Here is a 181,981-nt window from a genome sequence, read left to right as displayed (position 1 = left end):
CTATTTCTTCATGCCCCTAAGTCTTAGCCTAAACTATAACTTAAAAACACTCAGGTTTTCGCCTTACATCATCTCAAAGAACTTGTTCAACCCTTCCGGCTGACTCGCAAAAAAACAGGTCATCAAAACCCCTTTTTTCTATTTTTTTATCCCCCTTCCGTCCGAATGGGAGTGCAAAGGTAATCGATCATTTTTAACTTCCAATACCCTGAAGTAAAAAAAATTCCTAATCTCAACCCCTCTCTACAACAACCATCCCGGCCTTTCGCCAAAACAGGATTGCAAATATCGCTGATTTTATTCTTTCTAGCACTAGAAAATACTAATTATTTGTCGATTCTTTTCAGAAAGGAAAACAAAAAACCTCCTGAAAAATATTCAGGAGGTTTAATCAAATTCGTTTAAAGCCAGGGGCTACAATTCTTTAATCTCTAAGTTTCTCCAATAAACTTTAATTCCTCCACCATCATGAATCTGGAGCAAAACGCCACCTTCTCCATCTCCAATCTTTTCATCTTCATAGTCAACCATTTCCTGGCCGTTTAGATAACTGGTGACTCTATCTCCTTTTACCACAATCCTCATGGTATTCCAGTCACCGAACTTCAAGGCTTTATCTTTTTCAGGCTCTGGTTGTATCAACCAACCTCTCCCGTAAGACTCATAAATGCCTCCGGTGTTACTTCCTGGAGGAGCTACTTCCACCTGCCAGCCAGAGACCTTAGTCCCATCTACTGTGGATCGAATGAAGACACCGCTATTCCCATTAGCCTCCTGCTTAAACTCTACCGTCAACTCAAAATCCTTGAAATTTCTGGTTGTACCTAAGTAACCATAACCCTTATCAGGGCCACTCTCGGATACCAGAAGACCATCTTCCACATACCATTTCTCAGTTCCGTAAATTTCCCATCCTTCCAAATCCTTTCCATTGAACAAACTCTCGCTTTGGCTGAAAGCCGAGAAAGAAATCAACAATGCGGTCAGTAATCCAAAATACCTTCTCATAGCTTTCTGATTTTTATATTTTTAAACCAAGCTTCTGCACCATGATCCTGAAGTGCGATCAAGCCGCTTTTAGCAATGGCATAATCAGGAAAATCATCCCACTTACCTGAGTTCCTCCTGGTAGTCCAGTCCTCAGAATAAGGAACAAACTCAACAGTTTTTTTACCATTTAGCCAGTAGGAAGCTCCTTCATTAGTGAATACTATCCTTGATGTATTCCACTCCCCAGCTGGTTTCACCACTCCTTCAAAATCTGGTTCATACATCGCATAATCAGCAGCGAGAGATTGCCATTTTTCAAGTGGGTCAGGAAATCCGAGCTGATCAATAACCTGATATTCAGGTCCAGTTTCATACGGCGCTTTATATTTTGGATCCTCCACCACATGATACATTACACCACTATTCCCGCCTTCTTCGATTTTCCAGGTAAACTCTAACTCGAATTCCTCAAATTCCATGGGTCCAAAGACAATATCTCCTCCGATATCACCACCGGCGCCTAATGCCTTCATGGCTCCATCCTCCACAATCCAGGTTTCAGGTAATTCATCACCATTAAAAGCTCGCCAACCATCCATAGTCTCCCCGTCAAAAAGGAGCATCCAACCATCTGCTTTTTCAGACTCATTGAGTGAATTATCCATTACCTCAGGGACTATGGTATCTGCCGTCTCAGCTTCAGATACTTCTTCTGTTTTTTCTGGGCTGCAGCCCAAAGCCAGGATGGAAATCATTCCTGCTAAAAGGTATTTTCTTATCTTCATATGCGTATACTTTATCAATTTTTTTAAAGAAGTCAAATTACGCCTTAAAATTTGGTGATCAAAAGAATGTGGTGCCACTTTTTCACAAGCGGTAAATTGGTCACTTGAGGCTCCGAAAGTAATCTGCGGACTTCAAAAGCCTTGAACCATACCAGGAAAACATTTCTCCATCTACCAATTTGATTTTCGTATTTGGTAAAAGCGACTGAAAATAATCAATATGCTTCCTTTTGAAGGGAAAGGGCTCGGAGCTTAATAATAAATGATTTGGGCTAAGGGATTTTAATTCTTTATCAGTTATCTCCGGATATCTATCTCTCCGAGTGGCATTGGTAAATCCAGCAATTTTAAGCATGAAATCAATAAAGGTGCTTTGGCCTGCAGCCATCAGAGGCTTATTCCAAATCAGATACACAGCAGAGCCCTTGCTCTCCATAGGCTTTTCAAAAGAAGAATTTATCTCCTTGACCAAGGACTCAGCCTTTTCTGATACCTGGAAAATCTTTCCTAATTCCAGTATCATATGATTGTTTTCCTTTAAGCTGGAAATATCGCTTAACCAAACGGGGTATTTCTGAGCAAGTGTCTCTATCCCATCCCGGTTATTCTCTTCCTTGTTGCCTATGATCAAATCTGGTTTCAATTGATCAATCTGCTCGAAACGGTAATCCTTGGTCCCTCCTACTATTGTCTTGGACTTCCTAAGATGGGAAGGATGAACGCAAAACTTGGTCACTCCAACCAGCCTTTCCTCTAATCCTAAATCCACGAGTAGTTCAGTTTGGGATGGTACCAAGGAAACCACTCTCTTTGGTGGAGAGGGGATAGTAATTTTTCTATTTAGCTGATCAGTGAAGAGCATAATCGAGAAGATTAGCTCACATATTTGAAATCGAAGGATGGGTCAAACTCCTTCACGAACGTGTACATCAGATTTATGACCTGTTCAATATCATCCTTACTGGCAGTTTCAACTGTGGTATGCATATACTTTAAAGGAAGAGATATCAAAGCTGACGGAACTCCATCATTTGAGTAAGCAAAAGCATCAGTATCAGTTCCTGTTACCCTTGAAGCAGCTGATCGTTGAAAAGGAATGTCATTCTTTTTTGCCGAATCGATGATGAGGTCCAGAAGCTTTTTATGTACCGATGCCCCATAGGTCAACACAGGACCTTTACCGGCTACCTGATCCCCACTTTTTATTTTATTATACATGGGTGCCGTAGTGTCATGACAAACATCAGTAATTATCGCAACATTAGGTTGGATCTTCTCCGCGATCATTTGCGCACCTCGAAGTCCTATTTCCTCCTGAACAGAATTAACCACATATAAGCCAAATGGTAATTTATCACCTGACTCCTTTAGCTTTCTGGCTACCTGAGCGATCATGTATCCACCAATTCGATTATCCAAAGCTCTTCCAGAATAAAATTTATCATTCAGCTCAAGCAACTCATCTTTAAATGTGATCACGCAACCCACATGGATTCCTAGCTTTTCAACATCCTCTTTAGAGCGAGCTCCCACGTCTATAAAGATATTCTCCATGGTTGGACTGTCCTCTTTGCCTGATTTCCTTACATGGATAGCTGGCCATCCAAAAACTCCAGGAACGATACCCTTATCCGTATGAATATTCACCCTCATGGAAGGTGCGATCATATGATCTGATCCTCCGTTTCGGGTGACATAGATGTAGCCATCTGAGTTGATATAATTCACAAACCAGCTGATTTCATCCGCATGCGCTTCAATTACTACCTTAAATTCTGCATCTGGGTTGATCACTGCCACTGCGGTTCCATAGCTGTCTGTAAAATGACTATCCACATACGGCTTGATATAATCCAACCAAATCTGCTGACCTGATGCCTCGAATCCTGTAGGTGAAGCATTATTTAAGTATTTGTATAAAAACTCTTTAGCGTCCATGTTTTTTCTTTTCTGGGGAAACAAGATCAAAGAGGAATGTTCCCGTGTTTTTTTCTCGGAATTCGATCTACTTTATTCTCAAGCATTTGAAATGCCGTGATCAGTTTTGCTCTGGTTTCAGAGGGATTAATGACCTCATCGATATAGCCCCTGTGAGCGGCTCTGTAAGGATTGGCAAACTTGGCAGTATATTCTTCTACCTTTTCATCGATCTTGGTCTGAGGATTTTCTGCTTCCGAAATTTCCTTTTTAAAAATAATCTCTGCCGCTCCTTTGGCTCCCATCACCGCAATTTCAGCTGTAGGCCATGCATAATTCAAGTCCGCACCGATGTGCTTTGAATTCATAACATCATAGGCACCTCCATAAGCTTTTCTTGTGATCACGGTTATTCTAGGAACGGTCGCTTCAGAGAAAGCATAAAGCAGCTTTGCCCCATTGCTGATAATTCCATTCCACTCTTGATCAGTTCCAGGAAGAAAACCGGGCACATCGACCAAAACCAAGAGAGGTACATTATAACTATCGCAAGTCCTTACAAAACGTGCAGCCTTGGTGGACGCATGATTATCAAGAACTCCGGCCATGGACTGCGGTTGATTTCCGACTACTCCAATGCTTCTTCCTGCAATTCTTGCAAAACCCACCACGATATTATCTGCATAATTCTCATGCACTTCAAGGAATGATTCTGAATCCACAATTCCGCTTATAACTTCGCGGATGTCATATGGATGATTAGGATTGTCAGGAACCAAATCTTCTAGTTCAGGCCTGATCTCATCTCCACCATTTTCATAAGGATATACAGGTGCAGTTTCCTCGCAATTCTGCGGAAGGTAGCTCAGAATCTTTTTCACATGCTCCAGGCATTCCACCTCATTGGCACAAGCAAAATGAGTCACTCCACTTTTGGTACTATGGGCTGAGGCTCCTCCGAGCTCTTCAGCTGATACGGTTTCCTGAGTAACAGTTTTCACCACATTAGGCCCTGTCACAAACATGTAAGAAGTATTTTCCACCATTAGGATAAAATCTGTGATTGCGGGAGAGTAAACCGCTCCTCCTGCACATGGGCCCATAATGGCAGAAATCTGCGGAACCACCCCTGAGGCAAGGGTATTTCGATAAAAAATATCCGCATAGCCACCGAGTGAATTCACACCTTCTTGAATTCGAGCTCCACCAGAATCATTAAGTCCAACTACCGGCGCACCATTCTTCATGGCCATATCCATGATTTTACAAATCTTTTCTGCATGAGTCTCTGAGAGAGACCCTCCAAAAACTGTAAAATCCTGAGAATATAAAAAGACTAACCGCCCATTCACTTTTCCGTACCCTGTCACCACACCGTCACCCAGATAGTGTTCTTTGTCCAAACCAAAATCTTTGGTACGGTGCATAACGAACTTATCTATTTCCTGGAATGTCCCCGGATCCAGAAACATGTCAATGCGTTCTCTGGCGGTAAGCTTTCCTTTGCTATGTTGCGAATCGATCCTTTTCTGTCCACCCCCGAGGAGCGCCTCTTCATTCTTCCTTTTTAATTCAGCACTTTTTTCAGCCTTGGTTAGAGGTTTGTTGATTGGTCTATTTGGGTCGGTCATTCATAAATATTTTATCGCTTCAAATATAGTGGCCTTTAGACGTTCTTTAAAAAATATTATGTGGTAGGGTGAGTTTGTACCACAAATCGGAATGTATTCAAAATTCAGTTCTTAATCTAATGACTCATATCCGTGTTTTTTTTAAATAAATTCTATATTCGCCCCATCGAAAATTTAGGCAATGGATAATTCGCATCAGGCAGCGGTAATTGATATGGGAACGAACACGTTTCACCTACTCATCGTGGAAATGGATGAGTTTGGTTTTGAGACGGTTTATAAGGAAAAGGTGCCAGTAAAAATTGGCAAAGGGGGAATTAACCGGAACACTCTTGCGGATGACGCGATTGAAAGGGCGATGATTACCTTGGCTGATTTCAAAGCCAAAATTGAGAATCGAGATATCACAGAAATTTTTGCTTTTGCTACCAGCGCAGTGCGCAATGCTAAAAATGGCCCGGACTTCGTCAAAAGGGTAAAAGAAGAACTGGATATTAACATCAAAGTAATTTCCGGAGAAGAAGAGGCCGAATTAATTTATCAGGGCATCAAACTTTCGGGATCACTCAATGGTCATAGGGAGCTGATGATGGACATCGGTGGTGGTTCTGTCGAATTCATCATAGGCACAGAAGAATCATCACTTTGGAAGCAAAGCTTCGAAATAGGAGGACAACGACTTCTTGAGAAGTTTCACCACCATGATCCGATTTTACCCGAGGAGGTGTCAGCCATGAACGCCTATCTAGTGGAACAGCTATCACCTTTGCTGGAAGCCATAGAAAAATATCAGCCCACTGGTTTGGTTGGTGCTTCCGGGACCTTCGATACACTCACCGACATTTATTTTGAGTCGCTTTTGCAGTGCAAACTGACCGGACGTCATGTTTTCCAATTACCGACCAAGGACTATCAAATCATTCATAAAAATTTAATGATCAAAACCCGGGAAGAAAGGCTTTTGATTCCAGGAATGATTCCCATGCGAGTGGATATGATTGTGGTGGCTTCCTGCCTGATCAATTTTATCCTTCAATATGTACCAGTTCCTTCTATCACATGCTCTCATTATGCCTTGAAGGAAGGTGCCATTTCTAGCCTGGTGCATAAAAGCATGGACCCAAAGTCCGTTTAAGGTTGCAAGACATCAAAGCAGAAGGTATTTTACGAGCCCATTTCAGCATAGTATGAATTATACTTTCGAACAACTCCACAGTTTTACCCTTCGACTTCTTCATAAAATCGGCTGTCCTGAAGATCAAGCCAAAACAGCAGCAGATGTTTTACTTTCAGCTGACCTCAGAGGGGTAGATAGTCATGGTGTGGCTAGGCTCTCTGGCTATGTGAGGCTTTGGGAGAAGGGTAGAATAAACCTAACGCCTGACATAAAAATCGTACATGAAACACCTTCCACAGCGGTGATCGATGGCGATGCCGGACTTGGTCTAATAGTCGCTCCTTATGCGATGGAGGTGGCTATGGCCAAAGCTGAAAAAGTAGGTACAGGATGGGTATCAGTCAAGAATTCAAACCATTACGGTATCGCTGGCTACCATGCGATGATGGCCCTCGAGAAAGATATGATTGGACTTTCCCTGACCAATGCCAGCCCTTTGGTAAGCCCAACATTTTCCAAAGAAAGGCTTCTGGGAACAAATCCGATTTCAGTGGCCATACCTGCGAATCAGGAACCTCCCTTTGTAGCCGATATGGCAACTACCACGGCAGCAAATGGAAAACTGGAAATACTACAGCGGAAGGGAGAAGATGCTCCTGAAGGTTGGATTCAAGATAAATCAGGTAAGCCAACTCAGTCCCCCACAGGAGTAAAGGACGGAGGAGCCTTGCTTCCACTAGGTGGTGACCGCATTCATGGATCGCATAAGGGTTATGCTTTAGGGTCCATTGTGGATATATTCTCAGCTGTATTGTCCGGGGCAAATTACGGGCCTTGGGTTCCTCCATTTGTGGCATTTTTAGACCCTGATCCTAATCCAGTTGGAGAAGGAATCGGCCATTTTTTTGGAGCCATGCGAGTGGATGCTTTCCGTCCAGCTGATGAATTTAAATCCCACATGGACAATTGGATCAAACGATTCAGAGAATCGGAAACTACCCCAGGAAACGAAAAAGTGCTAATCCCAGGAGATCCTGAACGGATTCTTGAAGCTGAAAGGATGGAAAACGGAATCCCTTTACTGGAGCCCGTTGTTCAAGATTTGAAAGAATTGAGTGAGCGGTTTGGGGTAGAATTCTAATCCCAGTTTCTCTAGGACTTTGTATATTCGGCGTTTCTGGGTTGAATTATAACCCCACATCCAGCCTATGGTGAGTCTTTTTATTCCTTTTTTCATTGCAGCTACTTTAGGGATAGGATTCTGGGCGTCTAAAAAAGTAAAGACTTCTGAGGACTTTACATTAGCGGGAAAATCACTTTCTACCGCATTTGTAGGAGTGACACTTTTTGCAACCTGGTTTGGGTCAAACCAAGTGGTAGGTAATCCTGCCGAATTTATACAAAATGGCTTTTCAACTTACGTCGCTCTTACTTTTGGGGAAGGTCTTTGCTTGTTTTTGGTTGCTATTTTTTTTGCAAAGCAATTGTATAAGCATAACTACCGAACCATTGGTGATTTTATAAGGGAACGATTTAATCAGAAATTGGAATTTGCTTTTTCTTTGATCACCATCCTCTCATACCCACATTGGATTGCGGCGCAGCTTGTAGCATTGGGATTTCTATTTCAAAGCGTCCTGAATATCTCACTAGTCTCAGGTATTTTACTCGGAGCTTTATCGGTGGTGGTTTATACCTATGTGGGGGGAATGTGGGCTGTATCCTATACGGATATGGTCCAGAGTGTTTTGATTGTAGTAGGACTGATTTTTTTACTTTTTCCGTTATTGGATCAAGTGGGAGGAATAGAGTCTGCACTGGCTAGTCAGGATGAGAGCTTTTACTCTTTATTTCCTCCACCCGGTCTGGAAAATTTGTCAGATTTCTTGGCGACATTTCTTGCTATCGCTGTGGGTGCCTTACCGGGCCAAGAGATTTATCAACGTGTATTTTCTGCAAAATCAGAAAAAGCAGCGGTAAGAGGCTTGATTCTCAGTTCAGGGTTAATCATTCTGGTGTCTACCATCCCTTATTTGATCGCTATCGCAGCTATCAAGGTTCATCCTGAGCTCGCATTTCTAGAGGATGGACAAAGTCTAATTCCAGAACTGGTAAATAAATTCACTCCAGTACCTCTTCAAATTCTATTTTATGGAGCCTTAATCTCTGCTATCATGAGCACTTCCTCGGGGGCGATGCTAGCCCCTGCCACGGTAATCGGCGAAAATCTCGTTAAACCCTATTTCAAAGGATTATCGGACAAAAATCTTTTGCTTTTCACCCGTCTTAGCATTCTTCTGGTTGCGATTATTTCCTGTGCCATTGCCATTACTCAAAGCAATATTATTGATCTGCTTGTTGCCTCCCTTAGCCTCATGTTTTCGAGCTTGGTGGTTCCCTTTATTTTTGGGGTTCACTGGAAAAGAGCAAATTCCACTGGGGCATGGGCATCCATTCTTGCTGGGGGAGGAACCTGGTTTATTTGCTATTTACTTGAAACCACGATTGATTCTACCCTCTATGGTATTTGCGCCAGTTTATTGGGAATGCTACTAGGAAGTTTTTTTGGAAAAAAGGCCCTAGTGCCGGTTCAGAGAAAAGATTAGAGCCTCTTTTTTAGTTTATGTCAATCACTTTTTAGATTCCAGTAAATCGGATTGATTATCTTTACGGGAGATTTCGGAAGCATTTGAAAAACGCTTTTTCCATATTGATGATTTCGGTATTAATGATGCCTACCTTCCTAAAGGTTGGGATTATTATCGATTTTAAAGTCAACCAAGACTTTATCGCAGAAGTACTCTGTATCAATAAGGAGAAGCCAATGATGAACTGTGATGGCAAATGCTATCTCTCCAAAAAGCTGAAGAAGGCTAAGGAGCAAGAGGAAAAGCAATTACCTGCAGGAATTCAGGATAAGGTAGAAGTAGTTTACTCTCAGTCAGGAAATTACTTTGAATTTTTGCCTCAAATAGCCCCCTTAATTTCAAATCTCATTCCGGCTTATGGAGATGATTTTTCTCCATCTTCTTTCATCGCTGACATTTTTCATCCACCAAAATTGAATTTGATTTCTGAGGCTTAATTGACTTCATGTCAATTAACCGGATAGCACGCCACGATTCCATTCTTGGCATGCTTTCACTTGCCCTGGGCAAAATTTTCCTTAATCAAATCTCAATTAAAATTTAAAATGAGTTTTAAACGTACCTTGACAGTGGTCTTGTACCTACTGTCATATACCCTATTTGCCCAATCTGAGCAAAAAGAAATCAGGTTATTAAATGAAGAAAGTGCTTTACCTATCGAGGGAGCTACTTTCGAATATGGTTTGCAAAATGGTCTTTCAGACAATAATGGTCTGATCCAATTTTCATTTCAGGAGGGAGAAGTCTTGATCCTATCTCATGTCAATTATGGAACCTGGACCCTATCAGGACAAGAGCTTCTTCAAGCCATAAATGCCAAGGTTATTTACCGGAAAGAAATTTCGGTAAATCTCTACCCTGTCACAGTTATAGCCCTCAAACCTCAGGGTTCACAACCAGAAGGCGAACTTAAAATCGATTATCAGGAACGTTTAGAGCATGATGCTGCTAATATTCTGAATCAAACACCGGCTTTTAATAGCATTAGAAAAGGCGGTAACTATGGGTTTGACCCTGTGTTCAGAGGGTTTAAATATGACCAGCTGAATGTGGTGATGAATGGTGCCCAAAGTGCGACAGCCGCATGTCCAAATCGGATGGACCCTCCTACCAGTCAAATGGCTCCAAACATGATGGATCGAATCGAAATTTTAAAGGGTCCACATGCATTAAGATACGGAACAGGCTTAGGAGCTACTATCAATTTTATACCTTCTAAATTGAGATTCAGTAGTACGCCGGAGACCATTGGTCGCGTATCTACAGGTTATGAAAGCAATGGAAATATCTTTAGGGCAGAAGGACAGATAGGCTTTACTGGAGAGAAGTATGATGTGAGCATTTTCTCATCTTGGTCTCAGGGGGATGATTATAAAGCTGGAAACGGAGAAACAGTTCAGGCAGATTTCAGTCGAGGTAGCTTTGGCACCAATGTCGGTGTTAAACTGAACGCTAATCAGCAGCTTCGCCTTTCTGCCACGTACAATCGTGCTAGAGATGCTGATTTCCCTGCCTTGCCAATGGATCTCAGAGAGGACGATACTTGGCTTTTTAACGCCAGACATGATATACAATTCAGGGGAAGAGCGCTTCAAAGTTGGAATACAACCATTTTCGGCTCTTTTGTCAATCACCTGATGGATAACTTGCTGAAGCCTTTGGATCCTCGAATGTTAAATGCAGAAACCTTAGCCACCACTTACAATTATGGAGGTAGAACGGAAGGGGATTGGAACTTTGCTCAAGGCAAATTATATGCAGGTGCTGACTTACGGATAGAAGGCGCCGAAGGTACACGGGTCCGGGAATTCCTGATGGGACCTATGGCTGGGAAAATCTTTGAGGATAACGCCTGGCAAGACGGACGAATCAGTAAAACTGGGCTTTTCTCTGAGTATCACATCAATGGCAACTCATTTGATTACATCATGTCCGGAAGGCTGGAATTTAATACCGCCAATCTAAATGACCCAAGCCAGGAATTTGTTCAAGTGAATCCAGATACCCAGATCACTCAGGTGAACCCAAACCTGAGCCTAGGTATCTTGAAAGAATTCGGAAATAAAATACAAACTGGACTTTGGCTGGCAAGAGCCCAAAGAAGCGGAAGCCTGACCGAGCGATTTATAAACTATTTCCCCGTGGGTCAGGATCCTTATGAAATGCTAGGTAACCCACAGCTTTCACCCGAGGTGAACTATCAATCTGACCTGACTTTTAAGTTGAGGTCGTCAGAAAACTCTTCACTGACTTTGGACATTTATGCTGCTTACTTGCAGGATTACATTTCATCGGTAATCGACCCAGAACTTGATCCTAGGCTACCGATGAGTCCAGGGGTTCGGAGATATGTAAATATTGACGAAGCTTTTAAAACAGGTTTTGAAATTAGCTGGACACAAAAACTATTTGCAGGCTTACAGCAAAACTTGGGGATTGCCTATACTTACGGGCAAGACTTAGAGCGTGATGAGCCCTTGCCGGAAATTGCTCCTTTGGATTTTAGGTATGCTCTTTCTGGAAGCTATTTGAATAACAAGCTGAAGCCAGAATTTGTCTTCCGATGGGTAGCAGAACAGTCGAGAGTTTCGAATGAGTTTGGAGAAACAGTCACCCCCTCATTCGCATTGCTAGATCTGATAATTGGCTACCAAATTTCAAATCAGTTTTCACTTAATGCTGGGGTGAATAACCTATTGGATGAGAATTATTATGAACATCTCAATCGATCGGTGAGAGGCACTGCCGCCCCTATTTTTGCGCCCGGGCGAAATCTATTCCTCAATCTTAATTTTACGTTTTAATGAATAGGGTGAAAGACTTGGTCCTTCACCTTTTTTATTTTTTCCTTTCCAGTCGAATAAAATTTTGAACGCTACTTTCTCCTATACTAGCTACCAAAAAGATTACTTACCCGAACGAGTCTAACCCTATCATCGAAATAAACTCCCAATTTGAGTTGTCCGGATAGGCATTAGAATTTACATTAAAAAAAATTTACCTGATATTCACTCAAGAATCGGTTTGGGTCTTTTGTACAATCAGTGATTCAAACCTGTCCTATGACTTAACACTTTAAACTCATCCCCATGGCCATTACACAATTACAAGATCGGGATTCCTTCAGCACACACCCAAAGCTTTCAAAGGCTTCATCCAATTTCAAGGAGATGATTGTGGCTATTGAGGAAAAAAGTATTCCAGAATCTCAGGAAAAAAGAATCAATGAGATTATTTCTGGAATCAATGATTTTAAAGGACCGGATGATGCATTGGTAAAAACAATAAATGCCGGTAAAAAAGGAATCCTGCAAATTCTTGAAAAAGAGCTCCAGATCGTCCCAGTTGGTTATTATCAAACTTTATGGCTTGCCTTGGGAATGACCATATTTGGAATCCCAATGGGTTTGATTTTTGGAATGGCCTTGGATAATCTTGCCTTTTTAGGAATCGGCCTACCAATAGGAATGACTATTGGAATAGGTATAGGAAATGCCAAAGATGCTGAAGCACTAAAGCAAGGCCGGCAGTTGAAATTTAAGTCAACCTCCTGATTTTCTAGCCTTAGAAAAGGTCATTTTCCCCACTCTTCATTTTGGTGTTTGCTCAAGCGGTGGCTTTTTGTAAATTATAAACAGAATCATCTCAACCCAAAAACCTATGAGCAAAATCAATCGCCGTGATTTTATGAAGGGCTCTGCCGCCCTCACTACTCTAGCTAGCTTTGGCCTATTAGGCATGGACTTCAAAGATAAAGAAGGTCCTATCCGTGTGGCATTAATTGGAACAGGCTGGTATGGCAAATCCGATCTCTTCAGGCTAATTCAAGTAGCTGATGTAGAAGTAGTCGGTTTATGCGATCCTGACAGAAATATGTTGGAAGCAGCTGGAAAGCTTGTATCTGAAAGACAAAAGTCCGGAAAGGTCCCTCCGCTATATGAGTATCATCAGGAGCTACTGGATAAAGAAAAGCCAGAGTTTGTGCTTATCGGATCTCCAGATCATTGGCATGCACTTCAGGCTATTGACTCTCTGAAAGCAGGGGCTCATGTCTATTTGCAGAAGCCTATATCAGTTGACGTAATTGAAGGAGAAGCAATTTTGGCGGCAGCCAGAAAATATGACAGGAAGGTTCAGATCGGTACGCAAAGAAAAAGCACACCGCACCTAATCGATGCAAAAAAAGAAATTATAGACACCGGGAAATTAGGTAAAATTAGCCATGTAGAAATCTGCTGCTATTTCCACATGAGAGCCAATGGCAATCCCCCTGTGGAGCCAGTTCCCGATTTTTTCAACTATGATCTTTGGACTGGGCCTGCCCCTCTCAGACCCTATGATGGACTTCCTCATATACGTTGGTGGAGAACATTCATCGAATACGGAAATGGCATTACCGGAGATATGTGTGTTCACATGCTGGATACAGTTAGGTGGATGCTGAAGCTAGGTTGGCCAACTCAGATTACCTCCACGGGAGGAATATTTGTCCAGAAAGAGGGTAAGTCAAATATTTCTGACACGCAAACCGCTCTTTTCGAATACCCTGAATTAAATGTGGTGTGGCAACATAGAACCTGGGGGAATCCTGTAGATTCTGAATATCCATGGGCATTCAAAATCTTTGGGGACAAAGGTGTGTTAGCTGGAAGTACTCTTCAGGCTGATTTTACCCCTTATGGAGATGATAATGGTGAGCCTGTTCATTACGAGTGTTTTTATGAAAGGGAGAAATATCCTGAGGACTTAACAGAAGACAGAATTGAGCTGAATGCTGCTCCTGCCACTCGATTACACATGAAAGATTGGCTGGCCTCCATAGAAAATGACACCCTTCCTATTGCTGATGTGGAACAAGGACACATTTCTACGGCTTCCTGTATTCTAGCGAATATCTCAATGGACCTAGGTGGTCGTGTGATTAAATATGATCCTAAAACCCGAACGGTCATCGGGGACCCCGAGGCAACCGAACGTCTGAGAAGGCCCTACCGGGATGGATATGAGCATCCGGAGCCTGACAAGGTTTAAGAATCCGGTATATCTACATTAGTTTCCCAAAGAATCAAACCATTTGCAGGAGCAGGTGGGATGGCTTCCCATGTCATATCAGGCTTGTCAAGCCTCTGAGTGATGTCTTTGCTTTCCCAAGACCTGTTCCCCATTCGGACAATGGCCGTAACGATCTTCCTGATTTGTTGATGCAAAAATCCACTTCCCTGCACTTTTAAAACATAAACAGGATTTTCAAAATTAATGCTTTCGATCTTCTGAGTTTTGGAGAGGTCCATTTTAAAAATCTCCCTCACATAGTCAGACTTATTGGGATTAGGTTTACAAAAAGCTTTAAAATTCTTTTCGCCCTTAAAAAGCAAACATGCTTCTTCCATTTTTTGCAAATCCAAGGGGCCCTGAAACCAGGCGACATGAGCCGCTTCCAATGCTTCAAATTGATCTGAATCAGAAAAATAGTATCGATAAGTTTTAGAACTAACAGATTGTATTAGGTTGAACTTAGAGTCAACCTCCCTTTTGGCTTTCACCCGGATATCAGGTGGAAGAAACTCATTTAACCTTTGCGCGAATGCGCCAATCTCAATCTCCTTTTTAAGGAATAATTGGAAAAATCCCTGACGGCAAGAAACACCTGAATCTGTTCGGCTTGATCCTATCAAAGTAAAATCCTCATCATCTAAAACATAATTAATCACTCTCTCCAACTGCCGTTGAACCGTCCGCTGATTCGCTTGAGGAGCCCAGCCCTTATACCTGGAGCCGAAATACGAAATCTCGAATAAGTATGAAACCGGCTTGGATTGCATGGATTTTACTCTTTTGGTGATTTTTCAATTAAATCTTTTACCCCAAAATTCCCTTCCCACTCCCAGACAAATCCAGGAATTCCTTGCTCTTCAAGAATCTTTTTAGTCGCTCTAAGATAATTTTGGCGGGATTCAGTATCCGCGTTTTGGGTGACACCATATTCAGTACACCAAAGCCTCACGCCATTTATTTCTGCCCAGGAAGCAATTTGTCCTAACTTATCCTCAAGGGCGATTTGATTACCTGTTTTTTCATAATCCCGGTAGTTTACCTCTCCGGGAGTCCCTTTGGCTTCAGGATCCAAAGCAGGCATAGCCCCTGCATCAAAAGGAAATGGGATTCCTACGGTACTATTTTGAGAACCCGTCCATGGTGTGCCCTGATGAGTGAATAAGAAAGGTTCGTAGAAGTGAAATGTGTAAATGAGGTTCTCAAAATTCCATGGTTCCATTCGAGAAAGCTCAAACATGCTATTGAAATTTGTAGCCCCTATGATAAGCGGAATATCCTCACGAATGCCCTGGAGCCTGGGCACGAAAAGTTTTACTGCACTATACCAGGTATCAGGATTAAGATCCGGTTCATTCGCTACTTCTATGTAAAGTTTTCCCGGATTTTTGGGGACTAACTTCAAAACCTCCTCCCAATTTTCAATTAGCATCTCAAATTTTGGTTCAAAGCTACTTTCAGAAAGCTCATGTCCGAAATTTGCCAAAACAAGATGCATATCCAGTTTACGTGCGGCTTTGATTACCCTGTTCAATTCGGATTTCGTTCGCGGATCATCCAATAAATAGCTCAAAGCCAAAGGTATCCTTACTGCATTGTATCCGGAAGCTTTGACTTCTTCCAATTTTTGAATAATCAGCCTGGAGGACAAACTGGGAGTTTCCCATACCTTTTCAGCACCTGTTAGATTGATCCCTTTAAGCATAATCTGTCCAAAACTGGGCATAATACCAAAAAACACTGGTGCCAATGTCATTAACAGTATCAGTATTCGTATTTTCATCCTGTTTTCTTAGGAGGCAGTATTTCTATTCCCATTAATTATGTAATATCAATTTGTGGTCAGGAAGAAATATTTTGACTACCTAACCAAATATACCGGAACTTACCCATGTCTGATTCTACTAACGAAAATTCTATGGATATCTCTTCTTCCTTAAAAAAGAAATACTGGGATATTTCCAATTACATTTATTGGAGTTTGATAAGTTTTACCCTTGGATTATTTGTGGTTGAGTTTTTTCTGGCTAAAGATATTTATCTCGACACACTTCTTTACAAGGCCGGAATACTCTTGATAGGTTTCTTGGGATATGGACTATTCAGGCGAAAAGTAGCCATTCCAAATCTGATGATTTTGGTAATGACCACTCTTTTTCTCGGGTATTGCTTTTACATGGTTTACGAAACCTCAGGCTATTTGAAAACCTTTTATTTTATCCTTGCTACATTAACTGTAGGAGGGATTAATTATTTAGTGGTATGGAAAAGTGGCTTCAGCATAAGTCTGGTTTTAATTTCCATTTTGTTATTTCTTGGTATCTCTGCTCTAAATGACTGGAATTCCTTTTTTGACCTTTTCCCACAAGGTGGGTATGTATTCTTTTTTGTTTTGATACTCACCTCCTTCATTCCAGATGCACGACAGAAAAACTATGCCTTAGGCCTTGAAAGGGATGCTAAAAAAGATGAAATTTTAAGGAGTCAGGCGACCAAATTAAGGGAACTGGAAGTCAAATACGCAGAAACTCTAGAGATTAGGAAAATCGAAAATCAAAAAGAAAAAATTCTCCGCCATGACCTCAAAAATAAAGTGAATAACATAACTGGACTCACTCAAATCATTGCTGATGCTGAAGACGATGCAGAATATCAGACCTACCTGCAGCTTTTGAAGGATGTGAGTACAGATCTGCTTAAGTTTTCAGATAATGTTTTCACCAGAGGGGACAGCCAAAATTATGAGCTGAATATCTCTCCAAGTGAGGTGAATTTACAAGCCGCTATTTCAAAAATTCAGAAAGAGTTTTTACCCAAACTGGAAGAAAAAGGCCAGGAAATCATCTGGAATGGTCCTGAAGATCGCCAGTCTATTTGGGCTGACACATTGATTTTCAACAACATCCTGACCAACCTGTTCAATTACCTTATTCTTTGGTCAAAACCGGGAGCTAAAATTGAAATTTCAACAGTAACTACGAAAACCCAGCTTCGAATTCTCATCACTGCTCCCTCTGCAGAAATCTCAGCCGATGAATTAAACCATATTTTCAAACCACTGGACTCATTTCAATTTACTTCAAGCTTTTCTGCTCCCCAAGGTATGGGACTTCAGATCGCTAAAAGTATGACAGAGCAAATGGGAGGGTACTTTAAATATCAAACCGAAATTAATAAGGGGGTGATATTTAAACTGGAATTCCATCAAACCGCCCAAAATCAACCAAGCTAAACTATGGGGATCAAATCTTTAAAGGTTAGCGCTCTGGTGATTTTTACTTGTTTTATCTCTTGGGCCGGATTGAGTCAAAATATGGTATCAGATTTTTTCGATGACCCTGAGAATTATGCGCCATCCACTATTCCTTATGAATTCGATTGGAAAAAAACCTATTCATTTGCTGAATTGGGCTTTTCTGATTTTGTCTTCAACTCTTCTACTTCCAAGATTAACTCTACACTTCCTGTCTATCTCACGAAAGGAAAATTCAAAAGCTGGGACGTGGAGCTAAAAATTCAGGCAAAAAATCTCGGAAACGAAAAAGTCTTTCTTCACTTTTATTTGAATAATAACCTCATCAGGTCTTTTCAAATTGGAACGGAGGATGTGTCAGAGTACTCCTTTAGTATTCCACCCATGCCTCTTTCTGTGGGATCATATATCACCATAGAATGGACAAACCCCAATGGAAATGCCCTTCCAAAAGGAGCTGAAATTCTTGTCGATAAAATGCAAAGCTTTATCTCTCCAATCTTCAGAGATGAGTTTCCTTCACTTTTCTCTTCCTTTCCGAAGAATATGGAAGCGAAACCAATCCAGATCCTCGTTGACTATGAATTAAGCGAGGAAGAACAGGAGGCTTTAGATGAATTAGTTTTGATTTTGAATAAAAGACCTCGGAATGATTACAGGTTTTATTTCCCTGAGATATTTAGAATAGATGGACCTGATGATCTTATTTCCAGGGATGTCCACATGATTTTGGTTACCCAAAGCCCAGTTAAGTACAGCGAGACTTTCAAAAATGAAAGTTTATTTAAATACGGTTTGGACGGTCTAAATTATAAATCAGACGAACTGGACAAGTTTTTTGAAAAGCATAAAAACACTCCTTTGACGAGCATGGAGCTTTTTGAATTTCAGGGAAATAGAATACTTTTTATCGCAAACAATCCTTTCGCTGTTTCATCGATGAAAGAGGCTATTGATGGAATGGAAGATGAATTTATTTCAAACACGGGAAATCTAATCCTAGCCGATGCCAGACACTACTACTTCTTTGACATTCGCCAGAAAGAATTGGTCGCGCAAGACCAGATGAAAAGATCAGCTTTTGAAAATTTCTGGGTGAATTACCGAGTTTATATCACTCTTATTCTAGTGATCCTGCTTTGGCTTTTACTCAGATATATTTATATCAAATCACAAAATGCAAAGAAATCAATCGAAGATGCGAGGAGGTAATCGGCTTTGGCTTGTAATTATACTTTTGGTCGGATTCTACTCCGAAAGCTGGGGACAAAACCCCTGGCAACAGGATCGTGGGGAGGCCTTGATCTCTCCTTTTGTGAGCCGATATAAAGCTGACTTCTACAGAGATAAGTCTGGAGAGAAAATTCCATTTGAAAATAATGGAACTTTTCAAAACGTGAATCCGAGGCTCTATTTCAGCTTTCCCGTGAAGGGTTATAAAATCAACCTTTTTGGCACTGTACCCTGGTTTTCGAACCAATATGAAGACTCCAATGAAAATCAGCAAAATCAAGATTTTGGGGACATAGAATTAGGGCTGAGATTCCACCTTAAGCAATATGAGAGAAGCTATCTTTTGGCCTCTGTGACGACCTTTATTCCGGCATATAAAAACAATCAACTGCCGTATGCAGGATTTGATCGTTTAGGTATGGAGGCAAGGGTCATGCTCTACGGAAACGCTGCCTGGATCGGAGACACCAATAACTTTCATAAGGTGGAAGCAGGGTTGCGTTATTTCTTCCCAGACGATCCATTCCAGTTGCGGATTTATGCCTCAGAAGGCTACAGATTTGCACAGCGTCTTGTGATTTTAGGAGAGCTCGATTGCATTTTTTCGGAGAGTGGCAATTCAGACTTTTTCGAGGACAACCTACAGTTGGTTTCAGATTTCGGGATGGTCAAAGCCGCGGTAAACCTAGGGTATGAGTTCACTCCTGAACTCGCTCTTTATGGTGGACTTTTTCATGACATTTATAATAAAAACTCAGGTATCGGAAGAGGGTTTCAGGTGTTTTCGGTAATAAAATTCAAATGATGGAGCAGAAGGAATTTTATAGAAAATCTCTTTTTCAGGAATCAGCAGGACTTTCGAAGAGCTCTATTGAGAAAATCGAAAGATTAGAAAAGAGGCTGGGAAAAAGCTTTCTTTGTGTCGCTCTGAATTATGGTTTTCTCAGCAGAAAGCGTTGGAAAGAGTCTATCCTTAAGGCTGAAATAGAGTTGTTTTCCTTTGACTATTCCAGTCTACAGCCCATTTCTAAAGCTCAGGTCGTCCGAGATAATCTACCCGAATTTTTGAATTCGTTGATCTTCCCGCTTATACAGGATGAGGGAAGTCTAGAGGTAGTTTTATCTGACCCTTCAGATGCTATTAATATCAACAAAATCGAGAAATTACTCGGCCAGCAAATCACCAAAATCCATGTAGCTGAGGATTTGGATGTTCTAAAGGCACTTCATATCACTTATGGCTTAGACTATCTGGACCAGGCGGTTTTCAGAATTTATGACAATGATAGGGAGAGTTGCGCCATCGAAACCTTCACTAAGAAGCAACTGATAGCAATTGGAATCCTCATTGGCTTGGGGATTTTATCCTTTTTCTTTTTCCCAGTCGGGACATCCATAACCATTAACTTGATTTTGAACTTCCTGCTGTTTTGCGCCATCGGTTTCAAGTTTCTTTTGACACTTTATGGGTCAAGGATGGAAACAGCTCAGAAAATCACCAAATCTGAATTAAGCAAGGTTACTGATGAGGAATTGCCTTTTTATACCATTCTTCTCCCGGTTTTCCGAGAATCAGAAGTGATTCATAAGCTGGTCTGGAACCTTAAAAACATTGATTATCCCCTTGAGAAACTTGACGTCAAACTCCTTATAGAGTCTGATGATACCATGACCTATGAGGCTGTCAAAAACATGAATTTCCCCTGCATTTTTGAGCCTGTTGTGGTCCCATTTGCCATGCCAAAAACGAAGCCTAAGGCTTGTAATTATGGTCTTTATTTTAGCAAAGGAAAATACCTTACCATTTATGACGCTGAGGATATACCGGACAGCAAACAATTGAAACTGGTTTATTCCCTGTTTAAAAAATTATCGGATGAATACGTGGTGGTTCAATGTGCCCTTAATTACTTCAATAAAAAGGAAAACCTACTCACTCGGCTCTTTACTCTGGAGTATTCATATTGGTTTGATTACATGCTTCCGGGATTGGATAGTTTGAATGTTCCCATTCCCCTTGGCGGCACGAGTAATCATTTCCGATTTGACAGGCTGATGGAGTTAGGCGGATGGGATGGCTTTAATGTGACCGAAGATGCAGATCTTGGTTTAAGAGCTTACGCAAAGTCTTATAAAGTTACCGTTCTGGATTCTACCACTCTTGAAGAAGCAAATAATGATTTCATAAACTGGATACGTCAGCGCTCACGCTGGATCAAAGGATACATGCAGACTTTTCTAGTTCATATGAGACACCCTATTAAGCTTTATAGAAAAGTGGGTTTAAAGGGTTTTTTCGCGTTTCAGTTCTTCATCGGGGGTACATTTTTCACCTTCCTGGTCTACCCCGTTCTGTTGCTCTTCCTTCTTTTCATTCTTTTCCTCCACACAGGATTACTTGACTCAATGGTATTTTGGAATGACCACAATGTAAGTGATTCATTACTTGAATATATTGAAGTATTTTTTCCAAACTGGCTTGTGGTTATTGCCATATTCAACTTTGTCATCGGGAATTTGATGATGATATATGTAAACATGATGGCAGTTTTTAGACGTAGGTCCTATACCCTAATTTTATATGCTTTGATTAACCCGTTTTACTGGTTGATGCATTCTATCTCCGCATATAAAGGTCTGATCCAATTAGTCACCAAGCCATTTTACTGGGAAAAGACGAATCATGGTTTGACTAAATCAAGTAAAACTTCCGTGGGATGAAAAGAAGTCTTTTACCCCATATTGGAATAGGTTTAGGATTGGCAATAGTTTATCTCACGGCGAGTTATTTCTTGAAAGAGAACGGGTACTATCACCTTGAGGCTTACTTTATCCAATACAAAATAGACCAACTCTTTCGATTTGATATTAGCTTTTACCGTACCTTTTATTTCACAGAGCCAGCTTTACTATTTTTAGGAAGTCTGTTGTTAAGTTGGATTCCGGTTTTCCAAAGCACCTTTATGCTGAATGCATTGGTGATAGGGGGATTGATTACCTTCATTTATCACAAATCGAAAGAAAAGCAATCCAATTCTTGGTGGTTATTGATTTACCTCTTACTCAGTCCTGTGGTTTGGTTTGCTGCAACTAGTGGTGGAAGCTTTGCCCTATACCTCACATTCTATTTCTTCTTCTTCTGGTTGATTCTGGGATATATCCGGGAGTATTCCGTTTTTCACCTTGCCTCATTAAGCATCCTTTTGGGAGTGTTTTTGCTTTTGGATCGAAGCCTTCTAAAGCTGCTCATTTTACTTATCCCTATCTTCTTTTTTATTTCCTTTTATAAAGCCAAAGGCATTAGGGGTAACTTCTACTCCAAGGCATCAGTTATTTTCAGTAACGATTCCCAACGAAGAAAATTCTTCACAGGATTCTTTTCATCCATTCTTTTGGTTGCTTTTATCCCTTTGACAGGATTTGGCATTTATCATTTGATAAATAAAGTATTCGGAGGAGGAGTTTTTTATTATCAAACTAGTCTGGCAGATTTTTGGAATAGCTACAGCGGTAAATCTCTTCTTGAACTTTCTGATTCCTTAGACTGGACATTTATATCCGAAGGAAATCTGTTTTTTCTCTTCCTAACCATATGTGTAGGCACAGCATTATTGAATCTATTTCTCTGGAAGGGGAAAAGTACTTCACTTCCGATTCTAGCTTTTTTGGCCTTAGGATATGTAATATCCGAAGTGGCAGATAATAAAATTCTAAACCTGAATCTTCAACTCCTTGGAATGCTTTCCGGAGCTGGTTTAGCTGGCTTGGTTTACCGCCCTGTAAAGAATTTAACTGTCCCTCGGAAGATTCTTCGTACTCTGATACTTGTGCTGATTATTGCTTTGGAGCTGGTGTATTTTCACTTTTCTGTGTTTTCTCATGAGGCAAGGTTTATTCAAACCATTTTCCAAACGGAGCAATCATCAGAGGAATTAAAAAGTATACAAAACGTACAAAATTTCTTTAATGGAAAACATGGAGCCCGTATTCTGGCAGATGACGCAATATTCTTCCCTCAGTTAAGTAATTTACCAGAGTCTGCTCTATGGGTCGGGCATTTCAGCCCAGATTTTCAACATGGATTACAGGAACCAGATCTTTATGCAGATTATCTAATCATTACTCCTGAAAATCATCCGCTTCATTTAAATGATATCGTTGCGGCAGCGCTGGACCGACTTGCTTACCATGGAATTACTCTACGGACCAAGGTTGTTTATTCAGATGATTTGACCATTATTCTTGAACTGCTTGATTAGCAGGGATTCTCAAAGGTAATAATTGTGCATCCTGATGATTTCATTTCCTACCAAGTCTTGGTATCTTTCAGTAAGAAAACCCAAAACTTATGAGATACCTATTCACTTCCGCATTATTATTTATTTCGATTTTTAGCTTTTCGCAAAACATTCCTTCCAAGGATGTTCAGATTAAAACAGCTATCCTTGCGGCTCCAGAAGCCCAGAGAGCAGAAGCCAAAGTTTATGGCTATTCTTCTTCAGGTGATTTCATTACCCTTCGGGAAGGAACTAATGAAGTCATTTGCATCGCAGATGAGCCAGGAAATAGTGGCTTCAGCGTGGCTTGCTATCACATAAGTGCAGAGCCTTTTATGGCAAGAGGTAGAGAACTGAAAAAAGAAGGAAAAGGCTTTCAGGAGGTTTTTGACACCAGAGAGGCAGAGGCAAAAGCAGGAACTCTGAAACTTCCTGATAGTGGATCATTACTTAATGTAATGACTGCAAAGCTGGAAGATGTAAACTGGACCACCAGAGAGGTGGCAAATTCCTACACACGGTCCGTAGTCTATATTCCTTGGGCCACTTCGGAAAGCACGGGGCTCCCCACAGGACCCGCTGGCCCTGGTCTTCCTTGGATTATGGATCCGGGAACACACCGGGCACATATTATGATAAATCCGGCTAAGGATTAATAAAAAGCCCTTCAGAAGTGTCTGAAGGGCTTTTTATTTCATTTGTATCAACTCAAAATTCTTTCAGCAAGCCAGTCACCCACTTCGGAAGTTTTATAAGCTTTGCCTCCATCAGCAATATCCTCGGTGACGATTCCTTCAGCAAGAGATTCATTTACCACCTTGGAGATCAATTCGGCCTCTGCTTTAAGATCAAACGCATAATCGAACATCATGGCAGCGGATAATACCGTAGCTAGCGGATTGGCAATATCTTTTCCACCTGCCTGAGGATAGGAACCATGAATGGGTTCAAATAATTTGACAGCTGAACCAAGTGATGCGGAAGGCATTAAACCCATGGAGCCTGAAATCACAGAAGCTTCATCAGTCAGAATATCCCCAAAAAGATTTTCCGTGATCAAGACATCATAAGCTTTTGGCCACTGAATCAGCCTCATCGCTACGGCATCTACAAATTCGTATTCTACCTTGACATCCGGATACTCTGGAGCTAGCTCCTGAACAGTTTCTCTCCAGAGTCTGGAGGTTGCCAAAACATTGGCCTTGTCTACGCAGGTAAGCAACTTTCTTCTTTTTTGTGCAGCTTCAAATCCCATTCTGGAGAGTCTGGTAATTTCTTCTTTGCTGTACACATTGGTATCAAAAGCTTTAGTCCCTTGCTCATTTCTTCCCCTGGGCTCCCCAAAATATACGCCTCCCGTCAGTTCACGAAAAAATACGAAATCGACGCCCTCTACTCGTTCAAGCTTCAAAGGAGATTTATGGATCAGTGATGGAAAGGTAAATGTAGGTCGTACATTAGCGAAAAGCCCCAGTTTTTTTCTCATTCGAAGAAGTCCCTCTTCAGGTCGAACCTTCGCTTTCGGGTCATTGTCATATTTGGGATCACCTATTGCCCCAAATAATATGGCATCAGAATTTGCGGCTACTTCGTGAGTAGCATCAGGATAAGGATCTCCAGTGGCATCAATAGCAGCTGCTCCTACCAGAGCCTCCTTAAATGAAATTTGATGTCCAAATTTCTTACCAATGGCATTTACCACTTTGACGGCTTGGTTTATTACTTCAGGTCCTATGCCGTCACCCGGCAGTAGCGCGATATTCATTTCCATGTATATTGGATTCGTTTTGTTCTTTTTTGTCTGTAAAAGACTGGATTATATTTAGCATTTTTTCAGTGGCCATCATGGCAGCTACTGTTTGGTCGGGATCCAATCCTTTGGTTTTAAAAATTTTTCCATAATCCCAGGTCACCACCGTTTCAACCAGGGCATCGGTTTTACCTCCAGGAGGAATGGAAACATGATAATCAATTAATTTTGGGAGTTTCTGATTCCGCAATTCATAAATCTTTCTAAGGGCTTTCATGAAAGAATCATACTGACCATCCCCTGTAGCATGTGCATCAAATGACTCTCCGTTAATATTTAGTCGAAGCTGGATAGATGGCTTGAGTCCATGCGAGTGGGTCATATGATACCCTTCAATAAAAATGTTCTTCTCGATCGAGAAATTTTGAAGCACATCGGAGATTATATAAGGTAAATCCTCTGTGGTTACTCTTTCTTTTTTATCGCCCAGTTCGATAATTCTCTGAGTCACTTTAGCCAGCTCCTCCTTCTCCAGAGAAATGCCTAATTCTTGCAAATTCTTTAGAATATTTGCCTTCCCCGAGGTTTTACCAAGGGCATATTTTCTTTTTCTCCCGAATCGCTCTGGCAGTAGATCATTGAAATAAAGATTCTTTTTATTATCTCCATCAGCGTGTATTCCTGCAGTCTGTGTAAACACATTTTCACCTACCACTGGCTTATTGGAGGGGATATGTTGTCCGGAAAACTGTTCTACCAGCTTAGAAACCCGATAAATCTTTTCCTCATCTACATTGATCTTAATATCTGTAAAATCCTCAATTACAGCGATAACTGATTCTAAGGGAGCATTTCCGGCCCTTTCTCCAAGGCCATTCACCGTGGTGTGAATACCTGAAGCTCCATGCAAAACGGCTTCCATCACATTTGCAATGGAAAGATCGTAATCATTATGAGCATGAAAATCGAAATGAACTTCAGGAAACTTGCCAACAATCAAGTCGAAATACTCATGAACTTCGTCCGGAGAAAGAAGCCCAAGAGTATCCGGAAGCATTATTCTTTTTATTGGAAGAGACGAGAGAAATTGAATTAATTCCAGGGTATATTCCTTAGAATTCCTCATCCCGTTTGACCAGTCTTCTAAGTAGACATTTACATCAACACCTTTCTGCTGAGCATATTCAATGCTTTCAGCAATATCGTTAAAGTGCTCCTGTTTCGTCTTCTTTAGCTGATGGGTAAGATGATTCAATGAACCTTTGGTCAGTAAATTCATGACTCTGGCACCCGCATTTAAAATCCAATCTACTGAAGAAGGAGTATCCACGAATCCCAGGACTTCCACCCGGTCTAAATATCCTTTTTCACCAGCCCATTGTGTAATTTTCTGAACCCCAGCTAACTCTCCGTCAGAAACTCTGGCCGAGGCAACCTCAATGCGATCCACCTTCAATTCCTCAAGCAGAAGCTTGGCGATTTGAAGTTTCTCTAAAGGTAAAAATGAAACCCCGGATGTTTGTTCACCATCCCTTAAGGTGGTGTCCATGATCTCTATGGTCTGGCGAAGAGACATTTTAACGTGTTTTTTCGAAGGCTTCTATTTCATCAGAAATATTCAGAAGGTAGTCGATATCATCGAACCCATTCTGCATGTTTTGCTTCTTGTATTCGTTGATTTCGAAGGACTCTGATTCGGCGGTGGAAACCAGAGTAATGGTTTGGGATGGCAAATCCACTTTAATTTCAACCTTGGGGTCAGCTTCAATTGCCTCAAATAACTTATCAATAAATTCTGGACTGACCGTAACAGGTAGCACTCCGATATTTAGGCAGTTATTCTTAAATATATCTGCAAAAAAACTTGAAACCACACATCTAAACCCGTAATCATATATTGCCCAAACGGCATGTTCACGGGATGATCCTGAACCAAAATTCTTTCCGGCAACCAATATCTTTCCTGAATAAGTATCATCATTCAGAACAAAATCTTTCTTGGGATTTCCTTCTGTATCATATCTCCAATCTCTGAAAAGATTGTCTCCAAACCCTTCACGTTCTGTTGCCTTTAAGAATCGTGCGGGGATGATCTGGTCCGTGTCCACATTTTCTGCTGGAAGCGGAACTGCAGTATCCTGAAGGGTGGTGAATTTATCGTAAGCCATTTTAAATCAATTTTTTATGCATTTGAAATTGTCCTTTTGGGAAATCAAGCCAATTTTAGCCTTCGCCTTTCAGCCTCCGAAGGTCTAGAAGACCTCTCTTGGGTCAGTGATTTCGCCTGTAACTGCCACTGCTGCTACGGTCAGTGGAGACGCCAACATAGTCCTTGCACCTGGTCCCTGTCGCCCTTCAAAATTTCGATTTGAAGTAGAAACAGCGTATTTCCCAGCTGGGATTTTATCATCATTCATAGCAAGGCAAGCCGAACAACCTGGTTGCCGAAGTTTAAATCCGGCATCTTCAAGAATTTGAACCAATCCTTCCTCATGTGCAAGTTTTTCAACCTCCCGGGAACCAGGTACAATCCAGGCAGTAATGTTATCTGCCTTTTTCTTTCCTTTAACAAATTGGGCTACTGATCTGATATCTTCAATTCGCCCATTGGTACAGGAACCTACGAAAACAAAATCCACTTTCTTCCCTAACACCGGCTCACCTGGATTGAACCCCATATATTCTAAGGACTTCAGATAGGATTTTTTATTTGAGCCTTCCATTCCATCCGTAGTTGGAATCCGATCTTTTACCTTGATGCCCATTCCCGGATTTGTACCGTATGTAATCATTGGCTCAATATCCTCTGCATCAAAATGATATTCCTTGTCAAACTCAGCTCCTTCATCCGTTTTAAGTTCTTGCCATTTTGCAACGGCAGATTCCCAGTCTGCTCCTTTCGGGGCGTATTGTTTGCCTTTGAGGTAATCGAAAGTAGTCTGATCCGGTGCAATCAATCCACCTCTTGCTCCCATCTCAATCGACATGTTGCAAATGGTCATTCGAGCCTCCATGGATAAACTTCGGATAGCTGAACCCGCATACTCAACAAAGTATCCCGTGGCACCCGCTGCAGAAATCTTTGAGATAATGTAAAGAATAATATCCTTGGATGTCACTCCTTTTGAAAGCTTACCCTCCACAGATATCCGCATTTTCTTTGGCTTAGACTGCATAATGCACTGGGTAGCCAAAACCATTTCTACTTCAGAGGTACCTATACCAAAAGCAATAGCTCCAAAAGCTCCATGGGTAGAAGTATGGCTATCACCACAGACAATGGTCATTCCGGGTTGAGTCACTCCTAGCTCAGGACCGATGACATGGACAATCCCATGATGAGCAGAACCCAAATCATGGAGCTCAATCCCATACTTGTCACAGTTGTTTCTAAGCTTTTCTACTTGCATCCGCGAAAGCTTATCCTTTATGGTTTGATCCTGATCTATAGTAGGAACATTGTGATCGGGAGTGGCAATAGTTCTTTCAGGATACTTCACTCCTATCCCTCTTTTTTCAAGGTTCAAAAATGCCACAGGTGAAGTTACCTCATGGATAAAATGCTTGTCAATAAAGAAAACATCAGGTCCGGAGGGTACAGATCTCACCACATGTGAATCCCATACCTTATCAAATAGCGTTGTCTTTTCCATAGTTTTAAGTAGTAGCGTATTCTTTTACCGGGATTTTATTCAATGCATCCACAAATGCCATTGCAGAAGCCAATACAATGTCTGAATTTGATGAGAAGCCAAAGTATGGAACATCATTTTTGATCACTTTCATGTGGACTTTTGCCACATCATCACTTCCTGCCGTCATGGCTTGAATCAGAAATTCTTCTAACTCAACCTGAGGCTCAACTATTTTTTCGATTGCTTTCAAAACAGCATCAACAGGCCCATTTCCCTCTGCCGTTTCTGAATATTCTTTCTCCCCAACTTTTAGCTTAACCTGGGATGTTATGTTTCCATTAGATGAATATCCAACAGAGATCAGCTCAACGAAATTTGAATCTGAAACATACTTTCCAACCAAACTCATCAGATCCTTTCTACCAATGTCTCTTTTCTTGTCGGCTAAAAGCAGGAATTGCTCATATACTTCTCTCAATTCTTCTCCTTCCAGTTCCACTCCAAGGGCATCCAAATGGTGTTTTAAGGCGGCTCGACCCGAACGCGCAGTAAGTACAATAGAAGACTCAGCGACACCCACATCCTTGGGATCCATGATCTCATAGTTTTCTCTATGCTTCAATACTCCATCCTGATGGATTCCAGAAGAGTGTGCAAAAGCATTTCTTCCAACAATCGCCTTATTCGGCTGTACAGGCATATTCATCAGCTTAGATACCAATCTGCTCGTACCATAGATTTTCGGAGTATCAATGGATGTTTCCACCGGAATGGATCCATGACATTTGATCGCCATGACCACTTCTTCCATTGAGGTATTTCCAGCTCGCTCACCTATACCATTGATGGTAACTTCCACTTGTCGCGCTCCTGCCTGAACACCCGCAATGGTATTTGCTGTTGCCATGCCTAGGTCATTATGACAATGGGTAGAAATTATAGCCTTATCGATATTTGGAACTCGATTCTTTAGCATGGATATGAAGCCACCATACTGCTCTGGGAGGCAATACCCGGTAGTGTCTGGAATATTTACCACAGTAGCTCCTGCTTTTATCACTTCTTCAATGATTTTGGCTAAGAAGTCATGCTCTGCACGTCCAGCATCTTCAGCATAGAATTCCACATCATCTACAAAGTTCCTGGCAAGCTTCACAGCAGCTACCCCTCTCCTGATAATTTCATCAGGATCACTTCTGAGCTTATACTTGATATGCTCAGGAGAAACGCCAATTCCCGTATGAATTCTACCTTTCTTGGCATACTTGAGTGAATCAGCTGCTACTTCTATATCCTTCTGAACGGCTCTAGAAAGCGCACAAATAATCGGGTTTGAAACGGCTTTAGAGATTTCTTCTACAGATTTGAAATCCCCTGGACTTGAAATAGGAAATCCTGCTTCGATTATGTCTACCCCCAGATCTTCCAGCGCTTTTGCTACAATTATTTTTTCCTGGGTATTCAGCTGACAACCCGGAACCTGCTCACCATCTCTTAATGTTGTGTCAAAAATCCAAAGCTTATCACTCATCGGTTTTGGGGTTTAATTATTTTCTGGTCTCAATTGACGGACGACAGCGCCGGCCTGCCACATTTCTGATTCTCTTAATTCTTTTAACTCTTCCTCCAATTTCTCACGGTAATCAGACTTCGAGTTGGAGTCAATTGACTTTTGGGCTTCTTTCCCGGATTTCACGGATTCATACAACTTCTCAAAAACTGGCTTTGAAGCATCTCTAAATGGCTTCCACCAGTCTAGCGCTCCTCGCTGTGCGGTAGTAGAGCAATTTGCATACATCCAGTCCATTCCGTTTTCTGCTACCAAAGGCATTAAGCTTTGCGTTAGCTCTTCCACGGTTTCATTAAATGCCTCGGAAGGCGTATGGCCATTCTCTCTAAGGACTTCATATTGAGCTGCGAAAATTCCCTGGATGGCGCCCATCAAAGTTCCGCGTTCACCTGTAAGGTCTGAGGTCACTTCACGATAGAAATCTGTCTCAAACAAATAGCCTGAGCCTACTCCGATTCCCAATGCGATTACTCGATCCTTTGCTTTTCCTGTCCCATCTTGGAAAATGGCGTATGAAGAATTCAGGCCTCTACCTTCCACAAACATTCTACGAAGTGAGGTCCCCGATCCCTTTGGTGCCACAAGAATCACATCCACATCTGGAGGCGGAATGATCCCGGTCTTTTCTTTGTATGTGATACCAAATCCATGAGAAAAATAAAGCGCTTTTCCCGGTGTTAAGTGTTTTTTCACCAAAGGCCAAAGAGCAATCTGACCTGCATCAGAAAGCAAGTATTGTAGAATGGTACCCCTTTCGCAAGCTTCTTCCAGTTCGAATAGAGTTTCTCCTGGTACCCAACCATCAGCGATGGCCTTATCCCAGGTTTTGGAGCCTTTTCTTTGACCCACGATGACATTGAAACCATTGTCCTTCAGATTTAATGCCTGACCAGGACCCTGAACTCCATATCCTAAAACTGCGATTACCTCATCTTTAAGAACCTCCCGTGCTTTTTCAAGTGGAAATTCGTCGCGAGTGATTACATTCTCTTCTACTGAGCCAAATTTTAATTTCATCTTTTCTGTTGATTAAATAGGTCTTTTCTATTAGTACTTAGGTTAATATATTTTCTAGTGTCAGCATCCTCCTTGCCACTGCCACTCTGCCCGACCGGGCAAATTCCAGTAAGCCATAGCCTTTAAGGATTTCTAGTAATTCTTGGGTTTGTTCTTTATGGCCAGAAAGCTCTAGTACCACAAATTCGGGTTGGGCAGCAATGATTTTGGCATGGTGCTGTCTGATTATTTTTTCCAATCCTGCATCCAGTTTTGCCACCGGAATCTTGTATAGTGCAATCTCCTGATAAACTACGCTTTCATCTTCATGATAAAAGGCATTGATCACGTCCACGATCTTCTCAATCTGCTTCGTCAAATGAATAACCATGTCCTCCGTAGTCGTGACCTCAATAGTAATCCTGTGAATTCCATTCACACTACTTTCAGATGCAGTCAGCGCATCGATATTCACGCCTCTTCGTGTAAATATGATCGTTATACGATTGAGAATTCCGATGAAATTCTCTGAAATGACAAATATGGTATACCGTTTCATGGAAAATTAGCTTAGTCTCACTTCCTCCACAGAGCTTCCTGTGGCGATCATTGGGAATACATTGTCTTCTTTCTCTACTACTACCTCAAGGAAATAGGGACCATCATGAATCAACATATCTTCTATCCCTTCTTTAAGCTGTGACCTTTCTGTCACCTGCTTGGCCTTGATTCCATAGGCATCTGCAATCTTGATAAAATCCGGGTTGTCCAGCTCGGTGAAGGAGTATCTTTTATCAAAGAACATCTGTTGCCATTGTCTCACCATACCCAGAAAATTATTATTCAAAAGCACAATTTTTACTGGAGCCTTGGTTTGCATGATAGTTCCGAGCTCTTGAATAGTCATCTGGATTCCTCCATCACCTACCACACAAATTACTTGTCTGGAGTAATCATGTAGCTGGGCTCCAAGTGCCGCCGGCAAAGCAAAACCCATTGTACCCAAACCACCAGAGGTTACCTGGGTACGAGTTTTCTTGTAATTGAAATATCTCCATGCTATCATTTGGTGCTGCCCAACATCTGTTACCAAAATGGCATCATCAGCTTTGTAATCATTGATATTGTGGATTACCTCTCCCATGGTCAAACCAGCTTTGGAAGGCAGTAAATCATTTTGAATTACTTGCTCCTTTTCCTGGTTTTCCAATTCACGGAATCTAGCTTTCCAATCCTCATGTTTTTGCTCGCGACAGGCCTTTGTCAACAGGTCCAAACTCACTTTGGCATTTCCAATGACTGGGACTTCACACTTCACCACCTTGTTAATTTCTGCAGGGTCCAATTCGAGGTGAATGATTTTGGCCTGCTTGGCATATCTGCTCAAATCTCCGGTCACACGATCGTCGAATCGCATTCCAACAGCTATCAAAACATCGCATTGGTTCGTTAATAGGTTCGGAGCATAGTTTCCATGCATACCGAGTTTGCCAACATAATTTGGGTGGTCTTCAGACAGGGCTCCCGAACCCAGTAAAGTGGATGCGGCAGGAATTCCTGTTTTATCTAGAAATGCCTTAAGCTCATCTTCAGCCTGGCCCAAAACTACTCCCTGACCAAAAAGTAGATAGGGCCTTTCAGCGGTATTAATAAGAAATGCTGCCTCTTTAATGGCTGACGGACTTATTGGTGTTTGGGGTTTATAAGATCGGAAACCCAGACATTTTTCATAATTCCATTCGGCAAGTGATGTCTGAGCGTCTTTTGTGATATCCACTAATACCGGCCCTGGACGACCAGATTTGGCTATATAAAAAGCTCGGGAAATTGCTGGCGCTATATCTTCCGCTCTACGAACCTGAATATTCCATTTAGTGCCCGGCATGGATATACCCACCACGTCCGTTTCCTGAAAGGCATCTGTTCCTAAAAGATGGGAAGCTACCTGACCCGTGATACAAACCAAAGGCGTACTATCAATCTGAGCATCAGCCAGACCAGTTATGAGATTTGTGGCTCCTGGACCCGAGGTAGCCAGACAGACACCGACTTTTCCAGAAACCCTGGCATATCCCTGAGCAGCATGAATAGCTCCTTGCTCATGACGGGTAAGCACATGCTTGATCTGTTCATGATAATCATAAAGCGCATCATAAACAGGCATAATCGCCCCTCCTGGATAACCAAAAATCAATTCTGCATTCTCCTCGATAAGGGTTCTAACCACTATATCTGCACCACGCATTTGAGAATCTTTCATGGCCTTAAAATTTATCAGTCACACAGCCTTCGGAGGCAGTTGCGACTAGCTTATTATATTTCTTCAAAGTTCCCTGTAGATGAGCTGTACTTTTTTGCTTCCAGGCTTTTCTCCTTTCAGCAAATTCTTCCTCAGTGACAGTAGTACTCAGTTCAAGACTATCCGCATTGATAGTAATCTCATCTCCATCCTTAAGCAAACCGATGGGTCCTCCATTAAAAGCTTCAGGGGTGACATGCCCTACAACAAAACCATGTGTCCCTCCAGAGAATCTTCCATCTGTTATCAAAGCAACATCCGAACCCAGACCTGCACCTATGATCATGGATGTTGGTTTTAGCATCTCAGGCATTCCCGGAGCTCCTTTTGGACCTACATTTCTAATCACGACTACATGTCCTGGCTTAACCTTATGATCCCGGATAGCATTATTTGCATCCAATTCAGAATCAAAGACAATGGCTTTCCCTGAAAAGGATCGGCCTTCTTTTCCAGTAATCTTAGCCACTCCGCCTTCAGGGGCAAGATTACCCTTGAGGACACAGAGGTGCCCCTCTTTTTTCAATGGTTGATCGACAGGCCTAATAATATTGACCATCGAAGGTGTAATTGGGGTAACATCCGCGAGGTTCTCAGCCAATGTTTTTCCAGTTACTGTAAGGCAATCACCATCAAGAAATCCCTCATTTAGAAAATACTTCATAAAAGCAGGTAAACCGCCTTGCTCATGAAGGTCCTCCATAAGGAATTTGCCTGAAGGCTTAAAATCTCCTAATAAGGGAGTACTGGCATTTATCCTTTTAAAATCTTCAAGTGAGAAGTCTATTCCTGCGGTTCTGGCTATCGCCAAAATGTGCAGGACGGCATTGGTACTTCCACCTAATGCAACAATAACTCTTACCGCATTCTCGAGACTTCTTTTGGTGATGATATCACTTGGCTTGATATCCTTCTCCAATAGGATTCTCATGTATTTGTTAACCACTTTACACTCATGAATTTTCTCTGGAGAATTCGCAGGATAGGAAGCCGAATAGGGTAATGAAATCCCCATTGCCTCGGCTGCTGATGACATGGTGTTTGCAGTATACATTCCTCCACATGCGCCAGCGCCTGGACAGGCATTTCTTATCACTCCGTCATAGTCCTCGTCAGAGATATTTCCATTTACCCTTTTGCCGAAGGCCTCAAATGCAGAAACTATATTTAGCTTCTCACCTTTATATTCTCCGGAAGCAATGGTCCCTCCATACACCATGATAGATGGCCTGTCAATGCGAAGCATTCCCATGATAGCTCCTGGCATATTCTTATCACAACCTGCCACTGCAATACAAGCATCGAATGAATGGCCAAGAATGAAAGACTCAATGGAATCAGCAATGATCTCTCTGGATACCAGAGAATAACGCATACCCATGGTTCCCATGGAAGTGCCATCAGAAATCCCGATGGTATTAAAAACTAAACCGGTCAAATCATATTCCTGAGAGGATTCCTTGATAAGACCGGCGAAGTCATTCAGATGCATATTGCAGGGATTACTTTCATAGCCGCAGCTGGCCACTCCTACAAATGGTTGCTTCATTTTTTTATCGGACATACCCGTGGCATAAAGCATGGCTTTACCGGCCGGATGCTCCTCGTTGTCACTTATTTCCCAACTGTACTTTTTGAGATTCATAGATAGGGTATAAAAAAAGTGCCTCATGTTGAACTGAGGCACTCAAGGTTTATATGTCGTTTATAATCTTCTTGCGCCTCAGATTAATTTCCGAAGGGAATAATCAGGTCCACAAGAATGACTTTTTGATACATAGCTTAATCAAGTTTTGGGTGATTTTGATATAAATCACTCGTCAAACTTAAAACTCTATTTTGATAGATACAATATTTAATTTCTTCAATTTCTTATTTAGCCAAGTTAAATTAATGTAAAATGAATTTTATATAAAATATTATTCTATTCTATAAATCCACCTCATAAAAAATCAGATAATGATTTGCATTAATCCTACTTTTCGAAATTTTGTATGGAATTCACTTTTTTCAGAGATTTTTCAAACATTTTCTGATTTTCGTTAATTGAAAATCAATTATTCCATGCCTTTATTAAAGATTTGAGATTTCAGAATGGAATCATGGATGGATTATCAATTTTATTAATAGCCTTTTCCCCTAATTTTAGGATTCAAATACCCCAAATATGCTGGTCTTTCCGAATGCCAAAATCAACCTTGGTCTACATATCATTTCAAAAAGACATGATGGATTTCATGAGATCGAAACGTGTATGATCCCAATACCGCTGACTGATGCTCTTGAAATCATTCCTTCAAAGAATCAAATTGGATGGGATTCAAGTGGATTGGATATTCCGGGCAGTGCTGAAGATAACCTTGTGGTCAAAGCGTTTAATCTTTTGAAGAATGACTTTCCGAACATCCCATTTCCAAATATTCACTTACATAAACACATTCCTCTGGGTGCAGGTCTGGGAGGAGGATCTGCTGACGCGGCTTTTGCCCTGAAGGTGATGAATGATCTTTTCAACTTGCATTTGGATTCATATTTTCTAGAGGAATACGCCTCTAAACTGGGAAGTGACTGCGCTTTTTTTATCGAAAACCTACCTAAAATCGCACGAGGACGAGGAGAAATTCTTGAGCCAATTGACCTGGATTTAGAAGATGCCTATTTGGTACTGGTAAATCCAGGAATTCATATCGGAACCAAAGAAGCTTATGCAGGAGTAATCCCGGCCAAACCTAAGGTGGACCTAAAGGAAATTCTTACGGATAAAGCGAGATGGAAAAATGAGCTAGTGAATGATTTTGAAGCAAGTATTTTTCCTTCTCATCCAGAAATTTCCCAGATCAAAGAGAGTCTCTATTCTCAAGGTGCATTTTATTCTGCTATGTCCGGTTCAGGTTCATCAGTTTTCGGTCTTTTCAGTCAAAAACCAAATAGAATTGATTGGCCGAAAGGTTACTTTGTTTTTGAAGACTGGCTTTGAAACTCTTTTAACCCAATGGTCGAACTGGTTTTCTCCTTCGATTCCAATAATTCAAAACAGGATAGCTCAAAACGCTAATTAGAATAATCCCAGTGCCCAAATAAAATTGAGGGGTCATTTTTTCACTTTCTCCGAAAACCAAAACCGCCAAAATAATCCCATACACTGGCTCCAGGTTGATGGTTAGGTTGATGGAAAAAACAGATAATCGCTTCATTAATTCCACCGAAACAGAAAAAGCGTAAACCGTGCAGACACCACCCAAAAGGAATAACCAGAACCAATCATATCGCTGCCAGACCAAATTCAACCCATCTTCACTTAGGTAATTTCCATAGATTGGCATAAAAAGGACTGAAAAAAGGCAAGCCCCGGCCATTTCATAAAAGGTAACCTGATAGGGGTTAAAATTTGGGGCGAGTTTGCCATTGAGCACAGAGAAAACTGCTGCCAGAAAAGCTGAAGCCAAGGCCATACTTAGTCCGAGCCAATACCCTGATTCAAAACTGAAAATCACGAGGAGGCCGGAAATGACCATGATTCCGAGAGCCACTTCATACCATTTAATACGTGTTCGATTGAATAACGGCTCCACAAATGCAGTCCATAGTGAAGTCGTGGCCATACCTGCCAAACAAACCGAAGCGGTAGAAACCTGAGCCGACCAGAAAAAAAGAACCCAATGCACACAAATCACAAAACCAATTGCGGTGATTTTAACCATCTGGTGAATGGGTAAAAGCAGGTTTTGTCTTTTGAAAAGAAAAATAGTCGCCACTCCAAGGGTAGCAATTAATGTACGATAGAATACTAATTCGAGGGCTTCCAGAGAAATAAGCAACCCCAAGATCGCCGTAAAGCCCCAGATCAAGACAATAAAATGAAGCATCAAATAATCCTTGATCGATGCCTTCATTTATCGAGGAACGGTTTTGTAAAGAATTAGACCTGTGACCGCAAAAACTATATTAGGCATCCAAACTGCGAGGATAGGGTTATCGGCGCCATTCTCTGCGAAGGTCCTTGAAAGGATAAAAAGAATGATGTAAATAAACGCCAAGAAAAAACCTAGGGCTATCTGAAATCCTGAGCCTCCTCTAGTTTTCCTTGCCGACATGATAACTCCAATAAACGTTAATATGATAGCTGCAAAAGGAGACATAAACCTAACGTATCGCTCGATTTTGTAATAATCCACATTGTCCGCCCCTCTAGCTTCTAAAATTTTAATTTGGCGACTAAGCTCAGGAAGTTTTAGGGTTTCGTGATGATTAAAGGGCAATTCGAAATCGTCCGGAGAAATGGACAAAGTGGTATCAAGGCTTTCACCCACGGTATAAGTTTCCCCTTTTTCATTTAGCTCTCGCAACCTCCAATTATGCAGAGTCCAAGCATTCTTAGCCGTGTCCCACTCAATTCTATCTGAAGATAATCTTGCCAATAACTCTCCATTGTCTATGGTCTCAAGAGTGAAATTGTATCCCATGTTACTCCTCTTATAAAACCGACTCATGTAGACATAGGATTTTTCTCCTACTTTAATGTGAGTATTATTTTCGGAGGCAGCTCTCCCTTTATCAAGATATACAGCTTTGAATTCTGTGACTCCTGCCGTAGCATCAGGTAAAACCCAGCTATTTAAAAGAAAGCTTACCGCTCCGATCATAGCAGCAGCAAAAATAAATGGCCTCAATAATCTCACAAAGCTGATCCCGCTGCTCAAAATCGCAATGATTTCAGTCCTCCCGGCCATCTTTGAAGTGATGAAAATGACGGATATAAAAACTGTTATCGGAGTAAGTAGATTATTCAGATAAAGTCCATAATTCCCCATATACCGAAGAATTTCCATCGTGGGAACAGAATTTCTGATGTAGGAGTCATTCTTCTCGGTAAAGTCCAATACTAGGACTATCAGGATCAGCATGACCACTACGAAAAAGTAGGTCTTTAAAAAATCCTTAATGATGAGTTTATCGATTAGCTTCATTACAGCCTAGTGCTCACTTTTTTGACCATCTGGTCTTTCCATACGCTAAAATCGCCTTCAATGATATGCTTTCTGGCTTCTTTCACTAACCAAAGATAAAAACTTAGGTTATGTATACTTGCTATCTGGGCAGCTAAAATCTCCTTGCTAATTGTTAAATGACGCAAATATGCCTTAGAATAAAAGGTGCTCACGTATCCTCCAATTGTCGGGTCTATGGGGCTAAAGTCATCCTTCCACTTTTCATTTCTCATATTTAGGATTCCTTCGGAAGTAAAAAGCATACCATTTCTGGCGTTTCTGGTAGGCATCACACAGTCAAACATATCCACTCCTAAGGCGATACATTCCAAGATGTTTGCAGGAGTCCCCACCCCCATTAGGTATCTGGGCTTTGCCGAAGGCAAAATATCAGTAACCTGCTCGGTCATCTCATACATCATTTCAGCTGGCTCCCCTACAGAGAGACCCCCAATTGCATTTCCTTCTCGATCACATGATGCAATAAACTCAGCAGATTGTTTCCTTAAATCCGGATACACACTTCCCTGCACAATCGGAAAAAGACTTTGGTGATAACCGTACTTGCCCTCCGTGGAATCAAAACGATCTATACATCTTTTTAGCCAGCGATGTGTCATTTCCATAGACTTTCTGGCATAGCCAAATTCGCAGGGATAAGGCGTACATTCATCAAAAGCCATGATGATATCAGCACCGATACTGCGCTGAATATCCATTACATTCTCTGGTGTGAATTGATGTTTAGAGCCATCAATATGAGACTTGAACACCACTCCTTCCTCATTAATTTTCCTTGTTCCTGCCAGAGAAAACACCTGATATCCACCACTATCAGTTAAGATTGGCCTATCCCAACCATTAAATTTGTGAAGGCCTCCAGCCTTTTCCAGAATCTCTAATCCAGGCCTTAAATACAAATGATAGGTATTCCCCAGAATGATTTGAGCTTCCACATCCTCCTTCAGCTCTCTCTGATGAACCGCTTTGACCGTACCTGCGGTCCCAACAGGCATAAAAATGGGAGTTTGAATTTCGCCATGATCTGTAGTGACTGAGCCTGCCCGGGCTTTAGATTTCGGGTCTGAATGTAATAGGGTGAACTTCATGTTTGATGGCTAATAATAGCTGACACAAAAATAAATGCTTATTCTTAAACAGGTGCTCGAATTGATTTTATATTTGCGCAGCTAAGCGGACTATGGAGCTATTTTTACTTCTCGTATTATTTGGATTGGGATTAAGCATTCAGATGATATATCTGATTTTTATTTTTGGCCGGCTCCTTACTTTCTCACACCGAAATAGAAAAGAGACCTCACCCGAGAAGCTTGAAAGTGTTACGGTAGCTATTGCAGCTCGAAATGAAAAAGAAAGGCTGCAAACTCTGATACCAGAGCTTTTCAAACAAGATTATAAAGACTTTGAAGTTCTGATTATCGATGATCGTTCCACTGACGGAACGCATGAACTTCTTCAGGATATGCTGAATATTTATCCAAGGCTCAGAACGGTCACGGTGGATTATACACCTGATCACGTCACCTCAAAAAAGTATGCACTTACCCTTGGGATCAAGGTTTCATCAAATGATATAATCTTACTCACGGATGCGGACTGTGTGCCAGTTAGCAAGGATTGGATACGCCTGATGACAGAACCTGTTCGCGAAAGAGGTAAAATCTACTCCATTGGCTATTCAGGGTATGAACAGAAGTCTGGCTTTCTAAATAGTTGGATCCAATTCGAAACCCTCTTGACAGCCTTGTACTATCTGTCCTTTGGGTTATGGAAAGCTCCCTTTATGGGCGTAGGTAGAAATCTCTGCTACCGCAAAGACCACTTTATGAAGGTCAAGGCATTCAAAGACATTTGGCATTTAGAGGGAGGAGATGATGATCTATTCGTGAATAAGTATGCGAATTCAAGAAATGCAGAAGTGGTAATTCATCCGAATTCCATTACCCTATCTCAACCAAAAACCAATACAAAATCCTACTTGGTTCAAAAAAAACGACACCTACACATAGGAAAATATTACAAGTTTAAGGACAAAAGAAAAATTGGAATGTATACCCTTTCCCATGCTTTATTCTGGATTGGAGGCATAGGATTGTTGATTTATTCAGGGATAAATCAGAATTGGGAACAATTTTTCGTTGTTTACGGTATTATTCTTATTAGAACCCTTCTCCTTTCCCTTCTCTTTAAGCAAGCCGCTAAGAAGGTTCAGGGTTATGGTTCATTCAAACTTACCTGGTTACATGATTTTCTGTATTTGGGTTACTTTTGGATTTTAGGAGCTATTTCCCATCAGGCAAAAACTGTTAAATGGAATTGAACAAACGCGAATTTTCTAAGAAAGCCTTACAGGATTTCGCTTTGATTGATCAAGCTGTAGATGAGCAGGATCAGCAAGCCTATGCCCTGCTTATGAAGCGCTACAAAAAAGCGGTGTACTTCATGATACTCAAGATGATTCGCGATGCAGATGATGCAGAAGATTTGACTATGGAGGCTTTCGCCAAAGCTTTTAAAAACCTTCATCGCTTCAAAAAAGACTATACCTTTTCCACTTGGCTTTTCAGAATTGCCACAAACAACACCATCGATTTTATTCGTAAGAAAAAACTCAAAACCATGAGTCTAAATACGACCATGACTGATGATGGTGGAAACCCGGTGACTATTGACGTAGAGGACGATGATCGTAATCCTCAGGATGAGTTCATCAAAACTCAGCGGATCGAAATGGTAAGAATCTTCGTGGATAAGCTTCCAGCCAAATATCGAAAATTGGTAAAACTTAGATACTTTGATGAGCTTTCTTATGAAGAAATCGCCAAGGAATTAGAGAAGCCCCTGGGGACGGTAAAAGCACAACTTCACCGTTCCAGAGAACTTCTTTTCGAAATCGCAGAGGGTAAGAAAAAACACATCTAAGCGATGCCTGCTGAGATTATCAAACACTACTTTCCCAAGATCACAGATCATCAATACAGCCAGTTTGAAAGGTTAGGTGAGCTATATGGTGATTGGAATTCGAAAATAAATGTGATCAGCCGAAAGGATTTTGATCAATTCTATGTTCGACATGTCCTCCATTCTTTAGGAATCGCTAAGGTCACTAGCTTCCAACCCGGGACTAAGATTCTTGACATCGGAACTGGCGGAGGTTTTCCTGGTGTTCCCCTAGCCATTCTTTTCCCTGACACCCATTTTCATCTGGTAGATTCTATTGGTAAGAAAATCACCGTGGTGAAAGATGTGGCCAAATCCCTAAAGCTCAGCAATGTAGAAGCTCAGCAAACGCGCGCAGAAAGCTTGGTCCGAAAGTATGATTTTGTGGTCAGCCGTGCCGTGACCCGAATGGCTAATTTTTACCCTTGGGTAAAAGGTAAAATTAAAAGAGAGGACTTCAATGAGTTCCAAAATGGAATTCTTTATCTAAAGGGTGGCGAAGTGGATGAGGAGATGGAAGAAATCGGAAAATCGTATGTCACTTACCATTTGGAAGACTATTTCAAGGAAGATTTTTTTGAGACCAAAAAGGTGGTTTATGTCCCTTGGGAAGATAAACGATAAAGGCATTTTTCAATACTCTTTTAACTTCAGAAAATTTCACTCTTTTCGCGACAATTTGCACCGTGAACACTGGTAGGATTGAGTCATTAATCCTAATTTGAAGATTCAATTCCTTAAGCTGTATGTATTTAATTTTTGATACGGAGACCACGGGTCTTCCACGCGATTATAATGCCCCTATGACTGATCTGGACAACTGGCCAAGACTGGTGCAGTTGGCCTGGCAGCTTCATGACGAAAAAGGGAATTTAATCTCGAATCATAATTACATAATTCGCCCTGAGGGATTCACTATTCCATATAATGCTGAAAAGGTCCATGGGATTTCTACCAAAAGAGCTTTGGCTGAAGGCCATGACCTAAAGCAAGTCTTAGGAATTTTTGAAGGTGATGTAAAAAAGAGCAAATATCTGGTTGGGCATAATGTGGAGTTTGACGTGAATGTGGTCGGCTGTGAGTACCATCGAGCTGAGGCCACTATGCCACTCACCGCCACTCAGCTGGATACCAAGGATATTTCTACAGATTTCTGTGCTATTCCTGGTGGTAGAGGTGGGAAATATAAGTGGCCCACACTGACCGAGCTCCATCAAAAGCTTTTCGGAAAGGGATTTGAGGATGCACACGATGCGGCATACGATGTGGATGCCACGGCAAAATGCTTCTTCGGACTAATCGCGCAGGGAGTTCAAAAACCGGAAGCAGGAATAAAAGTATCTGAGGTAATCTACGAAGCCCCTGAGCTAGAAGAAGCAAATTTTGCACAAGCTTCTGACATCAAAAAGGAAGCAGAGGACATTCTAAAGCAGGCAGGTAAGGCAGACATTTCGGAATTGAGTGATGTGCACTTTAGCCATCTGCATGTCCATACCCAGTATTCAGTGCTGCAGGCGACTTCCGAAATTCCGGCTTTGATTTCTAAGGTAAAAGAACAGGGAATGCCAGCCATCGCCATGACTGATCATGGTAACATGATGGGAGCTTTTCATTTTGTAAAAGCAGCCATGGATCAGGATATCAAACCAATTGTTGGTTGTGAATTTAATCTTTGTCGCGATCGAAAAAACAAGTCAAACAAGGATGACGGCTACCAAACTGTGCTCCTGGCAAAAAATAAGAAAGGCTATCATAATCTTGCCAAACTAGCCTCATACGCCAATATCGAAGGCTTTTATTATGTCCCTAGAATTGATAAGGAAATACTCGCTCAATACAAGGAAGACATAATAGCAACAACTGGAGGACTTTGGGGCGAAGTCCCATTTTTGATTTTGAATGTGGGAGAAACTCAGGCTGAGGAAGCCTTTCTTTGGTGGAAAGAGCAGTTTGGAGAAGACTTTTATGTGGAGCTTTGCCGGCATGGAATTCCTGAAGAAGAAAAAGTAAATGAAGTTCTTCTGGAGTTTGCCAAGAAGCATGAAGTGAAATATTTCGCAGCAAATAATTCTTATTACAATGACAAGGCTGATGCAAAAGCGCACGACATTCTGATCTGTGTGAAGGATGGAGAATTGGTAGAAAAGCCAAAAAAATACATAGGCAAAAGAGGCCGTGAATTTAGATATGGACTCCCAAATGACGAATTCTATCTAAAATCTCCTGAAGAGATGAAGAAACTTTTCGCAGATCTGCCTGAAGCCATAGAATGCACTCAGGAAATCGTGGATAAGATCGAGCCTTATAAACTCTCCAGAGAAGTTCTCCTTCCAAAGTTTGGGATTCCTGATGAGTTCATCCATGAAGAAGATGCTCAGGATGGAGGCAAAAGGGGAGAAAACGCTTACTTAAGGCATTTAACTTATGAGGGTGCCAAAGAACGCTACGGAGAAATCACCCCTGAAATTCAGGAACGACTGGATTTCGAATTAGCCACTATTGAAAATACAGGTTATCCGGGCTACTTTTTGATCGTTCAGGATTTCACCCGAGCGGCCAGAGACATGGGAGTTTCTGTGGGGCCAGGAAGAGGTTCCGCAGCTGGTTCTGCAGTGGCATATTGTATTGGCATCACGAATGTAGACCCCATCGAATACGACCTACTTTTTGAAAGATTCCTAAATCCAGACCGGGTCTCCCTACCTGATATTGATATCGACTTTGATGATGAAGGGCGCGGAAAGGTTATTGATTATGTGATCAAGAAATATGGTTCAAATCAGGTTGCTCAGATCATCACTTACGGTACCATGGCCGCAAAATCAGCCATTCGGGATACGGCTAGAGTATTGAATTTGCCTTTAGCTGAAGCAGGTAGATTAGCGAATTTGGTTCCTGACATCAAACTCAAAAAGCTATTTGATCTGGCCAGCGACAAAAAAGCTTTGGCTGAAAAGCTAAAAAATCAAGGTGAACTGATCCAAAAAGCAGAAGAATTATTAAAGATCTCCAAAGGACAGGATGAGTCCGCCAAAACGGTCAACCAAGCCACCGTACTGGAGGGTTCTGTCAGGAATACGGGAATTCATGCCTGTGGAGTGATCATCACACCTGATGACATAACGAATTTCGTCCCTGTGGCCTTAGCGAAAGACTCGGAGATGGTCTGCACTCAGTTTGACAACTCAGTTGTAGAATCTGCTGGATTGCTCAAAATGGACTTCCTGGGGCTTAAAACATTAACTCTGATCAAAGACGCTTGCAAAATCGTGAAAGAGCGTCATGGCATAGAACTGGATCCCGATGCATTTCCTATCGATGATCAAAAGACCTACGAACTTTTCCAGCGAGGGGAGACTGTTGGCATATTCCAATATGAATCTGCCGGGATGCAAAAGTACATGCGGGAGCTTAAACCTACGGCATTTGCTGATTTGATAGCCATGAATGCCCTGTATAGGCCGGGTCCTCTTGCTTACATCCCTGAGTTCATCGATAGAAAACACGGGAAAAAGGAGATCACTTATGATCTCGATGACATGAAGGAGTACCTGGAGGAAACCTACGGGATTACGGTGTATCAGGAGCAGGTGATGCTACTTTCCCAGAAACTGGCAGATTTCACCAAAGGTGAAGCGGATGTTCTTCGAAAAGCCATGGGTAAAAAGCAAAAGGATGTCCTGGATAAGATGAAGCCAAAATTCATTGAGCAGGCAAGTGCGAAAGGTCATGATCCCAAAAAACTAGAAAAAATCTGGGTGGACTGGGAAGCTTTTGCCTCCTATGCCTTCAATAAATCCCACTCCACCTGCTATGCTTGGGTGGCTTATCAAACGGCCTACCTCAAGGCACACTATCCAGCAGAATACCTTGCTTCTGTCCTGTCTAATAACATGAATGACATTACTCAGGTCACCTTCTTTATGGAGGAATGCAAACGAGGTAACATTCCTGTTTTGGGTCCTGATGTCAATGAATCCAAAAGTGGATTCACGGTGAATCAGGCAGGAGAGATTCGATTTGGAATGGCAGCCATAAAAGGTGCTGGCTCCGCGGCTGTTCAATCCATCATTGAGGAAAGGGAAGCCAATGGCCCTTTCAAAAATATCTTTGACTTTGCGAAGCGGGTAAACTCTAAAGCCTTAAACAAAAAAACCATGGAAGCTCTAGCCATGGCTGGTGCTTTCGATTGCTTCCCTGAGTTTCATAGAAGACAGTATCTCGAATCTGTGGAGGGAGAAGCAACTCTAATTGAAAAAGCAGTGAAGTATGCCCAGAAGGTCCAGCAGGAGGAAGATTCGGCTCAGGTTAGCCTCTTTGGCGGGGGGTCAGGTGGCATGGAAATTCCCCTGCCTTCAATTCCTGAAATGGAGCCGTTTTCACAGCTGCAGCAATTGAACATCGAAAAGGAAGTTGTGGGACTTTACATTTCTGGGCATCCTCTGGATCAATACAAGCTCGAAATTGAAAATTTCACGAATGCTAAAATGCCGGACCTTAGTGATGCTGAACTTTTGAAGTCAAGGGGTGAATTGAGGCTTGCAGGCTCCGTGGCTTCTTTTGCCCATAGGACGACTAAAAAAGGGAACCCTTTTGGCACACTCACCATGGAGGATTATGCAGGTTCACACACTTTCTATCTTTTCGGTGAAGACTACATCAAATTCAAAGAGTATTTTATGACAGGCTGGTTTCTATTCATTCAAGGAAAGGTTCAGCAAAATCGGTGGAAGGAGAACGAATATGAATTCAAAATCAACAAAATTAATTTGTTGAACGAGGTGAAAGAAATGATGGTCAAAGGAGTCCGCTTATCTATAGATCTGGATCACCTTACCTATGATCTCATGGAAGACCTGCACAGTTTAACCTCACAGAACCCAGGAAAGGCAAAGCTTTATTTTGAGGTTATCGATAAGAAAGAGAATATTTCACTTCAACTTTTCTCGAAAACGGTGAATATCGATCCAACCTCCAGTTTCATCAAAGTTCTGGATGAAATACCTGAAATAAATTACAAAATCATCTGAAGTAACTCGTTTTCAGCAGGAATGAATAAAAAAAATTACCTGGTCGGAACTAATTAAAGGAGATAAACCTTTCAATCCTATATTTGCAAAAAACTGACAAAATTTAACCAAACATATTATGGCAAAAGCAATTGAAATCACCGATGCAAACTTTGAAGAAATCATCAAATCAGATCAGCCTATTCTAGTCGATTTTTGGGCAGAATGGTGTGGACCCTGTAAGATGATCGGACCTGTAGTGGAAGAGTTGGCCGGAGATTATGATGGTAAGGCGGTTATTGGAAAAGTGGATGTAGATTCTAACCCTGCGGTTGCCCAAGCATTTGGGATTCGATCTATCCCTACCCTATTGTTCTTTAAAGGCGGAGAAATCGTTGACAAGCAAGTAGGTGCTGTTCCAAAGTCTGTTTTAGCTCAGAAATTGGACGCTCAACTTTAATTGACCAAACATTTGACTAGGCCACGAGAATTCTCTCGTGGCTTTTTTTTTATCTTGTAATTATGCCAGAGCAACTTATTGACCTAGATGAATTTTTAGCCCTTCGGGCAAAGCTTCCCATTGTCGATGCTCGAAGCGAGAAAGAATTTGAGCAAAGTCACATTCCAAATTCTATCAATATTCCAATTCTAAATAATCAAGAAAGGAAAATAGTTGGAACGCTTTATAAGCAAAAGGGAAATGAGCAGGCAACCCTTAAAGGATTTGAGCTCGTAGGTCCTAGATTTCATGAAATCCAAAAGAGTGCTCTGGAAAATTACCCTGAAAAAAAAATCCTGATCTATTGCTGGCGAGGAGGAATGAGGAGCCAAATACTTTCCTGGTTACTCCAAATGGTTAGCTTTGAAGTGTATCGCCTTGAAGGTGGGTACAAGGTCTACCGGGCTAGAACCTTTACCGAGGTACGGGAAAAATATAGACTATTGATCCTAGCAGGAAAAACAGGTACTGGCAAAACACAATTACTCAAATCCCTTTCCGAAGAGGGAGAGCAAGTAATTGACCTGGAAGATTTAGCAAATCACAGAGGATCTTCTTTTGGAGGAATTGATCAGCCTTCACAGCCCTCGGTTGAGCAATTTGAAAATCTTTTAGGCGAATGCTTAATGCCTCTGGATAAAAACAAACACATTTGGGTAGAGAATGAAAGCCGCAGAATCGGTAAAGTGATTCTTCCAGACGGTTTTTATCATCAAATGCTTAAATCTCCTTTGGTTTCAATTGAGAAAACCAGAAAAGAAAGGATTGGCTTGATCAAAAAGGATTATGGAAGTCTAGATAAAGATGAACTCATCAAGGCAGTATTCAGGCTTCAAAAAAAACTTGGAGGTCTTCGGACCAAGCAGATAATTGAGTTAATAAAGGCCAATGAAAAGGAGAAGTGGATCGAAATGACCTTAGATTATTACGACAAGGCCTACGACTTCGATCTCCAGAACCATAAGACCCATTACACTTTTAAACTTGATTTATCCTCAAAATCCGAAGATGAATCTGTTAAAGAATTGATATATGTTAGAGAAAAGTTCGAACGAACCTTCGCAGGATAAGCTCACACAATGGAGTACCAGCTCTGGTTGTGGATGTAAAATCGCGCCAGCGGTATTGGAAGAAATCCTGAGCTCGAGCGGTTCTTTCACTCAAAATGACCCGAAACTATTGGTTGGGAATTCGGGAAAAGACGATGCAGCAGTTTATCAGGTTTCAGAAGAAATTGCGATGATAAATACTGTTGATTTTTTTACTCCTATCGTCGATGATCCATTTGATTTTGGGAGAATTTCAGCTGCGAATGCCATTTCTGATGTCTATGCGATGGGTGGCAAACCCTTATTTGCCAATGCCATTTTAAGCTGGCCCACCGATAAGCTTTCTCCTGCTTTAGCAGCAAAGGTTTTGGAAGGCGCCAAGTCCATTTGTAAAACTGCGGGTATTGAACTTGCTGGCGGACACAGTATTGCGGCCAAAGACCCTGTTTTCGGCTTATCTGTAAATGGCGTAGTCCACCCTGAAAAAATTAAAACCAATAAAGGTGCAAAACCAGGGGATTTAATTTTTATCACAAAACCCATTGGCATTGGTGTATTTGCCACAGCTCTGAAAAGAGAAAAGATCTCAAAGTCAGATTATTTGGTTTTACTTGAAACAACATGTCGGTTGAATAGCATCGGAGAAAGACTCGGAAATAAACAGGAAGTTCATGCCATGACGGATGTAACTGGTTTTGGAATTTTGGGACATTTAATAGAAATGTGTGAGGCTGCAGGAAATTCTGCGGAAATCCACCTTCCAAGTCTTCCCGTTTTGGAAGGATTTAAAGGCTATGTAGATCAGTTTATTTTCCCTGATAATACCTACCGCAACTGGAATGCATACAGTTCAAAAACGGAAGGAGTGAATGGAATGGATTTGGTAAAATTATGTGACCCTCAGACCTCCGGAGGACTTTTAATTGCTGTAGATCCGGAAGGATTAGAATCTTTCGAAAGAACCATCCAAGAGAGCAAGCAGGCAATTTGGAAAATCGGGCAATTCACTGAAAGTGAAGAAAAAACAGTTCGTATATTAAATGAATGAACAGGCCCATGAAAAACCACTTTCTTTACCCTTTTATCTTCTTCCTACTTATTTCCACTCAGTCAATGGCACAGGTTCAGGAAAATATCACAAGTGAACTGGTCATTCTAAATGTGAAGACGGGTGAGGAAAAGACTGTGTTAAGGGAGAAGCGCCATTTTGAGGCACCGAATTGGTCTCGAGATGGGGAATTTCTATTGATTAATTCAGGTGGATTATTAGAAAAGGTTGGGCTCGATGGCAAAAAATTGGGTGGTTTGTTTACTGGGCAGGTCGACCGTGCAAATAATGACCACGGAATAAGCTTTGACGGGAAAACACTTGTTTACAGCAGAAACGATGAAGGCTTAAGTTCACGAATTTATACCATCCCAATGGCTGGTGGAGAGCCTACTTTGGTAACCACAAAGTACCCAAGCTACTGGCATGGCATCAGTCCAGATGGCGAAACCCTGGTGTATTGTGCCATGCGTGATGATGCATGGGATATTTACGCAATACCTACTATTGGCGGTGAAGAGATCAGGTTGACCGATGCAGATGGACTGGACGATGGCCCCGAGTATTCCTATGATGGAAAATGGATTTACTTCAACTCCCACCGCACAGGACGCATGCAGGCTTACCGAATGAAGCCAGATGGAAGCGGTACCGAACAGCTGACGGATGATAAGCTAGACAATTGGTTCCCGCATCCTTCTCCTGATAATAAAAGTGCTGTCATTATCTCTTACCTCGAGGATCAAAAGGGGGCTCATCCCTTCGGAAAAGACGTCAAGCTTCGACTACTCGATGTAGAAACCAAAGAAATCAAAGATCTCACGCCTGTGTTCTATGGAGGTCAAGGCACCATCAACGTGCACTCATGGTCGCCAGATGGTGAATGGATTGCTTATGTGAGATACCATAACCAAGATTAATCCAAAATCTTAACTTTTACGCTTCGATAATAAATCACAGATTGAGGATCATGAGCCTGAAGAGCAATGGTACCTGAGCTGAGTTTTTTGCTTCCTAAATCACCACTTCGAACTTCAGATTCGTCATATTCATTAATGGTTTGTCCATTGATCTTGACTGTGATTTCATCTCCCTTGACGATCACATGCTCCGTATACCACTCCCCATCTTCCACGTAGGTTTCTCTTACATCCTGAAAGGAATACACCGAACCAGTCTTTCTCCAGTCACTATGGCTTTGATTTACTTGAATTTCATAACCCTTATTTGGCCACCCGTCTTCCTGATATTCAGTGTGAATAAAAAGACCAGAATTTGCTCTGGGCATGGTCTTAACCTCCACCATAAGCTCAAAATCTGTGAAGTCAGCTCCTCCTACTTCTCCTACATAAAATGCATGAGCCCTGGGACCTGCCACTTTGATCACCCCATCTTCTACTTGAAAAGAATCAGGGTTTTCTGACAGTTTCCAGCCATCGAGGTTATTTCCATTGAATAGCTCGATCCATTCTCCCGTTTGGGCTGATACGGAACTAGAGATCAAAACAAAAGCGAATAAGTAGAAGAGTTTTTTCATGGTAAGAATTGAAAATGATTTTCAGAAATTTAATCAGATCAATCTTATTTAAAGTACCGAACAAAAAAAAGCTCCGAAATTTCTTTCGGAGCTTAAATATTTCTGTCGAATTCCTTACAGGTCGATGCCCATAAATGACATAAATGCGATACCCATTAGGCCGGTCAAAAGCATGGTTATCCCCAAACCTTTTAGACCATTAGGTACATTTGAATATTTTAATTTCTCACGAATGGCTGCCAAAGCAATAATAGCAAGGAAGAAACCTGTTCCGGAACCAAAACCATAAACTGCAGATTCAGCAAGCGTGTAATCTCTTTGTGCCATAAAAAGTGAACCACCAAGGATGGCACAGTTTACCGCGATCAAAGGAAGGAAAATACCCAGAGCTCCATAAAGAGCTGGAGCGAACTTTTCTACTACCATCTCCACCAACTGAACCATAGCCGCAATGATAGCAATAAACATGATGAATCGAAGGAAAGATAGATCCACCTCAGCCAGACTTGCTGTCACCCAGGTAAGAGCACCCTCTTTCAACACATATTCATTAAGCAGCCAGTTCACAGGAACAGTCACAGTCAGTACGAAAATTACTGCTGCACCTAATCCAAGGGCCGTACTTACTTTTTTCGATACCGCCAGGAAGGAACACATCCCTAGGAAGTATGCAAATACCATATTGTCAACAAAAATTGACCGAATTCCTAAATTGAATAAATCCATTTCTATTGAGATTTTAGTGTTCTACGTATCCGGTTTTGGTTCTCTGAACCCAAATAATCAAACCTAGAATGATGAAGGCCCCTACTGGTGAAACCATCAATCCGTTTGTAGCCAATTGGAAATCTTCTCCAAAAAGACCTGAAACATAATCGTATATCGGGATACCAAAGACAGCGCCTGATCCAAGTAATTCTCTGAAGAAAGCCACCGCCAAAATTATCCAAGAATAACCCAAAGCAGATCCAAATCCATCCAGAATAGAATCATAAGGCTTATTTCCCAAGGCGAATGCTTCAAGTCTACCCATTACTATACAGTTTGTAATAATCAGACCCACAAAAACCGAAAGCTCTTTGTACATGTCGTAAGCAAATGCCTTTAACACCTCATTTACCAAAGTTACCAAGGTGGCAACTACTGCAAGCTGAACGATAATTCTCACTCGAGTAGGAATGGTATTTCTAAGTAAAGAGATGGTAAGATTTGCCATCACAATTACGAAAACCACAGAAATCGCCATCACAAGGGTTGGCTTCATCTGAGTGGTCACCGCAAGAGCAGAACAAATACCCAATACCTGTATGGTAATCGGATTATCATCCACTAAGGGGTCAGATATTAACTTTTTCCGCCTCTTGGAAAGCAAGGCTTCCGCCGGCTTTTTATCTAATACTTTTTCAGCAGTTTCAGCACTCATATTTTCGTGTCGATTAAAATTAATACGCGGCCGCTACCGCATTAGAAGATTTCTTTGACTCAATAAATGGCTTGTAAGCACCAAGATAGTTTTCCAACATGGCATTTACTCCATTTGCCGTAATAGTGGCTCCAGACATTCCATCCACCATGTGAGGATTATCAGAATAATCTTTTCCTTCACCTTTTTGCATGGCAACAGAAACAAGCTCTCCGGAATCATTGAAGATTTCCTTTCCTTGATATCTAGCCTGAACACCAGGCTCGGTAATTCGAGCTCCAAGACCAGGAGTTTCACCCACATGGGAAAGTGTGATACCCCCAATCGTATTCATATCAGTATCTAAAGCCAAGTATCCTGAAATAGCATCCCAAAGACCAGCCCCGAAAACCGGGAAAATATAGGATTCAATGTCAGAATCATTCCCTTCAGCATGGAAGATGAAGACTGGATAAAGTCTATCCTCAGCTGGAAGTTTATAGTTCTTCTCTATGTCTACGGTCTCTGCAGATACTGCCGCTCCATCCTTTTCACTCACCTCTTCACCATTGATATCAACTACCACTGATGCGATTCTTGAGGTGTAAAAAGAATTGATTTCTTCTGGACTCATCGCTGCAATCTCATCTCCTGAAATCACTGCTCCCAAGATCTGCTTTTTCTTATCCAAAGCTTCAGCCTCTTTTTGGAGAGGGCCCAAAACTTGTGAAGTACCAGAAAGTAAGAGTCCTAGAACTACGGTCAAAATGACCGAAAACGTAATGATGTAAGCGTTAGACTGTTGCACGTTGTAACCTCCTTGTTTTATTAGCTTTTACTACGTAGTAATCGATTAGCGGAGCAAATACATTCATAAATAGAACCGCTAACATAATTCCTTCTGGGTATGCAGGATTAGTCACCCGAATGATGACAGTAAGCATCCCAATTAACAAACCATAAATCCATTTTCCAACCTCCGTCTGAGAAGCAGAAACAGGATCCGTGGCCATAAACACTATCCCAAAAGCAATTCCTCCCATTACCCAGTGGTATTGAGGTGGCATTGCCATAAATTCATTAACGGCGAATAAGTTCATCACCAAACCCATCAAATAAGCTCCTGCAAAGCCAGAAACGATAATCTTCCAACTTGCTACGCCTGTTCCAATCAGAATGGCTGCACCTAACAAGGCCATCAAAGTTGATGTTTCTCCAATTGATCCTGGAATCCAACCAATGAACATGTTCATAAAGCTGAACATATCGGATCCAAGTACAGTATTGTGACCGGCTAATGCTTGCTCAACAGGTACATTATCAACACCTGCGTTATAGGCTACCGCCAAAGCTGTTGCTCCAGAGAAACCATCCACTGCGGTCTTTTCTCCAAGGTAAGTCCAAACCTGATCACCTGAAATCTGAGCTGGATAGGCGAAATACAAAAACGCTCTCGCTGTCATCGCCACGTTTAGGATGTTCATTCCAGTTCCCCCAAATACCTCCTTAGCGATTACCACGGCGAAAATAGTCGCTAAAGCAACTTGCCAAAGTGGTGTAGTAGCAGGTACAATCAAAGGAATCAGCATTCCCGTTACAAGGAAACCTTCATTAATCGGGTGCTTTCTGATAACTGCAAAAGCCGCTTCAACAAGACCACCTGCTGCATAAGCCACGATTACTATGGGTAGAACCAATTGAAGACCTATCCAAAGTTTATCTCCGAAGTTATCCCAAAGGGCTGCTGTCTCTCCAACAGCCAGCAAATGCTGATGCCCGGTGTTATAAATCCCGAATAGCAAACAAGGAATCATGGCCACCACTACGGTGATCATCATTCTCTTCAGATCTATTGCATCCTTCACCTGTGCACCTTTGACACCAGTGGTATGATTTGGGCTGAAAAGGAATGTCTCTCCCGCCTCAAATGCGTAATAGAATTGTTCAAGCTTTCCACCCTTTTCGAAAAGGGGCTTTTGCTTGTCCATTAAATCTCTTAGAAATTTCATATGGGTTAACTGTATTGAATTAAATCTAAACCTTCTCTCACTAGCTTCTGAACTGGGTGCTTAGAAACATCTACAAACTCACAAAGTGCCAAATCTTCCTCAACGACCTCATAAATTCCTAGCTCTTCCATTTCATCAAAATCTTCTGCCATGATGGCTTTCAAAAGATAAACGGGAAGAATATCCATTGGGGTAACTGATTCAAAAACACCTGTTTGTACAAATGCTCTTTCCTCTCCACGACCATTGGTATCAAGCACATACTCTTTCTTCGGATTAAGGAATGAAAGCAAACCAAGCGCTCTGTGGTAACTAAGTTTATTAGTTGTAGGCTTTGCCCATCCTAAAAACTCATAGTAATCACCTTCAGGTATAACGGTAATTTGATTATGATAAAATCCAAGGAAACCTGACATATCGATTTTCTCCCCTGTCAGAACGTTTCCTGAGATCACCCTAACGTGCCCGGAATTAAGATTTCCTTTCACGTATGGTGTCACACAAGCTCCTGCGATGGTTTTCACATAAGCTGTTTTAGTTAACTCTGATCCGGTTATGGCGATAACCTTAGAGGCATCGTAAACTCCACCGATGATGAAACGACCTATCTGAGCTACTCCGGCTGGACTTACAGTCCATGCTATTTCGCCCTTATTGATAGGATCAAGATGATGGATTTGAATTCCAACATTACCAGCTGGGTGTGGACCGGAGAATTTGTTGATCTCCACATTTTTTAACCCCGCAAAAACGTCCGGGGTATTTTTGCTTCCATCCACATTTAGGTGAACTTTCCCCGAGGTAAGCTTTGCCAGAGCATCAATTCCAGCCTGTAAAGCTTCAGCCTGACCTTGCAAGGCAAAACCAAAATCCGGAGCCAATGGATGAGTATCAAATGCTGAAATGAAAATAGCTTTAGGAGTATCCTCCGGATTAGCGACTATTCCGAATGGTCTTTGGATGATATTTGGCCAAACACCGCTTTCTGCCATGGCTGACACTAAATCCTCCCGGCTGATGGAATCAAGATCAACAGAATCAAATTTCTCCTGTTCATTCTTACCATCAGACTTGATGACGATTTCAAGAAGTTTTCTTCTGGCTCCCCTTTTCACGTCAATAACTTCACCAGAAACCGGAGAAGCATATTTGACTTGATCCATGGCCTTATCAAACAAAATAGGCGTACCGGCTTTCACCTGATCACCTACATCGACTGTGACTTTTGGCCTTTGGATACCGATAAAATCGGTGGGCTTGATTGCGTATGTTTCGGGAGTGCTAAACTCTGCCAGCTCCTGCTTCGCTTTTCCAGCAAGATTGATGTCGAAACCCTTCTTCAGTTTGACTACTTTTGACATATATATTTAGAGTTCTCTAAGTCGTTGAAAAACGCCACAAACTTAATAAATAACCTTTTATTAAAGTCCTATATCCTGTAATATGTTTGATCTTTTATTGGAGCGGTCTAAAGTTTATAAGTTCAGAATCAGGCGGGAAGTAAATCTTCCGCCAAACTTTCCACTTTTTCCTTAACCTGATCCATTAACCAGCGAGGCGTAGAAGTGGCTCCGCAAATTCCAACCTTATCCTCAGACTGTAACCATTCAGGCCTTATTTCATCCTCATTTTCAATGAAATAACTTCTTGGATTTTGACTTAGACAAACCTGATAAAGCGCTTTTCCATTCGAACTCTTCTTACCGGAAACAAAAAGTATCACATCATTTTCCTGTGAAAACTTAAATAACTGTGGTTCCCGATTTGATACCTGCCGACAGATAGAGTCGTTTGAATTAAAATCCAATTGGGTTAATTCTCCTTTTTCGGCTTTGATCCTATCTTCGATTTTTTGAGAAATAGCATAGAAGCCTTTCGTACTTTTCGTGGTTTGGCTGAAAAGGGTCACTGGCCGAGAGTAGTCAATTTTGTCCAAATCTTCGTCTTCCATGACCACTATAGCCTTTTCCAAAGTCTGACCAGTTAATCCTATTACCTCCGCATGACCTTTTTTGCCATAAATCACGATCTGCCCATTTTCTCTCTCCATCTTATCGAAGGCCGATTTAACTCTATGCTGCAATTTTAAAACTACAGGACAGCTCGCATCTATCAGCTCAATATTGTTTTCTATGGCCATTTTATACGTCTCAGGTGGTTCACCGTGGGCACGGATCAGGACCTTGCAGTCCTTCAACTCGCCGAGCTCTTCTCGGTCAATAATGATCAGACCTTTTTCTGCCAGCCTTTTCACCTCCATCGCGTTATGGACGATGTCTCCCAGGCAATAAAGTCTATCACCATTTTCCATTTCATCCTCAGCCATTTTTATGGCGAACTCTACGCCAAAGCAATAGCCAGAATTATCGTCAATTCTTACTTGCATAAGTTTCTTCTTTTTCAATTCTTTCCCTCGCCAGATCAATTACAAAATTGACCTGATCTTCAAACTTCAACTCACTCGTATCCAACTCCACCGCGTCTTCCATCTTCACTAAAGGACTCTCCTCTCTGGAAGAATCTAATTTATCTCTCTCGGCAAGGTTCTTCTGGATCTCTTTTAAGGAATAAACGCCCCCATCGGCAGAGAGTTCCCGAAGTCTCCGCTTTGCGCGGGTCTCTAGGTCCGCAGTCATGTATACCTTTAAGGCTGCATCGGGAAATACCACTGAACCAATATCCCTTCCATCCATTACCACGCCTTTTGCGGCTCCTAACTTTCTCTGCTGAGCCACCATGGCTTCCCGGATTAATTTAACCGCAGCTACTTTACTTACAGATTTTGATACTTCCATCTGTCGAATCTGAGCCTCCACATTCTCTCCATTCAGAAAAGTCAATTGACTGCCATCCTCAGGATTCAATCTGAACTCTATATCCACATTTTCTAATGCCCTTGAAACCGATTCTGCGTCTCCTAAATCAAATGGATTTTGTAAGTAATAATAGGTGACAGCCCGATACATGGCCCCGGAATCGAGGTAGGTATAACCGAGGCTTTTTGCAACAGCTTTAGCCGTAGAGCTCTTTCCACACCCACTCTGCCCATCTATTGCGATCACGATTTTACCCATGAAAAAGTCTCTGTTTCTACGTTTTAATTTCAGGGCAAATATAGTAGTTTTAATCCAATTGCTATTTCAGATAAGGCTTTTCTAAAATGGCCTCAAACTCCCAAACCTCTTTAATCCATCTATGAAAATACAGGGCCAATTAGTCGATTTACACTCACGGGAAATTTTTACCGCTGAAGTAGAAGTACAGCACAAAAAGATCAAATCCCTCACCAGAATACCTGAAAATAAAGACTTACCTTTTTTGATGCCTGGATTTATTGATGCTCACGTGCACGTGGAGTCTTCCATGCTTGTACCTTCTGAATTTGCTAGACTAGCGGTAGTCCATGGCACTGTAGCAACTATTTCGGATCCACATGAAATTGCAAATGTCTGCGGGGTCGAGGGGGTGGAATATATGATTAGCAATGGCAACCAGGTTCCCTTTAAATTCTATTTCGGCGCTCCTTCTTGCGTTCCTGCCACTCCTTTTGAAACAGCTGGTGGAGAAATCGATTCTACTGGAATCGAAAAACTGATGAGGCGTAATGAAATTCATTATCTGGCGGAAATGATGAATTGGCCGGGCACAGTCAATCAAGATTCTGTGGTGATGGAGAAAATCCGAATTGCGAAAAAATATGGTAAGCCCATAGACGGACATGCTCCAGGCCTTAAAGGCGAATTGGCGGAGACATATGTGAAAGCCGGTCCAAGTACAGACCATGAGTGCTTTACCTATGAGGAGGCTTTGGGAAAAGTAAAATTGGGAATGAAAATCGCCATTAGGGAAGGCTCCGCTGCCAAAAACTTTGAGGCGCTAATTGACCTTATCGATGACTATCCCGAGATGATTATGTTTTGCTCGGACGATAAGCACCCGGACAACCTTGCCGTGGGTCATATCAATGAATTGGCAGCTCGTGCTATCGCAAAAGGAAAAGACTTATTCGATGTGCTTAAAGCAGCCTGCCTCACTCCGATACAACATTACTCCTTAGCAGTAGGTCAGCTTAGGGAGGGAGATCCAGCAGATTTCATTCTAGTCAAGGATCTGGTAAAATTTGAGGTACTTACTACTTATGTAAATGGAGAAAAGGTAACCGAAAACGGAAAGACGCTGATTAGAAGCGTAAAAAATGAAATCATCAATAATTTCAATTGCCTTCCCAAGATGGCCGAAGGCTTCTTGCTTAAAGCTGCCAGCAGCAAAGTTCGGGTCATAGAAGCGGTCGATGGGCAGCTAATCACCCCGGAAGCCCAGGGGGAAATTTTGATAAAAAACGGCTATGCCGAATCAAATCCGGAAAGTGATATTCTCAAAATCACAGTGGTCAATCGGTATCAAGATGCTCCACCGGCCGTGGCTTTTATCAAAAACTTTGGGCTTAAATCTGGAGCGATTGCTTCCTCGGTAGGACACGACTCTCATAACATTATTGCGGTAGGGATAGAAAATGAATCGATTTGCAGAGCGGTTAATCTGATCATCAAAGCAAAAGGTGGTGTTTCAGCTGTGGACGGGAATAAAGAAGAAATTCTTCCTTTACCAGTCGGCGGGATTATGTCTGCCTCCGATGGCTATGAAGTGGCAGAAGCCTACACCAAAATTGACAAAATGGCCAAGGAAATGGGATCAAAACTCAACTCTCCTTTTATGACTCTAAGCTTTATGGCTTTACTGGTTATCCCAGACCTGAAGCTAAGTGATAAGGGGCTTTTTGATGGAAAGAGGTTTGAGTTTTCCGATCTTTTTTTGGATTAATATCTACTAACCCTCTGAAGTAAAGTGAAAATCGATCTCAGGGTAATTGTCCTGGACCATCTGGAGCCATGCTTTGGATTCAGCCATAAAGACTAGCTTGCCATCCCTATCTTTTGCAATATGGCGACTTTTTGATCGGGCAAACTCTTCCAGTTGAGCTTTGTCCTTACTACTGATCCAGCATGCCTTGTAGAGATTCATCGGGCGAAAATCGACTGTAGCATTGTATTCGTTTTTGAGTCGAAACTGGATTACCTCAAACTGAAGTTGACCAACGGTTCCTACCACCTTTCTCGAGCCTATGTCAAAGGTGAAAAGCTGTGCCACTCCCTCTTCCATAAGTTGTTTCAGACCTTTTTCAAGTTGCTTGGTTTTCATCGCATCCTTATTGATGACCTCTCGAAAGATCTCAGGAGAAAAACTCGGAATTCCCACGAACTTAAGGTCTTCACCATCAGTAAGCGAATCTCCGATTTTAAGATTACCGGTATCGTATAATCCCACAATGTCGCCTGGATAGGCCTGATCAATGATTTCCTTATCCTGCGCCATGAACTGAGTGACATTTGAAAAACGCAAAGGCTTTGAACCCAGCACATGATTGTAGGGCTTATTTCTTTCAAAAGTTCCCGAACAAATCCGCATGAATGCGATACGGTTTCGGTGGTTTGGGTCCATGTTTGCATGGATTTTAAATACAAAGCCCGAGAAATTTTTCTCCTCAGGTAAAACTTCTCTCTCTTCGGTATTTCTGCTTTTAGGCTTTGGAGCTATGCGAATAAAAGTATCCAGCATCTCATTCACCCCGAAATTATTTACAGCTGACCCGAAGAACACAGGAGCAACTTTACCCTCGAGATATTCATTCACATCAAATTCCGGATACACGCCCTCAATCAGTTCCACATCTTCCCGAAGTTGATCAGCATTATTACCACCTATTAAATCATCCAATTTAGAATCATCAAGGTTTTTAAAGGTCTGACGGTCATCCGAAAGCTGCCTTTGAGATGGAGTGAATAGATTTAACTGCTGATCATAAAGATTATACACCCCCTTAAAACTTTTGCCCATACCGATCGGCCAGGTCAGAGGCCGAACACTGATATTCAACTTTTCCTCCACTTCATCCAGCAGATCGTAAGGATCCCTTCCTTCTCTATCAAGCTTATTGATAAAGCAGATTACCGGGGTATTCCTCATCCGACAGACCTCCATTAGCTTTTCGGTCTGAATCTCCACACCTTTCACACAGTCGATAACCATAATTACGGAATCTACAGCAGTAAGCGTACGGTAGGTATCCTCGGCAAAATCCTGGTGACCCGGGGTATCCAAAAGGTTAATTTTCATATTCTGATACTCGAAACCCATCACCGAGGTAGCCACCGAGATCCCTCTCTGCTTTTCTATTTCCATCCAGTCGGACTTGGTAGCCGTATCGATTTTATTCGACTTGACGGCACCTGCAGTCTGGATGGCTCCGCCAAAAAGAAGCAGCTTTTCAGTCAGGGTAGTCTTACCGGCATCCGGGTGAGCGATGATGGCAAAAGTTCTTCTTTTGTTGATTTCCTGAGTAAGATTCATGGGTGTCAGAATTGAGGTGCAAAGGTAATCAAAAATGAGCGAAGGAGCTCATGCAATTCTAAATCGAAAAGTGTAAGGTTAATATTCTAAGAGGCCGTCAGTAATGAACTGCTCTGCGCCTTCCAAACTGCTGTGAAGAACAATCCTAAAGGTGGTTCCTTTTCCGAGTTCTGAAGATTTGACAAAAATTTTCCCTCCATGATATCCTTCGATGATTCTTTTGGCGAGGGTCAGCCCTAAACCCCAACCTCTCTGTCTGGTGGAGAATCCGGGATTAAACACTTTTTTAAACATGGCCTTCTCCATTCCTTTACCCGTATCCTGGATATCGATCAGAACGAACTTATCGCTATCCTGAAGAATATTGATATTGATCCGCCCCACCCCTTTCATGGCGTCCACGGCATTTTTGCATATGTTTTCAATCACCCACTCGAAGAGTGGTTTATTCATCATCGCCTCAAGATCTCTAGCATCCGCATTGATTTCCAGTTCGACCTTTGTAGATATTCGAGGCCGTAGATAATTGATGGTCTCTTCTATGCTATCATAAAGATTTTCAGATTTAATGTCAGGCTTACTGCCAATAGAGCTGAAGCGTTCTGTGACCATTCGGAGTTTGACCACATCCTTATCCATCTCCTGAATTATCTCCTTATTTTCCTCCCAAACCGGGGAGTTTCTCAGGTAATCGATCCAAGCCATAAGAGAGGCTATCGGGGTCCCAAGCTGATGTGCAGTTTCCTTGGTAAGTCCCGCCCAAACTCTGTTTTGCTCTGCAATTCTACTTTGGTTAAACAGGGTGTATGCCAAAATCCCAAAAATCAATATAACCGCCAACTGAATGTAAGGGTAATATTTAAGGTTTAGGAGGAGCTCAGAGTTTCGGAAATAAATTTGAATATCGGCCTCCTGAAGATAAATAGGATCATATTCCTCTCTCATTTCGGCAAGCTCAGCTTGCAAAGTTTTTAGCGAATCCTGCTGGGTTGCATTTTTCTTAAAATTGATATTTCGAAATTCAATTGGGTTTTCATTCGCATCCACCATAATAATAGGGATGGAGTAGTTTTGCTGGATGATTTCCTGGTTTATAAAGGTCAAACCTTCGGCCGTCGTGGCGGCATATTCAAGAGCCGAGGAAAGAAGTTCTATTTGACGCCGTTCCCGGTTTCGAAGCTCCTCTACCAACCGACTGGTATACCAGATCGACCCTGCACCAATCACCATGGAAACCAAAAAAACCAGCCATTTTACCTGCTTTCTATTTTGGTAGAAGTCAATGGAAGTTAAGTCCTGAAAGCGATTTTTCATTCAATACAAATAAGCTTGCGATACCTACCCATAAACTTTCCCGCCCAATAGATATTATGATTTGGACATAGATTTTATCATTGGGAGGTATGGCACCTTTGTTGACCAATTTAAGTTATTAGAGAAGATCAAAAAATTGAAATTATGAAAACAAATGATATTGGGTTAGAAGAAAAGGAAAGTAAAGCCTTAATTCCACAGTTGAATACCCTGCTGGCAAATTATCAGATTTACTACCAGAATCTAAGAAACTTTCACTGGAACGTGAGTGGTTCGAATTTCTTTGAGCTTCATGCGAAGTTTGAAGAGTTATACACCACCGCAAATGAAAGTGTAGACGAAGTGGCTGAAAGAATATTGACTTTAGGAGGAAGACCATTGTCCTCTTATGGAGAATACATTGAAGCTGCCACCATCACTGAAGCAGGTGTTGTTGAGGATTCCGTAAAAATGGTTTCTGAAATAAGAGCGAATTTGAATGTTTTATTGGACATCGAAAGATCCGTATTGGATGCTGCTTCAGAGCAAGGAGATGAAGGTACAGTTACTTTGATGAGTGACTATATTACCGCTAAGGAAAAAGTGGTATGGATGCTTTCAGCATACTTGAGATAAAGAGCTAGTGCCCCAAAAATAAAAATCCCGGTCAAGCCGGGATTTTTTTATTCGCTAGATTTAATCCATTTCCAGAGAAGCTTATAACTTGGCTTAGTCCCGTGCATGAGAATACCTATTCGGTATATTTTGGCGGCTATCCAGGTAGTAGCAAGAAATCCCAGAACAAGGAGCCCCATCGAAAGCAAAAGTTCATACCAGGGAACCCCATAGCTCACTCGTCCCATCATTCCTATAGGAGAAGAGAGTGGAATAATCGACAACCAAAAAGAAGTCGTACTATTTGGATCATTTAAGACAAAAACAAACAATCCCATATAGGCTACTAAAAGAGGAATTGTCACGGGAAACATAAACTGCTGGGCCTCTGAAGGAGCGTCGACAGCCGAACCAATGGCAGCGAACAATGCCCCATACAAGAGATATCCTCCCAAAAAATAAAACACAAAACTTAGGGTAATGGTAAAGAAATCAATTCCATTGATTACCTGAAGGATTTCAGCTACATCACTATTTACAGGAACTGCTTCTGAAAATTCCTCGGTGGGCATATCCTGAGCGGCAAGCTCCATGGCTTGCTCCTGAGGTAGTTGCATACCAAGATAGCCTGTAACAAGGGTTGTCAAACCTCCGATTAGAATAATCCAGATTAAGAATTGGGTGAGACCTACTCCAGCCACGCCTATAATTTTGCCCATCATTAGCTGGAAAGGTTTGATGGATGACACCAAGATCTCGATAATACGATTCGACTTTTCCTCAATCACACCCTGCATGATCTGATTGCCGTAAATGAAAATGAACATATAAATCAGAATCCCTGCAACAAATCCTATCCCATAGTTTACCGCGGCATTACTTACGGATTCGGTTCCTTCATCATCCAGACGAATGGACCGTATGGAGATATCCGTCCTTATTTCTGAAATAATCTTTGGATCTATCCCGCTTTGCAAAAGGCGCTGTTCCTCAATTTTCTTTCTCAGGCGATTCTCTAACCGCATGATGAAATTCATGTTCGGATTATCCTCTCCATAATAAACTACCCCTTGAGGATCTGTGAGATCAATTTTTGGGATATATAAAAATCCGTACCTGTCTCCATCCTGAACCAACTTCTTCCCTTCTTCAAGGGTCGCATCAGAAAACGAAAATGCATATTGCTCTGAGCTTTCGAGGAAGAAAAGGTCATTCTCATCGACCACCTCAATGATCCTCAAGGCTTGGCTTCCCCTTTCTTCTACAGCCAGCCATACAATGACCCCCATCAAGGCTGGAAAAATCAAAGGAGTAAGCAAAGTGGCAAGTAAAAAGGATTTCTTTTTTACCCTTGCGAGGTACTCCCGTTTGATGACGAGCCAAATCTTATCCATTTTCTGCTGATTTTACTTGATGAATAAAAATCTCTTCCATAGTTGGTTTGACTTCGTCAAATTGAGTTACCTGACCCAGGGACATGAATTTGGAAAGTAATTGATTGGGAGTACCTCCGTTAAGGCTGGTTTTAAAATGCCATTCACCGGGAGCTATTTCCACGGCTCCAAACTCCAGTGGCAATCCTTCTTGAATATCTGCCAGTGTCACTTCAAAAATTTCTGGTTTAAAGCTATTCTTGACTTCCCGAATGGGCCCATCCAGAATTTTCCTCGACTGGTTGATCATCGCAACCCGATCACAGAGCAACTCCACAGATTCCATCCTGTGCGTACTCAGAATGATTGTGGTTCCCTTATTTTTGAGACCGATTATTTCATTTTTGATTATTTCGGCATTTACGGGATCAAAACCAGAAAACGGTTCATCCAAAATCAAAAGCCTGGGTTCATGAATTATGGTAGCAATGAATTGAATTTTTTGAGCCATCCCTTTCGAGAGATCTTCAATTTTCTTTGACTTCCAGGACGCAATTTCCAGCTTGTCCATCCAATGGTTTACTCTTGACTTGGCCTCATCCAAACTCAAACCTTTTAGCCTGGCAAAGTAAATTAACTGATCCCAGACCTTCATTTTTTTGTACAGACCACGCTCTTCGGGGAGGTAGCCTATTTTTCGGATATCGGCTGGGGAAATTTTTTGACCTTCAAGAAATATTTCTCCTTTGTCTGCTTCAATAATTTGATTGATTATTCGGATAAGGGTTGTTTTACCAGCTCCGTTTGGTCCTAATAACCCAAAAATCACACCCTCAGGAACCGACAGGTCTATATCTGTAAGGGCTTGTTTATTTCCGAAAGCTTTAGAAAGGTCCTTGATTTCAAGCATGAATTAATCAATTACGATAGACCCAACACCTACATCCAGGGTGAGTTCTAAAAGTCTAGGGTCATCTTCTTTATAGCCCTTTGTGGTGTAAACATTCTCCTCAATCTTCTTTAAAAATTTTGGCATGCTCATCCTGCACATCGGAGTTGTCTTTACTTTAATTTTTATTGGGTAGGATTCAGAAGGCAAATGCAAATTTAATGTTCCAGCTCCTAAAGCGGCTATCACATCGCAAGAAGAACTCATCCCTTCCCCGAAATCAAGATTGATTTTGCCGTAGCTCACATCGACAATAATCTTTTTAGAATTGGTGAAATTTGCCTGCGGAATATCTACTTTTCCCATGTCCAGTGTCACCAAAAGGGTATCCATCTGAATCTTATTGGGTTCGTCTTCACCATAAAAAATAATCACATCAGAACTGGCACTTTCAATTTTTAGATTCGTGATGGGCAGCATTGCCAAGTCAAAGTTAGACTGGCCCATTCCAAGCAAAAAGTGTAAATCATAGAGGAAATTCGAGTTTAGACCCAGGTCCCAGGTATGGTCAAAATCGTTTCCACTACCTGAAAAAAGCTTGGAAGTGATACTCTTTCCCAGGTTATCTGATTCTACATTTTTATGGACTAGAGAAACTTCCATCACATCCCTATTAATAGAATTCGAGAAGTCTGGAAGAATATTTGTTTCTGTCAGATGACCATGGATACTCACGGGGTCTGAATCTAAAACCCTCTTGAGGTGAGTAACACTTTTATACGATGTAAAATCTAGTTTAACTATGTTAAACCCTGTCCTCTGCGTGACGTGATACTCTTTTACAATTTGGGCCTGGGAAAGCGTCTCCAAACTCACAATACCCAAAATAAGCAGACAGAGTTTTTTCAGCATACGGATAGGTTACGACTCGACCTACAAAAGGTTTTTAAATCTATAAAAAAAGCCAGAATTTCTTCTGGCCTCACAATTTTAGAAAAATTCCTTCATTTTATCGAAGAACGTTTTCTCTGATCTTCCTGGATCAGGCTTGAAATTTTCCGAACCTCTCATTCCTTCAAGTGCATCTTTCTCCTCTTTATTGAGTTGAGTCGGAGTCCACACATTCACCATGATCAATTGATCACCTCTGGAGTAACCATTAATATCTTTAATTCCCTTTCCTTTCAGTCTAAGCATTTTTCCGCTTTGGGTCCCAGGTTCAACTTTGATCTTAACCTTGCCGTCAATGGTTGGTACCTCCACGGAAGCGCCCAAAGCTGCGTCGACAAAGGAAATGTAAAGATCATAGATCACATTATTACCTTCCCTCTGAAAAGTAGATTCCTCAATCTCCTCAATGACAATCAGCAAATCCCCGGCTATTCCACCTGGAATTTCGTTACCCTTTCCTGACATGCTGAGTTGCATCCCCTCAGCCACACCTCCTGGGATATTAATCGGAATTACTTCCTCCTTAGCAATCAAGCCTCTGGCATCCGCTCCTGCTGGTCGCTTATCGACAATTTGGCCACTTCCTCCACAGACCGTACAGGTAGTGGCAGAAACCATTTGGCCAAGCATGGTGTTCATCACCTTTTTTATTTGCCCGGTTCCCTGACAAGTGGAGCAGGTTTTAAACGTCACACCATCAGCCACCACATTTCGCTTTACCTTTATTTTCTTCTCAACTCCATTGGCAATTTCTTGAAGATTCAGTTTTAGCTTAACACGAAGATTCGTGCCTTTTTTCGTTCGTCGGCTACCGCCTCCGCCCCCACCAAAGAAGGAACCGAATCCGCCTCCGCCTCCGAAAATATCTCCGAATTGGGAGAAAATATCCTCCATGTTCATACCTCCACCGCCGAATCCGCCGGCACCTCCTACTCCCTGATGACCAAATTGATCATATCGCTGCTTTTTCTCAGGATTGCTAAGCACCTCATATGCTTCAGCAGCTTCTTTAAATTTCTCTTCGGCTTTGGTATCATTCGGGTTTTTATCCGGATGATATTTAATGGCTAATTTTCGGTAGGCTTTTTTTATCTCCTCTGCAGATGCAGATTTATCCACTCCAAGTACCTCGTAATAATCTCTCTTCGTCATATCCTTATGCTCCTGTTACCACTTTTGCAAATCGAACCACCCTATCCCCGAGTGTGTATCCTTTTTCAATTACATCTATCACTTTCCCCTTCATATCCTCAGATGGTGCAGGAATCTGGGTAATAGCCTCCTGAGTATCCGGATCAAAAGGCTTACCAATCATATCCTCCATAGGCTTCAACCCCTTAGAATTTAGAATCTTAAGTAGCTTTTGGAAGACGATTCGATTTCCTTCGAGAACTTTTGTAGCATCTTCTTCATTCTCGTTCGCTTTGAAAGCTCTCTCAAAATCGTCCACGGCCGGCAAAAGATCTACGAGAAGCTCTTGGGATGCGGTAGAAATCATTTCGATTCTTTCTTTCGCTGTTCTTTTTCGGAAATTCTCAAAGTCTGAATATAGCCGAAGATACTTCTCCTTTAATTCAGCTACTTCTTTTTCGAGTTTCACCTCAAGAGACACTTCCTCATCCTGAACTTCTTGATTTTCGTCCTGAGCGATTTCATCTTGATTCTCAGTTGAATCTTTATCAAGTAATATTTCTTCCTGGAACTCCTGTTCCTTTATTTCTTTTTCCACTTTCTTATTCTTTGTCATTTTACTAAACCATTCAAGTTAGTCTCCTGCATTGATCAATTTGTTTGCCACGCCTTCTTTTCTGACAAAGTGACATCATGTCGCGTGAATTGACTGCCAAATTAAATCCTTCAGTGCATCCAGATTAAACTGGCTCACCGAAGAAATGAATAAGGAGGATACGTCTTTTGGAACCTCTTTCTTCATCTCCTCCATTAATTCTTCATCTAGCATGTCAGACTTCGTAATAGCAAGTATCCTTGCTTTATCAAGGAGCTCTGGATTATGTTTTTCCAACTCATTTAATAGAATACGATAGTGCTCCTCAATACTTGGAGCATCAGCAGGAACCATGAAAAGCAAAATAGAATTCCTCTCGATATGTCTTAAAAACCTTAAGCCTAAACCTTTGCCTTCGGCTGCCCCTTCTATGATCCCTGGGATATCCGCCATCACGAAGGATTTATCATCCCGATAGCTTACTACTCCAAGGTTTGGGACCAAAGTGGTGAAAGGATAATCAGCTATCTCCGGTTTAGCTGCTGAGATGGAGCTAAGGAGGGTGGACTTGCCTGCATTTGGAAAACCAACCAAACCTACATCTGCCAAAAGCTTTAATTCGAGAATAATCCACTCCTCAATCCCATCTTCACCCGGCTGAGCATAGTGTGGTGCCTGATTTGTGGATGTTTTGAAATGGTCATTTCCAAGACCTCCTCGGCCACCTCGGGTCAAAATTACCTCCTGACCATCTTCGGTGATCTCAGTTCGAAATTCCATGGTTTCTGCATCTCGAGCTACTGTACCCAGTGGAACGTCTAGTATCACATCGTTTCCATCAGCTCCTTTTCTGCGTCCTCCCTCTCCTCGCTTTCCCGATTCGGCGATCACATGTTTCTTATATTTAAGGTGAAGCAAAGTCCAGTGCTGAGCATTACCTCTTAGTATAATATGGCCACCCCGTCCCCCATCTCCTCCATCTGGTCCCCCTTTGGGAACATGCTTTTCTCTACGGAAATGAGCTGCACCTGCTCCTCCAGATCCAGATCTGGAGCAAAACTTGACGTAATCGATGAAATTTGAGTCTGCCATGGTATAAACGAAAAAGGCCAAGCAAAAGCTTAGCCTCTATGATTTACAAAATTAATAAAATATGCTCGTTCAATAAGAATCTACCACGGAGGTTATTTTTCTAAAGATCTCATCAATTGCGCCTACCCCATGTATTTTTTGGTATTTGCCCTGTTTTTGATAAAAATCTGCCACGGGCAAGGTCTCATCAAGATAAACCTTAATTCTGGTGGATATTTTTTCATCATCCTGATCGTCCGCGCGACCTGAGGTTTTTCCTCTTTCCTTAATTCTTTGGCGCAAAATATCTTCTTCCACTTCCAAAGCAATCATTCCGGCAATATTTAATCCATGCTTTTCAAGCATTTCGTCTAGTGCTTCTGCCTGGGCCGTGGTTCTTGGAAATCCATCGAAAATAAATCCTTTAGCGTCTTTAGTGGAGTTGATTTTGTCCTCCACCATTTGAATGACCACTTCATCGGGCACCAGACGACCTTCATTCATATATTTCTTGGCAAGCTGACCTAAATCTGTTCCTTCGCCCAAATGCTTTCGGAATAAATCACCCGTGGAAAGGTGGGTCAAACCATAATAATTAATCAACTTTTCACTCTGTGTCCCTTTACCTGCTCCAGGAGGGCCAAATAATACAATGTTTAACATTCCTTGCTTAGATTATTAATCTGGTGTTTGAATCTGATAAATGGCAGGGAGGTTCCTCCCGAGTTCATCATAGTCTAATCCAAAACCGACGACAAATTTATTCGGAATTTCAAAACCGACATAATTTAGAGGATAATTAAACGCGAAAGCTTCTGGTTTATACAGTAAAGTGGCTATGGAAACCGAATTAGCTCCCTTTTCGCCTATCATCTTTTGAAGTTCAAAAAGGGTTTTTCCTGTATCCACAATATCTTCTACCAAAATCACATCCTTACCTTTTACATCTGGTAAAAAATCTTTTCCAACCTGCACCGTACCGGAGGATTTTGCTCCTATGTAAGATGATGCCCTTATCGTTCCAAGTTCAAGAGGTAATTCTATCGACCTTATCAAGTCAGCTAAAAAGATCATGGCTCCATTTAATACACCTATTATTATTAAGTCCTTCTTCTGGTAATCCTCTGTGATCTGATTTCCTAAGGATTTTATCCGATCCCGGATTTCTAGGTCTTTTATAAATAGCTCAAAATTATGCCCGTGAAGATTTATCAAATTTTCCATTCCTTAAAGTTTTGCCATCAAGTACTGATACATTTTGAGCATCGAATCCAAATCTTTTAGAGAAACCTTCTCATTTGGAGAGTGTACATTATCCTCTGCTGCACCTATAAAACACCAATCTATGGCATATTCTGAATTTTGTATTTCACGACCATCGCTCCCTCCAGAACCTTCCACCTCTAATTGAAAAGGAATCCCGCTCTCCCGTGCAAGCCCGATCACCTTATTGATAAAACTTCTTCGGGGGATATTCCGATCTCTAACAGATATAACCACCCCTTCATGATGACTAACCCCTTCAGTAATCCAGGTAATATCTGATACCAAAGCTTGCCTGATTGGAGAATTACTTTGAATAAATTTTAAAAGAAAAGGAACACTACCTCCTCCGTGTTCTTCATAAGTACTAAAAACTATCCAACCATTTTCCAGATTCTCAGCTAACTTCAAACAATTATAAACTCCCAATCTATTATCCAAATACGCTGCCTGAATAAATTCTTCATCTATTCTAATATCCTGATAATAGGATAAACAAGTTCCAATATCAGTTTTTCTGGGAAAATCATGTTCCAGATTTCCATCAACCTCTCGAACCGTACATTTAATGCTACCCAAGGAGTCTTCCCCCACCACAATAGTTGAATCTCCAAAATCGGGACCTCCCACAGCTACAAGCTGATTTTGGTACCGAGTCATAAAGCCTATGGTATCAATATGTGCAAAAACCGCTGTTCGCGGCTTACCAAACTTCAGAATTATACAATCCTGAAGTTCATCACCTGAAAATATGTCTGGACAAACCTTCCAGGCATCTTTTCGTTTGTGGATATAATTAAGAATCAGATTTTTAGTTTCAGATTCATCACCAGATATACCTCTAGACCTTAATAATTCAAATAATATTTCCATATTGGCATAAAATGTGTTATAATTTTGAAGAAAGCGGCAATTTCTTAAACAATTATTTGGCTTGTAGAATTATCAATTAAATTATTCATCTAGATTTGCAATAAGTTAAAAGTTTATAAATTTGTACCCACATCAATCAACGCTTAAAATTTGAACAAAAATTTTTTGTTATGAAAAAACTAATACTCTCAACAATTTTGGCTGCAGCGGTAGCCATTGGAGCAAATGCTCAGAAAGAATTCGACAGATGGTCTCTTGAGATCAATGGAGGATTTAACAAGCCTATGGCTCCTCTTACTCCTGGTTACCTATCTCCCACATTAAACCTTGGACATGTCGATTTTGGTGCTCGATATATGTTCAATGAAAAATTCGGAGCCAAGCTTGATTACGGTTTTGGATCATTCCAGGAAGCAGGAGGCGATTCGCAAAGCCCAACCTTCGATACAAAATATACCACCCTTAGACTTCAAGGTGTAATTAATCTTGGAAGGGTTCTTAACTTCGAATCTTTCTCTAGAACATTTGGAGTACTTTTCCACGCTGGTGGAGGCATCGGTACAGTTAATCCAGAAGAAAATCTTTATAATGATTTTACTGATGATGTATATCAAATCGTCGTTGGTGTTACTCCACAGATTAAATTAAACAATTGGTTAGCCCTTACTGGTGACATTTCAACTATCATGAATGGTCGTCAGACGGTTGCTTTTGATGGTGCGTCAGTAATCAGACCATCTCAAGACAATGGATTCTTTGGAGCAAACGCAACTTGGTGGACTGGTACTCTTGGCCTTAACTTCTATCTTGGAGGAGCTGAAGAGCATGCTGATTGGTATATCGCAGCTGACAAATATGTCACCAAGGACGAATTGGCCTCTCAGATCAATAGTATCAAGGATATGCTAAAGGATTCAGACGGAGACGGTGTTCCAGATTATCTTGACACTGAACCAAATACTCCAGCTGGAGCAAGAGTTAACTCTATGGGAGCAACCATTGATTCTGACGGAGACGGTATACCTGATCATCTTGATAACTGTCCATTCCTTCCTGGTCCTGCATCTCAAAACGGATGTCCTACTGAAGAAGTAATTGAGCAGGTTGATTTCTTGAGAAGAGCTATCAACGATGGGTATGTTAATGTTTACTTCCCATTTGACAGCGATAAGCCTCAGACTTACTCACTTTCTGGTGCTCAGTATGTAGCTAACTTCCTTAATAAGAACCCAGGTGTAGAAATCGAGGTTCAAGGATATGCTGATGAATTAGGACCTGAAGACTACAACATGGAACTTTCAGAAAGAAGAGCTAAAGCAGTTTATGATCTACTAATAGCTGCTGGTGTTGATGCATCTAGGCTTTCTTATAAAGGATACGGAGAAGACACTTCTGTAGATCCTGACTCAGATAACGCAAGACAAATGACTAGAAGAGCAAGCTTCTTGATAAAATAATTTCCAAGTCATTTAGATTTTTAAAGCCCGGTATTTCCGGGCTTTCTTTTTTTGGTCAAAACTGAAAGAAATGGCTTAAGAATTGCATATAATTGTGCGCTTAAATCACCCCTTGTTATATGCAAAAATTACTTATTACTCTGGTTGCCATTTCGGTAATCCAGATAGCTAATGCTCAGGATTCCTTTAATCGTTGGTCTTTAGAAACCAATTTTGGTTTAAATAAACCGATGGGACCATTAACCCCAGGCTATTTATCTCCTACCCTAAATATTGGGCACATCGATTTCGGTGTACGATATATGTTTAATGAAAAGTTCGGAGTCAAAGGAGATGCTGGTTTCGGCTCATTTTCGGAAGCAAATGGGGTCAGTCCCGTTTTCAACACTAACTATCTTCGTGTAAATGTTCAAGGTGTTCTTAACCTTGGTCGCGTTCTTAATTTTGAGTCATTTTCAAGAAGACTTGGACTTTTGGGGCATATGGGGGCAGGTTTTGGAAGAATGAGCTTTGATCAAACCATTTTAAATACCCAACCAGATTATCACTATAATATTATAACTGGGGCTACTGCTCAGTTTAAACTTAGCAACCATGTTGCTCTCACGAGTGATTTATCAGTTATCGTAAATGGAAGGCAGACTTATACTTTTGACGGGAATGAATTCAATGCACCATTCCAACCAGCAAACAATCAAAACCCGTTTGTCCATGCCACTGGTACCTGGTGGACTGGTACCCTTGGAGTGAATTTTTACTTTGGGAAAGAAGAAGAACATGCTGACTGGTACATTGCAGCTGATAAATATGTGACCAGGGAAGAACTAAATAGCCAGATCAATGAGCTTAAAGACATGCTTAAAGATAGTGATGGTGACGGAGTACCGGATTATTTGGATGCAGAACCGAATACTCCTTCTGGTGCAAGGGTAAGTTTCAAGGGAATTACGCTGGATTCAGATCAAGATGGGATTTCTGATCATGAGGATAAATGCCCATTCCTCCCAGGTCCTTCTGCAAATGGCGGTTGTCCTACAGAGGAAATTATCGAGCAAATTGATTTCTTAAATAGAGCAATTGCTGATGGGTATGTAAATGTCTATTTCGGATTTAACAGCTCATCTCCCCAGTCATACTCGATTTCAGCCATTCAATATGTGAGTAATTTCATTAAGAAGAATCCAACTACTCAAATCGAAATCATGGGCTATGCCGACGAGATTGGGGCCGAAGACTACAACATGAAGCTTTCTGAAAGTCGGGCAAAAAGCGTTTACGATTTATTAATAGCTTCAGGAGTCCCCAGCGAGAAGCTCTCCTATAAAGGATATGGAGAGGATTCCAGTGTGGATAAAAATTCGGAGGATGCTAGGCAGCTGGCAAGGAGAGTAAGCTTCAGAATAATTAAATAGATAAAACCCGACCTTTTAATTGGTCGGGTTTTATTTTAATTTTCGCAATGTTCATTTTGAACCAAAAAGCATCGATCGCAGGAGATATTCTCAGGGAACTGAGGGATGAAAACCTGCAAAAGGACAGACGCAGATTCAGGGAAAATCTTACGAAAATTGGATTTTTGTTGGGTTACGAACTGTCAAAATCTCTTTCATTTAGTCCAAAGGAAGTACAAACGCCCCTTGGAAAAGCTGTAGAAAAAACCTGTGATTCTGATCTTGTATTGGTTTGCCTCTTGAGGGCCTCATTACCATTTTATCAGGGCTTTCTACAATGCTTTCCAGAAGCAGAATCCGCATTTATCGGAGTGAAGAGACTTGAAAATAAAATCACTGAAGTAGAAATTGATTTAGGTTACTTAGCCACTGCAGATTTTGACCAAAAGGAACTTGTCATCTGTGATCCTATGTTAGCTTCGGGAAAATCGATTTATCATTCAATTAATGAACTTTTGAAGCTAGGCACTCCAAGTAAAATTTACATTGCTAGTGCTTTTGCCGCTCCTGAAGGCATTAACTACCTAAAAACAAACTTATCCCTTCCTTTTGATTTATGGTTGGGAAGTCTGGAGGAAGGGCTTAATAAAAAGTCCTTTATAGTACCTGGTCTCGGTGATGCGGGTGATTTAGCCTTTGGCGAAAAAATATAAAATAAATGCTCCCATACCTTCTTTTGATTTTAGGCTTAGCCGTCCTCCTTTACGGAGGCAAAATTTTGGTGGATGGTTCTACTGCCGTGGCAGCTAAACTGGGCATGAGTGCAGGTCTAATAGGACTGACGGTGGTAGCCTTTGGAACATCAGCCCCTGAGCTCATTGTCAGCGTAAATGCTGCGATAAAAGGTAATGGAGATATTTCCATAGGGAATGTGGTCGGTTCAAATATTGCCAATATTGGAATGGTCCTTGGCATAAGTGGGATTTTTTATCCCATTTTGATTCGAAGGTCTGTTCTTCGATTTGATTATCCGGCAACTCTCATCATTACTCTACTTTTCTTTGGGCTCAGCTATAATCTGATGATCGGATTGTGGGAGGGTTTAGTTTTATTTGGACTTTTCATTCTGCTTAATTGGTATCTTTTCAAAAGTAGTAGTAAAGGGAGCGATGAGGATCCGGAAGTAGTTGAAGAGATAGAAAGCGTCAAAGATTACAGTTGGTTTATGGCAATTTCTCTCATTCTTGGAGGAGTTTTCGGCCTTTACATTGGATCCGAATTGATGGTTGAGAACGCGATAACCATTTCCAGGCAATTCGGTATTTCGGAGCGGGTAATTGGGGTTACGGTCATTGCAATTGGCACAAGTCTTCCTGAGCTTATTACTTCTATCATGGCAGCTTTGGCTAAAAAAACAGATATGGCAATCGGGAATATTTTAGGCAGCAACATGATGAATATCCTATCTATAATAGGAATAACGGCCATTATTAAACCAATCCCTGTTTCACCTGAATTCATCCACACAGACTATTTATGGATGATCGGTTTTACACTTATTCTCTTTCCTTTAATTCGAACCAGAATGAAAGTCTCTAAAATCGAAGGATTCATTCTGTTTGCTGGTTATGTAGGATATATTATCTACGTCATATGAGTGAATCCTTCTTGACCTTTTTAGGAATTTATTTCCTCTGCTGGTTCAAATTCATTTCTGGACCGCTATTGGGTTCATTGGCTGGCTATGGGGTAGGTAAAACTATCCTAGTGACTGTCACTGGAACGATGAGCAGTGTATTCGTTTTTACCTTTGTCGGGCAATACTTAAAAAAACTTTGGAATCACTATTTCCCCAAACCCAAGTTCACCAAACGAAATAGGGATATCATTAAGATTTGGAATAAGTTTGGTCAGCTCGGGATAGCCTTTTTAACCCCCCTCATCCTGACCCCAATCGGCGGTACTTTGATTTTGGTATCCTTCGGGACAAAGAGAAGGAGAATCTATTTTCATATGCTTTGGAGCAGTACCATGTGGTCAACCATCTTTGCGTTTACCATCGACAATATCCTGGCTATTCCTTTTTTCGAAAACCTACTCCTCCAGGGAATCGGGTAAAATTTCGATATCTTGAATCAATACTCTTTTCGAAATTTCCTGTCCTGTTAAGGTCGCAGCAAGTCCACCCATGGCAGTTTCCTTGTACCGGCTCTCCATGGAGGAACCTATCTCACCCATGGCTTCAACACATTCATCTACAGGAATAACCGCACTTACATCGGAAAGCGCAATTTGAGCGGAACTGAAGGCGATTGATGCCGCAGAAGCATTTCTAACCACGCAGGGGACTTCCACCAAACCAGCTACAGGATCGCAAACTAACCCAAGCATACATTGAATGGTGATCGCGACGGCATTAAAAACTTGATCCACATTTCCACCCAAACAATAAACAATGGCACCAGAAGCCATGGCAGCAGCTGAACCAGTTTCTGCTTGGCAACCCCCGACTGCTCCAGCCAGACTAGCTTTTTCTTCTATGATCAAAGCTATTCCCGCTCCGACTAAAAGACCATCAACGACCTGTTCATCAGAAAGCGAATGAATATCCTGTAAGGTTACCAAAGTACCCGGTAGAATTCCAGACGCTCCAGCGGTGGGAGCAGCTACTACTCTACCCATACAAGAATTTACCTCTTTTGCCGCCAAGGCTCGTGAAATTAGCTTTTGGAATTCAGGAGAGAGGACAGTTAATGGGTTATTAAAAACTTTCTTTGCTCCGTTATTGATCATTCCCGAGCGGGAAGACATCTCTTCCCTTAAGCCTGTTTCGACCGCCTCCTTCATTACCTCATAGGCTTTGGTGATTCCTGTAAGGATTTCTTCACGGCTTCTACCCTTTTGATCTATTTCATATTCCAAAACGGAATCTGGAAGGGAAAGCTCATGCTTTTGAAGGTAAGACTTCCAGCCTGAAAAGCTAGTGAATAAGTAACTCATGGTGTTTGGGTTTATTTTGAAACTAGAACCAAAAACTCATCCTAAAAGTTGAATATCACTGTTTGTTTTATATCCGGATGGAGACTTAGAGCCACAGGACAGGTTTTGGCACCATTTTTCATTTTTTTGATCAATTTTTCATCTTCAAAAGGCTGATCCCAATTAAATTCAATGATGATTTCGGCTATTTTTCTGGGATTCGATTGCATTGCTTTGGTCACCTCCCAAGATAACCCTTCCATGTCCTGGCCCTCTCTCCTTGCGATGATTCCCATAATCGTAACCATACAACTCCCAAGGGCTCCCGCCACGGTGTCTGTGGGAGAAAAGGCCTCACCTCTCCCATTATTATCAAGTGGTGCATCAGAAATAATTGTATCCTGACTTGCGATATGGACTGATTTTGTCCTTAATTCACCTAAATACGAACTTTTTATAGTGCTCATAAACTCTTACTTTTAAAATTCAGTTATAATATCTGTGATCAAAGCTAATCCATTAAATATGCAGATACGAAATAGCCTCAGAATAGCTTTGGCCTTCTGCCTCTGTTTCCTGATTCTCTCAGCTGCCCACGCCCAACGGGACGATGTAGGTAATTATGAATATGACAAAGAAATCCTGTTTGGCCTAAATAAAAATACAAATGGTGGTCTAATTGGAGGGTTTGTAGTCAAGGTGGGTACAAAAATCACGGATGATCAATTGAGCTTTTGGGCTGTAGAACTCTCAAATGTCAAAAATCCAAAAGAAGTTAGATACAATACAGTTTTAGGCAATAGTTACATCTTTGGGAAGTCCAATTATTTATACTCTATCCGCCCCCAATACGGTAGAGAGATTCAGCTTTTCAAAAAAGCCCCAAATCAGGGTGTTCAGGTGTCAGTACTTGGCGCGATTGGACCTTCACTGGGTTTAATCGCCCCCTATTACATAGAATATGCAGTAAACCGACTAGAAACTGTCACCGAGCAGTATGACCCCGAAATTCATCAGAGCCGGTTCAATATTTTGGGTACAGGAGCTCTTTTCCAAGGTTTAGGGCAGTCTGAATTTGCATTCGGAGCTAATGCCAAAGCAGCTGTCTCATTCGAATTTGGAGTGTTTAAGAGCAATGTGACAGGATTGGAACTTGGCTACATGCTTGAGGGTTTCACTAAAGAAATTCCTTTAATCCCAACTACTGAAAACCGACAGTTATTTCAGTCAGTTTATTTTACCTTTTATTACGGCTTCAGGCAGTAATTAAAAGTTGGGTTTTGAAGGATGCAATTTTACCTTTGACGAAAATTTGATTTGTGATGATAGAACTACCCGTTATTTCTGAAGAAGCTACTCGAAAAAAGAAGCCTGACTGGCTCCGAGTAAAACTTCCTGTGGGTAAGGAGTATGCCAAGGTCCGAAGACTTGTAGATGAACATAAACTTCATACCATTTGTGAGAGTGGCAACTGTCCAAATATGGGTGAATGCTGGGGTGCTGGTACTGCTACTTTTATGATCCTGGGAAATGTATGTACCAGGTCATGCTCTTTCTGCGCAGTGGCTACAGGAAGACCACCAGAGTATGATGAGGATGAGCCAAGAAGAGTTGCCGAGGCCATCAAATTGATGGGGGTCAAGCACGCTGTGATCACTTCTGTCAATAGAGACGAACTGAAAGACCGTGGAGCTGAGATTTGGTATCAAACCGTAGTTCAGACCAAGGAGCTTTCTCCTGAAACTACCATAGAAACCCTGATCCCTGACGTAAAAGGTAAATGGGAGGCTCTGTATCGCATGATAGATGCTGGACAGGAAGTGGTTTCTCATAACATGGAAACTGTGGGTAGTCTATACCGAAGAGTTAGGCCACAGGCCAAATACGATAGGTCTTTGGAGCAAATCAGGCTGACCAAAGAATATGGCAAAAGAACCAAGACAGGAATTATGTTAGGTCTTGGAGAAACAAAAGATGAGGTTTACCAGGCTATGGATGATTTGGTAGAAAATGGCTGTGATATCCTTACACTGGGCCAATATCTTCAGCCTACCAAAATGCACATCGAGGTAGCCGAATTTATTCATCCTGATCTTTTTGATCACTATCGTGAAGAAGGACTCAGAAGAGGTCTGAAATATGTAGAGTCTGGACCCTTGGTTCGATCTTCATACCATGCTGAAAGGCATGTGAACGTATAAAAAAAGGGAGCTTAAAGCTCCCTTTTTTTGTCATAATATGTAACCAATCAGGCCATTTCCTCTTGAGCGTATTCCTCTACAGGAATGCAGCTACACATCAGGTTTCTGTCTCCGTAAGCAGAATCAATTCTACGTACTGAAGGCCAAAATTTATTTTCCTTCACATATTCAATTGGGAAAACGGCCTTTTCTCTTGAGTACGGCAAATCCCACTGACCTTCTAGAACCATGTTCGCGGTATGAGGAGCATTCTTGAGTACATTGTTTGCCTGATCAGCCTGACCGTCTTGGATTTCCTGAATCTCTTCTCTAATTGAGATCAAAGCATCACAGAAACGATCTAGTTCAGCCATCGTCTCAGATTCTGTAGGCTCAATCATTAAGGTACCTGCCACTGGGAATGATACGGTCGGAGCATGGAAACCATAATCCATTAGTCTTTTTGCGATATCTTCCACTTCTACTCCCACTTGCTTAAATGATCGACAATCCAAGATCATTTCGTGAGCAGCTCTTCCTTTGGAACCAGTGTACAAAATGGAATAATGATCCTTAAGCCTTTCTTTGATATAATTGGCATTCAGGATCGCAAGTCTGGTGGCATTGGTAAGCCCTTCTGCTCCCATCATAGCGATGTAAGCATAAGAAATAGGCAAAATACTGGCACTTCCATAAGGAGCGGCTGAAATAGAGGAGACAGCCTTTTCTCCTCCTGTTTCCACCAAAGGATTTCCTGGAAGGAAAGGCGCCAAATGACTAGCAACGCAAATGGGTCCCATTCCTGGTCCACCACCACCATGAGGGATACAGAATGTCTTATGCAAATTCAGATGGCAAACATCCGCACCAATTCTACCGGGACTGGTCAAGCCAACCTGGGCATTCATGTTTGCTCCGTCCATATAAACCTGCCCACCATACTGATGAATAGTGGCACAAATTTCCTGAATGGCTTCTTCAAATACTCCGTGGGTAGACGGATAAGTAACCATTAATGCAGCCAGATCATTTGCGTGAGCAGAAGCTTTTTCTTTAAGATCTTCCAGATCAATATTTCCCTTCTCATCACACTTCACCAAAACGACCTTCATACCTGCCATCACAGCGGAAGCGGGGTTCGTACCGTGAGCAGAAGTAGGAATCAAGGCGATATTTCTATGACCTTCTCCTCTGTCAATGTGATATTGGCGGATAACCATCAATCCAGAGAATTCTCCCTGAGCACCTGAATTAGGTTGCAAAGAGGTAGCCGCAAAACCCGTAATTTCATTTAACCAATGCGTCAAATTTTCAAATAACTCGACATATCCTTGGGTTTGGTCTATTGGAGCAAATGGATGCATCTGTCCAAATTCGGGCCAGGTGACGGGAATCATCTCCGCCGTGGCATTCAGTTTCATGGTGCATGAACCCAAAGAAATCATGGAATGAACAAGCGAAAGATCCTTATTTTCTAATCGCTTAATGTACCTCAGCATCTCATGCTCACTGTGGAAATCATGGAAAACAGGATGACTAAGGAATTCTGAAGTACGTATCAAAGCTTCTGGCAGCTCCACCTGGAGATTGGTAGAAGCTTTCGCTAAATCCATGGACTCTTTTTCCAAAGCAGTCGCGAAAATATCAACTACCGCCTGGGAATCTTCCATTTTCTTAGCCTCATCAAAAGCGATGTAAATAGCTCCCTTTTCATATCTGAAATTCATTTCAGACTTAATTGCAATGGCTCTTACCTTCTCAGAAGTTTCGGAGTCAATGCTAATTTTAAGAGTATCGAAATAATTTTCAGTACCTAATTCAAACCCAAGTTCAGTAAGACCCAATGCAGTGAGCTTAGCCAAACCATGGGTTCTAAGCGCTATATTCCTTAAGCCTTTTGGCCCATGATAAACCGCATAGAAACTGGACATTACTGCTAATAACACCTGAGCAGTACAAATATTCGAAGTAGCCTTTTCCCTTTTAATATGCTGCTCCCGGGTTTGCAAAGCCATTCTATAAGCTTTCTTTCCGGCTTTATCTACAGAAACACCAATGATCCTTCCTGGAATCTGTCTTTTATTTTTCTCCTTGGTTGCGAAGAAACCTGCGTGCGGACCTCCATAACCCATAGGCACTCCAAATCTCTGGGCGGATCCTACCACTACATCTGCTCCCATTTCACCCGGAGGAGTTAACATGGTCAAAGCCAAAAGATCAGTAGCAAATGCAGTAGCTATGCCGTTCTCATTTGCGGCAGCAACTACAGCAGAATAATCTTTCACTTCACCTTCCACATTCGGATACTGGAATAGAACCCCAAAAAGCTCTCCATCGGTTACATCTAAATTATCGATTGAACCATAAATCAATTCGATCCCAAGTGGCTCAGCTCTGGTTTCTAGTACCGCCTTTGTCTGAGGAAATACCTTCTCGTCAACATAAAATTTAAAGGCAGTCTTCTTTTCCCTCGGACGAACGGCATGAAGCATGGTCATAGCCTCAGCTGCAGCTGTGGACTCATCTAGCAATGATGCATTGGCGATTTCCATACCTGTAAGTTCCATTACCACTGTCTGGAAATTAATGAGGGCTTCAAGTCTTCCTTGGGCTATTTCCGCTTGATAAGGGGTATAAGCGGTATACCATCCCGGATTCTCCAAGACATTTCTCAGAACCACGCCTGGAACCAAGGTGTCGTAGTAACCCATCCCGATGAAGGATTTAAACACTTTGTTCTTTTGTGCGAGTTTTTTAAAACTGCTGAGAAAATCAGATTCCAACTGAGCCTTAGGAAGATCCATAGGTTTTGTCAGCTGAATACTCTCCGGAACGGTTTGGTTGATTAATTCCTCTATTGATGAGGCTCCGATTTTCTCCAACATCACTGCGATTTCCGCTTCAGTCGGGCCATTGTGTCTGCTCTCGAATTTGAGTGCGTTTGAAAGGTTTATCTGCATAAGTAACTTGAGGAAAGTTGTTTACAATTTGGGTGCTGAATCCTTTTGATTTTCAAGGTGCAAAGTTAAGATTTCCGAGTCGATTTTGGTTCCCAAAAATCAATAATTTATGATGACAACAATCAATATTGACAAGCGGTTTAAAAGACTCAACAAATTTTCTATAGTTTAGCGACCTGAAAAATGAAAACTATGCTAAAAAGACTGTTATTCACCGGATTAGTAGGACTTGGATTAAGTGCTCAGGGATCCGCACAAAACCCCACACAAGTAAAATATGCAGAGACCATAACTGCTGCAGATCTTGAAGAATACCTTTCCATCATTGCATCTGATGAGATGGAAGGAAGAGATACTGGTTCTGAAGGCCAAAAAAAGGCCGCAGAGTACATTATCGATCATTACAAGTCTCTTGGCCTGACAGGAGCCATGAATGGAAACTTTGAACAGCCTTTCGAATTAGTCAGTGTTTCCTTCGACGAGGTAAACCTCAAAATTGGAAAAGCTGATTTGATCCGAAATGAAGACTTTATCTTTCAAGGAGATGGCGACATGTCAAAGAAAATGAAAACTGATTTGGTTTTCCTTGGCCTTGCATCTGACGAAAATCTGGAGAAGGTAGATGTGAATGAAAAACTTGTTGGTTTATGGGCAGTGGGTGAAAGAACTCAAGGGCTCGTAGATAAAGTGATGGATGCCGGTGCAGCGGGCATCGTAATTGTCACTATGGAGGGACAAGCAAACTTTGACAGACTTGCCGGTCGATATAAAAGATTATCAAGCCGTGGAAGATTAGGGTTCGATCAGGAAACTCAGCAGCGACCGATTTTCATTGTGAGCTCCGATAAAATGGCGGAGATTTTTGGTGAGGATATAGCTACCCTTAAAGAAGCAGCAAAGAATAATCCTGAAAGCATCGATTCTCAAAAAGCTCAATTTCAGGTAATCAAGAAAAAGGATGTAGTGGAGACTTCAAATATTGTTGCGTTCCTAAAAGGTACCGATAAAAAGGAAGAAGTACTGGTAATTTCTTCTCACTATGATCATGTGGGAGTTTCTAGTGAAGGTGAGATTTACAATGGTGCTGATGATGACGGATCCGGTACAGTTTCAGTGATGGAGATTGCAGAAGCTTTTGCTTTGGCGGCCAAAGATGGAATCAAGCCTAGAAGATCCATCCTTTTCATCAATGTTTCTGGTGAAGAGAAGGGGCTTTTGGGCTCCCAGTACTACTCTGAAAATCCAATCTTCCCGATTGCCAATACGGTGAATAATATCAATATCGATATGGTAGGAAGAATTGACTACGAATATCAGGAAGCTGAAAACAAGGACTATGTGTACGTGATCGGTTCTGAAATGCTCTCTACTGATTTGAAAAAAATTAATGAGTATAATAATATCACCTACACAGATTTAATTCTTGACTACAGATACGATGCAGAAGATGATCCGAATAGATTCTACTACCGCTCTGATCATTACAACTTTGCTAAGTACGATATCCCAGTTATCTTCTTCTTCAATGGTGTACATGATGATTACCATCAGGTAACTGATACGGTTGATAAGATCGAGTTCCCATTGATGAGAAAAAGAGCTCAACTCATTTTCCATACCGCATGGGATCTGGCGAACAGAGAAAACAGAACTCGGGTGGATGGTACCAATACCAGAACCGCCAGATAAATTGAAAGCCCCGAATTTTTTCGGGGCTTTTTTTATTTTGAGATAACGATGTTATTATAATTTTTGCCTTGATAAAGTAGGGAGTCTTTTTTCAATTCTAGGATCAAATCAACCTTATCTTCTGTATTATCTCCTGAAAAAACATTAATGATCTCCGGGACCAAATTTGAGAGTCGAGTTTCAAAAAGCGAATAACCATCTCGGAGAAGAAAAATTTGACTATCCGGGTAAAATTCGCCTATAGCATCAAAGGTCTTCGGATCGATGAAAAGATTATTTAAGGCTCCAATTATCACTACTTCACCATCAAATTTTAAACCTTCGTCATACCTTATTCCTGATTTGGAGAATTTCTTTTCAGAAATTGATTGGATCAAAGGCTCCGCCAACTCACCCAGTGATTCCACCAAAGGAGACTTTCCATTGGTATAGTCTGGTGGGATTAATTCCAAAGCCCGGACCCTCGCCCCATCAACAAACGCTTCCCTGGATTGACTGAGACCATTTACATTGTAACTCTCAAAATCAACCCTAAACAAGCTATCCCTTTCATTTTTAGTGTAGAAAAAATATGGCCTTGAAGAATGAATGGCAAAATTCAACCGCTTTTCACTATCGCTTGAGTAATTTTTTGAAAGGCTTTCAAAGAGGTTCCAAAAGCTAAGATTTTCTTGAACATCGAGGAGAAGAGGATTCAAAGCAATGACTTTTTCTACTTTGTCTGGAAAAGAATTTAAATAGTGAAACAGAATGGACGCAGAAGAACCAAAACCAACCAAAATAACCTCCTCTTTTCCTAAAATTTCATGCCTAATGGTCTCAATATCTCGAATAATCTGATCATGATTCAGCCAAAGGTATTTCTGATTCCAAGTCTGGTTATGAGAATCTAAAAAATCCTCTAAATCTTTAGAAAAAAATCTTCCTTGGACTCTGATCAAATTAAAATCTCCTTCGTTGACATCTTGGATAATTTCATTTAATCCGAGGTACTCATCTATAGGATCGTTTAAAACCAGGATGGTTTTTTTGGAAAAATCGAATGACTCTGAAACCGAATAGCCAATTGTGATTTTCCTAGAATTTGGATTGAAATGATCTAAAGGTACCGGTATCTGAAATGATTGGGCATAAGTACAATATCCTCCAAGCCAAAATAGGATAGTGAAAATCGATCTTTTATTCCACTCTAAAAATATCAAAAACTAAGTAATCTTCGGAACTATTCGTGTTTCCGGGATGAGCTACATTAATGTATAACCCATTTGAATTGACAAACCAATTATTAATGGAATAGGTATAGGATGGCAAGCTCGACTCATAATTTAAATTGAGTTGATCATTGAAAATTGAGAGTTTCATAGTCTTATCCATAAAACCTTTTTCAGGCTGGTCAGTTGGAGGAGGCCCCCATTGCGGCCTGTAAATTACTTTTCGATAATTATCAGGGATTGGCGATAAGAAATGTGTCTCGTTGATAGCGTGAGAGTCTATATCCTCATTAGTAGATGCTAAAGGTCTTACCCTTTTATTTTCATGGATTTCACTTTTCATAGTTGTTCCATCTTGGTAAGAATAAAGTTCTGATTCGTATTGACGATTATAGATCATTTTATCCCCCAAAAAACCAGTAAAACCAGTGTAAGATAGAAATCCCGCATCACCATTTATCTCCCCAAAAAAATCCGAGTGATAAATTGGTAAGGTATTCACTTCCATTGTTGAAATATTTAAGGTAGAAACCAATGGAATTCCCACTTTTTCACTCTGTGTTAAATTCATAGGAATTTGAAAGAAATAGATAGTTTCGTCCTCTTTATTAAAATTCAGCTTGAAATAGAAATTCAAAACAGGTTCACCAAGATTTTCATTTTGATAAGCTTTGTACAATTCGTACTTCTCTCTTACCTGTCCATCCTCATCCAATAAATACAACAATCCACGCTCATAAGCAAAGACCGAGTCTTCTGCTACCCATAGCAAGGCTTCTAGATTGCCTATTCCATTGGGTCCTTGTCTCTCGAGCAAAACATTTCTCAAAACCGTCTGCTTCTCTAAGTCAAAGAAATCAAAACTATGTTTAGTTCTATTGTAAGTAATTAATTTCTCCCCTTTTTGATGGTAAGATGAATAAACGTAATAAGAATTCAATTCATTCTCAGATATAGGAATTTGAATTCTTTCAACATCAATAGTTAGATCCTGATTCTGAAAATCCTTGGAACAGGAGAACAATAAAATCAAGATAAAAAGTAAATTACTTTTTTCAGAAATATAAAAAGATGCGCCCCGTCTCGCCTTCTTAAGTTTAACCATTCTTAGACTTTTGTATTTCTGACTCAACCCTTACTCTGAAACTATTAGTCCAGTTATTTGGGGGATTGCATTATTGGTAAAGATGTCTAAGACTAACAATAATTTACCAAATCAAATAGTTTACTTAATTTTTCTTTTTCCGATTCTTAGTCTTCAACTGGTTCCGGTTTTTCTTAGCTCGGTGCTTTCGAGCCTTGGTCTTCTCTCCCTTTCCAATATTCTTTTTGGGTTTTTCCTTTTTCTCGTGAAAAGCCCCCTGATAATTGGGATCGTCCTTTTGCTTCCTTCGATCCATTTCTCGGTCATAAATCTGCTTTTCAGCAAAAGGGGTTTCCGTAATTAAAATCTCCTCGGGTATGGGATTTTCCTCTACCTTCATTCGGATCAGTTCCTCGATCTTTTCAAAATGCCACTCTTCCGCTGGATTAATAAAAGTAATAGCCACACCATCGTTTTCGGCTCGGCCAGTTCTCCCGATTCTATGAACGTAATCCTCATAAATGAGCGGAACATCAAAATTGATCACATGAGAAACCAATGACACATCCAATCCTCGAGCAGCCACATCCGTAGCAACCAGAAAATCTACTTCACCTCCTTTAAACAGCTCCATGGAATGGATTCGGGTATTCTGCCCTTTATTCGCATGAATAACCCGGGTATGCCCAAGTTTTCTTTTATCTACAAAATGGAAAACCTCTTCAGCATTTTTTCGGCTCCTGGTGAAGATAATGGCCTTGGAAACTTCCTCTTTGGCTAGCCAAAAAGCAAGGAGATTTAGCTTTGTTCGGAAATTAGGAACCTGATATTTAATCTGATCTATGGTCTCGGCTGTGGTAGCCGAAGGAGTTACCTCCACTCTTTCAGGAAACTCCAAAAACTCTGCAGCCAGCCCCTCAACTCTTGGACTAAAGGTGGCTGAGAAAAGCAGGTTTTGTCTCTTCACAGGAATCACCTCGAGAATATTCCTAATCTGAGGCATAAAGCCCATATCCATCATTTTATCGGCCTCATCCAGAATCATAGTTTTGATATGGCGGGTGAAAATGTGGCTTTTGCGATATAAGTCCAGAAACCTACCCGTAGTAGAAATGATGATGTCTACCCCTGCTTCGATTTGCTCAATTTGAGTCTTTGGGCCCAAGCCACCATACAAACTGACAACTCTCAAATCCGTATATGCGGCCATCTGCCTTGCCACCTCCTCTATTTGCATGACCAGTTCTCTGGTGGGTGCAAGCACTAAAGCTCTGGCATGCATACCTTGTGCATATTTTACCTTCATCAAAAGGGGTAAAATGTATGCCGCTGTTTTACCAGTTCCAGTTTGGGCTATGCCCAAAACATCATGCCCGGCAAGGGCCAAAGGAATGGATTTTTCCTGAATGGCTGTTGGAGTGGTGTAGCCAGCATCTGCAACTGCATTCAGCAGCTGCTTATTCAATTTAAATGTCTCAAAACCCAAGGTTTCATTGCTCATGATTACTTAATTTAGAGTAAATATTTTCAAAAGAACTAGCTAAGAACAATGAAAAGTATTCTGATCACTGGTGCAAATATAGTCAATGAAGGCAGTATTAGTCAGCAGGACATTCTGGTAGAAAATGGTCGAATTGCTGAAATTGCTGAGGATCTCAGCACAAAGTCAGCGGATATTCATATAAATGCCGATGGAAAATATCTTTTCCCAGGACTTATTGACGACCAAGTGCACTTCAGAGAGCCTGGATTGACACATAAAGGTGAAATCTACACCGAGGCCAAAGCCGGAGTGGCTGGTGGCACCACTTCTTACATGGAGATGCCCAATACGGTCCCACAGGCTGTGACCATCCCGCTTTTGGAGGAAAAGTATGCGAGGGCTAAAGAAGTTTCTCTTGCTAATTACTCCTTCTTCTTTGGTGGAACTAATGACAACCTAGAAGAAATTCTCAAGCTGGATCTGAATAATGTCTGCGGTCTAAAAGTCTTCCAAGGCTCCTCCACTGGAAATATGGTGGTGGATAATATAGAATCTTTGGAAGGGATCTTTAAGCACTACAAGGGTCTGTTAGCCATCCACTCTGAAAATGATCATATTATCGCTGCCAATTTGGAGAAATACAAGGCCAAATATGGGGAGGATATTCCTATCCAAGCTCATCCCAAAATCCGATCAGAGGAAGCCTGCTACGATGCTTCAAGCAGAGCAGTTGCCATGGCCAAGAAATTTGGAACCCGACTCCACATCCTGCACATCAGTACCGCAAAAGAGCTGAGTCTATTTGATAATAGCATTCCATTGGAGGAGAAGAAAATCACTTCAGAAGCTTGTATCCATCACATGTGGTTTTCCGAGGAAGACTACGATACCAAGGGAACATTGATTAAATGGAATCCGGCGGTGAAGACTGCGAATGATCGAGAGCAGATATTCCAGGCCATGCTAGACGACAGAATTGATGTGATCGCTACAGATCATGCCCCTCATACCTTAGAGGAAAAAAGACAGGTTTACACCAAAGCCCCATCCGGAGGCCCTCTAAATCAGCACAGTCTGGTGGCTATGCTCGACTTTTATCATCAGGGAAAAATCAGTCTGGAAAAGATAGCTCAGAAAATGTGTCATAATGTCGCAATCCTATTCGAGATCAAGGATAGAGGCTTCATCCGAGAGGGATATTTTGCAGATTTGGTTTTGGTAGACCTAAATGATCCCTGGACGGTCAGTAAAGAAAATATTCTGGCCAAGTGTGGTTGGTCACCATTTGAAGGCCATGAATTCAAGTCAAAGGTGACTCATACGATCGTTTCCGGTCACTTGGCATTTGATAATGGTCAATTTGATGAAAGTAAAAAGGGTGAAAGACTGAAATTTTCTAGAAAATCCTAAACCCTTACTTGCAGCCCAAAAACTTTCTGTTTAATTTTGCCCTCCATTTGAGAGACATTAAGTCAATCAAATAAAATGGTGATTGTAGCTCAGCTGGTTAGAGCGCCGGTTTGTGGCACCGGAGGTCGCCGGTTCGAACCCGGTCTTTCACCCCAAAACCCCTCATTATGAGGGGTTTTATTGTTAATACAAGCTTTAAGTTGGCATAAGGTTTGTTTAATGTGGTTCAAACTAAACCAATTTGTTATGTTCCTTTTGTTTAAACCTGCACCTAAATTCCCCAGGGTGAAGCCGGTAAACATCCGGATGGTGAAGAGCTACCAATCAAAATTTGAGGAGTCATTCAGGAATTTTGAGGAAATTCAAAAAGAGGTTGTTCACAGATAAATTCACTTAGATAAGGTCATGATGGTATGACCTTTTTTTTATTGAAAGCAAACCTCTATTTTTAGGCTCTAATAGTATTTTTCTAGATGAGCTTCATACATTTTGACAAGACCCAATTAATCAACCTTAATTATTCACTCGATAGGGAAATAATTCGTACTAATCGTTCCGGAACTTACACCAGCACGACTATTATCGGTTGTAATACAAGGAAGTACCATGGTCTCCTGGTGGTCCCGCAACCACACATCGATACCCAAAATCATGTCTTTCTTTCTACTGTCCACGAAACAGTGATTCAGCATGGAGCCAGCTTTAATTTAGGTATCAATAAATACCCTGGAAACTACTCCCCAAGGGGACATAAATACATAAAGGATTTTGACTCAGAACCTATTCCAAGATTAACCTATCGGGTGGGAGGAGTAGTCCTTCAGAAAGAAATCATTCTGGATACCAACAGGGATCGGGTGATGATCAGATATACCCTTCTGGATGCTCATTCACCTACGAAACTAAGGATCTCACCCTTTTTGGCATTTCGATCATTCCATGCACTCTCCAAAGAAAATACGGATGTAAATAAGGATTATGAGGTGGTACCAAATGGTGCCAAGTTCAGACTTTATGACGTATATGACCCGCTTTATCTTCAAACTTCAAAGAAAAGTGAATTTGTCTCAAAGCCGGAATGGTATAACAACATAGAATACATTCAGGAACGAGAAAGAGGGTATGACTATCAGGAAGATCTTCTGGTGCCTGGGTATTTTGAATTCCCAATCAAGAAAGGAGAATCGGTGATCTTCTCGGCAGGGCTGACAGAGGCCGACCCAAAAACAAGGCAAAGAGCTTTCGATAAGGAAATTGCCAGAAGAACTCCAAGAAACAACTTCGAAAACTGCCTTCGAAACTCTGCTGCTCAATTCCTCAGAAACAGAGATGGTGGTACCAGAATAATAGCGGGCTATCCATGGTTTGGATGGTGGGGACGTGACACTTTTGTAGCTGCACCAGGACTTACCTTGACTAATGGAGACAAGGATGTCTTTATAGATATCATGGATACCATGTCCCGCGATCTGCAGGGAGCCATTTTCCCAAATGTAGGAAGTGGAGTCATGACAAATATGAATTCCATTGATGCTCCGCTATGGTATTTTTGGAGCCTTCAGCAATACATAGAATTCACCGGTGATTCTAAAACCATCAAATCCAGATATCTGGAAAAGATGAAGGGAATTATTGACGGATTCAGAGAGGGAACCGATTTCAATATTCATATGCTGGATAATGGTTTAATCTGGGGAGGTCAAGAAGGAATCGCACTTACCTGGATGGATGCCGTTACACCAGATGGTCCGGTGACGCCAAGAATCGGTTGTCCGGTAGAAATTCAGGCCCTGTGGTACAATGCCTTACGCTTTTATCATGAACTGACTGGAGAGGACGAAATTTTGGCTTTGGCCGAAAAGGCCAAAGAAAGCTTTATTCGGGAGTTTTGGTCAGAAGAGAAAGAATATCTAGCCGACGTGGTGGATGGAGACGAAAAAGACTGGGCTGTAAGACCAAATATGGTTTTGGCAACTTCCCTTCCCTACTCCATGCTTGACGAAGAAAAAAGTGATATGGTATTGGAAATCGTCAAATCCAAGCTTTTAACAACCAGAGGACTTCGATCGCTTTCACCAGATGACCATGCCTATAAAGGATATTATTTCGGTGATCAGATCAGTAGGGACAATGCATACCATAATGGTACCGTTTGGATCTGGCCATTGGGACATTTTGTAGATGGGTATTTGAAGTTACATGGTAAGTCTGGACTAAATTTCGTAGAAAAAATTCTTGCAGGATTTGATGGGGTAATGACTCAGTACGGAGTAGGGACAGTCGCTGAGATTTTCGATGGGGATCCACCACACAGACCAAAAGGATCCATCTCTCAGGCTTGGAGTGTGGCTGAGTTATTAAGAATGATGCATTTGGTAAAAAAGTATAAATAGGCCTTATGAGGGTATTAATGTTCGGGTGGGAATTCCCACCCCATATTTCTGGAGGATTGGGTACTGCCTGCTATGGTTTGGTCAAAGGCCTTGATCACCATAAGCAGGAGATCATTTTCGTGGTACCAAAGCTTTGGGGTGATGAAGAACCTCTCGCAGACTTTGTGAATGCCAGCGACGTGACTTTGGACTACCGGGAAAAGAAATTTAAATCCATCTGGAAGAACCTTACCTATCTAGAGGTCAGCAGTTTTTTGGTGCCTTACCTTGGACCAGAGGAATATCAGAAATTCACTGATTATGCCATTCATGATCGAGTGGATTTGGATGAAAGCATTTTTACCTCTAAGTATGCTTTCAGTGGGAAATACGGCAAAAACCTCATGGAAGAGGTCTCTCGCTACGCACTTACTGCTGCTCAAATCGCAAGAGATCGTGACGATTTTGAGCTTATCCATGCTCATGACTGGCTTTCATTTCCTGCGGGAATCGCAGCGAAGGAAATATCAGGAAAACCATTAATTGCCCATGTTCATGCCACCGAGTATGACAGATCTGGAGAAAGTGTAAACCCTCCCGTTTTTGAAATCGAAAAAGCAGGTATGGAGGCAGCTGATCACATATTGGCCGTAAGCCATCTGACGAAAAACACTATTGTCAATAAGTATGGTATTCCTGCTGAAAAAGTGAGTGTTCTTCACAATGCTGTCCTTGATGCGAGCATTATCAAGTCCAAGTATCAGAAAAAAGTACCTGAGAAAATTGTAACCTTCCTGGGAAGAATTACTTTTCAAAAGGGTCCTGAATATTTCGTAGAAGCTGCCAAAAAAGTAATCGACCGGGATCCAAATGTAAGGTTTGTAATGGCTGGTTCGGGAGACCTTTTAAATAGGATGGTTGATCGGGTGGCTGAATTGAATATTGCCTCCAAATTTCATTTTACAGGGTTTTTGAAAGGTGATGATGTTGATCACATGTACGCAATTTCAGATGTATATGTAATGCCTTCTGTTTCTGAACCCTTTGGTATTTCGCCCTTGGAAGCAGTAAGGCATAACACACCGACTATTATCTCGAAGCAATCAGGTGTTGCAGAGGTATTGGTCAATGCCATCAAAATTGATTTTTGGGATATTGACGCTATGGCAGATGCCATTTTTGCCCTTCTTCATTATCAAAGCATTTCAAACATGTTTAAAGAGTTGGGAAGTAAAGAATTAAAACGATTAAAGTGGGAGCATGTAGCTGAAAGGCTTGTGAAGACCTACGAGAAAATTTTAGCTGAAAAATCATGAGGACTATCTGTTTTTACTTTCAAGTTCATCAACCATATAGGATCAAGCCCTATAGATTTTTTGATATTGGCGATGATCATTATTACTGGGATGATTTTCTCAATAGAAGCGTAATCCGGAAGGTAGCCCAGAAATCCTATCTACCAATGAATTCACTTCTTCAGGAGCTAATAGAGCGTTATCCTGGAAAGTTCAAGGTAGCTTTTTCGATTTCAGGGGTCTTTATGGATCAGATGGAGCAATTTGCTCCTGATGTCCTCGAAAGCTTCCAGCGACTAGTTTCCACTGGCCAGGTGGAGCTGCTGACAGAAACCAACAGTCATTCTCTTTCTTCGCTTAAGAGTAAGGATGAGTTTAAGAAAAGCGTAGATAGACATAAAGAAAAGCTAAAAAGACATTTTGGGGGATATGAACCCAAAGTTTTTAGAAATACTGAATTAATCTACTCGGATGAAATTGGAGAAATGATTTCAGGCATGGGCTTCGAAGGAGTCCTCACCGAAGGTGCAAAGCACGTTTTGGGTTGGAAGAGTCCAAATTATGTATACAGTAACGCACTTGACCCAAAGCTCAAAGTTCTACTGAAAAATTTCCAGCTTTCAGATGATATTGCTTTCAGGTTTGGTAACAAAACCTGGTCAGATTATCCTCTAACTGTAGATAAATTCATCAAGTGGATCAATGCCATTCCTAAGTCAGAACAGGTTCTAAATCTTTTCATGGATTACGAGACTTTTGGAGAACATCAATGGGCAGAAACGGGCATCTTTGAATTTATGAGAAGCCTTCCTGAAGCAGTATTGAGTAGAACGAATTTCGGCTTCTCAACACCGAGTGAAGTATTTGCTGAGTCAAAGCCAGTGGATATGATTCATGTTCCTGTTCCTATTTCATGGGCTGATGAAGAGAGAGACCTTACGGCTTGGTTAGGAAATGATCTTCAGGATGAGGCATTTGATCGACTTTATGAACTGGAAAAAATGGTAAATACCATTGATGATCCTGAGATACAAAGAGACTGGACATATCTTCAGACCTCTGATCACTTCTATTACATGTCCACTAAGTTTGCTTCTGATGGGGACATCCACTCCTATTTTAGCCCCTACGATTCACCTTATGATGCATTTATAAATTATATGAATGTGCTGAGTGATTTCATCCTGCGGGTCAAGGAGAAAGCTAAAGAGAAGGACAAGGCTTAAGAAACTAATTGTAAAATATGCCCTCATCTAATAAGTGAGGGTTTTTTTTGGACTTAAAAAAGCCAACTTCTTGCTTCAAGTTTAAAGTTTTTCATACGGCATTTGCCGTATTTTTGAGTAAGGAAAACTCAGATCTTAAGAGCCAATTATACTCTTATTGAATTGATTATCAAATTTTTAGATCTTCTCTAGATATTTTTTTTAGAGCTGTACCAAAACTATCATTTTCTGAATCTAGCTGTTTTAGTGCTACATTTAATCGGTGATTACACAATCTTTTAAAAATCAAAAAATCTTATGAAATCAACTCTAGTATTGGTTCTATTTTTCCTTTTCGGAATAATCCAGCCCGCAGATAACTACATCGAAAGCAAGAACTTTGACATCAACACAATGCATCGAGGAAATCAGGCCTCCAAATCCCCTAAGCGTGTTTATATTCAAAATTTTAGAGCCTTTTTCGAGGTATATGAACAAGCCTCTGCTTCCACATCTAAATCAAAAAATGATCGAGCTAACAGAACTTCTTTTGTATCCGGCACCAAAACCAGTTTAGGGGTTCAACTGGATGGAGTGGATGTTCCAGATTTTCAAAAAATTGTCGATGAGGCCTATGCAGATCTTGTCGCACAACTCGAAGCCGAAGGATTTGAGATCATTTCAGCTGAGGAAGCAGGAAAGACAGATTATTATTCTGGATATACCAAAAAACAAGGAGGGGCATCATCCACCGCACAAGCTAAAGGCTTTGTAATGGTCACCCCAACAAACTACGAATACTGGGTAAAAAGTGTATCCAAGGACGGTAAAGAGCGCGGAACCTTCACCGATACAAGCTCAAAACTATCCGGAGACTTAGGTGATGCATATATCGCAGAGGCTACCTTTATTTTTCCCTTCGTGACATTGGATGCCAGTTCGTCAAATTGGACCAATTCTTCCTCTGTAAAAGCTGATATAGGGCTGCGATTAGCCTCTTCCATAAATGTGGATGATAATGACCAGAAAAGTGCCAGTATTACCGGCTTTGCCAAGTCTCTAGGAAATTCAGCTACAGGTTCACAAATCTACCACTCAAGAGTGCGGTTTATCGCTGGGGATAAAATCAACAATCCAACTTTCGATGCCAGTACTGGACTAAAGAGGGATGTCAATTTTGAGGATGTATTTGAAGATCGAAAAATCAAAGAAGTAACTACGGCTCAAGTGGATAATTTTTCTAAGAATGCCTACCCTACTCTGGTAATGGTCTCTGGGGATGAACTGACATTGGCTTCTCACTTTGCCAAATGTGACTCTGACAATTTTATCGCAGCTGTTACAGGCTCGATGAATGAAATGATTCAGGCTGGATTAATGAATTTTAAAGAACTCAGGGAAAAGTAGTAAGATCAAAAATGAAAAGGCCAGATGCTAAAAACATCTGGCCTTTTGCCTTTTTATCCTTCTTATTAATAACTCTCTGATTTGTTTGGGAAGTCTCTATTCTTCACATCCTTTATATAATTAGTGAAAGCCTCGGTCATAATCCCTTGAAGGTCGGCGTACTGTCGTAAAAATCTAGGCTTAAACTCCTGAGTAATGCCTAGCATATCATGCATCACTAAAACCTGACCGTCTACATCTCCCCCAGCTCCAATTCCGATAACTGGAATAGATACTGTTTCGGCCACTTTTTTCGCGAGGGATGCCGGAATTTTCTCAAGAACTATTGCGAAACAACCGCACTCCTCAAGCATTTTTGCATCCTCCAAAAGCTTAGCAGCTTCAGCCTCTTCTTTCGCTCTTACGGTATAAGTACCAAATTTATAGATGGATTGCGGTGTAAGTCCCAGGTGGCCCATGACAGGAACTCCGGCACTTAATATCCTCACCACGGATTCTTTGATCTCCGCGCCCCCTTCCACTTTGATGGCATGTGCTCCAGATTCTTTCATGATTCTGATCGCTGATCGAAGAGCCTCAGAACTATTTCCCTGATAACTTCCAAATGGGATATCCACAACAATAAATGACCTTTTCACCGCCCTCACTACCGCAGAGGCATGATAAATCATTTGATCCAAAGTGATGGGAAGAGTGGTTTCATGACCCGCCATCACATTAGAAGCAGAATCCCCAACTAATACAATATCAATACCTGCTGCATCTACAATTTTCGCCATGGAAAAATCGTAGGCAGTTAGCATGGAAATTTTCTCCCCCCTGTCTTTCATTTCCTGAAGGACATGTGTGGTAACTCTCTTGATATTAGCGGATGAATGAACTGACATAATTTATTGGAGGTGAACGACATACTCTGAGGTGGACAGGTCCACAAGGATATGTTCATTCAAGGTGGTGGATAATTCAAAACCAGTATAATCAGGCCTCAGAGGATACTTCCCATGGCTTCGATTTACTAAAACGGCAATCTCTATCTTTTCAACTTTGGTATCCAAAAATGGATTCAAGGCATAAACCAGGGTCCTTCCGGTGTTTAGGACATCGTCAACCAGAATGGCTGTTTTACCCGAAAAATCTATTTCATTAGATAACTCAACATTCTCACTATTGATATTTGACTTATCCAGAATAATTTCCATTTCTTCAATCTTCAAAGGCGATATCTCCTTCAACTTTTCCACTAGCAAGGTTGCCAGAATTTTACCCATTCCGGAAATCCCCGCGATCACTACTCCTTCAGATTTGAGGTTTCTCTCGTAGATTTCATAGGCCATCCGAGTGACCTTTTTTTGAACCTGCTGGTGATTTAAAACTTGAATCATGGGCCTTTAGACTAAACAGAACCGAAATTAGATCAATTCTCTAACCTTTCAAAATAAGCCAAAGTTTATCGATGGCTATCCTCCTCATTCAGAATATTAAGGTAACTCTGATATCGGTAGGGATGAATGTATCCCTCCTCGAGCTTCTGAATAATTATGCAACCCGGCTCATTGATATGCTTGCAATCATTGTATTTACATTGCCCCAGATACTCTCTCATCTCTGGGAAATAATGTGATAGCTCTGTATCCTCTACATCTAAAATTCCAAATTCCTTAATCCCTGGAGTATCTATTAGCGAGCCCTCATATTCCAAATGGAATAGCTCCGCAAAAGTAGTAGTATGCAGGCCCTTGGTGGTATAATCCGAAATTTCTTGAGTAGCCTGATTTGCTTTCTCGACTAAAGAATTTAAAAGGGTGGATTTTCCAACACCCGAATGGCCTGCAATTAATGTGGTTTTCCCTTTCAAATACGGTTCGAAGGTTTTCTCCAATTCAGAATCATTAAGAGCTGAAGTCTCAATCACTTTATATCCCAAAGGTTCGTAGATTTCGTGGATATCCTGACGCCATTCCTCGGCATCCTCTCCTTCCATCTGATCCATTTTATTAATAACCAGTATTCCAGGAATTCGAAAACTCTCAATACTCACCAAAAAACGATCAATAAATCCAAAAGAAGTCCGGGGTCTTTTCATGGTAATCATCAGCATCGCCTGATCAACGTTACTTGCAATGATGTGCGAAAAGTGCTGCTTTCGTGTAGACTTACGGATGACATAATTTTGCCTGGGCAAAATATCCTTAATCACGGCAGTTTCCTGATTCGACTCAAGATCAATCTCCACCCAATCTCCAACAGCGATTGGATTAGTCAATTTTAATCCAGCCTGCTTAAACTTGCCTTTAAGCCTTGAGGAAATTACCGTATCGCCGGTATCCACATCATACCAGCTCCCAGTGGATTTAATTACTCTACCTTTCATCCTGTAAAATTAAATCCATGGTATTACAAATTTTCCTCGCCGCCCCTAGATTTTCGGCTAACCAGCTTTCTGCTCCCTCTCTTGCTTTTTCATAAACTTTTTCATCCTGAAGATTTTCAAAAGTTAAACGCAAACTCTTTAAATCTTCAACCGAGAAAGCGCAGCCCTTATCCTGACTGATTTTTGCCTCTGGAAATTTCGAATCCAATCTCACTTTTCCGAAAATCACCGGAACATGAAATCCTAAAGGCTCTAAAATATTATGAAGTCCGCTGCCAAAAGCTCCGCCCACATACGCAATCTTGGCAAATTGGTAAACAGATGAAAGCATACCAATGGTATCAAGGAAAAGAACATTTGGGGAATCGTTCCACCCTGCTTTAGAATAAAAAGCTGATCGAAGCGAAATGCGCTTGATCCATTCTCTCATTTTGCCCTGATCCAAATCATGTGGTGCTATAATCCATTTAAATTCAGGATTAGCATTTATCAGTGGAATGAGAATTTTCATATCCTCTTCCCAAACTGACCCTAGAACAATGGTCTGTTTTTGTCCTATCCAGGTTTTCAACTGGGGAAATGGCTTCGGGTTTTTGGCATTTTCAGCCACCCTGTCAAATCTAGTGTCCCCTGCCAAGGTGTGATTGGAATAGTGAATTTTATCCAATAGACTGATACTAGACTCATCCTGAGTGAAAATATGGTCAAACTGTTTGAGGAGGTTCTGGAAAAAGCCATCCCCTTTGAAGTATCGCTGTGTAGGTCGGAAAAGAGCTGAAATCAGAAATACTGGTATGCCTCTTTCTTTTAAAGCCATAATATGCTCGTACCAGATGTCATATTTGACGAAAACTGAAAAACTCGGATTTAAAAGGGACACAAAGTTCTCAGCGTTACTCTTCAGATCAAGCGGCAGATAAGTAATAAAGTCCACATTTTCCTGTGGCTTACTTGAAGTAGGTTCATAGCCAGAAGGACTAAAAAAGCTAACTGCAATCAAGAGCTTCGGATTCCTCTTTTTTAATTCATGAATGACTGGTTTGGCTTGCTCATACTCCCCTAGCGAAGCAACGTGAAACCAGGCCAGATCTCCGGGATTATCATTTCTGAATTTGGATATTCTCATAAATATCCCTTTCCTGCCTTCGGAAAACTTCTTCATTTTCTCACCGGAAAGAGCAAGGACTGGAAGAAATAAATCCAGAGCTTTTAAACCCAGACGATACCAAAATTTCATTCTCCAAAAGTAGCATTATTGTCCAATACTCCTTCACTTCGCATCTACAGCGCCACCGATATGTAATTCCATATATTTTTTACTATTTTCATTGCCCATCAAATTATCCGTTTTTTAAAGTGATTAGAGTTTTATTCGTATGTCTGGGGAATATCTGCAGATCCCCTTTGGCCGAAGGCCTGTTTAAAAAGAAAATAATCGAGAGAGGTATAGAAGATCAATTTTTCGTGGATAGTGCGGGGACTTCCGACTACCACATCGGTGAGCTTCCGGACCAAAGAACATTAAAAATAGCTGCGAAGTACGGTATTCGGATCAATCATCGCGGAAGACAAGTTAGTCCAAGGGACTTCAAAAACTTTGACTATATCCTAGCCATGGATGAAAGCAATCTTCAAAACCTCAAAAAAGTACAGGGAAGTGAGCTTATGTCAGATGAAGAGATGCTCTTAATTCGAAGCATACAGGAAAAACCGGACAGCTTATCTGTACCAGACCCATATTACGGCGGTGAGCAAGGTTTCGAAAATGTATTCGAAATTTTAAATGACTCCACAGACAAACTGCTCGACAAAATATTGGCAGAACACCCAAGCCATGCTTGAGCATAATGAGATATATGAAAAAGTTCTTAGGGAATACATTGATCCTCTGGCTTACCTGAAATCTGCGTCTCTGGTAGCCGCTGGCAACCATAATCAGGGAATTCGGCTAATGTCTTCTGCAGGAGATTTCTTTCTGAAGGTAAATTTTGAGCATGAACAGGATATCCTGAAGATGGAAGCCGAGGGTTTAGAGCTCTTGAGAGAATCCACATTTTTGAAGATTCCAGAAGTATTTGGTACTGGACGAATAGACGATTATAATTTCCTGCTGACAGAATATATCCCTTCTGGACGTCATCACCTGGATTACTGGGAAAGTCTAGGTTTAGGGATGGCCCATTTACATCTCAGCTCCTCTTCTGCATTTGGACTGGCCAATGATAACTTTATCGCCACGCTTGTTCAGAGAAATCATTTCGAAGAATCCTGGGTAGATTTTTTTATTGAGCATAGGTTGGAGCCCTTATTGGGCAAAGCTTATTTCGATAAACTCATTTCACTTGAATTCCTAAAAAGCTTTCAAAGTTTATACCCGTTGATTCAAAGCTTTTTCCCGGTAGAAAAACCTTCACTTCTTCATGGAGACTTGTGGTCTGGAAATGTCATCACCACCAAAGATGGGCAACCCTGCCTGATAGATCCCGCAGTTTATTTTGGTCATCGTGAAATGGATATTGCGTTTAGCCGCCTTTTTGGAGGGTTTGATGCAAAATTCTATGAAGCCTATGAGTCCGTTTTCCCGCTAGAACCCGGATTTGAAACAAGAATGGGGGTTTATAATTTATACCCACTTTTGGTTCATTTAAATCTTTTTGGCTCGGCCTACCTTCCGCCCATTGAAAGGATTGTAAGTAGGTTTACCAAATGATCAGCAAGCTATAATTTTTGATCGTACTACTTGGATACTGTGCCTAGTTTCCTGTTCCAGCAAAACATCATAACCCAGTATCTGCTCAGAAAGTAACTCCCTGTTTCCATTTAAAATGGTGAGCAGTTCGAGGTTTTCATTGTAGAGAATGGAAAAATCCCTGTTCAAAGCTTCTAAAAGCTTTTTCAATTTGAACCTTTCAGAATCAATCACAATACTGATGCTGATAGCTGCTGTCTGCAGCATATTCACTTTTAATTTCAAACTATCTAGTTCCGTGTAAATCAACCTCAGGTGGCTTTCCTCAATAAAGGTGAAATCCTTAACATGGAAGCTTATCAAAACCTGATTATTCTTTAAGATAAAAGTCGGGATACGATCCTCTCGGGCATAGTCGTGGATTTTTGTCCCCTCCTCATCCGGCCTTAAGAACGACTTCACAAAAAGAGGAATTCTCTTTTGAGCAAGCGGTTTGATGGTTTTGGGATGAATGACCGAGGCTCCATAAAAGGTCATCTCAGCCGCTTGCTTATAACCAAGCTCATCGAATTTGGAAGTATTTTGAAAGAGCTTAGGATCCCCATTTAGCACACCGGGTACATCCTTCCAAATAGTCACAGAAGCAGCTTCAAGAGATGTGGCCAAAATCGCAGCTGAGAAGTCTGAACCTTCTCTTCCGAGTGTGGTTGTTTTGCCATTTGAATCCCCTGCAATGAAACCTTGAGTTACTACCGGGTATTGAGAAAGTATGGGCTGGAGGAGCTTTTCACAGTTTTTCCGGGTGTTTTCCCAATTGACTTTTGCGAATCGAAAATCAGAATTTGTTTGAATCAATTGCCTTGCATCATACCAAATACTTGTCATTCCTTCCTGACACAGATACTCCATCACTATTCTTGAGGAAAGAAGCTCCCCAAAACAGACAACTCTATCATAAAGCGCATCATAATCTTCCGAATTACTGGCTGTATCCAGAATGTTTTTCAGTCTCCTGATTTCATTTTCAATTTGTGAAAAAATCGGATGAGAACCTGGAAAAAGTTCCTCACAAATCGCTAAATGAAAACTGGTAAATTTTGCACTATTTGAAGAATAGTCATTTCCATCAATTTTCTGAAGCAAGATAGATTCAAGAAGGTTGGTCATTTTTCCCATAGCAGAAACCACGATTATCGAATTATTTCGCAATCGATTACGCAAAATTTCTAGCAAGTTTTTTACGGCATTCGAATCTTTGACTGAAGCTCCTCCAAATTTGTGAACAATTGTTTTTGCCATGAGAAATATTAGCTAATTTTCGATTATATAAACCCAATAATTGTACTTTTCTTATAAATGAAAATTCTACCTTACGAGCCAGACAACTCAGGACTGGCCTACTCGGTGGGTACCACACTCGACCGTTTTATCAAGCTAAAACAAAGTGAATTCCCTTTTGCCTCAGGAGAACTTTCGCAATTACTCAGGGATATTGCTTTGGCAGCAAAGATAGTCAACAGAGAAACCAATCGTGCCGGACTTGCCAATATTGGAGGAGCCTTCGGCCAAACCAATGTCCAGGGAGAAGAACAGCAGAAACTTGATGTCATTGCGAATATCCGGTTCATGCGTGCACTTAGTAAAGGCGGCGAAGTCTGTGCCATTGTTTCTGAAGAAGAAGACTCAGTAATCGATCTTCAAAATAAATCAGGAAAATATGTGATTGCTATTGACCCCCTGGATGGGAGTTCAAATATCGACGTGAACATAAGTATAGGTACCATTTTCTCAATCTATCGGAGAAAGACTCCCCCTGGAAGTCCCATCACAAAGGAGGATATCATGCAGCCAGGACGGGATCAGGTGGCTGCCGGGTATGTTCTTTATGGATCCTCGACTATGTTGGTCTACACCACAGGTCATGGAGTAAACGGCTTCACATATGAGACTTCATTGGGTGAGTTTTTCCTTTCTCATCCTTCCATTAAAGCTCCTTTGGATGGCAGCATTTACTCCATCAATGAAGGACTTCAAAATCAATGGAAGAATGGAGTAAAAGAGTACATTGATGAGTGTAAATCAAAGAATTTTGCTGCAAGGTATATTGGGTCTTTAGTCGCAGACTTCCACAGGAATCTTCTGAAAGGTGGAATTTACCTTTACCCTTCTACTGAGAAAAATCCAGATGGAAAGCTAAGATTGCTTTATGAAGCAAATGCGCTAGCATTTATCGCAGACCAGGCCGGGGCTTTGGCCACCAATGGGGAAATTCCAATTTTAAATATCCAACCAAGCAGTCTGCACCAAAGAACTCCTTTGTTTATTGGTTCCAAAAAAATGGTCCAGAGATTTGAATCAATCTCCAAGGGCAAAGTACTTCAGAAATATTAATCGGAAACTGTTTGGCAGAACTTTCGAGCAGGTGGAATAGTTTGTAAATTTGAATAAATAAAGAATCCTATGAAACCTATTTACAAAGTATTCACTTCTTTATCGCTTGGAATAATTTGTCTTTTTTCCTCATGCGAGGAGAAAGCCAACGAAGTTGAAGAAGTAATTGATGCCACTCACGCCATCCAAACTGAAAAGCATCTGATTAAGGTTGACACGCTCTACACAGAGTTCAAAAATCCATGGGGTATGACCTGGCTCGATGATGGTACTATGCTGGTCACTGAGCGAAGTGGAGAGATTCTTTTATTTAAGGATGATCAATTCACAGGTGAAAAAGTTTCTGGCCTGCCAGATTTTTATGTCAAAGGGCAAGTGGGACTAATGGATATAACGGTTCATCCAAACTTCTCGGATAATGGTTGGATCTACATTTCTTATGGAAAACCGATGCAGGACAGTCTAGGTGCGACGGCTATTATGCGATTTAGACTTGAAGGTAATCAGGCTACGAACCAGGAAGAACTTATCGTGACTGCCCCCCCATGGGAGACTGGAAGGCACTATGGTAGTCGAATAGTTTTCGATAATGATAACTATCTCTATTTCTCGAATGGAGAGCGTGGGAATAAACCTGAAAACGCGCAAGACCTGACTAATTCCCATGGTAAGATTCATAGAATCCATGATGATGGAAGGATACCTAATGACAATCCCTTTGTTGGAATGGAAGGCGCCGTTTCTTCAATCTGGACCTATGGAAATAGAAATCCTCAGGGAATGGTCTATGACTCAGAAAATGATAGAATTTGGGAATCAGAGCATGGCCCGATGGGCGGTGATGAAGTAAATCTTATAGAAAAAGGAAAGAACTATGGATGGCCAGTAATCACTTATGGTCAAAACTATGATGGTACTCCGATCACAGACATCACCGAAAAAGAAGGTATGGAACAGCCCGTCACATATTACGTTCCCTCTATTGCTACATGTGGTATGACACTGGTGACTTCAGATAGATATCCTGAGTGGAAAGGAGACTTACTAATTGGGGCATTGGCCAAAATGCATATCAATAGAGTAGATTTAGAAGGTACCGATGCTATGGGGCAGGAGATTATGTTTCAAGACATCGGCCGGGTCAGAGATGTGGAGCAAAGTCCTGATGGATACCTGTATGCCCTAACAGAAGGAACAGGATTAATGGTTAAATTTCTTCCTGTGAATTAAATCTAAAGGCTTCTTTTCAGAAGCCTTTTTTTATACAAAATCCACATCCACGCTAAATGGATATTTCATCAAAAACTGTAAAGCGTCGGAAATAGGCACCCCTTCGAAAAGTACCTTGTAGAGATTTTCGGTGATTGGCGCACGCAAATCAGTAGATTCGAGAAAGGCCCGAATTATTCTTACTGTATTGATACCCTCAGCCACCTCTTCCATATCTTCAATTATTTCTTGAAGGTTTTCGCCCTTGGCTAAGCGATATCCAACCGTGTAGTTTCTTGAGTGAACAGAATTACAAGTAGTCACCAGATCTCCGATTCCAGCGAGACCCATTACTGATTTAATACTACCACCGAGTTCATTACCGAGATGGATCATCTCTACCATCCCTCTTGAAATCAAAAGTCCTTTTGCATTCTCTCCTAATCCCAGGCCTGCAAGAGCACCCGCAGCTATGGCAATGATATTTTTCAAAACTCCGCTGAGCTCCACCCCGATCATATCAGAATTACCATATACCTGGAATTTATCACTGCGAAGAAGCCTTTGACCTTCGAGAATGACCTCATTGTATTTACTTGCTACAACAGTAGCTGCAGGTTGTCCTTGCCTTAACTCTTTTGAAATATTTGGCCCGGCCAGACATCCCACTCGAACTACCACTGTCTCCTCCGTGATAACTTCACTCATGGTAAGAATTTGTGATCGCTTCATTCGCTTCATCTGATCCAAATTCTTTCCTTCAGGAAGATTAAGACATAAGCCTTTGGTACCGTGAATGATCACGTGATAAGGAAACAGATAGGGTGCGAAACTCCGAGTTACCTCCTGAAAACCGGAGGATGAAATCATGAAAAATAAAAGATCACACTGCTTGCAGAGTTCTTCTGGTTCGGTTGTCGCCCTGATATTTTCGGGAATTGCTTTTCCTGAAAGTGTATTTTTAGAATTTATTTCTTCTACTATTTCAGGTTTTCTGGCGTAAACCAAAACATCTACTTTTTCAGCAAGCATAATTGCTATGGCTGCGCCAAAACTACCTACCCCCACCACTCCGATGGGCTTTTCCTCCTTATCTAAAAAGCTTTTCGAGTCCATAGCCTGTAAGTCTATTGTGATAAAAATAAAGCAAACTCATATCCTCTGTAACCAGGTTTTCTTCACTGTCCTTAATAAGAGGCCGCTTGGCATGATACATTCCTACGTTTCTTAGCCCATCTTCGATCAACTCATCCATGGGTAGTGCTAAGTGAGGAGCGGTATTGATGAGACCTTGAGATTTTAACACCAAAATCTGATTTAGTACGATCTGACAAGCCTCCTTAAAGTCAGAATAAGGGATATGAATCTCTTCTTCTGGAAGTCGAATAAGGTCAAAAAGATCAAGCTTAGAATTCTCTTTTTTGATTATTTCAAAGGCAGTAAAAGCTACTAGATGGGAGCTAAACACTCTGTTTATTTTATGGAATTCCTCCACTATTCTGATCCCAAGGCGATTTGTGTATTCTTCTTCTCGCTGTGTATCCTCAGAGATTTTCCCGTCAGAAATAAAATAATCCTGTGTATTGATCACTCTCCCATTTTTATCCAAACTCCTTCCGTCTTCATCCACAAAGTTGCCCAATACATCCATGGCCTTCCCAACTGAAACCGAAATGTCAGAGCCTTTTGTGAAAAACTTCACTAGAAACTTTGAGATTTTGTACGAATTAGAAAACTCATCATTCTCTTTGTAATACCTCTCTTGTCCTGTAATGCTGAGGTAATCTTTAATCAAGCTTGGTGCTTCTAGCACAAAATGATAATTGATGGTGACAGGGACCACGAAGACCTTCCCTGAAACGTCAAACTTTCCCTCCTGATAATTGGCTCTTTGGGCTTCAATGGCAGTACTGAGTAGTCCAAGCTTTAGTTTTTTCTCAATATTTCCACTCCTTGATCTCGTACCCCCCGGGAAAAATAAGCTGTGACAACCAAACTGAATCGCCTCCTTTGAATAGGTTTTCAGCGTCTCCAGGTACAGCAAGTTCTTTTTCCTCCGATCCACTTTATAGGCTCCCAGAGCATTCATGAAATAAGCAAAAATGGAAATATTAAAAAGATTCAGTCCGGCACCATAAATGAATGGTGGCAAACCCAAAACAGAAATAATCCAACCGATCAGGATGCTATCTAAGTTACTAAAGTGAGTAGGAACCATTACGATGGTACCTTTAGTGGCCAGATCCCTTAACTGATCCGTTTCTCCGGTAATCTGAATCTTATCCTGAAGAGTATACTGGTTGGAAAAAATTGATCGAAATCCTTTAACCCTGGCTGCATTAAGTAATCTTGAAAAGCCATAGGTAACTACACTCCGAGTGAATTTGTAATGCGTGGCCTTGAAATTACTGGCTATTTCTTCCGCATACCGATTCGTAATCCGATACAGAATCTTATTATACTCTTCAAACTTCTTCTTTTCCGAAAGCTTAGGACCGGTACTTAGGGTCAATAAATCTCTCTTTACATCGCCCCAGAAATCTGCCTCATCGTCAGGGTCTACCGCCCAGGGATTTTGTTTGATTCGGAGCTTTTCACGATACATCGTGGTTTCCAGCTCCTCCTTCAGTATCTCAGAATCATTGCCTGTGATTTTCAGAATACGATCTTCCGCTTCCTTAGAAACTTTCACCACGAATTCCTTTCTTTCTCGCGCAAGCTTAACCACAGGCCATTCAGCCTTCTTCGGAAGGATGGGTTCGTACTTTCGTTTTAGATATTTTTCTTCCAAATGAATAGTATTCCGTCAGTCGACAAAGATATACAAAATCAACTCTTAGGGCTTATCAATCTGTATTCACTAACCTAGGATTCTTTTTTTGACTTCACGAAAATAGCTACCACTGCTGAGGTAATTATTCCTACTATAAGTGCAAATATGGTAGATTGAATGATGTAATTCTGAAGATTAAAATACTCTTCTGCTTCTTCCTGCGTATACCCTTGAGTTTCCACTGAGTAGTTGATCACATTTGTAAAGTAATCTGGGGTAATTATCGTAGAAGTAATATACTGGGACAAGGGAGTAAATATGGTTACAACGAGGGTAAGGATGACTCCACTGATAAAACCCTGTTTATAGGTCATTTGACCCTGGTAAAAGTTATTCTTTTTATCCCTAAGGGCAAAAACATAAATGGCTATGGCCACAATTGCGAAAAAATTAGTGTAGGTAGCATGATCGGCAATATTTTCATCATGCCAACCTAGTGCTCTCTCCATTACCATCCAAGCTAGGGAGACCAGGATGAAAATAACTCCCCATTTGATTTCAACTGTTCTATTCTTCATGGTGCTTTTGGTTTTGTTTGTCTACCAAAAGTGGTAGCTCATACAAAATACTATTTTTTGGAAAACTGTATGGAAAGCTAGGGGTTTTCAGTCGGAAGAATACTATTCACTTGGAGAGCCAAGAAAGCCTAGTATTTTTACAGGATCAAAACCGAAATGAAAGCGGATCTCAAACAAATACAATCCCCGATTAAGGCCGAAATGGCTGAATTTGAACTTAAGTTCAAAGATTTGATGAAAAGCCGGGTTAAGCTTCTCGATCATATAATGAATTATATCGTGAAGCGGAAAGGAAAGCAGATGCGACCTATGTTCGTTTTTCTTTCATCCGGTGTCTGCGGTGGAATAAATGAATCGACTTATCGGGGAGCTGCACTTATCGAACTTCTTCACACCGCCTCCTTAGTCCATGATGATGTAGTAGATGATGCAAACTACAGAAGAGGCTTTTTTAGCATCAATGCACTATGGAAAAATAAGATTGCGGTACTGGTCGGAGACTTTTTGCTTTCTAGAGGTCTGCTTTTGAGCGTTGATCATAATGATTTTGAGTTTCTCAGGATTGTCTCAAATGCCATGAAAGAAATGGCTGAAGGAGAACTTTTGCAGATTGCTAAGGCCAGGAAACTCGACATCACAGAGGATATTTATTACGACATCATTCGCCAAAAAACAGCAAGTCTTATGGCTTCTTGCTGTGCAATGGGCGCTTCGAGTACAGATAGTGATCCTGAGACAATTGAAAAAATGCGAGTTTTTGGCGAAAAGGTAGGAATGGCATTTCAGATCAAAGACGATCTTTTCGATTATGGTGAAGATGAAATCGGTAAGCCTGTGGGTATTGACATTAAGGAAAAAAAGATGACTCTTCCCCTCATTTTTGCTCTTCAGAAGGCTGACTGGTTCGAAAAAAAGAGGATTATTTTCCTGATTCGAAATAAAAGTAACAGCAAGAAATCAGTCAATGAAGTAATCGAGTTCGTGAAGAAAAGTGGAGGCCTGGAATATGCCAAAACCGTCATGAACAAATACTACAAAGAGGCAATGGATATTTTGGAAGTATTTCCAGAAAGCGACTACAAGCAGTCTTTGGCTGATTTGGTTAATTATTCCATTGAGCGGAAGAAGTAATTAATTTCCTTTCAGATAGTTTTTAAAGCTCAGAAAATCACCATCCATCGATTCCGATTCCTTTTTTCCTTTCAGGAATTTTTCAAGTCGATCCGGTAGATCCACTTTCATATTTAAAGTTTCTTCTACGACCTCTCTGAATTTGCCCGGATGGGCTGTTTCGAGAAAAATGCCTTGAAAACCGGGATTTTCTTCCATGAAGGATTTTAAACCGAGATAGCCTACCGCACCATGAGGATCAGCCAAATATCCTAACTTATGGATTTTTTGAATTGCCTCTCTAGTCTGGTGGTCGTCAAAGAAATACCCTTTGACAATTTTTCGAAGTTCAAAATCATCCTGATTGAATAAAGCCAGGAGCCTGGGAAAGTTACTTGGATCACCCACATCCATACTATTTGAAATAGTTTGAACAGATGCCTGCGGATGGAAAACAGAACCATTCAAGTAATCTGGAACAATTTTGTTGAGATTCGTAGATGCCACAAACTGATCAATGGGTAACCCCATTTTCATGGCTAAAATTCCTGCGGCTAAATTTCCAAAGTTTCCACTTGGAACTGAAACCACTAGCTTTTTCTGATAAACTTCTAATAATGAATAGGCTCGGAAATAATATAAGGCTTGAGGAATCCAGCGAGCAATATTTATGGAATTCGCAGAGGTCAGAACCATTTTCTCATTTAGCTCCTGGTCTAAAAATGCCTGCTTTACCAATCGCTGACAATCGTCAAAAACCCCATCTATTTCCAGACATTTGATATTCTCTCCTAAAGTGGTGAACTGCTTCTCCTGAAGCTTACTCACTTTGCCTTTTGGAAATAAAATAATCACCTCTACTCCATCTACTCCCAAAAATCCATTGGCCACAGCACTACCTGTATCTCCGGAGGTTGCCACTAAAACACGGACTTTTTGAGCCTGGTTTTTGAGAAGCATACTCATCAGCTTTGAGCAAAATCGAGCTCCAAAATCTTTAAACGCAAGCGTGGGACCATGAAATAATTCCTGCGAATAAAAATCAGGCTCCACTTTCACTAAAGGAGCATCAAATGCCAAGGTATGATCTACCAATTCCTTGATTTGCTGCACTGATAGATCTTCAGAAAAAAGATTTCCAATCACTTCATAACCGATTTCTTTGAAACTTTTTCCAGGCAAGGATTTTATAAACTCTTCCCTTAGCCGTGGGATCTGTATGGGAAAGTAAAGACCTTGGTCTGGGGCCAAACCTTTAATGATAGCTTCAGCAAGTCCTACCTCATGTTGACGATTATTTGTACTGAAAAATCTCATTTCATTTGCTTATTGGATGACGAATCCACCCTTGGTATTTATCCTGGAAAAATAAGCCTTAAGGCTTAGACCAAGATTATCGTAAATTTCTTTTGCTTTTTGCACGAAGTGCTCATGCTTTTCCTTTCCCTCAGATAAAATAAACAAGGTCGGACCCGAACCTGAAATCCCCAATCCTAGGGCACCTAGTTCTAACATAGCCTTCTTCACTTCATCAAATCCAGGTAAAAGACTGGCACGATATGGCTCTGCAATTACATCCTCCAGAGACCTCGAAATTAAAGCATAATCTGATTGGAATAATCCTGCTACTAATCCAGCCACGTTTCCCGATTGGGTAATGGCATCCTTAAGCGGGATTCTATCTTTCAGCACACTGCGTGAATCGGATGTATTCAATTGATAATTCGGGTGAAGTAAAGTACAGGTTAAATTATCTGGAACTGAAAGCTTTATTACATCTAGAGGTTTATATCCTCGAATCAAAACAAACCCTCCAAGAAGACTTGGAGCCACATTGTCAGCATGAGCAGTTCCACATGCTGCTCTTTCTGCTTCCATTGCAAAAGGCAAAAGCTCATTCTTTGGATAGGGATTACCCAAAAGTTCATTGACTGCCACTAAGGCCGCCACTGCACTGGCTGCACTTGACCCCATTCCAGAACCAAGAGGAAGGCCCTTTTCCAATTCTATATCGAAACCTTGATCTGAACCCAAATCATCCAGCATGGCTCTAATCGCAATGCTACAGGTGTTTTTATCCGCCTCCAAAGGAAGTCGACCGCCATCACCTTTAATAGAAATGACACGAAGGACTTTCTCATCATTCTTCGAAAGAATCACATGATCTCCAAGAGAGTCCAGCGCAAATCCAAGGATATCGAATCCACAGGAAACATTGGCAACGGTAGCTGGAGCGAAAGCTTTTACTTTTTCCATTACTCCCGAGTATAATTACCAATTCGAATCACATCAGCGAAAACCCCTGCGGCAGTCACATCCGCACCTGCACCTGGTCCCCGAATAATCATGGGGAAATCATGATACCTTTCAGTAGTCAGCAAAATCATATTATCACTCCCTTTTAGACTGCTGAAAGGATGAGTTTGGGGAAGTGAATTCAGTCCAACTTTTGCCTTACCATCTTCTAAGGTCGCCATAAAGCGAAGTTTCTCATTTTTGTCTTTTGCCTCTTTAAGAAGCTTTGAGAAGTGCTCGTCATGGCTTTTGAGTTTCTCGAAGAATTCTTCTACAGACTTGGCGTCTTGGCAATCTTCTGGAACCATACTCTGTACTTCAATAGAATCAAACTCCAGGTCCTTTTCTGCTTCCCTGCCCAAAATCAAAATCTTTCGGGCCACATCCATTCCACTCAAATCATCCCTTGGGTCTGGCTCTGTGTATCCCTTTTCCTTGGCTTGTCTAACAACTTTTGAAAAAGGTGCTCCATTCTCCAATTCTGAGTAAATGTAATTCATTGATCCACTTAGGACTGCTTCAATCTTAATCACATTATCCCCACTAAGCATCAAATCCTGAAGAGTGCTGATGACCGGAAGTCCAGCGGCTACATTAGTCTCATACAGAAATTTAACCCCTCTCTTTCTTGCCAATTTCTTTAGGCCAAGATAGGATTCCAATGAACTTGAATTCGCTTTTTTATTTGGAGTGACAATAGCAATTTTCCCTTGTAGAATGCGCTCATAGGCATCAGCCACCTGTTGAGAAGCCGTACAATCCACAAGAACCGAGTTAGAGAAATTCATGTCTTCTACCTGTTGTATAAATTTCTCCAAATCCATTTTGTCATCGTTAGAACTTAACTCATGAGGATTTGCTAAATCAAAACCGTCTTCATGAAAAGCCATGAATCGACTGTTTGCAAGTCCATGAACCTGAATATCTAATTCAGAGCTTTGCTTCAGCTTCTCTTGGCGTTTATAAATCATTCCAAGAAGCGCCTTTCCAATCAAACCAGTTCCAATGAGAAAAACGTGAAGCACCTTATTTTCTGAAAGGAAAAACGCCTCATGTAGAGCATTCAAGGCTTTTTGTAGATCCTGGTGTGAAATCACAGCAGATATGTTTAGCTCTGAACTTCCCTGGGCAATGGCTGCCACGTTGATATTATTTCGACCCAAAGCACGAAACATCCTTCCCGCAGCTCCAGGGTTCTGTTTCATATTCTCCCCCACCACTGCGATGGTGGCGAGGTCATGTCGGAGGGTCACCTGTTCCATGTCCCCAGACTTGATTTCGTAGTGATACTCTTCCTCTATCGCCTCTTTGGCGATTTCAGCCTCACCGGTCTTAATTGCCAGACAGATGCTATGCTCTGAAGAAGCCTGAGAGATAAGCAGTATATTGACTTTGGCCTCAGCCAAAGCTCTAAAAATTCTACTGCTGGAACCAATAGACTCGATCAAACCGGTACCAGACACCGTCACCATGGAAATGTTGGACATAGAACTGATACCCTTAATGAGACTTTTTCTGTTTACCTCTCCATTAATCAGAGTACCTGACTTCTTAGGCTCAAAAGTATTTTTAATGTAGATCGGAATATTATTCCTCATAGCAGGCTGCATGGTAGCCGGGAAGATCACTTTGGCGCCAAAGTGGGAAAGCTCCATAGCCTCATTATAGCTGAGCTCAGGAATGGTGAATGAGGTGTAAACCAGATTGGGATCTGCTGTTAGGACACCAGACACATCTGTCCAGATTTCCAGATCCTCTGCATCTAAGGCAGCAGCCAATATCGAGGCGGTATAATCTGAGCCTGATCTTCCAAGTGTAGTGGTTTCGCCTTTCTCTGTAGAAGCCACGAAGCCAGTGACCACTTTCAGCCCTTCGTGATTTTTAAAAAAATCATGGATTAATTTATTACTGGTTTCAAAATCAACCTTAGCCTGGCCAAATCTTGAATTGGTTTTGATCACTTCTCTGGCGTCCAGAAATTGAGTTTCAATCCCATGGGCCTTGAGCGATTCCGCAAGCATAAAAGTGGAAAGCCGCTCACCAAAGCTCACCACATAATCCATGGTTCTGGGAGAACTCTCCTTAATGAGAAATATTCCATGAAAAAGATCTTCGAGCTCATTAAACCTAACTTTCACATAGGTCATGACCATAGATTGCTGGTGAACAGGGATCAGCTCCCGGACCAGAGTCATATGCTTTTCTTCTAGTGTTTGAAGTAGAACCCTGTACGTTTGATCTCCTTTTTTAGCGAGTTCTGCTATCTCGAGAAGACTTTCAGTGACCCCTCCAAAGGCAGAAAAAACAACGCATACTTCATGCGTCTTTAGCTTGTCTTTGATGATGTCAAAAACTAACTGGATATTTTCTGTGCTTGCGACGGAGGATCCTCCGAATTTTAAGATTTTCATTGGAAATGAATTAATGGAAATACTGGGATTAGGTGGCTCAGAGCCAAAAGGGCGGTATGTGAAGAATAAAACGGGACTACCCCGTGATACCGGTGGTCATTGTTGTCATCCCAAAAAATGTCATACCCATTACCCTACTCAAAAGAAGGGTGGACATGGTGCAAATGGATGAAAGATTTATCACGTAATTCATGATTTCAACTAATAACTGGACAAGTCTACTGAGTAATTTTCACTATGCCAAACAATACTTTGCAAAAACTTAAATTTTCAAGCCCAATAGTTAGCATTAATTCAAAAAGAGAATAAAAATCTGAAATTTTTAATCGGATTGAAATTGGCTCTTCGTTTGAGTATTATTGTGTATTCCCACTAATCAATACCATGAAAACAATCAAATCAATAGCCATTACCTTCGCAATCCTTTTTTTCACAAGCTGTGACAGCGTAAAAGAACTTAATCCTATGAGCTTATTAACTGGAAACACCTGGGAACTAGCTTCCCTCCTTGGTAAAAATTTGGACCTTTCCCAATTCGCAGGAGGCCTTCCAACCCTTGATTTTGGTGATGTAGGTAAACTTGCTGGGTTTACCGGATGCAATAATTTCAACGGTAGTTTTGCCCTCGAGGGTGATAAGCTTGATTTGAACCCCGGTGCAATGACCAGAAAAGCCTGTCCGGGAACCGGAGAAAAGGATTTCTTGTCTGCACTTGCCAAAGTAAAGGATTTAAAAATTGGAAAAGACAAACTCACACTTCTGGATGGAGCGGATGAATTAATGACCTTAATTCCTAAAAAATAATCTCTTCTTAAAGTATTTCATTGATCTGGTTCGGTTTACCCATAAATTGAACCGGATCATTCTTTTTTAAGCCAAAAAGGATTTTACCAAATGGTGAACTTCTACTGAGGAGGAAAATTTTTTCAAGACCCAGATCCATTTCTCCAAGGCTTACCCCAAGTAAGAATAGCTGATCTCCAACTCTGATAATACTCCCATTTCTGACGGTTTCAGAAACTTCTTGATCAGCAAACTCCTCCATGAATTTACGATTGCTTATTAGGGTTTGGAGGCTATGATCTACTTTGGCAATCTCTTGGGCAATCATTTCTCGACTCGTCTCAAACTTATCTCCAGCGCTGCTTTTTGTATCCGCAGATTTACTCTCCTGAAGTCTTGCCAGTTCCGCACGGTAAAACTCCTCCCTCAAGCTTAATTCGCTTAGGAGCCTTTCGTAAACTTTGGCCCGACTCAATTCCCGTATCAAACGCAGTCTTCTTTTCTTCTGGTATCGATGATATACACGATTTTCCAACCTTCAGCCATGCGAACCAGCTGAAAGGAGTTCACACCACAGTGACTAAATTCACCATTGACATAGAACTCATAAGGTGTCCAGGCTGATGCTAGATCTCCATCCACTTTGATTTGATAATCCGTAATTCGCTCATCCAGCTGAGTTTCCGCCGGAGACTGTCCTATTCTGGCAACAAAATCCTGAACCGCATTACTTCTAGTTTCTGCACCATTTTCAGATACTACGATGGTTTGCATCAAGGCTTTAGGATCAAAAGCAGATGCAATCATCTCGGTATTTTTAGCCCTCATTCCATCAAATAAAGACTCAATTACCGCCTTGACCTCCTCTTCTGCAGTTTGAGCTTGAATTGAAGAGGAAATTAAGGCCAGAAGGGAAAATACAAATAGCTTTTTCATTATGCTTGGGTTAGGATTGTCCGTAAAGTTTAAAAGTCATATTTCGCAATGCACGGTTATTCACAGCATAGTGCATGGAGTCAGCAATTTCTGAAGGACTAACCCATTTTTCAAAGTCCGCATCCGGCATAGACTCCCTATTTGGGGGAGTATCAATAATGCTTGGCACGAAAATATGTGATCGAATATCCGTGTTCCTGATTTCTTCACCAATAGTTTCTGCAAGGGCTATCACTAATTTTTTGCTGAAAGCATAAGGCACAACTCCTGCTCCGTCACTTGGGATCAAGGCAGGTCTTGCTCCTACAAAAAGAAAAGTGCCTTTACCCTGCTTTTTGAAAAGAGGCAGAAAACCTTTAGCCAGATGAAAGGCAGAATAAAAATTCAAGGATATCATTTTCTCAAAATCCTCCTGCTCCACATCCTCTATACCTCCCATAGCAAAACCTCCAACCAAAAGAGCCAAAGCGTCTAGTCCACCATGCTGAAGCTGATATTCTTTCACAAACTCATTGACCGATTCGGCAGAAGTGACATCCACTTCATAATTATACTCCGCCTCTTCCACGGATTTATTTGTATTAGGCTCCACCAAAGCAATGATGGTGTAACCCTCTCTTTTGAATTTATCCACCACGGCCGAACCGAGATTTCCTCCTGCTCCTGTAATGATTATATTTCTACTCATGGGTTGATTTTAGTTAAAGCTTAAAATTACTCTTTATTTTGGAAGCAAGACAACCGACTGAAAAGTCAAACGCCCGTTCCTAAATCCATAAATATGAAAAAGGAAAAGTCAAATTATTTTGATCTTGTTTATCAGGTAGTTAAAGAAATACCTCGTGGAAGAGTTACCAACTACGGGACTATCGCTCATTATTTGGGCTTAAAAAGTGGAGCCCGGATGGTTGGCTACGCCATGAATGCTGCTCATACACTTCCAGATGTCCCTGCTCATAGAGTGGTGAATGCTTCAGGGCTTTTGACAGGAAGACATCACTTTGCAACCCCTACACTGATGCAGGAGCTTTTAGAAAAAGAAGGAGTAAAAATCGACAAAAATCAGGTGGTAGACTTTGAAAAGCATTTTTGGGACCCTGACAAAGAGCTCAAAATCTGATTACTTCTTTCGGAAGATCATCATTCCTAAAAACATCAGAAGTCCATTCAGAATCAATACTTCGAATCCGAATTGATAGCCCCAAAGTAAGGATTCGCTATTCTCTGAAATAATAAAAGCAAGAACCGGAGCGGCTACCGCCAAGTAAGGGATTGCCTTATCCTTTACCTGCCACTTGGTAAATAGACCAAAGGAATATAATCCCAAAAGGGGCCCATAGGTATACCCTGCAATGATGAAGACCGAATTAATCACACTTTGATCATTAATCCAGTGGAATATCAGGATAGCAAAAAACATAATAAAGGTAAAGGCGATATGCACCTGCTTTCTCACTGTAACCTGTCTTTCCTTGGGATACTTTCTTTCTAATTCAAGAAAATCAATACAGAAACTTGTGGTAAGGGCAGTTAGGGTAGAATCTGCACTGGAATACGCCGCCGCCGTAATTCCAAGCACAAAAATGACCCCGGCAAAAGGAGAGAAATACTCAGTCGCGAGCATCGGGAAAAGCTCATCCGTTTTTTCGGGAAAACGGATACCTTTCGTCTCTGCGTAAATGTAAAGCAGGACACCTAATGCGAGAAACATCAAGTTTACGACCACAAGGATATTGGTGAACCAGAACATATTTTTCTGAGCTTCGCCTATATTCTTGCAGGTAAGATTTTTCTGCATCATATCCTGATCCAAACCTGTCATTACGATAGTGATGAAGGCACCGGAAAGAAACTGCTTAAAGAAATTGGTCCCAGACTTCCAGTCCCAATCGAAAATCTGGGAACGAGAGTCCTCGGAAACCTTTGAGAAATAATCTCCAATTCCTTCAAAACCAAGCTCATTACCAATCAGAATAATACTCACCCCGACAGCCAGAAGCATGAAGAAGGTCTGTAGCGTATCGGTCCAAACCACTGTTTTTATCCCTCCCCTATGGGTATAAATCCAGATTAAACCCACTGTGATCAGAACTGAAACCCAGAATGGAATTCCCAAAGAATCGAAAAGGATCAGTTGTAGCACACTGGCAACCAGAAACACCCTGAGTGAAGAACCCAGTGTACGGGAAAGGATAAAGAAAAAAGCTCCTGTCTTGTAGGACCAAAAACCGAATCTATCCTCCAAATATGAATAAATCGAAACCAGATTTAAGCGATAATAAAGAGGGAGTAAGACTTTGGCGATGGTGAAATAACCAAGCGTATAGCCCAAAACGACCTGGAAATAGTAGAAATTTGAATTTCCGACTTCCCCAGGAACGGATATAAAGGTTACACCTGAAAGTGAGGCCCCTATCATTCCGAAGGCTACCAAAAACCATGGAGACTGTCGATCCCCTGTGAAAAAAGTCTCGTCAGAAACCTTTCTTGAAGTAAACCAGGATATGAGAAAAAGTAAGAAAAAATAAGCGCCGATTACGGCAAATACTACCTGGGAATTCATAATTCGAGTGCGGGATTAGCTGCAAAATTGTTCAATATTCCTAAATTTGCAAAATGCAGAGAATGAGTTCCCCGATTCACGAAATTAAAGAATCCGAGGTCCTTCTGGAAGAGGAGTTGGATTTAGAAGAGTCAACATTAATCGTTTTCAATGACGATGTGAACACCTTTGATCATGTCACGAATATCTTGGTCAAGGTTTGTGAGCATTCAGTCGAGCAGGCCGAGCAATGTACCCTTATCATTCATTACAAAGGCAAATGTGCCGTTAAGAAAGGTTCGTTCAAAGAACTAAAACCAAGATGTGAGGCCATCCTTGATGCCGGAATTCAAGCGACCATTGCTTAAGGAACGATAATCTTGAACATACCTTCCAAACTTATTGAAGATGCTGTAACGGAGATTTCCAGGCTCCCTGGGATTGGAAAGAAGACAGCTTTGCGTCTTGCCTTACATTTACTGAAGCAAAACCCAGCTCATGCTGAAGCGCTCGCTCTTTCCATTACCACTATGCGTAATGAGGTACAGTATTGCCAGACCTGCCACAATATTTCTGATGGTCCCATTTGTTCGATTTGTAGTAATCCAAAGCGCGACGGATCTATCATTTGTGTGGTAGAGGATATTCAGGATGTCTTGGCTATAGAAAACACAAATCAGTTTCAGGGGAAATATCATATTCTTGGTGGAGTGATTTCCCCCCTTCAGGGAATTGGACCAGAAGAATTACACATCGAAAGCTTGGTGGAACGCGTAAGTAAGAAGAATTCTGATGAGCCTGTAAAAGAAATCATTCTCGCTCTAAGCGCTACCATGGAAGGAGATACCACTTCCTTTTATCTGGGAAAAAGACTGAAAGAACATAATGTCAAAGTAAGCACCATCGCACGAGGAATTCCTGTGGGAGGAGAGCTTGAGTATACTGATGAAGTAACATTGGGTAGAAGTATCATGACCCGGGTAAATTATTCTACTGAGTAAAAAAAGGCTTTGCACAGCCAAAAGCCATTTCTATATTTGCATTCCAATTGGGGGATTAGCTCAGCTGGCTACCCGCCCGAGCCGTACCGCCTCGGTACGGTCGGGGAGCAATACACAGGTAGAAATGTATGTATATGTGCTACAAAGCGACATTGATCAATCCCAATACGTGGGAATGAGCGAGGATCCTCACCGAAGGCTCCTCGAGGAACATAATAAGGGAAAGGTTAGATCGACTAAATCCAAGATCCCATGGACAGTCATTTACACCGAATACTACGAAACCAGAGCAGACGCTCGAAAGCGTGAAAAATACCTGAAAAGTGCAGCTGGAAGAAGGTTTCGAAAATCATTGGGGGATTAGCTCAGCTGGCTAGAGCGTTTGACTGGCAGTCAAAAGGTCACCGGTTCGACTCCGGTATTCTCCACAAAAGCCTTACAGAAATGTGAGGCTTTTTTTGTGATTACACTATTAGGCGTACTTCCAGATCCAAATATCAGCATAAGAATCGAGCCCAATGAACGGATAGCCATCCTTAACATTTCCAGAAAATAGGAATCTATTTTTTTCACTAATTTGGCTTACAGATAAACTAGCCAATTATGAAACCGATCTCTCGATTAGGCATTCTATTTCTTTTGATTGCATCTCTCAATTCCTGCTCCTGCGAACCTGAGTCCATCGCTAAAGGTGCTATATGGGGTTTGGAAAAAATGATGGGTGAAGGTTTTATGCCTTCGGATGAAATCCGTGCACTCGGTAATTTCCAGGGGATGAACGTCAACCTGAGTCAGAAAAAAGATCAGAATGGATCGGAATCAACCATTTTCCTTAAACTGGAAAATGGAGACCCCTTACTTCTGGGTGATCAACCTGATTTATTGGCTAGAAAATGTGCCGAATTATACATCAGGGATTTTGAAAATAGTGATGATTATGAGCTCATCACTGTTCAGTTCATTCAAACCGATCCAATGAATCCCGACAATTTTGCCATGAAAGAATATACTTTTAATACCGTAGATTTTTAATCCCATAGCTATGAACATCCCACCAGAATTCCAGAAAAAACCGCTTTCACTAGGTGACTGGATTATTTCAGTTTTAGTGACCAAAATTCCAATCATTGGATTTATCATGCTCATCGTATGGGCAGTGGATTCTAATACCGAACAAAGTAAATCCAACTGGGCCAAATCCGAGCTTATTGTAAAACTCATTGGTTTTGCTATTGCTATAATCATTGTCTCAATTATTGGGTTTAGCTTTTTCGCAAACTTTGCTGATGAGATTGATTGGTCACAAATTGATTGATGAGATACAAAGCCCTTTGCTCCGACATTGATGGAACCCTTCTCAATTCTGAGCGTGATCTTTCAGATCGATTAAAAAAAGTAATCAAAAGACTTCCGATTGATTTTCCAATCATTTTGGCCAGTTCCCGGATGCCAAAAGCTATGCGACATCTGTTGGAAGACTTGGATAGGGTTAATAATCCCCTTATTTCATATAATGGTGGATTTGTCCAAAATGCAAAAGGGGAAACACTTGAAAGCACGACGATTCCACTGGGCCTGGTTGATAAAATCTATCAGTTCGTTTCTAAAACCAACCTCCACATAAGCCTTTTTTATGAGGATAATTGGTATGAGGCTAAAGAGGACTATTGGTCGAAAAGAGAAATTCAAAATACCAAAACAGAGCCGATCTGGATGCAGACTGAAGATGTTTTATCCCTTTGGAGTAAAAAAAATAACGGGGCTCATAAGATAATGACCATGGGGGATAGCCAGGAGATTTCGTGGCTTTTTGGAGAGCTGCATCTACTTTTTTCTAAGGAGCTACATCTCTATCGATCCAAGGACACGTACATTGAAATAGCTCCAAAAAGTATTTCTAAAGCCACTGCCCTAAGAAAAATTCTGAACGAATGCTATGATTTCCCCATAGAGGAGGTGATCGCATTTGGGGACAATTATAATGACATTGATCTTTTACAGGCGGTGGGTATGGGTATAGCCGTTGCAAATGCACGACCTGAATTAAAGATGATAGCCAATGACCATACCCTGCATCATAAGGAAGATGGGGTGGCACTTAGCATAGAAAAGTATTTTGAATTAATGAATTAGAGGATTCCTGATCCATCTTCCACATCCTCTATCGCTCGTTCCAAAAAATTATTAAGAGGCACCATCTTTCGAAAAGCGTCTAAAGCTTTATTCAGGTAAGCTCCATTTTCTACATCTTTATCTTCAAGACTTGTAAAGGCCGTGAAGCTTTTTAGCCTCAAATATTCTATGTAAGGATGATCCTTATCGTAATCTCTGGGAGAAGTCTTCAATTTTTCTCCGTTGATTTTTCCAAAATTCTTCTTAAAGTCCGGGTCTTCTTCAATGGCCTGAAGTTCCGCCCCACTGTAGTCGATTTCCTTCCTGATTCTTTTTAAATTTTCTGCTTCTGGCATCCATATTCCGCCACCCACCATAGAATCTCCCGGCTTTAAACTAATATAATATCCAGGCCCTGGTGACTTCTTCCCTTTGGGAGAAAAATAAGCCGAGAAATTAGTCTTATAGGGATCTTTATTCTTCGAAAACCTTACATCCCGATTGATTCGGAATACGCAATCTTTAGGTTTAAAGATATCCATTCCCGGCACAAACTCATTTAATCCTTTGATTAAGTATGCTACATCATCAAGGAATTCAGCCCGTGTCTCGTCGTACCACTTTTTGTTTGCCATCATCCAATCGCGATGATTATTTTTTGCAAGAGCAGAAAGGAATTCAAAGTAAGGTCTCATGGTCGGGAATGTTTTTGTATAGGAACAACAAGTACTCTATTCGGAAGTTTAAATAAAGTCCACTAATGATTCGAGTTTCATCCCTCTACTACCTTTGATCAGGATAAGATAATCCTCGAGCTTGCTGTCTTCAAGCCAGTTTCTCAGTGAAAAAGGGTCAGGGAAGTAAAGAGCCTTTGGAGCCTTCTCTAAAGCCGAAACCACCAACTTCCCTGTGAAACATATCTTATCAATCTGGTATTCTGAGACAATTTCTCCCAGCCGCCTATGTTCAGACTCCGCATGCTCGCCCATCTCAAACATATCTCCGAGAATAATCATTTTGTGCTTTTTACCTGTCATCCCTCCAAAAGTTCGGATAGCTCCCTCCATGGATGATGGGTTTGCATTATAGGCATCCAAAATGATCAGATTAGATCTTTTTTGAATGAGTTGAGAGCGCATATTTTCAGGCTTATAATCGATCACAGCTTTGACCGCCTGGTCCATAGGAACATCGAAAAACTTCCCGATGGTCAATGCGATAGCGATATTTCCAAAGTTATACCCTCCTATTAAAAAACTCAGGTGTTCTTCATTTGATCCCTCCACTTTGAACTTTACAAAGGGGTTGGCTTCGAGAAATTCCACTTCCATGAAGTCGCCTTTGGCAGGATAAAGAATCGGTTTCTCAAAACGCTTGATCATATTGGAAAGAATGGGGTCTTGAGAATTGATAAAAACGGTACCATGATTCGCTCGAAGATGCTGATAAAGTTCAGTCTTGGTTTTCAAAACCCCCTCAGGACCTCCCATCCCCTCCAAGTGAGCCTTCCCAATATTGGTAATAAAGCCGTGAGTGGGCTCAGCAATCTCGCAAAGCTCCTGAATGTCACCCTGCTTATTGGCACCCATTTCTATGATCGCCATTTCATGTTCATCCCCAATGGCTAGAAGTGTCAAGGGCACTCCAATGTGATTATTCAAATTGCCAACCGTCGCCGCAGTTTTGTATTTTTTGCTGAGTACTGCATGAAGGAGCTCCTTTGAGGTGGTTTTTCCATTGGACCCAGTCAAACCAATGACTGGAATTTTTAGCTGCTTTCTATGGTGATTTGCCAACTTCTGCAGCATTTCCAAAGCATCCTCAGCTAGAAAGTATCGATCATCGTCTTCCACAAAGTATTTTGGATCATCGATCACCACGGTTGATGCTCCCATTTCAAGGGCTTTTTCCGCAAACTCATTAGCATTAAAATTTGGCCCTTTCAGGGCAAAAAAGAGATTACCTCTTTTAATTTTTCTGGTATCCGTGCTGACCCCTGTACTTTTAAGATAAAGCTGATATAAAATGGAAACATTCATGCTATGCCGTAGATTTACTGCTAAAATAAAGGAATGAATGGCATCTTTAGGTTCCTTCATTCGTAATTATTTTGGATAGAGAACTGAATCTCATGCGGATCTTCCTTATTTTATTTTTGATTTTGCCCTTGGCATGCCTAGGACAGCTTTCCTATCGGCATTCAGAAGGAGTATCCGTGAGACAAAACGGTGATTTTCTAGACAGTCCTTTTTCCGGAGGAATTAATTCAGCCCAAATTCATACGATAGATCTGAATGGAGACGGTGCGGAAGAATGGCTAATTTGGGATATTAACTCCAGGCAACTTCAGGCCTATGCAGTGAATGATAACTCATTCACTTACCTTCCTGAGGTTAGCTATTTCCTTCCAGCTGATATCAATGGTTTCCTGGCAGTTGAGGACTTTGACCTCGACGGTAAAAAGGATCTTTTCACTTCCACTGCGCTTGGGATCAAAGCTTATAGAAATACTTCTAGCGGAGATTATCCCTCATTTGAATTAGCAAGCGATGTGCTCCGACTTGATACTGGCCCAAACATCCAAGCCAATAATCTTGATACTCCACTATTACGCGATCTGGACGGTGATGGAGATTTGGATCTGGTGATTTTCAACTTTGCCTCGGGGGATTATCTTGAATTTTATAAGAATACCAGTGTGGAGAGAACAGGAACTCCCGGTCTTGATGGCTTCGAATTTCCTGAGTTTTTCTGGGGTAATTTCGTATTCTGTGGATGTGGTGATTTTAGCTATGGAACTACCTGCAATGGCATCCCGCTCGATCCCGACTTACGGACCGCTCCAAACGCAAGAATACTTCATGCTGGAGGACATTCCATTCTTTATGAAGACTATAATGGAGATGGGGTTAGTGACTTAGTTTTGGGTAGAGATGAATGCGATATTCTTTATTTTCTACCAAATAAAGGCACAGAGAATCAACCCATTTTTGACTCTTTTAGTAATGAACTTCCGGCATTTGGAGCCTTGCCGCAATTCCCAAGGTACCACGTAGGAGAAAGTGTAGGTGACGATCTGATTATCAGCCTAAACACGAATCAATCCTCCTTCAACTTCCAGATCGATTTCAAGGAATCTGTATTCCGGCTAAGCCCTAATTCCAGTGGAGCAATCCCAATCTTGCAGAACGATATTCTGGACCTTGGGGAAAACTCTAAACCATTTTTCCAGGGCAATAAATCCTCAGGGAATCTCTGGGTCACTTATAATTCAGTTACCGAAACAGGAACACTTTCTCATCTCAGTTCATACAGCTTCTCAAATAATGAATTCACGTTGATCGAAAGTTCTGAAATTGAGTTTTTGGAGCTTCAGTTAGTAGATGCCCAATACCTTGAATTTATCGATCAGACAGGTGTTAATCATAGCATCGCTTCGGGAATTCGCTATGAGAATAACATTCCTGTTTCTAGAATTTTTGAGAAATCAGAGTCTGGATTTCAGGAAATTAATTTTGAAGGATATCAACCAGCTCGTGGAGATTATCTTCAATTTTTCGACTACGAAAATCAGGACTATTTATTGGTCGCTGCCCAAAATGGCAGCTTGGATCTTTACAAAGTGGACTTTTCAATTTATTCCGCCGAACTGATAGAAAATGACTTTCTAGATTTTGTGGATAATCCAGCCACTAGAAATCTTTTCGTAGCAGTAGAAGCTGGAGAAAGCCCAAATCTTTTTGCCGTAGACCAACTAGGAATAGTAACCAGGATTGAGAATTTCATGGAATCCGAAAGGCGGGAGATAATCCAAATCGAAACAGGAAACGGTTCATTCCAAAGTCGCCTAGGAAGGCAAAATGCAATGACTGTCTTACCTGCATTATTTAGTGAAGCTCCAGACTTAATTTTGGGTTCAACTGGAGGTGGCTTGATTTTTTTAAAAAGTTCAGAAGATATTCCTCCTGGGGATCGAGAGTTTTTGCTTAAAGTTTATCCTAACCCAAGCTCAGGTCCAATTAAAATTCTTAGTAATCGGGAGGCTACCGGAAGGTTGATAAGTGCAATGGGACAGGTACTTCTGGAGGGGTTTTCCATTCCAGCCAATTTAGAGTTTGAAATTCAGGCGGGTTTTCTTCCGCCAGGGCTATATATCATCCAGCTGGAAGTGGATAATGAATTCCGCACTTCTCGCAAAATCTGGATACGCTAGGCTTCACATATTTTGCAGATCGACAAAAAGGCTTTAGCTTATAACCAATCAACCAATCCCAGCGATGAAGAAGTACATTTTATTTGCCATTTTTGGCATCCTCTCAGTAGCGTGCTCACCCCAGAGAGCAGAAGAAGCAGACTTAATTTTTACTAATGGAGTCATTTATACAGTAGATGAATCAAATCCAAAAGTAGAGGCAGTAGCCATAAAGGATGGAATGATCCTTAACTTGGGCAATAACCAAGATATTTTGGCTCATACAGGTAACAATACCGAGGTGATGGATCTTCAGGGAAAAACCATGACTCCAGGCTTTATTGAGTCACATGGACACCTTATGGGTATAGGCTATAATAAGCTAGAACTCGATCTTATGTATGTCAAAACCTATGATGAGCTTGTAGAGAAAGTGGCAGAAGCCGTTGCGAAAGCGGAGCCGGGTGACTGGATAACAGGTAGAGGCTGGCATCAGGACAAGTGGATTGAAAAACCTGAAAAAATGGTTAAAGGTTTTCAGACTAATGAGCCTCTAAATGAAGTCTCTCCAGATAATCCAGTATTTCTAAGGCACGCATCAGGCCATGCATCTTTTGCAAATGAAGCAGCACTGGAAATGGCAGGAATTTCCAACCTCACAGGAGAGAGACCAGGTGAAGTCGAAGGTGGAGAAATTATAGTTGATGAGCTTGGAAACCCAACAGGAGTTTTAACCGAGAGGGCTTCAGGATTGGTTGCAAGACTTGTTCCTGCTGAAACTCCTGAGAGAGCAGAAGCAGCATTGACTTTGGCTCTTCAAGAGCTGGTAGAAAAAGGCATCACTTCATTTCATGATGCAGGTTCTGGTCAAGCAGTCATAGATCTAGTCCAAAAATTCAAAGACGAAGGAAAGCTCACGGTGCGTCAATATATTATGCTTACTGGTCGTCAGCCCGAACTATTGGAACAATGGTATGAAAAAGGGCCCATGATCGATAGCGCAGATCACATGCTCACAGTTCGATCAATCAAATTAAACTGTGATGGTGCCCTAGGACCAAGAGGAGCCTGGTTACTTGAAGACTACACTGACCGTCCGGGACATAGAGGTCACGAAACTCTTCCAATGGAAGTAGTCACTGAGGTGTCTGAGAAAGCACTTCCTTTAGGTTTTCAGGTTTGTTCTCATGCGATCGGAGACCGTGCAAATCAAGAGATATTAGATCGCTACGAAGGGGCTTTTGCTAAGTTTCCAGATGCCACAGATCATCGTTTCCGGATTGAGCATGCACAGCATTTACATCCTGATGATATTCCTAGGTTTGGGGAGTTAGGTGTGATTGCAGCCATGCAAGCCATTCACTTGAGCTCAGATAGACCATGGGCTATTGATCGATTGGGAGAAAAGCGCATCATAGATGGAGCTTACGTCTGGCAGAAACTTTTTCAAACTGGCGCAAGAATCTGCAATGGGACCGATGCTCCGGTGGAGCCCGTCGACCCTATTCCATCTTTTTACGCGTCCGTAACCAGAAAAACTTTGGAAGGTCTCCCTGAAGGCGGCTATGAAGGAGATCAAAAAATGACCCGTGAGCAGGCACTTAAATCTTACACTTTGGATGGAGCCTATGCTGAGTTTGAAGAAGATTTTAAAGGCTCGATTGAAATCGGCAAGGCTGCTGACTTTACTGTATTTGATAAAGATATCATGACCGTTCCTGAAGATGAAATCCTAGATACAAAAGTGAAAATTACTGTGGTAGCCGGCAAGGTGGTTTATAAGGCCATATGAATAACCAAATCGGATTAGTGGGATGTGGAAAGTGGGGTAGGAATATTCTTAGGGACCTGCTTTTGCTTGGTCAAAATGTTGTGGTGATAGACGGTTTAGAAGAAAATCGAACCAAAGCACTTACCATGGGGGCTTCTGAAGTTTGGCCAAAAAAAACTCAAACTTTCATTCCCAAAGGTTGGATCATCTCAACACCAGCTATCACACACTATGAGGTTTTGAAGGAACTGATTCCTGATGAAGTCCCAATCTTCGTAGAAAAACCGCTGACTTGCGATCGAAAGCAGGCAGAAAATCTACTATCCCTTAATCGAAAAGATATTTTTGTTATGCACAATTGGAAATACCATTCAGGTATTCAATTGCTTGAAAAGTTAGTAAAAACCCGAGAACTCGGAGAATTGAAATTTTATAAATCCAATCGCTGCAATTGGACGAGTCCACGGTCGGATGTTGATTCGGTCTGGACTTTAATTCCACATGACATTACCATTGCCAGTGTAATGCTGGGTCACTTTCCCAAACCAAAAGCCGCAGTGGTTGAAAAATACAATGGAGTGGAACGAGGAATGACCGCACTTTTAGGGGATGAAATTCCCTGCGTGTTAGAAGTTTCAAATCGTTATGCCGATAAAAGAAGGGAAGTTAGGCTTCATTTCTCCGAAGGTGTGGCAGTTTTAAAAGATGAAAAAGTGAATCATCTGGAAATCTACCATGGAAATGATCGATCCAAACCTGAGGAAATCAGGTTTGAGACTAGGAAGTTTTCTGGACCTTCTCCCTTAATGGCGGAATTAGAGGCCTTTTTGGGATACCTTGACAAGGGAGAAGAACCTCTTTCTGATTTAGCTGAAGGAGTTAAAGTCATCCAAATAATCGATGAATTGAAAATGTTAGCAAATCAATGAGTTCTGAGGAAGTTCTATTTTCCGTTGTATTACCGACATCCATTGATCGAGGATTAATCCTACCCCACTCCATCGGTAGTGTTCAAAAACAAAGTCTCCAAAATTTCGAAATTCTTATCGTAGGAGATGGCGTTAATGATATGACTCGTTCTGTAATTTCTGACTTGGCAGAAAAGGACAAAAGGATTCGCTTTTTTGACTTCCCAAAACATCCAAGAAGAGGAGAAGAGTACAGACACCAAGTACTGATGGAAGAAGCCAAAGGTAGATATGTGGCTTACCTTTGCGATAGAGACTTATTTCTACCACATCACCTGGAGACATTAGCCCTTTATCTTGAACAATATGACTTCGCTTCTACCTTGAACTACTTCATAGTGGAGGGTACAGAAAGTATGGTTTACGGCAGGAAGAATCTAGATAGCTGGGATGCACCTTCTTGGCTACTTTCCTGTGAAGGACATAGCTTAGCCTATTACAAAACGCTACCCTTTGGTTGGCGAACCACTCCTAAGGGAGTGTATACGGATCGATACATGTGGGATCAATTTTTGACCCAACCAGATTGTAAGGCATACTGCGGACTCGAGCCGACAATCCTCTGGTTTAAACGAGGAGATCATCCGGGAATGTCTACAGAGGAAAGGAAAAAAGAATTGATGCGATGGGAGGAAATCATGGAAGACAAAGTCCTTTTTCAACTGAAAAAAGAAGAAGCTCTACATGAAATGATGTCTGGCTTCAATTTCCTTAACAGAAATCATCCCCTCCTGATCAAAGGAAGAAAACCTTCTCAAGTCCCTGCCGAGATTTTGAAAAAAATCAAAAAGGCGCTATCGCTTTCTTAAAGGAATCAAGATCAGGGAAATCACCAGCCCTCAAAGAGACAATTGGATCATCAAAAGTCCATGGAACTCCAATATCAGGATCATTCCACACCACACCCCAATTGTCATCTTTTCCATAATCCACATAGGATTCCGAAACTGACTGAGCATGTACAGAAGGCACCGGGAAATACCATCCATGCAGGAGGCCACGCGGAAAAATCAATGCGGCTAAGTCCTCTCCATGAAGCTCATATTGGGACCATTCTAGATAAGTTGGAGAATCAGATCGCATATCTTTGAGCCCCAGCTCACACTTCCCTTGAATCAAGCAGAAATACTCATCATGACGCTTATGAAAGTGCATCCCGCGGTATACATTCGCTTCGGATTTTACTAGGCTCCATTGGACTGCGTCCAAATCTAAATTCCAACGATGATTAAAAATTTCTGTAAAACTTCCTCGTTGATCCCGATGCTCTGTGAGTTTTTTAAGGACTACCCCTTCGATTTCTGTCCCAGCAATTAGCCGGGACTTCTTAACTTCAACTTCCATCAATAAAGAATATTATTTTTTCACTGTGCCTGGATGCATAAACGATAATCACGACCAAAAAAAAGTAAATCATAGTATTAAACAGCGTCCAAGTCTTGCTTGAAAATAAAAAAGAAGATTGGTTTTCTTTACACTCCTCCCCGGCAAAACTTGAATTTTTTTCTTTCAAGAAGGATTTTTTACCTCGGTACGGCTCACCAGTTACCCTCTTAGAACTATTAATGGTCTGAGTGGTGGTGTTGTAATTTGACATTAAAAGGAATGCCGCTACCGCCATCAAATAAAAATACAAGTACGAAAGCTCTCCGAAAGTAAAAATTAGCATCAACAGATGAAAAATTAAGATGGCTACTCCCAATAAAAGTGGCTTTTTACTTGAAAAGGCCCAAACACTCAGAGATAACTCAATTATGATGGTGCTGAAGGAAAAGAATAAGGCTAGAGGTTCCAGTCCCACCAGATCCGTCATCCAATTATTTAAACCATTTGCATAAATAGTTGATATAAAATACTCAAAATACACCCCAGAAAGCCAGTCAGGGTGCAATAATTTATTAATACCCGCTCCCAGATATAATAGCCCTATTTGGACCCTAAAGGTCCAAGAAAGACATGGCTTAAATAGACCGATGAGAAAAAGTATGCACCCTGAGAAAAGGAAACTTGTGGAGTAAACTGATCTAGAGGATAGGATTTGAAAAAAAATCAGGAATGCGAGAAGAAGGGAAAACTTTTGAAACTTAAACCCAAATAGAATAGAAATAACTGCGATCCAATACAGCACATCCAACATGAAGTAAACAGATGGCATCTCCCTAAGGGAATCCAAAATTTCAATAAAGGGAAGAAATGGTGGAAGGATATGCCTCATTCCTCTCAGCCAAAGAAGATATATTACAATCATTCTGGCTGGAAAGAGCAAGGCTTCCTGAGCAGAAAGCGGTTTGAATAAAAATGCCTTTATTGACAGCATCTCCAAACTTTACTCGGTTTGCCATTGACACGATAAACGACCTCTACATTTGCGGAATCCGCCTTACCATAGGTATCCTCATATTGCTGAATTTGAGAAAAAACATGTCCAATAGAACGATTTTCTCTTCCTGGATTTGGAATATGATATCGTGAAGAAATTTGCTTATCCGTGAGGTTTTTACCGTTGACTCTGACATCTACTTGATAAAAAGAGATTTCATCAAAAGGAACCCACGCAAAATATTTTTGACTACTGCCAATGGCGCAGACTATAGCGCCTAGCTGAATTATAAAAAAACAAATCAGGATTGTTTTTCGCACATCCTAGGGAGTTAATTGATTCTTAAATCGATAAATTACCCTAATTCACTAATATTTTTTATGAAAAGAGTATTGCGAAAGGTACTAATGAAAATTGGACTCATACATTCCAGGCCTACTTTAGTAACGAAACACGAAGATGAAGAAACCATTAAAATTCAAGAAGAACTCAGTTTTCAAGTTTACTGGAAGATTCTGTCCATCGGAAAAGGTCCGGCTGTGATTCTAAAAGCCTTCGATGAGGAAATTCTAAAATTTGACTGCTTCGGAGAAAAAAAAGGACATTTTCACAATGCCCCGCACTATAATTTCAGAATTTACTTTACCGAGTCCACTATCGAAGAACAGATTGAAAGGACCATAAGAGAACTAAAAGTAAATGGGCTTAAATACCTTTCCGTCCAAAAAGACGATCGAATAAGGAAGATAAAACCCAATGGTGATGAATATGAAAAGGCTCTAAAACAGGTAAAAGACACCCTGATTAAGCATCATCAAACGATGCTGAATAAAATCCCAGAAACATAAGGCCGCAGTATTCTACAAAGGAAGGTAAAACCTATAGATACTGCATAGGTCTCACAAACAAAAGCTATTACTATGATCAAAGTAATCCTGTAAAAGGAACTCAAAATTGGGCATATATTATGTTCATCTTTCGTCCAAACAACAAAGCAAAGTTTATTGGAGTGCCTCTCTGATATTTACCATTTCAAACGACTATAGATAATTACTTCTATTTTTGGCCAGAATACAGAGAATGTCATTTTCGATGGATACGAAACCTTTGACTAAGGTTGATCTAATATCTGATTTCGGTTAAAATTTCTTTTCTCGCCCGTTCAAATACTTATTCCCTTTCCAAGCAAAGATTTTTACCTAATTTCCCATTCTGGAAAATTTAAAAATTATGCGGAAACAAATACTCTTTCTTAGCTTTCTACTTTTCATTGGAAGCTTTGCGTTAGCCCAAGAAAAAAAGGGCATTACCTGGCAGGATATTCCCACCTGGAAATATATGCAGGGGAATTCATTTAAAATCTCTCCTGATGGTGAATGGGTGGCCTATGGAATGGTAGCTGTCGAGGATAATGGAGAGGTAACACTCCAGAAAGTAGGAGATCCTGAATCAAAAAAGACCTTCAAAATAGGTCATACAAACTTCCCTTCCATCACTTTCAGTGATGATAGCAAGTGGATCGCTTTTAAGGAATACCCTGAATTCACTAAGAAAAAACCAGAAAACGGAAAAGGCCCAAAAGATAAACTGATTCTTGTCAAATTAGGAACAGATGAAAAAGAGACCTTTGAAAATGTAAGCAGTTACTCATTTAATGGAGAAACTTCTTCTCACCTCGCCATCAACCTTCCAAAAGATGGAAACGGCAAAGCCAAAGGTTCTGACCTATTGCTTTATGATCTAAATACCGAGAAGGCTCAGCTTTTGGGTAATGTCACCGACTTTGGTTTCAATAAAGCTGGTACTCATCTCGCTTATGCTGTAGATGGTGCAAATGAGTATGGAAATGGACTTTACCTCATGAACCTTGCTGCCAAGAGCACCACAGTTTTGGATTCAGATAAGGCCACCTATCGCTCGCTGAATTGGACGGAAAAAGGCGACGCTTTTGCAGCATTAAAAATGGTGGAAGACAAGAAATACAAGCAAGATCATGGAAAGGTGATTGGAGTAAAAAATCTATCCAATCCTACTGTGACTATTTATGACGCCTTGCAGGACAGCACTGGTTTTGACCAGACTTATACGATCAGCCCAAATCGAAGACCGATGTGGTCTGAAGATCTAACCCGTTTATTCTATGGGATTCATCCTTTGGTAGCTGAAAAAAAAGAAGAACCCAAAAAAGAAGTGAATGAAGATTCGGTAAAAATGGCTGAGGCAGCGGCGATGAAGAAGATCATGGCTGATACCACTATCAAATCTATCAGTGATTTACAGAAAGCTATCGCGAAACTGGATTCTGGAAAAGTAGATAATAAAAAAGATAATGATGCGGATAAGCCTGATATGACCATCTGGCATTGGAATGATAGCAGACTACAGTCACGACAGCAGGTGATGGAAAATCAGGATAAGAATTACAGTTTCTGGGCCATGTATGATGTGGCTTCTGGTAAGCACATTGCACTTCAGGACAGTAGCATGTTGAGCCTAAATATCCTTCCAAAGCATCGGTATGCCCTTGGATCGGATATACAGGAGTACGAATTGGATATCAATCTGGACGGGCAGCGATATAGTGATTTTTACATCGTGGATCTGCAAACGGGTGAGCGTAAAGAACTATTCAATAAATTCTATTTACCTGGTTATGCCTCGAGTCCAAGAGCTTCTGAGGACGGCACCAAACTTTTATATGCTGAAGATGGACACTTTTATGTGTATGACATAGCCTCCGGCCAAAGCAGAAATATTACTGAAAATATCCCGGTGACCTTCGTGGATGTAGAGGACGATCACAATGTCGAGAAACCCATGATTCCTGCCTTAGGATGGAGCTCAGATAGCAAGTATGTTTTGCTTCGAGATGGCTGGGATATCTGGCAAGTGCCTTTAGACGAAAAGTCTGAGGCAATGAATCTTACCGGAAATGGCAAGACAGATGGTATCCGCTATCAATACCGCTTTGGACTGGACCCCGAAGAAAAGGGGATTGATCTTACTCGCGATGTTTATGTAAGAACATATGGAGAATGGACCAAGAAAAGTGGCATAGTGAAGCTTTCTCCTAAGAAAAAAGGAGGGTTGGAAGCTGGTCCTGAAAGCCTGATTTGGGAGGATGCAAATATCAGCCAACTTATGAAGGCTGAAGGTGCTGAGGTGTATTTCTACAACAAAGAAATGTTTAATTACCCCGATCAAATCTTCGTCACGGATGCTTCCCTTTCAGACCCCGAGCAAGTCACGGAGAATGCCCCAGATGCCGATAAGTACCTCTGGTCTGCCGGAACTCAGTTGGTAGACTATGAAACAGATAAAGGTGTAAAACTTCAAGGGGCCCTATTCCTCCCAGCCGGATACGAAGAGGGAAAGAAATATCCAACTGTAGTTTATTACTATGAGAAATTATCCCAGACCCGACATAACTGGTCAAATCCAGGTTTCGGGGGTACAGGATGGAATCCAAACGTCTACACTTCCAATGGATTTGCAGTCTTTATTCCAGACATCGTTTATGAAATCGATGATCCGGGAATGTCTGCAGTTTGGGCAGTGATCCCAGCTGTAAAGGCAGCCATAGAAACTGGTGTGATCGATGAAAATAATATTGGAATTCATGGTCACTCATGGGGCGGTTATCAAACTTCCTTCCTGATCACGCAAACGGATATGTTTAAAGCGGCGGCAGCAGGAGCTCCATTAACGAATATGATTTCTATGTATGACTTGATCTACTGGAATTCAGGTGGTGGAAATATGGCGATTTTCGAAGCATCACAAGGACGATTCTATGGTGCCCCATGGGAAAACTGGGAAGCCTACGAAAGGAATAGCCCTGTTTACCATGTGAAAAATGTTACCACTCCTCTGCTTATGCTTCATAATGACAAAGATGGTGCTGTGGACTTCACACAGGGTATAGAATACTATTCGGCATTGAGAAGATTGAAAAAGCCAGTAGTACTTATGCAGTACAAAGGCGAAAACCATGGATTAAGCAAGCTGGAAAATCGTAAAGATTACAGCGTGAGAATGATGGAATTCTTTAATCATCATTTAAAAGGTGAAGCTGCACCAGAATGGCTAGAGGAAGGAATCGACCGCTTGGATTTAGAGGAGCATTTAGAAAAGAGAGCCTTTTAGATAGAAGGATTTCTAAAGGCAAAAAACTGAAAAGAAAAAACCTACAGTAGCATCTGTAGGTTTTTTTATTGAACACAATACACCCGGTTTTTTGTTACTCATCTATGAACTCTGCACTTTATCCACAAAATAAGCTTTCGCATAAGCTTTATGCCATTATTAATGCTCTGGTGTTGGCCATTGTGATCTGGTGGAATTATTACTCAAATACTGGGAATATTGGTGGGAAGACCGTTGGTGAACTCAGTGCCGAATACGACAACTATTTTACCCCCGCCGGCTATGCCTTTGCAATTTGGGGAATCATTTATCTTGCTCTGAGTGCTCAGGCGATATTCTTTTTGAGACGAGCTTTTTCAAGCAATAAAGAATCTGACTTTCTTTCAGAAATCGGCCCGTATCTTATCATTACCAATATTTTCAATGCAGGCTGGCTCTATTTTTGGCTGATGGAAAACACGGGAATAAGTGTGGTCCTGATGCTCATGATCCTAGGTTCTTTAGTCATTCTTGTGCTCAATCTAAATATGGAGCGCTGGGATGCCCCAGAAAAAATCATCGCAGGAGTTTGGTGGCCGATTGCCATTTATCTGGGCTGGATCAGCGTAGCCACCATAGCCAACATCTCCGCTTATCTCGCCAAAATTAATTGGACCGGCCCCTTCAATGAAATCACTTGGGCCATTATCATGATTGCTGTAGCAACAGGACTTTATATTTTTCTGATTTGGGCTAGAAGCTTACGTGAATCTGCCCTGGTAGGTGTCTGGGCACTGTTTGCCATAGCCATTCGACATTGGGACAGTGTGGCTAGTCTTAAAATCACAGGCCTTATTGGAGCCGGTATCCTTCTACTGGCAACTGCTTATCATGGCTTTCAAAACAGAATGTCCAACCCCTTTTTTCCAGATTGGGCCAAAAACCAAATTAAGAAGTAAGGCTTATTCTTCACCTACATTCAGATAAGAAAATCCCATTTGGTCGAGCATCACAAAGCTCGTTTTTGCTGAGATCGCAATCTTTACCTCTGGCGTGATATGCTCTGCTGGAACATTCCAAAAAAGCATACTTTGTGCGCACATCAGAAACTTCACCCCAACTTCTTCGAGCGCTTCTATGGCCAACAAATTCGGGTTTTGAATTCCATATTTTTCCTCATAAGCCTCGTGAGTCGCTGCAGCCATAGATAGACCACCATGGATCACTGCCACGATTTCGATTTGGTCGGCAGGCACCCCATTAGCGATATGTAGGTTATAAGTTCTGGCAACTTCTGTAAGTGTAGGATGAATCTGGGTAGAATCCTTGACCGTACCGTAGACATCTATGGCAATTTTGTAGTCAAGTGATGGATCATAAGGCATGGTTGCATTCTCGAATGGGATCACACCAACCCAAGGTGCAAAATCGAGAGCAGGATACGTGATTTGCTCAGCAATGTGGTCAGGCATCTTTACCTGGGCAAATGCTGGAGTCAGAGAAAAGGAAATCAGAAGGAGAAGACTAAAAACTACTTTTTTCATGATGCTGGTGTTGGTTGAGAAGGAATTTAGGCATTTTAAATCCAATCGGGCTAAACTTTTTTCAATCGCATGTTTCGAAATCAAAAATCAACCTTTAAACCAAAAGCCAGGCTAAAATGCAGCCAAAGGTTTTACTTTTGGAAATATGAAGTGCCCCAGCCTTTTTATTGCCTTCGTAATTGGAATCAGTTTTACTGCCTTAGGCCAAAAAATCAACGACACCTATCGACTTGATATCCAAAAGGCTAGTTCAGAAATTCTTGTAGACGGAATTTTGGATGAAAGAGCCTGGCTTGAAGCTGATGTAGCGGCAGATTTTTTCATGATCACTCCCATGGACACCAGTTTTAGCCAGGTACGGACTGAAGTACGAATGACCTATGATGATGAAAATCTCTACATCATCGCTGTCAATCATCATGCTATGGAAGGGGACTACATCGTGCAGTCCCTCCGGAGAGATTTCAGCTTTGGACAGAACGACAATTTCATCTTTTTCATGGACCCATTTGATGATCAAACCAATGGATTCTCTTTTGGTGCCAATGCGGCCGGAGCTCAATGGGATGGACTAATGTCAAATGGTAACCAGATGGACTTGAGCTGGGACAATAAGTGGACCTCTAAGGTTCGTAACTACGAAGATAAATGGGTTTTTGAAGCTTCTATTCCATTTAAGACGCTTCGATACAAACCTGGAATTACCGAGTGGGGTATCAATTTTTCTCGTCTTGATTTGAAGACCACCGAAAAATCTGGATGGGCCCCTGTACCTCGACAGTTTCCTTCCTCAACTTTGGCATACACAGGAGTTTTGGCTTGGGATAATCCTCCCCCGAAGGCAGGGACAAATATATCGATAATCCCTTATGTCCTTGGAGGAGCTACCAAAGACTTTGAATCTGAAGGAGGAACAATTTATAAACGGGAAATAGGAATGGATGCCAAAATCGGTCTTACCTCCTCACTGAATTTGGACCTTACTATAAATCCGGATTTCTCTCAGGTAGAAGTGGATGAGCAGGTCACTAACCTGGATCGCTTTGAGCTTTTTTTCCCCGAGAGAAGACAGTTCTTTTTAGAAAACGGAGACCTCTTCGGCAACTTTGGCTACTCCCGAATCCGGCCCTTCTTTTCCCGACGAATTGGTCTGAATGCCCCGATTCAGTTTGGTGCCAGACTGAGTGGAAAACTCAATAAGGACTGGCGAATCGGTGCCATGAATATCCAAACGGGCGAGGTAGAAGAAGAACTTAGGCCCGCTGAAAATTTTACTGTCATGTCACTGCAAAGGCAAGTAGGTGCCAGATCAAATATCACAGGGATTTTTGTGAATAAACAATCAATCAATTACACTCCACCTGAAGGAGATAGCCTTCAGGCCTTCACTCAATTCAATCGTAACTTAGGGCTGGAATATAATTTGGCCACTTCTAATAATCTTTGGACCGGAAAGGCCATGGTTTTGAAGAGTTGGTCTCCGGATGGAAGTGGTAATGGATTTGTACATGCGGCAAACCTGAATTACCGAAGCGGAAATCTGGAATGGGAGTGGTCACATGAATATGTATCCGATAATTACACTGCAGAAGTTGGCTTTGTTCCGCGAAGAGGGTACTATCGAATCAACCCTGAAACCCAGTACACCTTCTTCCCGAAAAGTGAAAAGCTGCTTAGTCACGGACCTTCTGTGGGGACTAGTTTCTTTTTTAATACCAAAGGGGTTCAAACCGACAATACCACATTCCTTTTTTATAATTTCAGGTGGAGAAGCCAAAGCAGATTCACGATATGGGGTGGTTATGATTATGTGCTTTTACAAAGGCCATTTGACCCTACAAATTCAGGCAAAGAACAACTTCCTGCTGGCACTGAGGCTTCTTGGTTCGCTTGGGGCACAGAATATAATTCAAAACCCCAAAGTCTTTTTACCTATAGTTTTTCAACCCGATCAGGCGGATACTATGAAGATGGAAGCAGGTACAATATTCAGACAGAGTTAGGCTATCGGTTCCAGCCCTATGTGGCTATTGCCATGAGTACCAACTACAATCGGATCGTGATGCCTGAACCCTGGAATACCACAAGTTTTTGGCTGGTGGGTCCAAGAATAGATGTCACAATGACCAATACACTTTTCCTCACCACTTTCATTCAGTACAATGAACAGATTGACAACATAAATCTAAATGCTCGTTTTCAATGGCGATTTAAGCCAGCATCGGATCTTTTTATCGTTTACACTGACAACAACCTCCCCCAGCCATTTGGGGTGAAAAATCGTTCCCTTGTATTGAAATTCACGTATTGGTGGAATGTATAGTCTGATTTTTCTGAATAAGGCTTAACTTATCAGTAAAATCTTACTCGAATGACCTTCAAATCATACAAGCTTTTGGTAGGAATCTTCATGATTTCTATTGGCCTTTCCAACGCTCAAAATTCAGATGATCCAAGGCTGCTTACCTTAGATAGAATTTATAATTCAGCTGAATTCCGTCAGGAAATACTCCAACCCATCCAGTGGATCCAAAGAGGAGATGCCTATGTGACAGTTGATTATTCCTCATCAGGTAATGAGCTTACCCTGTGGAATACCGCCTCAGGCGAATCCTCCACTTTTGTCCCTGCAAATAAACTGATGGTAAATGGCAAACCCATTTTAGTGGAGTCATTCTCCCTATCTGAGGATGAAAGCAAAGTCCTGATTTTCACTAATTCCAGTAGGGTTTGGAGATCAAATACCAAGGGCGATTACTGGGTCTATGATTTAGAGACAGAGAGGCTCAGTCAATTGGGAAAGGACTTTGAGTCTTCCTCACTAATGTTTGCAAAATTCTCCTCAGACAATCAATTCGTAGCCTACGTTCACAAATTCAATCTGTACAAAGAAAACTTTGTCACAGGAGAAATCACCCAACTGACCAACGACGGAACGGATAAAATCATCAATGGAACCTTTGACTGGGCATATGAAGAAGAGTTTGGTAAAAGGGATGGGTTTTCATGGAGTCCTGATGGTTCCTTAATCGCATTCTGGCAAATCGATGCCAGAGAAATCGGGACCTTTTACATGATGAACAACATCGACTCCGTCTATTCCCAACCTATCCCCCTACAATATCCCAAAGTGGGGCAAACCCCTGCTGGTGCAAAGATTGGATTGGTGAATCCAGCAAATGGAGATTTGAATTGGGTGCCGATTCCGGGAGACGAAAAAGAAAATTATCTACCCGGCATGCAATGGGTTTCAGAGGATTTGTTGCTAGTTCAGCAAATGAACCGTAAGCAGAATAAACTTACCATTTGGACTTATAAGCCATCTTCAAATGAACTCCGAGATATCTATGTGGAAACCGAAGATACCTGGGTAGATCTCGGCTACCCAGATATCTCGGCCAATGGCTGGGGGAATAATGATCTCAAAATCGTAGATAATGGTCAGGCTTTTCTGAGGATGACAGAGAATGGGGATTGGAGAAATATTATCAAGGTAAACCTAGAATCTGGTGAGAAATCCCAAGTCACCTCGGATGAGTTTGACGTAGCTTCTTTTGGAGGGCTTAGTGAAAAAGAAGTCTTCTTTATTGCTTCTCCGGAAGTCCCGTATGAGCGATATCTCTTTTCTAAAAACCTGAATGGAAAAGGAGGAAAAAGTCGACTTACTCCCGATTCTTTTGTGGGAATTAACACATACGATGTCGCTCCAAATGGAAGGTTTGCCATTCATACGCACCAGAGTACATCAGAACCGCGAAGTGTCAGACTGATAGAACTTCCTTCCCATAAAACCCTTAGAAGCCTGATTTCAAATGAAGATTACAGAGCAAAAAGAGAGTCACTGGCTTTGCCAAAGGTGGAGTTTGAGGAAGTGACTACTGCAGAAGGGGTCACTCTCGATGCAAGGGTGGTTTATCCAGTAGACTTTGATCCAAATAAAAAATACCCTGTTCTTTTCCATGTTTATGGGGAGCCTTGGGCAACCACAGCCCTGAATACTCAAGTTGGTCTTTTTGATATTATGCTTTCGCAAAAGGAATACTTCATAATCGATATGGATAATCGAGGTACACCGACTCTCAAAGGTTCTGCTTGGCGTAAAAGCATCTACCGGAACATCGGTCAAATCAACTCAAGGGATCAAGGGCTGGCCGCCAAAGAAATTTTGAAAAAGCCCTACCTGGATGAGAGTCGTGTAGCCGTCTGGGGATGGAGTGGTGGAGGCTCTATGACTCTAAATTTGCTTTTTAAATTCCCTGAGATCTATCAGACAGGCATGTCAGTAGCTTCAGTATCCAATCAGCTGATTTATGATAATATTTATCAAGAACGGTACATGGGACTCCCTCAGGAAAATATGGAGGATTTTGTAAATGGATCTCCCATTACTTATGCCAAAAACCTGGAAGGAAATCTATTGCTAATTCACGGGACAGGAGACGATAATGTCCATTATCAAAGTGCTGAGATGCTTATCAATGAACTTATCAAGCATAACCGACAGTTTGATTTCATGCCCTATCCTAACCGATCGCATGGAATCTATGAAGGGGAAGGGACCACCATGCACTTGTACACTCTACTGACGAATTATCTTCTGGAACATACCCCTCCCAACTAAAAAAAAAAAGACCAGAAAGGCTTCGAAAACCTTTCTGGTCAAAATTGATCTGTAAACCTCTGAGGTGTCAAAGAACTCGTAGGTTTTACTTTATACTAATTTTATTTGGTCTTTCCTTTTATAAATAGAATTTCCTGATCAATCATAGCCTGTTGCAAAGCGGCGGCTCCTGCATCAATAGACTCTGCTTCCATCATCATCTCCTCATACTTCTTGAGCATATCAGCTGCGGTGGCCTTTTGACCTTCAGTAACCGGAGGCTCCTGATTGGCAATCGTACCGTAAATATGCGCTAGCTTAACATCCAGTTGATTTGGGAAGTTGATCACATCCTGGAAAGTCTTCTGCTTAGTCTGAATAAGCTTTCCTTCCACCTCATTGATATTCTCGATAAGCGCATCCGCCTGCTCATGCCATTCAGGAAAATCATCTTCAGAAACTCTCGCTTTTAAATCTTCAACCTGATCCCGGATAGATCGAATATTCTCAGCAGTATTTCTTGTTTCCACCAAAGCTTCTGCCAGAGGCTTAAGTGCAGCGTACTGAGCATCATAATCGGCTTGACTTGCAGACCACCTTGGGTCAGGTTTAACGGTAAGCATCTTAGTCGCGCTTCGATCTCCATAAGTGAAAATGGCTTCATATTCACCTGGAGGAACCATAGCAGGACCAGACTCCAAACCTGAAAAGACTCCCGGAACCAATTCAAATTCCTGAACAGCCAAATCCCATTGAACTTGATTCATGCCTTTTTTTACTTTGATTTTATCCTTTTTAGCAGATGGATCTGAGGTGAAAGTTCGGATTATTGAACCTTCTTTATCCTTTATTTCCACTTCCAGGTGGGTAGAATCTTGCAATTCACTCACGAAGTATTTCATAGCAAAACCTTCATAAGGATTCTGTCCCATTTCCGGAGCCTCAGTTCTGAAAGCCAAATCTCGAATAGCGTCTTCTGGCTCGTACACATAAAAATCCGCATCCTTGGCAGCATCCATTTCATAAAGTGGCCCCAAATCATCCAATACCCAGAATGCCCTTCCTTGAGTGGCGACGATCATATCGTTATCCTGGATCATTAGGTCAGTGATCGGAACCACAGGAAGGTTTTGTTGAAACTCTTTCCAGCTTTGCCCTGCATCAAAAGAAACATACAAACCAAGTTCTGTCCCTGCATAAAGCAGATCTTTTTGATTGGGGTCTTCTCTGACCACTCGCACATGAGCTTCAACCGCGATACCATTAACCAATCGAGTCCAACTTTGACCATAATCTGTTGACTTGAAAATATGAGGAGTGAAGTCATTGTATTTATAACTATTGAAGGCCACATAAACCGTTCCTTCATCGTGAGGAGAAACCTCTATTTGGTTCACCATTCCCTCAGGAGTGCCTGGGATAGTGATTTCGGTCCAGCTTTGGCCCCCATCCTGAGTGACATGAAGTAATCCATCATCAGCTCCGGCATAGATCACATCAGGTGTATGTGGCGATTCCGCCAAATAATGAATGGTATGGTAAACCTCTCCACCCGCACCTTCATTCGTAATCGGACCCCCACCCCAATTGATGTTGGCTGTGTCATTCTTAGTCAAATCCGGAGAAATCTCTTCCCAGCTCAAACCTCGATTCGTGGTCTTTAGAATCACATTCCCCGCATGATAAATCACGCTTGGATCATGCTTTGAAGCTATGATCGGGGCATTCCAGTTAAATCTGTATTTCAAGTCTCTGGGATTCGAGCCCAAACCTAAAAATGGATAGGCCATCACATCTTTCTCCAGTTCGGTATCGGCATTCCACTCCGTAATTATGCCCTGATAGCATCCGGAATAGATATAAATTGGGTTATCGGGATCAAAGGCTGAATAGGCTGATTCACAACCTCCAACAGGATAAAATTCACTCCATCCAATTCCAGGGCCATTGGCTCGAGATGCGATAGACACTGAAGAATTATCCTGCTGGCCTCCGTAAATACGATAGGGAAATTGACGATCTACATTAACCCGATAAAACTGGGCTGTCGGCTGATTATCCTGTCTGGACCAGTTCGTCCCACGATCAATTGATACATTCGCCCCTCCATCGTTAGCATTCACCATGAAATTTGGCTTTTCCGGATTGATCCAAAGCTGATGATTATCCCCATGACGGGTTCTCATATTCTTAAAAGTCTTTCCTCCATCGGTAGACTCTACCAAAGGAGCATTCATCACATAAACCGTTTCAGGTTCTTTGGGGTGAGCCTGAATATGCATGTAATACCAAGATCTGGCCCGGAGTAAACGATCTGGATTAACTAGTCTCCAACTTTCTCCCGCATCATCAGAACGATATAGACCCCCATCCTCTGCTTCGATAATTGCCCAGACTATATTTGAGTTAGCTCGGGAAACAGAGATACCCATTTTACCCAGTGTGCTTTCAGGTAGACCTTTTTCCATTTTTTTCCAGGTCAAACCCATATCTATTGACTTGTAAAGTCCTGAGCCAGGGCCTCCACTTTGCACCTTCCAAGGGAACCTTCTGTGATCCCAGTAGCTGGCATAAATCACCCGAGGATTATTCATGTCCATGCTTAAATCAGCCACGCCTGAATTTTCATCCACAAAATGGACTTTCTCCCAAGTAGTCCCTCCATCCACAGATCGATAAATTCCTCTGTCCTCGGTAGCTCCATAAGGACTCCCTTGCGCACCAACGATTAGCATGTCAGGGTTTTCGGGATGAACCACAATCTTGGAAATTTGTCTTGTCTTCTCTAATCCTAAATGGGTCCAGGTTTTCCCTGCGTCGGTGGACTTATACACCCCATCCCCATGTGAGGTCATTACGCCCCTTACGGGCGCTTCTCCCATTCCCACATATACCACATTAGGATCAGATTCGGAAACGGCAATAGCTCCCACCGAAGCGGTGTTGAAAAAGCCATCAGAAATATTAAACCAGCTCTCACCAGCATCGGTGGTTTTCCAAACTCCTCCGGTAGCACCCATATAATAGGTCATCGGGTCCTGAACTACTCCCGCTACTGCGGTAGCTCTTCCTCCACGAAATGGCCCCACTAGTCTAAATTCCATTCCTTGATAGAGGGCTGTATCCAGTTTAGGTGTATCAGATTGCTGTTTATTATTTTTCTTTTGAGAAAAAGAAGGATTTGCCTGGAGGCAAAGCAAAAGGGTGAACAAAGCCAGTAGGCCTTTGAAAAATACTCGCATGTCTTTGGTTAATGGTTGAAATGGAATTTAGGGAAATCCTTTAAATATCCATTATCAAGACAGATCAAACTACGGCACCAACCACTGCCCTTCCCATTCTCCGGCAACTTTTTCAAACTCAATCCTCAGATGATTAAGTCTATCGAGCTGAAGGGCTTCGATTTTTTCAGGTTTGAACCTGATCACTGCAAAGAAATCTGAATTCATTTCTTGAGGCCAGTCCCATCCCTCTGAGGGCGATTTAATTTTTTCACCAGGAGAAAAAGTTGAATTATAGGCCTTTTGAGCGTTACCTTGAACACGTTGCCAGAGTTCCAAGGCTAAATCATTATTCTGATGAATTTCAGCTTTGGCCTGGACCCTAATCTGAACTCTCTTTTTCGGGTGATAAAAGTGAAGAGAAACCGGCTGATCTCGTTTTATTTCTTCCACCTTTTGGCTTCTGGAATCAGTAAAAATATAGAAGTTCAAATCTGCATCCACCCCACGCAGTACCACTGTGCGTATTTCAGGATAGCCTTTGCCATTGGTCGCAAGATTTACATATCGAAAGGCATGCTTAGAATCTAAAGCCCCTCTATGAAGCTCATGAGCCACGGCAGTCCATATTTCGTCTCTTGTGTTTTTTGAATCAAATAGCATTATTGCCCCAAAGATTGTGCATCAAAAAACTCTATTTCTCCATCAGTACACCCCACTTGTATTAAAATTGGATTGCAACAAACTTCACAGTCCTCCACATACTCTTGTTTTCGAACCGAAGGGTCGACAAGCATGGAAATCTCTTCAAAACAATAAGGACATTGAAAGAAGTGTTCGAGCATAGATTTTTTTTAAAGAACCCAAATAGAGGCAAGTGGTTCAAAAAAAGCCCATGGGAATTTCCCATGGGCTTTACTCCAAACCAACTCAATTTATACTTCTACCGAGGCATCTACATTTTTAAAATATACCTGCTTATCAGCATCTAGATCCACCAACACTGCTGAGTCGTTTTTGATGTATCCTGAGAGGATCTGCTTCGATAATTCATTCAGTACTAATCGCTGCATGGTTCGCTTAAGCGGTCTTGCACCGAACTGTGGATCAAAACCAACTTCTCCCAAGTAATCCAGAACCTCTTTCGTCGCTTCAATCTCAATTCCTGATTCGGATAATCGATCTTGAATTTCCTTCCACTGGATATCCACAATTTTTCGAATGATCTCTTTATTCAGAGGTTCAAACATGATCGTTTCATCAATTCGATTCAGGAACTCTGGCCTCACAGATTTTTTCAGCAGTTCAAAGACTTCGCTTTTAGTTTTTTCCAGCACCTCTTCTTTGTTCCACTCTTCCATTTCGGCAAATCTCTCCTGAATCAGATGAGAACCGATATTCGTGGTCATAATGATAATCGTGTTTTTGAAATTGGCTATTCGGCCTTTATTATCAGTCAATCGACCATCATCCAACACCTGAAGCAAAATATTAAAGACATCTGGATGAGCTTTCTCGATTTCATCGAGTAAAACCACAGAGTAAGGTTTTCTACGAACTGCTTCCGTAAGCTGTCCACCCTCATCGTATCCTACATATCCTGGAGGTGCCCCCACTAGTCTACTGACTGCATGGCGCTCCTGATATTCCGACATGTCGATCCGAACCATTGCATTTTCGTCATTAAAGAGATATTCAGCCAAGGCTTTTGCAAGCTCGGTCTTTCCGACTCCGGTAGTTCCCATGAAGATAAAGCTACCGATAGGCCTTTTGGGGTCTTGTAAACCAGCCCGGCTTCTTCGAACTGAATCCGACAAGGCTTGAATAGCCTCCTTCTGACCAGCCACTCTCTTTCCTAACTCATCTTCGAGATGGAGTAACTTCTCTCTTTCTGACTGAATCATTCGGCTTAATGGAATACCTGTCCATTTTGAAACCACAGCTGCGATATCTTCCGAATCCACTTCCTCTTTTAGGAGAGGAGAACCCGCCTGCATTTCGGCCAGTTGGTTCTTAAAAGATTCCAGCTTTTTCTCAGCTTCTACAATTTTCCCGTATCTGATTTCGGCCACCTGGCCAAAGTCTCCACTTCGCTCCGCTTGTTCTGCCTCTAGCTTGAACTTATCGATATTCTCTTTTTCTCGCCGGATTCCGACAATTACGGATTTCTCACTTTCCCACTTGGCTTTCACACTGTCTCTCTTTTCAGAAAGTTCAGCTAGTTCCTTGCTTAGAACAGTCTCTTTGTCCTTGTTTTTTTCTCTACGAATAGCCTCTCTTTCTATCTCAAGCTGCATTATTCGACGATTCAACTCATCCAGTTCCTGAGGTAGTGAGTCTATTTCCATCCTCAATTTGGCGGCGGCCTCATCCATTAAGTCAATAGCTTTGTCCGGAAGGAATCTGTCGGAAATATATCTCTGAGAAAGCTCCACCGCAGAAATTACAGCGTCATCCTTGATACGAACCCCATGATGCAATTCATACTTATCCTTGATTCCTCTAAGAATAGAAATCGCATCTCCTGCATCTGGCTCATCGACGATCACTGCCTGGAATCTTCGCTCCAGTGCCTTGTCCTTTTCTATATATTTCTGATACTCCTTAAGCGTAGTAGCACCTATTGCATGCAGTTCTCCTCGTGCCAAAGCTGGCTTAAGTAGGTTTGCTGCATCCATGGCTCCTTCGCCTCCTCCACCAGCACCGATTAGCGTATGAATCTCATCTATGAAAAGAATGATCTCACCATCTGAATCGGTCACTTCCTTGATTACTGCTTTCAGTCTTTCTTCAAATTCCCCTTTGTACTTAGCCCCTGCTACAAGCAGACCCATGTCTAGAGAAATCAAAGTCTTGGATTTCAGGTTTTCAGGAACATCACCTGAAACTATCCTTTGGGCCAGTCCTTCTACAATCGCTGTTTTACCAACCCCAGGCTCACCTAGTAGAATAGGATTATTTTTGGTCCTTCGGGCCAAAATCTGTAATACCCGCCTAATCTCTTCATCCCGCCCGATGACAGGATCGATCTTACCCTTCTTTGCAAGCTCGTTCAGGTTTTTGGAGTATTTTTCTAATGCCTGATATTTATTTTCAGCATTCTGATCGGTAACCTTATTTCCTTTTCTTAATTCTTTGATCGCTTCGATCAAAGGCTTTTCTGCAATACCCTGGTCTTTCAAAATCTGTGCTGCTGGTCCGGAAACGTCCAGTATACCAAGCATTAAATGCTCGATTGTAACAAACTCATCCCCAAAGGTTTTAAGCTGGTCTTTCGCTTTGGTCAAAACCTGATTTGATGAATTTGAAAGATATGGCTGCTGGCCCCCACTTACTTTAGGGAGTTTTTCCAGTTGTTCATCGATCTTTTGATCGACCAACTGTTTATTCGCTCCAAGCTTCTTAAATAGGAAGCCAGTAACATTGTCATCTACATTTAAAATCCCTTTCAACAAATGTAACGGCTCAATGCTTTGTTGACCCGCTGCAGATGCCAGCTCGAGTGCCTTTTGTATGGCCTCTTGGGACTTTATGGTGAATTGGTTAAAGTTCATATTTATATTTTTTGTTATTTCTTGATTCTATCTTCTCTCCTAGAATCAAAACTATCGCCAATTCATTTTTCAAGCCATTCTGTCCGAATTTGAACAAATCAAGTTACTTTTTCGGAAATAATGACATAAAAAAACCTCGCTTGTTGGCGAGGCTTTTAGATAATGAGGATAGAATTATTCTCCACTTTTTAATAATTCAGAGGCAGGTGGAGCCTTTTTATTACCTCCATTATTAGGATGAATGAAAGTGTGAAAAAAGAGCCTAATCCAATATCCTTCTTGAGTTTTGACTAAGGCACTCATTCCGTCTGTAATCGCATTTATGGTTTCAGGGTCCTGCTCCTCTAACCAATCGGGATCTATAGATTTAAACATTCTTTCTGCACGAACGTAGGTTCCATTCTCTTTTTGAACTGATATGGGTGCCACAATAACTCCATTTTCTACGACTGCCTTTGCCATGAAGCACTCACTTCTGCCTTGATTTATTACAGACATTACCACTTCATGTTCACCATCAGGGACCACCATTGCCCCCCTATCATGAAAAGTAATGTAGTAATTACTATAGCAACCCTCGATACCAGTAGCAAAGATACTTGGCTCACTACTCTGTCCATAAATTGATCCTGCCAAAAAAACTAGCACTAAGACCGAAAGAATTTTTTTCATAATTAATTTTATCAAAAGATGTTCTACTCACAAATTGAAGAAAATTAGAGAAAGAAAGAAGCTCTCAGATTGAAATTATCCCTGAGATGCAGCATAATCTTCCACCGCCTTCCAAACTCTAAAAATATTTTTATAGCAAATTTTTTCTATGTCCTCTCTTGAATATCCTCTTTTCAAAAGCTCTGCGATAAGATTAGGGTACATGCTCACATCTTTAAGCCCTGTGGGCAAAGAGTCTCCAACTCCATCAAAGTCTGAACCGAGTCCCACATAATCTATTCCCACCAAATTCACCACATGATCAATATGATCTGCTACTCTTTCAACAGAAGGGAAAGGGTTATTTTCCTCGGTATATTTCTTTATATATGCCTGAGCTGCAGAATCAGATCTGGATAGTTCATTTTCAGCTAGCCAGTTTACAATATGATCACGAACTTTATCTCTCCCTGCTGCATAGGCAGAATCGATGAAAGTACCTCCAAAATTGATCATCATCACCCCTCCATTTTTAGCCATTGCCTGGATCAATTCATCACTCATATTTCTTTCAAATCCCGGAGTAAAAACTCTTGCAGAAGAATGAGAAGCTATTGCAGGAACTTTGGTTACCTCCAAAGCATCCCTGAAGGTATTGTCAGAAACATGAGATAAGTCTACCATAATTCCAACCCGGTTCATTTCTTCCACCACTTGCCTACCATAATCAGATAGTCCTCCATGTGTTCCCGTGGTGTCATAACTGGCATCCCCTATCAAATTGTCTCTGCCATGAGTAAGTGTGATATATCGTATCCCTCTAGAATGAAAATATTCTACATTATCCAGATCATCCTCTATGCCAGATCCATTTTCCATCCCCATGGGTAAAGAAACCAGACCTTTTTCGAAGTTTGCCTCGATATCGGCGGGACTGTATGCCATTGCAAACTTATCTGGAAATGTATTTGCCAAACGCTCAGTCATCAGGATTAAAGAATCGGCTAGAGCTTTTGAAGCGCCTGGAACCTGCTGTAGATTCGCTGGAAGAAAAATGGACATAAATGGTGCGTCCAAGCCTCCTTCTTTGGTGCGCGGATAATCAAAGTTTCCACCTTCTGTTCTCACGGAAACATCAAGAATTTCCCTTTGAAGAGTAAAACCACCCACTTTCATCCGATATGGTAAATCTACATGCCCATCTACCATAATCGTATTTTGGGCTATTTCTGTGGCAAGCTCAAGCCTATCCTCATCGCTCATGGATTGAGAATTATTTTCCTCCGAAGGTTGGGAACAAGAAAATATGCCAATGGCAAGGATAATAAAAGGTAATAAACGCTTCATGATTTTTTGGTTTAGCCGGAAAAGATAGGAATTTTACTAAACGGGCTCAACTTATGTAACATTGTTGCAAAATTCTGGCACAGCAATGATTAAACACTTTTTTGTACATTTCATTTAAAAGTTACCCAACCTATGAAATACAGCCGTCTTTTGATCATTCTACTATTATTCGCACTCTCATGCGAAATCAAAATCGATAAACCTGGCTTTAGGATTCTTATCATCGAAGAACTTGCAGATGATGTCCAAGATGGTCGTTTATTGGTCATTCTTTCAAAAAATCCAGATTCGGAACCTCGATTTGGAATAAGTGATAATGCCGGGACAAATCAGGTGTTTGGGATGGATTTCGATTCATACGATTCAGGGAAAGAACTGGTTTTGGATCCTGAGAGCTTTGGGTATCCGGTGGAAAATATTGGAGATCTTCCTGAAGGAGAGTATTATGTACAAGCCTTCATTCAAAAGTATGAAACCTTCGAACGAGGCGATGGCCATACCGTAAAGCTGCCAATGGATCAAGGTGAAGGCAGGAAATGGAACCGTGCCCCGGGAAATATTTATAGCCTTCCCAAAAAGGTTGATCTTAAATCTGGATTTAGTACAGCTTTGGTCATCGATCAAATAATTTCAAAAATTGAAGAGCCGGAAGACACAGAATACATTAAGCACATCAAAATGAAATCCGATCTGCTGTCTGAATTCTGGGGAAGAGATATGTACCTGGGAGCACATGTCTTACTACCAGAAGGCTTTGATGAAAATCCAAATGCGCATTATCCACTTATGATATTCCATGGGCATTTTCCGGCAGACTTTGGTGGTTTCAGAACCACCCCACCTGATCCGGATTTGCCTGAAGATGACTACTCCGCCCGCTTTGACATCTATGGCTATGAAAAAATCGTACAGCAAGAAGCCTATGATTTTTATAAAAAGTGGACTTCTGATGACTTTAAGAGATTCATTATAATCCAGATTCAGCACCAAAACCCATATTACGACGATAGCTACGCGGTGAACTCCGAAAATCTTGGGCCTTACGGTGATGCTATAACCTATGAATTAGTTCCTCATATTGAGGAGAAATTCAGGGGAATTGGTGAAGGTTGGTCAAGATTTCTATACGGTGGTTCTACTGGTGGTTGGGAAGCTTTGGCCGCACAAGTGAAATATCCGGATGAGTACAATGGATGCTTTGCAGCCTGCCCTGACCCAATAGACTTTCGGGCCTACATGCTGGTCAATATTTATGAAGATGAAAACGCCTACTATGTCGAAGGGGATTTTAAGAAAACTTTACGTCCAGGACATCGGGATTACTTGGGAAATGTAGATGCCACGCTGAAGGATATGAATCACCGTGAACTAGCCTTGGGAGGAGATAAATCCAGATCGGGTGATCAAATGGATATTTGGCAGGCAGTCTATTCTCCCGTGGGCGAGGATGGTTACCCAAAGCCTATTTGGGATCGTTATACAGGAGAAATTGATCATGAGGTAGCCGAATATTGGAAGGAAAATTATGACCTTCGCTACATCATGGAAAGGGACTGGGAGACCCTAGGTCCAAAGCTCGAAGGTAAGGTTCATATATACTGTGGTGATATGGACAATTACTATTTGAACAATGCTGTTTATCTCGCTGAAGATTTTTTGGAAAAAACCCAAAATCCTTATTATGGGGGGACGGTTGCTTATGGTGACCGTGCAGAGCACTGCTGGAATGGAGATCCGAATCTACCAAACTACCTTACTCGACTTCGGTATAATACCATGTATCTGGATGAAATAGAAGACCGATTAAGGGAATCCGCACCTGAAAACTTTAATCAAGAAAATTGGACTTTATTAAAAAACTAGAAAAATGAAAAATCTATCTAAACTTACATTTCTGGCATTTACGTTAGTATGCCTTTATTCCTGCGGTCCGCAGAAAACTGAGGAGGTCACAGAGGAAATAGCTGTGGTCGAAGATGCTAAAACACCTAGTCTCACTTTGGTAGGAGAAACCGGGGAAAGCTTGATCACGAATGAATCAGTGCTTTATGATGCTGAGAGCGGGGCCATCTATGTTTCGAATATTGAGGGAACACCAACTGAGAAAGATGGAAAGGGCTCAATTTCTATCATTGACAAGGAAGGCAATGTCATCAACCAGGATTTTGTAACTGGTCTTGATGCCCCAAAAGGAATGGGTATTGCCAATGGAAATCTATATGTAACAAACATTGATGAACTAGTAGAAATTGACATTGCATCTGCATCCATAAAAAATCGATACCCTGTAGAAGGAGCAGATTTTCTAAATGATGTAGACACGCATGATGGAAAAGTATATTTCACAGATATGAATACCGGCAAGGTGCATATGCTTGATGGAGGAGAAGTATCTACTATTTCAGAAGGTCATGAATCCATCAATGGTATCGCAGTTGCTGATGATGGTACCATCTATGGACTTGATGCGAGTGGTCTTATTAAATGGAATGCAGATGGCACCACGTCCATTGTCAACTCAGAAGTGACTGGCGGTGATGGTTTAGTCATTCTTGGAGATGGCAACTTCATTGCCTCCAGATGGATGGGAGAGATATGGTTTGTGACTGAAGGAGGCCAGACGCTTATGCTGGATACGAAAGCAGAAGAATCCAATACTGCTGATATTGGTTTTATTCCTGAGGAGAATTTGGTTTTGGTGCCCACTTTCTTCAAGAATAAAGTGGCTATGTATCAGATTGATTACTAATCAAAGTACTATTGAAAATAGGAGCTCTGAAATTTCAGGGCTCTTTTTTTATGCATTTCTGGAAATAATTATCAACGCTAAGCCTGCAATAAAAAACAGGAACATGAGGCGAACTAATGTATTTGTTCCTTTTGGTCCATCTTTAAATTCTTTCCATACAAAAACTCCCCATGCCGCAGCCACCATTGTCGCTCCCTGACCTAATCCATAAGAAATTGCAAAACCAGCTTTTTCTCCTGAAATCACGCTGAGTGACATGCCAATGCACCAAATGATCCCTCCAAGTATTCCTACCAGATGAAGCTTTGGGTTACCCAATTTGAAATAATCCGAATAGGTAGTGGAATTACCTTGAAGGGGTTTGTACATGAAGAAGGTGTTCCAAAGGAAATTTGAGACAAAGATTCCAATAGAAAAGACGAATACAGCCGAATAAGGCGTCATAAGTCCTTCCTCAGGCTGCGCAAAGTCAGTGGAAATTGATGCCGCTACAAAACGATAAAAGAATCCCATCAAAACACCACCTGCTATCGAGAGCAAAATTCCCTTTGTAGGAGTTTGAGATTTTCCTTGTGACAATTTACCATAGGCCACGGCATCGATAATAATAGCAATAACCACCAGTCCTACTCCAAGAAACAAAATAACAGGATCTCCAATTGGTTCCGCCATATAATTCACCAGAACACCCAGTACTAAGGCGATTCCAATGCCCACAGGAAACGCCACTGCCATTCCAGCAATATCAATAGCTGCCACAATCAGTAAATTGGCCAAATTGAAGATAATCCCTGCTATCAAAGCGGATATAATACTTTCCGAATCCGCTTGACCTAAATCGGTCAAAAAGGATCTGCCTCCTTCTCCCATACTGCCTAGGGTTAATCCAAAAATCAAAGAGAGAATTACTATTCCCAGTGCATAGTCCCAATAAAACAGGGGAAAGGGCCAGGATTTAGAGGCTAACTTCTGTGTATTTGCCCAGGAACCCCAGCAAATCATGGTAATTACACAAAGGACGACAGCAAGTCCATAAGATTCAGGAATAAACATAGATTTTGAGGTTAGGTGATTTCGTCTCGGAATGGCTGGGAGTCTTGTGCTCCCATTCGGGTTACGGAAATGGATGCTGCTTTGCTGGCAAAAGAAATTGCTTCTTTCAAGTCTTTCCCTTCATTCAGCCCAACAACTAAAGCTCCGTTAAATGTATCTCCTGCGGCAGTAGTATCCACAGCCTCCACCGGGAAGGAGGGAATTAAACCAGACTCAGTTTCCGTCGAGAAATAAGCTCCTTTTGAACCCATAGTGATGATCACAGTGGACACTCCATGTGCTCTGAGTTTTTCTGCTGCGGCTTTCGCTGACTCCACATCTTGAATTTTTATTCCTGTAAGAATTTCCGTTTCGATTTCATTTGGGGTGATTATTTCCAGTTTACTGAGACAATCTGAACTTAAATTGGCCGCAGGTGCGGGATTAAGGACAACTTTTTTTCCATGAGACTCACACTTTTCCACCAGGTATTCAACGATATCCATTGGTATTTCCAGTTGAATCAAAACGAACTCTACATCATCAAGGCAATCATCCAGATTATCAATGTCAGATTCGGTAAAAGTATTATTAGCACCAGAAGCCACTGAAATGCAGTTCTCCCCTCTTTCATCTACCATGATCAAAGCTACTCCCGAATGAACCTGTGGATCTTTTAAAATTTTAGAGGTATCTATCCCCACTCTTTTAAATCCTTCAATTGCAGCTTCGCCATAAAGATCCTGGCCTACCTTTGCCATGAAAATCACATCCCCATTCAACTTTGCGGCTGCTACGGCTTGGTTTGCCCCTTTGCCCCCGGCAAAAGAAAAAAAGTCACCTCCTAATACAGTTTCTCCCGGTTTTGGAAGTTTAATTGATTTAACCACCATATCAGTATTACTACTGCCCACCACAAGGATTTTCTTCATAGAGATTGGAGAATTACTTAGGAAATTAAGTTAGTAATATTTCTTAAATTCCTGTACGTCAATAATTACCGCTGGAATTATAAAAAGCCCATATTTGGACTTCTAGAATCTTTTTCTAACAAAATGTACTTAACTTAGTACTGTTATTGTACGTGAAAAAAGGAAGATGAGCAAGGAGAAAAAAATAAACTATGAACTAGAGAAAAATCTGGAGGTAATCTCTCAGATTGAAGATACTGTAGCTGACGCTGTGGACAACATTCTCGTAGATCCAGATGATTGCTGGCAGCCCTCAGATTTTTTACCAGACTTTGAAAGCCCTGGAGTTTACGATGAGATCAAAGAGCTTCAGAGACGTGCAGAAGGCATTCCCGATACGGTTTTAAGTTCTCTGGTAGGAAATATGATCACCGAAGAAGCTCTGCCTAGTTATCAGACCTATTTCAATTTACTTGAAGGGATTAATGAAGAACGAAATCTTTTTAATCCTTCTGGTTGGGTGAGATGGTCGAAAGCATGGACTGCTGAAGAAAACCGTCACGGTGATTTATTAAATAAATACCTCTACATGACTGGCCGGGTGGATATGAGAGCTGTTGAACAGACCATCCACAGGTTATTACATAATGGCTTTGACCCAAATACGGATGGGGATCCATATCAGGCCATGATCTATACTTCCTTTCAGGAAAGAGCTACTAAGATCTCACATGTCAATACAGGGAAACTTGCGGATAAGGCCGGAGATACCGTTTTGTCAAGAATCTGTAAAACAATCGCAGGAGATGAAGCTAGGCATGAAAAAGCTTATAAAAGCTTTATGACCAAGATTTTTGAAATTGACCCAAATGGTGCTATTCAAGCTTTCGAGCAGATGATGCGGAAGCAAATTGTAATGCCAGCAATCATGATGGGTGAAGGAGGAAAGAATCCCTCCCTTTTTGCAGATTTTTCTGCTATTACTCAGAAAATAGGAATTTATACTGGTTGGGATTATGCACGGATTATCGACCATTTAGTGAAAATTTGGAAGGTTGAGAGTCTCACAGGGCTCAATGACATGGCAGCCAAAGCCCAAGACTATCTCTCAAACTTAGCGGATCGATACGCAAGGCTGGCGGATAGGATGAAAGCTCCTGACGAGATTAAACTAGCCTGGATGAAATAGCAGATAATCCCTCAGAATCCTGAGGGATTTTTTTTATGTTGGGCTAAAACTTCCATCCAAATGAAAATATCCTCGGCCTGCCTTCTAATCGGTCTACTGATTTCAAACTTACTATGGGCCCAAGATCTTAAGGTAAATTCTGATCTCCTAAATAAGAATCTCCAGGAGCTAGCCAAAATTGGAAAAAATGAAAATGGGGGTTCTGATAGGATTGGATTCAGCGATTTTGACCTTGAGGGCCGAGCTTTTACAATGAAGCTGATGAAAGAGGCTGGTATGGAGGTAAGCATAGACGCGGCAGGTAATATTATTGGTTCTGTGTATGGAACTGTACCCGGTTTAAGCAAAATTGCTTTTGGTTCTCATATCGATGAAGTACCAAACGGAGGAGATTATGATGGTCCTGTTGGCTCTTTAAGTGCCATTGAAGTAGTAAGAACTATGCAAGAAGCAGGATATTCCTCCCGGCATCCTCTGGAAGTAATCATTTTCGCAAATGAAGAAGGAGGGGTGATCGGTAGCCGGGGTAAAGTAGGAACTTTAAGTCAGGCAGCTCTCCAAGTGGTCAGTTCAAGTGGACTCACCATGGCAGAAGGAATAAAAAAAATTGGCGGAAACCCGGATAAAATTGAAGAGCAGGTAAGTAAGGAAGGAGAATATGCTGCCTACTTGGAATTGCATATCGAACAAGGTGCAAACCTTTTTCAGGAAGGTTTAGAAATCGGTGTGGTTGAAGGAATCGTGGCAATTGAGTGGTGGGATTTCACATTTAAGGGTATAACAAACCATGCAGGAACGACTCCGATGAATATGAGAAAGGATGCCCTGCTCCCTGCGGCCCAACTAGTTTTAGATATTAATGAAATTGTCAATTCATTTGATGGAGCGCATGTGGGCACCGTCGGAAAAATTCAAGCTTTCCCTGGAGCGGGGAATGTGATTCCCGGTGAAGCGAAAATCACTCTTGAGATTCGAGATCTTTCATCTGAAAAAATATGGGCGATATATGCTGAAATAGAAAAAAGGGCCAAGGAATTGGCTCAGCAGGCCGGAATGGGGCTAGACATAGATCATATTGAGGTGGCCAGTGAATCTGCGTTGTCAGATCCAAAAATTCAGAAAATGATAGAAAAGTCAGCGAGCGACCTTGGACTTTCATACAAGTATATGCCAAGTGGAGCAGGACATGACGCCCAGGAAATGGCTAGAATTACTCCAATCGGGATGATTTTCGTTCCAAGTAAAGATGGAATTAGTCATTCTCCGGATGAATATACCTCTCCCGAGGATGTAGCAAATGGAGCCAATGTACTTTTGAGAACTATTTTGGAGATAGATAAATCCGGATTAGAGTAGATCAAAGTTGCCCACGCTTTTTAACGCTCTCTGCTTCATTAAGTCCAGTTTTTAACTTTCTCAAAGATTCTATGGAGCTCTTGGATTTTTCTTGATCAATAGTGAGCTGTAGACCACAGCCATGGCAATTCACTGGTTCATAATTCAAAAGAGCATCCATGGTGATAATAAGTCTGGTTCCGCATTCAGGACAATTTAATCCGGGCTGTTTGGCAATTTCAATCTCAGGGACTTCTTCCTTTTTGTCAACCAGTTTGGTACTTTCTGTCGATACTCCAAAAAATTTCAGTACGCTTTCTTTTATTTTGGCAAACCAGTTAGCCATCAGTTTTCCTTATCTGCATTATCCAAGATATTCAAGAGCTGAACCATTCCTATAGTAGGTTCGGCTTGTGCTAAACGGATTTTCACATTCATGTTCGCAGTAGCAGAATTTGTAGTGTTTGCTTTTCCTTCTTGTGCTTTTTTTCCAATTATGGCCTTTAATCTAAGAGATCTGCTCAAAAAAGGAGATCTTCTGTCTTTTCCTGAAGAACTTTCCCCTCCTTCGGTGCTAGAATTTGGTTGACTTAATGCTAAGTCAAATTCGATTTCTGCCTCAGCAACTTTCAAAGAAGGAATAGGGATTACGGTAAGAAGTGGAACAGAGATATTTGTCATCCTAGTTTGACCATCTGCTTCTATCCTGTTATAGGAAAAAGTTACATTTCGAACGGTCCCAAAATTACCATCCTCATTCACTTCACTTTTTGAAAAACCAACCTCCTGGATGAACTCTGCCGTGGCCTTAGCGGCGATTGCCTCTGCCTGAACTACAGCTGCCATTGGGGCACCCAATAAATCAGAAATATATTTTGGTGTGATCATTATGAATTTGTTTAAAGAATAGGTTCTTGATCATCATCTAAAAGTGTGAAATCCTGCGCACTCAATGAGAATTTGATTGTACTTATGGTTTCGGGTTGTGCATTTTTAATGGCTTCACCATCTACATTGACGTTTAGAACAGTTGTCATATTCTTGGACATGATATCATTTATACCTTGTTCAAAAAGGGGCAGTCTTTCATTAATAACCTTTTCTGTGGCAAGTTTCAAACTAACATCATCTTCAAATTTCTCTGGGTTTATATTTGCCATGGCAGGTTTGGAAGCCTTCAGCCAATTTGGGACATCCCTTTGGGGCTTATTTAACACTTCCGCCTTTATATTGATTGCTTTTTCTAGGCTCGCTTTGGGTTTAGGATCATTTATACTTTTTCCACCAAATAATACGTTAAATGTTCTATTTCCAGCCTTTAGAGCCCCTATTTCTACCTTTTTATTCTCATCTTTTTTTACGGAAGTTACCTCCACTTTTTTAGATTTTAAGGAGGAGGTCAAGGCTTTGGCATCTTTGAGAGCTTCAGCTTCTGAATCATACTCTTTATCAACTAAAAATTCTGATTTACCCTGGTCATCTAATCCCATTAATCTAAAATCTCCTTTATCGGTAGGAACTATGGCCATTGAAGAGGAACGTTTTACTACAGGAAGAAGGTCAGGGATTGCGTTTCTCAAGCCATTTGCTGCAAGGTCTTTAGTTTTTGATGGATCATTTGGCTTGAAGCTTTTTACTAAAATATCAGACATTTTTTCCTTCAAAGACAGTTCCCATTCCTTTGATGGATAGATTTTACTAATCCCTTCATAAAGCTCATTTGTCTTGGTAACATTTTCAACTGCCTTTTTGACTGACGAAGCTGTTTCATCAGTAAAAGTTTTAATAAAATCATTTACCTTTTTCCGAGTGGCAGCATTATCAATCGGCTTTTCTTCCACTGAATTTACTGCATACTTAATTTCAACCTCAAGATTTTCAATGTTTATTCTTGGGACTGGAAAATAACGGAGAATTTTATCTGCAGCATAAGTTCTAGCTAGCTCGCTTGATGTTTGATCAGCTTTTGCCTTTGCTTCATTAATGTCGCTTAGAATGGACGCTATTATACTATTCAACTGGCTCATTGCATGTTGATTAGAATGAAGTTAAGGTGTAGATGGTTTTTCAAGGATGGCTTCCTCCATTATACCCAGAATCTTGGCTAGCCCTGCAGGCATTTCATCTTGAACAGCCTTTACCTTGACATCCATTTGATACTGTGTAGCAGTATTAACCTTGTTACTTTGGTAGCTACTCCAATTGTTTCGTGTAGAAACTTTGGCATTTAGATTAAATTTCACTGGAGAAAAGAACCCGCCAGCTTTAAAATTCATAGTTGTATCTGTTGCTACAGAGCCGCTAGAAGCACTTCCACGACGATATTCCTGTTGTTCAGTGATGTTGGCTGTGAACTGGATAGTCATCTCTTCAATTCGAATAAATGGGATTGGAACAATGGTCAAAATTGGAACTGTTAAGGTTACATTTTCTTCCCCTGCATCATTATCCTCGACACTACCACCTGCCGTCTTTCTCGAATACTTAAAAGTGACGTTTCTAACATCTCCTATATCCTCATCTTGCTCGCCATTGAGTTCAGGTGGCGAAGCTTTAAACCCGACTTCTTTAATAAAATTTACTGTTGATTTGGCAGCTAAGGCTTGGGAATGAATAGCTGCAATCATCGGTCCGCCGATTATTCGGCCAAATGGAATGGACCTGAGGGTACGATTCACGTAGCTCATGACAAAAGAATTTTAAAGTGAAAAATTAAATTGAGCTTATCTCAATTACCTGAATATAAGCACTTTAAATCCAGTTACCAATTTATTACAATCTTTTCTTCAAATTTTATAACAAATAGTAATTCCTTTTATCAACTATCTATGATATCATTTGAAATGATTTTATACATTTCCGCCAACTCTGGATTATAAGAAAGGAATTGATAATGCTCATCCAAGGTCTCATAATCTTCCCGAATAGCGGGTCCTGTTTGAGCCCGTTTCGCTCCAATTTGTAGACTCTTTGAAATGGTTTCGATGATCAAGGGTTTTAGCATTTCGTAGGACAGACCTTGTCTTTGCATCACTTCTTCTGCAACCCGAAGCATGTGATTGGAGAAATTACTCGCAAAAACGGCAGCCACGTGGACAGCTTGTCTGTCTTTGGACCGAATTGGGTAGGCTTGGGATTTTAAGGATTTGGCCAAAATTTTCAACCTTCTCAGTATCTCCTGATCCTCAGATTCGATTAAAAAAGGCACTTCTGAAATATCCATTTCTTTTCCCTTAGAAAAGGTTTGCAAAGGATAAAAAACCCCAGTATAGGTTGCCGAACTATAATTGAGTACATCCAGAGAAACTGTCCCCGAAGTATGAATGAGAATAGCGTTTTCAGGTAGGATAATTTCATCTGCGATTTCCTGTATGGCACCATCGCTAACCGAAATAATGAAAACACTGGCCTTACTTTCTGAAAAGTCTAGATCAGTTTTAATCTCGGCTGCATAAAGCCGACCTGCAATTTGATCGGCGCCTTTTGAGCTTCGAGCATATACTTCAACTAAATCATGTCCCGCATCTTCCAGTGCAGGTGCCAGGTGCCAAGCCACATTACCGGCACCGATAATCGCAATTTTAAATTTCATCTTTTAAATAACCCATTTATCGGTAAAAGAAAAAGCCATCTCAGGATCCTGAGATGGCTTTAAATAAAGTCTCATTCATTTTAAATATGAATTGCTCGATTATCTGTTGCAGCTAAACAAGCCTCTCTAAAGGCTTCAGTGTATGTGGGATGAGCATGTGACATCCTAGCAATATCCTCCGCAGATGCCCTGTACTCCATTGCCACCACAGCTTCAGCAATCATATCAGCTGTCCTTGGTCCTATCATATGAACGCCCAAAATTTCATCTGTTGTAGCATCAGCAAGAACTTTTACTAAACCATCAGTATCCATAGATGCTCTTGCACGTCCGGATGCCATGAAAGGAAATTTACCCACCTTGAATTTCTTTCCCTGCTCTTTCAATTGTTCTTCTGTATAGCCTACTGAAGCTACCTCAGGCCATGTATAAACTACTCCTGGAATAAGATTATAATTAATGTGAGGCTTTTGGCCAGCAAGCTGCTCCGCCACCAATGTACCTTCTTCTTCCGCTTTGTGCGCAAGCATGGCTCCCCTGACCACATCACCAATTGCATAGATATTTGGAACTGAGGTCTGAAGATGATCATTCACTTCCACCTGTCCACGATCCGTAAGCTTCACCCCTGCTGCTTCTGCATTTAATCCATCGGTGTAAGGTCTTCTACCAATGGAAACCAGAACATAGTCTCCATCAATTTCAATCGATTCGCCTTTTGGGTTTTCCGCAGTCACTTTCACCGATTTTCCCTTTCGGGTGACGCCGGTCACTTTGTGTTTAAGGTAAAATTCAAAGCCGAGTTTCTTCAAAGATTTTTGAAGCTCTTTACCCATCGTTTTATCCATAGAAGGAATCAAGCCATCCATGAATTCCACGACTGAAACCTTGGCTCCCATTCTACCATAAACCGATCCTAATTCCATTCCAATGACACCTCCACCAATAATGATCAGGTGTTTAGGAATTTCTTTCATTTTCAAAGCTTCAGTTGAAGTAATTATTCTCTCCTTATCAAGCTCAATAAATGGAAGATTAGCAGGCTTTGATCCAGTAGCAATGATGATATTCTTTCCTTGGATCTGCTCAGATGAACCATCATCTTTCGTCACTTTCACAGTGGTATTATCCACAAATGATCCCATTCCCTGATGTACATCAATTTTATTCTTTTTCATCAGGTATGATATCCCATCCACATTCTGCTTGACCACATCCTCCTTTCTGGCAATCATCTGCTTCAAATCAACTTTCAGATTACTCAAGTTTATTCCATGAGTTTTAAATGTATGAGCAGCATTATGAAAATGCTCTGAAGAATCCAAAAGAGCCTTAGAAGGAATACAACCCACATTCAAACAAGTCCCGCCTAAAGTCGGATACTTCTCGATAATGGCCGTTTTCATTCCTAGCTGAGCACAGCGGATTGCCGCAACATATCCTCCCGGCCCGGAACCTATTACAATAACGTCGTACATTCTATTTCAGATTTTTGAATTTAAAATTGGAGTGATTATACCCCGAAAAGAAGGCGAGTTGGATCCTCAAGAAGCTCTTTGACACGAACCAGGAAGCTTACTGATTCCCGTCCATCGATAATTCTATGATCATAGGACAGGGCGATATACATCATTGGAAGGATTACCACCTCTCCGTTTACTGCCATAGGTCTTTCTACAATATTGTGCATTCCTAGAATGGCCGATTGAGGTGCATTGATGATTGGAGTGGACATCATGGAACCAAAGATTCCCCCATTGGTCAGGGTGAATGTTCCTCCAGTCATCTCCTCAATGGTCAGCTTATTTTCACGGGCCTTTGTTGCCAATCGAACTACTTCTTTTTCGATTTGATCAAAAGTCATGGATTCCGCATTTCTGATTACCGGAACCACAAGACCCTTGGGTGCAGACACCGCAATAGAGATATCGCAATAATCATTAAAGACCATTTCGTTACCATCAATTTTGGCATTTACTGCTGGCCATTCCTGAAGAGCTACACAAACCGCTTTCGTGAAGAATGACATAAAACCAAGGCCAACACCATGCTTTTCTTTGAATTGCTCTTTGAATTTTTTTCTCAGGTCCATAATCGGCTTCATGTTCACCTCATTGAAGGTGGTGAGCATGGCCGTTTCATTTTTAACCGCTACCAATCTCTTAGAAACCGTCTTTCTAAGGGAAGACATTCGCTCCCTTCGCTCATTTCTCGAACCCGGAACCTGAATAGCCTCTGGCTCAGAAGAAGACGATGAACTACTCGATTTCGGCGCTGAAGGCTTTTGAGCAGCCTGAGCATCTTCTTTGGTTATTCTTCCGTCTACTCCTGTACCCTTTACTGAATCTGGAGAAATCCCTTTTTCAGCTAGTATTTTTGCGGCAGCTGGAGAAGCGTGTCCCGTAGCATAAGACTCTTTATTTTCGGGTTTAGGACTAGATGAATTTGTTTCTTCCGACTTTAAAGGCTCAGAAGATTTTTCTGGTGCTTCATCCATTACTTCGATTTTGCATATCAGTCCGCCGATTTCAAGAGTATCCCCTTCTTGGGCTACATGTCTAAGGATACCATTTGCTTCTGCAGGAAGCTCGAAAGTAGCTTTGTCCGAATCAACCTCAGCAATGATTTCATCCAGTTCCACATAGTCTCCATCGCTTTTCAACCAATTAGCCAGAGTCACCTCAGTGATAGATTCTCCGACCGTAGGGACTACCATTTCTTTCACTTCTCCGCTTGGCTTTGGGCTTTCGGATTTAGGAGATTCAGAAGATTTCGTTTCTTTTGATTTGGATTCTGAAGGCTTAGAGTCCACTCCGGATTCATCTATGGTGCAGATCAGAGCTCCAATCTCAAGAGTATCACCTTCTTGAGCGACTATTTTTAAAATTCCATCGGCTTCGGCCGGTAGTTCAAAAGTAGCTTTGTCAGACTCCAATTCACATAGAACTTCATCCATTTCCACATGGTCTCCGTCTTTTTTGAACCATTGCCCAACCGTCACTTCCGTGATCGACTCACCAACCGTAGGTACTTTTATTTCTTTGCTCATCCGATTATTGTTTTGTCCCTTTCAGCCAAGCTGAATGATAATGTAATTCAGGTTTATTGTTGTTATTTGGTACTTAAAGCTTGCTTAATTATGCCCTTTTGCTCTTCAACATGGACTTTGTTATAGCCCGTGGCAGGAGATGCACTCATCTTTCTGGCAATGACACGCATAGGAATCTCTTTATAAAGCATTCTAAGAAGATAGCCCCAGGCACCCATATTCTCAGGCTCTTCCTGAACCCAAACTACTTCAGCGTTCTTATAAGAATCCAGGACCTTTTTAATCTGCTTAATTGGCAATGGATGAAGCTGCTCAATTCTTACAATAGCAACATCCTTTACACCTTCCTTCTCCCTAGCTTCTTCCAGATCATAATAAATTTTTCCTGTACACAGGATCACTCTTTTAGTATCCTTTTTAACCGTAAAAGAATCTGGAATTACTTCCTTGAATGATCCAGAAGTAAACTCTTCTATTGGAGAAATCACCTTAGGATGTCTAAGGAGAGATTTTGGAGACATCACGATACAAGGTTTCCTAAACTCCCATGCAAGTTGTCTGCGGAGCAAGTGGAAAAAGTTTGATGGGGAAGTCACGTTTGCCACAACCATATTATATTCAGCGGAAAGCTGCAAAAATCTTTCTGGCCGGGCATTGGAGTGCTCAGGACCCTGGCCTTCGTAGCCATGAGGCAAAAGCATTACTAAACCATTCATTTTTTGCCATTTAGATTCCCCTGAAGAAATAAATTGGTCAATCATAGTCTGGGCCCCATTGGCAAAGTCCCCAAATTGGGCTTCCCAGATTGTTAAGGAATTTGGATTTGCCATACCGTACCCATACTCAAAACCAAGCACGGCATACTCCGATAAAAGAGAATTATAGATGTAGAACTCACCCTTTTTCTCCTTCATTTCTTTTAGAGAATTGTATGGTTTGTTGCTGGTGGCATCATGCAATACGGCATGCCGGTGGGAGAAAGTTCCTCTTTGGCAATCCTGACCTGTAAGTCTAACCGTCTTCCCTTCCAGAAGCAAAGAGCCATAAGCTAAAAGTTCAGCTGCTGCCCAATTCAATTGTTTGGACTCAAAGAACATTTCTTTCCTTTGCTTCATCTGTACCTCAATCTGCTTAATTGGCTTAAAGCCTCTGGGCAAAGTAGTAAGTGCATTCGCAACTATGTTGATGTCCTTGTCTTTCATCCCTGTTTCAGGAGATTGGTCAAAATCCTCAGGGGTAGATCTTCTCAGTGAACCCCACTCCCTTTCAAATTTGGTAGCCTGATATGGCAATGGCTTTTCTTTGACGAGATTCAATCGGTCCTGAAGGAGTTGCCTAAACTCCTTATCCATTTGAGTAGCTATCTTTTTATCTAAATCACCACGCTCAGTAAGTTTTTTAGTGTAAATCTCTCGTGGATTCGGGTGCTTGGAAATGATGTTATAAAGCTCAGGTTGCGTGAACTTTGGCTCATCAGACTCATTATGTCCATGACGTCTGTAACAGACCATATCCACAAAAATGTCTTTGTTGAATTTATTTCTAAACTCAGCAGCAAGATTTGCCGCAAAGACCACTGCTTCAGCATCATCTCCATTCACGTGAATGACCGGAGCGTCAATTATTTTAGCGACATCAGTACAATAAATGGAGCTTCTTGCATCATCAAAATCGGTGGTAAAACCGACCTGGTTATTGATCACAAAATGAATGGTTCCCCCCGTATTGTAGCCCTTTAATTGGGCCATCTGAGTAACCTCGTAAACTATACCCTGACCGGCCACCGCAGCATCACCGTGGATCAAAATGGGAAGTACCTTTTTCTGATCACCATTGAATTCGTGATCAATTTTAGCTCTCATAAAGCCTTCAACTACTGGATTTACAGCTTCTAAGTGCGAAGGATTCGGCGCAAGTTTTAAGCGTACTTTGCCTCCATTGGGGGTAACTATATCACTAGAGTATCCCATGTGATACTTAACATCACCATCACCCATCGTAAGGTCTGGTTTTGCAGTTCCTTCAAATTCAGAAAAAATCTGCTCATAAGTCTTACCCATGATATTGGCCAAGACATTAAGTCTACCTCTATGAGCCATTCCAATCATAGCCTCTTCTACACCCAGATCAGTAGATTTATTTATTACTGCATCGAGAAATGGAATAGTACTCTCTCCACCCTCAAGGGAAAAACGCTTTTGGCCCAAGTACTTTGTATGAAGAAAGTTTTCAAATACTACAGCTTGATTAAGCTTAAAAAGAATTCTCTTTTTGATATCCTCACTTGGATTAAATGCCAGTGACTCTTTCTCCACTTTATTTTTAAACCAGTCAAGCATTTCAGGATCCCTAATGTACAGGTACTCGAATCCTATAGACCTTATATAAATTTTTTCAAGGGCTTCAACTATATCTGAAAGCTTTGCCTGACCAATCCCGATCTCATTTCCAGCCTGGAAAACTGTATTTAGATCCTCTTTTCCCAATCCAAAATCCTCTATATCCAAAAGAGCTTTTCTATCCCGACGCTGACGAACCGGATTAGTGGTAGACCTTAAGTGCGCTCTAGAACGATAAGCATGGATAAGTGCTCTAACCTTAATTTCCTTTGGCAGCTGCTCCATATCCATGATGGTACCAGGGGTGGCAAGTGCACCGCTTTTACCATTCGAACTGGTTTTAACTATTTCGCCATCTTCGTCACCGTAATTGGTTAAAGCAAAGTCGAATCCGTCAAAAAATTCCTTCCAACTTTGATCAATTGAGTTTGCGTCCTGCTTGTAATTTTGGTAAAGCTCATCAATGTAGCTCACATGTGCATTCGCTATGTATGAAAATTTATCCATGTCGTCATATTTGGAACTGTCAAAGCTAATGGATTGAGATGGGTTTAAAAAACTGTTTATTCGCTTATTCAAATATTTATAACAAAAAAAAGAGGCGCCAAATGACGCCTCTTTTATTATTCAAACTTATTAATTGAATATCGGTAATGGCTTACCATCTTGAGCAAAGATAGTAACCTCACCGGTCTCATTATCAGAGTTTAACCACACAAAGGTAAAGGACTCTGCAGAACTCGAAAGTAATGTAAGACTATAAGTCGCACCATACTTATCTGAACCAGACATGCTAATGTTACCGCATGCATCACTTATTCTAGCACTTCCACTACCCCAAGAATCACCATAGCAATCCCAGAAACCAAATGTACCATCTGAAACTTCATATACACCAGCTGCATTTGCCACTGGAGTCCATGTTGTAGTTCCTGTGATAGTACCATCACAGCTTCCATAGATAGAATCCATGTTTGTAGCAGAGAACTCATATGTACCTCCTAAATCAGAAGGACAAACCACCGCTACATTATAAAAGAATGGTGAAGCGTAGAAGGGACTACCCTTAACGTTTGCGTCAGCATTCGAATCTGTAAAGGATCTTCCAAATCTATCATTCAAAACCAGCCTAAATTCGAAAGCGTCACCGCCTTCAATATCCTCAGGTGTTAAACCTAGAGCCTGAATGGCCTCAGAGGCTGGAATTGAGAATGAAGTTCTAAGGAATCTAGATTCTGAATTCGGAGCGAAGTCAGATGCCTGTAAAGTCCTTACTAAAACATCTTCGCTTGAAATAGCTGGAATGTATTCAAGACCAACTCCCGGAATTAATCGTCGATGTCTTACTCTGATTTCTACTGTTTCTACAGTAGCACCATCTTCTGCATCAACTGCCTCTAAGGTTAAGGCAAAATTAGAATTGCCTAAATCGAAGAAGTTAAAATCCGTACTTGTTCGATCAATAGTCCTTAAGTACGCAGCGGTATCAAATGTGCTATAAGGGATATTTGGTTCTACAAAATCTCTACAAGAGCTGAGTAGAACTAGTGCTCCCAAAAGCAGTCCGAAGCTATATTTAAACATTTTCATAGTTTCTCTTTTTTTTGATTAATAAACCCAAGCATTACCTGCAGGATTTGTATCCCAGAACACTTGCACCGTTTGATCCGCTTTCTGAACCGCATTATTGTTTGTGGTCAGATAGTTTAATGGATAGAAGAATGATCTTGGGAAGTCACCAAAACTTGCCTGAAGACCTGGCTGCATATTATCAGGCTGTCCAGTTCTTCTGTACATGTTAAATGATTCTATACCATTACCATAAAGAGCCAACCAATATTCTCTACCAATTACTCTCATTCTGTCGGTATCAGAAGCTGCAGAAGAATACTCATTGCTCACATAGTTAATGTAATTTGCAACTTGCTGCGCATAGGCATCATCTGCTGTAAAAGCTTGGATGGTTGCTGCTTCTGGAGTAGACGTAGAGAAACTACGAACATAATCCATACTTTTCTGAATACCAGACTCAAGATATGTAGCTGCATCACCAGAAGTACCAAGGAAAAGTGCTGCTTCAGCTAGCATGAAGTCCACATAGGAAGCTAACATTACCGGCTGTATACCAGCTCCCTGTGCACCAAGGGTGATATCATTTACGGGGGCAGCTGAATCATCGTCAAATCGACCACCAGCAGGATATACTCCCCAAACCGTTCTTCTCAAACCATCTGGTGGAATACCATCTGGGTTCAAGTGATCTCTACCCCAGTAGCCTCTTTCACCAGGTAAACAGTAGATGAAATTCCCAACAAGATAATGAGATGGCGGAATGGTACCAATACACTCAATTTCGTCGGGGTCAGTACTATTCACTGTAGTCTGACGGTACATATAATATCTTACTCTAGGATCATCAAAGCCTTTGGCTTCAGTAAGATGCCACATGTAGTAAGTAGACTGATAGTCTCCACCACCACTCACATAAGTTCCTGTAAAACTAGGGTGACGAGAGTCAGGGTCAGCACTTGTTGTACCAAACTGGAAAACGAAGTCATCTCCTGCTTTCAGCATATTATCTGCAGCGATTAGAGCATTGATTCCAGAAGTAGACTCAGATGGATTTACAAGTCTAGTATTGATGTAATATCTCAACTTCATTGTATTTACCAGTCTTACCCACTTAGTGTAATTACCTCCATAGAAATAATCATTTGGAGAACCAGATGATTCTGCGGCAGTAAAGTGCCCTTCAGCCTCATTCAAGAGAGCTAAAGCATCAGAGTAAACCTGCTGCCCTGGATCAACATTCGGGAAGAAATTACTTGGATCAAGTGCCTCTCTAAAAGGCACATCACCATAAGAATCTACTAGATGGAATAAAACCATTGCCTGAATGGTCTTCGCTATCCCCATATGTCTCTGAAGATTAGCTTCTTCAGCGAGGGGCAAAAGGAAGTCAACATCGGCAAGGATACCTGCATAAGAATTTGACCAATAACCATTAGTAGTAGTTGGAGTATAAGCTCCTTCATACTGAGCACTACCCTGATTGATCATTCTTGTCAATCTCATCCCGTCGTCAGCAATGGCATCGAATAAACCGATATAACCGAGCTGGATGCTATTCAAAAGGAAATCCGGGTTTGCAGTACTTGCGTTAACTGCATTTGGATCTTCCTGCAAGTCTAAGTCACATGAAGCTGCAAAAACCATACTTGCAGCAATCATTATGCTATATATTTTTCTTTTCATTATTCTTCAGTTTTGGGGATTAGAAAGTAAGCGTTACCGTTCCACCAAATCTTCTGGAGCTTGGACCAGTCACAAAGTCGAAACCAAGACCGTTACCAACACCAGTTCCCAACACATCCACATCATAATTCATGTTTGGAGGGAAATTAAGTGCATTGAACCAAAGGTTGGTACCACTCACTGCAATAGAGGCTCTCTTGAATGGAGTCTTTGCCATTAGATTAGTTGGCAATTCATAACCCAAAGAAAGTTCTCTTAGTCTGATCATAGAACCGTCAAAAACGTTTGGCTCATCTGTTGCTCCCTGATATCCAGCAAAGAAATAATTAGATGCTGTAATCTGGATGTCGTTTGGAGTTCCATCTTCCTTCACGCCTGGCATGATGAAAGTTAGCTCTCTATCCACAACTGGATCTTTTGTTACCCCTCTTGCGAGAGTTGCAGTAACTGTATTCGAGAAGATTGCTCCCTTATGTCTGTACTCAAGCATTGCATTCAAAGTGAAACCTTTCCAGCTGAAGGAGTTAATCCAGGATCCATTCCATCTTGGGTTAGGATCACCTAGGGTTACAAGGTCAGCTGATGGCTTATAAAGACCATTCGCCAATACGATTGGTTCACCAGTTTGCTCATCTCTCTCGAAACCAATACCCTTGATTACGTTAAATGGCTCTCCTGGTACAGCGAAGTTTCCTAAGTTAGTGAAACCAGCTACCACAATTTGATCCAGACCAGCTCCAAGCTCAATAGTCTCAGTTCTGTACATACTCCAGTTTACAGTAGAGTTCCAGGTAAAGCCTGAGGCCGTAGAAATTGGAGTTACAGTAGCTTGGAATTCGATACCTCTGTTTCTAATCTTACCAATGTTGATCGCAGTTGAGGTAAATCCTGTCGCTGGGTCAATTGGGGATTGAGTGATCAAATCATTTGTATTCTTCTCATATAAGGAGAGATCGAATCTTAATTTATTATTGAACATTACTGCTTCAATACCAAATTCGATTTCCTCATGAAGCTCTGGCTTCAAGTTAGGATTACCCAAGGTGTTTGACACTGCATGAGTTTGGGTAACTGTTCCATCCACATCAAATGCACGCGCTGTCTGATTAAGAATGTTTCTGGTTCTATATGGTCTTGGGAAACCAGCAGAAGTACCATAACCTAACCTCAGTTTCAAGTCATTCACTGTATTTGAGTTCCAGTTGAACGCTGTACTAGGAATGAAAGAAACAGAAGCACCAGGATAAAGAATTCTTCGATTCTCAGGCTCTACAGTTGATGTCCAGTCATTTCTTGCCGAAACGTTCAAGTATAGGAAGTTAGAGTAGTCGAACGTTACGTTGGCATAAACCCCCATTCTTCTTTCTTCCTGAGTAAAGTTTAGATTTCCTCCATCGATAGCATCTCTACTAGCAGAAGTCTCAAAGTTTTGGTGACGGAAAAGCCCGAATGCCAATTGTCCCTGAGAAGAAATACCTGCTTGAGAATAAGAATCATATCTGGAGTTACCACCAAGAAGGGCAGACATTCCGAAATTATCGGAGAACTGCTTCTTCCAGTTCAAGACTAAATCCTGATTCCAAATGGTGTTGTTGATATTAATTGTAGTATAGACACCGGACTGAACAGCTTGAGATCCACCCAAGTGACCTTTGTTATACTTTGTCTCTTGAGTTTCGGTATAAGTATCCAGGCCTATTCTGTAAGTCAAAGAGAAATCATCATTAAAATCGTAAATCAACGACGTAGAATTGAAGAATCTCTGAACATCAGAAGTGTTCTTATAGTATCTCACTAACCAATTTGGGTTTAGAATACCATTATTATTTCTGTAATAGGTAGGTCTTTTGGTAACTGGATCTTCAAAAGGCAGACCTCCTAAATCAATAGAACGTGGTGTAAATAGCACTTCTGCAAATACAGAAGGAACACCACCACTAGCTCCAGAACCAAATGCCGCGTTAACAGGTGGCGACTCAAGATCTGTAATGGCAAAGGTGAAAGAAGAGTTAACAGAAAGCTTATCTGTTACTGCAGAGTTCACACCCAAACCAAAGTTATACTTCTTAAGCTCGTTACCAATTACGAATCCTTCTTCGTCTGTGTAACCAAAGCTTGCAGAATAACCAGTTCTGTCTGATCCACCTGCGATTTGCACAGATGTATTACTGATCAAACCAGTTTTGAAGAATACCTCAGAAACGTCTGGATATGCCTTATAGTCATACTGAACAGGAGTACCCCCTACGATTCCATCTACCCAAAATTCAGGGAAAGCTTCTCTAACGTAAGCTACACCAGAAACTGCATATGGATGGTTAATCGTTCTTCCTTCATCCAACCTTGGGCCGAAATTAGAGAAGAACAAACCTGGCGCCTGTTGGAAACCATTACCATAGACCTGACCATAAGTTGGCAAAGAAGCCGCCTCATTGGTAAAAATAGACTGATTGATAGTTACCTCAGCCGCTTTTCTTTTAGATGATCCAGACTTGGTAGTAATCAAAATTACACCATTTCTACCTTGATCACCATAAAGAACTGTTGCTGAAAGACCCTTCAATACAGACATGCTCTCAATATTGTTTGGATCAATATCAAGGAATCTTGAAGATGTAGTAGCGCCACCTCGGGTGAACCCGTTTTGAGCGTTTGTGCTAGTGTTAAAAGGAACACCGTCCACTACGAAAAGTGGCTGGTTAGAACCAGTAGCAGAAGAATAACCTCTAATTACCATGTTGGTACCTGATCCAGACATACCATTGGTGGAAGTAATATTCACTCCTGGAACTTTTCCTTGTAGCACTCTTGCCACATCTCCTTCAGGCCTATTTTCGAGCTGCTCGTTACCTACAGAGGTAACACCGTAGCCCAAAGCCTTCTTTTCTCTCTCGATTCCGATCGCTGTTACTACCACTTCGGATAGTTGTGAAGCGTCGGTCATGAGAGTTACATTAATTACAGTTCGGTTACCAATCGCCTCTTCCGCGGTCTGAAGACCAACAAAAGAGAAAATCAGCACATCCGACCCGTCAGGTACATTAATGGAATAATTACCGTCCAAATCGGTAGTTGTTCCCACTGTTGTACCCTTAACGAGGACCGTTGCACCTGGCAAACCTAGTCCATCTTCCTCGGAGATTACCGTACCGGTAACCACCCGTTGCTGCGCCGACACCTGATAACTCAGTGTCATGGTGAAAAGCGCAACAACATAGAGTAAAGCTTTTCTCATAAGGTTTTAAGTTTAGTTGATTATCCAAAGAAAAATTATTTGAGCTGAATATCAAAATTGATCAAATAACAATTTTTAACATGGTTTTAGATAATTTTTTCATCTTTTATTTATAAAAATGTCTTTTTTTTACCTTTTAGGTACGTGTTTTATGGTTAAAGATAAATTAATTGAGTCATCTACTGTTTAACGGTGAATTATCAGGGCGAGCGGTTGAAAAAATTGATTCTTTGGTAAAATGATGATAATGTGAAAAAATTAGCTCAGAATTAAAGGTTTTTTAACCTATTCGAAACAATATTTGGGGTTTCTTTAAATTTGATAAAAATAAAAAAAAAGAACCTTTTGAATATTCCTTAAAATCCAAATTTTAAATTCCTGATATTTTATTTTAGTGGCTTTAGAATCATTAATTACAGTTTAAAAAAATTTTATTCGGAGGGTCGATAATCTCGGAGAAATTCACCCGATTTTTTTTTTATTTTTTTTCACATGGGTTAAAAAACTCGAGTTTTTTTAGAAATAATGGATGAATTCTAAATTCTAGGCTTCAAATTCTTAATGAATTCGGAAATTTTTGTAAAATTTTATAAAAGTTGGGGTTGACTTAAATTACCTAATATTCGTTAAGCCCTCTCCAGTAATCACATGTGTGAGCTTAACATCATGAGGTTCTGAAGGTAGATTTTCCTCTGGGGGAAAAAAGCTTAGGCCGATTCTTTCTACACCTTCACTCAGATTCGCTAGGAACTTGTCGTAGTACCCCTTACCATAGCCAATTCTATTTCCGCTTTGGTCCCAAGCCAAAAGTGGAATGAGCACCAGGTCTATTTTTCTCCAGTCAGCAATTTCCGTTTTCTTCGGAACTGGTATCCCATATTCTCCTGCCTCAAACTTCGAGCCTTTGACTAAGCGCAACGTCTTCATTTCCTTTTTTTCCGAATCTAGCAATCCGGTATAGATAACATGTCCCCTTTCCCAGATTCCGTCCAAAAAACAAAGGGTATCCACTTCATTTAACCTTTCAATCGGTAAAAAGGTGTGTATATGGCATGTCTGAGATTTCGAATCCAGAAAACTAAAAAAATGGCCTTTAATCCTCTCAGACTCTTTTTTGATATCTGATTCAGAAAGTGATTTTCGTAATGCCTTGTATTTTTTTCTAAGGGTGTCCTTGCTCTCCATCAAAGTTCCAGAATCCACATCTTAAAATCCAGGGGATCAAATGCCTCAATAATCTCCTCAATTAATTCAGGCCTTGCCAGATAAAATTGCTGCATGTTGACTACCCTTTCCTGAGGTGAACCTCCGGGATAAGCATAATCTCGAATGGCTTCTACACGATCGAAAAGAACATCGTGCCGCTTCTTTTCAGCCTTCCTTAATTTTGCACTCATTTGATCGAGGATTTTAAGGGATCTCACCTTACCAGCCTGGAAAGCATCCATCAGGCTCTTCTCTAATTTGGAAGCAGATTTCCCAGCTTCATCATAGATTTCTTCCAGCTTGACCCTTTCATTTTCCAGATCCAGCTCTACTTGTGCATGAGTTCTTACATACTCAGCTTTCCAAGATTCCAAATCCTGAAAAATGTCTTTAAACTCCCACCCTATAGCTTTTATCTTCTCTACCACCCTTGGTTCAAGAAGAAGTCCAAAGTTTCTAGGCAGTAAAACCGGAAATGGTGTCTCAAACTCCTGGAAAACTTCTTTCAATTGTAACCAATAAACCACCTCAGCGGGACCTCCAAGATATGCGACGTTTGGGAGAATAGTCTCCTGATACAAGGGCCTCAACACAACATTTGGGCTAAACCGCTCCGGATGATCCGAAATGAGCTTTTTCATTTCCTCTTCTGAAAATGATAAATCGGTATTCAGAACCTTAAAAGTATCCCCCACCTTCTCGATTCTCTCCCTGCAGCCTTCGGCCAAATAGAAAAAGTTGATCTCCCGGGGAAATATCTGACTCTTATATCCAAGCTGCTCCAGCCTCTCACTAGTCTCGGTCGCTTTTTGGAAAGGAGTATGATCGAATAAATCTTTTACAATCACATCAGAAAAAGAGGCTTTTAGCTGGGCATTATCTGCATCAATGACCACGAGTCCATATTCACCAAAGAAGGAATTCACATATTTCAGAACCGCTTCCGCCAGGGTCTTAGATGACTTATAGGCATCAAGAAATACAGGGGAGGCAAAACTTACTTCTTTTAGAAATGCCTTGAAGGAAGCATCAAGCTTAAAATCACCGACGGCACCCTGCTGATCAGAGTTCCATTGGTACTTTTCTCCGTCCATTTTGAAATAATTGATCTCGTCAAAGTCATGATCTTCAGTAGCCATCCAGTAAACTGGAACAATTCGCTTTTCTGGAAAAGTCTGCTCAAGCTTCTTTGCGAGATTTATCGTAGACACGATCTTGTAAACGAAATAAAGTGGACCGGTAAATAGATTAAGCTGATGTCCTGTGGTTACTGTGAATGTATTCGGGTCAGTTAATGCATCGATATTGGATTTAACAGCATCTTCTAATTCTAGGTCAGAATATTGCTCGCGCAAAACTGACTGCAAAATTTCCCGGGACTCCGGGGATAAAGTCTTGTTTTCGATGGCCTCCTTGAATGATCCTAACTCGGGCCTGTGGGTATAGAATTCTCTTAATTCTTCTTTCCCTTCAAGATAATCTAGGAAAAATTGAGAAAACTGATTCGTGTCCTTTAGGTCTATACCCGTCTTTTTCATTTTCCTTACTTGGATTTTCAGCATTTAAATATAAAGCCAAAGGTCTTATTTTTTGTGGAATTATCTCCAAGCCTTACATCAAAGGCACTTACTTGTGTCAGACTGAAACAAAATCCCACTTAAATTCTGTTTACTAGTCATTGAAAAGCAAATCACCTAGCTTTGCCTCCGGCAAATGAATAAACTGAACTACCAAAGAACTTTTCTACCAAATGGACTAGAGCTCATCGTCCATGAAGACCACGGCAGCCAAATGGCGGTGGTGAATTTATTATATAAGGTAGGCTCAAGGAATGAGATCTCAGGAAAGACCGGGCTTGCCCATTTTTTTGAGCACCTGATGTTTGGGGGATCGAAAAATATTCCACTGTTTGATCGGGAATTAGATCGAGTGGGAGGAACTTGTAATGCATTCACCAGCCCTGATATTACCAATTATTATATTTCTCTCCCGGCCACAAATCTCGAAACCGCACTCTGGCTGGAGTCTGATAGAATGTTTCAGCTACAGCTTACCGAAAAAACAATCGAAACACAGAGGAAGGTAGTGATTGAAGAGTTTAAACAACGATATCTAAATCAGCCCTATGGGGAAGTATTTCATCACCTGAGGAATCTGGCTTTCAAAAATCATCCCTATCGATGGCCAACCATCGGCGAAAAAATCCAAGATATCGAAGAGTATAAAAGGAATGATGTAGAGGAATTCTATACAGCTCATTATTCACCGGACAATGCTATTTTGGTAATTGCTGGAAACGTGGAACCGGTTCAGGTCAAAGTCATGGTGGAAAAGTGGTTTGGTGATATTCCAAGCTATAGCGGGAACAGAGCTGAGATTTTTATAGAAGAAAATCAGACTGAAAAAAGATCAGAAAGCATTGTAAAAAACGTTCCTACCGACGCTCTCTATAAAGGCTTTAAAATGCCAGGACGTATGGAACCTGGATACCTGGAAGCAGACCTTATCACTGATTATCTTGGGTTTGGGAATTCCTCGAAAGTTCAAACTCAACTTGTTAAAAATGGGGATAAATTTGCCTCTGCGGGTGCCTATGTTTTGGGCTCCTATGACCCATCACTCTTGATCTTCTCAGGAAAAATGGAAGAAGGTGTGTCGGCAAAAGAAGGTGAAGTGGAAATTGATAAGTTGATATCCGAATTCTTAACCGAGGGAATTACCCATCATGATTTACAGAAAATCAAGAACCAAAATGAAGCCATAAAAACCTATGAAGGAATTCAACTTTTGAATCGGGCTATGAGCTTGGCTTACCATGCTTTTCTCGGCGATCCGGCTGGTTACTTTGAAGAATTTGACAAAAAATCCCAAATCCCTAGCTCTCAAATAATGGATTGGGCTCATAAATTATTAAAGGAAGATCAGTCTTCCGTCCTTTACTACGAATCTGAAAAAAATGCAAAAGTTTAGAATTGGCTTTGGATATGATGTCCATCAATTGCAGCCGGAAAATGAATTCTGGTTGGGTGGAATTAAACTGGACTATCATTTGGGTGCTGTAGGGCATTCGGATGCAGATGTATTGATTCATGTCATTTGTGATGCTGTTCTTGGTGCAGCAAATATGCGTGACATAGGTTATCACTTTTCAGACCAGGATCCGAAATTCAAGGGAATCGACAGTAAAATTCTTTTGAAGGAAGTGATGGACTTGGTTAGAAAAGAGGGATATGAAATAGGAAATATCGATACCACGATCTGCCTTCAAAAACCAAAGATTAATCCTCACATTCCTGCCATGAAAAAGTGCCTCAGTGAAGTAATGAATGTAGCAGAAGAAGACATATCCATCAAAGCTACCACTACGGAAAGATTAGGGTTTGTGGGTCGAGAAGAGGGCGTGTCGGCCTATTGCGCAGCACTCATTTATAAAGGATAAACATGAGCGTAAAAATTATCACCACCGAAGACGGATCACACTCTCTATACCATGAGGAATTAAAAGAAACCTACCACAGTTTCCATGGTGCCTTTAAGGAATCCATTCACGTTTTTATGCTTTATGGGCTGGACTCATGGCTTGCTGAAAATCCAGGGAGAAGACCCATTCGAGTTTTTGAAGTAGGCTTTGGAACAGGTTTGAATGCATGGCTCAGTTTGGTTTGGGCAGAGCAAAACCAGATTCCAATGCTTTATCACACCATCGAGCCCTTTCCTCTGGAGGAAGAAGTGTATTCTAAACTGAATTACACGGAAATGGATGGCAACATCATTCATTACAAACCGCAGTTTCAGCAAATCCACAGGAACCCATGGAATGAGGGAAAAGTACTGACCGAGTATTTCAATTTCAAAAAGGATCAAACCACCTTAGAGGAAGTTCAACTCTACCCAATGGATGTGGTTTTTTATGATGCATTTGCTCCTAAAAAACAGCCAGAGATGTGGGAAAAACACCTTTTCCAAAAGATCTATGACCAAATGCGACCAGGTGCAGTTTTAACCACCTATTGCGCCACCGGCCAACTCAGACGAGACCTCAAAGAAGTAGGTTTTGAAGTTGAAAAACTACCAGGACCCCCAGGTAAAAAAGAAATGACCCGAGCCTGGAAACACTAAGGCACAGGCTTTGATAAAAAGAAGGTATGAAAACTCATCACCTTCTTTTTTTGTGTTCACTGCTCCTCATTTCTTCACTTTCCTATGGACAGGCCAAACTAGAAAAACTACTCAAGGAAAGGGAAATCCTACATTTGGAATGGCAGGAATCTGAAAATAAAAAGTCTGGTATCTTCGGAAACCGAACCAAAAAGGATATGATTGAAAGTAACACCTGGTTAGAGCGAATTCTTAGCAAGGACAATCAAATCATGGAAGAGCTAAAAATGCTGAGTTCAATTGAGTCCGCAGAATTAGGTCAAGCCAAAGAGGATTACAAAAACATTGCCTTTGATTGCGAGAGGGAAGTACAAATCCTCAAAAGAAACCTCGAAGAGCAGAAAGCACAGGTATTGGATAAAACCTCAGAAAGAAGGCCCTTTGAGTGGGCAAGTTTGATTCTCTTCTTTTCTTCGATTTTCCTGGGTTATTGGGTGTATAAACTGAAGTCAGCCCAAACTTAACTTTAGCCTTTAAGTCTGGCTATAGGGGTTCTACCTCCTTTAGTCACCTGATCCATTTCAGCTAAAACCTCTGTTCCAAGCGGCAAGAAAACATCCACTCTTGAACCAAACTTAATGAAGCCGAATTCCGCACCTTGATCAAGCTCAGAACCCTTGTCTACATACCATTTAATACGCCTTGCCAATGCTCCTGCTATTTGTCGGACAAGAACTTTTACGCCAGAGTCTGTTTTCAAAACCATAGTGGTTCTTTCATTTTCCGTGCTGGACTTTGGATGCCAGGCTACCAGGTATTTTCCAGGGTGATATTTGAAATATTCCACTATCCCCTTCAATGGAGATCGATTGACATGAACATTAATTGGAGACATGAAGATCGAAACCTGAATTCGTCTTTCTTTTAAGTACTCCGTTTCCTCTGTCTCTTCAATTACCACCACTTTGCCGTCTGCAGGAGCATAAACCACATTTTCTTCATTCGGTAATTCAAAACTCGGGTTTCTAAAAAACTGAAGTATAAGCAGATAGAAAATGATACTTACAGCTAGTACTATCTGTAAGATCAGATCAGATTCAGGAATGAGGTAGTACAGGGTACCATTCAGTCCCACCAGAATGATCATCAGCCAGATTAACAGTGATCTTCCTTCTTTATGAATAGTCATAGGCTAAAAACAATTGAGGCGTGAAATAATCCACGCCCCAAAGATAAATAACATAATTCGAAAAAAATCAGTAGCCGCCTCGATAGGTGTAAGTCATAGCTACCTTTTCAATCGCTACAATGTATGCTGCAATTCTCATCGGAACGTCATATTTTTTCGATGCGGAGTAAACATGATCGAAGGCATCTTTCATAATCCGATCGGATCTTCTGTTTACACGATCTGCTGTCCATTTATATCCCAGGCGGTTTTGCACCCATTCGAAATAGGAAACTGTCACCCCTCCAGCGTTCGCAAGGATGTCAGGCACTGCCATAATTCCTTTTTCATTGATCACTGCATCAGCCTTTGCGGATGTTGGACCATTCGCGCCTTCTACGATAAGTTTAGCCTTTATTTTATCCACATTGTGTGAAGTAATCACATCCTCCACAGCCGCAGGAACTAGGACATCCACGTCCAAAAGCAATAGATCCATAGGATCATCCATGAGTTCCGCACCTTCGAATCCTTCAAGAGTTCCGTTATTGGATTCTCTGTATTCAATGGCTTCGACGATATTAATTCCGTGCTTATTATGATATGCTCCGGAGATATCAGAAATAGCCACAATTTTCAGTCCCCTTTCTTCTAAAAGCCTTGCCGCCCAAGACCCCACATTACCAAATCCCTGAACTGCACAAGTTGCCTGAAAAGGATTTATTTTCAGTTTTTGCATGGCTGCCAAAGCTGATACCATTACTCCGCGGCCAGTGGCCTCTGTTCTTCCAAGAGATCCGCCCAATACCAATGGCTTTCCGGTTACCACCGAGTTAACGGTCATTCCATGTGCTTTAGAATACTCATCCATCAGCCAGGCCATTTCTTTTGGACCAGTCCCCATATCTGGTGCCGGGATATCTTTGTCCGGACCAAATACATCGATCATCGCCAAAGTATAAGCTCTCATAAGACGCTCAATCTCACCTTTGGACATTTCCCTTGGATTACATCTTACCCCACCTTTACCTCCACCATAAGGAATATCCACCACAGCACATTTCCAGGTCATCCAGGCAGCAAGTGCCCTCACCTCATCGATGTGCACATCAGGAGCAAAACGAATCCCTCCTTTTGCAGGACCGAGAATATTAGAATGAATTACTCGAATCCCTTCAAAGACCTGGATTTTTCCATTATCCATGGTTATCGGAAGAGATACAATCACCTGCTTTGCCGGGTTCTTCAGCACATTATAAACTTCATCAGAAAGTCCTAGCTTTTCAGCGGCGATATTGAATCTTTCCATCATTGACTCCAAAGGATTCTCTTTATCCTTTATGGGAGCCGGTTCAATGTAAGCCATATTGGGTTTATTATTATTGTGAAATGCTTTACAATGATACGTAGTTTTTCCCTCTCCTTGATACCCTTTTAGAAGATTTTCAAAAATGCGGTGATGAAAGGTGCCGAGAGTAAAAGACCATCAAATCTATCCATGAAACCTCCATGACCGGGGAGGCCCTTTCCAGAATCCTTAATCTCGATAGATCGCTTAAAAAGAGACTCAATAAGGTCTCCGTAAGTACCCGCAATGATAATAATTGCTGCGATTACCATCCACTTCCATCCATCCAGAACTGAGAAGTATCGGGACACTCCATAAGCTACGGCGAGAGCAGCAAAGGCTCCACCTAAGAACCCCTCCCAGGATTTCTTTGGAGAGACCCTTTCAAAAAGCTTAGTCTTGCCAAACTTAGTTCCGGCAAAGTATGCTCCGGTGTCACATGCCCATAAAATCAATAAACAGCCAATCAAAATTTCATAATGATAAGTCTGATCCACAGAGAAAACAGCCAGGTTCAAAAGAGAGAATGGGACAGCTACATAAAATAATCCCAGAAAGGTAAATGCCACCCCAGTGAATGGTTTTTTGTCGGATTTTCTATAAAGCTTAATAAAGAAAGTAAGAGCCGTAATGGGGAAAATAAGATAAAGATACTCTATCCGCATATGCTCTTTTTGAATCATGAACGTCAGTGCAAAAATCAAAAGACCCAGGAAGGTGCCAAAGCTTTTCAAAGGAAGCATCCCATCCAAACCAGTCAGTTTATAAAATTCCATTTGGGAAAAGCCCAATATCGCAGCAAAAACCAAAAAATATGTCCAATCTGAATAGATACTGGCACTGATCACGATTATCGCTCCAACGACTGCGGTTATTGCTCGCTGGCCCAGATTACTGTAATTATTGATATTAAAACGAGATCTCATTCTTAATTAGATTAGATGCGCTTAACACGTTTTCTCTATTGACATGAACCTCGTATGTGCCAAATACCTGATATACAGACTCTTTTTTGTTTAGGACCACAGCGGGAATTTCATTCTGAATCAACACCCCCTTGACTATTTCTGCTCGCACCAGTTGGTCGTCCTCAAAGACTTTGACCCAATTCTCCATTCTTGGAAGCGTTAGTTTTCTTAAAGTAATAGATTCCTGCCAAAAGTACTAAAAAGCCTCCTACTGAAGCCAAGTAAGAAACATTGTCTGTGGCTTCAATATCAAAATCCACCATGCCTTTTTTGGCCAGATACACCATGACCACGGTAAATGCATTATTAAAAATGTGAGCCAAAATGGGATAGATAAGTGAGCCAGAATATAGGTAAAGGTACCCAAACATCGCCCCTAGAAACATTCTAGGAAGAAAACCATAAAACTGTAAATGAATGGCAGAAAAAATAATTGCGGTTATCCAAACCCCTAGATGACCAGAGCCGGTGTATTGATGTAACTTAGCCTGAACCACCCCTCTAAAAAATAACTCCTCTCCTACTCCCGCTAATATTCCTATTACCAGTAGCCCCATGAGAAACTCCGATGTATTCTGAAAATCAGTCATGAATTTCGTCATCTCCATGAGCTGATCCTCCATTTCAATCATCCAGGATTCCAGGCCTGAGAGAAATTCGGGTAGTACCAGTTTTGAATTTAAATCCACAAGCATGGAATTGAAAAGCATGCCACCGAGGGTAATTAAAAGGACCAAAAGAAAACCTGACCAGTTAAACCTTGAAACCTGACTTTCCCAATCGAAGGAGGCTTTTTCAATAAGCTTGGCAATGATGAATGCGGCAACAATAAACCCAAGACCTGAACCAAAAGCCTGTACAAAAAACAGCACCATCCTGCCATTTTCAATGCTTTGGCCGCCGCCAGAAGTGAGAGCAATTATTTCTTCGAGTGATACTCCAAAAAGAAAAGGAACGATCGCAAGCGCAAGTCCCTGAAGTAAAACCAGTACCCCAAAGGTGACCAAAACAATAACAACTATTGAGAGAAGCCAGTTTTTGGGTTTAGCTATTTCGGCTTCGGTTTTATAAATCTCCATATTTGCGATAAATTTGCCACAAATATAGGAGAAGAAGTGGTAAAGATCGGAAACTTAGAACTTGGTGAATATCCCCTGTTGCTCGCTCCCATGGAGGATGTGAGTGACCCACCCTTTCGTGCAGTTTGTAAAGAAAACGGCGCTGATTTAATGTATACGGAATTCATCAGTTCTGAAGGACTCATCCGTGATGCGGCAAAAAGTGTCCAGAAGCTGGATATTTATGAATATGAACGTCCCATAGGGATTCAGATTTTCGGGAATGAAATCCAATCCATGCGTGAAGCTGCTGCCATTGTGGAAGAAGCTCAACCAGACATTTTGGATATTAATTATGGTTGTCCGGTGAACAAAGTTGCTTGCAAGGGAGCTGGAGCAGGAATTCTTTTGGACATCGACAAAATGGTTTCGATGACCGCTGAAATAGTGAAGTCGGTGAATATTCCTGTTACTGTGAAAACCCGATTAGGATGGGATAATGATACAATCAGAATCGTGGAAGTGGCTGAAAGGCTTCAAGATGTGGGAATTCAAGGCATAAGTATACATGCCCGAACCCGAAAGCAAATGTACAAGGGAGAGGCTGATTGGAGCTATCTTAATAAAGTTAAAGCCAACCCACGACTTCACATTCCGGTCTTTGGAAATGGAGACATTGACTCTCCGGAAAGAGCGAAGGAATACAAAGAAAAATACAATGTGGATGGGATGATGATCGGTAGGGCATCCATCGGCTATCCCTGGATTTTTAATGAAATCAAACATTTTCTTGAAACAGGGCAAAAGATCCCGTCACCGGAATTACCTGAGCGTCTGGCCGTAGCCAGAAAACACCTGGACTTTTCTGTTCAGTGGAAAGGTGAAAAGCTTGGTATTCTTGAAATGAGGAGGCATTACACAAATTACTTCCGGGGCATGCCTAATTTCAAACCCTTCCGAACAAGGATGGTGACCAGCGATACCTATGAGGAAGTCTGTGAGATTCTAGACGAGGTGAGTGAAGTCTTTGCTGGATACGAATTTGTCTGATCTGAAAGCTTCTGAACATTTTTATCTGAAAACCACTTCTTTTTTGGCCACTGCCAACCTAAATCATCACGAATGACTAATCCCTCCTCGGAACATCCTCTTCAAAATTGGGTCTTACTCATTTCACTTGCACTCGTCTGGGGCAGTTCCTTTATTTTAATCAAGAGAGGGCTAGAGGTTTTTTCACCAGGAGAGCTTGGGGCGTTCAGGATAGTCGCAGCAGGTACAGTTTTATTACCTCTTTCTTTGCCAAGGGTGAAAAAATTAAACTCAAAACAGATACAAAATCTGATCATCGTTGGCTTAGTTGGATCCTTTATCCCTGCTTTCCTTTTTGCCAAAGCACAAACTCAACTGAGTAGCTCTTTAACCGGAGTATTGAATGCCTTGACCCCGCTTTTCGTTGTGGTAATCGGTTCTATTTTTTTTAACTCGAAAATAACTAGACAGAATGCGCTTGGCCTCGTAATAGCATTTATAGGAGTGACAATTCTGGTTTCTGTAAAAGAAGGAAGTGCCTTTGGGGACTTCAGTGAAATCAATGCTTATGCCTTTTTTGTCTTGCTTGCCTGTATGTGCTATGGCTTCAATGTGAATATCATTAAACACAGCTTTGTGGAGCTAAAACCAGTTGAAATTACGGCAATCTCCTTACTTATGGTCTT

Annotated in this window: 161 protein-coding genes and 2 tRNA genes (1 of these 163 cut by a window edge); 71 read left to right on the top strand and 92 right to left on the bottom strand. The window is 41.3% G+C overall.

Going from position 1 to position 181,981, the window contains the following annotated elements:
• Positions 1–414: 414 nt before the first annotated feature.
• The 5 genes from QVH07_RS13505 to QVH07_RS13485 form a co-directional block, all read right to left on the bottom strand.
• Complete coding sequence (locus QVH07_RS13505) at positions 415–1,008, bottom strand: 3-keto-disaccharide hydrolase (RefSeq protein WP_290001194.1); 594 nt, start codon at positions 1,006–1,008, stop codon at positions 415–417.
• Positions 1,005–1,775: a 3-keto-disaccharide hydrolase gene (locus QVH07_RS13500; RefSeq protein ID WP_290001192.1), complete on the bottom strand. Its 771-nt coding sequence runs from the start codon at positions 1,773–1,775 to the stop codon at positions 1,005–1,007. Before QVH07_RS13500 ends, QVH07_RS13505 begins: the two co-directional genes overlap by 4 nt.
• A gap of 100 nt (positions 1,776–1,875) precedes the next feature.
• Positions 1,876–2,637 carry an ABC transporter substrate-binding protein gene (locus QVH07_RS13495; RefSeq protein ID WP_290001189.1) on the bottom strand — a complete coding sequence of 254 codons (762 nt, stop codon included), beginning with the start codon at positions 2,635–2,637 and terminating at the stop codon, positions 1,876–1,878.
• A gap of 11 nt (positions 2,638–2,648) precedes the next feature.
• On the bottom strand, positions 2,649–3,713 hold the full coding sequence (locus tag QVH07_RS13490) for a M42 family metallopeptidase (protein WP_290001188.1): 1,065 nt from the start codon (positions 3,711–3,713) through the stop codon (positions 2,649–2,651).
• Between the two features lie 26 nt (positions 3,714–3,739).
• Positions 3,740–5,323 carry an acyl-CoA carboxylase subunit beta gene (locus tag QVH07_RS13485; RefSeq protein WP_290001185.1) on the bottom strand — a complete coding sequence of 528 codons (1,584 nt, stop codon included), beginning with the start codon at positions 5,321–5,323 and terminating at the stop codon, positions 3,740–3,742.
• Positions 5,324–5,504: 181 nt separating this feature from the next.
• Here QVH07_RS13485 and QVH07_RS13480 point away from each other — a divergent pair, with 181 nt between their 5' ends.
• The 7 genes from QVH07_RS13480 to QVH07_RS13450 all read left to right on the top strand — a co-directional run bounded on the left by QVH07_RS13480 (position 5,505) and on the right by QVH07_RS13450 (position 14,119).
• Positions 5,505–6,458 (top strand): Ppx/GppA phosphatase family protein, encoded by a 954-nt coding sequence (locus tag QVH07_RS13480; RefSeq protein WP_290001183.1) that lies wholly within the window; start codon positions 5,505–5,507, stop codon positions 6,456–6,458.
• Between the two features lie 52 nt (positions 6,459–6,510).
• Positions 6,511–7,581 carry an Ldh family oxidoreductase gene (locus QVH07_RS13475; RefSeq protein ID WP_290001178.1) on the top strand — a complete coding sequence of 357 codons (1,071 nt, stop codon included), beginning with the start codon at positions 6,511–6,513 and terminating at the stop codon, positions 7,579–7,581.
• 67 nt (positions 7,582–7,648) lie between these two features.
• Positions 7,649–9,046, top strand: coding sequence for a high affinity choline transporter 1 (locus tag QVH07_RS13470; protein ID WP_290001176.1), 1,398 nt, complete (start codon positions 7,649–7,651; stop codon positions 9,044–9,046).
• Between the two features lie 107 nt (positions 9,047–9,153).
• Complete coding sequence (locus tag QVH07_RS13465; RefSeq protein ID WP_290001174.1) at positions 9,154–9,525, top strand: hypothetical protein; 372 nt, start codon at positions 9,154–9,156, stop codon at positions 9,523–9,525.
• Positions 9,526–9,633: 108 nt separating this feature from the next.
• Positions 9,634–11,892, top strand: a complete 2,259-nt coding sequence (locus tag QVH07_RS13460) for a TonB-dependent receptor domain-containing protein (RefSeq protein WP_290001171.1) — start codon at positions 9,634–9,636, stop codon at positions 11,890–11,892.
• A gap of 285 nt (positions 11,893–12,177) precedes the next feature.
• Positions 12,178–12,642, top strand: a complete 465-nt coding sequence (locus QVH07_RS13455; protein WP_290001168.1) for a hypothetical protein — start codon at positions 12,178–12,180, stop codon at positions 12,640–12,642.
• 106 nt (positions 12,643–12,748) lie between these two features.
• Positions 12,749–14,119 carry a Gfo/Idh/MocA family oxidoreductase gene (locus tag QVH07_RS13450; RefSeq protein WP_290001167.1) on the top strand — a complete coding sequence of 457 codons (1,371 nt, stop codon included), beginning with the start codon at positions 12,749–12,751 and terminating at the stop codon, positions 14,117–14,119.
• Here the strand turns inward: QVH07_RS13450 and truA are convergent.
• A complete protein-coding gene (truA, locus tag QVH07_RS13445; protein WP_290001164.1) occupies positions 14,116–14,910 on the bottom strand; it encodes a tRNA pseudouridine(38-40) synthase TruA in 795 nt (264 codons plus the stop codon). The two genes, QVH07_RS13450 and truA, sit on opposite strands and share 4 nt — an antisense overlap.
• 5 nt (positions 14,911–14,915) lie before the next feature.
• The gene (locus tag QVH07_RS13440) at positions 14,916–15,923 is read right to left on the bottom strand and encodes a glycoside hydrolase family 5 protein (protein WP_290001161.1); all 1,008 of its coding nucleotides are present in this window, start codon (positions 15,921–15,923) and stop codon (positions 14,916–14,918) included.
• 108 nt (positions 15,924–16,031) lie between these two features.
• Between QVH07_RS13440 and QVH07_RS13435 the strand changes: the two genes are divergently transcribed.
• The 6 genes from QVH07_RS13435 to QVH07_RS13410 all read left to right on the top strand — a co-directional run bounded on the left by QVH07_RS13435 (position 16,032) and on the right by QVH07_RS13410 (position 23,559).
• Entirely contained in the window at positions 16,032–17,372 is a 1,341-nt protein-coding gene (locus tag QVH07_RS13435; protein ID WP_290001159.1) for a sensor histidine kinase, read from the top strand.
• Between the two features lie 81 nt (positions 17,373–17,453).
• Positions 17,454–18,605, top strand: a complete 1,152-nt coding sequence (locus QVH07_RS13430) for a hypothetical protein (protein ID WP_290001155.1) — start codon at positions 17,454–17,456, stop codon at positions 18,603–18,605.
• The gene (locus QVH07_RS13425; protein WP_290001153.1) at positions 18,571–19,431 is read left to right on the top strand and encodes a hypothetical protein; all 861 of its coding nucleotides are present in this window, start codon (positions 18,571–18,573) and stop codon (positions 19,429–19,431) included. The genes QVH07_RS13430 and QVH07_RS13425 overlap by 35 nt, the downstream gene beginning before the upstream one ends.
• Positions 19,428–21,347 carry a glycosyltransferase family 2 protein gene (locus tag QVH07_RS13420; protein ID WP_290001151.1) on the top strand — a complete coding sequence of 640 codons (1,920 nt, stop codon included), beginning with the start codon at positions 19,428–19,430 and terminating at the stop codon, positions 21,345–21,347. Before QVH07_RS13425 ends, QVH07_RS13420 begins: the two co-directional genes overlap by 4 nt.
• Positions 21,344–22,885 (top strand): hypothetical protein, encoded by a 1,542-nt coding sequence (locus QVH07_RS13415; protein ID WP_290001147.1) that lies wholly within the window; start codon positions 21,344–21,346, stop codon positions 22,883–22,885. The genes QVH07_RS13420 and QVH07_RS13415 overlap by 4 nt, the downstream gene beginning before the upstream one ends.
• Before the next feature lie 89 nt (positions 22,886–22,974).
• A complete protein-coding gene (locus QVH07_RS13410) occupies positions 22,975–23,559 on the top strand; it encodes a hypothetical protein (protein ID WP_290001145.1) in 585 nt (194 codons plus the stop codon).
• Between the two features lie 47 nt (positions 23,560–23,606).
• Here QVH07_RS13410 and leuB read toward each other — a convergent pair whose 3' ends face one another.
• The 9 genes from leuB to ilvD all read right to left on the bottom strand — a co-directional run bounded on the left by leuB (position 23,607) and on the right by ilvD (position 34,798).
• Entirely contained in the window at positions 23,607–24,674 is a 1,068-nt protein-coding gene (leuB, locus tag QVH07_RS13405) for a 3-isopropylmalate dehydrogenase (protein ID WP_290001143.1), read from the bottom strand.
• Positions 24,643–26,229, bottom strand: a complete 1,587-nt coding sequence (locus tag QVH07_RS13400; RefSeq protein ID WP_290001141.1) for a hydroxymethylglutaryl-CoA lyase-like TIM-barrel protein — start codon at positions 26,227–26,229, stop codon at positions 24,643–24,645. Before QVH07_RS13400 ends, leuB begins: the two co-directional genes overlap by 32 nt.
• 1 nt (position 26,230) lies before the next feature.
• Positions 26,231–26,821, bottom strand: coding sequence for a 3-isopropylmalate dehydratase small subunit (gene leuD / locus QVH07_RS13395; RefSeq protein WP_290001140.1), 591 nt, complete (start codon positions 26,819–26,821; stop codon positions 26,231–26,233).
• Positions 26,822–26,905: 84 nt separating this feature from the next.
• Positions 26,906–28,306: a 3-isopropylmalate dehydratase large subunit gene (leuC, locus tag QVH07_RS13390; RefSeq protein ID WP_290001139.1), complete on the bottom strand. Its 1,401-nt coding sequence runs from the start codon at positions 28,304–28,306 to the stop codon at positions 26,906–26,908.
• Between the two features lie 4 nt (positions 28,307–28,310).
• The gene (locus QVH07_RS13385) at positions 28,311–29,819 is read right to left on the bottom strand and encodes a 2-isopropylmalate synthase (RefSeq protein WP_290001136.1); all 1,509 of its coding nucleotides are present in this window, start codon (positions 29,817–29,819) and stop codon (positions 28,311–28,313) included.
• 12 nt (positions 29,820–29,831) lie between these two features.
• Positions 29,832–30,875 (bottom strand): ketol-acid reductoisomerase, encoded by a 1,044-nt coding sequence (gene ilvC / locus QVH07_RS13380; protein WP_290001134.1) that lies wholly within the window; start codon positions 30,873–30,875, stop codon positions 29,832–29,834.
• A 37-nt stretch (positions 30,876–30,912) separates the two neighbouring features.
• On the bottom strand, positions 30,913–31,413 hold the full coding sequence (ilvN, locus tag QVH07_RS13375) for an acetolactate synthase small subunit (protein ID WP_290001131.1): 501 nt from the start codon (positions 31,411–31,413) through the stop codon (positions 30,913–30,915).
• Positions 31,414–31,419: 6 nt separating this feature from the next.
• A complete protein-coding gene (ilvB, locus tag QVH07_RS13370) occupies positions 31,420–33,114 on the bottom strand; it encodes a biosynthetic-type acetolactate synthase large subunit (RefSeq protein WP_290001129.1) in 1,695 nt (564 codons plus the stop codon).
• A 4-nt stretch (positions 33,115–33,118) separates the two neighbouring features.
• Positions 33,119–34,798 carry a dihydroxy-acid dehydratase gene (gene ilvD, locus QVH07_RS13365; RefSeq protein WP_290001127.1) on the bottom strand — a complete coding sequence of 560 codons (1,680 nt, stop codon included), beginning with the start codon at positions 34,796–34,798 and terminating at the stop codon, positions 33,119–33,121.
• Between the two features lie 522 nt (positions 34,799–35,320).
• On the opposite strand from ilvD, the gene ispE reads away from it, so the two are divergent.
• Entirely contained in the window at positions 35,321–36,130 is an 810-nt protein-coding gene (gene ispE / locus QVH07_RS13360) for a 4-(cytidine 5'-diphospho)-2-C-methyl-D-erythritol kinase (RefSeq protein WP_290001124.1), read from the top strand.
• 7 nt (positions 36,131–36,137) lie between these two features.
• Here the strand turns inward: ispE and QVH07_RS13355 are convergent, their stop codons facing one another.
• The 3 genes from QVH07_RS13355 to tgt are packed head-to-tail and all read right to left on the bottom strand — an operon-like array spanning position 36,138 to position 39,250.
• Positions 36,138–37,046: a DMT family transporter gene (locus QVH07_RS13355; protein WP_290001121.1), complete on the bottom strand. Its 909-nt coding sequence runs from the start codon at positions 37,044–37,046 to the stop codon at positions 36,138–36,140.
• Positions 37,047–38,120: an LptF/LptG family permease gene (locus QVH07_RS13350; protein ID WP_290001119.1), complete on the bottom strand. Its 1,074-nt coding sequence runs from the start codon at positions 38,118–38,120 to the stop codon at positions 37,047–37,049.
• Positions 38,120–39,250: a tRNA guanosine(34) transglycosylase Tgt gene (gene tgt, locus QVH07_RS13345; protein ID WP_290001117.1), complete on the bottom strand. Its 1,131-nt coding sequence runs from the start codon at positions 39,248–39,250 to the stop codon at positions 38,120–38,122. The genes QVH07_RS13350 and tgt overlap by 1 nt, the downstream gene beginning before the upstream one ends.
• A gap of 92 nt (positions 39,251–39,342) precedes the next feature.
• Between tgt and QVH07_RS13340 the strand changes: the two genes are divergently transcribed.
• From QVH07_RS13340 to QVH07_RS13305, 8 genes are all read left to right on the top strand, one after another.
• Positions 39,343–40,482, top strand: coding sequence for a glycosyltransferase (locus tag QVH07_RS13340; RefSeq protein WP_290001114.1), 1,140 nt, complete (start codon positions 39,343–39,345; stop codon positions 40,480–40,482).
• Entirely contained in the window at positions 40,473–41,084 is a 612-nt protein-coding gene (locus tag QVH07_RS13335) for an RNA polymerase sigma factor (RefSeq protein ID WP_290001112.1), read from the top strand. The genes QVH07_RS13340 and QVH07_RS13335 overlap by 10 nt, the downstream gene beginning before the upstream one ends.
• 3 nt (positions 41,085–41,087) lie before the next feature.
• Positions 41,088–41,726: a 16S rRNA (guanine(527)-N(7))-methyltransferase RsmG gene (gene rsmG, locus QVH07_RS13330; RefSeq protein WP_290001111.1), complete on the top strand. Its 639-nt coding sequence runs from the start codon at positions 41,088–41,090 to the stop codon at positions 41,724–41,726.
• Between the two features lie 122 nt (positions 41,727–41,848).
• On the top strand, positions 41,849–46,132 hold the full coding sequence (gene dnaE, locus QVH07_RS13325; RefSeq protein WP_290001109.1) for a DNA polymerase III subunit alpha: 4,284 nt from the start codon (positions 41,849–41,851) through the stop codon (positions 46,130–46,132).
• A 118-nt stretch (positions 46,133–46,250) separates the two neighbouring features.
• Positions 46,251–46,571: a thioredoxin gene (gene trxA, locus QVH07_RS13320; RefSeq protein WP_290001107.1), complete on the top strand. Its 321-nt coding sequence runs from the start codon at positions 46,251–46,253 to the stop codon at positions 46,569–46,571.
• Between the two features lie 62 nt (positions 46,572–46,633).
• Entirely contained in the window at positions 46,634–47,680 is a 1,047-nt protein-coding gene (mnmH, locus tag QVH07_RS13315; RefSeq protein WP_290001104.1) for a tRNA 2-selenouridine(34) synthase MnmH, read from the top strand.
• The gene (gene selD / locus QVH07_RS13310; RefSeq protein WP_290001102.1) at positions 47,643–48,707 is read left to right on the top strand and encodes a selenide, water dikinase SelD; all 1,065 of its coding nucleotides are present in this window, start codon (positions 47,643–47,645) and stop codon (positions 48,705–48,707) included. Before mnmH ends, selD begins: the two co-directional genes overlap by 38 nt.
• A gap of 8 nt (positions 48,708–48,715) precedes the next feature.
• Positions 48,716–49,627 carry a TolB family protein gene (locus QVH07_RS13305; protein ID WP_290001101.1) on the top strand — a complete coding sequence of 304 codons (912 nt, stop codon included), beginning with the start codon at positions 48,716–48,718 and terminating at the stop codon, positions 49,625–49,627.
• On the opposite strand, the gene QVH07_RS13300 is transcribed toward QVH07_RS13305, so the two are convergent.
• The 8 genes from QVH07_RS13300 to cmk all read right to left on the bottom strand — a co-directional run bounded on the left by QVH07_RS13300 (position 49,624) and on the right by cmk (position 56,729).
• A complete protein-coding gene (locus QVH07_RS13300; protein WP_290001099.1) occupies positions 49,624–50,244 on the bottom strand; it encodes a 3-keto-disaccharide hydrolase in 621 nt (206 codons plus the stop codon). The genes QVH07_RS13305 and QVH07_RS13300 overlap by 4 nt on opposite strands.
• 114 nt (positions 50,245–50,358) lie before the next feature.
• A complete protein-coding gene (gene nqrE / locus QVH07_RS13295; RefSeq protein ID WP_290001096.1) occupies positions 50,359–50,970 on the bottom strand; it encodes an NADH:ubiquinone reductase (Na(+)-transporting) subunit E in 612 nt (203 codons plus the stop codon).
• A gap of 13 nt (positions 50,971–50,983) precedes the next feature.
• Entirely contained in the window at positions 50,984–51,667 is a 684-nt protein-coding gene (locus tag QVH07_RS13290) for an NADH:ubiquinone reductase (Na(+)-transporting) subunit D (RefSeq protein ID WP_290001092.1), read from the bottom strand.
• A 19-nt stretch (positions 51,668–51,686) separates the two neighbouring features.
• Positions 51,687–52,454 carry an NADH:ubiquinone reductase (Na(+)-transporting) subunit C gene (gene nqrC, locus QVH07_RS13285; protein WP_290001090.1) on the bottom strand — a complete coding sequence of 256 codons (768 nt, stop codon included), beginning with the start codon at positions 52,452–52,454 and terminating at the stop codon, positions 51,687–51,689.
• A complete protein-coding gene (locus QVH07_RS13280) occupies positions 52,441–53,655 on the bottom strand; it encodes an NADH:ubiquinone reductase (Na(+)-transporting) subunit B (RefSeq protein WP_290001088.1) in 1,215 nt (404 codons plus the stop codon). The genes nqrC and QVH07_RS13280 overlap by 14 nt, the downstream gene beginning before the upstream one ends.
• 5 nt (positions 53,656–53,660) lie before the next feature.
• Entirely contained in the window at positions 53,661–55,016 is a 1,356-nt protein-coding gene (locus QVH07_RS13275) for a Na(+)-translocating NADH-quinone reductase subunit A (RefSeq protein WP_290001086.1), read from the bottom strand.
• 128 nt (positions 55,017–55,144) lie between these two features.
• Positions 55,145–56,041 (bottom strand): 4-hydroxy-3-methylbut-2-enyl diphosphate reductase, encoded by an 897-nt coding sequence (locus QVH07_RS13270; protein ID WP_290001085.1) that lies wholly within the window; start codon positions 56,039–56,041, stop codon positions 55,145–55,147.
• Positions 56,025–56,729, bottom strand: a complete 705-nt coding sequence (gene cmk / locus QVH07_RS13265; RefSeq protein WP_290001082.1) for a (d)CMP kinase — start codon at positions 56,727–56,729, stop codon at positions 56,025–56,027. Before cmk ends, QVH07_RS13270 begins: the two co-directional genes overlap by 17 nt.
• Before the next feature lie 121 nt (positions 56,730–56,850).
• Between cmk and ade the strand changes: the two genes are divergently transcribed.
• Complete coding sequence (gene ade / locus QVH07_RS13260; protein ID WP_290001080.1) at positions 56,851–58,476, top strand: adenine deaminase; 1,626 nt, start codon at positions 56,851–56,853, stop codon at positions 58,474–58,476.
• A 6-nt stretch (positions 58,477–58,482) separates the two neighbouring features.
• Here the strand turns inward: ade and QVH07_RS13255 are convergent, their stop codons facing one another.
• Positions 58,483–60,063 carry a peptide chain release factor 3 gene (locus QVH07_RS13255; protein WP_290001077.1) on the bottom strand — a complete coding sequence of 527 codons (1,581 nt, stop codon included), beginning with the start codon at positions 60,061–60,063 and terminating at the stop codon, positions 58,483–58,485.
• Between the two features lie 78 nt (positions 60,064–60,141).
• Entirely contained in the window at positions 60,142–61,377 is a 1,236-nt protein-coding gene (locus QVH07_RS13250) for a sensor histidine kinase (protein ID WP_290001075.1), read from the bottom strand.
• Between the two features lie 144 nt (positions 61,378–61,521).
• Here QVH07_RS13250 and QVH07_RS13245 point away from each other — a divergent pair, with 144 nt between their 5' ends.
• Positions 61,522–61,992 (top strand): Dps family protein, encoded by a 471-nt coding sequence (locus tag QVH07_RS13245; protein WP_290001073.1) that lies wholly within the window; start codon positions 61,522–61,524, stop codon positions 61,990–61,992.
• 47 nt (positions 61,993–62,039) lie between these two features.
• Here QVH07_RS13245 and QVH07_RS13240 read toward each other — a convergent pair whose 3' ends face one another.
• The 9 genes from QVH07_RS13240 to QVH07_RS13200 all read right to left on the bottom strand — a co-directional run bounded on the left by QVH07_RS13240 (position 62,040) and on the right by QVH07_RS13200 (position 70,117).
• Complete coding sequence (locus QVH07_RS13240) at positions 62,040–63,365, bottom strand: ABC transporter permease (RefSeq protein WP_290001072.1); 1,326 nt, start codon at positions 63,363–63,365, stop codon at positions 62,040–62,042.
• The gene (locus tag QVH07_RS13235) at positions 63,358–64,254 is read right to left on the bottom strand and encodes an ABC transporter ATP-binding protein (protein ID WP_290001070.1); all 897 of its coding nucleotides are present in this window, start codon (positions 64,252–64,254) and stop codon (positions 63,358–63,360) included. Before QVH07_RS13235 ends, QVH07_RS13240 begins: the two co-directional genes overlap by 8 nt.
• Before the next feature lie 3 nt (positions 64,255–64,257).
• On the bottom strand, positions 64,258–65,145 hold the full coding sequence (locus QVH07_RS13230) for a hypothetical protein (protein WP_290001068.1): 888 nt from the start codon (positions 65,143–65,145) through the stop codon (positions 64,258–64,260).
• A 78-nt stretch (positions 65,146–65,223) separates the two neighbouring features.
• Positions 65,224–66,336: a molecular chaperone DnaJ gene (dnaJ, locus tag QVH07_RS13225; RefSeq protein ID WP_290001066.1), complete on the bottom strand. Its 1,113-nt coding sequence runs from the start codon at positions 66,334–66,336 to the stop codon at positions 65,224–65,226.
• Positions 66,337–66,340: 4 nt separating this feature from the next.
• Positions 66,341–66,931 carry a nucleotide exchange factor GrpE gene (locus QVH07_RS13220; protein ID WP_290001063.1) on the bottom strand — a complete coding sequence of 197 codons (591 nt, stop codon included), beginning with the start codon at positions 66,929–66,931 and terminating at the stop codon, positions 66,341–66,343.
• Between the two features lie 75 nt (positions 66,932–67,006).
• Positions 67,007–68,002, bottom strand: a complete 996-nt coding sequence (gene obgE, locus QVH07_RS13215; protein WP_290001061.1) for a GTPase ObgE — start codon at positions 68,000–68,002, stop codon at positions 67,007–67,009.
• A 69-nt stretch (positions 68,003–68,071) separates the two neighbouring features.
• Positions 68,072–68,644 carry an adenylate kinase gene (locus tag QVH07_RS13210; protein WP_290001059.1) on the bottom strand — a complete coding sequence of 191 codons (573 nt, stop codon included), beginning with the start codon at positions 68,642–68,644 and terminating at the stop codon, positions 68,072–68,074.
• Positions 68,645–68,659: 15 nt separating this feature from the next.
• Positions 68,660–69,205 carry a hypoxanthine phosphoribosyltransferase gene (hpt, locus tag QVH07_RS13205; protein WP_290001058.1) on the bottom strand — a complete coding sequence of 182 codons (546 nt, stop codon included), beginning with the start codon at positions 69,203–69,205 and terminating at the stop codon, positions 68,660–68,662.
• Positions 69,206–69,208: 3 nt separating this feature from the next.
• Positions 69,209–70,117, bottom strand: a complete 909-nt coding sequence (locus tag QVH07_RS13200; protein WP_290001056.1) for a M20/M25/M40 family metallo-hydrolase — start codon at positions 70,115–70,117, stop codon at positions 69,209–69,211.
• A 170-nt stretch (positions 70,118–70,287) separates the two neighbouring features.
• On the opposite strand from QVH07_RS13200, the gene QVH07_RS13195 reads away from it, so the two are divergent.
• The 5 genes from QVH07_RS13195 (at position 70,288) to QVH07_RS13175 (ending at position 75,083) form a co-directional block, all read left to right on the top strand.
• Positions 70,288–71,574, top strand: a complete 1,287-nt coding sequence (locus QVH07_RS13195; protein WP_290001054.1) for an OmpA family protein — start codon at positions 70,288–70,290, stop codon at positions 71,572–71,574.
• Positions 71,575–71,693: 119 nt separating this feature from the next.
• The gene (locus QVH07_RS13190; protein WP_290001051.1) at positions 71,694–72,986 is read left to right on the top strand and encodes an OmpA family protein; all 1,293 of its coding nucleotides are present in this window, start codon (positions 71,694–71,696) and stop codon (positions 72,984–72,986) included.
• A gap of 47 nt (positions 72,987–73,033) precedes the next feature.
• Positions 73,034–73,678: a uracil phosphoribosyltransferase gene (upp, locus tag QVH07_RS13185; RefSeq protein ID WP_290001050.1), complete on the top strand. Its 645-nt coding sequence runs from the start codon at positions 73,034–73,036 to the stop codon at positions 73,676–73,678.
• Between the two features lie 5 nt (positions 73,679–73,683).
• Positions 73,684–74,622 carry a calcium/sodium antiporter gene (locus QVH07_RS13180; protein WP_290001048.1) on the top strand — a complete coding sequence of 313 codons (939 nt, stop codon included), beginning with the start codon at positions 73,684–73,686 and terminating at the stop codon, positions 74,620–74,622.
• A complete protein-coding gene (locus tag QVH07_RS13175; RefSeq protein ID WP_290001046.1) occupies positions 74,619–75,083 on the top strand; it encodes a hypothetical protein in 465 nt (154 codons plus the stop codon). The genes QVH07_RS13180 and QVH07_RS13175 overlap by 4 nt, the downstream gene beginning before the upstream one ends.
• Here the strand turns inward: QVH07_RS13175 and sdaAA are convergent.
• Both sdaAA and QVH07_RS13165 read right to left on the bottom strand, forming a co-directional pair.
• Complete coding sequence (sdaAA, locus tag QVH07_RS13170; RefSeq protein ID WP_290001043.1) at positions 75,060–75,965, bottom strand: L-serine ammonia-lyase, iron-sulfur-dependent, subunit alpha; 906 nt, start codon at positions 75,963–75,965, stop codon at positions 75,060–75,062. The two genes, QVH07_RS13175 and sdaAA, sit on opposite strands and share 24 nt — an antisense overlap.
• A 41-nt stretch (positions 75,966–76,006) precedes the next feature.
• Positions 76,007–76,411: an OsmC family protein gene (locus QVH07_RS13165; protein WP_290001041.1), complete on the bottom strand. Its 405-nt coding sequence runs from the start codon at positions 76,409–76,411 to the stop codon at positions 76,007–76,009.
• Between the two features lie 58 nt (positions 76,412–76,469).
• Between QVH07_RS13165 and QVH07_RS13160 the strand changes: the two genes are divergently transcribed.
• Together QVH07_RS13160 and lipA are read left to right on the top strand one after the other, a co-directional pair.
• Complete coding sequence (locus tag QVH07_RS13160; RefSeq protein WP_290001039.1) at positions 76,470–77,210, top strand: hypothetical protein; 741 nt, start codon at positions 76,470–76,472, stop codon at positions 77,208–77,210.
• Positions 77,211–77,266: 56 nt separating this feature from the next.
• On the top strand, positions 77,267–78,145 hold the full coding sequence (gene lipA / locus QVH07_RS13155; RefSeq protein ID WP_290001037.1) for a lipoyl synthase: 879 nt from the start codon (positions 77,267–77,269) through the stop codon (positions 78,143–78,145).
• 47 nt (positions 78,146–78,192) lie between these two features.
• On the opposite strand, the gene gcvP is transcribed toward lipA, so the two are convergent.
• Positions 78,193–81,084 carry an aminomethyl-transferring glycine dehydrogenase gene (gene gcvP / locus QVH07_RS13150; RefSeq protein WP_290001036.1) on the bottom strand — a complete coding sequence of 964 codons (2,892 nt, stop codon included), beginning with the start codon at positions 81,082–81,084 and terminating at the stop codon, positions 78,193–78,195.
• 192 nt (positions 81,085–81,276) lie between these two features.
• Between gcvP and QVH07_RS13145 the strand changes: the two genes are divergently transcribed.
• Positions 81,277–82,773, top strand: coding sequence for a M28 family metallopeptidase (locus QVH07_RS13145; RefSeq protein ID WP_290001033.1), 1,497 nt, complete (start codon positions 81,277–81,279; stop codon positions 82,771–82,773).
• A 32-nt stretch (positions 82,774–82,805) separates the two neighbouring features.
• Here the strand turns inward: QVH07_RS13145 and QVH07_RS13140 are convergent, their stop codons facing one another.
• The 3 genes from QVH07_RS13140 to QVH07_RS13130 form a co-directional block, all read right to left on the bottom strand.
• Complete coding sequence (locus QVH07_RS13140) at positions 82,806–83,975, bottom strand: alpha/beta hydrolase family protein (RefSeq protein WP_290001031.1); 1,170 nt, start codon at positions 83,973–83,975, stop codon at positions 82,806–82,808.
• Positions 83,953–85,089 carry a DUF4221 family protein gene (locus QVH07_RS13135; protein ID WP_290001026.1) on the bottom strand — a complete coding sequence of 379 codons (1,137 nt, stop codon included), beginning with the start codon at positions 85,087–85,089 and terminating at the stop codon, positions 83,953–83,955. The genes QVH07_RS13140 and QVH07_RS13135 overlap by 23 nt, the downstream gene beginning before the upstream one ends.
• 124 nt (positions 85,090–85,213) lie before the next feature.
• Positions 85,214–86,569: a DEAD/DEAH box helicase gene (locus tag QVH07_RS13130; protein WP_290001022.1), complete on the bottom strand. Its 1,356-nt coding sequence runs from the start codon at positions 86,567–86,569 to the stop codon at positions 85,214–85,216.
• A gap of 48 nt (positions 86,570–86,617) precedes the next feature.
• Between QVH07_RS13130 and QVH07_RS13125 the strand changes: the two genes are divergently transcribed.
• From QVH07_RS13125 to QVH07_RS13100, 6 genes are all read left to right on the top strand, one after another.
• Positions 86,618–87,961, top strand: a complete 1,344-nt coding sequence (locus tag QVH07_RS13125; RefSeq protein ID WP_290001020.1) for a dihydroorotase — start codon at positions 86,618–86,620, stop codon at positions 87,959–87,961.
• A gap of 78 nt (positions 87,962–88,039) precedes the next feature.
• Positions 88,040–88,116: transfer RNA gene (locus tag QVH07_RS13120), tRNA-His, on the top strand.
• A 318-nt stretch (positions 88,117–88,434) separates the two neighbouring features.
• On the top strand, positions 88,435–90,354 hold the full coding sequence (locus tag QVH07_RS13115) for an amylo-alpha-1,6-glucosidase (RefSeq protein ID WP_290001018.1): 1,920 nt from the start codon (positions 88,435–88,437) through the stop codon (positions 90,352–90,354).
• A 5-nt stretch (positions 90,355–90,359) separates the two neighbouring features.
• Complete coding sequence (locus QVH07_RS13110; RefSeq protein ID WP_290001016.1) at positions 90,360–91,649, top strand: glycosyltransferase family 4 protein; 1,290 nt, start codon at positions 90,360–90,362, stop codon at positions 91,647–91,649.
• Positions 91,646–92,854, top strand: a complete 1,209-nt coding sequence (locus QVH07_RS13105; protein ID WP_290001015.1) for a glycoside hydrolase family 57 protein — start codon at positions 91,646–91,648, stop codon at positions 92,852–92,854. Before QVH07_RS13110 ends, QVH07_RS13105 begins: the two co-directional genes overlap by 4 nt.
• Before the next feature lie 297 nt (positions 92,855–93,151).
• Positions 93,152–94,240 (top strand): hypothetical protein, encoded by a 1,089-nt coding sequence (locus QVH07_RS13100; protein ID WP_290001013.1) that lies wholly within the window; start codon positions 93,152–93,154, stop codon positions 94,238–94,240.
• A gap of 65 nt (positions 94,241–94,305) precedes the next feature.
• On the opposite strand, the gene panB is transcribed toward QVH07_RS13100, so the two are convergent.
• The 4 genes from panB to QVH07_RS13080 form a co-directional block, all read right to left on the bottom strand.
• On the bottom strand, positions 94,306–95,127 hold the full coding sequence (gene panB, locus QVH07_RS13095) for a 3-methyl-2-oxobutanoate hydroxymethyltransferase (protein WP_290001011.1): 822 nt from the start codon (positions 95,125–95,127) through the stop codon (positions 94,306–94,308).
• Positions 95,128–95,130: 3 nt separating this feature from the next.
• Positions 95,131–95,622 carry a phosphoribosyltransferase family protein gene (locus QVH07_RS13090; RefSeq protein WP_290001009.1) on the bottom strand — a complete coding sequence of 164 codons (492 nt, stop codon included), beginning with the start codon at positions 95,620–95,622 and terminating at the stop codon, positions 95,131–95,133.
• A 65-nt stretch (positions 95,623–95,687) separates the two neighbouring features.
• The gene (gene rsgA, locus QVH07_RS13085) at positions 95,688–96,611 is read right to left on the bottom strand and encodes a ribosome small subunit-dependent GTPase A (protein WP_290001006.1); all 924 of its coding nucleotides are present in this window, start codon (positions 96,609–96,611) and stop codon (positions 95,688–95,690) included.
• Positions 96,601–97,848, bottom strand: coding sequence for a 3-deoxy-D-manno-octulosonic acid transferase (locus QVH07_RS13080; RefSeq protein WP_290001003.1), 1,248 nt, complete (start codon positions 97,846–97,848; stop codon positions 96,601–96,603). The genes rsgA and QVH07_RS13080 overlap by 11 nt, the downstream gene beginning before the upstream one ends.
• A gap of 119 nt (positions 97,849–97,967) precedes the next feature.
• Here QVH07_RS13080 and QVH07_RS13075 point away from each other — a divergent pair, with 119 nt between their 5' ends.
• Together QVH07_RS13075 and QVH07_RS13070 are read left to right on the top strand one after the other, a co-directional pair.
• Complete coding sequence (locus QVH07_RS13075) at positions 97,968–98,453, top strand: low molecular weight protein-tyrosine-phosphatase (RefSeq protein WP_290000999.1); 486 nt, start codon at positions 97,968–97,970, stop codon at positions 98,451–98,453.
• A complete protein-coding gene (locus QVH07_RS13070) occupies positions 98,446–99,321 on the top strand; it encodes a fructosamine kinase family protein (RefSeq protein ID WP_290000995.1) in 876 nt (291 codons plus the stop codon). Before QVH07_RS13075 ends, QVH07_RS13070 begins: the two co-directional genes overlap by 8 nt.
• Here the strand turns inward: QVH07_RS13070 and QVH07_RS13065 are convergent, their stop codons facing one another.
• On the bottom strand, positions 99,322–100,599 hold the full coding sequence (locus QVH07_RS13065; protein ID WP_290000990.1) for an aspartate kinase: 1,278 nt from the start codon (positions 100,597–100,599) through the stop codon (positions 99,322–99,324).
• Positions 100,600–100,656: 57 nt separating this feature from the next.
• Here QVH07_RS13065 and fbp point away from each other — a divergent pair, with 57 nt between their 5' ends.
• Positions 100,657–101,691 (top strand): class 1 fructose-bisphosphatase, encoded by a 1,035-nt coding sequence (gene fbp / locus QVH07_RS13060; protein ID WP_290000987.1) that lies wholly within the window; start codon positions 100,657–100,659, stop codon positions 101,689–101,691.
• 69 nt (positions 101,692–101,760) lie between these two features.
• Positions 101,761–102,921, top strand: a complete 1,161-nt coding sequence (locus tag QVH07_RS13055) for a PQQ-dependent sugar dehydrogenase (protein WP_290000986.1) — start codon at positions 101,761–101,763, stop codon at positions 102,919–102,921.
• Between the two features lie 30 nt (positions 102,922–102,951).
• Here QVH07_RS13055 and QVH07_RS13050 read toward each other — a convergent pair whose 3' ends face one another.
• From QVH07_RS13050 to QVH07_RS13040, 3 genes are all read right to left on the bottom strand, one after another.
• The gene (locus QVH07_RS13050; protein WP_290000984.1) at positions 102,952–104,016 is read right to left on the bottom strand and encodes an NAD(P)H-dependent glycerol-3-phosphate dehydrogenase; all 1,065 of its coding nucleotides are present in this window, start codon (positions 104,014–104,016) and stop codon (positions 102,952–102,954) included.
• Positions 103,991–105,691 (bottom strand): 1-acyl-sn-glycerol-3-phosphate acyltransferase, encoded by a 1,701-nt coding sequence (locus QVH07_RS13045; protein WP_290000983.1) that lies wholly within the window; start codon positions 105,689–105,691, stop codon positions 103,991–103,993. Before QVH07_RS13045 ends, QVH07_RS13050 begins: the two co-directional genes overlap by 26 nt.
• Positions 105,692–105,765: 74 nt before the next feature.
• Positions 105,766–106,251, bottom strand: a complete 486-nt coding sequence (locus QVH07_RS13040; RefSeq protein ID WP_290000981.1) for a DUF4199 domain-containing protein — start codon at positions 106,249–106,251, stop codon at positions 105,766–105,768.
• Positions 106,252–106,407: 156 nt separating this feature from the next.
• Between QVH07_RS13040 and QVH07_RS13035 the strand changes: the two genes are divergently transcribed.
• Positions 106,408–107,382 carry a polyprenyl synthetase family protein gene (locus tag QVH07_RS13035; protein ID WP_290000980.1) on the top strand — a complete coding sequence of 325 codons (975 nt, stop codon included), beginning with the start codon at positions 106,408–106,410 and terminating at the stop codon, positions 107,380–107,382.
• Here the strand turns inward: QVH07_RS13035 and thrC are convergent, their stop codons facing one another.
• Genes thrC through thrA form a run of 3 tightly spaced genes read right to left on the bottom strand, consistent with a single transcriptional unit; the run spans position 107,383 to position 112,067 of the window.
• Positions 107,383–108,678, bottom strand: a complete 1,296-nt coding sequence (thrC, locus tag QVH07_RS13030) for a threonine synthase (protein WP_290000979.1) — start codon at positions 108,676–108,678, stop codon at positions 107,383–107,385.
• A gap of 9 nt (positions 108,679–108,687) precedes the next feature.
• Positions 108,688–109,617, bottom strand: a complete 930-nt coding sequence (locus QVH07_RS13025; protein WP_290000976.1) for a homoserine kinase — start codon at positions 109,615–109,617, stop codon at positions 108,688–108,690.
• On the bottom strand, positions 109,617–112,067 hold the full coding sequence (gene thrA / locus QVH07_RS13020; protein ID WP_290000973.1) for a bifunctional aspartate kinase/homoserine dehydrogenase I: 2,451 nt from the start codon (positions 112,065–112,067) through the stop codon (positions 109,617–109,619). The genes QVH07_RS13025 and thrA overlap by 1 nt, the downstream gene beginning before the upstream one ends.
• Before the next feature lie 384 nt (positions 112,068–112,451).
• On the opposite strand from thrA, the gene QVH07_RS13015 reads away from it, so the two are divergent.
• Complete coding sequence (locus QVH07_RS13015) at positions 112,452–112,871, top strand: META domain-containing protein (RefSeq protein WP_290000970.1); 420 nt, start codon at positions 112,452–112,454, stop codon at positions 112,869–112,871.
• Positions 112,872–112,878: 7 nt separating this feature from the next.
• Here QVH07_RS13015 and QVH07_RS13010 read toward each other — a convergent pair whose 3' ends face one another.
• From QVH07_RS13010 to QVH07_RS13000, 3 genes are read right to left on the bottom strand one after another with little or no spacing between them, the layout of a single operon-like run.
• Entirely contained in the window at positions 112,879–113,280 is a 402-nt protein-coding gene (locus tag QVH07_RS13010; protein ID WP_290000966.1) for a hypothetical protein, read from the bottom strand.
• Positions 113,281–113,333: 53 nt separating this feature from the next.
• On the bottom strand, positions 113,334–113,786 hold the full coding sequence (locus QVH07_RS13005) for a nuclear transport factor 2 family protein (protein ID WP_290000964.1): 453 nt from the start codon (positions 113,784–113,786) through the stop codon (positions 113,334–113,336).
• A 10-nt stretch (positions 113,787–113,796) separates the two neighbouring features.
• Positions 113,797–114,474, bottom strand: a complete 678-nt coding sequence (locus QVH07_RS13000) for an SDR family NAD(P)-dependent oxidoreductase (protein WP_290000962.1) — start codon at positions 114,472–114,474, stop codon at positions 113,797–113,799.
• 93 nt (positions 114,475–114,567) lie between these two features.
• On the opposite strand from QVH07_RS13000, the gene QVH07_RS12995 reads away from it, so the two are divergent.
• Entirely contained in the window at positions 114,568–114,906 is a 339-nt protein-coding gene (locus tag QVH07_RS12995) for an MGMT family protein (RefSeq protein ID WP_290000960.1), read from the top strand.
• Here QVH07_RS12995 and QVH07_RS12990 read toward each other — a convergent pair whose 3' ends face one another.
• Entirely contained in the window at positions 114,907–116,349 is a 1,443-nt protein-coding gene (locus QVH07_RS12990) for a sodium:solute symporter (RefSeq protein WP_290000958.1), read from the bottom strand.
• A gap of 62 nt (positions 116,350–116,411) precedes the next feature.
• Here QVH07_RS12990 and QVH07_RS12985 point away from each other — a divergent pair, with 62 nt between their 5' ends.
• From QVH07_RS12985 to QVH07_RS12970, 4 genes are all read left to right on the top strand, one after another.
• Positions 116,412–116,696 (top strand): ATP-dependent Clp protease adaptor ClpS, encoded by a 285-nt coding sequence (locus tag QVH07_RS12985; RefSeq protein ID WP_290000956.1) that lies wholly within the window; start codon positions 116,412–116,414, stop codon positions 116,694–116,696.
• Positions 116,697–116,708: 12 nt separating this feature from the next.
• On the top strand, positions 116,709–117,329 hold the full coding sequence (recR, locus tag QVH07_RS12980) for a recombination mediator RecR (RefSeq protein WP_290000955.1): 621 nt from the start codon (positions 116,709–116,711) through the stop codon (positions 117,327–117,329).
• Positions 117,330–117,453: 124 nt separating this feature from the next.
• Entirely contained in the window at positions 117,454–117,693 is a 240-nt protein-coding gene (locus QVH07_RS12975) for a GIY-YIG nuclease family protein (RefSeq protein ID WP_290000952.1), read from the top strand.
• Positions 117,684–117,757, top strand: a tRNA-Ala gene (locus tag QVH07_RS12970). Before QVH07_RS12975 ends, QVH07_RS12970 begins: the two co-directional genes overlap by 10 nt.
• Here the strand turns inward: QVH07_RS12970 and QVH07_RS12965 are convergent.
• Complete coding sequence (locus QVH07_RS12965) at positions 117,723–117,902, bottom strand: hypothetical protein (protein ID WP_290000949.1); 180 nt, start codon at positions 117,900–117,902, stop codon at positions 117,723–117,725. The two genes, QVH07_RS12970 and QVH07_RS12965, sit on opposite strands and share 35 nt — an antisense overlap.
• A 30-nt stretch (positions 117,903–117,932) precedes the next feature.
• Here QVH07_RS12965 and QVH07_RS12960 point away from each other — a divergent pair, with 30 nt between their 5' ends.
• The 3 genes from QVH07_RS12960 to QVH07_RS12950 are packed head-to-tail and all read left to right on the top strand — an operon-like array spanning position 117,933 to position 119,462.
• On the top strand, positions 117,933–118,361 hold the full coding sequence (locus QVH07_RS12960) for a hypothetical protein (protein WP_290000945.1): 429 nt from the start codon (positions 117,933–117,935) through the stop codon (positions 118,359–118,361).
• Positions 118,362–118,371: 10 nt separating this feature from the next.
• A complete protein-coding gene (locus QVH07_RS12955; protein ID WP_290000942.1) occupies positions 118,372–118,644 on the top strand; it encodes a hypothetical protein in 273 nt (90 codons plus the stop codon).
• On the top strand, positions 118,644–119,462 hold the full coding sequence (locus QVH07_RS12950) for a Cof-type HAD-IIB family hydrolase (RefSeq protein ID WP_290000939.1): 819 nt from the start codon (positions 118,644–118,646) through the stop codon (positions 119,460–119,462). Before QVH07_RS12955 ends, QVH07_RS12950 begins: the two co-directional genes overlap by 1 nt.
• Here the strand turns inward: QVH07_RS12950 and QVH07_RS12945 are convergent.
• Positions 119,459–120,136: a DUF2461 domain-containing protein gene (locus tag QVH07_RS12945; RefSeq protein ID WP_290000938.1), complete on the bottom strand. Its 678-nt coding sequence runs from the start codon at positions 120,134–120,136 to the stop codon at positions 119,459–119,461. The two genes, QVH07_RS12950 and QVH07_RS12945, sit on opposite strands and share 4 nt — an antisense overlap.
• A gap of 48 nt (positions 120,137–120,184) precedes the next feature.
• Positions 120,185–121,480, bottom strand: a complete 1,296-nt coding sequence (locus QVH07_RS12940; RefSeq protein WP_290001207.1) for a UDP-N-acetylmuramoyl-tripeptide--D-alanyl-D-alanine ligase — start codon at positions 121,478–121,480, stop codon at positions 120,185–120,187.
• A gap of 92 nt (positions 121,481–121,572) precedes the next feature.
• On the opposite strand from QVH07_RS12940, the gene QVH07_RS12935 reads away from it, so the two are divergent.
• The 4 genes from QVH07_RS12935 (at position 121,573) to QVH07_RS12920 (ending at position 127,181) form a co-directional block, all read left to right on the top strand.
• Positions 121,573–123,654: a T9SS type A sorting domain-containing protein gene (locus QVH07_RS12935; protein WP_290000937.1), complete on the top strand. Its 2,082-nt coding sequence runs from the start codon at positions 121,573–121,575 to the stop codon at positions 123,652–123,654.
• A gap of 64 nt (positions 123,655–123,718) precedes the next feature.
• Positions 123,719–125,425 carry an amidohydrolase gene (locus QVH07_RS12930; protein ID WP_290000935.1) on the top strand — a complete coding sequence of 569 codons (1,707 nt, stop codon included), beginning with the start codon at positions 123,719–123,721 and terminating at the stop codon, positions 125,423–125,425.
• A complete protein-coding gene (locus QVH07_RS12925; RefSeq protein ID WP_290000932.1) occupies positions 125,422–126,333 on the top strand; it encodes a Gfo/Idh/MocA family protein in 912 nt (303 codons plus the stop codon). Before QVH07_RS12930 ends, QVH07_RS12925 begins: the two co-directional genes overlap by 4 nt.
• Positions 126,330–127,181, top strand: coding sequence for a glycosyltransferase family 2 protein (locus QVH07_RS12920; protein WP_290000930.1), 852 nt, complete (start codon positions 126,330–126,332; stop codon positions 127,179–127,181). The genes QVH07_RS12925 and QVH07_RS12920 overlap by 4 nt, the downstream gene beginning before the upstream one ends.
• On the opposite strand, the gene QVH07_RS12915 is transcribed toward QVH07_RS12920, so the two are convergent.
• From QVH07_RS12915 to QVH07_RS12905, 3 genes are read right to left on the bottom strand one after another with little or no spacing between them, the layout of a single operon-like run.
• Positions 127,156–127,716: a dTDP-4-dehydrorhamnose 3,5-epimerase family protein gene (locus tag QVH07_RS12915; protein ID WP_290000926.1), complete on the bottom strand. Its 561-nt coding sequence runs from the start codon at positions 127,714–127,716 to the stop codon at positions 127,156–127,158. The genes QVH07_RS12920 and QVH07_RS12915 overlap by 26 nt on opposite strands.
• Entirely contained in the window at positions 127,706–128,689 is a 984-nt protein-coding gene (locus QVH07_RS12910) for a hypothetical protein (RefSeq protein ID WP_290000922.1), read from the bottom strand. Before QVH07_RS12910 ends, QVH07_RS12915 begins: the two co-directional genes overlap by 11 nt.
• On the bottom strand, positions 128,677–129,012 hold the full coding sequence (locus QVH07_RS12905; RefSeq protein WP_290000919.1) for a hypothetical protein: 336 nt from the start codon (positions 129,010–129,012) through the stop codon (positions 128,677–128,679). The genes QVH07_RS12910 and QVH07_RS12905 overlap by 13 nt, the downstream gene beginning before the upstream one ends.
• Before the next feature lie 60 nt (positions 129,013–129,072).
• On the opposite strand from QVH07_RS12905, the gene QVH07_RS12900 reads away from it, so the two are divergent.
• The 3 genes from QVH07_RS12900 (at position 129,073) to QVH07_RS12890 (ending at position 133,776) form a co-directional block, all read left to right on the top strand.
• A complete protein-coding gene (locus tag QVH07_RS12900; protein ID WP_290000917.1) occupies positions 129,073–129,540 on the top strand; it encodes a hypothetical protein in 468 nt (155 codons plus the stop codon).
• 382 nt (positions 129,541–129,922) lie between these two features.
• Complete coding sequence (locus QVH07_RS12895) at positions 129,923–132,838, top strand: S9 family peptidase (protein WP_290000914.1); 2,916 nt, start codon at positions 129,923–129,925, stop codon at positions 132,836–132,838.
• A 104-nt stretch (positions 132,839–132,942) separates the two neighbouring features.
• Positions 132,943–133,776 carry a TspO-related membrane protein gene (locus QVH07_RS12890; protein WP_290000911.1) on the top strand — a complete coding sequence of 278 codons (834 nt, stop codon included), beginning with the start codon at positions 132,943–132,945 and terminating at the stop codon, positions 133,774–133,776.
• A 3-nt stretch (positions 133,777–133,779) separates the two neighbouring features.
• On the opposite strand, the gene QVH07_RS12885 is transcribed toward QVH07_RS12890, so the two are convergent.
• On the bottom strand, positions 133,780–134,361 hold the full coding sequence (locus QVH07_RS12885; RefSeq protein WP_290000909.1) for a DsrE family protein: 582 nt from the start codon (positions 134,359–134,361) through the stop codon (positions 133,780–133,782).
• A gap of 145 nt (positions 134,362–134,506) precedes the next feature.
• Here QVH07_RS12885 and QVH07_RS12880 point away from each other — a divergent pair, with 145 nt between their 5' ends.
• On the top strand, positions 134,507–136,684 hold the full coding sequence (locus tag QVH07_RS12880) for a DUF5916 domain-containing protein (RefSeq protein WP_290000906.1): 2,178 nt from the start codon (positions 134,507–134,509) through the stop codon (positions 136,682–136,684).
• 48 nt (positions 136,685–136,732) lie between these two features.
• On the top strand, positions 136,733–138,982 hold the full coding sequence (locus tag QVH07_RS12875) for a S9 family peptidase (RefSeq protein WP_290000904.1): 2,250 nt from the start codon (positions 136,733–136,735) through the stop codon (positions 138,980–138,982).
• Positions 138,983–139,083: 101 nt separating this feature from the next.
• On the opposite strand, the gene QVH07_RS12870 is transcribed toward QVH07_RS12875, so the two are convergent.
• The 6 genes from QVH07_RS12870 to QVH07_RS12845 form a co-directional block, all read right to left on the bottom strand.
• Positions 139,084–142,203: a WD40/YVTN/BNR-like repeat-containing protein gene (locus QVH07_RS12870; protein WP_290000902.1), complete on the bottom strand. Its 3,120-nt coding sequence runs from the start codon at positions 142,201–142,203 to the stop codon at positions 139,084–139,086.
• 69 nt (positions 142,204–142,272) lie between these two features.
• Positions 142,273–142,845 (bottom strand): pyridoxamine 5'-phosphate oxidase family protein, encoded by a 573-nt coding sequence (locus QVH07_RS12865; RefSeq protein ID WP_290000901.1) that lies wholly within the window; start codon positions 142,843–142,845, stop codon positions 142,273–142,275.
• The gene (locus QVH07_RS12860; RefSeq protein ID WP_290000900.1) at positions 142,845–143,027 is read right to left on the bottom strand and encodes a CPXCG motif-containing cysteine-rich protein; all 183 of its coding nucleotides are present in this window, start codon (positions 143,025–143,027) and stop codon (positions 142,845–142,847) included. Before QVH07_RS12860 ends, QVH07_RS12865 begins: the two co-directional genes overlap by 1 nt.
• Before the next feature lie 90 nt (positions 143,028–143,117).
• Positions 143,118–145,736 carry an ATP-dependent chaperone ClpB gene (clpB, locus tag QVH07_RS12855; protein WP_290000898.1) on the bottom strand — a complete coding sequence of 873 codons (2,619 nt, stop codon included), beginning with the start codon at positions 145,734–145,736 and terminating at the stop codon, positions 143,118–143,120.
• A gap of 174 nt (positions 145,737–145,910) precedes the next feature.
• Entirely contained in the window at positions 145,911–146,408 is a 498-nt protein-coding gene (locus tag QVH07_RS12850; RefSeq protein WP_290000897.1) for a hypothetical protein, read from the bottom strand.
• A gap of 75 nt (positions 146,409–146,483) precedes the next feature.
• Positions 146,484–147,734 carry a dipeptidase gene (locus QVH07_RS12845; RefSeq protein WP_290000895.1) on the bottom strand — a complete coding sequence of 417 codons (1,251 nt, stop codon included), beginning with the start codon at positions 147,732–147,734 and terminating at the stop codon, positions 146,484–146,486.
• 132 nt (positions 147,735–147,866) lie between these two features.
• Between QVH07_RS12845 and QVH07_RS12840 the strand changes: the two genes are divergently transcribed.
• Positions 147,867–149,597, top strand: a complete 1,731-nt coding sequence (locus QVH07_RS12840; RefSeq protein WP_290000893.1) for an alpha/beta hydrolase-fold protein — start codon at positions 147,867–147,869, stop codon at positions 149,595–149,597.
• Positions 149,598–149,601: 4 nt separating this feature from the next.
• Complete coding sequence (locus tag QVH07_RS12835) at positions 149,602–150,483, top strand: SMP-30/gluconolactonase/LRE family protein (RefSeq protein WP_290000891.1); 882 nt, start codon at positions 149,602–149,604, stop codon at positions 150,481–150,483.
• Positions 150,484–150,531: 48 nt separating this feature from the next.
• Here the strand turns inward: QVH07_RS12835 and QVH07_RS12830 are convergent, their stop codons facing one another.
• Both QVH07_RS12830 and rbsK read right to left on the bottom strand, forming a co-directional pair.
• Complete coding sequence (locus QVH07_RS12830; protein ID WP_290000889.1) at positions 150,532–151,536, bottom strand: multidrug DMT transporter permease; 1,005 nt, start codon at positions 151,534–151,536, stop codon at positions 150,532–150,534.
• Positions 151,537–151,547: 11 nt separating this feature from the next.
• Positions 151,548–152,447: a ribokinase gene (rbsK, locus tag QVH07_RS12825; protein ID WP_290000888.1), complete on the bottom strand. Its 900-nt coding sequence runs from the start codon at positions 152,445–152,447 to the stop codon at positions 151,548–151,550.
• Positions 152,448–152,613: 166 nt separating this feature from the next.
• Between rbsK and QVH07_RS12820 the strand changes: the two genes are divergently transcribed.
• Complete coding sequence (locus QVH07_RS12820; RefSeq protein WP_290000886.1) at positions 152,614–153,615, top strand: acyl-ACP desaturase; 1,002 nt, start codon at positions 152,614–152,616, stop codon at positions 153,613–153,615.
• A 60-nt stretch (positions 153,616–153,675) separates the two neighbouring features.
• Positions 153,676–154,971 carry a M20 family metallo-hydrolase gene (locus QVH07_RS12815; RefSeq protein WP_290000885.1) on the top strand — a complete coding sequence of 432 codons (1,296 nt, stop codon included), beginning with the start codon at positions 153,676–153,678 and terminating at the stop codon, positions 154,969–154,971.
• A 1-nt stretch (position 154,972) separates the two neighbouring features.
• On the opposite strand, the gene QVH07_RS12810 is transcribed toward QVH07_RS12815, so the two are convergent.
• The 13 genes from QVH07_RS12810 to bshC form a co-directional block, all read right to left on the bottom strand.
• On the bottom strand, positions 154,973–155,296 hold the full coding sequence (locus QVH07_RS12810; RefSeq protein WP_290000884.1) for a hypothetical protein: 324 nt from the start codon (positions 155,294–155,296) through the stop codon (positions 154,973–154,975).
• The gene (locus QVH07_RS12805; protein WP_290000883.1) at positions 155,296–155,838 is read right to left on the bottom strand and encodes a DUF2589 domain-containing protein; all 543 of its coding nucleotides are present in this window, start codon (positions 155,836–155,838) and stop codon (positions 155,296–155,298) included. The genes QVH07_RS12810 and QVH07_RS12805 overlap by 1 nt, the downstream gene beginning before the upstream one ends.
• 11 nt (positions 155,839–155,849) lie before the next feature.
• Positions 155,850–156,977: a hypothetical protein gene (locus QVH07_RS12800; RefSeq protein ID WP_290000882.1), complete on the bottom strand. Its 1,128-nt coding sequence runs from the start codon at positions 156,975–156,977 to the stop codon at positions 155,850–155,852.
• Positions 156,978–156,998: 21 nt separating this feature from the next.
• Complete coding sequence (locus QVH07_RS12795; RefSeq protein ID WP_290000881.1) at positions 156,999–157,637, bottom strand: DUF2589 domain-containing protein; 639 nt, start codon at positions 157,635–157,637, stop codon at positions 156,999–157,001.
• Positions 157,638–157,768: 131 nt separating this feature from the next.
• Positions 157,769–158,542 (bottom strand): Rossmann-like and DUF2520 domain-containing protein, encoded by a 774-nt coding sequence (locus tag QVH07_RS12790; protein WP_290000880.1) that lies wholly within the window; start codon positions 158,540–158,542, stop codon positions 157,769–157,771.
• Between the two features lie 80 nt (positions 158,543–158,622).
• The gene (gene lpdA, locus QVH07_RS12785) at positions 158,623–160,020 is read right to left on the bottom strand and encodes a dihydrolipoyl dehydrogenase (protein WP_290000879.1); all 1,398 of its coding nucleotides are present in this window, start codon (positions 160,018–160,020) and stop codon (positions 158,623–158,625) included.
• A 35-nt stretch (positions 160,021–160,055) separates the two neighbouring features.
• Entirely contained in the window at positions 160,056–161,591 is a 1,536-nt protein-coding gene (odhB, locus tag QVH07_RS12780; RefSeq protein ID WP_290000877.1) for a 2-oxoglutarate dehydrogenase complex dihydrolipoyllysine-residue succinyltransferase, read from the bottom strand.
• A gap of 62 nt (positions 161,592–161,653) precedes the next feature.
• Positions 161,654–164,437 (bottom strand): 2-oxoglutarate dehydrogenase E1 component, encoded by a 2,784-nt coding sequence (locus tag QVH07_RS12775; protein WP_290000876.1) that lies wholly within the window; start codon positions 164,435–164,437, stop codon positions 161,654–161,656.
• 129 nt (positions 164,438–164,566) lie between these two features.
• A complete protein-coding gene (locus QVH07_RS12770; protein ID WP_290000875.1) occupies positions 164,567–165,520 on the bottom strand; it encodes a hypothetical protein in 954 nt (317 codons plus the stop codon).
• A gap of 18 nt (positions 165,521–165,538) precedes the next feature.
• Positions 165,539–167,185 carry a SusD/RagB family nutrient-binding outer membrane lipoprotein gene (locus QVH07_RS12765; protein WP_290000874.1) on the bottom strand — a complete coding sequence of 549 codons (1,647 nt, stop codon included), beginning with the start codon at positions 167,183–167,185 and terminating at the stop codon, positions 165,539–165,541.
• Between the two features lie 19 nt (positions 167,186–167,204).
• Positions 167,205–170,420 carry a SusC/RagA family TonB-linked outer membrane protein gene (locus tag QVH07_RS12760; protein WP_290000873.1) on the bottom strand — a complete coding sequence of 1,072 codons (3,216 nt, stop codon included), beginning with the start codon at positions 170,418–170,420 and terminating at the stop codon, positions 167,205–167,207.
• Between the two features lie 612 nt (positions 170,421–171,032).
• Positions 171,033–171,623, bottom strand: a complete 591-nt coding sequence (locus QVH07_RS12755; RefSeq protein WP_290000872.1) for a 5-formyltetrahydrofolate cyclo-ligase — start codon at positions 171,621–171,623, stop codon at positions 171,033–171,035.
• Complete coding sequence (bshC, locus tag QVH07_RS12750; RefSeq protein ID WP_290000871.1) at positions 171,605–173,164, bottom strand: bacillithiol biosynthesis cysteine-adding enzyme BshC; 1,560 nt, start codon at positions 173,162–173,164, stop codon at positions 171,605–171,607. The genes QVH07_RS12755 and bshC overlap by 19 nt, the downstream gene beginning before the upstream one ends.
• Positions 173,165–173,339: 175 nt before the next feature.
• Between bshC and QVH07_RS12745 the strand changes: the two genes are divergently transcribed.
• From QVH07_RS12745 to QVH07_RS12730, 4 genes are read left to right on the top strand one after another with little or no spacing between them, the layout of a single operon-like run.
• Complete coding sequence (locus QVH07_RS12745; RefSeq protein ID WP_290000869.1) at positions 173,340–174,596, top strand: M16 family metallopeptidase; 1,257 nt, start codon at positions 173,340–173,342, stop codon at positions 174,594–174,596.
• Complete coding sequence (gene ispF / locus QVH07_RS12740) at positions 174,583–175,065, top strand: 2-C-methyl-D-erythritol 2,4-cyclodiphosphate synthase (RefSeq protein ID WP_290000867.1); 483 nt, start codon at positions 174,583–174,585, stop codon at positions 175,063–175,065. The genes QVH07_RS12745 and ispF overlap by 14 nt, the downstream gene beginning before the upstream one ends.
• A 2-nt stretch (positions 175,066–175,067) precedes the next feature.
• On the top strand, positions 175,068–175,745 hold the full coding sequence (mnmC2, locus tag QVH07_RS12735; protein ID WP_435367064.1) for a tRNA (5-methylaminomethyl-2-thiouridine)(34)-methyltransferase MnmC2: 678 nt from the start codon (positions 175,068–175,070) through the stop codon (positions 175,743–175,745).
• Between the two features lie 26 nt (positions 175,746–175,771).
• Positions 175,772–176,248, top strand: coding sequence for a Clp protease ClpB (locus QVH07_RS12730; RefSeq protein WP_290000865.1), 477 nt, complete (start codon positions 175,772–175,774; stop codon positions 176,246–176,248).
• Between the two features lie 2 nt (positions 176,249–176,250).
• Here the strand turns inward: QVH07_RS12730 and QVH07_RS12725 are convergent, their stop codons facing one another.
• From QVH07_RS12725 to QVH07_RS12705, 5 genes are all read right to left on the bottom strand, one after another.
• Positions 176,251–176,913, bottom strand: a complete 663-nt coding sequence (locus QVH07_RS12725; RefSeq protein WP_290000863.1) for a phosphatidylserine decarboxylase family protein — start codon at positions 176,911–176,913, stop codon at positions 176,251–176,253.
• A gap of 67 nt (positions 176,914–176,980) precedes the next feature.
• Complete coding sequence (locus QVH07_RS12720; RefSeq protein ID WP_290000862.1) at positions 176,981–178,258, bottom strand: Glu/Leu/Phe/Val family dehydrogenase; 1,278 nt, start codon at positions 178,256–178,258, stop codon at positions 176,981–176,983.
• Positions 178,259–178,326: 68 nt separating this feature from the next.
• Positions 178,327–179,166 carry a phosphatidate cytidylyltransferase gene (locus QVH07_RS12715; RefSeq protein WP_290000861.1) on the bottom strand — a complete coding sequence of 280 codons (840 nt, stop codon included), beginning with the start codon at positions 179,164–179,166 and terminating at the stop codon, positions 178,327–178,329.
• Positions 179,150–179,356, bottom strand: coding sequence for a putative signal transducing protein (locus QVH07_RS12710; protein WP_290000860.1), 207 nt, complete (start codon positions 179,354–179,356; stop codon positions 179,150–179,152). Before QVH07_RS12710 ends, QVH07_RS12715 begins: the two co-directional genes overlap by 17 nt.
• Positions 179,331–180,287, bottom strand: coding sequence for a CPBP family intramembrane glutamic endopeptidase (locus tag QVH07_RS12705; protein WP_290000859.1), 957 nt, complete (start codon positions 180,285–180,287; stop codon positions 179,331–179,333). The genes QVH07_RS12710 and QVH07_RS12705 overlap by 26 nt, the downstream gene beginning before the upstream one ends.
• Positions 180,288–180,323: 36 nt before the next feature.
• Here QVH07_RS12705 and dusB point away from each other — a divergent pair, with 36 nt between their 5' ends.
• Positions 180,324–181,316 (top strand): tRNA dihydrouridine synthase DusB, encoded by a 993-nt coding sequence (gene dusB / locus QVH07_RS12700; protein ID WP_290000858.1) that lies wholly within the window; start codon positions 180,324–180,326, stop codon positions 181,314–181,316.
• Positions 181,317–181,388: 72 nt separating this feature from the next.
• Positions 181,389–181,981 carry the 5' portion of a DMT family transporter gene (locus QVH07_RS12695; protein ID WP_290000857.1) on the top strand. 307 nt of this gene lie beyond the right edge of the window, so the window shows 593 of its 900 coding nt (coding positions 1–593); it begins with the start codon at positions 181,389–181,391; the stop codon falls past the right edge of the window.

Origin of the sequence: Algoriphagus sediminis (genome assembly GCF_030403435.1) — a bacterium.
Taxonomy (GTDB): Bacteria; Bacteroidota; Bacteroidia; order Cytophagales; family Cyclobacteriaceae; genus Algoriphagus; species Algoriphagus sediminis.
This window is presented reverse-complemented; position numbering and strand designations above follow the sequence as displayed.

Coding starts and splice junctions, on each gene's coding strand:
- QVH07_RS13505 (WP_290001194.1), bottom strand. CDS start 1,008: ATGAGAAGGTATTTTGGATTACTGACCGCATTGTTGATTTCTTTCTCG.
- QVH07_RS13500 (WP_290001192.1), bottom strand. CDS start 1,775: ATGAAGATAAGAAAATACCTTTTAGCAGGAATGATTTCCATCCTGGCT.
- QVH07_RS13495 (WP_290001189.1), bottom strand. CDS start 2,637: ATGCTCTTCACTGATCAGCTAAATAGAAAAATTACTATCCCCTCTCCA.
- QVH07_RS13490 (WP_290001188.1), bottom strand. CDS start 3,713: ATGGACGCTAAAGAGTTTTTATACAAATACTTAAATAATGCTTCACCT.
- QVH07_RS13485 (WP_290001185.1), bottom strand. CDS start 5,323: ATGACCGACCCAAATAGACCAATCAACAAACCTCTAACCAAGGCTGAA.
- QVH07_RS13480 (WP_290001183.1), top strand. CDS start 5,505: ATGGATAATTCGCATCAGGCAGCGGTAATTGATATGGGAACGAACACG.
- QVH07_RS13475 (WP_290001178.1), top strand. CDS start 6,511: ATGAATTATACTTTCGAACAACTCCACAGTTTTACCCTTCGACTTCTT.
- QVH07_RS13470 (WP_290001176.1), top strand. CDS start 7,649: ATGGTGAGTCTTTTTATTCCTTTTTTCATTGCAGCTACTTTAGGGATA.
- QVH07_RS13465 (WP_290001174.1), top strand. CDS start 9,154: ATGATTTCGGTATTAATGATGCCTACCTTCCTAAAGGTTGGGATTATT.
- QVH07_RS13460 (WP_290001171.1), top strand. CDS start 9,634: ATGAGTTTTAAACGTACCTTGACAGTGGTCTTGTACCTACTGTCATAT.
- QVH07_RS13455 (WP_290001168.1), top strand. CDS start 12,178: ATGGCCATTACACAATTACAAGATCGGGATTCCTTCAGCACACACCCA.
- QVH07_RS13450 (WP_290001167.1), top strand. CDS start 12,749: ATGAGCAAAATCAATCGCCGTGATTTTATGAAGGGCTCTGCCGCCCTC.
- truA (WP_290001164.1), bottom strand. CDS start 14,910: ATGCAATCCAAGCCGGTTTCATACTTATTCGAGATTTCGTATTTCGGC.
- QVH07_RS13440 (WP_290001161.1), bottom strand. CDS start 15,923: ATGAAAATACGAATACTGATACTGTTAATGACATTGGCACCAGTGTTT.
- QVH07_RS13435 (WP_290001159.1), top strand. CDS start 16,032: ATGTCTGATTCTACTAACGAAAATTCTATGGATATCTCTTCTTCCTTA.
- QVH07_RS13430 (WP_290001155.1), top strand. CDS start 17,454: ATGGTATCAGATTTTTTCGATGACCCTGAGAATTATGCGCCATCCACT.
- QVH07_RS13425 (WP_290001153.1), top strand. CDS start 18,571: ATGCAAAGAAATCAATCGAAGATGCGAGGAGGTAATCGGCTTTGGCTT.
- QVH07_RS13420 (WP_290001151.1), top strand. CDS start 19,428: ATGATGGAGCAGAAGGAATTTTATAGAAAATCTCTTTTTCAGGAATCA.
- QVH07_RS13415 (WP_290001147.1), top strand. CDS start 21,344: ATGAAAAGAAGTCTTTTACCCCATATTGGAATAGGTTTAGGATTGGCA.
- QVH07_RS13410 (WP_290001145.1), top strand. CDS start 22,975: ATGAGATACCTATTCACTTCCGCATTATTATTTATTTCGATTTTTAGC.
- leuB (WP_290001143.1), bottom strand. CDS start 24,674: ATGGAAATGAATATCGCGCTACTGCCGGGTGACGGCATAGGACCTGAA.
- QVH07_RS13400 (WP_290001141.1), bottom strand. CDS start 26,229: ATGTCTCTTCGCCAGACCATAGAGATCATGGACACCACCTTAAGGGAT.
- leuD (WP_290001140.1), bottom strand. CDS start 26,821: ATGGCTTACGATAAATTCACCACCCTTCAGGATACTGCAGTTCCGCTT.
- leuC (WP_290001139.1), bottom strand. CDS start 28,306: ATGGAAAAGACAACGCTATTTGATAAGGTATGGGATTCACATGTGGTG.
- QVH07_RS13385 (WP_290001136.1), bottom strand. CDS start 29,819: ATGAGTGATAAGCTTTGGATTTTTGACACAACATTAAGAGATGGTGAG.
- ilvC (WP_290001134.1), bottom strand. CDS start 30,875: ATGAAATTAAAATTTGGCTCAGTAGAAGAGAATGTAATCACTCGCGAC.
- ilvN (WP_290001131.1), bottom strand. CDS start 31,413: ATGAAACGGTATACCATATTTGTCATTTCAGAGAATTTCATCGGAATT.
- ilvB (WP_290001129.1), bottom strand. CDS start 33,114: ATGAAAGATTCTCAAATGCGTGGTGCAGATATAGTGGTTAGAACCCTT.
- ilvD (WP_290001127.1), bottom strand. CDS start 34,798: ATGAATCTCAAAAAGTACAGTTGGGAAATAAGTGACAACGAGGAGCAT.
- ispE (WP_290001124.1), top strand. CDS start 35,321: ATGCTGGTCTTTCCGAATGCCAAAATCAACCTTGGTCTACATATCATT.
- QVH07_RS13355 (WP_290001121.1), bottom strand. CDS start 37,046: ATGAAGGCATCGATCAAGGATTATTTGATGCTTCATTTTATTGTCTTG.
- QVH07_RS13350 (WP_290001119.1), bottom strand. CDS start 38,120: ATGAAGCTAATCGATAAACTCATCATTAAGGATTTTTTAAAGACCTAC.
- tgt (WP_290001117.1), bottom strand. CDS start 39,250: ATGAAGTTCACCCTATTACATTCAGACCCGAAATCTAAAGCCCGGGCA.
- QVH07_RS13340 (WP_290001114.1), top strand. CDS start 39,343: ATGGAGCTATTTTTACTTCTCGTATTATTTGGATTGGGATTAAGCATT.
- QVH07_RS13335 (WP_290001112.1), top strand. CDS start 40,473: ATGGAATTGAACAAACGCGAATTTTCTAAGAAAGCCTTACAGGATTTC.
- rsmG (WP_290001111.1), top strand. CDS start 41,088: ATGCCTGCTGAGATTATCAAACACTACTTTCCCAAGATCACAGATCAT.
- dnaE (WP_290001109.1), top strand. CDS start 41,849: ATGTATTTAATTTTTGATACGGAGACCACGGGTCTTCCACGCGATTAT.
- trxA (WP_290001107.1), top strand. CDS start 46,251: ATGGCAAAAGCAATTGAAATCACCGATGCAAACTTTGAAGAAATCATC.
- mnmH (WP_290001104.1), top strand. CDS start 46,634: ATGCCAGAGCAACTTATTGACCTAGATGAATTTTTAGCCCTTCGGGCA.
- selD (WP_290001102.1), top strand. CDS start 47,643: ATGTTAGAGAAAAGTTCGAACGAACCTTCGCAGGATAAGCTCACACAA.
- QVH07_RS13305 (WP_290001101.1), top strand. CDS start 48,716: ATGAAAAACCACTTTCTTTACCCTTTTATCTTCTTCCTACTTATTTCC.
- QVH07_RS13300 (WP_290001099.1), bottom strand. CDS start 50,244: ATGAAAAAACTCTTCTACTTATTCGCTTTTGTTTTGATCTCTAGTTCC.
- nqrE (WP_290001096.1), bottom strand. CDS start 50,970: ATGGATTTATTCAATTTAGGAATTCGGTCAATTTTTGTTGACAATATG.
- QVH07_RS13290 (WP_290001092.1), bottom strand. CDS start 51,667: ATGAGTGCTGAAACTGCTGAAAAAGTATTAGATAAAAAGCCGGCGGAA.
- QVH07_RS13280 (WP_290001088.1), bottom strand. CDS start 53,655: ATGAAATTTCTAAGAGATTTAATGGACAAGCAAAAGCCCCTTTTCGAA.
- QVH07_RS13275 (WP_290001086.1), bottom strand. CDS start 55,016: ATGTCAAAAGTAGTCAAACTGAAGAAGGGTTTCGACATCAATCTTGCT.
- QVH07_RS13270 (WP_290001085.1), bottom strand. CDS start 56,041: ATGCAAGTAAGAATTGACGATAATTCTGGCTATTGCTTTGGCGTAGAG.
- cmk (WP_290001082.1), bottom strand. CDS start 56,729: ATGGGTAAAATCGTGATCGCAATAGATGGGCAGAGTGGGTGTGGAAAG.
- ade (WP_290001080.1), top strand. CDS start 56,851: ATGAAAATACAGGGCCAATTAGTCGATTTACACTCACGGGAAATTTTT.
- QVH07_RS13255 (WP_290001077.1), bottom strand. CDS start 60,063: ATGAATCTTACTCAGGAAATCAACAAAAGAAGAACTTTTGCCATCATC.
- QVH07_RS13250 (WP_290001075.1), bottom strand. CDS start 61,377: ATGAAAAATCGCTTTCAGGACTTAACTTCCATTGACTTCTACCAAAAT.
- QVH07_RS13245 (WP_290001073.1), top strand. CDS start 61,522: ATGAAAACAAATGATATTGGGTTAGAAGAAAAGGAAAGTAAAGCCTTA.
- QVH07_RS13240 (WP_290001072.1), bottom strand. CDS start 63,365: ATGGATAAGATTTGGCTCGTCATCAAACGGGAGTACCTCGCAAGGGTA.
- QVH07_RS13235 (WP_290001070.1), bottom strand. CDS start 64,254: ATGCTTGAAATCAAGGACCTTTCTAAAGCTTTCGGAAATAAACAAGCC.
- QVH07_RS13230 (WP_290001068.1), bottom strand. CDS start 65,145: ATGCTGAAAAAACTCTGTCTGCTTATTTTGGGTATTGTGAGTTTGGAG.
- dnaJ (WP_290001066.1), bottom strand. CDS start 66,336: ATGACGAAGAGAGATTATTACGAGGTACTTGGAGTGGATAAATCTGCA.
- QVH07_RS13220 (WP_290001063.1), bottom strand. CDS start 66,931: ATGACAAAGAATAAGAAAGTGGAAAAAGAAATAAAGGAACAGGAGTTC.
- obgE (WP_290001061.1), bottom strand. CDS start 68,002: ATGGCAGACTCAAATTTCATCGATTACGTCAAGTTTTGCTCCAGATCT.
- QVH07_RS13210 (WP_290001059.1), bottom strand. CDS start 68,644: ATGTTAAACATTGTATTATTTGGCCCTCCTGGAGCAGGTAAAGGGACA.
- hpt (WP_290001058.1), bottom strand. CDS start 69,205: ATGGAAAATTTGATAAATCTTCACGGGCATAATTTTGAGCTATTTATA.
- QVH07_RS13200 (WP_290001056.1), bottom strand. CDS start 70,117: ATGGAAATATTATTTGAATTATTAAGGTCTAGAGGTATATCTGGTGAT.
- QVH07_RS13195 (WP_290001054.1), top strand. CDS start 70,288: ATGAAAAAACTAATACTCTCAACAATTTTGGCTGCAGCGGTAGCCATT.
- QVH07_RS13190 (WP_290001051.1), top strand. CDS start 71,694: ATGCAAAAATTACTTATTACTCTGGTTGCCATTTCGGTAATCCAGATA.
- upp (WP_290001050.1), top strand. CDS start 73,034: ATGTTCATTTTGAACCAAAAAGCATCGATCGCAGGAGATATTCTCAGG.
- QVH07_RS13180 (WP_290001048.1), top strand. CDS start 73,684: ATGCTCCCATACCTTCTTTTGATTTTAGGCTTAGCCGTCCTCCTTTAC.
- QVH07_RS13175 (WP_290001046.1), top strand. CDS start 74,619: ATGAGTGAATCCTTCTTGACCTTTTTAGGAATTTATTTCCTCTGCTGG.
- sdaAA (WP_290001043.1), bottom strand. CDS start 75,965: ATGAGTTACTTATTCACTAGCTTTTCAGGCTGGAAGTCTTACCTTCAA.
- QVH07_RS13165 (WP_290001041.1), bottom strand. CDS start 76,411: ATGAGCACTATAAAAAGTTCGTATTTAGGTGAATTAAGGACAAAATCA.
- QVH07_RS13160 (WP_290001039.1), top strand. CDS start 76,470: ATGCAGATACGAAATAGCCTCAGAATAGCTTTGGCCTTCTGCCTCTGT.
- lipA (WP_290001037.1), top strand. CDS start 77,267: ATGATAGAACTACCCGTTATTTCTGAAGAAGCTACTCGAAAAAAGAAG.
- gcvP (WP_290001036.1), bottom strand. CDS start 81,084: ATGCAGATAAACCTTTCAAACGCACTCAAATTCGAGAGCAGACACAAT.
- QVH07_RS13145 (WP_290001033.1), top strand. CDS start 81,277: ATGCTAAAAAGACTGTTATTCACCGGATTAGTAGGACTTGGATTAAGT.
- QVH07_RS13135 (WP_290001026.1), bottom strand. CDS start 85,089: ATGGTTAAACTTAAGAAGGCGAGACGGGGCGCATCTTTTTATATTTCT.
- QVH07_RS13130 (WP_290001022.1), bottom strand. CDS start 86,569: ATGAGCAATGAAACCTTGGGTTTTGAGACATTTAAATTGAATAAGCAG.
- QVH07_RS13125 (WP_290001020.1), top strand. CDS start 86,618: ATGAAAAGTATTCTGATCACTGGTGCAAATATAGTCAATGAAGGCAGT.
- QVH07_RS13115 (WP_290001018.1), top strand. CDS start 88,435: ATGAGCTTCATACATTTTGACAAGACCCAATTAATCAACCTTAATTAT.
- QVH07_RS13110 (WP_290001016.1), top strand. CDS start 90,360: ATGAGGGTATTAATGTTCGGGTGGGAATTCCCACCCCATATTTCTGGA.
- QVH07_RS13105 (WP_290001015.1), top strand. CDS start 91,646: ATGAGGACTATCTGTTTTTACTTTCAAGTTCATCAACCATATAGGATC.
- QVH07_RS13100 (WP_290001013.1), top strand. CDS start 93,152: ATGAAATCAACTCTAGTATTGGTTCTATTTTTCCTTTTCGGAATAATC.
- panB (WP_290001011.1), bottom strand. CDS start 95,127: ATGTCAGTTCATTCATCCGCTAATATCAAGAGAGTTACCACACATGTC.
- QVH07_RS13090 (WP_290001009.1), bottom strand. CDS start 95,622: ATGATTCAAGTTTTAAATCACCAGCAGGTTCAAAAAAAGGTCACTCGG.
- rsgA (WP_290001006.1), bottom strand. CDS start 96,611: ATGAAAGGTAGAGTAATTAAATCCACTGGGAGCTGGTATGATGTGGAT.
- QVH07_RS13080 (WP_290001003.1), bottom strand. CDS start 97,848: ATGAAATTTTGGTATCGTCTGGGTTTAAAAGCTCTGGATTTATTTCTT.
- QVH07_RS13070 (WP_290000995.1), top strand. CDS start 98,446: ATGCTTGAGCATAATGAGATATATGAAAAAGTTCTTAGGGAATACATT.
- QVH07_RS13065 (WP_290000990.1), bottom strand. CDS start 100,599: ATGGCAAAAACAATTGTTCACAAATTTGGAGGAGCTTCAGTCAAAGAT.
- fbp (WP_290000987.1), top strand. CDS start 100,657: ATGAAAATTCTACCTTACGAGCCAGACAACTCAGGACTGGCCTACTCG.
- QVH07_RS13055 (WP_290000986.1), top strand. CDS start 101,761: ATGAAACCTATTTACAAAGTATTCACTTCTTTATCGCTTGGAATAATT.
- QVH07_RS13050 (WP_290000984.1), bottom strand. CDS start 104,016: ATGGACTCGAAAAGCTTTTTAGATAAGGAGGAAAAGCCCATCGGAGTG.
- QVH07_RS13040 (WP_290000981.1), bottom strand. CDS start 106,251: ATGAAGAATAGAACAGTTGAAATCAAATGGGGAGTTATTTTCATCCTG.
- QVH07_RS13035 (WP_290000980.1), top strand. CDS start 106,408: ATGAAAGCGGATCTCAAACAAATACAATCCCCGATTAAGGCCGAAATG.
- thrC (WP_290000979.1), bottom strand. CDS start 108,678: ATGAGATTTTTCAGTACAAATAATCGTCAACATGAGGTAGGACTTGCT.
- QVH07_RS13025 (WP_290000976.1), bottom strand. CDS start 109,617: ATGGAAAAAGTAAAAGCTTTCGCTCCAGCTACCGTTGCCAATGTTTCC.
- thrA (WP_290000973.1), bottom strand. CDS start 112,067: ATGAAAATCTTAAAATTCGGAGGATCCTCCGTCGCAAGCACAGAAAAT.
- QVH07_RS13015 (WP_290000970.1), top strand. CDS start 112,452: ATGAAAACAATCAAATCAATAGCCATTACCTTCGCAATCCTTTTTTTC.
- QVH07_RS13005 (WP_290000964.1), bottom strand. CDS start 113,786: ATGAAAAAGCTATTTGTATTTTCCCTTCTGGCCTTAATTTCCTCTTCA.
- QVH07_RS13000 (WP_290000962.1), bottom strand. CDS start 114,474: ATGAGTAGAAATATAATCATTACAGGAGCAGGAGGAAATCTCGGTTCG.
- QVH07_RS12995 (WP_290000960.1), top strand. CDS start 114,568: ATGAAAAAGGAAAAGTCAAATTATTTTGATCTTGTTTATCAGGTAGTT.
- QVH07_RS12990 (WP_290000958.1), bottom strand. CDS start 116,349: ATGAATTCCCAGGTAGTATTTGCCGTAATCGGCGCTTATTTTTTCTTA.
- QVH07_RS12985 (WP_290000956.1), top strand. CDS start 116,412: ATGAGTTCCCCGATTCACGAAATTAAAGAATCCGAGGTCCTTCTGGAA.
- QVH07_RS12975 (WP_290000952.1), top strand. CDS start 117,454: ATGTATGTATATGTGCTACAAAGCGACATTGATCAATCCCAATACGTG.
- QVH07_RS12960 (WP_290000945.1), top strand. CDS start 117,933: ATGAAACCGATCTCTCGATTAGGCATTCTATTTCTTTTGATTGCATCT.
- QVH07_RS12955 (WP_290000942.1), top strand. CDS start 118,372: ATGAACATCCCACCAGAATTCCAGAAAAAACCGCTTTCACTAGGTGAC.
- QVH07_RS12950 (WP_290000939.1), top strand. CDS start 118,644: ATGAGATACAAAGCCCTTTGCTCCGACATTGATGGAACCCTTCTCAAT.
- QVH07_RS12945 (WP_290000938.1), bottom strand. CDS start 120,136: ATGAGACCTTACTTTGAATTCCTTTCTGCTCTTGCAAAAAATAATCAT.
- QVH07_RS12940 (WP_290001207.1), bottom strand. CDS start 121,480: ATGAATGTTTCCATTTTATATCAGCTTTATCTTAAAAGTACAGGGGTC.
- QVH07_RS12935 (WP_290000937.1), top strand. CDS start 121,573: ATGCGGATCTTCCTTATTTTATTTTTGATTTTGCCCTTGGCATGCCTA.
- QVH07_RS12930 (WP_290000935.1), top strand. CDS start 123,719: ATGAAGAAGTACATTTTATTTGCCATTTTTGGCATCCTCTCAGTAGCG.
- QVH07_RS12925 (WP_290000932.1), top strand. CDS start 125,422: ATGAATAACCAAATCGGATTAGTGGGATGTGGAAAGTGGGGTAGGAAT.
- QVH07_RS12920 (WP_290000930.1), top strand. CDS start 126,330: ATGAGTTCTGAGGAAGTTCTATTTTCCGTTGTATTACCGACATCCATT.
- QVH07_RS12915 (WP_290000926.1), bottom strand. CDS start 127,716: ATGGAAGTTGAAGTTAAGAAGTCCCGGCTAATTGCTGGGACAGAAATC.
- QVH07_RS12910 (WP_290000922.1), bottom strand. CDS start 128,689: ATGCTGTCAATAAAGGCATTTTTATTCAAACCGCTTTCTGCTCAGGAA.
- QVH07_RS12900 (WP_290000917.1), top strand. CDS start 129,073: ATGAAAAGAGTATTGCGAAAGGTACTAATGAAAATTGGACTCATACAT.
- QVH07_RS12895 (WP_290000914.1), top strand. CDS start 129,923: ATGCGGAAACAAATACTCTTTCTTAGCTTTCTACTTTTCATTGGAAGC.
- QVH07_RS12890 (WP_290000911.1), top strand. CDS start 132,943: ATGAACTCTGCACTTTATCCACAAAATAAGCTTTCGCATAAGCTTTAT.
- QVH07_RS12885 (WP_290000909.1), bottom strand. CDS start 134,361: ATGAAAAAAGTAGTTTTTAGTCTTCTCCTTCTGATTTCCTTTTCTCTG.
- QVH07_RS12880 (WP_290000906.1), top strand. CDS start 134,507: ATGAAGTGCCCCAGCCTTTTTATTGCCTTCGTAATTGGAATCAGTTTT.
- QVH07_RS12875 (WP_290000904.1), top strand. CDS start 136,733: ATGACCTTCAAATCATACAAGCTTTTGGTAGGAATCTTCATGATTTCT.
- QVH07_RS12870 (WP_290000902.1), bottom strand. CDS start 142,203: ATGCGAGTATTTTTCAAAGGCCTACTGGCTTTGTTCACCCTTTTGCTT.
- QVH07_RS12865 (WP_290000901.1), bottom strand. CDS start 142,845: ATGCTATTTGATTCAAAAAACACAAGAGACGAAATATGGACTGCCGTG.
- QVH07_RS12860 (WP_290000900.1), bottom strand. CDS start 143,027: ATGCTCGAACACTTCTTTCAATGTCCTTATTGTTTTGAAGAGATTTCC.
- clpB (WP_290000898.1), bottom strand. CDS start 145,736: ATGAACTTTAACCAATTCACCATAAAGTCCCAAGAGGCCATACAAAAG.
- QVH07_RS12850 (WP_290000897.1), bottom strand. CDS start 146,408: ATGAAAAAAATTCTTTCGGTCTTAGTGCTAGTTTTTTTGGCAGGATCA.
- QVH07_RS12845 (WP_290000895.1), bottom strand. CDS start 147,734: ATGAAGCGTTTATTACCTTTTATTATCCTTGCCATTGGCATATTTTCT.
- QVH07_RS12840 (WP_290000893.1), top strand. CDS start 147,867: ATGAAATACAGCCGTCTTTTGATCATTCTACTATTATTCGCACTCTCA.
- QVH07_RS12835 (WP_290000891.1), top strand. CDS start 149,602: ATGAAAAATCTATCTAAACTTACATTTCTGGCATTTACGTTAGTATGC.
- QVH07_RS12830 (WP_290000889.1), bottom strand. CDS start 151,536: ATGTTTATTCCTGAATCTTATGGACTTGCTGTCGTCCTTTGTGTAATT.
- rbsK (WP_290000888.1), bottom strand. CDS start 152,447: ATGAAGAAAATCCTTGTGGTGGGCAGTAGTAATACTGATATGGTGGTT.
- QVH07_RS12820 (WP_290000886.1), top strand. CDS start 152,614: ATGAGCAAGGAGAAAAAAATAAACTATGAACTAGAGAAAAATCTGGAG.
- QVH07_RS12815 (WP_290000885.1), top strand. CDS start 153,676: ATGAAAATATCCTCGGCCTGCCTTCTAATCGGTCTACTGATTTCAAAC.
- QVH07_RS12810 (WP_290000884.1), bottom strand. CDS start 155,296: ATGGCTAACTGGTTTGCCAAAATAAAAGAAAGCGTACTGAAATTTTTT.
- QVH07_RS12805 (WP_290000883.1), bottom strand. CDS start 155,838: ATGATCACACCAAAATATATTTCTGATTTATTGGGTGCCCCAATGGCA.
- QVH07_RS12800 (WP_290000882.1), bottom strand. CDS start 156,977: ATGAGCCAGTTGAATAGTATAATAGCGTCCATTCTAAGCGACATTAAT.
- QVH07_RS12795 (WP_290000881.1), bottom strand. CDS start 157,637: ATGAGCTACGTGAATCGTACCCTCAGGTCCATTCCATTTGGCCGAATA.
- QVH07_RS12790 (WP_290000880.1), bottom strand. CDS start 158,542: ATGAAATTTAAAATTGCGATTATCGGTGCCGGTAATGTGGCTTGGCAC.
- lpdA (WP_290000879.1), bottom strand. CDS start 160,020: ATGTACGACGTTATTGTAATAGGTTCCGGGCCGGGAGGATATGTTGCG.
- odhB (WP_290000877.1), bottom strand. CDS start 161,591: ATGAGCAAAGAAATAAAAGTACCTACGGTTGGTGAGTCGATCACGGAA.
- QVH07_RS12775 (WP_290000876.1), bottom strand. CDS start 164,437: ATGGATAAATTTTCATACATAGCGAATGCACATGTGAGCTACATTGAT.
- QVH07_RS12770 (WP_290000875.1), bottom strand. CDS start 165,520: ATGAAAATGTTTAAATATAGCTTCGGACTGCTTTTGGGAGCACTAGTT.
- QVH07_RS12765 (WP_290000874.1), bottom strand. CDS start 167,185: ATGAAAAGAAAAATATATAGCATAATGATTGCTGCAAGTATGGTTTTT.
- QVH07_RS12760 (WP_290000873.1), bottom strand. CDS start 170,420: ATGAGAAAAGCTTTACTCTATGTTGTTGCGCTTTTCACCATGACACTG.
- bshC (WP_290000871.1), bottom strand. CDS start 173,164: ATGAAAAAGACGGGTATAGACCTAAAGGACACGAATCAGTTTTCTCAA.
- QVH07_RS12745 (WP_290000869.1), top strand. CDS start 173,340: ATGAATAAACTGAACTACCAAAGAACTTTTCTACCAAATGGACTAGAG.
- ispF (WP_290000867.1), top strand. CDS start 174,583: ATGCAAAAGTTTAGAATTGGCTTTGGATATGATGTCCATCAATTGCAG.
- mnmC2 (WP_435367064.1), top strand. CDS start 175,068: ATGAGCGTAAAAATTATCACCACCGAAGACGGATCACACTCTCTATAC.
- QVH07_RS12730 (WP_290000865.1), top strand. CDS start 175,772: ATGAAAACTCATCACCTTCTTTTTTTGTGTTCACTGCTCCTCATTTCT.
- QVH07_RS12725 (WP_290000863.1), bottom strand. CDS start 176,913: ATGACTATTCATAAAGAAGGAAGATCACTGTTAATCTGGCTGATGATC.
- QVH07_RS12720 (WP_290000862.1), bottom strand. CDS start 178,258: ATGGCTTACATTGAACCGGCTCCCATAAAGGATAAAGAGAATCCTTTG.
- QVH07_RS12715 (WP_290000861.1), bottom strand. CDS start 179,166: ATGAGATCTCGTTTTAATATCAATAATTACAGTAATCTGGGCCAGCGA.
- QVH07_RS12710 (WP_290000860.1), bottom strand. CDS start 179,356: ATGGAGAATTGGGTCAAAGTCTTTGAGGACGACCAACTGGTGCGAGCA.
- QVH07_RS12705 (WP_290000859.1), bottom strand. CDS start 180,287: ATGGAGATTTATAAAACCGAAGCCGAAATAGCTAAACCCAAAAACTGG.